General features: G+C 53.8%; 219 protein-coding genes and 7 pseudogenes (1 of these 226 running past the window's edge). 140 read left to right on the forward strand and 86 right to left on the reverse strand.

Annotated features, from left to right (window positions below):
• The 3 genes from WFO64_RS03445 to WFO64_RS03455 all read left to right on the forward strand — a co-directional run.
• A protein-coding gene (locus WFO64_RS03445; protein ID WP_337009494.1) for a glucan biosynthesis protein G crosses the window boundary here: on the forward strand, positions 1-424 show its end. Its footprint begins 1,112 nt before the window's first position; only the last 424 of its 1,536 coding nucleotides appear in the window; its start codon lies beyond the left edge, outside the window; its stop codon occupies positions 422-424.
• Complete coding sequence (gene mdoH, locus WFO64_RS03450; RefSeq protein ID WP_337008943.1) at positions 417-2,969, forward strand: glucans biosynthesis glucosyltransferase MdoH; 2,553 nt, start codon at positions 417-419, stop codon at positions 2,967-2,969. The genes WFO64_RS03445 and mdoH overlap by 8 nt, the downstream gene beginning before the upstream one ends.
• A 157-nt stretch (positions 2,970-3,126) precedes the next feature.
• On the forward strand, positions 3,127-3,339 hold the full coding sequence (locus WFO64_RS03455) for a YceK/YidQ family lipoprotein (RefSeq protein WP_337008945.1): 213 nt from the start codon (positions 3,127-3,129) through the stop codon (positions 3,337-3,339).
• On the opposite strand, the gene WFO64_RS03460 is transcribed toward WFO64_RS03455, so the two are convergent.
• From WFO64_RS03460 to WFO64_RS03470, 3 genes are all read right to left on the reverse strand, one after another.
• The gene (locus WFO64_RS03460) at positions 3,330-3,731 is read right to left on the reverse strand and encodes a MysB family protein (RefSeq protein WP_337008947.1); all 402 of its coding nucleotides are present in this window, start codon (positions 3,729-3,731) and stop codon (positions 3,330-3,332) included. The genes WFO64_RS03455 and WFO64_RS03460 overlap by 10 nt on opposite strands.
• A 128-nt stretch (positions 3,732-3,859) precedes the next feature.
• On the reverse strand, positions 3,860-4,126 hold the full coding sequence (locus WFO64_RS03465; RefSeq protein WP_337009496.1) for a hypothetical protein: 267 nt from the start codon (positions 4,124-4,126) through the stop codon (positions 3,860-3,862).
• Between the two features lie 542 nt (positions 4,127-4,668).
• Positions 4,669-5,592, reverse strand: coding sequence for a Kdo(2)-lipid IV(A) acyltransferase (locus WFO64_RS03470; RefSeq protein WP_337008949.1), 924 nt, complete (start codon positions 5,590-5,592; stop codon positions 4,669-4,671).
• A 253-nt stretch (positions 5,593-5,845) separates the two neighbouring features.
• Between WFO64_RS03470 and trhO the strand changes: the two genes are divergently transcribed.
• A complete protein-coding gene (trhO, locus tag WFO64_RS03475) occupies positions 5,846-6,895 on the forward strand; it encodes an oxygen-dependent tRNA uridine(34) hydroxylase TrhO (protein WP_337008951.1) in 1,050 nt (349 codons plus the stop codon).
• 39 nt (positions 6,896-6,934) lie between these two features.
• Here trhO and WFO64_RS03480 read toward each other — a convergent pair whose 3' ends face one another.
• From WFO64_RS03480 to WFO64_RS03525, 10 genes are all read right to left on the reverse strand, one after another.
• The gene (locus WFO64_RS03480; protein ID WP_337009497.1) at positions 6,935-7,507 is read right to left on the reverse strand and encodes a YceI family protein; all 573 of its coding nucleotides are present in this window, start codon (positions 7,505-7,507) and stop codon (positions 6,935-6,937) included.
• Between the two features lie 4 nt (positions 7,508-7,511).
• On the reverse strand, positions 7,512-8,087 hold the full coding sequence (locus tag WFO64_RS03485; RefSeq protein WP_337008953.1) for a cytochrome b: 576 nt from the start codon (positions 8,085-8,087) through the stop codon (positions 7,512-7,514).
• 295 nt (positions 8,088-8,382) lie between these two features.
• Positions 8,383-9,495, reverse strand: a complete 1,113-nt coding sequence (gene solA, locus WFO64_RS03490) for an N-methyl-L-tryptophan oxidase (protein ID WP_337008955.1) — start codon at positions 9,493-9,495, stop codon at positions 8,383-8,385.
• A 94-nt stretch (positions 9,496-9,589) separates the two neighbouring features.
• Positions 9,590-9,844, reverse strand: a complete 255-nt coding sequence (gene bssS, locus WFO64_RS03495; protein ID WP_003849911.1) for a biofilm formation regulator BssS — start codon at positions 9,842-9,844, stop codon at positions 9,590-9,592.
• A 245-nt stretch (positions 9,845-10,089) separates the two neighbouring features.
• Positions 10,090-10,362, reverse strand: a complete 273-nt coding sequence (locus WFO64_RS03500) for a hypothetical protein (protein ID WP_013357428.1) — start codon at positions 10,360-10,362, stop codon at positions 10,090-10,092.
• A 144-nt stretch (positions 10,363-10,506) separates the two neighbouring features.
• Entirely contained in the window at positions 10,507-10,752 is a 246-nt protein-coding gene (dinI, locus tag WFO64_RS03505) for a DNA damage-inducible protein I (protein WP_337008957.1), read from the reverse strand.
• Between the two features lie 62 nt (positions 10,753-10,814).
• Complete coding sequence (gene pyrC / locus WFO64_RS03510; protein ID WP_337008959.1) at positions 10,815-11,858, reverse strand: dihydroorotase; 1,044 nt, start codon at positions 11,856-11,858, stop codon at positions 10,815-10,817.
• A 132-nt stretch (positions 11,859-11,990) separates the two neighbouring features.
• Positions 11,991-12,554, reverse strand: coding sequence for a lipoprotein (locus WFO64_RS03515; RefSeq protein WP_337008961.1), 564 nt, complete (start codon positions 12,552-12,554; stop codon positions 11,991-11,993).
• A gap of 114 nt (positions 12,555-12,668) precedes the next feature.
• Positions 12,669-13,316, reverse strand: coding sequence for a glutaredoxin 2 (gene grxB / locus WFO64_RS03520; RefSeq protein WP_337008963.1), 648 nt, complete (start codon positions 13,314-13,316; stop codon positions 12,669-12,671).
• A 113-nt stretch (positions 13,317-13,429) separates the two neighbouring features.
• A complete protein-coding gene (locus tag WFO64_RS03525; protein ID WP_337008965.1) occupies positions 13,430-13,603 on the reverse strand; it encodes a hypothetical protein in 174 nt (57 codons plus the stop codon).
• Between the two features lie 17 nt (positions 13,604-13,620).
• Here WFO64_RS03525 and rimJ point away from each other — a divergent pair, with 17 nt between their 5' ends.
• The 4 genes from rimJ (at position 13,621) to murJ (ending at position 17,448) form a co-directional block, all read left to right on the forward strand.
• On the forward strand, positions 13,621-14,214 hold the full coding sequence (gene rimJ / locus WFO64_RS03530) for a ribosomal protein S5-alanine N-acetyltransferase (protein ID WP_337008967.1): 594 nt from the start codon (positions 13,621-13,623) through the stop codon (positions 14,212-14,214).
• 13 nt (positions 14,215-14,227) lie between these two features.
• Positions 14,228-14,866 (forward strand): YceH family protein, encoded by a 639-nt coding sequence (locus WFO64_RS03535; RefSeq protein WP_337008969.1) that lies wholly within the window; start codon positions 14,228-14,230, stop codon positions 14,864-14,866.
• A gap of 1 nt (position 14,867) precedes the next feature.
• Positions 14,868-15,788: a Gfo/Idh/MocA family protein gene (locus WFO64_RS03540; RefSeq protein WP_337008971.1), complete on the forward strand. Its 921-nt coding sequence runs from the start codon at positions 14,868-14,870 to the stop codon at positions 15,786-15,788.
• A gap of 121 nt (positions 15,789-15,909) precedes the next feature.
• A complete protein-coding gene (gene murJ / locus WFO64_RS03545) occupies positions 15,910-17,448 on the forward strand; it encodes a murein biosynthesis integral membrane protein MurJ (protein WP_337008973.1) in 1,539 nt (512 codons plus the stop codon).
• Positions 17,449-17,514: 66 nt separating this feature from the next.
• On the opposite strand, the gene flgN is transcribed toward murJ, so the two are convergent.
• The 3 genes from flgN to flgA form a co-directional block, all read right to left on the reverse strand.
• Complete coding sequence (gene flgN / locus WFO64_RS03550) at positions 17,515-17,946, reverse strand: flagellar export chaperone FlgN (RefSeq protein ID WP_337008975.1); 432 nt, start codon at positions 17,944-17,946, stop codon at positions 17,515-17,517.
• A 5-nt stretch (positions 17,947-17,951) separates the two neighbouring features.
• On the reverse strand, positions 17,952-18,254 hold the full coding sequence (flgM, locus tag WFO64_RS03555; protein ID WP_337008977.1) for a flagellar biosynthesis anti-sigma factor FlgM: 303 nt from the start codon (positions 18,252-18,254) through the stop codon (positions 17,952-17,954).
• 104 nt (positions 18,255-18,358) lie between these two features.
• A complete protein-coding gene (gene flgA, locus WFO64_RS03560) occupies positions 18,359-19,018 on the reverse strand; it encodes a flagellar basal body P-ring formation chaperone FlgA (RefSeq protein ID WP_337008979.1) in 660 nt (219 codons plus the stop codon).
• Between the two features lie 154 nt (positions 19,019-19,172).
• Here flgA and flgB point away from each other — a divergent pair, with 154 nt between their 5' ends.
• The 11 genes from flgB (at position 19,173) to flgL (ending at position 29,159) form a co-directional block, all read left to right on the forward strand.
• Positions 19,173-19,586: a flagellar basal body rod protein FlgB gene (gene flgB, locus WFO64_RS03565; protein ID WP_013357439.1), complete on the forward strand. Its 414-nt coding sequence runs from the start codon at positions 19,173-19,175 to the stop codon at positions 19,584-19,586.
• Between the two features lie 2 nt (positions 19,587-19,588).
• Positions 19,589-19,993: a flagellar basal body rod protein FlgC gene (gene flgC, locus WFO64_RS03570; protein WP_337008982.1), complete on the forward strand. Its 405-nt coding sequence runs from the start codon at positions 19,589-19,591 to the stop codon at positions 19,991-19,993.
• 12 nt (positions 19,994-20,005) lie between these two features.
• The gene (gene flgD / locus WFO64_RS03575) at positions 20,006-20,680 is read left to right on the forward strand and encodes a flagellar hook assembly protein FlgD (RefSeq protein ID WP_337008984.1); all 675 of its coding nucleotides are present in this window, start codon (positions 20,006-20,008) and stop codon (positions 20,678-20,680) included.
• Between the two features lie 26 nt (positions 20,681-20,706).
• The gene (gene flgE, locus WFO64_RS03580; protein WP_337008986.1) at positions 20,707-21,981 is read left to right on the forward strand and encodes a flagellar hook protein FlgE; all 1,275 of its coding nucleotides are present in this window, start codon (positions 20,707-20,709) and stop codon (positions 21,979-21,981) included.
• Positions 21,982-22,001: 20 nt separating this feature from the next.
• Entirely contained in the window at positions 22,002-22,757 is a 756-nt protein-coding gene (locus tag WFO64_RS03585; RefSeq protein ID WP_337008988.1) for a flagellar basal body rod protein FlgF, read from the forward strand.
• Between the two features lie 17 nt (positions 22,758-22,774).
• Positions 22,775-23,557 (forward strand): flagellar basal-body rod protein FlgG, encoded by a 783-nt coding sequence (gene flgG, locus WFO64_RS03590; RefSeq protein WP_064704532.1) that lies wholly within the window; start codon positions 22,775-22,777, stop codon positions 23,555-23,557.
• A 60-nt stretch (positions 23,558-23,617) separates the two neighbouring features.
• Positions 23,618-24,328 (forward strand): flagellar basal body L-ring protein FlgH, encoded by a 711-nt coding sequence (locus WFO64_RS03595; RefSeq protein WP_029518984.1) that lies wholly within the window; start codon positions 23,618-23,620, stop codon positions 24,326-24,328.
• Between the two features lie 9 nt (positions 24,329-24,337).
• Positions 24,338-25,447 (forward strand): flagellar basal body P-ring protein FlgI, encoded by a 1,110-nt coding sequence (locus tag WFO64_RS03600; protein ID WP_337008992.1) that lies wholly within the window; start codon positions 24,338-24,340, stop codon positions 25,445-25,447.
• Positions 25,447-26,406 carry a flagellar assembly peptidoglycan hydrolase FlgJ gene (gene flgJ, locus WFO64_RS03605; protein ID WP_337008994.1) on the forward strand — a complete coding sequence of 320 codons (960 nt, stop codon included), beginning with the start codon at positions 25,447-25,449 and terminating at the stop codon, positions 26,404-26,406. Before WFO64_RS03600 ends, flgJ begins: the two co-directional genes overlap by 1 nt.
• 123 nt (positions 26,407-26,529) lie before the next feature.
• Positions 26,530-28,179, forward strand: coding sequence for a flagellar hook-associated protein FlgK (flgK, locus tag WFO64_RS03610; RefSeq protein WP_337008996.1), 1,650 nt, complete (start codon positions 26,530-26,532; stop codon positions 28,177-28,179).
• Between the two features lie 14 nt (positions 28,180-28,193).
• Complete coding sequence (gene flgL / locus WFO64_RS03615) at positions 28,194-29,159, forward strand: flagellar hook-associated protein FlgL (RefSeq protein ID WP_337008998.1); 966 nt, start codon at positions 28,194-28,196, stop codon at positions 29,157-29,159.
• Positions 29,160-29,473: 314 nt separating this feature from the next.
• Here flgL and rne read toward each other — a convergent pair whose 3' ends face one another.
• Positions 29,474-32,938, reverse strand: coding sequence for a ribonuclease E (gene rne / locus WFO64_RS03620; RefSeq protein ID WP_337009000.1), 3,465 nt, complete (start codon positions 32,936-32,938; stop codon positions 29,474-29,476).
• Positions 32,939-33,510: 572 nt separating this feature from the next.
• On the opposite strand from rne, the gene rluC reads away from it, so the two are divergent.
• Positions 33,511-34,467: a 23S rRNA pseudouridine(955/2504/2580) synthase RluC gene (gene rluC / locus WFO64_RS03625; protein ID WP_337009002.1), complete on the forward strand. Its 957-nt coding sequence runs from the start codon at positions 33,511-33,513 to the stop codon at positions 34,465-34,467.
• A 13-nt stretch (positions 34,468-34,480) separates the two neighbouring features.
• On the opposite strand, the gene WFO64_RS03630 is transcribed toward rluC, so the two are convergent.
• Positions 34,481-35,068: a Maf family protein gene (locus WFO64_RS03630; protein WP_337009004.1), complete on the reverse strand. Its 588-nt coding sequence runs from the start codon at positions 35,066-35,068 to the stop codon at positions 34,481-34,483.
• A 140-nt stretch (positions 35,069-35,208) separates the two neighbouring features.
• Between WFO64_RS03630 and yceD the strand changes: the two genes are divergently transcribed.
• The 14 genes from yceD to ptsG all read left to right on the forward strand — a co-directional run bounded on the left by yceD (position 35,209) and on the right by ptsG (position 47,417).
• The gene (gene yceD, locus WFO64_RS03635; RefSeq protein WP_337009006.1) at positions 35,209-35,730 is read left to right on the forward strand and encodes a 23S rRNA accumulation protein YceD; all 522 of its coding nucleotides are present in this window, start codon (positions 35,209-35,211) and stop codon (positions 35,728-35,730) included.
• 14 nt (positions 35,731-35,744) lie between these two features.
• Entirely contained in the window at positions 35,745-35,915 is a 171-nt protein-coding gene (gene rpmF / locus WFO64_RS03640) for a 50S ribosomal protein L32 (protein WP_003849870.1), read from the forward strand.
• A 25-nt stretch (positions 35,916-35,940) separates the two neighbouring features.
• Positions 35,941-36,981, forward strand: coding sequence for a phosphate acyltransferase PlsX (plsX, locus tag WFO64_RS03645; protein ID WP_337009008.1), 1,041 nt, complete (start codon positions 35,941-35,943; stop codon positions 36,979-36,981).
• Positions 36,982-37,935 carry a beta-ketoacyl-ACP synthase III gene (locus tag WFO64_RS03650; protein ID WP_337009010.1) on the forward strand — a complete coding sequence of 318 codons (954 nt, stop codon included), beginning with the start codon at positions 36,982-36,984 and terminating at the stop codon, positions 37,933-37,935.
• 16 nt (positions 37,936-37,951) lie between these two features.
• Complete coding sequence (gene fabD / locus WFO64_RS03655; RefSeq protein WP_337009012.1) at positions 37,952-38,884, forward strand: ACP S-malonyltransferase; 933 nt, start codon at positions 37,952-37,954, stop codon at positions 38,882-38,884.
• Positions 38,885-38,894: 10 nt separating this feature from the next.
• Positions 38,895-39,629, forward strand: coding sequence for a 3-oxoacyl-ACP reductase FabG (gene fabG, locus WFO64_RS03660; protein ID WP_337009014.1), 735 nt, complete (start codon positions 38,895-38,897; stop codon positions 39,627-39,629).
• 154 nt (positions 39,630-39,783) lie between these two features.
• Positions 39,784-40,020, forward strand: a complete 237-nt coding sequence (acpP, locus tag WFO64_RS03665; RefSeq protein WP_003849865.1) for an acyl carrier protein — start codon at positions 39,784-39,786, stop codon at positions 40,018-40,020.
• An 85-nt stretch (positions 40,021-40,105) separates the two neighbouring features.
• Positions 40,106-41,347: a beta-ketoacyl-ACP synthase II gene (gene fabF, locus WFO64_RS03670; RefSeq protein ID WP_337009016.1), complete on the forward strand. Its 1,242-nt coding sequence runs from the start codon at positions 40,106-40,108 to the stop codon at positions 41,345-41,347.
• A 91-nt stretch (positions 41,348-41,438) separates the two neighbouring features.
• Positions 41,439-42,254, forward strand: a complete 816-nt coding sequence (gene pabC / locus WFO64_RS03675; protein ID WP_337009018.1) for an aminodeoxychorismate lyase — start codon at positions 41,439-41,441, stop codon at positions 42,252-42,254.
• The gene (gene mltG / locus WFO64_RS03680) at positions 42,251-43,270 is read left to right on the forward strand and encodes an endolytic transglycosylase MltG (RefSeq protein WP_337009020.1); all 1,020 of its coding nucleotides are present in this window, start codon (positions 42,251-42,253) and stop codon (positions 43,268-43,270) included. The genes pabC and mltG overlap by 4 nt, the downstream gene beginning before the upstream one ends.
• The gene (tmk, locus tag WFO64_RS03685) at positions 43,260-43,892 is read left to right on the forward strand and encodes a dTMP kinase (protein WP_337009022.1); all 633 of its coding nucleotides are present in this window, start codon (positions 43,260-43,262) and stop codon (positions 43,890-43,892) included. The genes mltG and tmk overlap by 11 nt, the downstream gene beginning before the upstream one ends.
• The gene (gene holB, locus WFO64_RS03690) at positions 43,892-44,881 is read left to right on the forward strand and encodes a DNA polymerase III subunit delta' (RefSeq protein WP_337009499.1); all 990 of its coding nucleotides are present in this window, start codon (positions 43,892-43,894) and stop codon (positions 44,879-44,881) included. The genes tmk and holB overlap by 1 nt, the downstream gene beginning before the upstream one ends.
• 18 nt (positions 44,882-44,899) lie before the next feature.
• Entirely contained in the window at positions 44,900-45,691 is a 792-nt protein-coding gene (locus WFO64_RS03695) for a metal-dependent hydrolase (protein ID WP_337009024.1), read from the forward strand.
• A gap of 289 nt (positions 45,692-45,980) precedes the next feature.
• Positions 45,981-47,417: a PTS glucose transporter subunit IIBC gene (gene ptsG, locus WFO64_RS03700; RefSeq protein WP_337009027.1), complete on the forward strand. Its 1,437-nt coding sequence runs from the start codon at positions 45,981-45,983 to the stop codon at positions 47,415-47,417.
• Between the two features lie 53 nt (positions 47,418-47,470).
• On the opposite strand, the gene bglB is transcribed toward ptsG, so the two are convergent.
• Both bglB and WFO64_RS03710 read right to left on the reverse strand, forming a co-directional pair.
• Positions 47,471-48,610, reverse strand: coding sequence for a beta-galactosidase BglB (bglB, locus tag WFO64_RS03705; RefSeq protein WP_337009028.1), 1,140 nt, complete (start codon positions 48,608-48,610; stop codon positions 47,471-47,473).
• Between the two features lie 3 nt (positions 48,611-48,613).
• On the reverse strand, positions 48,614-50,212 hold the full coding sequence (locus tag WFO64_RS03710; protein ID WP_337009030.1) for an MFS transporter: 1,599 nt from the start codon (positions 50,210-50,212) through the stop codon (positions 48,614-48,616).
• Between the two features lie 359 nt (positions 50,213-50,571).
• On the opposite strand from WFO64_RS03710, the gene hinT reads away from it, so the two are divergent.
• The 10 genes and pseudogenes from hinT (at position 50,572) to WFO64_RS03760 (ending at position 59,872) form a co-directional block, all read left to right on the forward strand.
• The gene (gene hinT, locus WFO64_RS03715) at positions 50,572-50,922 is read left to right on the forward strand and encodes a purine nucleoside phosphoramidase (RefSeq protein WP_337009031.1); all 351 of its coding nucleotides are present in this window, start codon (positions 50,572-50,574) and stop codon (positions 50,920-50,922) included.
• A 20-nt stretch (positions 50,923-50,942) separates the two neighbouring features.
• Positions 50,943-51,311 carry a YcfL family protein gene (locus tag WFO64_RS03720; RefSeq protein WP_337009033.1) on the forward strand — a complete coding sequence of 123 codons (369 nt, stop codon included), beginning with the start codon at positions 50,943-50,945 and terminating at the stop codon, positions 51,309-51,311.
• Positions 51,312-51,322: 11 nt separating this feature from the next.
• Entirely contained in the window at positions 51,323-51,916 is a 594-nt protein-coding gene (gene lpoB / locus WFO64_RS03725) for a penicillin-binding protein activator LpoB (protein WP_337009035.1), read from the forward strand.
• 16 nt (positions 51,917-51,932) lie between these two features.
• Positions 51,933-52,715, forward strand: coding sequence for a thiamine kinase (gene thiK, locus WFO64_RS03730; protein ID WP_337009500.1), 783 nt, complete (start codon positions 51,933-51,935; stop codon positions 52,713-52,715).
• A 39-nt stretch (positions 52,716-52,754) separates the two neighbouring features.
• The gene (gene nagZ / locus WFO64_RS03735; protein WP_337009037.1) at positions 52,755-53,795 is read left to right on the forward strand and encodes a beta-N-acetylhexosaminidase; all 1,041 of its coding nucleotides are present in this window, start codon (positions 52,755-52,757) and stop codon (positions 53,793-53,795) included.
• Between the two features lie 40 nt (positions 53,796-53,835).
• Positions 53,836-54,378, forward strand: a complete 543-nt coding sequence (gene ycfP, locus WFO64_RS03740; protein WP_337009039.1) for an alpha/beta hydrolase YcfP — start codon at positions 53,836-53,838, stop codon at positions 54,376-54,378.
• Between the two features lie 212 nt (positions 54,379-54,590).
• On the forward strand, positions 54,591-55,895 hold the full coding sequence (locus WFO64_RS03745) for an NAD(P)/FAD-dependent oxidoreductase (RefSeq protein ID WP_337009041.1): 1,305 nt from the start codon (positions 54,591-54,593) through the stop codon (positions 55,893-55,895).
• 494 nt (positions 55,896-56,389) lie between these two features.
• Positions 56,390-56,885: pseudogene (locus tag WFO64_RS03750) on the forward strand (transposase); the annotation flags it as partial.
• 1,318 nt (positions 56,886-58,203) lie between these two features.
• Positions 58,204-58,872 carry an ATP-dependent Clp protease proteolytic subunit gene (locus WFO64_RS03755; protein WP_337009043.1) on the forward strand — a complete coding sequence of 223 codons (669 nt, stop codon included), beginning with the start codon at positions 58,204-58,206 and terminating at the stop codon, positions 58,870-58,872.
• Between the two features lie 457 nt (positions 58,873-59,329).
• On the forward strand, positions 59,330-59,872 hold the full coding sequence (locus WFO64_RS03760; protein WP_337009045.1) for a glycine zipper 2TM domain-containing protein: 543 nt from the start codon (positions 59,330-59,332) through the stop codon (positions 59,870-59,872).
• Between the two features lie 136 nt (positions 59,873-60,008).
• Here the strand turns inward: WFO64_RS03760 and mfd are convergent, their stop codons facing one another.
• Complete coding sequence (gene mfd, locus WFO64_RS03765) at positions 60,009-63,452, reverse strand: transcription-repair coupling factor (protein WP_337009047.1); 3,444 nt, start codon at positions 63,450-63,452, stop codon at positions 60,009-60,011.
• Between the two features lie 228 nt (positions 63,453-63,680).
• Positions 63,681-63,890, reverse strand: a complete 210-nt coding sequence (locus WFO64_RS03770; RefSeq protein ID WP_337009049.1) for a hypothetical protein — start codon at positions 63,888-63,890, stop codon at positions 63,681-63,683.
• 247 nt (positions 63,891-64,137) lie between these two features.
• On the opposite strand from WFO64_RS03770, the gene lolC reads away from it, so the two are divergent.
• From lolC to cobB, 4 genes are all read left to right on the forward strand, one after another.
• Positions 64,138-65,337 carry a lipoprotein-releasing ABC transporter permease subunit LolC gene (gene lolC / locus WFO64_RS03775; RefSeq protein ID WP_337009051.1) on the forward strand — a complete coding sequence of 400 codons (1,200 nt, stop codon included), beginning with the start codon at positions 64,138-64,140 and terminating at the stop codon, positions 65,335-65,337.
• On the forward strand, positions 65,330-66,034 hold the full coding sequence (gene lolD / locus WFO64_RS03780) for a lipoprotein-releasing ABC transporter ATP-binding protein LolD (RefSeq protein WP_337009053.1): 705 nt from the start codon (positions 65,330-65,332) through the stop codon (positions 66,032-66,034). The genes lolC and lolD overlap by 8 nt, the downstream gene beginning before the upstream one ends.
• Positions 66,034-67,278: a lipoprotein-releasing ABC transporter permease subunit LolE gene (gene lolE / locus WFO64_RS03785; RefSeq protein WP_337009055.1), complete on the forward strand. Its 1,245-nt coding sequence runs from the start codon at positions 66,034-66,036 to the stop codon at positions 67,276-67,278. The genes lolD and lolE overlap by 1 nt, the downstream gene beginning before the upstream one ends.
• A gap of 146 nt (positions 67,279-67,424) precedes the next feature.
• Positions 67,425-68,258 (forward strand): Sir2 family NAD+-dependent deacetylase, encoded by an 834-nt coding sequence (gene cobB / locus WFO64_RS03790; protein ID WP_337009057.1) that lies wholly within the window; start codon positions 67,425-67,427, stop codon positions 68,256-68,258.
• Positions 68,259-68,445: 187 nt separating this feature from the next.
• On the opposite strand, the gene potD is transcribed toward cobB, so the two are convergent.
• Genes potD through potA form a run of 4 tightly spaced genes read right to left on the reverse strand, consistent with a single transcriptional unit; the run spans position 68,446 to position 72,230 of the window.
• Complete coding sequence (potD, locus tag WFO64_RS03795) at positions 68,446-69,489, reverse strand: spermidine/putrescine ABC transporter substrate-binding protein PotD (protein WP_337009058.1); 1,044 nt, start codon at positions 69,487-69,489, stop codon at positions 68,446-68,448.
• A gap of 11 nt (positions 69,490-69,500) precedes the next feature.
• Positions 69,501-70,274, reverse strand: coding sequence for a spermidine/putrescine ABC transporter permease PotC (gene potC, locus WFO64_RS03800; RefSeq protein WP_337009060.1), 774 nt, complete (start codon positions 70,272-70,274; stop codon positions 69,501-69,503).
• The gene (gene potB / locus WFO64_RS03805) at positions 70,271-71,122 is read right to left on the reverse strand and encodes a spermidine/putrescine ABC transporter permease PotB (RefSeq protein ID WP_337009502.1); all 852 of its coding nucleotides are present in this window, start codon (positions 71,120-71,122) and stop codon (positions 70,271-70,273) included. Before potB ends, potC begins: the two co-directional genes overlap by 4 nt.
• Positions 71,115-72,230: a spermidine/putrescine ABC transporter ATP-binding protein PotA gene (gene potA, locus WFO64_RS03810; protein ID WP_337009062.1), complete on the reverse strand. Its 1,116-nt coding sequence runs from the start codon at positions 72,228-72,230 to the stop codon at positions 71,115-71,117. Before potA ends, potB begins: the two co-directional genes overlap by 8 nt.
• A 313-nt stretch (positions 72,231-72,543) precedes the next feature.
• Between potA and pepT the strand changes: the two genes are divergently transcribed.
• Positions 72,544-73,773 carry a peptidase T gene (gene pepT, locus WFO64_RS03815; RefSeq protein ID WP_337009064.1) on the forward strand — a complete coding sequence of 410 codons (1,230 nt, stop codon included), beginning with the start codon at positions 72,544-72,546 and terminating at the stop codon, positions 73,771-73,773.
• Positions 73,774-73,856: 83 nt separating this feature from the next.
• Here the strand turns inward: pepT and WFO64_RS03820 are convergent, their stop codons facing one another.
• The 8 genes from WFO64_RS03820 to rluE form a co-directional block, all read right to left on the reverse strand.
• Positions 73,857-74,981: a ribosomal protein uL16 3-hydroxylase gene (locus WFO64_RS03820; RefSeq protein ID WP_337009066.1), complete on the reverse strand. Its 1,125-nt coding sequence runs from the start codon at positions 74,979-74,981 to the stop codon at positions 73,857-73,859.
• Between the two features lie 57 nt (positions 74,982-75,038).
• Positions 75,039-76,499 (reverse strand): two-component system sensor histidine kinase PhoQ, encoded by a 1,461-nt coding sequence (phoQ, locus tag WFO64_RS03825; RefSeq protein WP_337009068.1) that lies wholly within the window; start codon positions 76,497-76,499, stop codon positions 75,039-75,041.
• Positions 76,500-76,501: 2 nt separating this feature from the next.
• Positions 76,502-77,170, reverse strand: a complete 669-nt coding sequence (gene phoP, locus WFO64_RS03830) for a two-component system response regulator PhoP (protein WP_337009070.1) — start codon at positions 77,168-77,170, stop codon at positions 76,502-76,504.
• Between the two features lie 104 nt (positions 77,171-77,274).
• Complete coding sequence (purB, locus tag WFO64_RS03835) at positions 77,275-78,645, reverse strand: adenylosuccinate lyase (RefSeq protein WP_337009072.1); 1,371 nt, start codon at positions 78,643-78,645, stop codon at positions 77,275-77,277.
• Between the two features lie 44 nt (positions 78,646-78,689).
• A complete protein-coding gene (gene hflD / locus WFO64_RS03840) occupies positions 78,690-79,331 on the reverse strand; it encodes a high frequency lysogenization protein HflD (RefSeq protein WP_337009074.1) in 642 nt (213 codons plus the stop codon).
• A gap of 57 nt (positions 79,332-79,388) precedes the next feature.
• Complete coding sequence (gene mnmA, locus WFO64_RS03845) at positions 79,389-80,501, reverse strand: tRNA 2-thiouridine(34) synthase MnmA (RefSeq protein WP_337009076.1); 1,113 nt, start codon at positions 80,499-80,501, stop codon at positions 79,389-79,391.
• Between the two features lie 42 nt (positions 80,502-80,543).
• Positions 80,544-81,017 carry an NUDIX hydrolase gene (locus WFO64_RS03850; RefSeq protein ID WP_337009079.1) on the reverse strand — a complete coding sequence of 158 codons (474 nt, stop codon included), beginning with the start codon at positions 81,015-81,017 and terminating at the stop codon, positions 80,544-80,546.
• Positions 81,018-81,061: 44 nt separating this feature from the next.
• Positions 81,062-81,724: a 23S rRNA pseudouridine(2457) synthase RluE gene (rluE, locus tag WFO64_RS03855; protein WP_337009081.1), complete on the reverse strand. Its 663-nt coding sequence runs from the start codon at positions 81,722-81,724 to the stop codon at positions 81,062-81,064.
• A gap of 104 nt (positions 81,725-81,828) precedes the next feature.
• Here rluE and icd point away from each other — a divergent pair, with 104 nt between their 5' ends.
• Positions 81,829-83,079, forward strand: coding sequence for an NADP-dependent isocitrate dehydrogenase (icd, locus tag WFO64_RS03860; RefSeq protein WP_337009083.1), 1,251 nt, complete (start codon positions 81,829-81,831; stop codon positions 83,077-83,079).
• A gap of 107 nt (positions 83,080-83,186) precedes the next feature.
• On the opposite strand, the pseudogene WFO64_RS03865 reads toward icd, so the two are convergent.
• The 6 genes and pseudogenes from WFO64_RS03865 to WFO64_RS03890 all read right to left on the reverse strand — a co-directional run.
• Positions 83,187-83,370 (reverse strand): annotated as a pseudogene (locus WFO64_RS03865) (integrase); the annotation flags it as partial.
• Positions 83,371-84,844: 1,474 nt separating this feature from the next.
• The gene (locus WFO64_RS03870) at positions 84,845-85,189 is read right to left on the reverse strand and encodes a hypothetical protein (RefSeq protein ID WP_337009085.1); all 345 of its coding nucleotides are present in this window, start codon (positions 85,187-85,189) and stop codon (positions 84,845-84,847) included.
• Positions 85,190-85,258: 69 nt separating this feature from the next.
• Positions 85,259-86,068 (reverse strand): SDR family oxidoreductase, encoded by an 810-nt coding sequence (locus tag WFO64_RS03875; protein ID WP_337009086.1) that lies wholly within the window; start codon positions 86,066-86,068, stop codon positions 85,259-85,261.
• Positions 86,068-86,979: a myo-inosose-2 dehydratase gene (gene iolE, locus WFO64_RS03880; protein ID WP_337009088.1), complete on the reverse strand. Its 912-nt coding sequence runs from the start codon at positions 86,977-86,979 to the stop codon at positions 86,068-86,070. Before iolE ends, WFO64_RS03875 begins: the two co-directional genes overlap by 1 nt.
• 14 nt (positions 86,980-86,993) lie before the next feature.
• Entirely contained in the window at positions 86,994-88,838 is a 1,845-nt protein-coding gene (gene iolD, locus WFO64_RS03885) for a 3D-(3,5/4)-trihydroxycyclohexane-1,2-dione acylhydrolase (decyclizing) (RefSeq protein WP_337009090.1), read from the reverse strand.
• Between the two features lie 153 nt (positions 88,839-88,991).
• Positions 88,992-89,927 carry a MurR/RpiR family transcriptional regulator gene (locus WFO64_RS03890; protein ID WP_337009504.1) on the reverse strand — a complete coding sequence of 312 codons (936 nt, stop codon included), beginning with the start codon at positions 89,925-89,927 and terminating at the stop codon, positions 88,992-88,994.
• 424 nt (positions 89,928-90,351) lie between these two features.
• Between WFO64_RS03890 and WFO64_RS03895 the strand changes: the two genes are divergently transcribed.
• From WFO64_RS03895 to WFO64_RS03940, 10 genes are all read left to right on the forward strand, one after another.
• Positions 90,352-91,785: an NAD-dependent succinate-semialdehyde dehydrogenase gene (locus WFO64_RS03895; RefSeq protein ID WP_337009092.1), complete on the forward strand. Its 1,434-nt coding sequence runs from the start codon at positions 90,352-90,354 to the stop codon at positions 91,783-91,785.
• Positions 91,786-91,794: 9 nt separating this feature from the next.
• Positions 91,795-92,613, forward strand: a complete 819-nt coding sequence (locus tag WFO64_RS03900; protein WP_337009094.1) for an HpcH/HpaI aldolase family protein — start codon at positions 91,795-91,797, stop codon at positions 92,611-92,613.
• Between the two features lies 1 nt (position 92,614).
• Positions 92,615-93,607, forward strand: a complete 993-nt coding sequence (locus WFO64_RS03905; protein WP_337009096.1) for a hydroxyacid dehydrogenase — start codon at positions 92,615-92,617, stop codon at positions 93,605-93,607.
• A 32-nt stretch (positions 93,608-93,639) separates the two neighbouring features.
• The gene (gene iolG, locus WFO64_RS03910) at positions 93,640-94,635 is read left to right on the forward strand and encodes an inositol 2-dehydrogenase (RefSeq protein WP_337009098.1); all 996 of its coding nucleotides are present in this window, start codon (positions 93,640-93,642) and stop codon (positions 94,633-94,635) included.
• 7 nt (positions 94,636-94,642) lie between these two features.
• Entirely contained in the window at positions 94,643-95,761 is a 1,119-nt protein-coding gene (locus WFO64_RS03915; RefSeq protein ID WP_337009100.1) for a Gfo/Idh/MocA family protein, read from the forward strand.
• A 78-nt stretch (positions 95,762-95,839) separates the two neighbouring features.
• The gene (locus tag WFO64_RS03920; protein WP_337009102.1) at positions 95,840-96,871 is read left to right on the forward strand and encodes an ABC transporter permease; all 1,032 of its coding nucleotides are present in this window, start codon (positions 95,840-95,842) and stop codon (positions 96,869-96,871) included.
• 99 nt (positions 96,872-96,970) lie between these two features.
• The gene (locus WFO64_RS03925; protein ID WP_337009104.1) at positions 96,971-97,897 is read left to right on the forward strand and encodes a substrate-binding domain-containing protein; all 927 of its coding nucleotides are present in this window, start codon (positions 96,971-96,973) and stop codon (positions 97,895-97,897) included.
• Positions 97,898-97,966: 69 nt separating this feature from the next.
• Positions 97,967-99,019: a sugar phosphate isomerase/epimerase family protein gene (locus WFO64_RS03930; protein ID WP_337009106.1), complete on the forward strand. Its 1,053-nt coding sequence runs from the start codon at positions 97,967-97,969 to the stop codon at positions 99,017-99,019.
• A gap of 10 nt (positions 99,020-99,029) precedes the next feature.
• Complete coding sequence (locus WFO64_RS03935; protein ID WP_337009108.1) at positions 99,030-100,199, forward strand: Gfo/Idh/MocA family protein; 1,170 nt, start codon at positions 99,030-99,032, stop codon at positions 100,197-100,199.
• 714 nt (positions 100,200-100,913) lie between these two features.
• Positions 100,914-102,368: a sugar porter family MFS transporter gene (locus WFO64_RS03940; RefSeq protein WP_337009110.1), complete on the forward strand. Its 1,455-nt coding sequence runs from the start codon at positions 100,914-100,916 to the stop codon at positions 102,366-102,368.
• 63 nt (positions 102,369-102,431) lie between these two features.
• Here the strand turns inward: WFO64_RS03940 and WFO64_RS03945 are convergent.
• The 4 genes and pseudogenes from WFO64_RS03945 to WFO64_RS03960 form a co-directional block, all read right to left on the reverse strand.
• Positions 102,432-102,817: pseudogene (locus WFO64_RS03945) on the reverse strand (transposase); the annotation flags it as partial.
• A 246-nt stretch (positions 102,818-103,063) separates the two neighbouring features.
• Complete coding sequence (locus WFO64_RS03950) at positions 103,064-104,068, reverse strand: ABC transporter substrate-binding protein (protein WP_337009111.1); 1,005 nt, start codon at positions 104,066-104,068, stop codon at positions 103,064-103,066.
• 14 nt (positions 104,069-104,082) lie between these two features.
• On the reverse strand, positions 104,083-106,197 hold the full coding sequence (locus WFO64_RS03955; RefSeq protein ID WP_337009113.1) for a TonB-dependent receptor: 2,115 nt from the start codon (positions 106,195-106,197) through the stop codon (positions 104,083-104,085).
• Between the two features lie 1,322 nt (positions 106,198-107,519).
• Positions 107,520-107,729 (reverse strand): hypothetical protein, encoded by a 210-nt coding sequence (locus tag WFO64_RS03960; RefSeq protein ID WP_337009115.1) that lies wholly within the window; start codon positions 107,727-107,729, stop codon positions 107,520-107,522.
• 1,245 nt (positions 107,730-108,974) lie between these two features.
• On the opposite strand from WFO64_RS03960, the gene WFO64_RS03965 reads away from it, so the two are divergent.
• Together WFO64_RS03965 and WFO64_RS03970 are read left to right on the forward strand one after the other, a co-directional pair.
• Complete coding sequence (locus WFO64_RS03965; RefSeq protein WP_337009117.1) at positions 108,975-109,172, forward strand: hypothetical protein; 198 nt, start codon at positions 108,975-108,977, stop codon at positions 109,170-109,172.
• Positions 109,173-109,473: 301 nt separating this feature from the next.
• A complete protein-coding gene (locus tag WFO64_RS03970) occupies positions 109,474-110,484 on the forward strand; it encodes a glycosyltransferase family 9 protein (protein ID WP_337009119.1) in 1,011 nt (336 codons plus the stop codon).
• On the opposite strand, the gene WFO64_RS03975 is transcribed toward WFO64_RS03970, so the two are convergent.
• From WFO64_RS03975 to WFO64_RS03995, 5 genes are all read right to left on the reverse strand, one after another.
• Positions 110,478-110,672, reverse strand: coding sequence for a DUF1493 family protein (locus WFO64_RS03975; RefSeq protein ID WP_337009121.1), 195 nt, complete (start codon positions 110,670-110,672; stop codon positions 110,478-110,480). The genes WFO64_RS03970 and WFO64_RS03975 overlap by 7 nt on opposite strands.
• Positions 110,650-110,817 (reverse strand): hypothetical protein, encoded by a 168-nt coding sequence (locus WFO64_RS03980; RefSeq protein ID WP_337009123.1) that lies wholly within the window; start codon positions 110,815-110,817, stop codon positions 110,650-110,652. Before WFO64_RS03980 ends, WFO64_RS03975 begins: the two co-directional genes overlap by 23 nt.
• Positions 110,817-111,878 carry a glycosyltransferase family 9 protein gene (locus WFO64_RS03985; protein WP_337009125.1) on the reverse strand — a complete coding sequence of 354 codons (1,062 nt, stop codon included), beginning with the start codon at positions 111,876-111,878 and terminating at the stop codon, positions 110,817-110,819. The genes WFO64_RS03980 and WFO64_RS03985 overlap by 1 nt, the downstream gene beginning before the upstream one ends.
• Before the next feature lie 338 nt (positions 111,879-112,216).
• Positions 112,217-112,387 (reverse strand): hypothetical protein, encoded by a 171-nt coding sequence (locus WFO64_RS03990; protein ID WP_013357533.1) that lies wholly within the window; start codon positions 112,385-112,387, stop codon positions 112,217-112,219.
• A gap of 162 nt (positions 112,388-112,549) precedes the next feature.
• Positions 112,550-112,798, reverse strand: a complete 249-nt coding sequence (locus WFO64_RS03995; protein ID WP_279771541.1) for a DUF883 family protein — start codon at positions 112,796-112,798, stop codon at positions 112,550-112,552.
• A 190-nt stretch (positions 112,799-112,988) separates the two neighbouring features.
• On the opposite strand from WFO64_RS03995, the gene WFO64_RS04000 reads away from it, so the two are divergent.
• Complete coding sequence (locus WFO64_RS04000; protein WP_337009129.1) at positions 112,989-113,201, forward strand: DUF2767 family protein; 213 nt, start codon at positions 112,989-112,991, stop codon at positions 113,199-113,201.
• 21 nt (positions 113,202-113,222) lie between these two features.
• Here WFO64_RS04000 and WFO64_RS04005 read toward each other — a convergent pair whose 3' ends face one another.
• The 3 genes from WFO64_RS04005 to WFO64_RS04015 all read right to left on the reverse strand — a co-directional run bounded on the left by WFO64_RS04005 (position 113,223) and on the right by WFO64_RS04015 (position 115,205).
• Positions 113,223-114,233 (reverse strand): Ppx/GppA phosphatase family protein, encoded by a 1,011-nt coding sequence (locus WFO64_RS04005; RefSeq protein WP_337009131.1) that lies wholly within the window; start codon positions 114,231-114,233, stop codon positions 113,223-113,225.
• Positions 114,234-114,256: 23 nt separating this feature from the next.
• Positions 114,257-114,814 (reverse strand): hypothetical protein, encoded by a 558-nt coding sequence (locus tag WFO64_RS04010; protein WP_337009133.1) that lies wholly within the window; start codon positions 114,812-114,814, stop codon positions 114,257-114,259.
• A gap of 61 nt (positions 114,815-114,875) precedes the next feature.
• A complete protein-coding gene (locus WFO64_RS04015; RefSeq protein WP_337009135.1) occupies positions 114,876-115,205 on the reverse strand; it encodes a hypothetical protein in 330 nt (109 codons plus the stop codon).
• Positions 115,206-115,418: 213 nt separating this feature from the next.
• Here WFO64_RS04015 and WFO64_RS04020 point away from each other — a divergent pair, with 213 nt between their 5' ends.
• Together WFO64_RS04020 and WFO64_RS04025 are read left to right on the forward strand one after the other, a co-directional pair.
• A complete protein-coding gene (locus WFO64_RS04020; RefSeq protein WP_337009506.1) occupies positions 115,419-115,598 on the forward strand; it encodes a hypothetical protein in 180 nt (59 codons plus the stop codon).
• 255 nt (positions 115,599-115,853) lie between these two features.
• Complete coding sequence (locus tag WFO64_RS04025; RefSeq protein ID WP_337009137.1) at positions 115,854-116,267, forward strand: GNAT family N-acetyltransferase; 414 nt, start codon at positions 115,854-115,856, stop codon at positions 116,265-116,267.
• Here the strand turns inward: WFO64_RS04025 and WFO64_RS04030 are convergent, their stop codons facing one another.
• Positions 116,268-116,930, reverse strand: a complete 663-nt coding sequence (locus WFO64_RS04030) for an MBL fold metallo-hydrolase (RefSeq protein ID WP_337009139.1) — start codon at positions 116,928-116,930, stop codon at positions 116,268-116,270.
• Positions 116,931-116,952: 22 nt separating this feature from the next.
• Entirely contained in the window at positions 116,953-117,876 is a 924-nt protein-coding gene (gene ldcA, locus WFO64_RS04035) for a muramoyltetrapeptide carboxypeptidase (protein WP_337009508.1), read from the reverse strand.
• A 164-nt stretch (positions 117,877-118,040) separates the two neighbouring features.
• Between ldcA and emtA the strand changes: the two genes are divergently transcribed.
• Positions 118,041-118,670 (forward strand): membrane-bound lytic murein transglycosylase EmtA, encoded by a 630-nt coding sequence (emtA, locus tag WFO64_RS04040; protein WP_337009141.1) that lies wholly within the window; start codon positions 118,041-118,043, stop codon positions 118,668-118,670.
• Between the two features lie 10 nt (positions 118,671-118,680).
• Here emtA and WFO64_RS04045 read toward each other — a convergent pair whose 3' ends face one another.
• From WFO64_RS04045 to WFO64_RS04055, 3 genes are all read right to left on the reverse strand, one after another.
• Positions 118,681-118,860 carry a hypothetical protein gene (locus tag WFO64_RS04045; RefSeq protein WP_337009143.1) on the reverse strand — a complete coding sequence of 60 codons (180 nt, stop codon included), beginning with the start codon at positions 118,858-118,860 and terminating at the stop codon, positions 118,681-118,683.
• 45 nt (positions 118,861-118,905) lie between these two features.
• The gene (locus WFO64_RS04050) at positions 118,906-120,036 is read right to left on the reverse strand and encodes a mechanosensitive ion channel family protein (protein ID WP_337009145.1); all 1,131 of its coding nucleotides are present in this window, start codon (positions 120,034-120,036) and stop codon (positions 118,906-118,908) included.
• 96 nt (positions 120,037-120,132) lie between these two features.
• Positions 120,133-120,867, reverse strand: a complete 735-nt coding sequence (locus WFO64_RS04055) for a flagellar brake protein (protein WP_337009147.1) — start codon at positions 120,865-120,867, stop codon at positions 120,133-120,135.
• A gap of 210 nt (positions 120,868-121,077) precedes the next feature.
• Between WFO64_RS04055 and WFO64_RS04060 the strand changes: the two genes are divergently transcribed.
• Positions 121,078-121,326 (forward strand): GlsB/YeaQ/YmgE family stress response membrane protein, encoded by a 249-nt coding sequence (locus tag WFO64_RS04060; protein WP_031375306.1) that lies wholly within the window; start codon positions 121,078-121,080, stop codon positions 121,324-121,326.
• 66 nt (positions 121,327-121,392) lie between these two features.
• Here WFO64_RS04060 and WFO64_RS04065 read toward each other — a convergent pair whose 3' ends face one another.
• Positions 121,393-123,492, reverse strand: coding sequence for a TonB-dependent siderophore receptor (locus WFO64_RS04065; protein WP_337009149.1), 2,100 nt, complete (start codon positions 123,490-123,492; stop codon positions 121,393-121,395).
• A 190-nt stretch (positions 123,493-123,682) separates the two neighbouring features.
• Positions 123,683-125,368 carry an alpha,alpha-trehalase TreA gene (gene treA / locus WFO64_RS04070; RefSeq protein WP_337009151.1) on the reverse strand — a complete coding sequence of 562 codons (1,686 nt, stop codon included), beginning with the start codon at positions 125,366-125,368 and terminating at the stop codon, positions 123,683-123,685.
• Positions 125,369-125,577: 209 nt separating this feature from the next.
• Between treA and ghrA the strand changes: the two genes are divergently transcribed.
• The 3 genes from ghrA to WFO64_RS04085 are packed head-to-tail and all read left to right on the forward strand — an operon-like array spanning position 125,578 to position 127,890.
• Positions 125,578-126,519, forward strand: coding sequence for a glyoxylate/hydroxypyruvate reductase GhrA (ghrA, locus tag WFO64_RS04075; RefSeq protein WP_337009153.1), 942 nt, complete (start codon positions 125,578-125,580; stop codon positions 126,517-126,519).
• A 39-nt stretch (positions 126,520-126,558) separates the two neighbouring features.
• Positions 126,559-127,296 carry a phosphatase gene (locus WFO64_RS04080; RefSeq protein WP_337009155.1) on the forward strand — a complete coding sequence of 246 codons (738 nt, stop codon included), beginning with the start codon at positions 126,559-126,561 and terminating at the stop codon, positions 127,294-127,296.
• Positions 127,297-127,323: 27 nt separating this feature from the next.
• Positions 127,324-127,890: a TorD/DmsD family molecular chaperone gene (locus WFO64_RS04085; RefSeq protein ID WP_010246159.1), complete on the forward strand. Its 567-nt coding sequence runs from the start codon at positions 127,324-127,326 to the stop codon at positions 127,888-127,890.
• A gap of 122 nt (positions 127,891-128,012) precedes the next feature.
• Here WFO64_RS04085 and WFO64_RS04090 read toward each other — a convergent pair whose 3' ends face one another.
• From WFO64_RS04090 to WFO64_RS04105, 4 genes are all read right to left on the reverse strand, one after another.
• Complete coding sequence (locus WFO64_RS04090; RefSeq protein WP_010669893.1) at positions 128,013-128,378, reverse strand: helix-turn-helix domain-containing protein; 366 nt, start codon at positions 128,376-128,378, stop codon at positions 128,013-128,015.
• A 72-nt stretch (positions 128,379-128,450) separates the two neighbouring features.
• On the reverse strand, positions 128,451-128,711 hold the full coding sequence (locus WFO64_RS04095) for a type II toxin-antitoxin system RelE family toxin (protein ID WP_033757353.1): 261 nt from the start codon (positions 128,709-128,711) through the stop codon (positions 128,451-128,453).
• A 104-nt stretch (positions 128,712-128,815) separates the two neighbouring features.
• Entirely contained in the window at positions 128,816-130,195 is a 1,380-nt protein-coding gene (locus tag WFO64_RS04100) for a CoA transferase (protein ID WP_337009157.1), read from the reverse strand.
• A 46-nt stretch (positions 130,196-130,241) separates the two neighbouring features.
• Complete coding sequence (locus WFO64_RS04105) at positions 130,242-131,126, reverse strand: DMT family transporter (protein WP_337009159.1); 885 nt, start codon at positions 131,124-131,126, stop codon at positions 130,242-130,244.
• Between the two features lie 172 nt (positions 131,127-131,298).
• Between WFO64_RS04105 and WFO64_RS04110 the strand changes: the two genes are divergently transcribed.
• Entirely contained in the window at positions 131,299-132,024 is a 726-nt protein-coding gene (locus WFO64_RS04110) for a glutamine amidotransferase (protein WP_337009161.1), read from the forward strand.
• Here WFO64_RS04110 and WFO64_RS04115 read toward each other — a convergent pair.
• Positions 132,012-132,575 carry a class I SAM-dependent methyltransferase gene (locus WFO64_RS04115; protein ID WP_337009164.1) on the reverse strand — a complete coding sequence of 188 codons (564 nt, stop codon included), beginning with the start codon at positions 132,573-132,575 and terminating at the stop codon, positions 132,012-132,014. The genes WFO64_RS04110 and WFO64_RS04115 overlap by 13 nt on opposite strands.
• Positions 132,576-132,807: 232 nt before the next feature.
• Here WFO64_RS04115 and exaC point away from each other — a divergent pair, with 232 nt between their 5' ends.
• The 10 genes from exaC (at position 132,808) to tssC (ending at position 146,602) form a co-directional block, all read left to right on the forward strand.
• Positions 132,808-134,328, forward strand: a complete 1,521-nt coding sequence (gene exaC, locus WFO64_RS04120; protein ID WP_337009165.1) for an acetaldehyde dehydrogenase ExaC — start codon at positions 132,808-132,810, stop codon at positions 134,326-134,328.
• Between the two features lie 1,054 nt (positions 134,329-135,382).
• Positions 135,383-135,979 (forward strand): SH3 domain-containing protein, encoded by a 597-nt coding sequence (locus WFO64_RS04125; protein WP_337009167.1) that lies wholly within the window; start codon positions 135,383-135,385, stop codon positions 135,977-135,979.
• Between the two features lie 23 nt (positions 135,980-136,002).
• Positions 136,003-136,497, forward strand: a complete 495-nt coding sequence (tssJ, locus tag WFO64_RS04130) for a type VI secretion system lipoprotein TssJ (RefSeq protein ID WP_337009169.1) — start codon at positions 136,003-136,005, stop codon at positions 136,495-136,497.
• A gap of 5 nt (positions 136,498-136,502) precedes the next feature.
• Complete coding sequence (gene tssK, locus WFO64_RS04135) at positions 136,503-137,843, forward strand: type VI secretion system baseplate subunit TssK (RefSeq protein WP_337009510.1); 1,341 nt, start codon at positions 136,503-136,505, stop codon at positions 137,841-137,843.
• A 20-nt stretch (positions 137,844-137,863) separates the two neighbouring features.
• Positions 137,864-139,099, forward strand: coding sequence for a DotU family type VI secretion system protein (locus WFO64_RS04140; protein WP_337009512.1), 1,236 nt, complete (start codon positions 137,864-137,866; stop codon positions 139,097-139,099).
• Positions 139,100-139,102: 3 nt separating this feature from the next.
• On the forward strand, positions 139,103-142,732 hold the full coding sequence (gene tssM / locus WFO64_RS04145; protein WP_337009170.1) for a type VI secretion system membrane subunit TssM: 3,630 nt from the start codon (positions 139,103-139,105) through the stop codon (positions 142,730-142,732).
• Positions 142,733-142,746: 14 nt separating this feature from the next.
• Complete coding sequence (tagF, locus tag WFO64_RS04150) at positions 142,747-143,463, forward strand: type VI secretion system-associated protein TagF (RefSeq protein WP_337009173.1); 717 nt, start codon at positions 142,747-142,749, stop codon at positions 143,461-143,463.
• A gap of 16 nt (positions 143,464-143,479) precedes the next feature.
• The gene (tssA, locus tag WFO64_RS04155) at positions 143,480-144,493 is read left to right on the forward strand and encodes a type VI secretion system protein TssA (RefSeq protein WP_337009514.1); all 1,014 of its coding nucleotides are present in this window, start codon (positions 143,480-143,482) and stop codon (positions 144,491-144,493) included.
• A 79-nt stretch (positions 144,494-144,572) separates the two neighbouring features.
• A complete protein-coding gene (tssB, locus tag WFO64_RS04160) occupies positions 144,573-145,106 on the forward strand; it encodes a type VI secretion system contractile sheath small subunit (RefSeq protein WP_008925979.1) in 534 nt (177 codons plus the stop codon).
• Positions 145,103-146,602, forward strand: a complete 1,500-nt coding sequence (gene tssC, locus WFO64_RS04165) for a type VI secretion system contractile sheath large subunit (protein WP_013357575.1) — start codon at positions 145,103-145,105, stop codon at positions 146,600-146,602. Before tssB ends, tssC begins: the two co-directional genes overlap by 4 nt.
• Positions 146,603-146,717: 115 nt before the next feature.
• Here the strand turns inward: tssC and WFO64_RS04170 are convergent, their stop codons facing one another.
• Complete coding sequence (locus WFO64_RS04170) at positions 146,718-146,951, reverse strand: hypothetical protein (protein WP_337009176.1); 234 nt, start codon at positions 146,949-146,951, stop codon at positions 146,718-146,720.
• A 329-nt stretch (positions 146,952-147,280) separates the two neighbouring features.
• Here WFO64_RS04170 and WFO64_RS04175 point away from each other — a divergent pair, with 329 nt between their 5' ends.
• The 45 genes and pseudogenes from WFO64_RS04175 to WFO64_RS04390 all read left to right on the forward strand — a co-directional run bounded on the left by WFO64_RS04175 (position 147,281) and on the right by WFO64_RS04390 (position 194,829).
• A complete protein-coding gene (locus WFO64_RS04175) occupies positions 147,281-147,763 on the forward strand; it encodes an Hcp family type VI secretion system effector (protein ID WP_013357577.1) in 483 nt (160 codons plus the stop codon).
• A gap of 104 nt (positions 147,764-147,867) precedes the next feature.
• Complete coding sequence (locus tag WFO64_RS04180) at positions 147,868-148,860, forward strand: hypothetical protein (RefSeq protein ID WP_337009178.1); 993 nt, start codon at positions 147,868-147,870, stop codon at positions 148,858-148,860.
• Positions 148,857-149,270 carry a hypothetical protein gene (locus tag WFO64_RS04185; RefSeq protein ID WP_337009180.1) on the forward strand — a complete coding sequence of 138 codons (414 nt, stop codon included), beginning with the start codon at positions 148,857-148,859 and terminating at the stop codon, positions 149,268-149,270. Before WFO64_RS04180 ends, WFO64_RS04185 begins: the two co-directional genes overlap by 4 nt.
• 585 nt (positions 149,271-149,855) lie before the next feature.
• On the forward strand, positions 149,856-150,215 hold the full coding sequence (locus WFO64_RS04190; protein WP_337009181.1) for a T6SS amidase immunity protein Tai4 family protein: 360 nt from the start codon (positions 149,856-149,858) through the stop codon (positions 150,213-150,215).
• A 145-nt stretch (positions 150,216-150,360) separates the two neighbouring features.
• Positions 150,361-150,732: a hypothetical protein gene (locus WFO64_RS04195; RefSeq protein ID WP_337009183.1), complete on the forward strand. Its 372-nt coding sequence runs from the start codon at positions 150,361-150,363 to the stop codon at positions 150,730-150,732.
• A 102-nt stretch (positions 150,733-150,834) separates the two neighbouring features.
• Positions 150,835-151,221, forward strand: coding sequence for a lysozyme inhibitor LprI family protein (locus WFO64_RS04200; RefSeq protein ID WP_337009185.1), 387 nt, complete (start codon positions 150,835-150,837; stop codon positions 151,219-151,221).
• Between the two features lie 23 nt (positions 151,222-151,244).
• Complete coding sequence (locus tag WFO64_RS04205) at positions 151,245-151,643, forward strand: lysozyme inhibitor LprI family protein (protein ID WP_337009187.1); 399 nt, start codon at positions 151,245-151,247, stop codon at positions 151,641-151,643.
• Positions 151,644-152,031: 388 nt separating this feature from the next.
• Positions 152,032-153,900, forward strand: coding sequence for a type VI secretion system-associated FHA domain protein TagH (gene tagH, locus WFO64_RS04210; protein ID WP_337009189.1), 1,869 nt, complete (start codon positions 152,032-152,034; stop codon positions 153,898-153,900).
• Positions 153,897-154,688, forward strand: a complete 792-nt coding sequence (locus WFO64_RS04215) for a PP2C family protein-serine/threonine phosphatase (RefSeq protein ID WP_337009191.1) — start codon at positions 153,897-153,899, stop codon at positions 154,686-154,688. The genes tagH (WFO64_RS04210) and WFO64_RS04215 overlap by 4 nt, the downstream gene beginning before the upstream one ends.
• 10 nt (positions 154,689-154,698) lie before the next feature.
• Positions 154,699-155,670, forward strand: coding sequence for a hypothetical protein (locus WFO64_RS04220; RefSeq protein WP_337009193.1), 972 nt, complete (start codon positions 154,699-154,701; stop codon positions 155,668-155,670).
• A 16-nt stretch (positions 155,671-155,686) separates the two neighbouring features.
• On the forward strand, positions 155,687-156,514 hold the full coding sequence (locus WFO64_RS04225) for a type VI secretion system accessory protein TagJ (RefSeq protein ID WP_337009195.1): 828 nt from the start codon (positions 155,687-155,689) through the stop codon (positions 156,512-156,514).
• The gene (gene tssE / locus WFO64_RS04230; RefSeq protein WP_003853285.1) at positions 156,504-157,079 is read left to right on the forward strand and encodes a type VI secretion system baseplate subunit TssE; all 576 of its coding nucleotides are present in this window, start codon (positions 156,504-156,506) and stop codon (positions 157,077-157,079) included. Before WFO64_RS04225 ends, tssE begins: the two co-directional genes overlap by 11 nt.
• A 2-nt stretch (positions 157,080-157,081) precedes the next feature.
• Positions 157,082-158,953, forward strand: a complete 1,872-nt coding sequence (gene tssF, locus WFO64_RS04235; protein WP_337009198.1) for a type VI secretion system baseplate subunit TssF — start codon at positions 157,082-157,084, stop codon at positions 158,951-158,953.
• The gene (tssG, locus tag WFO64_RS04240; protein WP_337009200.1) at positions 158,950-159,996 is read left to right on the forward strand and encodes a type VI secretion system baseplate subunit TssG; all 1,047 of its coding nucleotides are present in this window, start codon (positions 158,950-158,952) and stop codon (positions 159,994-159,996) included. Before tssF ends, tssG begins: the two co-directional genes overlap by 4 nt.
• A 54-nt stretch (positions 159,997-160,050) precedes the next feature.
• Positions 160,051-162,660, forward strand: coding sequence for a type VI secretion system ATPase TssH (tssH, locus tag WFO64_RS04245; protein ID WP_337009202.1), 2,610 nt, complete (start codon positions 160,051-160,053; stop codon positions 162,658-162,660).
• A gap of 26 nt (positions 162,661-162,686) precedes the next feature.
• A complete protein-coding gene (locus WFO64_RS04250; protein WP_337009204.1) occupies positions 162,687-164,192 on the forward strand; it encodes a serine/threonine protein kinase in 1,506 nt (501 codons plus the stop codon).
• A 16-nt stretch (positions 164,193-164,208) separates the two neighbouring features.
• Positions 164,209-166,698, forward strand: coding sequence for a type VI secretion system tip protein TssI/VgrG (gene tssI, locus WFO64_RS04255; RefSeq protein ID WP_337009206.1), 2,490 nt, complete (start codon positions 164,209-164,211; stop codon positions 166,696-166,698).
• Positions 166,695-167,057 carry a hypothetical protein gene (locus WFO64_RS04260; protein ID WP_337009208.1) on the forward strand — a complete coding sequence of 121 codons (363 nt, stop codon included), beginning with the start codon at positions 166,695-166,697 and terminating at the stop codon, positions 167,055-167,057. Before tssI ends, WFO64_RS04260 begins: the two co-directional genes overlap by 4 nt.
• 546 nt (positions 167,058-167,603) lie before the next feature.
• Positions 167,604-168,320 carry a hypothetical protein gene (locus tag WFO64_RS04265; RefSeq protein WP_337009210.1) on the forward strand — a complete coding sequence of 239 codons (717 nt, stop codon included), beginning with the start codon at positions 167,604-167,606 and terminating at the stop codon, positions 168,318-168,320.
• Between the two features lie 377 nt (positions 168,321-168,697).
• Positions 168,698-169,270, forward strand: a complete 573-nt coding sequence (locus tag WFO64_RS04270) for a hypothetical protein (RefSeq protein WP_337009212.1) — start codon at positions 168,698-168,700, stop codon at positions 169,268-169,270.
• A 67-nt stretch (positions 169,271-169,337) separates the two neighbouring features.
• Positions 169,338-170,183, forward strand: a complete 846-nt coding sequence (locus WFO64_RS04275) for a hypothetical protein (RefSeq protein ID WP_337009214.1) — start codon at positions 169,338-169,340, stop codon at positions 170,181-170,183.
• A 17-nt stretch (positions 170,184-170,200) separates the two neighbouring features.
• Positions 170,201-170,641 (forward strand): DcrB-related protein, encoded by a 441-nt coding sequence (locus tag WFO64_RS04280; RefSeq protein WP_163637191.1) that lies wholly within the window; start codon positions 170,201-170,203, stop codon positions 170,639-170,641.
• Between the two features lie 3 nt (positions 170,642-170,644).
• Positions 170,645-175,099 (forward strand): RHS repeat-associated core domain-containing protein, encoded by a 4,455-nt coding sequence (locus tag WFO64_RS04285; RefSeq protein WP_337009216.1) that lies wholly within the window; start codon positions 170,645-170,647, stop codon positions 175,097-175,099.
• The gene (locus WFO64_RS04290; RefSeq protein ID WP_337009218.1) at positions 175,096-175,455 is read left to right on the forward strand and encodes a hypothetical protein; all 360 of its coding nucleotides are present in this window, start codon (positions 175,096-175,098) and stop codon (positions 175,453-175,455) included. The genes WFO64_RS04285 and WFO64_RS04290 overlap by 4 nt, the downstream gene beginning before the upstream one ends.
• A 71-nt stretch (positions 175,456-175,526) precedes the next feature.
• Positions 175,527-177,028: pseudogene (locus WFO64_RS04295) on the forward strand (RHS repeat domain-containing protein); the annotation flags it as partial.
• 15 nt (positions 177,029-177,043) lie between these two features.
• Positions 177,044-177,253: a hypothetical protein gene (locus WFO64_RS04300; RefSeq protein ID WP_337009220.1), complete on the forward strand. Its 210-nt coding sequence runs from the start codon at positions 177,044-177,046 to the stop codon at positions 177,251-177,253.
• Positions 177,254-177,513: 260 nt separating this feature from the next.
• Positions 177,514-177,720 carry a hypothetical protein gene (locus tag WFO64_RS04305; RefSeq protein ID WP_337009222.1) on the forward strand — a complete coding sequence of 69 codons (207 nt, stop codon included), beginning with the start codon at positions 177,514-177,516 and terminating at the stop codon, positions 177,718-177,720.
• Positions 177,721-177,889: 169 nt separating this feature from the next.
• Positions 177,890-180,148: pseudogene (locus tag WFO64_RS04310) on the forward strand (RHS repeat-associated core domain-containing protein); the annotation flags it as partial.
• 14 nt (positions 180,149-180,162) lie between these two features.
• On the forward strand, positions 180,163-180,534 hold the full coding sequence (locus WFO64_RS04315) for a hypothetical protein (RefSeq protein ID WP_337009224.1): 372 nt from the start codon (positions 180,163-180,165) through the stop codon (positions 180,532-180,534).
• 206 nt (positions 180,535-180,740) lie between these two features.
• On the forward strand, positions 180,741-180,899 hold the full coding sequence (locus WFO64_RS22510; RefSeq protein ID WP_080571085.1) for a TNT domain-containing protein: 159 nt from the start codon (positions 180,741-180,743) through the stop codon (positions 180,897-180,899).
• On the forward strand, positions 180,896-181,273 hold the full coding sequence (locus WFO64_RS04320; RefSeq protein ID WP_337009226.1) for a hypothetical protein: 378 nt from the start codon (positions 180,896-180,898) through the stop codon (positions 181,271-181,273). Before WFO64_RS22510 ends, WFO64_RS04320 begins: the two co-directional genes overlap by 4 nt.
• Before the next feature lie 120 nt (positions 181,274-181,393).
• Positions 181,394-182,166, forward strand: a pseudogene (locus WFO64_RS04325) (RHS repeat domain-containing protein); the annotation flags it as partial.
• A 111-nt stretch (positions 182,167-182,277) separates the two neighbouring features.
• The gene (locus WFO64_RS04330; protein ID WP_176442657.1) at positions 182,278-182,592 is read left to right on the forward strand and encodes a hypothetical protein; all 315 of its coding nucleotides are present in this window, start codon (positions 182,278-182,280) and stop codon (positions 182,590-182,592) included.
• Position 182,593: 1 nt separating this feature from the next.
• The gene (locus WFO64_RS04335) at positions 182,594-183,085 is read left to right on the forward strand and encodes a hypothetical protein (protein ID WP_337009228.1); all 492 of its coding nucleotides are present in this window, start codon (positions 182,594-182,596) and stop codon (positions 183,083-183,085) included.
• A 141-nt stretch (positions 183,086-183,226) separates the two neighbouring features.
• Positions 183,227-183,547 (forward strand): hypothetical protein, encoded by a 321-nt coding sequence (locus WFO64_RS04340; protein WP_337009230.1) that lies wholly within the window; start codon positions 183,227-183,229, stop codon positions 183,545-183,547.
• Positions 183,548-183,838: 291 nt separating this feature from the next.
• Positions 183,839-184,801: a hypothetical protein gene (locus WFO64_RS04345; RefSeq protein ID WP_337009232.1), complete on the forward strand. Its 963-nt coding sequence runs from the start codon at positions 183,839-183,841 to the stop codon at positions 184,799-184,801.
• On the forward strand, positions 184,801-185,382 hold the full coding sequence (locus WFO64_RS04350) for a hypothetical protein (protein WP_337009234.1): 582 nt from the start codon (positions 184,801-184,803) through the stop codon (positions 185,380-185,382). Before WFO64_RS04345 ends, WFO64_RS04350 begins: the two co-directional genes overlap by 1 nt.
• Before the next feature lie 269 nt (positions 185,383-185,651).
• Complete coding sequence (gene dgcN / locus WFO64_RS04355) at positions 185,652-186,659, forward strand: N-acetyltransferase DgcN (RefSeq protein WP_337009236.1); 1,008 nt, start codon at positions 185,652-185,654, stop codon at positions 186,657-186,659.
• A gap of 1 nt (position 186,660) precedes the next feature.
• Complete coding sequence (dgcA, locus tag WFO64_RS04360; protein ID WP_337009238.1) at positions 186,661-187,626, forward strand: N-acetyl-D-Glu racemase DgcA; 966 nt, start codon at positions 186,661-186,663, stop codon at positions 187,624-187,626.
• 15 nt (positions 187,627-187,641) lie between these two features.
• A complete protein-coding gene (locus tag WFO64_RS04365) occupies positions 187,642-189,504 on the forward strand; it encodes an ABC transporter ATP-binding protein (protein WP_337009240.1) in 1,863 nt (620 codons plus the stop codon).
• 25 nt (positions 189,505-189,529) lie between these two features.
• A complete protein-coding gene (locus tag WFO64_RS04370; protein WP_337009242.1) occupies positions 189,530-191,071 on the forward strand; it encodes a glutathione ABC transporter substrate-binding protein in 1,542 nt (513 codons plus the stop codon).
• An 80-nt stretch (positions 191,072-191,151) separates the two neighbouring features.
• On the forward strand, positions 191,152-192,084 hold the full coding sequence (locus WFO64_RS04375; protein WP_337009244.1) for an ABC transporter permease: 933 nt from the start codon (positions 191,152-191,154) through the stop codon (positions 192,082-192,084).
• A complete protein-coding gene (locus tag WFO64_RS04380) occupies positions 192,081-192,965 on the forward strand; it encodes an ABC transporter permease subunit (protein WP_337009246.1) in 885 nt (294 codons plus the stop codon). The genes WFO64_RS04375 and WFO64_RS04380 overlap by 4 nt, the downstream gene beginning before the upstream one ends.
• Before the next feature lie 2 nt (positions 192,966-192,967).
• Entirely contained in the window at positions 192,968-194,011 is a 1,044-nt protein-coding gene (locus WFO64_RS04385; protein WP_337009248.1) for a DmpA family aminopeptidase, read from the forward strand.
• Positions 194,008-194,829 (forward strand): M55 family metallopeptidase, encoded by an 822-nt coding sequence (locus WFO64_RS04390; protein WP_337009250.1) that lies wholly within the window; start codon positions 194,008-194,010, stop codon positions 194,827-194,829. The genes WFO64_RS04385 and WFO64_RS04390 overlap by 4 nt, the downstream gene beginning before the upstream one ends.
• A gap of 36 nt (positions 194,830-194,865) precedes the next feature.
• On the opposite strand, the gene WFO64_RS04395 is transcribed toward WFO64_RS04390, so the two are convergent.
• Positions 194,866-195,231 carry a hypothetical protein gene (locus WFO64_RS04395; RefSeq protein WP_337009252.1) on the reverse strand — a complete coding sequence of 122 codons (366 nt, stop codon included), beginning with the start codon at positions 195,229-195,231 and terminating at the stop codon, positions 194,866-194,868.
• On the opposite strand from WFO64_RS04395, the gene WFO64_RS04400 reads away from it, so the two are divergent.
• Positions 195,230-196,138, forward strand: a complete 909-nt coding sequence (locus WFO64_RS04400) for a LysR family transcriptional regulator (protein WP_337009254.1) — start codon at positions 195,230-195,232, stop codon at positions 196,136-196,138. The genes WFO64_RS04395 and WFO64_RS04400 overlap by 2 nt on opposite strands.
• Positions 196,139-196,398: 260 nt before the next feature.
• Here the strand turns inward: WFO64_RS04400 and ychF are convergent, their stop codons facing one another.
• Together ychF and pth are read right to left on the reverse strand one after the other, a co-directional pair.
• The gene (ychF, locus tag WFO64_RS04405; RefSeq protein WP_013357612.1) at positions 196,399-197,490 is read right to left on the reverse strand and encodes a redox-regulated ATPase YchF; all 1,092 of its coding nucleotides are present in this window, start codon (positions 197,488-197,490) and stop codon (positions 196,399-196,401) included.
• Positions 197,491-197,598: 108 nt separating this feature from the next.
• The gene (pth, locus tag WFO64_RS04410; RefSeq protein ID WP_337009257.1) at positions 197,599-198,186 is read right to left on the reverse strand and encodes an aminoacyl-tRNA hydrolase; all 588 of its coding nucleotides are present in this window, start codon (positions 198,184-198,186) and stop codon (positions 197,599-197,601) included.
• Positions 198,187-198,441: 255 nt separating this feature from the next.
• On the opposite strand from pth, the gene ychH reads away from it, so the two are divergent.
• Positions 198,442-198,717: a stress-induced protein YchH gene (gene ychH, locus WFO64_RS04415; protein ID WP_337009259.1), complete on the forward strand. Its 276-nt coding sequence runs from the start codon at positions 198,442-198,444 to the stop codon at positions 198,715-198,717.
• Here the strand turns inward: ychH and WFO64_RS04420 are convergent.
• From WFO64_RS04420 to lolB, 4 genes are all read right to left on the reverse strand, one after another.
• Positions 198,714-199,865, reverse strand: coding sequence for a GGDEF domain-containing protein (locus WFO64_RS04420; RefSeq protein WP_337009261.1), 1,152 nt, complete (start codon positions 199,863-199,865; stop codon positions 198,714-198,716). The genes ychH and WFO64_RS04420 overlap by 4 nt on opposite strands.
• A gap of 212 nt (positions 199,866-200,077) precedes the next feature.
• Positions 200,078-201,025 carry a ribose-phosphate diphosphokinase gene (prs, locus tag WFO64_RS04425; RefSeq protein ID WP_279771607.1) on the reverse strand — a complete coding sequence of 316 codons (948 nt, stop codon included), beginning with the start codon at positions 201,023-201,025 and terminating at the stop codon, positions 200,078-200,080.
• A 136-nt stretch (positions 201,026-201,161) separates the two neighbouring features.
• Positions 201,162-202,019: a 4-(cytidine 5'-diphospho)-2-C-methyl-D-erythritol kinase gene (gene ispE / locus WFO64_RS04430; RefSeq protein WP_337009263.1), complete on the reverse strand. Its 858-nt coding sequence runs from the start codon at positions 202,017-202,019 to the stop codon at positions 201,162-201,164.
• Complete coding sequence (gene lolB, locus WFO64_RS04435) at positions 202,016-202,639, reverse strand: lipoprotein insertase outer membrane protein LolB (protein WP_337009266.1); 624 nt, start codon at positions 202,637-202,639, stop codon at positions 202,016-202,018. Before lolB ends, ispE begins: the two co-directional genes overlap by 4 nt.
• 217 nt (positions 202,640-202,856) lie before the next feature.
• On the opposite strand from lolB, the gene hemA reads away from it, so the two are divergent.
• Genes hemA through kdsA form a run of 6 tightly spaced genes read left to right on the forward strand, consistent with a single transcriptional unit; the run spans position 202,857 to position 208,178 of the window.
• The gene (gene hemA, locus WFO64_RS04440; RefSeq protein WP_337009516.1) at positions 202,857-204,113 is read left to right on the forward strand and encodes a glutamyl-tRNA reductase; all 1,257 of its coding nucleotides are present in this window, start codon (positions 202,857-202,859) and stop codon (positions 204,111-204,113) included.
• A gap of 42 nt (positions 204,114-204,155) precedes the next feature.
• On the forward strand, positions 204,156-205,238 hold the full coding sequence (gene prfA / locus WFO64_RS04445; RefSeq protein WP_337009268.1) for a peptide chain release factor 1: 1,083 nt from the start codon (positions 204,156-204,158) through the stop codon (positions 205,236-205,238).
• Entirely contained in the window at positions 205,238-206,071 is an 834-nt protein-coding gene (prmC, locus tag WFO64_RS04450) for a peptide chain release factor N(5)-glutamine methyltransferase (RefSeq protein ID WP_337009270.1), read from the forward strand. Before prfA ends, prmC begins: the two co-directional genes overlap by 1 nt.
• 23 nt (positions 206,072-206,094) lie before the next feature.
• Entirely contained in the window at positions 206,095-206,487 is a 393-nt protein-coding gene (locus tag WFO64_RS04455) for a SirB2 family protein (protein ID WP_337009518.1), read from the forward strand.
• Between the two features lies 1 nt (position 206,488).
• A complete protein-coding gene (gene sirB1 / locus WFO64_RS04460; protein WP_337009272.1) occupies positions 206,489-207,298 on the forward strand; it encodes an invasion regulator SirB1 in 810 nt (269 codons plus the stop codon).
• Positions 207,299-207,323: 25 nt separating this feature from the next.
• Complete coding sequence (kdsA, locus tag WFO64_RS04465; RefSeq protein ID WP_337009274.1) at positions 207,324-208,178, forward strand: 3-deoxy-8-phosphooctulonate synthase; 855 nt, start codon at positions 207,324-207,326, stop codon at positions 208,176-208,178.
• Positions 208,179-208,237: 59 nt separating this feature from the next.
• Here the strand turns inward: kdsA and chaA are convergent, their stop codons facing one another.
• Entirely contained in the window at positions 208,238-209,329 is a 1,092-nt protein-coding gene (gene chaA / locus WFO64_RS04470; RefSeq protein ID WP_337009276.1) for a sodium-potassium/proton antiporter ChaA, read from the reverse strand.
• A 373-nt stretch (positions 209,330-209,702) separates the two neighbouring features.
• On the opposite strand from chaA, the gene chaB reads away from it, so the two are divergent.
• Together chaB and WFO64_RS04480 are read left to right on the forward strand one after the other, a co-directional pair.
• Positions 209,703-209,933 (forward strand): putative cation transport regulator ChaB, encoded by a 231-nt coding sequence (gene chaB / locus WFO64_RS04475; RefSeq protein ID WP_337009278.1) that lies wholly within the window; start codon positions 209,703-209,705, stop codon positions 209,931-209,933.
• 226 nt (positions 209,934-210,159) lie between these two features.
• Entirely contained in the window at positions 210,160-210,834 is a 675-nt protein-coding gene (locus WFO64_RS04480) for a gamma-glutamylcyclotransferase (RefSeq protein ID WP_337009520.1), read from the forward strand.
• A gap of 71 nt (positions 210,835-210,905) precedes the next feature.
• On the opposite strand, the gene WFO64_RS04485 is transcribed toward WFO64_RS04480, so the two are convergent.
• From WFO64_RS04485 to WFO64_RS04520, 8 genes are all read right to left on the reverse strand, one after another.
• A complete protein-coding gene (locus WFO64_RS04485) occupies positions 210,906-212,333 on the reverse strand; it encodes a serine/threonine protein kinase (RefSeq protein WP_337009280.1) in 1,428 nt (475 codons plus the stop codon).
• A 44-nt stretch (positions 212,334-212,377) separates the two neighbouring features.
• Positions 212,378-213,331 (reverse strand): hypothetical protein, encoded by a 954-nt coding sequence (locus WFO64_RS04490; protein WP_337009282.1) that lies wholly within the window; start codon positions 213,329-213,331, stop codon positions 212,378-212,380.
• 14 nt (positions 213,332-213,345) lie between these two features.
• A complete protein-coding gene (locus tag WFO64_RS04495; RefSeq protein ID WP_337009284.1) occupies positions 213,346-214,122 on the reverse strand; it encodes a PP2C family protein-serine/threonine phosphatase in 777 nt (258 codons plus the stop codon).
• Positions 214,119-215,255, reverse strand: coding sequence for a type VI secretion system-associated FHA domain protein TagH (gene tagH / locus WFO64_RS04500; protein WP_337009286.1), 1,137 nt, complete (start codon positions 215,253-215,255; stop codon positions 214,119-214,121). The genes WFO64_RS04495 and tagH (WFO64_RS04500) overlap by 4 nt, the downstream gene beginning before the upstream one ends.
• A 36-nt stretch (positions 215,256-215,291) precedes the next feature.
• A complete protein-coding gene (tagF, locus tag WFO64_RS04505; protein WP_337009288.1) occupies positions 215,292-215,990 on the reverse strand; it encodes a type VI secretion system-associated protein TagF in 699 nt (232 codons plus the stop codon).
• A gap of 13 nt (positions 215,991-216,003) precedes the next feature.
• Entirely contained in the window at positions 216,004-218,118 is a 2,115-nt protein-coding gene (gene tssM, locus WFO64_RS04510) for a type VI secretion system membrane subunit TssM (RefSeq protein ID WP_337009290.1), read from the reverse strand.
• Complete coding sequence (icmH, locus tag WFO64_RS04515; protein ID WP_337009292.1) at positions 218,118-219,335, reverse strand: type IVB secretion system protein IcmH/DotU; 1,218 nt, start codon at positions 219,333-219,335, stop codon at positions 218,118-218,120. The genes tssM (WFO64_RS04510) and icmH overlap by 1 nt, the downstream gene beginning before the upstream one ends.
• Before the next feature lie 85 nt (positions 219,336-219,420).
• Complete coding sequence (locus tag WFO64_RS04520) at positions 219,421-219,912, reverse strand: SH3 domain-containing protein (RefSeq protein ID WP_337009294.1); 492 nt, start codon at positions 219,910-219,912, stop codon at positions 219,421-219,423.
• Positions 219,913-220,480: 568 nt separating this feature from the next.
• Between WFO64_RS04520 and WFO64_RS04525 the strand changes: the two are divergent.
• The 3 genes and pseudogenes from WFO64_RS04525 to WFO64_RS04535 all read left to right on the forward strand — a co-directional run.
• Positions 220,481-220,705 (forward strand): annotated as a pseudogene (locus tag WFO64_RS04525) (SDR family oxidoreductase); the annotation flags it as partial.
• A 140-nt stretch (positions 220,706-220,845) separates the two neighbouring features.
• Positions 220,846-222,276, forward strand: coding sequence for a YchO/YchP family invasin (locus WFO64_RS04530; protein WP_337009296.1), 1,431 nt, complete (start codon positions 220,846-220,848; stop codon positions 222,274-222,276).
• Between the two features lie 292 nt (positions 222,277-222,568).
• Positions 222,569-223,798, forward strand: a complete 1,230-nt coding sequence (locus tag WFO64_RS04535) for a methyl-accepting chemotaxis protein (protein ID WP_442956125.1) — start codon at positions 222,569-222,571, stop codon at positions 223,796-223,798.
• 187 nt (positions 223,799-223,985) lie between these two features.
• On the opposite strand, the gene WFO64_RS04540 is transcribed toward WFO64_RS04535, so the two are convergent.
• The 4 genes from WFO64_RS04540 to WFO64_RS04555 all read right to left on the reverse strand — a co-directional run bounded on the left by WFO64_RS04540 (position 223,986) and on the right by WFO64_RS04555 (position 226,976).
• The gene (locus WFO64_RS04540; RefSeq protein ID WP_337009300.1) at positions 223,986-224,186 is read right to left on the reverse strand and encodes a hypothetical protein; all 201 of its coding nucleotides are present in this window, start codon (positions 224,184-224,186) and stop codon (positions 223,986-223,988) included.
• 102 nt (positions 224,187-224,288) lie between these two features.
• Positions 224,289-224,783, reverse strand: a complete 495-nt coding sequence (locus WFO64_RS04545) for a MarR family winged helix-turn-helix transcriptional regulator (protein ID WP_337009302.1) — start codon at positions 224,781-224,783, stop codon at positions 224,289-224,291.
• Positions 224,784-225,123: 340 nt separating this feature from the next.
• On the reverse strand, positions 225,124-225,435 hold the full coding sequence (locus tag WFO64_RS04550; RefSeq protein ID WP_337009304.1) for a hypothetical protein: 312 nt from the start codon (positions 225,433-225,435) through the stop codon (positions 225,124-225,126).
• On the reverse strand, positions 225,432-226,976 hold the full coding sequence (locus WFO64_RS04555) for a methyl-accepting chemotaxis protein (RefSeq protein WP_337009306.1): 1,545 nt from the start codon (positions 226,974-226,976) through the stop codon (positions 225,432-225,434). The genes WFO64_RS04550 and WFO64_RS04555 overlap by 4 nt, the downstream gene beginning before the upstream one ends.
• 546 nt (positions 226,977-227,522) lie before the next feature.
• Here WFO64_RS04555 and WFO64_RS04560 point away from each other — a divergent pair.
• Complete coding sequence (locus tag WFO64_RS04560; protein WP_337009308.1) at positions 227,523-229,079, forward strand: putative bifunctional diguanylate cyclase/phosphodiesterase; 1,557 nt, start codon at positions 227,523-227,525, stop codon at positions 229,077-229,079.
• A 76-nt stretch (positions 229,080-229,155) separates the two neighbouring features.
• Here the strand turns inward: WFO64_RS04560 and WFO64_RS04565 are convergent, their stop codons facing one another.
• Positions 229,156-230,229 carry a porin gene (locus WFO64_RS04565; RefSeq protein WP_337009310.1) on the reverse strand — a complete coding sequence of 358 codons (1,074 nt, stop codon included), beginning with the start codon at positions 230,227-230,229 and terminating at the stop codon, positions 229,156-229,158.
• Positions 230,230-230,686: the final 457 nt, after the last annotated feature.

A 230,686-nucleotide genomic window follows, 5' to 3' on the forward strand; every position in this document is an offset into this window, starting at 1 on the left:
GCTGCCAGAGCCTGGCAAAGAGATGAACTTCAAATATCGCCTGCACTTCTCGCGCGACGAAAACCAGTTGCACTCCGACGATATGGCCTGGGTCAAAAATACCCTGCGTTCAGCGGGTGACGTGAAGCAGTCTAATCTGGTGCGTCAGCCGGATGGCACCGTGGCCTTCACCATCGACTTCGTGGGTAAAGACATGAGCAAGATGGCGGAAAACAGTCAGGTGGCACCGCAGGTTAGCGTCGGTAAAAATGCCGATGTGGTTGAACAGAGCGTACGTTATAACCCAGTCACCAAAGGCTGGCGTCTGGTGTTGCGTCTGCGTGTGAAAGATACCAAGCAGTCCACCGAAATGCGTGCGGCGCTGGTTAGCGGCGACAAGACATTGACGGAAACCTGGAGCTATCAGTTACCTGCCAATGAATAAATCGACTTTTACACCTCAACGTTATGTGGAATCTCTGCCGCTGGATGCGGCAGGGAAGGTCCGACTCAGCGCCTCATTGCAGAATGCCGGGGCGTTCCACTTCATCCATGATGTGCTGGGCAGGGATGTTGCAGCCAGTGACCGCCCTGACGATGCGCCGTTAAAATCGGTTTCGTCGCGGGTTGAAATGGCCTGGCCCGACTCGCTGGCAGACGGTCAGCAGTTGGGTAAAGATTATCTCGACCGCACCACGCTGAAGGCGATGCCAAAAGTCAAACGCTCACTGATGTTCCCGGAAGCCTGGCGTACCAACCCGGTTGCCCGTGCCTGGGACTCATTGCGTGGACACAAATCGGTGCCGCGTTATGCCAATGCGGAAGAGCGGCGTGCCGAGGAGAAGTGGCGTCATGTCGGTTCGATTCGCCGCTACATCCTGCTGATCCTGACCATTTTCCAGACCGTGGTCGCCACGTGGTACATGAAAAGTATCCTGCCGTATCAGGGCTGGACGCTGCTGGACCCGATGGAGATGATCAATCAGAACTGGCAGCAGTCAGTGATGCAGATTCTGCCCTATTTGTTGCAGACCGGCATCCTGTTCCTGTTCGCCATTCTGTTCTGCTGGGTTTCTGCGGGTTTCTGGACGGCCCTGATGGGCTTCCTGCAGCTACTCATTGGACGTGACAAGTACAGTATCTCTTATTCAACGGTCGGGGATGAACCGCTTAATCCGGCGCATCGCACCGCGCTGATTATGCCGATCTGTAATGAAGACGTTGAGCGTGTCTACGCCGGTCTGCGTGCGACCTGGGAGTCAGTGGTTCGCACCGGTAACGCTGAACACTTTGACGTCTACATTCTCAGTGACAGTTATGATGCGGATATCGCCATTGCCGAACAGAAAGCCTGGATGGAACTGGTGCGGGATGTCGGTGGGGCAGGCAAGATTTTCTATCGTCGTCGTCGTCGTCGCGTGAAACGTAAAAGCGGTAACATCGATGACTTCTGCCGTCGCTGGGGCAGCAACTACAGCTATATGGTTGTGCTGGATGCCGATAGCGTCATGAGCGGTGAGTGTCTCACCGGTCTGGTGCGCATGATGGATGCCAACCCGAATGCCGGGATCATCCAGTCGTCGCCGAAAGCATCGGGTATGGATACGCTTTATGCGCGCTGTCAGCAGTTTGCAACCCGCGTCTACGGTCCACTGTTTACTGCCGGTCTGCACTTCTGGCAGTTGGGTGAGTCTCACTATTGGGGTCACAACGCCATCATCCGCGTAAAACCTTTTATTGAGCACTGTGCGCTGGCACCGTTACCGGGAGAAGGCTCCTTTGCCGGTTCGATCATGTCGCATGACTTTGTAGAAGCTGCGCTGATGCGTCGTGCCGGTTGGGGCGTGTGGATTGCCTATGACCTGCCGGGTTCCTATGAGGAGCTGCCACCGAACCTGCTGGATGAGCTGAAACGTGACCGGCGCTGGTGCCACGGTAACCTGATGAACTTCCGCCTGTTCCTGGTGAAAGGTATGCACCCGGTTCACCGGGCGGTGTTCCTGACCGGTGTTATGTCCTACCTTTCGGCTCCGCTGTGGTTTATGTTCCTGGCGCTATCTACTGCACTGCAGGTGGTGCATACGCTAATGGAACCGACTTACTTCCTGCAACCGCGGCAGTTATTCCCGGTCTGGCCGCAGTGGCGTCCAGAACTGGCGATAGCACTCTTCTCGACCACTATGGTGCTGTTGTTCCTGCCGAAAATGCTGAGTGTTGTGTTGATCTGGTTTAAAGGATCGAAGGCCTACGGTGGTCCGTTGCGCCTGCTGGCATCACTGGTACTGGAAACGCTGTTCTCGGTGCTGCTGGCACCGGTGCGTATGCTGTTCCATACGGTGTTTGTCGTCAGCGCTTTCCTTGGCTGGGAAGTGGTGTGGAACTCACCGCAGCGTGATGACGATGCGACACCGTGGGGTGAGGCCTTTAAACGTCATGGTTCGCAGATGGCATTGGGTCTGGTGTGGGCGATTGGTATGGGAATGCTGGATCTTAACTTCCTATGGTGGCTGGCACCGATTGTCTTCTCACTGATTCTGTCACCGTTTGTCTCGGTCATGTCGAGCCGCGCAACGCTGGGCATTAAGAGCAAGAAGGCGAAGCTGTTCCTAATCCCGGAAGAGTATTCGCCGCCGCTGGAGCTGGTGGATACCGATCGCTATGTGCAGTTGAATCGTGAGCGCGCACTGGAAAATGGCTTTATGCATGCCTTGTTCCATCCCGCTTTTAACGCGCTGGCAACGGCACTGGCCACATCACGCCACAAGCAGAGTCAGTTACTGGACTATGCACGTGACCGTCATGTGGATCAGGCGCTGAGCGATGCGCCGGAAAAACTGAGCCGCGACCAGCGTTTGCAGTTGATCAGCGATCCGGTGGTGCTGGCCCGTGTTCATACCCGACTGTGGGAAAATGCGGACAAGTATCATCAGTGGGTGGAGAGTTATCAGAAACTCACTCTTAACCCTCACGCGCTGGCAAAAAACGCGTAATCTGAAAAAGCGGCAGCGATGCCGCTTTTTTTATCGGATTGAAACAGCGATACGCTGATAAATTTATTGCTGGCAGTCACCGCGAGCGGCGTGTGACGATCTCAACGGCTGTTCATGGCGGATATCAGTGGTGAAAGGATTTTTAAAGACCGGTGTTATGGCACTGACAGTGCTCTGTTTAAGCGGATGCGGCAGTATTATCAGTCGCACTATACCCGGGCAGGGGCACGGTAATCAGTATTATCCCGGCGTACAGTGGGATGTACGCGACAGCGGGTGGCGGGTCCTGACGATCCTCGACCTGCCGCTGTCGCTAGTGGTTGATACCCTGCTGTTACCTGTGGATGCCAGTCACGGGCCTTACGAGTAACCGCGATCGGAGTCGCTGTTATCATCTTCCCACTCTTGCGCTGCGGCTTCACCTTCTTCAGTATCCAGCGGCGGCTCAAGCTGGAATTCGCCATCATCCCACTCGTGCAGGGTATTTTCAGCTAACCACTCCTGACGCAGTTCAACTTCGTCAAAATCAGCGTCAAAAATGGCCTGTGCGGCTTCACCGCTACGGTAAGGCAGACATTCGCCTGTTTCACCTTCTTCAGCCAGAAACTCGGCCTGCCACATGATATCGCCATCCTGCATTACATACTTCTGCAGACCAAACTGGCTGATCGACGCATCCCCTTCCTCAAGCTCTGGGTGGTTAGCGAGGAACTCTTCACGTGCAGCATCAATGGCTTCCTCTAAGGTACTGTACATGCTCATCGCTCTTCTCCTTTACAGGTTTGACTACAGGTTGATTTGATTTCAGTGAAGGATAGACGAAATCTGAAGGAGGGAAAGGGCAGGGCGGTGCAACTGGCGGGAAATAAGCCATTTCCCGCCAGTCAACGTCAGATCATCTTTTGCGGGAAGTGGCGAACAGGTTGAACGGACTCATGAATCACGGGGGCGGAATAACGGATACAACATTTTATACAGGGCTTAACTTTCTTAAAATTAATTCTGGCAATGGAAAGTGCCTGGCTCAGATTATATAAAGTGCCGATAAATATGACCTCTTCTTTATCAGGCATACGTTTGCACCCCTTACGATGAAGGAAATGATAATTGGCCTGATCGGTACCGATAGTGACGTAATAGTAGAGACCGTTGTTCATATAATATGTCCCGTTAGCGGTTTGCTGTGTAATATCTTTTTTATAATTTTGGCCTGAGCCGTTAAAAGTCTGACTGTTACGAATGAAATTACCGATAAGCATTCATTACTTCAAATTCCATAACGGTCTATCGGCCTGTTAAAAAAATGTAAAATGGAATATAAGCTAACTTATTACGACAATTGCTTGTAAAATAAGTGAATTTTTCACTATTCATAAGCAGTTATACATCATTAAGACCGGCTAAATAGGATTAGACCTGGTATACACAATAATCAGCGCCATCTGAAATCAAATACGATCTGCTGAAATACTGATTAATAAAATGCTGAACAGGCAGAACTTCGCATGGCGGGCCCTAAATTGATTAGCAGTCTTTAACTGCAAGCTTATATGAATTATATTCTGAACCCGATGGCTCAATAATTACTGGCCCTGCAGGGCCGCTGAAAGGATAACTCTGCAATGAGTGACTGATTTATTTAGCAGGGATTCTGGACAGAAGTGCGCTAAATGCCAGACGGCCATTTAGCGCGCACATATTAATAACGTGAAGGCTCGCCCTTGGGACGCGTTTTAAAGCGGCGGTGGAGCCACATGTACTGTTCAGGTGCCAGCAGCACGCCCTCTTCAACCACCTTATTCATTCTGGCAGCGGTCGCTGCGTCACTTTCCAGCGTAAATTCGGCGCTGATGTCTGGCAGTATCATCAGTTCATAGCCGCGACCACCAGGCAAACGACGCGGCACGAAAGGGATGACAGCCGGTTTACCGGTGCGGATCAGCAGATGGGTACCCACCGTAGTTGCCGCCTTTTCCACAGCAAAGAAAGGCACAAAGACGCTGCTGCGTGGGCCATAATCGTGGTCAGGTGCATACCAGATAATGTCCCCGTGCTTCAGGGCGCGGATCATTCCTTTAAGATCTTTACGATCGATCATGCTCTTATTTGACCGCATCCGGCCTTTAACCTGCAGCCAGTCGATCAGTTTGTTGTCATTAGGGCGATAGACGCCAATACCTGGATTATGGATGCCAAACATGCGCGCACCAATCTCAAGTGTCAGAAAGTGCATGCCAATGAGCAGCACACCGCGCTGGCTATCGCGCGCCTGCTGAATATGTTCCAGTCCTGAAGGCTTATGCCATTTATTGATCCGCCAGTCAGGCCAGAACCACGCCATACCGGTCTCAATCAATCCCATGCCAACTGATTCGAAATTGTGTTTAACCATCGCTTCGCGGTCATTTACCGGCATATCCGGGAAACTTAATTCCAGATTACGTCGGGTGATATTGACGCGCCGTTTCATAAAGCGCATCCCAATACGACCAATATTGCAGCCGAGAACATAGAGCAGGGGATAAGGAAGTAGCACCAAAAGATAAAGAGAAGCGACACCCAGCCAGGTCAGCCAATAGCGCGGGTGAAGCAGTTCTCGTGAAAACTGAGGCAACTGGGTCATGTGAAGGTTAATTTTCCTGCGTCGCGCACCGTGCGGTGCTGATATCTCGTTGATTTACGCCATTGTGCCAGTTTTTATCGTGCGCATAAATATCACTGACAGAACAGGCTGCTGCCTGGCGGATATTAATAGCCAGATAGTGCCGGAAAAAACAGCAATTAACGATCAATCCGGACACGGGCCTTTGCATCCCGATGAAATCAGGTATTATGTGCCCGCTAAATTTCTCCTATTGATAACAGGAAAGAACACCATGCCAGTGTTACATAACCTCGTTTCCAATAAAGAGCTTAAGGCGCGCATGCTGGCTGAAACAGAGCCGCGCACCACGGTCTCTTTTTATAAATATTTCCAGATTGCCGATCCCAAAGCATTCCGCGACGCACTTTACCTTGGCCTGACGGCACTCAAGGTCTTTGGTCGCGTTTACGTGGCGCACGAAGGCATCAACGCGCAGATCAGCGTGCCTGCCAGCCAGTATGAAAAGATGAAAGCGTGGCTGTATGGTTTTGATCCGGCGCTGAACAACCTGCGCATGAACATTGCGCTGGATGATGATGGAAAATCATTCTGGGTATTGCGTCTGAAAGTGCGCGATCGCATTGTTGCTGACGGTATTGATGACAACAGTTTTGATGCCAGTGATGTGGGTCAATACCTCAAAGCGGCCGAAGTTAACGCCATGCTGGACGATCCTAACGCACTGTTCGTGGATATGCGGAACCACTACGAATATGAAGTGGGTCGCTTCGACAATGCGCTGGAAGTGCCTGCTGACACGTTCCGCGACCAACTGCCGATGGCGGTTGATATGCTGCAGGATCAGAAAGACAAAAAGATCGTGATGTACTGTACCGGCGGGATCCGATGTGAAAAGGCCAGCGCCTGGATGCGGCATAACGGCTTTGAGGATGTCTATCATATTGAAGGCGGTATCATCGAGTATGCCCGACGTGCTCGTGAGCAGGGATTACCGGTACGCTTTAAAGGCAAAAACTTTGTCTTTGATGAGCGGATGGGTGAGCGCATCTCTGATGACGTATTGTCGAACTGTCATCAGTGCGGTGAACCCTGCGATACCCACGTCAATTGCATCAATGACGGCTGCCATCTGCTGTTTATTCAGTGCAAAAGCTGTGCGGAGAAGTTTGAGAATTGCTGTAGCCCGATCTGTCAGGAAGAGGCAAAACTCACACCGGAAGAGCAGCGCGCTCGCCGTGCAGGACGTGAAAATGGCAACAAAATCTTTAACAAGTCGCGTGGCCTGTTAAACATGACCCTACCCTCGCCGCTGAAGAAATAAGCGTGGCCGCCTGAAGTCAGCTTCAGGCGGCTTGCCAGTTTACTGGCGAACACCTTCAACCGAGATCATCAGCTGAACTTTCTGCGAAGCTGGCCCCAGTTCTTTGGTAATATTGAAATCTTTCAGGGCAATTTCGGCTTCGGCTTCAAAGCCAGCGCGGTAACCGCCCCATGGATCTTTCCCTTCACCCAGCATTTTTGCCTCCAGCGTTACCGGTTTTGTTACGCCATTCAGCGTAAGATCGCCGGTAATCTGCAGCTCATCCCCCTCTTTCTCCACTGACGTGGATTTAAAGGTTGCCAGCGGGTTTTTGCTGGTATTCAGGAAGTCAGCACTGCGCAGGTGCTTGTCACGCTCTGCGTGGTTGGTATCCACGCTGCTGGTGTTGATTGTGACATCAACTTTATCTGCGGCAGGGTTCTTCTCATCAAAGGTGAAACGGCCATCAAAATCTTTAAAGGTGCCATAGAGCCAGCTGTAACCCAGATGCTGGATACGGAACTGTATAAAGGCGTGCTGGCCCTCTTTATCGATTTTGTAGTCCGCGGCATTGGCGGTCAGTGAGCCGAGCAGCAGGCTGGCACCGGTCATCGCCAGCAGGGTCTTTTTCAACATATTATTTATCCTTTTCAGAGGGTGAGGGGAGAGGTAAACCTGACATCCGTTTTAAGGTGATATCGCGATCGATAAAGTGATGTTTTACCGCAGCCAGACCATGCAGTAATGACAGGACGACAACCGTCCAGGCCAGCCAGAGATGAATGTCGCCCGCCAGGTCAGCCTGTTCGCCAGCACCACTGAACAGCGCGGGCAGAATAAAAACGTTAAATACTGAGATAGGTTTGCCATCGGCGGTGGAGATCAGATAGCCACTGATCAGAATGGCTAGCAGCAGAGTATAAAGCAACAGGTGCGCCACCACCGAACTGATGCGCACCAGCGGGGAATAGCTGCTTAGCGGTGATGGCGGTGGTGAAATACAACGCCACAGCAGGCGAATAATCAGCGTCAGAAACAGGATGACGCCAACACTCTTATGGATTTCTGGCGCGTCGTGATACCAGCTATCGTAGTAGCCCAGGCCAACCATCCATAATCCCAGCGCAAACATGACATAAATCGCCAGTGCCATTGACCAGTGCAGCAGCACGGCAACCAGTCCAAACTGATGAGGTGAATTACGTAATAACATAATGTAGCTTTCATGAAGAAATAATCTGAAATAAGCATCTACATTATGAAATATAAAATCAATCGTCCTTACGCTTCTATAGATTTAATTTTTTGAAGTGAAAAGGTTGAATAAACCGGCGACGAGATGCGCAATATTACTGAATGAGTTATTTCTGACAGGCGAATCGTCAACGGTAAAAAGCGGAAATTAACCCTAAGAGCGAAATACATGCCCACGCTATGTCAGGAATATTCAGATTACGTCAGAATTTGTCAATCAGGTGGCATCAGTCTGATGCCACCCGTTATCAGCGTCAGAAACGCGAGAGGCGGAAAGGTGTCAGATCAAATGAGAACGGTTTTTGCTGAGCAAATTCCGTAGCCAGTTCGCCTAATACGCTGGCAAACTTAAATCCGTGTCCGCTGAGACCGGTAATGATTAAGCGGTCAGGCTCACCTGGCAGGGTATCGATAATAAAATCTTCATCCGGGCTAAAATCGTAGCTGCAGGCTTCGCCATGCAGACAGACACCGACGCCGGGTAAAAACTGACGGAGGAAACCAAAAGTTTCACTGCCATCGGCCGCCACCGTGCCAAAGGGTTTACGATCCTCTGGTTGCTGCATTGGCTGACCGCCATCATGACGACCCACCTTCAGGGCATTGTTATCCGCCGGGAAACCATAAAACTGGCTGCCATCCAACATTTCAATGGTAAAACCGGGAAACTTATTATTCTCGCTGTACCGACCATCTGCCTGATACCAGGCAAATACCTTGCGGGTGGGTGCCACCGGCAGGCCAGGAACTAATTTTCCGACCCACGTGCCGGCACTGATCACCATTTTGCGGCCCCGATAGACACCATCCAGGGTGGTGACCTGCTGCAGTTCGCCGTCACGGCCAATCTCCGATACCGGGCAGTTGAACAACTGCGCACAGCCCGCCTGTTCCGCCAGCTGGATCCAACTGCGTACCGCCTGTTCACATTTCAGATAGCCAGATTGCGGCTCGAATACCCCCAGATACCCTTCTGGCACGTTGATTTGCGGCCAGCGCTTACGCACGTCATCGGGTTGCATCACTTCGATGCTGAGCTGCCAGCGGGTAGCGCTGTCGATAACATTCTGGATAAACGGTGACTGATTTGGCGCGAGGTTAAGTACACCGCTGCGATGCATGATGCGCTCACCGGCACGTTGTTCCAGCTCATCCCACAGCGTTTGCGCTCGCAGAACCAGGGGAACGTAACGTTCACCTTCACCATAAGCGTGACGTATCAGCCGGCTCTCGCCATGATGCGTGCCCTGATTATGGGGAGGATGGGCGCTGTCGATCATTAATACCGATAAACCCGCCTGGGTGGCATAGTAGCCTGCCGCCGCGCCCACTGAGCCGCTGCCAACGACGATAAGATCATAAATCATGGTAACTACGCTCTAAGAGTCAGATAATCAAAAGCATACCAGAAACAGAAACGAAAAAGGCACCCCTGAGGGCGCCTCTTTGATGCGGCAGGAATTAATGCTTGTTAAGGAGTCGTTCTATCTGTTCAGCTGATTCTATCTTGGCGATGCCTGCTTCAAGAATCGAGATAAATTGCCTTGCCACATCCGTTGTCAGCCAGTAAGTCGGGCCAACGTCCGCTTCTTCTTCTTTTTGATCCTGCGACGACAGCGAGTGCAGGCGGATCATCATGGCGTCATAGCTATCAACGGTACTGATATCCCAGCCCACCAGCGGGTGAGTCTGGATAACATCTTTTCTTCTGTCCATTATAACCTCCTTATTACTCGTTAAACGAAGTGCATGATGAGGTTCAATGCGGCTTTTTATTCCAATAGCGAAACAATTATAACAGTAAACCAGGGTATCACTGTTTAAAAAATGCCGTGAGTCAGCTTCTCACAGAATATTCGGGTTTAACAGGCGAAAGTTAAAAAATAAAATGCCTGGCAGCCAGGCATTTTTATCACTATTCAATGGACGGTCAAAAATCGTGTAACACGGTATGCGTGAGCTCAGAGTGCCGGGGTTTCCGGTACGATGCCGCCGCCGCGTTTTTGCAGTGTTTCTGCCAGACGGGCAAAATGCTGCTGAAGCTGCTCATCATGGTTTTGATTTTGAGCTTCAAGCGACAGATTGTGGACCAGTAGCTGACTGGCACGATCGTCAAGACAGAAAATCAGACTGGAAAAGGCATTTTCCAGCACCGTCAATCGACGCTGCTGATCACCAATCAGTGCTAACAACTCACCAAAGGTCATCGCCTCTTCCGGTTTATCAGTAGTCATGTTGTCGCACCTCCTGTTATGCGTGACGATCGCAAGAATAGGGCATTGATCATTAAGAGTCCAGATGCAGGATAGGGGAAGGGCGAGAGGGGAGAAAAGATAAAAAAACCGGGTGGCGACACCCGGAAAAAAGCACAGTGGCGGTTAATCAATAATGAACCAGTCGTCAGCGCTTTCCCACGTCTGCTGCAGGATTTCGCTGATTTGGTCGCGCGTCTCTTTTCCACCGCCCAGCACGCTGAGATTGTTGGCACTGGCATAACGTACCTTGACGTGATTGGTCGAGTCAGGGAACTGTTCATCAATGCGGCGCGACAATTCATCGCTTAACGCTTCTATCGCGCCAGCAGGAAGAGGTCGGGTATTTGATACGGTAATTTCAACGCGCATAACAGCCTCCGTTTAAGATGCTGTATATATTTACAGTATCCATGGGCCGGAGGCAAGTAAATTTATGCGATGCGCCAGTTCAGCGTTTCACCCGCCAGGAACGGCACCAGTGAGTGGCTGCCGAGCGCAACTGATTCTGGCACCTGCCAGGGTTCACGTACCAGAGTAATCGTTCCTTCATTCAGCGGCAGGCCATAAAAACGCGGGCCATTCTCAGAACAGAACGCTTCAAAATGCTCCAGTGCATTCAGTTCTTCAAAAACGGTGGCGTAAGCGGGCAACGACGTTGGCGCATTAAATACCCCCGCGCAACCGCAACTGGCCTCTTTAAGATGGCGCAGATGCGGCGCTGTGTCGGTACCGAGGAAGAAGCGCGGATGACCGCTCGCCACCACGTTACGCAACGCCTCCTGATGCACGTTGCGTTTAAGAATCGGCAGGCAATAGAGGTGCGGACGAATACCGCCCACCAGCATGTGGTTGCGGTTAAACATCAAATGCTGCGGGGTAATCGTTGCGCCCAGCGTCTCATCAGCAGCGGCAACATACTCAGCGGCATCCTGAGTCGTAATGTGCTCCATCACCACTTTCAGTGCCGGGAACTGGCTGCGAAGCGGCACCATGACCGTTTCGATAAACCGGGCTTCACGGTCAAAGATGTCGATTTGCGCATCAGTAACTTCACCGTGAATCAGCAGCGGCATACCAAGATTCTGCATCCGCTCCAGCACGCGGGCAATAGAGGCGATATTGGTCACGCCATGGCTGGAATTAGTTGTGGCGTGTGCCGGATAGAGCTTAGCCGCGGTGAACAGACCGGAGGTGAAACCGCGCGCAAGCTCATCAGGATCAAGCGAGTCGGTCAGATAGCAGGTCATTAGCGGCGTAAAGGCGTGATCGACGGGCAGCGCCGCAAGGATGCGATCGCGGTACGCTTCACCTGCCGCGACACTGGTTACCGGCGGTACCAGATTTGGCATCACGATGGCACGACCATTCACCGCACTGGTATAGGGCAGGACCGTTTTGAGCATTTCATCGTCGCGCAGATGAATATGCCAGTCGTCAGGGCGACGCAAAGTAAGTTGCTGAGGTTGTGCTGTCATCGGTGAAGCTCCGGCAGAAGGGAAACAAAATGCGTGTTTTGGCCGGGGTCTAAGCATAAGGATTCAGGCAACCGTTTGCACCTGGTTTTTATGCCGGCATTGAAAATCCGCGCCGGAGAGCGCGGATTGGGGTTACTGCGTGAAGGGGATCACCAGCTCACCCGGTTTCACTTCCAGCCCTTTAGCCAGTTTCTTCGCCAGCGACTCACCTTTGCTACGGTCAGCGCTGAGCACGTAAGCTGGCTTTTGATCAAAATAGCTTTTCAGCGATTGATTGAGGTAAGGCGTCAGCGTCTTCATGACTGAGGCCATTTTTTCTGGGGCAACCTGTGCATCCACAATCTCCAGATCGCGCAGATAGATCGCGCCCTGCTGCTGGTCATAGACCGGCTGAGCACGCATCTTCAATTGCATATCGGCCTGCTGCGGGCCAAACAACGAAGTCACGTTGATTTTCGCATTACCGGAAAGCGTCACTTTACCCGGCTCTTCACGGCCGATCTGGCTGGTCAGGCTATTCAGCACAATGTGCGCATTCACCAACCCGGAAACGCCAATATCTTTCTCATAATTGTTATGCTTCTGCAGTGCCTGGTTCACTTCCTGTTCGCTGATAGTGTATTGCGTCAGTTGATTACAGCCGCTTACCAGCAGCGCAATCAACAGGGCAGACAGCCCGAAAAAAGCCTTTTTCATCGATCTTTATCCTGAATATCAGAGCCAAAAACAGGGTATAGCCTGCCTGAATGCGCAGCGGGTGTCATCAGGAAAGGGATGAGAAACGCCGCAGCGTTTCTCATCGGGGCAGGGTTAGTGGGCAATTGATGACAGCAGATTAATCTGGGTCTGTTTGGCCATGTTATCGCGGTAGTCAGCGACCCGCCCCGGCCAGTCGATACCGGCCACCAGCGTCAGAGAGCGCAGCAATGGGAAGAGGTTAAAATCATCTTCCGACAGTTTGCCGTTCACCGCATTGGGCTGTTCGATTAATTTGTTCAGCTTACGCAGATCGCTGCTCACATTTTTAATCAGTCCGGCTGAGTGACTTTTCAGCATCTCGAAATCACCGATGCTCGGCTGCTTTTTGGTACGGAAATAGTCACGCGCCTCTGGCGTAGCGAATTCGGCAAATGCCGCCTCTGCAATGCGCGGCAACAGCAGTTTATTGACATAGCTGTTCATGTGACGCAGCCAATCGCCAATCGCCGGATTCCGCGCGCCGGTGATCAGCGGCTCACCATCCTGATGATCGATAAAGTGCACAATCTCCATGCTCTCAGGCATTGCGCTGCCATCCTGCTTCTGCAAAATAGGTGACATTTTTTGTCCGACCAGGCGTTTCGGCATCGCTTCATCGTCGTTGAGCATCACCACCAGCTCAACCGGTTTATTTTTCAGGCCAAAAATCATTCGTGCTTTAACACAAAAAGGGCAGTGGTCATAGATATAGAGCTTCATCCTGATCTCCCGGGCTTTACAGATTGAGTGTTTAACAGAGTGAATCAATTCATCCTGTTTTCAGGCTTGCAAAAAGTATGGAAGAGATTACCCCACAGGGCAAACCTGGCTTGTCAGTCAGGCGTGCTGCAAAGTCCACTGCTGAAGTCGCCTGCCGCTAGTGTTGTTTGCTGTGATAACAGAGCAAAATCAACCTCTTTATCGCTAATCAGTTGTAACGTTTTACCGCAGGCCAGGCGGCGGTTATAGTGAAAGCCGGGTAATGACGGCTCATCTCTATCAGCCATTGATTTCAGGAGTCAGGATGTTTGGCTATCGCTCTGCCGCGCCCAGGGTGCGATTAACCACCGATCGGCTGGTGGTCCGTCTGGTTCACGAACGTGATGCCTGGCGAATGGCAGATTACTACGCGGAAAACCGCCTGTTTTTAAAACCGTGGGAGCCGGTGCGCGATGACAGCCACTGCTACCCCTCCGGCTGGCAGGCGCGGCTCGGCCTTATTTCCGACCTGCACAAGCAGGGTTCGGCCTTCTATTTTATTTTAATGGACAGCGATGAAACCGAAGTGCGGGGTGTGGCGAACTTCAGCAATGTGCTGCGCGGATCCTTTCACGCCTGTTATCTCGGCTATTCACTGGGTGAAAAGTGGCAGGGACAGGGGCTGATGTTCGAAGCGTTGCAGGCAGCTATCCGCTATATGCAACGTCAGCAGCATATTCATCGCATCATGGCGAATTACATGCCACATAACCAGCGAAGCGGCGATCTGCTGGCACGTCTCGGTTTTGAGAAAGAGGGTTACGCTAAAGATTATCTGCTGATCGACGGACGCTGGCAGGATCATGTGCTGACAGCCTTAACCGTGCGGGAATGGACGGCTGACCGGCGGGGATATTAATGAGGACGCGAGCATGAAAATGGTTTTATCGGCGCAGGCGTTGCGCGTACTGGGCTGCCTGCTGGAGAAGCAGGTCACCACCCCGGAACAGTATCCACTGTCACTGAATGGCGTAGTGGTTGCCTGCAACCAGAAATCGAACCGTGAGCCGGTGATGGAGCTAAGTGAAAGCGCTGTACAAGATGAGCTCGACCAGCTGGAAAAGCAGCACCTGGTCACCGCCAGCAGCGCTGCCGGGCAGCGGGTGGTGAAATATGAGCAACGTTTCTGTAACTCCGCGTTTGGCACGCTGAAGCTCAACCGCGCCGAAGTCGCTGTGCTGACTCTGCTGCTGTTACGCGGGCCACAGACGCCAGGCGAACTGCGTACCCGCAGCGGTCGTCTTCACGAGTTCAGTGATGTGAGTGAAGTCGAGCAGACGCTGAAAGGATTGATACAGCGTGACGACAGTGCCCGGGTGATCAGCCTGGCGCGTGAGCCTGGCAAGCGCGAAAGTCGCTTTATGCATCTGCTGGGCGACAAAAATGACCCGCCGCAGGCCGCCGAGGCTCTGGAAGAGCAGCGCTGTCTGGCGGATCGCGTTGCGACCCTGGAACAGCAGGTCGCAGAGCTTCAGGCCCGACTCACCCAACGGCTGCAACCGGAGAGTTGAAATGGTATTACGTATTGGCGTGGTGGGATTAGGCGGTATTGCGCAGAAAGCCTGGCTGCCGGTGCTGTCGGCGGCAACTGACTGGGCGCTGGTAGGCGCATTTTCCCCGAACCAGACCAAAGCCCGGCCAGTCTGTGACAGTTATCGCATGCAATGCTTTGGTTCACTGAATGAATTAGCCGCTGCCTGCGACGCGGTATTTGTCCACAGCAGCACTTCCACGCACTATGAAGTGGTCAGGGCGCTGCTGCTGGCAGGAAAGGATGTCTGTGTCGATAAGCCGCTGGCCGAAACCCTGGAGCAGGCTGAAGCACTGGTGGCGCTGGCGGAAAAACGCCAGCGTAAACTGATGGTGGCGTTTAACCGGCGGTTTGCCCCGCGCTATCAGCAGCTGCGGGCAGAGATGGCTGACGCCGCCTCCCTGCGCATAGAAAAGCACCGCAGCGACAGCGTCGGACCTCAGGATCTTCGCTTTACGTTGCTCGATGACTACCTTCATGTGGTGGACACCGCACTCTGGCTGGGCGGGAAGCCCTTTCGCCAGTTTCAGGGACGCATCGACACCAACGAACAGGGGCAGATGCTCTATGCCGAACACCATTTCGCTGTTGATGGCTTGTCAGTTACCACCAGTATGCACCGGCGCGCAGGCAGCCAGCGCGAGCGGGTCAGCGTGGTGTGTGACGGTAAATGCATCGACATCAGTGAGATGCGTGACTGGCAGGAAGAACACAGTGACAGCCTGCTGATTACGCCACCACCCGCCTGGCAGAGCCATCTGACCCAGCGCGGTTTTAGCGGTGCGGCGCACCATTTTATCGACTGCGTACAAAATCAGACGAAGCCTGAAACCAGTGGTGAGCAGGCGCTGATGGCGCAGCGTGTGGTGGAAAAACTGTGGCGTGATGCCACCCGGGAATAACGCCTTGTAACACTCCGGGCTGGTGATTTCCCTCCAGGGCAGTAGACTGTCGCCGGGCATTCTCAGGTGCCCGCGCTAATTCTCCTTTTTTGCCGATTCTTTTCAGGATGCGCCGTCAATTATGAATTTGTTGAAATCGCTGGCAGCGGTCAGTTCTATGACCCTGTTTTCCCGCGTACTGGGCTTTGCCCGTGATGCCATTGTCGCGCGGATATTTGGCGCCGGAATGGCGACCGATGCATTTTATGTAGCGCTGAAGTTGCCCAATCTTTTACGCCGTATTTTTGCTGAAGGTGCTTTTTCCCAGGCTTTTGTGCCGATTCTGGCAGAGTACAAAAATAAACAGGGAGAAGAGGCTACCCGCCTATTTCTGGCCTATGTATCAGGTTTACTGACGCTAATTCTGGCGCTGGTTACCGTGGCGGGTGTCATTGCTGCACCCTGGGTCATCATGGTTACGGCTCCCGGCTTCAGTGATAACGCGGATAAGTTTGCCCTCACCAGCTCGCTGCTACGCGTCACTTTTCCCTATATTCTGCTGATATCGCTGGCGTCGCTGGCGGGGGCGGTGCTCAACACATGGAACCGCTTCTCGGTTCCCGCTTTTGCACCCACGCTGCTGAATGTCAGTATGATTGGCTTTGCGCTGTTTGCTGCTCCCTATTTTCATCCACCCGTCATGGCGCTAGCCTGGGCTGTTGTGTTTGGCGGCGTGTTACAATTGATGTATCAACTGCCCCACCTGAAAAAACTCGGCATGCTGGTGCTGCCCAGATTAAATCTGCGTGACGCGGGCGTCTGGCGCGTTATGCGTCAGATGGCACCCGCCATTCTTGGGGTGTCAGTCAGTCAAATCTCGCTGATTATTAACACTATTTTCGCTTCGTTTCTGGTCTCTGGTTCCGTCTCCTGGATGTACTATGCCGACCGCCTTATGGAGCTGCCATCTGGCGTATTAGGCGTGGCCCTGGGTACCATCCTGCTGCCGTCGCTGGCCAAAAGTTTTGCCAGCGGCAACCATGTCGAATATTCAAGGCTGATGGACTGGGGGTTGCGTCTCTGTTTTTTGCTGGCGCTGCCGAGCGCGGTTGCACTGTGCATCTTATCCGGCCCATTGACGGTAGCGCTATTTCAGTACGGTAAATTCACCGCGTTTGATGCATTGATGACGCAGCGTGCGCTGATTGCCTATTCTGTCGGACTGATGGGGTTGATTGTGGTCAAGGTACTGGCTCCGGGCTTCTATTCAAGGCAGGACATAAGAACCCCGGTGAAGATCGCTATCTTCACGCTGATCATGACGCAATTGATGAACCTCGCGTTTATTGGTCCTCTGAAGCATGCCGGTTTGTCGCTGTCGATTGGGCTGGCGGCTTGTCTGAATGCAGCGCTGCTCTACTGGCAGTTGCGTAAGAAGCAGATCTTTATGCCGCAGCCGGGCTGGTGCAGCTTTCTGATCCGCCTGGTGATCGCCGTGGTGGTAATGGCAGGGGCGCTGTTTGCCATGCTGCAGTGGATGCCAGCCTGGGAGCAGGGGTCGATGCTGTGGCGGTTGCTGCGTCTGGCCGCGGTCTGTGGCGTGGGTGTGGGCGCCTACTTCCTGGCGCTGGGGCTGCTGGGCTTCCGGCTGCGCGACTATGCCCGGCGCACCGCTATGTGAGGTTGAGAGCCTCACAATAAAACAAGCCAACAAAAAATCCCGCACCTGGCGGGATTTTTTTCAGGCTCAGGCTTTGCGACTCAGCGTCGCCTGACCTTTCCCCATCCCATCCGGGCCATAAAAAGCCTGCGTCTGATGCGGCTTCAGCATTTCAAGTGCATCCGCAGTGTAGCGGATCTGGTGTTGCAGCAGCAGGCCATTATGGACATTGGCATCCTGCAGACGACGGGTATGCTGCTGGATACTATCCCAGCGGCGCGCCATGTCGTTCTGACCACGATAAGGTGCCGATGTCGCCTGACTCTGTTCAGCGGTGCGGCGCATTTCATCCAGATAGTTCAGCGTACTGAGCAGGGCACTTTTATCTTCGGTGATACGCTGCAACAGGTTGCTGTTAATGCTGCCAGCTGCCAGCTGCTGCTGCTCTTCTTCTAATACGGCTGACAGCGATGCCAGCACGTCCTGCATCTTATCTAATGTGGTCTGCAAATTACTCATGGGAACTAATTACCCTCTATATACGCCTTGGTGTCGGCAATCAGCGCATCGGCGATTTTGCCGGTATCCATCTTCAGTTCGCCATTACGAATGGCGGTTTTCAATTGTTCAACACGCTCGACATTAATGTCTTTGCTGCTCGGTTGCATCAGCTGCGACTGCGCGCTGCTCAGGCTGACCTGGGCTGCAGCCGGTGTGGTTGCCACCGGGCTGGTCGTCTGGCGCACTTTACTGCTACCGGACTCACTGCTGTCGCGACTTTGCACGGTGCTAGCGGGTTTCAGAGGTTGTGTTCTGTCAATGCTCATATTCGGGCTCCTGTACGGTCAGGGGAAGTCTGCCACCTGAATCATAATAGCGTTATCGCTTTGTTGACTCTTCTATCGGCAGTACCTATGGCTTCTTTAACACTTTACAGCGTTATAAGAATATTCCCATCCTCGCGCACCTTACCGCTGACGACCTGACCATTTCCCATCCTGACCCGAACCGACTGCGAACGGGCGGCGTTGTTCAGCGCCTTGCCCTCTCCGCTGGCGTCAAATCCATCGCCGCTGGCAATCACCATCACACTCTGACCTGCCTTGACCCGCCATGGCTGACGCAGCGTTGACGGATTAATTGGTTGTCCTGGCTGGATATCGCGCAGCACCACGGCGTCTGCGATCGAGTCAGCATTCAGCAGGGCGCGGGCGGGCAGAGTATCAAGGCGGCCGGTCTGTAGCGTGAAATCACTCTCACTGACGCTACTGCCCTGGCTCAGCAGCCGGTTTGCCACCAGATAAGAGCCGGTGACCTGAACCTGTACCTGGAGATAACGGCGGTTCTCACCGCAGTTTGCTGCCACGCTCATATTGCCCCACAACCGGCTGTTGCCGGGCAGCGTGAACTGTGGCGTCTCACAGGTTGGCCACTGTTCCTGTGGCGTGCGGACCACCACGACCATGCCATCAGCATGCTGTGCGTCACGCGCTTTAAAAAATTGATTCAGTTGTGCATTGAGATCCCCGGCAGAAACCGGCAGGGCGATCGCGACCAGCAGGCTGGTCAGCAGGGTCAGATATCGACGCATTTTGCATTTCCTCACTGATGATGGCGACGAGTGTACCCGTTACAAAAAATACTCAAGAGCCAAAATAGCGGTCATTTGAGGCGTTATTCAGACGATGACCCCTTGCTTTTTCAAATTAAGCTGCGAACTCAAAATTCTCATACGCGGAGGAAACATGCTCGACAAACTGGATGCGGCGCTGAAATTTGGTACGGAGGCCCTCAACCTGCGTGCTCAACGTCAGGAGATCCTGGCGTCAAATATCGCCAACGCCGATACCCCAGGTTATCAGGCCCGGGATATCGACTTTGCCAGCGAGCTGAGTCGGGTGATGTCCAATGGCCGTGCGGAAGGCAGCAGCATGGCGCTAAAAGTTACGTCAGCTCGCCACATTGAAGCACAAACAAACGGTGCACCATCAATGGACATGCTTTATCGCATTCCCGATCAGCCGGCTGCCGACGGCAATACCGTAGATATGGACCGTGAGCGTACGCAGTTCGCGGATAACAGCCTGAAATATCAAACCGATCTCACCCTCATCAGTAGCCAGATCAAAGGCATGATGAGCGTGTTACAAGGGCAATAATTATGGCCTTGCTGAATATTTTTGACATTGCCGGCTCAGCGATGACCGCGCAGTCACAGCGATTGAACGTCAGTGCCAGTAACCTGGCGAACGCCGACAGCGTCACCGGCCCCGATGGCAAACCTTACGTGGCAAAGCAGGTGGTCTTCCAGACCGATGCGGCGCCAGGCTCAGCAACCGGCGGCGTGAAAGTGGCAAAAGTGGTGGATGATCCTACGCCAGCGAAGCTGGTCTATGACCCAGGCAATCCGATGGCTGATGCCAAAGGCTACGTGAAGATGCCGAACGTGGATGTGGTGTCCGAAAGCGTCAACACCATGTCGGCATCACGCAGTTACCAGGCCAACGTCGAAGTGCTCAACACCGTGAAGTCGATGATGATGAAAACCCTGACCATGGGACAATAACGGAGAAAAATTATGGCTATTGCGGTAGGCGTTAATGAAAAGCTGGACCCCACGGTCCTCAGCTCATCCAGCACCAGCGGCACCGGTAACACTGCGCAGGATCTGCAAAATCAGTTCCTGACCATGCTGGTAACGCAGTTACAGAACCAGGATCCAACCAATCCAATGGATAACAGCCAGCTCACCACGCAGCTGGCACAGATCAATACCCTGAGCGGGATTGAAAAACTGAATACCACGCTGGGTTCCATCTCCGGCCAGATTAGCACCAGCCAGTCGCTGCAAAGCTCGACGCTGATCGGGCATGGCGTAATGGTCAATGGCGGACAGATTCTGGTGGGCAGTGGCACCACAACGCCGTTTGGCGTTGAACTGGCCTCCGCCTCAACCGCGTCATCCGCCACAATCAAAGATGCCAATGGCACGGTGATTGACACTGTCGATCTGGGCGCGCTGAGCGCTGGCGTGCACACCTTCTCGTGGGACGGCAAGCTAAGCGATGGCTCAACCGCCCCGGATGGAAAATACAGCGTTGCAATTTCTGCAAGCAATGGCAGCACACAACTGGTGGCACAACCGCTTAACTACGCCTACGTCAATGGGGTGAGTACCGCGAACGACACCACAAAACTGGATCTCGGCACCATGGGCTCCGCCACCCTTGACGACGTACGTCAGATTCTCTGATTAACCTGTAGACAGGAGACACACACATGTCATTTTCCCAAGCGGTCAGCGGCCTTGGCGCTGCTTCAAGCAACCTTGATGTCATCGGTAACAACATCGCCAACTCCGCCACTGCGGGCTTTAAATCCAGTACTATCGCATTCGCTGATATGTTTGCCGGTTCTAACGTTGGCCTCGGCACAAAAGTGGCGGCGGTGATCCAGAACTTTAACGACGGATCCACCACCACCACCAGCCGTGGCCTGGACGTTGCGCTGAGCGGTAACGGTTTCTTCCGTATGACCGATAGCAGCGGCGGTGTTTTCTATTCACGTAACGGTCAGTTCACGCTTGATGCCAACCGTAATCTGATCAACACCCAGGGGCTGAATGTGACTGGTTATCCGGCTAGCGGTTCACCGGCCACCATTCAGGCGGGTGCTAACCCGGTCGCGATCACTATCCCTACGGAACAGATGTCAGCCCGTGCCACCACCACTACGGGCCTGGTCGCCAACCTGAACTCTACGGATGCAACGCCATCCGTGACGACTTTCTCGACGGCTAATGCAGACAGCTACAACAAGAAAACCACGGCAACCGTGTACGACTCGCAGGGTAATGACCACGCGCTCGACATGTATTTCGTGAAGGACACCGCCAGCAACAGCTGGACCGTGCATACCATTGATGGTAGCACCGGCAGCTCAGCGGGCGACTTCAAAATGGCGTTTGACACCAGCGGTAAGCTGACCAGCGTCTCCAAGCTGGATGCCAGCGGCGCCGTCGTCAGCACCACCACAGATGGCACTGTTGGCCTGACGCTGAACGTGCCGCCAACAGGACAGACTGCCGCCGCTAACGGCGCGGTAGCGAATCAGCCGATCAGCCTGAGCATGCTGGGCAGCCTGCAGCAGAACACCGGCGCCACCACCTTTGGCAGCCCGACTCAGGATGGTTATGCGCCTGGTGATCTGACCAGCTATGCGATCAATGATGACGGCACCATCACCGGCACTTACTCAAACCAGAAGACCCAACTGCTGGGTCAGATTGTGCTGGCAAGCTTCTCTAACCCGGAAGGTCTGCAGTCGCAGGGCGATAACGTCTGGTCTGCTTCAAGTGCATCAGGTCAGGCAGCGATTGGTCTGGCGAATACCGGGACCTTTGGTTCCCTGACAGCGGGTGCACTGGAATCATCCAACGTGGATATGAGTAAAGAGCTGGTGAACATGATCGTGGCGCAGCGTAACTATCAGGCGAATGCGCAGACCATTAAAACCCAGGACCAGATTCTTAACACGCTGGTTAACTTACGTTAATTCGCTAACAGGATTGCCATATGGATCACGCGATATATACCGCGATGGGCGCGGCCAGCCAGACGCTGGATCAGCAGGCGGTTACCGCCAGCAACCTCGCCAACGCCTCTACACCTGGTTTTCGTGCGCAGCTGAATGCGCTGCGCGCCGTGCCGGTGAGTGGCTGGTCACTGCCAACCCGCACGCTGGTCGCCGCCTCTACACCGGGCGCCGACATGAGTCAGGGCGCGATGGATTACACCGAGCGTCCGCTTGATGTGGCGGTACAGCAGGATGGCTGGCTGGCGGTGCGTACCGCTGACGGCAGCGAAGCCTATACCCGCAACGGCAATATGCAAATCAGTCCGACCGGTACGCTGACGGTTCAGGGCAATCCTGTTATGGGCGATGGCGGTCCGATTGTGATTCCACAGGGTACCGAAATCACTATTGCAGCTGACGGCTCCATCACCGGCCTGAATGCCGGTGACTCACCGAATGCCACGGTTCAGCTTGGCAAGCTGAAACTGGTCAGGGCAACCGGGCAGGAGCTGCAACGCAGTGATGACGGGATGTTCCGTCCCACCGCTGCGACGCAGGCAACGCGCGGTGCCGCGCTGCAGGCTGACGCTACCATGCAGGTGATGCCTGGCGTGCTGGAGGGCAGCAACGTCAAACCGGTGGAAACCATGGTCGATATGATCGCTAACGCCCGACGTTTTGAGATGCAGATGAAAGTCATCACTAACGTCGACGAAAATGAACAAAAAGCCAATCAGCTCCTGAGCATGAGCTAAGGCACGAGGATAACAACATGATTCGTTCTTTATGGATCGCTAAGACCGGTCTTGATGCACAGCAGATGAACATGGACGTCATTGCCAACAACCTGGCAAACGTCAGCACCAACGGCTTTAAACGTTCGCGTGCCGTGTTCGAAGATCTGATGTACCAAACCATGCGCCAGCCGGGCACACAGTCATCAGAACAGACAACGCTGCCATCGGGTTTGCAGATCGGTACCGGGGTGCGTCCAGTGACCACTGAGCGTCTGCATACCCAGGGCAACCTGTCGCAGACCAGCAACTCAAAAGATATCGCGATTAACGGTCAGGGTTATTTTCAGATTCAGATGCCGGATGGCACCTCTGCTTATAGTCGTGACGGCGCGTTTCAGGTTGATCAGAATGGCCAGCTGGTGACCAACTCCGGTTTCCCGGTGCAGCCAGGCATTACCATTCCGGCCAATGCCACCAGCATTACCGTTTCGCGTGACGGTGTGGTCAGCGTGACGCAGCAGGGCCAGGCTCAGGCAGCGCAGGTCGGTCAGTTAACCCTGAGCACCTTTATGAATGACGCCGGTCTCGATAGCGTGGGTGAAAACCTCTACAAGGAAACCCAGGCATCGGGGGCACCGACGGACAGCACCCCAGGCCAGAACGGTGCGGGTCTGCTCTATCAGGGCTATACCGAAACCTCGAACGTTAACGTGGCGGAAGAGCTGGTCACCATGATTCAGACGCAGCGCGCCTACGAGATCAACAGCAAGGCGATCAGCACCTCTGATCAGATGCTGGCGAAATTAACGCAGCTTTAATCCCGAACAGGGCCAGCCCGTGCTGGCCTGAAATAGAGACATTAATAAGGTCGTGACGCCGTGGCGAAGCAACAGATTCTCAAGCCTGGACATTGGTTAGTTGCCTCGTTGCTGCTAACTCTTAACGGATGTGCCCTGGTCCCGCGTACCCCGCTGGTCGAAGGTGCAACTACGGCGCAGCCGATGCCGTCCGCGCCACCGGTGGTAAACGGCTCTATATTCCAGGGCGTTGCGCCACTTAACTACGGCTATCAGCCGCTGTTTGAAGATCGCCGCCCACGCAATATTGGCGACACCCTGACCATCACGCTGCAGGAAAACGTCAGCGCCAGCAAAAGCTCCTCAGCCAATGCCAGCCGCGATGGCAGCAACAGCTTTGGTGTGAGCGCGGTGCCGACCGGTCTGGCAGGCCTGGTGGGTGCAGGTGGTGAAAAAGCCAATCTCAGCGCCGAAGGCAAAAACGATTTCGCCGGTAAAGGAGGCGCATCCGCCAATAACACCTTTACCGGCACCATTACCGTCACCGTGGATCAGGTGTTGTCAAACGGCAACCTGCACGTGGTCGGAGAAAAACAGATCGCCATTAATCAGGGCACGGAGTTCATTCGCTTCTCGGGCGTGGTCAACCCACGCACCATCAGCGCCAGTAACGCCGTGTTATCTACCGCTGTCGCCGATGCACGGATTGAGTATGTCGGAAATGGTTACATCAATGAGGCGCAGACCATGGGTTGGTTCCAGCGTTTCTTCCTGAACATCTCGCCGATGTAAGAGGTTTTAATGAAAAAGTTAACGCTGTTGCGCGCCGGGCTGGCACTGCTGCTGGGCGTCAGCCTGCTGGCCAAAGCCGATTTGATTCGTGATTTAACCACAGTACAGGGCGTACGTGATAACCAGCTGCTGGGCTACGGCCTGGTGGTGGGGCTGGATGGCACCGGTGACCAGACCACCCAGACGCCATTTACCACCCAGACAGTCAGCAACATGTTGTCACAACTTGGCATCACCGTTCCTGCCGGAACCAACATGCAGCTGAAAAACGTGGCGGCCGTAATGGTCACCGCTAAACTGCCGTCGTTTGCCCGTCAGGGACAGAATCTGGATGTGGTGGTCTCGTCGCTGGGTAACGCCAAAAGTCTGCGCGGCGGCACGCTATTAATGACGCCGATGAAAGGGGTCGATAACCAGGTCTATGCGCTGGCCCAGGGCAACATCCTGGTCGGTGGTGCGGGCGCGTCAGCAGGTGGCAGCAGTGTTCAGGTTAACCAGCTCAACGGTGGCCGTATCACTGGCGGTGCCACGGTTGAACGTGAACTGCAGAGCAACTTTGGCTCGCAGAATACGATTAACCTGCAGCTTAACAATGAAGATTTCTCAATGGCGCAGCGTATTGCTGATGCGATTAATGCCCGTGGCGGTTACGGCGCGGCGCAGCCGCTGGATGCCCGTACCGTTCAGATCCGCGTGTCACCGAATAATGGTGCGCAGGTGCGTCTGCTGGCTGAAATCCAGAACATTAATGTCTCGATTCCGGTTGAAGATGCCAAAGTGATCATCAACTCCCGTACCGGCTCGGTGGTGATGAACCGTGAAGTCACGCTGAATCAGTGTGCTGTGGCGCAGGGCAACCTGTCGGTTACGGTTAACCAGCAGCAGAATGTCAGTCAGCCCGATACACCATTGGCCGGTGGTCAGACGGTGGCGACGACGCAGACCCAGATCGATCTGCGCCAGACCGGCGGTGCGCTGCAACGCGTCAATGCCAGCGCCAACCTGAACAACGTGGTACGTGCGCTGAATGCGCTGGGTGCGTCACCTATCGAACTGATGTCGATTCTGCAGTCGATGCAGAGTGCCGGCTGTCTGCGTGCCAAACTGGAAATTATCTAATGGCTGATATGCAATCTGCGATGAGTGCGGCTTACGACAGCCGCTCCCTGAATGAACTGAAACACCAGGCCAGTAACGATCCGAAAGGACATGCGTTGCAGGTGGCACGTCAGGTCGAAGGGATGTTTGTACAGATGATGCTGAAGAGTATGCGTGAGGCGTTGCCGCAGGACGGCATTTTGAGCAACGAACAGACCAAACTCTTTACCTCTATGTATGACCAGCAGATTGCACAGGAGATGGGTAAGCGCGGCCTCGGCCTGGCGGAAACCATCGTCAAACAGATGCAGCCCGCCACCCCGCCGGATGAAAAAGCCGGTACGGTGCCGATGAAGCTGGATAACAGCTTTATTCTCAGTACCAGCGGGGCGACAGTGCTGCCCGTTCAGCAGCTGGAGCAGATTGTGCGCAAGGCGATGCCACGTCTGCCGGTGGCTTCACCAACAGGTCTGCCCAGCGACAGCAGCGAGTTTATCGCCCAGCTTACGCAACCGGCGCAGGCTGCCAGTCAGCAGAGTGGCATTCCTCATCACCTGATTCTGGCGCAGGCTGCGCTGGAGTCGGGCTGGGGCCAGCGTCAGATCCTGACCCGCGACGGCAAACCGAGTTACAACGTGTTCGGCATTAAAGCCAGCGGCGACTGGAAAGGTGACACCACTGATATCATGACCACTGAATATGAACAGGGCGAAGCGAAGAAAGTGCGTGCCAGCTTCCGGGTATATAACTCCTATTTCGAGGCGCTGACCGACTACGTCAAACTCCTGACTAAAAACCCACGCTATGCGGCAGTGACAAATGCCACAACTGCAGAGCAGGGTGCGCAGGCATTACAGGCAGCCGGTTATGCCACCGATCCGAAATATGCGCAAAAGCTGGTGGGAATGATTCAGCAATTCAAAAGTATGGGCGACAAAGTCGTCAAAGCGTACAGCCAGGATATTGGCGACCTGTTCTGATTATTTCGCCTCAAGTTTCACTTAAGCAAGCCGATAACATCCCTATAGCCAGAAGCGTTTTCGCCTGCTGGCGCCCACTTTGATGTCTGCCAGCCCGGTTGACGGGGAACGTAAGGAACCGAGATGTCCAGCATAATTAACTCCGCGATGAGTGGATTGAGTGCCGCGCAGGCCGCTCTGAGCACCACCAGTAACAACATCACTAATTACACCGTGGCGGGTTATTCACGTCAGACCACGGTGCTGGCACAGTCGAATAGCACGTTGCAGGGCAACAGCTATTACGGTAATGGGGTGAATATTAGCGGTGTGCAGCGTGAATATGATGCATTCATTGCCACCCAGTTGCGCGGTGCCAGCGCGAACTACAGCGCGGTAGACACCCAGCACAGCCAGATATCCAACATTGACGATTTGCTGTCGACCTCGACCACCAGTCTGTCGACCTCGCTGCAGAGCTTCTTTACTAACCTGCAGAACGTGGTCAGTAACGCTAACGATCCCTCAGCGCGTCAGTCGATACTCAGCAACGCGCAGGGACTGGTCAGCCAGTTCCAGACGTCGGCGCAATACCTGAACAGTATGCAGAACAGCGTCAATGCCGACATCGATTCCAACGTGAAACAGATCAATACCTTCAGCACTCAGATTGCCGATCTCAACAAGCAGATTGCCAAACTGACCACGGGCAACGGTACCGCACCCAACGATCTGCTGGATAAGCGTGATCAGCTGGTCAATGACCTGAACAATGTGGTTGGCGTCACGGTGTCGCAGCAGGATGGGGGCTATACGGTGTCAATGGCCAATGGCCTGACCCTGGTGAACGGCAACAAGTCGAACGATCTGGTAGCGATGACCTCCAGCAGTGATCCAACGCGCACCACTATCGGCTATGTCGATAAACAGGCGGGCAACATGGAGATTCCAGAAAAACTGATCACCACGGGCTCGCTGGGTGGTCTGCTGGCGTTTCGCTCTCAGGATCTCGATCTGGCGCAGAATCAGCTTGGTCAGTTAGCGGCCGCTTTCACCACCAGCTTCAATGACATTCACAAGCAGGGCTTTGACAGTAATGGCGATCAGGGGGTCGATTTCTTCAATATTGGTAGCCCGACTGTCGCAGCAAGCAGCAAAAACAGTACCGCTGCGTCGGTAACAGCGGAGTGGACAGATACCAGTGCGCTGAAAGCCTCAAATTACACCGTAAGTTATGACGGCAGTAACTGGTCCGCAACGCGTGCTTCAGACGGCACCGCTGTCACCATTACCCCTGGTACCGACGCCAGTGGCAACACCACCCTGAGCTTTGATGGTCTGAAGCTGACCGTTGCCGCCACGCCTGCGCCAGCAGCGAAAGACAGTTTCCTGGTGAAGCCGGTACAGAACGTGATAAATGACATGTCAGTGGCGATCACCAGTGAATCACAGGTGGCCGCCGCGGGTGCAGTCGGTGGCGAGAGTGATAACCGTAATGCGCAAAAATTGCTGAATCTGCAGGACACAAAGTTGGTCGGCGGCAACGCCACGCTGTCTCAGGCCTATGCCAGCATCGTTAGCACCGTGGGTAACAAAACCAGTTCGCTGGAAACCACCAGCACGACTCAGGAAAGCGTGGTCAGTCAGCTGACCGATCGCCAGCAGTCAGTCTCTGGTGTAAACCTTGATGAAGAGTACGCTAACCTGACGAAATATCAGCAATATTACATGGCAAATGCGCAGGTGCTGCAGACTGCCAGCACCATTTTTGATGCATTAATCAATATTCGCTAAGGGCGGGAGAAAACATGCGAATCAGTACAAATATGATTTTTGACCAGCAGGTGCGTGGCATTACTGACTCGCAAGCCTCCTGGCTAAAAGTGGGCGAGCAGCTCTCCAGCGGTCTCCGTGTCACCAACCCCTCTGATGATCCGATTGCTGCGTCACGCGCTGTGGTGTTGTCACAAACTCAGGCCCAGGGCGAACAGTATGCGCTGGCACGCACCTTTGCCGAGCAGGGACTGTCACTGGAAGAGAATGCGCTGCAAGGCGTAACCAGTGGGATCCAGGATGCGCAAACGCTGATCGTCAATGGTTCAACCGGTACGCTGAGCGATGATGACCGTGCTTCAATTGCCACCCAGCTTGAAGGCATTCGCGCCCAATTGCTTAACCAGGCAAATAGCCAGGATGCCAATGGCCGCTACATCTTTGCCGGTTACAAAACCGACAGTGCCCCCTTCGTCGATGCATCAGCGACTGGGGTTAGCTACACGGGCGGCACTGAGGCGATCACCCAGAAGGTTGACACAAGCCGTACCATGACAGTAGCTCATACCGGCGATAACATCTTTATGGCGATCACGGGCAATGCCACCAAAGAGCCGGATGGCAGCGCCAGCGAAACCAACCTGTTTAAAATGCTTGATAGCGCTATTGCTGCGCTGAAAGTGCCACAGGATGATGCTGATGATGCAACCAAACAGACCTTTCAGGCGGCGATGGATAAAACTAACCGCGGCCTGGGGAACGCGCTGAATAATGTCTTAACCGTGCGTTCTGAGATTGGTACCCAGCTGTCTGAGATTGATACGCTGAATGCGCAGGGTGATGACCGCAAGGTAATCTACAGCTCGCAGATGAGTGACCTGGTTGATGCGGATTACACGGAGGCAGCGTCCAGTTATACCATGCAGCAGACGGCACTTCAGGCTTCTTATAAGACCTTTACTGATATGTCCAAGATGTCATTGTTCCAGATGAATTCGTAATCTGACCTGAAAATTTGGGCGTACTTTAACCGGATACGCTTACTTTTCCCCACCCTTCCGATAACGGAGGGTGGGTTTTTTTTGCCTGCGATTTAGCCGATGGCGGGGAGACAATGGCCATAAAATCCCGGTTGCTTTCTATGACCAGACTGCTTGCTGGATTGCTTTCGTGTATCCCCGACCGCCGCCTTTCCTGATACCTGATGACTGAGCAGCAGGGTGCGGTGAATCTTATGTCCGGCTGACGGCCCGCGCCGCAGCCATAAAAAAACCCCGGCCATCAGGCCGGGGTTGAGTTTACAACTGCTTATGCGTTAGGGCTTGGTTGCCGGGGCAGTCGCCTGATGTGTGGCGCTATGACCACCCGCAGAACCACGACCGTCGAACTCATACGGTGCTCGCACCCAGTCACTGTGCGGAGTAGGTTCTGACTGCCAGACTGGCGCAGGGGCTTTCGTCATCGGCGCAGAGGCAAAGTGCTTCCAGCGCGTCCCGTCATTCGGCACAGTTGCAGCTGCAGGCACTGATGCAACAGGTTCGGCCGCAGTCACCGGGGCTGCAGGCGCGATATCGCGTGCGGCAACCGGAGCATGAGGTTCGCGAACGTGCGCTGTTTCGGCTTCTGCTGCGACCGGCGCTTTCAGGACTTCTTCCACCTCGGCTGCGATCTCTTCGCTGACATCAGTCGCTGACTGCTCAGCAACCTCAGCAACCTCTGAAGGCTGTTCAACCGCTTCAGGCTCTCCAACAACTTCAGGCTGTTCAACCGCTTCAGGCTGTCCAACAACTTCAGGCTGCGCAGTCTCATCCGCAGGTGTCGCAACCGGAGCTTCAGCGACCGGCTCAGCAGGCACCGCTTCAGCCGCTACAGCTTCCGCTTTCGCTTCATCGGCAGCTGGAACAACAGAAGGCTGTTCGTCAACCGGGGCGTCGATAGCACGGGTATCGTCAGTGTTGACGACCGGTACAGGCGTTTCTGCCTGTTGTACCGGTGCGTCCTGAGCAACAGATTCAACTGCGGAAGCCACTGGCAGCGCACGGGTGACGTCTGCTGTCTCTTCGTGGTGGTAGGCGGGTGTTTCGTGAGTCACATTCTGAACCTGCTCTTCGCTGGCCTGGCTCACCGGGTAACGGATCCAGACTTTACCGGATGCCATCTCTGGTGAGGCAGCCGCAGCGGCCAGAGGCATTGCTGACTGAGTCGGGTAACGCTCATCACGGTAACGACGACGACGCTGTCCGCTGACGCGCAGATGACGAGGTGAACGACGTGAGCGACGCGGCATATTGGCGTTATCGCGGTTGTCGTTGTCATCCTGCTCTTCATTCTGCGGTGCCTTCAATTCAGGCTGCAGCTGAGAAACCTCCGTCAGTTGAGGCTGGCGCACTTCAGCCGGTTGGGCGATGTCGCTGGCTTCGGCTGGCATCGGCGGACGGTTATCATCAACACGTACCTTCTGGTTCAGCTGACGCGGCTTACGACGCGGCATAACCTGTACGCGCTCATCATCCTGTGGCTCGGTCACGTCCAGAGCTTCCGCCACCACTGCCGGTTGCTCAGCGACTTTGGCCGCTTCTTCACCGGCACGTTTCTCTTCCTGACGACGACGCTGACGCTCAGCACGCTGTTCACGGCGCTGTTGCTGCTGCTCATCACGCTGCTGGCGTGCTTCTTCGCTCAGTGCCGGTCGCTCTTCGCGAACTTCACCAGACTGGGACTGACGCTTGTTGCGGCGGTTGTCGTTGCCATCACGCGACTCGCGATTTTCACGTGGCTCGCGGCTTTCGCGCGGTTCACGGCTTTCACGCGGTTCACGACTTTCGCGTGGTTCACGGCCTTCACGCGACTGTGCGTTATCTCCATTACGCGGGGTACGCTCACGACGATTGTTGTTACGACGGTTGTTATTGTTGCTGCGACGCTCGCCACGGCCGCTGCTGTTCTCCTGCTCGCTCTCAGCGGCTTTCTGCGGCTCAGCAACCTCAGTGGCTACTGGCGCGGCAGCAGGGGCGTCTTCACCTGCGAACATTTTTTTCAGGCCGCCAAGCAAACGTCCGAAGAAACCGGTGCTGACGGTAGCAGGCGCAGCCACAGCCGGTGCTGCTTTTGCTGCCGGCTGGGCTTCAGCGCGTTGCGCTTCTGGCTCAATTTCAACCGGTGCCGGAGGCGCATCAGGCATCACAAAGGCGGCCAGAGCAGGTTGCTCAGGACGACGGCGTTCAGCATGTTCTTCTTCCGACGGCATCGCCATTTCAGCTTCATGCAGCTTCGGCAGATGATAGCTCAGGGTCTGCGTCTCTTCGCCTTTGCGGACACGCAGTACGGAGTAGTGTGGGGTCTGCATTTTGTCATCAGGAACAATGATTGCACGCACACCGCCCTGGCGTTTTTCAATGGCGTTAACCGCATCACGTTTTTCGTTCAGCAGGTAAGAGGCCACCTGAACCGGAACAATAGCGTGAACTTCTTTCGTGTTGTCTTTCAGCGCTTCTTCTTCAATCAGACGCAGGATCGACAGCGCCAGTGACTCGTTATCACGGATAGTGCCGGTACCGCTACAGCGTGGGCAGACGTGATGACTGGATTCACCCAATGACGGGCTCAGACGCTGACGGGACATCTCCAGCAGGCCGAAACGTGAAATATGGCTAATCTGAATGCGGGCGCGGTCCTGACGGACAGCTTCACGCAGACGATTCTCAACCGCACGCTGATGGCGTACCGGCGTCATATCGATGTAATCGATAACGATCAGGCCGCCCAGATCACGCAGGCGCAACTGACGAGCAATCTCATCGGCCGCTTCAAGGTTAGTGTTAAACGCCGTCTCTTCGATGTCACCGCCGCGCGTCGCGCGTGCTGAGTTGATATCGATAGCGGTCAGCGCTTCAGTACTGTCGATAACGATCGAGCCACCGGAAGGCAGGCGGACTTCACGCTGGAAAGCGGATTCGATTTGCGATTCGATTTGATAGTGGCTGAACAGCGGGATTTCACCGGTGTAGAGCTTAATTTTGCTGCTAAAGTCCGGACGACCCAGCGCAGCGATATGCTGACGCGCCAGTTCCAGTACTTTCGGATTATCGATAAGAATTTCACCGATGTCCTGACGCAGATAGTCGCGGAAGGCACGCACAATCACGTTGCTTTCCTGATGGATCAGGAACGGAGCAGGGCGGTTTTCAGCCGCTTTCTTGATAGCTTCCCAGTGTTTGAGGCGGAAGCTTAAATCCCACTGCAGCGATTCGGCTGATTTGCCGACGCCTGCAGTGCGGACAATCAGGCCCATGCCTTCCGGCAGTTCCAGTGCCGACAGCGCTTCTTTCAGTTCGGTACGATCGTCACCTTCTATGCGGCGAGAGATACCGCCCGCACGCGGGTTATTCGGCATCAATACCAGGTAGCTGCCCGCCAGAGAGATAAAGGTCGTCAGCGCAGCCCCTTTGTTGCCGCGTTCCTCTTTATCGATCTGAACAATGACTTCCTGACCTTCACGCAGCACGTCTTTAATATTCGGACGACCATGCGCGTTATAGCTGGAGGGAAAGTATTCGCGGGAGATTTCTTTTAACGGGAGGAAACCGTGACGCTCTGCGCCGTAATCGACAAACGCAGCTTCAAGGCTGGGTTCAATGCGCGTGATTTTACCTTTGTAAATGTTGGCTTTTTTCTGTTCGTGTCCAGGGCTTTCAATATCCAGATCGTACAGACGCTGACCGTCAACCAGGGCAACGCGCAACTCCTCCTGCTGAGTTGCGTTTATTAACATTCTTTTCATCGTGACTTACTCGTTATTCTTTCATGAGTGATTACAGCTGCGGGCATAGTTACCCTGGACGAGTATCAACCGATGGCCCCGTGACTTAGTGCAATGTCGTCAACCTCACGGCTGTCGACCGCGCGAGGGGCGCAAATAACGTCGGTGGCCTGTTTTTCATAAGGGAAAACAGCACCAGATAGTGGAAATGCCTGAGAGATTAAACAAAACCCGTGCATCCCATACTGTTGTCCAGGCCGCAACCCGCAGCCCGCTAAGTGCCTGATTTCGCATTACGTCTTACGCCATTGCTGCGTGTCTGCTCAATCCGGCAAAATGACAATTTCGCTCTTTTTCTGCCCTGAAATGCTTCAGGTAAGAAACTCGAGCATTATTCCATTGCTAACCTTCATATAGCAAGGCGACTTTAGCCAGCTTGTGAAGTTTCTTTACATGTAAACCGCTAATGTGTCGGACAAAGCAGCGCTTTGCTGAAAAAGCCAGCAGCCGGGCTGCTACCGTCACAGTAACCCCAGAGTTAAGCACAGAAAAAGGGGTGGCGCTATCCGGGGACACTATTTAGAATCGCCGCCATGAAAACAGAGAATCCCGGCGTACATTTTGTCGCCATCACGGCTGAAAATGCCGGACAACGCATTGATAACTTTTTGCGCACCCAGCTCAAGGGTGTGCCAAAGAGCATGATTTATCGCATCGTACGCAAAGGCGAGGTACGCGTGAATAAAAAGCGCGTCAAACCCGAGTATAAGCTGGAGGAGGGCGATGAGGTGCGTATTCCGCCGGTTCGGGTAGCGGAACGCGACGAAGACGCTGTTTCACCGAAGCTGGCGAAAGTCGCGTCACTGGCAGATGCCATCCTTTTTGAGGATGAGTCGCTGCTGGTGATGAACAAGCCTTCCGGCACCGCCGTGCATGGCGGCAGTGGACTCAGCTTCGGTGTAATCGAAGGGTTACGCGCTTTGCGACCTGAAGCGCGGTTTCTGGAACTGGTGCATCGCCTGGATCGTGACACCTCAGGCATTTTGCTGGTCGCAAAAAAGCGCTCAGCGCTGCGTTCCCTGCATGAGCAACTGCGTGAAAAGGGGATGCAGAAAGATTATCTGGCTCTGGTGCGTGGCAACTGGCCGTCACACCTGAAGGTGGTTCAGGCGCCACTGCTGAAAAATATCCTGCAGAGCGGTGAACGCGTAGTGCGTGTCAGCAGCGAAGGCAAAGCTTCTGAAACTCGCTTTAAAGTGGAAGAGCGGTTCGACTTTGCCACGCTGGTGAAAGCGAGTCCGGTCACCGGACGCACCCACCAGATTCGTGTGCATACGCTGCATGCCGGCCATCCTATTGCCTTTGACGATCGCTACGGAGAACGTGACTTTGACAGTCAGCTGGCGGCAACTGGTTTAAAACGTCTGTTCCTGCACGCTGCGGCGCTGACCTTTACCCATCCCGGAACCGGCGAAGTGATGCGGGTCGACGCGCCACTGGATGATGGCCTCAAGCAGTGTTTGCTTAAGTTGCGTCAGCTAAAAGCATAAACGCTTGCCGGTATTAGTTCGTTAAAGGATTGATGCCGGCCTGCTGCAACATCCCGTTTAGCGCAATCAGCGGCAGTCCGATCAGCGTATTGGGATCGCGTCCCTCCAGCCGTTCAAACAGACAAATACCCAGCCCTTCACTTTTAAAGCTACCTGCACACTGAAGCGGTTGCTCCTTTTCCACATAGCCTGCAATTTCAGCGTCGGTTAAGGTGCGAAAATGAACTACAAAGGGTTCATAACACTGCAGCAGCTGGCCACTGGCTGGATGAAAAAGTGCCAGGCCGGTGTAAAAAGTAATGGCCTTACCGCTGGCGGCACGCAGTTGCGCCCGCGCATTATCAGTCGTATGTGGTTTTCCGGTAATCTGGCCATCGAGCACGCAGACCTGGTCGGAACCGATAATCCAGTGTTGGGGATAGCGATCTGCCAGCGCCTGCGCTTTCGCCATAGCAAGACGTGTCACCAGCGCTTCAGCGGTTTCATCGTGCTGTGGTGATTCATCAATCTCTGGCGCGGCGGTAATAAAAGGCAGGCCCAGTTTGTGCAGTAATGCCTGTCTATAAGGCGAGGTTGAAGCTAAAAGAATCGATGGCGTCATTTTTTTTCAATAGTGATAGCGAATTGGTGACAGTCATTTTAAACTGTGCGCCGCACTGGATGCGAATAGTGGTTGAAAGATGCTGTTTAACGGCCTTTTTCTTTGACTCTATGACATTACAAAGTTAATATGCGCGCCCTATGCAAAAGGTAAAATTACCCCTAACGCTGGACCCTGTCCGCACCGCTCAGAAGCGCCTTGATTATCAGGGTGTCTACACATCAGTACAGGTGGAGCGTGTGGCCGAGTCGGTCGTTAGTGTGGACAGTGATGTGGATTGTGCCATGTCGTTTGCGGTTGATAACCAACGTCTGGCAGTACTGACGGGTACTGCTGAAGTACACGTGACGTTGCGTTGCCAGCGCTGCAACCAGACCTTTCCCCATCACGTACAAGTAAGTTATTGCTTCAGCCCTGTCTCTTCTGAAGAGCAGGCCGAGGCATTGCCGGAAGCGTACGAGCCGGTCGATGTCAACGAGTTTGGTGAAATCGATTTGCTGGCAGTTGTCGAGGATGAACTGATTCTCGCCCTGCCGGTCGTTCCGGTGCACGATTCTGAACACTGTGAAGTGTCCGAGGCGGACATGGTCTTTGGTAAACTGCCTGCAGAGGCGGAGAAACCAAATCCATTTGCCGTATTAGCCAGTTTAAAGCGTAAGTAATAGGAGTAAGGTCCATGGCCGTACAACAGAATAAACCCACCCGTTCTAAGCGTGGTATGCGTCGTTCGCACGATGCGCTGACCACTGCTGCTCTGTCAGTAGATAAAGTTTCTGGCGAAACTCATCTGCGTCACCACATCACTGCGGACGGTTACTACCGCGGTCGCAAGGTTATCGTTAAGTAAGTTTCTTGCTTAGCAAGGCGATACCTTGACACGTTTGACCCTGGCGATTGATGCCATGGGCGGGGATTTCGGTCCCTGCGTGACAGTGCCTGCAGCATTGCAGGCACTGGCCTCTCATTCGGAACTATTCCTTCTTCTTGTCGGACATCCCGACACCCTCATGCCATTGCTTGCCAAAGCGGATTCCTCCCTGATGGGGCGTTTGCAGGTCATCCCTGCCGAATCGGTTATTGCAAGTGATGCGCGGCCCGCTCAGGCCATCCGCAACAGTCGCGGCAGCTCAATGCGTGTCGCACTGGAGATGGTTAAAGAGGGACGTGCTCAGGCCTGTATCAGCGCCGGAAATACCGGTGCGCTGATGGGGCTGTCGACAATCGTATTAAAACCGCTGGAAGGTATTAAACGCCCGGCGCTGATGTCCATTTTACCGCACCAGCAACAGGGTAAAACTGTGGTGCTGGATCTGGGCGCGAATGTTGGCTCAGACAGTGCAATGCTGGTGCAGTTTGCCGTGATGGGGTCGGTGATGGCTGAGTATGTGCTTGGTATTCCACGTCCACGTGTCGCGCTGCTCAATATTGGTCATGAAGAGACCAAAGGGCTGGAAACCATCCGCGACGCCGCGGTAATGCTGCGAGAATCACCGCAAATCAACTATATTGGTTACCTTGAAGGTAACGAGTTACTCACCGGTAAAACGGATGTGATGGTCTGTGACGGTTTTGTTGGAAACGTCACGCTGAAGACGATGGAAGGCGTAGTAAGAATGTTTCTTTCTCTGCTGAAGTCATCAGGGGAAGGTAAAAAACGGTCATGGTGGCTGACGTTGCTGGGACGCTGGATTCAGAAACGTCTGGCGAAGCGCTTCGGGCATCTCAACCCTGACCAGTACAATGGCGCTTGTCTGTTAGGATTGCGCGGAACAGTGATCAAGAGTCACGGCGCAGCAAATCAGCGCGCCTTCGCCGTGGCGATAGAACAGGCAGAGCAGGCGGTGAGGCAGCAAATTCCCGAACGAATTGCTGCGCGCCTTGATGCTGTATTAGCCAGGAGTGACAAAGCCTAGATGTATACCAAAATTATCGGTACGGGCAGTTATCTGCCCAGCCAGGTTCGCACCAATGCCGATCTGGAAAAAATGGTGGAGACGTCGGACGAGTGGATTGTTACCCGTACCGGCATCCGTGAGCGTCGTATTGCTGCGCCTGACGAAACTGTCGCCACCATGGGATTTAGCGCGGCGCAACGCGCCCTTGAAATGGCAGGCATTGAAGCGAACGAGGTTGGGCTGATTATTGTCGCCACAACCTCTTCCAGCCATGCTTTCCCCAGCTCCGCCTGCATGATACAGCAAATGCTGGAGATCAAAGACTGCGCGGCGTTTGACCTCGCTGCCGCCTGCGCAGGTTTTACCTATGCGCTGAGCGTGGCCGATCAATACATCAAAAATGGCGCAGTCAAGCATGCTCTGGTGATTGGCGCTGATGTACTGGCGCGCGCACTTGATCCGGATGATCGTGGCACTATCATCCTGTTTGGTGATGGTGCAGGCGCGGTCGTTCTGGGGCAGAGCGAAGAGCAGGGGATTATCTCTACCCACCTTCATGCTGATGGTCGCTATGCGCAGCTTCTGACGCTGCCTTATCAGGATCGTGCACATCAGGATCAGCCTGCTTACGTCACCATGGCAGGCAACGAAGTCTTCAAGGTCGCCGTGACCGAGTTGGCACATATCGTTGATGAAACGCTGCAGGCGAATAATCTCGACCGGGAAAGGCTGGACTGGCTGGTGCCACATCAGGCGAACCTGCGCATTATCAGCGCCACCGCGAAAAAACTCGGCATGACCATGGATAAAGTGGTCGTCACCCTGGATCGCCATGGCAATACCTCTGCCGCATCGGTGCCAAGCGCATTGGATGAAGCGGTTCGTGATGGCCGCATCAAACCCGGACACCTTATTCTGCTGGAAGCCTTTGGTGGTGGATTCACCTGGGGTTCTGCGCTGGTTCGCTTTTGATTGACAGGAACGAAAGATGACGCAATTTGCATTTGTTTTTCCCGGTCAGGGTTCACAGACCGTGGGCATGCTGACTGAATTAGCGGCAACGTATCCGCTGGTTGAAGAGACCTTCCGTGAGGCCTCTGACGCGCTGGGATATGATCTCTGGCAGTTAGTGAGTCAGGGTCCGGCTGAAGCGCTTAACAAAACCTGGCAGACACAGCCTGCGCTGTTAGCTGCCTCGGTGGCAATCTACCGTGTCTGGCAGCAGCAAGGTGGTGAAAAGCCAGTGCTTATGGCGGGTCACAGCCTGGGCGAATATTCAGCGCTGGTTTGCGCGGGTGTGCTTAACTTTGCGGATGCCGTGAAGCTGGTTGAACTGCGTGGCAAACTCATGCAGGAAGCAGTGCCAGAAGGCACTGGCGCAATGCAGGCGATTATTGGCCTCGATGACGCGGCTATCCGTAAAGCCTGTGAAGAGAGCGCGCAGGGTCAGGTGGTCTCACCGGTTAACTTCAATTCGCCGGGCCAGGTGGTCATTGCGGGCAACAAAGAAGCCGTTGAGCGTGCGGGTACCGCCTGTAAAGCGGCAGGCGCTAAACGTGCCTTACCGCTGCCGGTCAGCGTTCCCTCTCACTGCGCACTAATGAAGCCTGCTGCCGATAAACTGGCGGTTGCGCTTGAGAACATCACCTTCAATGCGCCTGCGGTGCCCGTGATTAACAACGTCGATGTGAAGGCTGAAACCGACGCTGCGGCCATCCGTCATGCGCTGGTACGCCAGCTTTACAGCCCGGTTCGCTGGACCGAGAGCGTGGAAGCGATGGCGGCACAGGGCGTGACGCAGCTCCTGGAGATGGGTCCAGGCAAAGTCCTGACCGGACTGACGAAACGTATTGTCGATAGCCTGACAGCGGCTGCCGTTAACGATACGGCATCACTGACGGCTGCACTCGGTAAGGAATAAGAGGGAAATCATGAGCTTTGAAGGTAAAGTTGCGCTGGTTACCGGCGCGAGTCGCGGCATTGGTCGTGCGATCGCAGAAACACTGGCGGCACGTGGTGCCAGAGTGGTAGGTACTGCGACCAGCCAGAGTGGCGCCGATGCCATCAGTGCTTACCTTGGCGACAAGGGCAAAGGCCTGTTACTGAACGTGACAGATGCTGAGTCAATCAACACTGTTTTAGAGAATATTCGCGCTGAATTTGGCGAAGTGGATATTTTAGTCAATAATGCAGGCATTACGCGTGATAATCTTCTCATGCGCATGAAGGACGATGAGTGGCAGGATATCCTGGATACCAACCTCACATCGGTATTCCGCCTTTCTAAGGCGGTACTGCGTGCCATGATGAAAAAGCGCGTGGGCCGTATCATCACCATCGGTTCCGTTGTTGGAACCATGGGTAACGCGGGACAGGCAAACTACGCGGCAGCAAAAGCGGGTTTAATTGGCTTTAGCAAATCACTGGCGCGCGAAATCGCGTCACGTGGCATTACCGTCAACGTCGTGGCTCCAGGCTTTATTGAGACTGACATGACGCGGGCACTGAACGAAGATCAACGTTCCGGTATTTTGGCGGAAGTCCCTGCGGGTCGCTTAGGTGATGCTCAGGAAATCGCCAATGCTGTGGCATTTTTAGCCTCTGACGAAGCAGCCTACATCACTGGTGAAACGCTGCACGTCAATGGCGGAATGTACATGGTTTGATAAATCACGAAATCATTTGCTTTATTTGCGGTTAAAACCGCAAAATAACGCAAAATCGTGGTTCGACCAGCCGGGATTTTGTTGCATCTTTTTCACCATTTTATACACTACGAAAACCATCGCGAAAGCGAGTTTTGATAGGAAATTAAATAGTATGAGCGATATCGAACAACGCGTTAAGAAAATCATCAGTGAGCAGCTGGGTGTGAAAGAGGAAGAAGTCACCAACTCTGCATCTTTCGTAGAAGACCTGGGTGCCGATTCTCTTGATACCGTTGAGCTGGTGATGGCTCTGGAAGAAGAGTTTGATACTGAGATTCCAGACGAAGAAGCTGAGAAAATCACTACCGTTCAGGCAGCGATCGACTATATCAATAGCCATAAAGGCTAATGAATATCTTCAGGCGGTCGCTCGACCGCCTGATTTTTTTGTTTGTCCCACATAGTTCCCTATTTCCCCTCCCTGGAGGACGAACGTGTCTAAGCGTCGTGTAGTTGTGACTGGTCTTGGCATGTTGTCTCCTGTCGGCAATACCGTAGAGTCTACCTGGAGTGCTCTCCTTGCCGGTCAGAGCGGCATTACCCTGATCGACCATTTTGATACCAGTGCTTATGCAACCCGTTTTGCAGGTCTGGTAAGAGATTTTAATTGTGATGACTACATCTCGCGCAAAGATCAGCGCAAGATGGATGAATTCATCCAATACGGCATTGTGGCCGGTATTCAGGCCATGCAGGACAGTGGTCTGGTCGTGACCGATGAAAATGCAGGCCGTATGGGCGCAGCGATTGGTTCCGGTATCGGTGGCTTAGGTCTGATTGAAGAGAATCATACTTCACTGGTCAACGGCGGCCCACGCAAAATCAGTCCGTTCTTTGTGCCTTCAACCATTGTTAACATGGTGGCGGGTCATCTCACCATCATGTATGGCCTGAAAGGTCCAAGCATCTCTATCGCGACAGCCTGTACCTCTGGTGTACATAACATCGGTCATGCCGCACGTATCATCGCCTATAACGATGCTGACGTGATGCTGGCGGGTGGTACAGAGAAAGCCAGTACACCATTAGGCGTCGGTGGTTTTGGTGCAGCACGCGCCCTCTCAACCCGTAACGATAACCCGCAGGCGGCCAGCCGCCCGTGGGATAAAGATCGCGACGGTTTTGTGTTGGGGGATGGTGCTGGCATTGTAGTACTCGAAGAGTACGAACATGCGAAGAAACGTGGTGCGAAAATCTACGCAGAAGTTGTAGGTTTTGGTATGAGCAGCGATGCCTACCACATGACTTCACCACCAGAAGATGGTTCAGGCGCAGCGGCGGCAATGATCAATGCACTGCGTGATGCTCAGCTGACGCCAGAGCAGATCGGCTATGTCAATGCGCACGGTACCTCTACGCCAGCGGGTGATAAAGCAGAAGCGCGGGCGGTGAAATCGGTCTTTGGTGCTGCAGCCAGCAGTGTGATGGTGAGCTCGACCAAATCAATGACCGGGCATCTACTGGGTGCGGCAGGCGCTGTTGAATCGATCTACTCGATTCTGGCGCTGCGCGACCAGGCTGTTCCACCGACCATTAACCTCGACAATCCGGATGAGGGCTGCGATCTCGACTTCGTTCCTCACACCGCGCGTCAGGTTTCCAATCTGACGTATACCCTGTGTAACTCCTTCGGTTTCGGCGGAACTAACGGTTCGTTGATCTTCCGTAAAGTGTAATCGTTGTAGATTACTAAAGAGGCCCGCGATGCGGGCCTTTTTTTATCCTGCAGAACGCGCTGAAATTATGAGTCACGCTCAGGAGAAAACGATGTTGATTAACGGATTCAAACAATCGACGCTGACCGCCAACGACCGCGGCCTGCAGTTTGGGGATGGCTGCTTTACCACCGCTGCCGTGCGTCAGGGTAAAATCGTGATGCTGGAGAGTCACATCCAGCGCCTCAGGGCGGGATGTGAGCGGTTATGGATCAGTGGTGTCGACTGGCATCAGCTTGAAACGGAGATGAAACAGGCTGCGCAGCAACAAACCCAGGCAGTGCTGAAAGTGATTATCAGCGCGGGCAGCGGAGGACGGGGCTACAGCCGGCGTGGCGGTGGTGAACCCACGCGGATCGTCTCGCTGGCGCCGTGTCCGCAACACTACGCCGGGTTACAACAGCGGGGTGCTTTACTCAGTCTCAGCCCGATTCGGCTGGCGCAAAACCCTCAGTTTGCCGGGATCAAGCACCTTAACCGTCTGGAGCAGGTGATGATCCGGGCTCATCTTGACCAGACAGACGCCGACGAGGCGCTGGTGCTTGACACTGAAGGTTGGGTGGTGGAATGCTGTGCGGCCAATTTATTCTGGCGACAGGGCACGCAGATTTTTACGCCTGATCTTTCAGCATCGGGCGTGGATGGCATTATGCGGCGGAGTCTGATGGCGCAACTTGCCGCCGCAGGACAGGCTTGCCAGGTGATAAAAAGCGAACCGGCGCAGCTGCTGGCCGCCGATGAAGTGGTGATATGTAACGCGCTGATGCCGGTTCTGCCGGTCCGACAGATAGAAGCGGTACGGTTTACTGAGCGTTCGCTGTTTAATCAGTTGCACGCAAGCTGTGAAAAGATAATGGACGCATCATGATTCTGAGCAAAAAAATTCTCGTCAGTCTGCTGGCGATTGTGGGTCTCGCTGCTGTGCTGAGTTACTGGCAGGTTAAACAGTTTGCGGCTACACCGTTAACCCTGCAGCAGGAAACGATCTTTACACTGCCTGCCGGCACTGGCCGGGTCGCACTTGAAGCGCAGCTGGAAGAGAAGAAGATCATTCCGCACACTTTCTGGTTTGGCGCGCTCCTGCGTCTGGAACCGGAACTGGCGACCTTCAAGGCGGGTACTTATCGCCTTGAGCCGACCATGACGGTTCGCTCGCTTTTACAGCTGCTGGCTAGTGGTAAAGAGGCGCAGTTCCCGGTGCGGTTCGTGGAGGGCCAGCGGTTGAAAGAGTGGCTGAGTGAGCTGCGTAAAGCGGCCTATATCCGGCACACCCTGAAAGATGATCAGTTCGTTACCCTTGCCAGCGCACTGAAAGTGCAGCCAGAGCAACTGGAGGGCAACTTCTTCCCGGACACCTATCTCTATACGGCGAACACCACCGATATGGCGCTGCTGCAGCGCGCTCATGATCGGATGAAAAAAACCATTGATGAGGTGTGGCAGGGACGGGCGGATAATCTGCCCTATAAAACCCCACAGGATCTGGTGACGATGGCCTCAATCATTGAAAAAGAGACCGGCGTCAGCGAAGAGCGCGCGCGCGTAGCCTCGGTGTTTATCAACCGCCTGCGCACCGGTATGCGGTTGCAAACCGATCCCACCGTAATCTACGGTATGGGTGACAGCTATAACGGCATGCTGACCCGCAAAGATCTTGAGACCGCCAGCGCTTACAATACCTATATGATTAACGGTCTGCCGCCGGGACCGATCGCCATGCCGGGTAAAGCCTCACTGCAGGCAGCGGCCCATCCCGAGAAAACCAACTATCTCTACTTTGTTGCGGACGGCAAGGGCGGACATACCTTTACCACTAATCTTGCCAGTCATAACAAGGCGGTGCAGGCCTACCGGCAGACGCTTAAGGAAAAAAATGAACAGTAAGTTTATCGTCATTGAAGGCCTGGAAGGTGCCGGAAAAACCACCGCGCGTGACGCTATCGTCGCCACTCTGCGCGCCCGTGGCATCAACGATCTGGTCTTTACCCGCGAGCCTGGTGGTACGCCGCTGGCTGAACAACTGCGGGTGCTGGTTAAGCAGGGTATTGAGGGTGATCAGGTTACGGATAAAGCGGAGCTGCTGATGCTCTATGCGGCGCGAGTTCAGCTGGTGGAAACAGTCATTAAACCAGCGCTGGCTTGTGGTTCCTGGGTGATCGGCGATCGTCACGATCTCTCCTCTCAGGCTTACCAGGGTGGCGGTCGTGGTCTTGACAGCAATATGATGAAGATGCTGCGCGATGCCGTCTTAGGCGATTTCCGTCCCGATCTGACGCTCTATCTTGATGTGACACCAGACATCGGTCTGCAGCGTGCCCGTGCGCGCGGTGAACTGGATCGCATTGAGCAGGAATCGCTACGCTTCTTTGAACGCACCCGCGCGCGCTATCTGGCGCTGGCAGCAGAAGATCCCACCATCATCACCATTGATGCCACACAATCGCTGACAGATGTGACCGCGTCACTTCAGGCGGCGCTGGATAACTGGCTGGCGGAGCAGGCGTGATGAACTGGTATCCGTGGCTAAATCAGCCTTACCGCCAGGTGATTCGCCAGCATCAGGAGAATCGCGCGCATCATGCGCTGCTAATCCAGGCGATGGCAGGCGTGGGCGATGAGGCGCTGGTCTGGGGGATGAGCCGCTGGCTGATGTGCCAGCGGCCGGATGGCCTGAAAAGTTGCGGACAGTGCCACGGTTGCCAGCTGATGCAGGCCAATACCCATCCTGACTGGTATCGGCTTGAGGCGGAGAAGGGCAAAAGCACCCTGGGCATCGATGCGGTGCGCCAGGTGACGGAAAAAATGTATCACTTTGGTCAGCAGGGCGGCGCAAAAGTGGTCTGGCTACCGGATGCCGCGCAGCTTTCAGAAGCGGCGGCCAATGCCTTACTGAAAACCCTGGAAGAGCCGCCAGCAAATAGCTGGTTCTTACTCAGCAGCCGAGATCCCTCACGCCTGCTGGCCACATTACGTAGTCGCTGCATGACGCTGCATCTGACGCCGCCCGACGAAGGACAAAGTCTGCTCTGGCTGAAGAAGCAGTCTTCGCACGATGAACAGATGCTGCTGGCCGCCCTGCGCCTGAGTGCGGGGGCACCCGGAGCAGCGCTGAGCCTGCTGGAAACCGGGCCGTGGCAGGCCAGGCAAAAACTCTGTGATGCGTTGCCCGCTGCCTTGCAGCAGGACATCCTGCAATTGTTGCCTGCGCTGAATGCTGACGATGCCGCAGCGCGTATCGGCTGGCTGCTTGCTTTGTTGCTGGACGCGATGAAATGGCAGCAAAATGCGGGCCAGTGGCTGAGTAATAGTGATCGTCAGGATGTGGTGCAGTTGCTGGCAGAATCCTTTTCAGCCAGCGCGCTCAACAGCAGCACCCAGGCGTGGATGCGCTGTCGCGAGCAGTTACTGCATGTGGCGTCAGTGAATCGCGAATTATTGCTGACCGATCAGCTTCTGAGCTGGGCGGATAAACAAAAGCCCGTGCTGGTTGGCTAAACCTATCTGAGAGTAATTATGTTTATTGTCGATTCCCATTGCCATCTTGATGGCCTGGATTATGAAAAGCACCATCGTGACCTTGATGATGTGATCGCCAAAGCGGCGGCACGTGATGTGAAATTTATGCTGGCCATCGCTACCACGCTGCCAGGTTTCCATACACTGAAAAGTCTGGTCGGCGATCGGAACAATATTGCGCTCTCCTGTGGTGTGCATCCGCTGAATCAGGAGGAGGTCTATGACGTCGATGAGTTTCGCCGGCTTTCTGCCGATCCCCGGGTGGTGGCGCTGGGTGAAACCGGGCTGGATTATCACTATCAGCCAGAAACGAAAGTTCAGCAGCAGCATTCGTTCCGGGAACATATCCGTACCGGTATCGCGCTGAACAAACCGATCATCGTCCATACCCGTGATGCACGCGAAGATACGCTGGCAATTCTGCGCGAAGAGCAGGTTGAACGTTGCGGCGGCGTGCTGCACTGCTTCACCGAGGATCAGCCCACCGCTGCCAAACTGCTGGATATGGGCTTCTATATCTCTTTTTCCGGTATCGTAACTTTCCGCAATGCCGAACAGATACGTGACGCTGCGCGTTATGTGCCGCTGGATCGGATGCTGGTTGAAACGGATTCGCCTTATCTGGCACCTGTGCCTTATCGCGGGAAAGAGAATCAGCCCGCTTATACGCGCGATGTTGCCGAATATCTGGCCGTTTTAAAAGGGGTTGATATGGAAACGCTGGCCGCCACCACTACCCAAAACTTCTCAACGCTGTTTCATATCCCGATGAGCCAGCTGGGTGCCTGACCGGCTTTTATTTCAGTCTCTGTAATTAATCTGTAACCAGCTTATATGACCCTGTTTTTTCAGACAGGGTCAGCTTTTTACCTTCGATTACTGGTGCGAATCAGCGAGTAATTTCGTAAAGTGCGCGCCGGTGATTGTCGAAACGTGATAGCCGTCAAAGTAACAAATTGGGATTTATTTTACCCTTCGTAATAAATCAAAAGGCGGTCACCGCCAGCCCGGCAAAGAATCCTCCCTCTTTGCCATGCGCACTGCGCAAATATGCACTCATACTCAGGAGCTTTACGCTATGTTCAAAAATGCTTTTGCCAACCTTCAAAAGGTCGGTAAATCGCTGATGCTGCCGGTATCGGTTCTGCCGATTGCCGGTATTTTGTTAGGGGTCGGTTCAGCCAATTTCAGCTGGTTACCTGCAGTGGTTTCGCATGTGATGGCAGAAGCGGGCGGATCGGTGTTCGCCAACATGCCGCTGATTTTCGCTATTGGTGTGGCGCTGGGCTTTACTAATAACGACGGCGTGTCGGCGCTGGCCGCGGTTGTCGCCTATGGCATCATGGTGAAAACCATGGCGGTAGTTGCACCGCTGGTGTTGCATCTTCCTGCGGCGGAGATCGAGGCTAAACACCTCGCTGATACCGGGGTGCTCGGCGGTATTATCGCCGGTTCCATCGCTGCTTACATGTTTAATCGCTTCTACCGCATCAAGCTGCCAGAATATCTGGGCTTCTTTGCCGGTAAGCGTTTTGTGCCGATTATTTCCGGTCTGGCAGCTATCATTCTCGGCGTACTGCTCTCCTTTATCTGGCCACCGATAGGTTCCGCGATTCAGGAATTCTCGCAGTGGGCAGCGTATCAAAACCCGGTTGTCGCCTTTGGTATTTATGGCGTAATTGAACGTGCGTTGGTGCCATTTGGTCTGCATCACATCTGGAACGTTCCTTTCCAGATGCAGATCGGTGAATACACCAATGCGGCAGGTCAGGTGTTCCACGGTGATATCCCGCGCTATATGGCGGGTGACCCGACCGCTGGTAAACTCTCTGGCGGCTTCCTGTTCAAAATGTACGGTCTGCCAGCGGCAGCGATTGCTATCTGGCATTCAGCGAAGCCTGAAAATCGCGCTAAAGTGGGCGGTATCATGATCTCCGCCGCGCTGACCGCATTCCTGACCGGTATCACCGAACCGATTGAATTCTCATTCATGTTCGTGGCACCCATCCTTTATGTGATCCATGCGCTGCTGGCGGGGCTGGCGTTCCCAATCTGCATCCTGCTGGGTATGCGTGATGGCACCAGCTTCTCACACGGTCTGATCGACTTTATCGTGCTGAGCGGCAACAGTAGCAAAATCTGGCTGTTCCCGATTGTCGGTATCATCTATGGCCTGATTTACTACACCGTATTCCGCGTACTGATCGCTAAGCTGGATCTGAAAACGCCTGGCCGTGAAGAGAGCAGCAGCAGCGAGCAATCTTCTGCGACCGGTTCAGAGATGGCGGGCAAACTGGTCGCGGCGTTTGGTGGGAAAGAGAACATCACTAACCTGGATGCCTGTATCACTCGCTTACGCGTCAGCGTTGCCGATGTAGCGAAAGTGGATCAGACTGAACTGAAAAACCTCGGCGCCCGTGGCGTAGTGGTAGCGGGTTCCGGTGTACAGGCGATTTTCGGTACGAAATCCGATAACCTGAAAACTGATATGGATGATTACATCCGCAGCATGTAATGATCTACAGAAATGAAGAAGCCCCGCTCAGCGGGGCTTTTTTTGGCCAGGCCTTACAGGTAAATGCGCAAATACTCTGTCAGACAGAGGAGTGCCATCGCCTGACCATAGGGCATTGAGGTCAGTGGAACAGTACGGTAGTAATCCAGGTCATTACCCATCGCAGTACCAAATGAGACCTGTTTCAGCTCACCATCATTATCAATATTGGCAATCACGCCGCGCAGCGCTTTTTCTGCCACCTCACGATACTCTGCGGGCAGATAACGCTTGCGAATCCCTTTCAGAATGCCATAGGCAAATCCTGCGGTGGCAGACGCTTCCGGGTAGCTGTGCGGATCATCGAGCAGGGTATGCCACAATCCACTGCTGTGCTGACAGGCCTTCAGCGCTTTAACCTGGCTCTCCAGCACCTGCTGCAGGAAACGGCGGGTAGCGTGATGCTCAGGCCAGTTCATCATCTCCAGGAAGTCGGGAATGACAATCGTTACCCAGCTGTTACCGCGCGCCCAGCGCGCATTAGCGAAGTTATGGCGACCGTCGAAGTTCCAGCCGTGAAACCATAAGCCGGTTTCGCGATCCATCAAATACTGAGTGTGCAGCAGGAACTGATAGCTCGCTTCCTCAACCCACTCATCGTGCTTCAGTAACTGACCAATTTTAGCCAGCGCCATTACGCTCATCATCAGCGTATCGTCCCAGAGCTGCTGCGTGTTTTCATTGTTATAGACAATGTGCTGCAGTCCGCCCTGTTCAGTGCGAGGCATCTCATACATGACCCATTCAGCCCAGCGCTCCAACACCGGCACCCAGGCCGGATTACCGGTCTCTTCGTAACGATAAGCCAGTGTCAGAAAGGGACACACGGTATTCACATTTTTGGTTGGCGTGCCTTCCGCCAGACGCTGTGTAAACCACTCATCAATGATCGCCAGCGTCTGCGGGTCACCGGTCTGCTGATAGTAGTGCAGCATGCCATACAGACCGATGCCATGTGTCCATTCCCAACCCGCCCAGCCTTTGGTATCAATCACCCGGCCATCGTCCAGCCGTAATAAAAATTCGCCTGTCTCATCGGTGATGTTAACCAGATTTTGCGTCAGCGTTTGAATCAGCTGTACCAGTTCGCTGCGCGGCAGCAAATGCTCAGGTTGGCACAATAACGTGCTGTGCTTAACGGGAAATACAGTCATGGTTTATTCCTGTCGTTTGAAGGTCGGGTTTAAAGAAGGAGTGATAGCGGGATGCGCGGAGAGTTTTTCCGGCGCTGACTTGTGACGATTAAGGAAGCCAATGTTGTTGTTGCCCCACAGATTTTCGTAAGGCATGCCCGCCAGCGTTTCAACAATCCTGCGCGCTTCCGGGGAGATGCCTTCCGGCACAATGCGGCCCGCCTCGCGCATCTTCAGCGTCTCCAGGCGCAGCACGGTATGGGTCTGCAGATTGAGCTTAAAGCGAAGTGACACGATAAAGCCGCAGGCCAGCACGGCCACAGTACCGATGCTCAGAATCGCCAGAATAGTGTGGCTGACGCCTGGAACCTGGACTGCCTGACCAGAGACAAAGCCGGAGAGCTGCAGCACGATACCGACCAGCATCACGGCGCCAGCCTGGGACGCCTTACGCGTCAGGGTCATGATGCCGGCAAAAATCCCTTCACGGCGCTGGCCGGTGATCACCTCATCCACATCGGCGATATAGGTATAAGTATTCCACGGCACATAGTTGATACCGCCACGTCCCAGGCCTGCCAGGGCAGAGATCACCAACAGTAGTGACATATTGTCGTTCATTCCGGCATACCACAATCCGGCATAGGAGAGCGCCGCCAGGCCAAAGAGTATGGCTACCATACGGTAGGCGGGCGCAGGTCCCATGCGGATGCAGAGCGGGATCATTGCCATCACGGCAATAAATTGCAGCACCGCCATGGTGCCCATCAGGCTGGAGGCAACCTGTGCGCTCTGCATCAGTACAAACACCACATACCAGGTAAAGACGGCATTAAACACATCCTGGGCGATATAGCCGCCGAGATACATGCCAAGGTGCTGGCGGAAGATACGGATGCGTAAGGTTGAGGCCAGCTCAACATAAAGCCGTTTGAGGTCTTGCATCAGCGTCAGCTGCTGCTTTTCCTGCTCTGCCCGGCGTGATTCGGCGGAAAAGTCATCGGGGTGACGCTCCCAGGTAAAGCACCACACCAGGGTCAGCACCAGCGCACAGATCACTGAGAACACCAGGCTGGCGTAGAAAAAGGAGAGAGGATTGTCTTTGCCAAGCAAGCCCAGCAGGATGCCAGGCAGAAAGGCGGCCATTATGGCCGACAGCTGTGCCAGGCCGATGCGGGCGCCGGAGAACCGGGTTTTCTGTTTAAAATCGTCGGTCATTTCCGGCACCAGCGTTTCATAAGGCACCAGGATCATGGTGTAGACCATATCAAACAGCAGGTAAGTGCAGAGATACCACCAGAAACTCATGTCGCTGATCCACATCAGGCTATAACTGAATACACAGGGTATGCCAAGCAGGATAAAAAATTTGCGGCGACCAAAACGTTTGCCCAGCCAGGTCGAGCCAAAATTGTCAGTAACAAAGCCCATCAGTGGGCTGACCACGGCATCGAGCACGCGGGCAGCGGCGAAGATCAGCGTGGCCTGAATCGGGGTTAATCCACAAAAGGTGGTGTAAAAGTAGAGCAACCAGGCAGCAGTCAGCGCCGTGGTGCCTGCTCCGAGAAAATCTCCGGAACCATAGGCCAGATAGTGACCAAGACCAATTTTACGCGAGCGCATTTCTGATGCTCCTTGATGTGATATGGCAGTGAATCCCTGATGACGCCGGACAGCGCACCCGGACTGATCAGCAAAGTAGAACTGACGGGGCGGCTAAACCTTCGCAATTTGGCTACCGCTGGAGATGAAGTGGCACTCAGACAAAGAAAAGGGTGGCGGAATTCTAATTTATAAAACAGCGTTTCATTTTGTGATTTGGCCGTTGCTTTGCCAGTATCAGGAACGGTGTAAGACTCACGGAGAGGGAGTGCTGCTGCAAAGGCAGGCGAACAATGCAAGAAAAGTGGTCCTGAGGTTGAAAGAAAACAAATTTCTCCCGCATACTGATCGATTACGACTCAGGCTAAAGGAATTGCATCATGGCTGAAGAAACCATTTTTAGTAAAATTATCCGTCGCGAAATCCCCGCTGATGTGGTTTATCAGGATGAGCTGGTCACCGCCTTCCGCGACATTTCGCCCAAAGCCCCGACGCATATTTTAATCGTGCCGAATGTGCTGATCCCAACCGTCAATGAGGTTGAAGCGGCGCATGAGCATGCGCTGGGTCGCATGTTCACCACCGCGGCGAAAATCGCCCGTCAGGAAGGCATCGATCAAGATGGTTATCGCCTGATTGTGAACTGCAACCAACATGGTGGACAGGAGGTTTATCACCTTCATATGCATCTGCTGGGCGGCGAACCGCTGGGCCCGATGCTCTCTGACTGACCTGATAACGGAAACGTGCTATGCGATCCTGGATGACTGGCCTGCCGATCCTGCTATGCCTGACGGGCTGTAGCGGTGATAAACCGATGATCAATACCTCACAGTCGCTGGTGATGGAGTCCTCTGTGCTGTCGGCGGGGATCTTTACCGATGAACCCAGGCTGGATGAGAACGATGGACTAAAGCGTGCCACCAGCGTGCTCTATAATCAGCGCGAAACACCGGTTATTGTGCACTATCGTTACTACTGGTATGACGATAAAGGTCTGGAAATTACGCCACAGGAACCGGCACAGACTGTCACCGTTCCGGCGCAGGGCAGCATTGTCGCCACCTCGCAACTGGGTAACCTGACTGCCAGCAAGGTTCGTCTTTATCTCTATCTTTAAGGATTTTCTACGTGATACGCAGTGTTAATCGTACCGGAGCGCTCCTGATGGCGCTCATTCTGACCGGCTGTGTAGTGAAACAGCAGCAGCCTGCACCGGTTGAACCGACTCAGCCTGTAGAGCCGGTTCAGCCTGTTCCGCAACCCGAGCCGGTGCCGCAGCCGCAGCCCGTGCCGCAGCCACCGAAACTGGTCACTATCAACTGGGATGCCAGTGTTCAGCCGCTGGTGGCACAGATGTTACAGGCCGCCAGTGCCGAGCCGGGCAGCGTGTTACTGGTCGATCGCATTAAAAACAGCACCAACGGTGCGCTGCAAAGCGAAAAAGCCACGGCGGCTATCCAGAATGCGCTGAATAACAACGGCAAATTCACCCTGGTCTCCGCCGATCAACTGGCACAAGCCAAGCAGACGCTGGGATTATCGCCAGATGACAGCCTGAACTCGCGCAGTAAAGCGATTGGCCTGGCGCGTAACGTTAACGCTCAGTATGTGCTCTACAGCAACGCGCGTGGCGATGTCAAAGCACCGACCCTGCAAATGCAGCTGATGCTGGTTCAGACCGGCGAGATCATCTGGTCCGGCAACGGCATTGCACAGCATTAATCCCGCTTTCCAGCGGATGATTCAGCAGGTCACCGGCGAACCAGAAAAGACATCCATTATCCCGCTGGCCGGTCTGACCGGACACAGCCAGAAGATTGTCAGCCCGCGTGGAGCCTTTATCGCCCGGGCGGCACCGCAACCGGCCATTCCGTTTGTGGATCGGCAGCGCGAATTCCGTCTGTTACGAAAATTGCGTGCCAGTGGACTGGCACCGCAGCCCGTGGCGGGCCATGGTCAGGGAATCGTGCTGACCTGGTGCGCAGGCGATGCGCTGGATGAACAACGCTTCAGCCAGCTGCGTCCGCAGATCGTGGCACTGTTGCGGCAGCTGCATCAGCAGCCGCTGACCGGCTATCGTCTGCAGTTGTTGCCGCTGTTATGGCGCTACTGGCAGATCACTCCACAGCGGCATCACCGCTGGCTGCGGGCGCTCAGGCGTCTGACGCAGCAGGGAGAACCCCAACCGATGAGGCTGGCACCGTTGCACATGGATCTGCATGCCGGGAATGTCATACAAGCAACCGGGAGGCTGCGTTTGATAGACTGGGAATATGCCGCTGACGGTGATGTGGCACTGGAGCTGGCGGCCGTCTGTGCCAGCGATCCTCAACACCAGACCGACTGGCTGGCAGAGTATGCCGCATTGATGCAGCTGCCACTTCCCGCGCTAATAGAGCAGGTCAGACGCTGGCAGCCCTGGCTGCGGTTACTGATGGCCAGCTGGTATCAGTTCCGTGCCGGCCAAGGTGACGACGAAACATTACAACAGATGGCTCGACAGAGCTGGGAACAGATTTAATCGCGTTACGCAGGTGCGCAACGCCACAGGATTCAGGTTATGAGATCACATTTACCCGGCCCTCTGATGCTTGACGTTGAGGGCTATGAACTGGATGGTGAAGAGCGCGACATCCTGCAGCATCCGCTGGTGGGCGGTTTAATTTTATTTGCCCGAAATTATCATGACCCGGCGCAGCTGGCAGAGCTGGTGCGGCAGGTCCGCGCCGCCTCTCACACCCGGCTGGTGGTTGCGGTGGATCAGGAGGGGGGGCGTGTCCAGCGTTTCCGTGACGGCTTCACCCAACTGCCCGCCATGCAATCCTTTGCCGCGCTGCACGATGCAGAGACAGCAGGTGAGAGGGCGCAGCAGGCGGGATGGCAGATGGCAGCCGAGATGATTGCCATGGATATCGATATCAGCTTTGCGCCGGTACTCGACATTGGTCATCTTAGCGCGGCGATTGGTGACCGCGCATTCCATGCCGACCCGACCATCGCCCTTGCCGTCGCCCGCCGCTTTATTGCGGGGATGCACGAGGCAGGCATGAAGACTACCGGGAAACATTTTCCCGGACATGGCGCGGTCAGCGCCGATTCGCACAAAGAGACGCCTCGCGATCCGCGTGACGAAAAAACGCTGCGTGAGCATGACATGGCGATCTTCAGCAGGCTAATTACCGAGCAGGCGCTGGATGCCATTATGCCCGCGCACGTCATCTACACCGACGTTGACCCGCTGCCTGCCAGTGGTTCGCCGTACTGGCTTAAAACCGTGTTGCGCGAGCAGCTTGACTTTAACGGCGTTATTTTCTCAGACGATCTTTCGATGGAGGGCGCCGCCGTGATGGGAAGCTATCCTGAGCGGGCGCAACAGTCGCTCTCCGCCGGTTGTGACATGATTCTGGTCTGCAATCAGCGTCAGGGCGCTATCAGTGTGCTGGATAACCTGATCCCGGTCGGGTCAGAGCGGGTTACGCAGTTGTATCATCAGGGCAGGTTTACCCGCGATGAACTGCAGGCGATGCATCGCTGGAAAAACAATACCCAGCAACTGAGGGCACTTCAGGAACGCTGGCTGGCTCATAAGGCGTCGTGGTAAGCAGTGACTGCCCGGCGCTATCACTACCTTGAGGATTATCATGATCATCTATCTGCACGGTTTTGATTCCAATAGTCCGGGCAATCACGAAAAAGTGCTGCAACTGCAATTTATCGATCCTGACGTCAGGTTGATCAGTTACAGCACCCGCCATCCTAAACATGATATGCAGTTTCTGCTGAAAGAGACCGATAAAATGCTGACGCTTTCCGACGACGACCGTCCGCTGATTTGCGGCGTCGGGCTTGGCGGCTTCTGGTCAGAGCGCATCGGCTTTTTGTGCGGTATCCGGCAGGCGATCTTCAATCCCAACCTCTGTCCCCAGGAGAACATGGAAGGGAAGATTGACCGGCCGGAGGAGTATCAGGATATCGCCACCAAATGTGTCAGCGATTTTCGCGAACGCAATCGTGACCGCTGTCTGACCTTTCTCTCCCGTCACGATGAAGCGCTCGACAGCCAGCGCATCGCTGACCAGCTGCATCCGTTTTATGAAATTGTCTGGGATGAGAGGGAAGGGCATAAGTTCAAAAATATATCCCCACATCTTCAGAGGATAAAAGCTTTTAAAACATTAGGTTAAGCAGCGAGGGCACCGTAAGGTGCCTGTTTTTATTACGTAATTATCTGAGTTTTATTTTCCCGCTTTGATGTATATCAATATTCTTATGTTCTGCTCTTCCCGCCATGCTATTCTCCCAGCAGATTGCGATTTTAACTTCGCCAACCCTATGTTTCTTAAGGTTTAATTTAACCTTCAGTTAACTTTTGGTTCACAATTTGAGGGGGTCTTTGTTGACTACGTCTGTTAAGAGAATTGTTATTGTCGGAGGGGGAGCGGGTGGCCTGGAAATGGCCACGCAGCTGGGCCATAAACTGGGTCGTAAAAAGAAGGCCGAGATTATCCTGGTCGATCGTAACCATAGCCATCTGTGGAAACCGCTGCTGCATGAAGTGGCGACCGGCTCAATGGACGAAGGCATTGATGCGCTGAGTTATCTGGCCCATGCCCGCAATCACGGTTTTGAGTTCCAGTTGGGTTCGCTGACCGATATCGATCGCAGTCGAAAAGTGATCCGCCTGGCCGAAGTACTGGATGCGCAGGGTGAAGTGCTGGTGCCACAACGTGAAGTGGCCTACGACCAGCTAGTGATGGCGCTGGGCAGCACCTCAAATGATTTCGGTACGCCGGGCGTCCAAGATCACTGCATCTTCCTGGATAACCCGCATCAGGCGCGTCGTTTCCATAATGAAATGCTCAACCTGTTCCTGAAATTCTCCGCAAGCGAAGGTAAGGTCGAGAAAGTCAATATTGCCATCGTTGGCGGTGGGGCAACGGGCGTTGAGCTGTCAGCAGAGTTGCATAACGCGGTAAAGCAGCTGCATAGCTACGGATTCAAAGGCCTGGGACGTGAAGCGCTGAATGTCACGCTGGTTGAAGCCGGTGAACGTATCCTGCCTGCACTGCCACCGCGTATTTCTGCAGCGGCACATCAGGAGCTGACCAAACTGGGCGTGCGCGTACTGACGCAGACCATGGTCACTAGCGCTGAGCGTAATGGACTCAATACCAAAGGCGGTGAGTTTATTGAAGCCGACCTGATGGTCTGGGCGGCGGGAATCAAAGCGCCTGACTTCCTGAAAGAGATTGGCGGACTGGAAACCAACCGCATCAATCAGTTGGTGGTTAAAGAGACGTTGCAAACCACGCTGGACGATGACATCTACGCGATTGGCGATTGCGCCTCCTGCGCCTTGCCGGGCGGCGGTTTTGTGCCACCACGTGCCCAGTCTGCGCATCAGATGGCCTCACGCGCCATGGACAACATCCTGGCGCAGCGTCACGACAAACCGCTGAAAGCTTATGTCTACAAAGATCATGGTTCGCTGGTATCACTCTCCCGCTTCAGTACCGTCGGCAGTCTGATGGGCAACCTGATGCGTGGTTCGATGATGGTGGAAGGGCGTATTGCTCGCTTTGTCTACATTTCACTCTATCGTATGCACCAGATCGCGCTGCACGGCTATTTTAAAACTGGCCTGATGATGCTGGTCGGCAGTATTAACCGGGTAATCCGTCCACGGCTTAAGCTCCACTAGGCAACAACAATAACTCTGGCTAATGCAAAGCCCCCTCGATTCGGAGGGGGCTTTTTTATGCCTGGACAGGCATTTGAAACTATTGTTGACGCACAACAGTGCTGAACCGGTTAAAGTAAAATGCATTCATAAGTCTGACCAAAGTGAAATTTTATGAGCATGGCACGGTGGCAGCAGGGTAGCGCCAGAAATAGGTGCCATTCATAATAGGCGGTTAATCGAAAGTTCATTGGTAATAAGCGGTAATTTTTTCAAATAACGAATTTGAGCACTTTAGCTCTGTTAACCCGGCTATAAACCTATTCACACGCACTGAGCGATTGGCTAACGCCTTGTTCATTTTTGGCTTAAAATGTCCGTATTAACACGCTGAGCTCATCCCGAATGTTTACCGGACGTAATAGCACCTTCATTCAGCTTAATTACTGATCAATATGGGTACGTTTAAACGGGCGTGGCCCCTCTGTTTTTTAAGCTTTAGTATAAGTTTCTCTATAGTAATTGTTCGTCACGGCGGCAGCGTGATGAACAAAGCCGTCTTCCTTGCGATGCGTATTAATACCGAAGGCCATAAAGAGCGGTTGGGCTGGTAACTGTCAGAAAACGAAGGCGCGAAGTTCAGGTTGATAGAAGAGGCTGCGCTGACGGCGTTGGATACGTTTGCAGGCATATCGCACGAAAAGTCCCCGCAAATCAGCAAAAGCTGGCGTGCGCACTGGGAAACCTACACCACAAACGCCATTTAATTACTGAACCGCGTGCTCCACCCAGTCAGCAAAAAGCGAAAGGTGTCCCCGACAGATGACTCGGTAAGAAAAGTTGTTTATCTGGCGATCCTGTCGGCGTCAAAAAATGAAGTATGCCGATTAGAACTGGCGACTGGAAATGTGTCGTTTCATTATGGAGTCCGGTGACCACCTGAACGATCACCTTGAATACCTGGCGGTTATACAGAATTATTTACAGAGTTCTTCCTTTGAATCAACATAAAAAACCTGCCAAATTGCATGGCGTGTTTACTTATTGATTATTATTTGTTTTGTTTTTGGTCTTATCTTAAATGGACTGTCAACGTAATGGGCCCTTGTCATTTATCCATCTGGGAAAATAATGCGGCTATGAGTGTGATGTTAATTAGCTTAGAATTTTTTTATGTTCTTTTAAGACAAGGCCTTACTAAAATATTAATTTATTAATGATTGTTAATAACGATCATTTAGTCAAATATAACTGCCCACATCTATTGAACGATCGGTAAAGATCGTTATTGACAATGTCTGGGTGTACTGCAAGAATATTTTCCATCCTTTCAATTATCACCAATCATCATACATAATTATTATATTTTGTTGGGGTAATCTCAGGGCCTGAAGTCATTAAGATCACAACGTTTCAGGTTGAGCCAGTTCTGCTTTAGTCAGGTCAGGCGCATTTTACAAAATCAGTACGTTTTTTTGCTGAATGATATAAATGAATGTTCTGTTTTTTCAACTTATGGATTGACGCATTTACATCAGGACATTAATAATGTGCAGGGTAATGATATCATTAACTATTAAATTCTTTATCATCATGCAGTTCCAACGAAAATGATAAGGTAAGTCAGGTAGCTCATTTCCCGCAGAAAAAATATCCGATATGTTTCATCCGAGCACACTATTAAAACAGAGAGTCATAATGTCTGGTGAGCAGCCTGATTGTTCAGAAAACCCGAACTTACCCGGCCAGTGCTAAAATAAGCGTCCCGGATACAGATACCTGCAGCCTTAGAAAGGGGAATTCGTTTATCTGCATAAAAATTACAGGGAAGAGTTACGCGGTTGGCTCCCGTTAAGGGGCTGAATAGGGAGCGGGTAGGGCCTTCTAACCACTAATTTTTTGGGTGCATATGGATATCGATAGGTAGGGCGTTTTTACTCTAACTTCTTTCCTCTTTACGTGGAATGTCTATGTTTATTGCCAGCACTTTCAATTGGTTAATGTCTGTTAAAACCAATATCCTTTCCAGGGTTTTGGCTTCTGTCAGGATATCAATTTTTTTTTGCGTGACCGTAAGCGGAAATATACTCTTTCTAACGATAGCAACCTCGCTTCATTTTTACCAGTGGTGACGTGTTTTTTACTATTTATTATTCTGGGTATTATTATTTATTATGGTGGGAATTTCATTAAAAATGCCCACTGGTATCAGTTTCTGAAAAATATGAAATGTTTTTTTATGTCATTATAGGGTAGTTAAGGTCTCTGCTCGAATGAATAGCCTGTCCCTATAACCTCTGTCTGTGACGATTAGCAAAAGGAAATTTGTATGAATATAAAAAATATTACCGCATTCCTGTTATTTATTTCGTTGGGTTCCTTTGCTGACATGCATTGGATTAAGAGCGATAAAGTAAATCCGGAAGAAGTTCAGCAGGCAAAAATAGTTTATTTTGGAGAGGTCAACGCACGGCAGGTAGCAGAACTGATATCAGCCATAGAAGAAATTAATAATGACTATCCGGCTACGAAATTAATCAGGCTCTACATAAGCAGTTTTGGAGGCAGTATGGAAAGTGCCTATCTTGCTATGCAGGCAGTCAAAGGTTCTGTCATCCCTGTAGAAACCATAAATGCCGGGATGATTGCTTCAGCAGCTACACTTATCTACTGCGGAGCTGATAAGCGATATACTTTTCCTCAATCCTCCTTCGTGCTTCACCCTTCTGCAGCGCCAAACCTTAAAACAGATTGGATTCGTCCAAATGATATCGACCTCATGAAAAAGGATGTTGATGATGGCAATAAGTTTTTCAGAAGCGCGTACAAAAAATGCACCTCTTTAAGCAGTGCCGAAATTGATAAAGTATTGTACAGCAATGACAGCGCCAGATACTTTTTAGCCAATGAAGCTAAAACCATTAAACTATCACAGGGTGAAATTTCGGGGATTACGCCTACGCCTGTATCATATTACATTACTGATGAAAAAAGCTGAGAGGTATCAGATGCTGAGGAATGCTATCAAAGCGGGTGGGTCGTAAATTAAAAAAGTTTTCCAGATATCACGATTTTTATAGAGTGATGGGGGTAAGTGAAAGGTATATCGCAATATTAAAAATCACTCCCCCCTTTTTTATCCGGCGATGCAATGATTTGGCTTTTTAATAGTAAGAGGATTGGCTAAGCCTGATAACGTTAGTGAACGGATAGTTAGCATTGCGAGGTGAAGTCCTGCATGAATAAATTCGATTAGTTCAGAACTCTCCTAAAAACTGGCCCTGATAGTTAAGTGACCGATTTCCTCCATTTATCTGATGTTGCAATTTCGGTCAATCTGTAAAACTTCATCCCAACGAACACGGCGAGTCGCGCACGTCGGTTATACCTCAGTTAATTATGAGGATGCTTTAACGGCAGGATTGCGCGGTAACACTTTTCAGGAGGAACTTCCTGTGAATAAATCAATGTTAGCGGGTATCGGTATTGGTGTGGCAGCAGCGCTGGGTGTCGCCGCCGTAGCGGGCATGAACGTGTTTGATCGCGGTCCACAATACGCTCAGGTACTGGCTGCAACGCCAATCAAAGAGAGCATCAGACAGCCACGTCAGGAGTGCCGTAATGTGACACTGACTCACCGTCGGGCCGTACAGGATGAAAACCGTCTTGCTGGCTCTGTATTAGGTGCAGTGGCGGGTGGTGTACTGGGCCATCAGTTTGGTGGCGGTCGCGGCAAAGATGTGGCGACAGTAGCAGGTGCGGTAGCGGGGGGTTATGCCGGTAATCAGGTCCAGGCAGGACTGCAGGATCGGGATACCTACACTACGACCGAACAGCGCTGCAAAACAGTCTATGACAGACAAGACAAAAAACTGGGATATGACGTGACCTATAAAATAGGTGATCAGCAGGGAAAAATCCGCATGGAAAATGATCCTGGCACGCGTATTCCACTGGATCGTAATGGTCAGCTGATTCTTAACGGCGATCAGGCGTAATTGGGCAAAGCTTTGCCGCGCTCGCGGCCACACAGCATGACGTAATGAAAAAGGCGCATCTCAGGATGCGCCTTTTTTTGCAGATAGCTCTTTGCCCGCGTTTTACCGATCAGATTAGCCACGCGGGGCAGGGGCGCTACGCCTGATGCTCAGCCAGTTGTGACACGAAGCCCTGCACCCAGTCCATCCGTACCTTTCTTTCTGACAACTCACGGGTAAAACGCAGACGAGTCGGCCCATCCAGTTTCCACTGCTGAGGCTCTTTCTGCAGCAGGCTAATCAGCCATGCCGGATCCACCTTATTCTGCGGCGCAAAATCGAAATACCCGCCTTTGTCACTGGCTTCGATCTTGCGCAGACCGACAGTGCGGGCCTTCAGCCGGATAATTGCCACATCCAGCAGGTTTCGCGCCGGATCGGGCAGCAGGCCAAAGCGGTCGATCATCTCAACCTTCAGCTCCTGCAACTCCTCTTCAACCTCCGCACTGGCGATGCGCTTGTAGAGTGAAAGACGGGTGCTGACATCCGGGATAAAGGTCTCTGGCAGCAGAGCTGGCATCCGCAACTCCACCTCAGTCTGGTTGCTGGTGAGATCCTCCAGTGACGGCTCGCGACCCGCTTTCAGCGCATCAACCGCATTCTCCAGCAGCTCCATATAGAGTGTGAAGCCCAGCGTCTCCATCTGTCCGCTCTGCTCATCGCCCAGCAGTTCGCCGGCACCGCGAATCTCCAGGTCATGCGTTGCCAGCGCAAATCCGGCACCCAGATCTTCCAGTGAGGCGATCGCCTCCAGTCGTTTATGGGCATCGGCGGTCATCGCCTTCGGATGCGGCGTGAGCAGCCAGGCATAAGCCTGATGATGCGAACGCCCGACACGACCGCGTAACTGATGAAGCTGTGCCAGACCAAAATGATCGGCGCGCTCAATGATGATGGTATTGGCAGTGGGAATGTCGATGCCGGTTTCGATAATGGTGGTACAGACCAGCACGTTGAAACGCTGATGGTGGAAATCGTTCATTACCCGTTCCAGATCGCGCTCACGCATCTGGCCATGGCCGATCGCCACACGCGCCTCCGGCACCAGTTCGCTGAGACGCTGCGCTGCTTTCTCAATATTCTCAACGTCGTTATAGAGGTAGTAGACCTGTCCGCCACGCAGAATCTCACGCAGTATGGCTTCGCGGATCACCAGATCATCAAATTCACGTACAAAGGTTTTCACCGCTAAACGGCGGGCAGGCGGCGTGGCGATAATGGAGAGATCGCGCATGCCGCTCATGGCCATATTCAGGGTACGCGGGATCGGCGTTGCGGTCAGGGTCAGAATGTCCACATCGGCGCGCATCGCCTTGATACGCTCTTTATGACGCACCCCGAAACGGTGCTCTTCATCAACAATCAGCAGACCGAGATCGTGCCATTTGAGGTCACTCATCAGCAGCTTATGGGTGCCGATTAAAATGTCGATCTTGCCCTCGCTCGCCTGTTCCAGCACTTGCGCCTGCTCTTTGGCAGTACGGAAACGGGAAAGCATCTCAATGCGAACCGGCCAGTTAGCAAAGCGATCGCGGAAGTTATCGTAATGCTGCTGTGCCAGCAGGGTTGTCGGCACCAGCACGGCCACCTGTTTATGGTTCTCAATCGCCAGAAACGCAGCACGCATCGCCACTTCTGTTTTACCGAAGCCTACGTCGCCACACACCAGGCGATCCATCGCTAGCGGCTCGCACATATCACTCAGCACCGCATTGATCGCCTGGGCTTGATCGGGCGTGGTTTCAAACGGAAAACTTTCACAGAACAGCTGATACTGTTCACGGTTGTGCTTAAAAGCAAAGCCGGTTTTGGCGGCGCGCTGGGCATAGATATCGAGCAGTTCAGCCGCTACATCACGCACCTTCTCAGCGGCTTTTTGTCGTGCGCGCGACCAGGCATCGCTGCCCAGTTTGTGCAGTGGCGCATTATCGTCAGCACCACCCGCATAGCGGCTGATCAGATGCAGCGATGAAACCGGCACATAAAGTTTGGCGTCGTTGGCGTAGGAGAGCATCAGATATTCCGCCTCAATGCCGCCCGCTTCCAGCGTGGTGAGGCCGATATAACGACCGACACCGTGCTCCAGATGTACCACCGGCTGTCCGGGATGCAGCTCCGCCAGGTTACGGATCAGAATGTCCGGATTGATGGTGCGGCGGGTATCCTGCCGGCGACGGCTCACGCGTTCGCCCAGCAGATCGCTTTCGCAAATCAGTGCCCGGCCGCCCTGGGTATCAATGAAACCACGTTCGCTGGCACCGATCATCAGGCTGAAACGCTCTTCGCCGGTTTCATCGAAGCGGTGCACCGGCTGAGGACGCAATTTAATCCGTGCCAGCAGCTCCTGCAGACTCTCCCGACGGCCTTCACTTTCCACCGAGAAAACCACCGCACCGCTAAAGGTCTCAATAAACTGACGAAGATGATCGAGCGGTGCTTTCGCCTGCGCCTGTACAGCAAGGTCTGGCAGCGGGGTATAACCGAGATTGGTATTGGCAGCTTTGGTGGGCAGCAGTTCATTGGTCATCTGGATGCGCGGCCAGGCTTTCAGTTCACCCATTAATGCATCGGGACGCAACCACAGGGTGACCGGCTCGAGCAGCGGGCGCATCGGGTCCACACGACGGTTCTCATAACGCGCCTCGGCATCCTGCCAGAAGCGGCTGGCGCTGCCTTCCAGATCGCCGCAGTTCACAATCAGGGTGTTGTCAGGCAGATAGTTGAACAGGCTGGGTAACGGCTGCTCAAAAAAGAGCGGCTGCCAGTATTCGATGCCTGCTGGCAGCGTGCCTTTGCTGACCTGCTGATAGACATGCTCCGACTCACGGCGCACATCAAAAATCTCGCGCCAGCGGCTGCGGAACAGCTCGATGGCGGCTTTGTCACTGGGAAACTCATGCGCAGGCAGCAGATTAATCTCGGGCACCGCCTCCAGTGTACGCTGACTGTCGACGTCGAACAGACGCAGGCTGTCAATCTCATCATCGAAAAAGTCGATACGGTAGGGCTGATCGCTGCCCATTGGGAACAGGTCGAGCAGGGCGCCGCGCGTGGCGTATTCTCCGTGCTCCATCACCTGATCGACATGACGATAACCCGCCTGCTCAAGCTGATCGCGCAACCTGTCGCGTGACAGTTTTTGTGCCTGCTTCATCACCAGCGCATGGCCGTGCAGGAAACTGTGCGGGCAAACGCGCTGCATCAGGGTATTGACCGGCATGATGAGCATACCGCGCTGCATCACCGGTAGCTGATAGAGAGTCGACAGGCGCGCTGAGATAATATCCTGATGCGGCGAAAAGCTGTCATAGGGCAGCGTTTCCCAGTCGGCGAGGTGTGCCACTGGCAGATCGGTAAACTGGCGGATTTCATCCAGCAGACGCAGTGCGGTTTGAGTATCGGGGGTAATCATTAACACCGGACCGGCATGGCGCTCGGTAATGCTGGCACACTCCACCGCATGCGCAGCGCCTATGAGCTGGCCGAGCTGGCGGTGATCGCCGGATTTAACGGGCAGGGTATAACGAGTCTGTTCGGGCATGGGATCTCGGGGTTGCTCCATTTTTCCAGGACGTAATCATTCCATATTATGTCAGGGGGATCACCTTTGCGGCACAATTTTCCTGCCGCGCCGCGCTGAACCGCGGGATCGGTCAGCCATTACCGGGTGTCAGCAGTAATACAGCGGATAAAGAGAGGATAGACGGAGTCTGGCAAGGCATCAGAGAAAACCACCGTCGCCATGCAGCGACGGGGTTAAGCGGGCATGTTATTTTATGGATTGCTGTGTGTAATGCATGCGTGGGCGGTCGATATTTGCCCAGGATAACTCCTGCTCAGGGTGATAGCTGAGGTTACCGTCGTCCCACTTTACGTAGTAGCCGGCTCGTGCATCTCTCTGCTCAAAGACGTTGATGATTTCGCCTCTGATCTCCCCGGATTGATGTTTAACAATGCTGCCTTTGGGAAATTTCAACATGGTCGCTACCTCTATCGCTGTGCGATAAATTCACCCCTTACCGTGTTACTGATTGTAGTCTACTCGCCAGGGCACCGGATAATCAGCCAATAAGCGGCGGCTTTATCGGCTATTCCGCAGCTTTGACGCTGAATGTGACGCATTCTGATGCAACTTTGCTGCCGACTCAGAGGGTTAGAGGTTTCATAAAGCCAGCCGCTCCTTTATCATCCCACTACCTATTTCAGGCAACGGCTTACTGGATTCCATGTATCAACCTGTCGCGCTATTTATCGGTCTGCGTTACATGCGCGGACGAGCATCGGATCGCTTCGGTCGCTTTGTCTCCTGGCTCTCAACGATTGGCATTACGCTCGGCGTGCTGGCGATGGTTACCGTGTTATCGGTGATGAACGGTTTTGAGCGTGAACTCGAAGGCAATATTCTCGGCCTGATGCCGCAGGCGCTGATCACCAGCGACAAAGGCAGCATTAATCCGCAACAGCAACCGGCCTCATCGCTGACTCTGAAGGGGGTCAGCCGCATCGCGCCGCTGACCACTGCCAATGTGGTGTTACAAAGTCCGCACAGCGTCTCGGTTGGCGTGATGCTGGGTATCCAGCCGGATGAGAACGATCCGCTGACGCCTTTCCTGGTGAATACCCAGCAGAGTGTACTGCAGGCTGGGCAGTACAATGTGATCCTCGGCGAACAGCTGGCGTCACAGCTTGGCGTAAAACGTGGCGATCAGCTGCGTCTGATGGTGCCGTCGGTCAGCCAGTTCACCCCGATGGGACGCGTGCCGAGCCAGCGTCTGTTTACTGTGGCGGGCACCTACGCCGCCAACAGCGAAGTCGATGGTTATCAGATTCTGGTTAATCTTCAGGATGCGTCGCGCGTGATGCGCTATCCGGCAGGTAACATGACCGGCTGGCGGCTGTGGCTGGATAAACCGCTGTCGGTTGACAGTCTGAGTCAGCAAACCCTGCCCGCGGGCCTGGTCTGGAAAGACTGGCGTGAGCGCAAAGGCGATCTCTTCCAGGCGGTGCGGATGGAGAAGAACATGATGGGCCTGCTGCTAAGCCTGATCATCGCCGTGGCCGCATTTAACATCATCACCTCATTAGGTCTGCTGATCATGGAGAAGCAGGGCGAAGTCGCGATTCTGCAAACCCAGGGCCTGACGCGACGCCAGATTGTGGCGGTGTTTATGGTGCAGGGCGCCAGCGCCGGAATTATCGGTACGCTGCTCGGCACGCTGCTCGGTGTGTTGCTGGCCAGCCAGCTCAACAACTTAATGCCGGTGATTGGCCTGTTCCTGGAGGGTGCAGCGTTGCCGGTTGATATTAACCTGTGGCAGGTGGTCACCATCGCTCTCAGCGCGATGAGTGTGGCGCTGCTCTCTACGCTCTATCCTTCGTGGCGCGCTGCCGCCGTTCAACCAGCTGAGGCTTTACGTTATGAGTAACACTCCTTTGTTGCAGTGCCGCGACCTGTGCAAACGCTATCAGGAAGGCAGCGTGCAGACCGATGTGCTGCGCAATGTGGCTTTCAGTCTTCAGCCCGGTGAACTGACGGCAATTGTCGGCAGTTCCGGTTCCGGTAAAAGTACGCTGCTGCATCTGCTCGGCGGCCTGGATGCGCCGACGTCGGGCGACGTGGTGTTTGATGGTCAGTCACTGAATGCTATGTCCTCGTCAGCCAAAGCGGAGCTGCGTAATCGCGAGCTGGGCTTTATCTATCAGTTCCACCATCTGTTGCCGGACTTCAGCGCGCTGGAGAACGTGGCGATGCCGCTGCTGATTGGCAAAACCGCTAAAGCAGAAGCGCAGGATCGCGCCCGTGAGATGCTGGCCGCGGTCGGGCTGGACCATCGCGCCGCGCACCGGCCTTCTGAACTGTCAGGCGGCGAACGCCAGCGTGTGGCGATTGCCCGTGCGCTGGTCAACCGTCCACGGCTGGTGATGGCAGATGAGCCAACCGGTAACCTCGATGCGCGCAACGCCGATGCCATTTTTGAATTGCTGGGCGAACTGAATGTCCGTCAGGGCACCGCGTTTTTGGTGGTGACGCACGACTTGACGCTGGCAAAACGGATGACGCGTCAGATGGAGATGCGTGATGGTCAGTTAAGCGATCAGCTCACCATGGCAGGAGTGCTGTAATGGGTTCGTCGTTATCCCTGTTGCTGGGCTTGCGCTTTAGCCGTGGCCGCCGCCGTGGCGGCATGGTCTCACTGATTTCGGTAATCTCCACCATCGGTATCTCGCTGGGCGTGGCGGTGCTGATCATTGGTCTGAGCGCCATGAACGGTTTTGAGCGTGAGCTGAATAACCGCATTCTGGCGGTGGTGCCGCACGGCGAAATTGAGGCGGTTAATCAGCCGTTCCAGCACTGGCAATCAATGATTGCCCCGATTGAAAAGGTGCCGGGCATTGCGGCGGCAGCACCCTATGTCAACTTCACCGGCCTGATTGAGAGCGGCGCCCGGCTGGAAGCGCTGCAGGTTAAGGGCGTTGATCCGGCCCAGGAGCCGCGCCTCAGCGCACTGCCACAGTTTGTGGCTGATAACGCATGGTCCTCTTTTGCCGCCGGTAAGCAGCAGATCATTCTGGGCGGCGGCATTGCTAAATCGCTGAAGGTGAAGCAGGGCGACTGGATCACCATCATGATCCCGAACAACGATGGTGATAACAAACTGCTGCAGCCAAAACGTATCCGGCTGCAGGTCAGCGGGATCCTGCAACTCAGCGGCATGCTCGATCACAGCCTGGCGCTGGTGCCGCTGGCCGATGCGCAGCACTATCTGGAGATGGGTGATAGCGTGTCCGGTATCGCCCTGAAGATGACCGACCCGTTCCAGGCAGTAAAACGGGTGCGGGATGCCGGTGAAGCGACCCGCTCTTACGTCTATATCAAGAGCTGGATTGGTACCTACGGTTACATGTACCGCGACATTCAGATGATCCGCGCCATCATGTATCTGGCAATGGTGCTGGTGATTGGCGTCGCCTGCTTCAATATCGTCTCGACGCTGGTGATGGCAGTGAAGGATAAAAGCAGTGACATTGCAGTGCTTCGCACCCTCGGTGCCAAAGACCGGCTGATCCGCGCCATCTTTATCTGGTACGGTTTGCTGGCGGGGCTGCTGGGCAGCGTCAGTGGGGTGGTCGCTGGCGTGCTGGTGGCGCTGAACCTGACCTCACTGATGCGCGGGCTGGAGTCGATTACCGGCCATCATCTGCTGGCGGGCGATATCTACTTTATCGACTTCCTGCCATCGGAACTGCACTGGATTGATGTGTTCTCAGTTCTGATTACCGCGATTCTGCTGAGTCTGCTGGCGAGCTGGTATCCCGCCAGACGCGCCAGCCGCATTGACCCGGCTCGGGTATTAAGCGGTCAGTAATAATCAGCGGCGCGAGTAATTTTCGCGCCGCATCTGTTTAAGACCTTTGCTGTTGGGTGCTGCCCTCAGCAACCGTTACTCTCGGGTGATGTTAACCCGGAATCTGTTTATAGCGGCTCGCCGCAGCTGCTGCGTCAGGAGATTTTATGCGTACACCACGTCGCCGCATACGACTTGCCCGCCTGAAGAAAACCCGGAGAAAAGTGCATCAGCGCTTTCGCCAGCGCATTTTCGAGCGCGATCGTCAGGCCGAACTGGCCGCCCATCCTCAGCCGCATGTTGTGGTGCTGACCGGCGCGGGCATCTCAGCGGAATCCGGCATCCGGACCTTCCGTGCCGCTGATGGCTTGTGGGAAGAACACCACGTTGAAGATGTTGCGACACCTGAAGGCTTTCAGCGCGATCCCACACTGGTACAGCGCTTTTACAATGCACGCCGCCAGCAGCTCCAGCAGGCAGAGATTCAGCCGAATGCGGCTCATCTGGCCCTGGCAGAGCTGGAGCAGGTGTTAGGCGATAATGTTCTGTTGGTTACGCAAAATATCGACAATCTGCATGAGCGAGCCGGGAATAGCCGGGTACTGCATATGCATGGTGAACTGTTAAAAGTGCGCTGTGTCAACAGCGGTCAGGTGATTGAGTGGACCGGCGATATCACGCCGGACGATCGCTGCACCTGCTGCCAGTTTCCCTCCGCGCTGCGGCCGCACGTGGTTTGGTTTGGTGAGATGCCGCTGGGTATGGAACAGATTTATCAGGCGCTGGAACAGGCCGATTACTTTATCGCTATCGGCACCTCAGGCCATGTCTATCCGGCCGCGGGCTTTGTCCATGAAGCCAAACTGCAGGGCGCGCATACGGTTGAGTTGAATCTGGAGCCGAGTCAGGTGGGCAATGAGTTTGCCGAGCGACATTACGGCCTGGCGAGCGAAGTGGTGCCGGAGTTTGTGCACACTCTGCTGCGCGGACTCTACAAGTAAGCAGGGCGGTTGTTGATGTTGCGTTGGCTCAGGACGCATACACCTTGCGTCAAGACGCAAAAGCCTCATTCCGGCGTGCTCAGAGCAGGCCTTCCATGGCCCGCGATGCTTTCCTGGCATCGACCCCCTCGCTTTGTGTCTGGCAGCCGTCTGCGTAGGGCTTAACCTGCTGTTTCGTTACGATCGCCTAGCGGCCCGCTTTGAGCTGCTGGAACAGGGATTCATACTGACGGCTGGCATCGCCAACATCATCCTGCCATTCACCGTGCTTAATGACCTCAGCGGGTGGATAGAGCGAAGGATCACGGGCGACGGCAGGGGGCAGCAATGCCTTTGCGGCGAGATTCGGCGTAGGGTAACCGATGGTTTCTGCCACTTTTGCTGCCACGTCCGGGCGCAGCAGGAAGTTAATCAGCTTCAGCGCGCCCGCTTTGTTCTTCGCATTGGCCGGGATCGCCAGGTTATCCATCCAGAAAATACCGCCCTCTTCAGGCCAGATGATCGCTAACGGTGTGCCCGCCTGGCGCGCCACCCAGGCCGAGCCATTCCAGAGCATACCGAGATTCACTTCGCCTTCCATGTAGGGATTACCCGGATTGTCAGAGTTGAAGGCGAGCACGTTGGGCATCAGCTTTTTCAGTTCAAGATACGCCGCTTTAATCTGCGCAGGGTCGCGGGTATTGCCCGAGTAGCCCAGTTTGCGCAGCGCCATCTGAAACACTTCGCGCGCATCGTCGGTCAGCAGCAGACTCTGCTTGTATTCCGGTTTCCACAGATCGGCCCAGCGCGTCACGCTTTTCACGTCGATCTCGTCGGTGTTGACGCCAATAGCCGTCGCGCCCCAGATGTAGGGAATCGAGTAGTCGTTGTTGGGATCGAACGGCTTGTTGAGCAGATCAGGATCGAGGTTGCTGAAGTTGCTAAGCTGGTTTTTATCGATCTTCTGCAGCATTCCTTCGGCGCGCATTTTTGCCACGAAGTAGGTCGAAGGTACCACCAGATCGTAAGCGCCATCTTTCCAGGTTTTCAGCTTGGCGTACATGCTCTCATTGGATTCATAGGTCGAATAGATTACTTTGATGCCGGTTTCTTTGGTGAATTGCTCCAGCAGTCCCGGCGGCACATATTCGGTCCAGTTATAGAAGTAGAGCGTGTTGCTGTCGTTTGCCTGCGCCACATTCATATTCAGCAGCAGTGAACCCATCGCCAGCCAGTGAGATCTCTTTTTCATCCTCAATCCTCTTATTTATTTCTATCACGCAGCAACCACTGACTGGCCGCAACCAGCAGCAACGACAGCAGCATTAGAATAGTGGCCAGCGCATTGACTTCCGGTGAGACGCCGACCTTCACCATCGAGTAGATCTTCAGCGGCAAAATTTCAAATGTCGGCCCGGTGACAAACGAAGAGACCACCACATCGTCCATCGACAGGGTAAAGCTCAGTAACCATCCGGCGGCGACAGCGGGCATCGCCAGCGGCAGAATGATTTTGCGCAAAATGGTGATTTCGCTGGCACCCAGATCTTTCGCCGCCTCCAGCATGCGCACATCAAATCCTTTCAGGCGTGAATAGACAGTAATCACCACAAACGGCAGGCAAAAGGTGATGTGTGAGAAGAGGAGCGACCAAAAGCCCAGCGACACACCCAGCAGCATAAACAGCACCAGCAGGGAGATAGCCATCACGATGTCCGGCGACATCATTACCACAAACAGCATGCCACTGACAAAAGGCTTGCCGCGAAAACGGTAGCGATAAAGCGCCACGGCGGTGAGTGCGCCGATCAGCGTGGCGCAACTGGCTGAGAGCATGCCCATAATCAGCGAATGCTGCGCCGCCTGGATCAGGCTGTCATTGTTCAGCAGCAGGCTGTACCACTTCGTCGTGAATCCCTGCCAGTTGATACCAAAGCGGGAGGTGTTAAACGAATTCACGATCAGAATGACAATCGGTATATAGAACCAGGCGTAAATAACCGCCATAAAACTGCCACGTAACAGGCGTGCCATCATCCTAAATCCACCCTGTTATTTAGCAGTCGCGCTGCACGCCAGTAAATCAGCAGTAACAGCCCCATTAACAGCGTCATGACAATGCTGGTCGCGGCACCAAACGGCCAGTCGCGGATATTGAGGAACTGACTTTTGATTACGTTACCAATCAGCAGATTCTTTGCGCCGCCCATCAGATCGGCGACGTAAAACAGACCCATCGCAGGGATTAGCACTAGCAGGCAGCCCGCAATAATGCCCGGCATGGTCAGCGGCACAATAATACGGAAAAAGGTCTGCAGCTTACCGGCACCAAGATCCCGCGCCGCTTCCAGCAGGGGCTTATCCAGCTTCTCCAGGCTTGAGTAGAGCGGCAGTACCATAAATGGCAGCAAAATATAGATCAGACCGAGGATCACCGCTTCCGGGGTATACATAATGCGAAAGGGCTTATCAATCAGCCCCAGCATCAGCAGGAAATCATTCAACCAGCCACGGGTACTCAGGAAAATTTTCAGCCCATAAATGCGGATCAGCGAGTTGGTCCAGAAAGGAACAATCAGCAGAAACAGCATTAGCGGACGCAGGCGCGAGGGAAGCTTTGTCAGGCACCAGGCAAAGGGATAGCCCAGCAGTAAACAGCAAAGCGTGGCAATCAGCGCCATATTCAGCGAGTGCAGCAGCACCTCAGCATAGAGCGGATCGAGCAGGCGGGTATAGTTGCTGACGGTAAACACCGCGCTGACGAAGTGTGTGTCGTCACGCGTCAGAAAACTGGTGACGAAAATCATCAGGTTGGGCAAAAAGACGAACATTGTCAGCCAGCCGACAATCAGCGCGATCACACCTTTCTGAAAACCATTACGCATCAGCTTCATACGGCAGCACGACCTCCCAGCCCGGCACCCAGTTCACCGCCATCTTCTGATTAAGGGAGTGATCAACGTCCGGATCATCTTCATTAAAAAACTCGCTGACCGTGACCAGCTTGCCGTTCTCCAGCTCGACCGTGGACTCCAGCGTCATGCCTTTATAGTTGCGTTCGCGCACATAGCCAATCAGACCATCTGCCACGCTGTCATTATGGATCTCTTCTACCCGCAGATCCTCCGGACGCAGCAGTACATGCAGGCGGTCGCCCGCGCTGACCGGAAACGTGCAGTGGATCTCGCACTCGTGCCCCTCAACCCGGGCACGCACGTCTGGCGCGCGGTTGCTGGCGATCACTTCAGCATCAAAGACATTGATTTCACCGATAAAGCGGGCAACAAAAAGATTCTCTGGCTCTTCGTAGATTTCGCGTGGCGTACCATCCTGCACCACCTTGCCATCACGCATCACCACAATGCGATCGGACATGGTGAGTGCCTCTTCCTGATCGTGGGTGACAAAGACAAAGGTAATGCCGAGCTTGCGCTGCAGCGCTTTTAGCTCGTTCTGCATCTGGCGGCGCAGTTTATAGTCCAGCGCCGAGAGGGACTCATCCAGCAGCAGCACTTTGGGCCGGTTCACCACCGCGCGGGCAATGGCCACACGCTGCTGCTGCCCGCCAGAGAGCTGATGCGGGCGACGATCGGCAAAGCTCTCAAGCTGCACCATCGCCAGCGCATCCTTTACTCTGGCGTCTATCTGCGCCGCCGGGGTTTTTTGCATCCGCAGACCAAATGCAACATTTTCAAACACCGTCATATGCGGAAACAGCGCGTAGCTTTGAAACACGGTATTAACGTGACGCTGTTCGGCCGGGGTATCGGTAATGTCCTGATTATCGAGCGAGATACGGCCGCGATCCGCCGCTTCCAGACCGGCAATCAGGCGCAGAATAGTGGTTTTGCCGCAGCCTGATGGGCCAAGCAGGGTGATGAACTCGCCGTGATGAATAGTCAGGTTAAAATCATCAATGATGCGCATGCCATCGAAAGCTTTACTGATGCCAGAAAGCGTAACCAGCGCCTGCTGTGCGCGTGTTTGCGTCATTTTAGTCTCAGTTTGTCTAATGTCGAACAGGTTACAGCATAGCCGCTTACGGTAGCCAGCCAGCAAAGAGGGGCGGATAATACCTGAAAAATCGGGCATTGCCATGTTTTGCCCGCCAGGCCAGAACAATTTGACCAGTTGTTAACAACATTGCGAGGTTTGCCGCAACAATCGCGCAATCAGGTGTTTTTTTCGGGCTTATTGCTTTCCCAAAGGTCATCGACAGCGCTAACCTGTCTGCTAATGATTTTACGCAACGTTGTGCCCGGCTGGTCTGTGAATAATATCGGACGGCACTTTTAAAGGATGGGATATGGAACAGTTACTTGAGCGCTTTTTGAGTTACGTGGCAGTTGAGACACAGGCTAAGCCGCAGGCGCGCCAGGTGCCCAGCAGTGAAGGACAGTGGACGCTGGCGCGTCAGCTGCAGGAGGAACTGCTGGCACTGGGGTTTGTCGATGTCACCTTAAGCAATCACTGCTGCGTCATGGGTACGCTGCCCGCTAATGTTGACTGGCCGACGCCGGTAATCGGTTTCATCTCCCACATGGATACCTCGCCAGATTTCACGGCGAAACATGTTAATCCGCAGATCATTGAAAATTATCGCGGCGGAGACATTGCGCTGGGTAATGGCAACGAAATTTTGTCGCCAGTGATGTTCCCGGTGCTGCACAAGCTGATTGGCCATACGCTGATTACCACCGATGGCAAAACCTTGCTGGGCGCGGATGATAAAGCGGGGATAGCCGAGATCATGACAGCGATGGCCCACCTGGCAGAGAGCGATAGGCCGCATGGTGCAATCCGCGTTGCCTTTACGCCTGATGAAGAGATTGGTCGTGGTACCTCTCACTTTGATGTGGAAGGATTTGCCGCTGACTGGGCCTACACTGTTGACGGCAGTGATTTAGGTGAATTCGAGTATGAGAACTTCAATGCCGCCTCGGCTACAGTCAAAATCGTCGGTAACAACGTACACCCCGGCTCCGCTAAAGGGGTGATGGTTAATGCGCTGGAGCTGGCAAACCAGTTTCATGCCGCAGTGCCTGCCAGGGAAAAACCGCAGTATACCGACGGCTATCAGGGCTTCTATCATCTGCATCAAGTTAAAGGCAGCGTTGAACACGCTGAAATGCTCTATATCATCCGTGACTTCGAAACGGAGAGTTTTGAGCAGCGCAAACAGAAGCTGCTGCAGATTGCCGCAGAGATCAACAAAACCCTCCACCCTGACTGTTCGATCAACGTCGAGATCACCAACAGCTATCGCAATATGCGTGAAAAGGTGGAGCCGTTCCCGCACATTATTGAACTCGCTTTACAGGCGATGCGTGACTGCGACATTGAACCGGTAGTGAAACCGATTCGCGGCGGTACAGATGGGTCGGCGCTGTCCTGGAAAGGGTTACCTTGCCCGAACATCTTTACCGGTGGCTATAACTATCATGGTAAGCATGAGTTCGCTTCGCTGAATATCATGGCGAAATCGGTGGAAGTGATTGTGCGTCTGTCCGAACTGGCAGCGCACAAGAAGGGATAAAACCCAAAGGCAGAAAAAAGGCTCTCTGGGATAGCGACCAGAGAGCCTGATTCAGTGGCAGCACAGGATCGCGCTGTCGCGGGTTATTCGTCGCCGAAGTACCAGTAACCGGCATTCACCAGACCAGCAATCTGAGCCAGTACGGCCGGGTCATCCAGCGCATCGCCCAGGTCGTCCAGAGTGATGCGATAATGATGCGCCAGTACCGCCATTACATCGGGACGTGAACATTCAACTCGCTCACCGTTGACATAGACTGCATCGCCAATGGTCAATACACGCAGGCCACCCAACCGGCTCAGGGTATCACCCTGTTGCAGCGCATCATAAATTTCATCAGGCTGATAAGGCGGTTCCGGCGGCGCGACATCCAGTTCATGACGTGATTGCGAAATGAATTCGCCAAACCACTGCACGAAATGCTCCGGTTGATTGACCACATCCAGCATCAGCTGACGCACGCCTTCAATCTCCTGCGGCAGAATCTGCGACGGGCAATCACGTGAAGGCACATCCGGATCGCTGAAGCGCAGGCTGCCCAGTTCATTCGCCAGGGTGTAATCAGCAAAGCCGCTGATTAACTCGCGGCCACTGGGGGCGCGGAAACCTACGGAGTAGTTCAGGGCGTTTTCCAGCGAGTAGCCTTCATGTGGGAATCCTGGCGGAATGTAGAGAATATCCCCTGGCTCCAGCTCTTCATCGATAATGGCGTCGAACGGTTCAACCTGCAGCAGATCCGGGTGCGGGCAGTGCTGCTTCAGCGCCACCTTTTCACCAACGCGCCAGCGGCGGCGGCCAGTACCCTGAATAATAAAGACATCATACTGATCAAAATGGGGGCCGACACCGCCGCCCGGCACGGCAAACGACACCATCAGGTCATCGACACGCCAGTCAGGCAGGAAACGGAAAGGGCGCATTAGCGCGGCAGAAGCTTCATGCCAGTGATTGACCGCTTGTACCAGCAGTGACCAGTTGTTCTCCCCCAGATGATCGTAGCTCTCGAACGGACCGTGGCTGACCTGCCATTGACCATCCTGATGGCTGACCAGACGGCTATCCACCTCGTTTTCCATCGCCAGTCCGGCCAGTTCATCCGGTGAAAGAGGATCGACAAAGTCTTTGAAACCACGCTTCAGCACTACCGGGCGTTTCTGCCAGTAACGCTGAATAAAATCGGGCCAGTTAAGATCGAGCTGATAGTCCATAAAAGGGTTCCGCTTAGGGCTGTAAATGCCAGTAAGTATAACAGCCCTGAGGGTTTTCTACTCGCGGCGATGTTCGACTTCCTGGCGTTTAAAAACCACTTCCATGCGTGTTCCGCCAAGTGCGCTGCTGGAGGCGATGACGTTTCCCTCATATTGTTCAAGAATATCGCGCACTACCGCCAGACCTAATCCCTGACCAGGACGCAGGGTATCGACGCGCTGACCCCGGACAAACACCAGATCGCGCTTACTCTCGGGAATACCCGGACCGTCGTCGTCAATATAGAGATGCAGCGCCTTCTCGCTTTGAAAAGCGCTGACTTCGATAAATTCCAGGCAGTACTTGCAGGCGTTATCCAGCACGTTGCCCAGCACTTCCATAAAATCATTCTGATCGCCAACAAAGGTCAGCTCGGGTGAGATATCCAGCGTAATCGCCACGCCTTTACGCTGATAGACTTTATTCAGCGCCGAACAGAGGCTGTCGAGCAGACCGGAGACGGAATGCAGATCGCGCTGCAGCGGATTGTGATCGGCCTGCATACTTGCGCGATGCAAATAGTAACCAACCTGCTGCGAGATACGACTGATCTGCTCCAGCATCACTGGCTCAGCCTGTTCTACCGTCAGCTCTTTGCCGTTACGAAGTGATCGCAGCGTGCTTTGCAACACGGCCAGCGGCGTTTTCAGGCTGTGGGTCAGGTCTGAAAGGGTCGTGCGATAGCGGGTATAGCGCTGCCGCTCGTTGGTCAGCAACAGATTGAGATTGCGCACCAGACTGCGCAGCTCCTGCGGTGGATTATCCGCCAGGTTTTCGCGCTGACTGGTCTCCAGTTCGCGTACCTGCTGTGTCAGCGCGCCAATCGGCCGCAGACTCCAGTGCGCCGCCAGCCACAGCAACGGAATAATCAGTATCAGATTGGCAGCCAGCACATAGCTGAACCACGACCAGACCACATCAGAGTGTTGCAACTCCTGCGGGATAGAGTCGACGACCACAATGGTAAGCGCAGGGAGATTTGTGGTGGCATCGTAACGGTTAACGGCGACCGAGTGGGTAAAGGTATCGTTGCTGTCGGTGTCCCAGTCGTTGAGTTGTCGCTGAGCATTGATGTTATTACCCATCGCCACCATGCTGGTGCGGTTGCTGGTATCAATCTCGTAGAAGTCGGGCTTCAGCAGCCATTCACGGTGGATCTTTTTGCGGATCTCCGGCACATCGCGTTGCTGCCACAGCAGTTTGCCGTGCTCATCATAAATAAACACCAGTGTCGGGAAGTTAAGCGTCATCCTTTCCGGCTGAGCAATGGTGAGTTTATTGTCATGCCATTGCGCCAGAGTGAAGAACAGGTTGCTCTCACCGCGCATCACCCGGTAGGTATTTTTATCAAAACTCATCACATAGCCAATCACCGCGACCATGCCATAAGAAAGTGAGAGAAACAGAACGATCGCTGCGGAGGCCAGCAGAAAGCGGGCGCGCAGCGAAATAGGGCGATACCGTTTAAACCAGGACATGGTCAGAGATCAAAGCGGTAACCCTGACCACGTACGGTGGCGATTACATCAGTGGGGTGCAACGCCAGAATCTTTTTGCGCAGACGGCCCATCAATACGTCGATGGTGTGGCTTTCACGCAGTTCAGCGTCAGGATAGAGCTGCAGCATCAGCGAGTCTTTGCTTACCACTTTACCCGCGTTGAGGATCAGCGTTTCGACAATGGTGTATTCAAAAGCAGTGAGCTTCACCGGCTGTTCATTAACCGTTAGTTCACGGCGAGAGAGATCAACCTGAAAGGGGGCCATATCGATGATTTGTGACGCATGGCCACTGTTACGGCGCATCAGCGCCTGCAGGCGTGCCGCGACTTCTTCAATGTGAAACGGCTTGGTGACATAATCATCAGCACCCGCTTCCAGCGCTTCAACTTTGGCTTGCCAGCCTTCACGGGCGGTTAGCACCAGAATCGGCTGACGGACCGCAACACTGCGCCAGCGGCGAATCAAAGACATGCCATCTTCATCCGGCAGGCCGAGATCCACCAGCGCGATATCGGGCAGATGTTCGCGAAGAAAATAGTCGGCTTCTTTGGCGTCTTCGGCGGCATCGACCTGATGGCCCATGTCACGTAACTGGACGGCGAGATGATGGCGCAGCAGGGCATTGTCTTCAACAACCAGAACACGCATAGAAATTCCTTACACTCTGTTTGAGTCAACCTGCAGAAAGTATACGCGAAATCTATTAAACAAGATGTTAACGCAGACCGGACTGAGCCGGTCTGCGGCGGGCATTATTTCAGATCATCCACCATCTGGATAGCACGACCAATATAGTTTGCCGGGGTCATTTGCTTCAGACGCACTTTTTCCTCTTCCGGCAGCGCCAGGCTGTCAATAAAGGCCTGCATGCCGGCAGCATCCACGCGTTTCCCGCGCGTCAGCTCTTTCAGTTTCTCATAAGGTTTCTCAATGCCGTAACGACGCATCACCGTCTGGATAGGTTCCGCCAGCACTTCCCAGTTGTGATCCAGTTCATCCAGCAGACGATCGCGGTTCACTTCCAGTTTGGAGATGCCTTTCAGCGTCGCCTGATAGGCGATCAGTGCATAACCCACGCCCACGCCAAGGTTACGCAGCACGGTAGAGTCAGTCAGGTCACGCTGCCAGCGTGAGACCGGCAGCTTGCTGGCCAGATGTTGCATTACAGCGTTTGCCAGACCCAGATTGCCTTCGGAGTTTTCGAAATCAATCGGGTTCACCTTGTGTGGCATGGTCGACGAGCCAATCTCGCCCGCAATGGTCTTCTGTTTGAAATGGTTCAGTGCCACATAACCCCAGATATCGCGATCGAAATCGATCAGGATGGTGTTAAAGCGAGCGATGCAGTCGAACATCTCGGCGATATAGTCGTGCGGCTCAATCTGCGTGGTGTAGGGGTTCCAGGTGATCCCCAGCGAGGTGACAAAGGTTTCGCTCAGCTCATGCCAGTCCACTTCGGGATAGGCAGCAATGTGGGCATTGTAGTTACCTACCGCGCCATTGATTTTGCCCAGCACCTCAATCTGTTTCAGCTGGCGTAACTGACGCTCCAGACGGTAAGCGACGTTAGCCATCTCTTTACCCATAGTCGACGGCGTAGCGGGCTGACCGTGGGTGCGGGAGAGCAGCGGAATATCACGGTATTCGCTGGCAAGCGCCTTAACAGCGGTAATCAGCTGCTGCCAGTAAGGCAGGATCACGTCACGACGGGCCGTTTCAAGCATCAGGGCGTGCGATAGGTTATTGATATCTTCAGAGGTGCAGGCGAAGTGGATAAATTCAGAAACGGCGTGCAGGGCAGGGAGATCGGCGACTTTCTCTTTCAGGTAATACTCAACCGCTTTCACATCATGGTTGGTGGTGCGCTCAATGGTTTTGATGCGTGCTGCATCGTCTTCTGAAAAACTGGCGATAATCGCATCAAGGAAAGCGTTTGCGTCGGCATCAAATGCAGGAACTTCCTTGATCTCTGCGGTCGCGGCGAGTTTTTGTAACCAGCGAACTTCAACCTCAACGCGGAATTTCAGCAAACCAAATTCGCTGAAAATCGCACGCAGCGGGCTGACTTTATCGCCGTAACGACCATCGACAGGTGAGACGGCGGTCAGAGAGGATAATTCCATCAGTGCAACTCCTGAATCATTTAGCAGTGTTTTGCCGCACCGACTTAGTAAGTCAGTGGCAGCCGGGATAAGAGGGTTTTCGCTTCACGCAGCAAACGCTGACGCGAGAACATCAGTTGAAGTCGGCCACCACCAACTTGCTGCCACAATACCGCAGCACGGATACCGGCTAACAGGGTGGCGCGCACTTTACTCTGTACCTGGGTATTTTGCAGTACGGCGGGCGAGCCCGTGACCTGAATACGCGGGCCAAGCGGGCTTATCACATCTACATAGATGGCCGCCATCGCGCTGAGAATGGTGTCTGACTCCAGTTCATAATGCGCCAACTGGCGGTCCAGCTGACTGATGCGCTGTGCCAGCGTGGCCATGGCGGATTGACTGGCGCTGAGTTTGCGCTCCAGCACCATCATGCTGAGCGTGTAACGCGTCAGTTCCGCCCCTGCCCCCTGGCGACTGCTGCTGTTCAGCACCGCCATCAGAGTTTCAAGTCCGAGACGCAGGTTAGCTTCATTGTTGCCAAATACCGCCAGCGTGGAGCCAGGGTTGAGATCCAGTATGCTGCGCAGCGACACGGTCAGCGCCTCCGGCTGGCAGTGACCCTGTTGAGCCAGCTGTTGTACCAGATGGGCGGACTGACAGATGCCCGCCAGCGCCAGCGTGATTTCCTGATAATTTTTCGCCACGGTTACTCCTGTTTACGCGACATCAACTTACGTGTTATCAACGCAGGCTGAGCTCGCTTACTCCGCCACTAACGGCAGGCGCTGTTCGATAATACCGCCACCGAGGCAGACATCGCCAAGGTAAAATACCGCAGACTGCCCTGGCGTTACCGCGGCGACGGGCTCGTCGAAACGCACCTCAATCCGATCGTCACCGTGTGGAATAATCTCACAGGGAATATCGGTCTGACGATAGCGGGTTTTCACGGTGCAGCGCAGCGGGGCGGTGACAGGCGTGCGATCAACCCAGTGCAGCTGCTGCGCAATCAGACCAACGGACATCAGGCGTGGATGATCGCCGCCCTGGGCGACAATCAGGCGGTTACGCGCCACATCTTTGTCGACCACATACCAGGGATCATCTTTGCTCTCTTTCAGGCCGCCAATACCCAGACCTTTACGCTGTCCCAGGGTATGGTACATCAGCCCCTGATGTTCACCGACGATCTGGCCTTCAGTGGTTTCAATTTCCCCCGGTTGAGCCGGGAGATAGCGCGCCAGGAAATCGCGGAATTTACGCTCGCCGATAAAGCAGATGCCGGTCGAATCTTTTTTCTTCGCGGTGATAAGGTCCAGCTGTTCGGCAATACGACGCACTTCCGGTTTTTCCAGTTCGCCGACCGGGAACAGGCTTTGGGCAATCTGCTGGTGGCTCAGGGTATAGAGGAAGTAGCTCTGATCTTTGTTGCCATCCAGACCCCGTAGCAGCTGGCTCTGACCTGCAACGTCATGACGACGCACATAGTGACCGGTAGCGATGAAATCTGCGCCAAGATCCTCAGCCGCGAATTCCAGAAACGCTTTGAATTTAATCTCTTTGTTGCAGAGAATATCGGGGTTAGGTGTGCGGCCCGCTTTGTACTCTTCAAGGAAATGCTCAAAGACGTTATCCCAATATTCAGCGGCAAAGTTAACTTTGTGCAGCTTCATACCCAGCTTGTCGCACACTGCTTGCGCATCCGCCAGATCGTCCGCGGCGGTACAATATTCCTCGCCATCGTCCTCCTCCCAGTTCTTCATGAACAGGCCTTCAACCTGGTAACCCTGCTGTTGCAGTAACCAGGCGGAAACGGAAGAATCGACGCCGCCGGACATACCGACGATCACTTTTTTCTGGCTGTTGTCAGACATGACAGGCTCGCATTACGATAAAAAAACAGGCGGCGCATTCTATCATGCAGAAGGCGGGCGCGCACCCTCGTGAAACGGCCACTGGAACGGGCTGACCAGATGTAACGGGTAGCGCGTGCCCTGTTGCCATAAGCGTACGCTTTCCGCGACCAGCGGCGAACGCAGGTTAGAAGCCGTGAGAATCTGCGCGGGCGGCAGCCACCAGCAGCAATCGATGTCGCTGTCATGTGGCTGGGTTGGCGCTTTTTTCGCCAGATCCACACCAAACAAAAAACGCACAAAAGGCGTACTGTCGGGCGCGAGCCACTGGTTTATTGCGATGAAATAGTGCATCGGCGCTGCGATGCCGGTCTCTTCATAGAGTTCGCGCTCTGCGGCTTCCAGCAGCGTTTCATCCGCTTCAAGATGTCCGGCAGGCTGGTTCCAGGTGGCGCGACCGTTGATCGTCTCTTCCACCACCAGCAATTCACCTTCTGCCTGCACCAGACAGGCGACAGTAACATGAGGTTTAAACATCACTTCTCCGCAATTGTTAACCTGAGGTTATAAAAAACCGGTTATCAGAGGGGGCTATCGCTGAGTTCGCGCCACGCACCCGGAGCGAGATCGTCGAGCGAATAACTCCCCATGGCGTACCGAATTAATCGCAATGTGGGAAAGCCAATATGGGCGGTCATCCGGCGTACCTGACGATTACGGCCTTCATACAGCGTGACTTTCAGCCACTGTGTCGGGATATGTTTGCGTTCGCGGATCGGCGGCTGACGTGGCCAGAGCCACTTCGGTTCATCTACTTTTTCAACACCAGCAGGCAGCGTCAGCCCATCTTTCAGATTAACCCCCTCACGCAAAGGCTGCAGATCCTTCTCCTGTGGCTCACCTTCCACCTGCACATAATAGATCTTACCTGTGCGTTTGCCGGGCTGAGTCAACGCGGCTTGCAAGGCGCCATCGTTGGTTAGCACCATCAATCCTTCGCTGTCGCGATCAAGGCGACCTGCGGCATAGACCGCTGTAACGCTGACAAAATCTTTAAGGGTGCGTCGGCCCGCTTCATCGGTGAACTGTGGCAACACGTCGAACGGTTTGTTAAACAAAATCACACGGCGCGGCGCCGCAGGGCGGGCGGGGGTACGCCGCGCATCACGCGTCGGGCGGCTGAATCGTTTATCCTGGTGAATTCGTTGAGTTGTTTTTCGCATGGGCTTTGCAGTCAGAAACATTCGGCGCATTATAACGTGAAATTGCGGTGATTGGCGTGGCGGAAATATTCAAGTAGTATTGACTCGCATCTTACAAATCATTAACAAACGCCCAGGAGAGGTTAATGGAAAGCAAAGTAGTTGTTCCGGCGGAAGGTCAAAAAATCACCCTGAATCAGGGCAAGCTAACAGTGCCAAACAATCCGGTCATTCCTTACATCGAGGGTGACGGTATCGGTGTTGATGTTTCCCCGGTCATGCTAAAAGTGGTCGACGCGGCGGTGAAAAAGGCCTACAACGGCGAGCGCAAGATCTCCTGGATGGAGATTTACACCGGTGAGAAGTCAGTTGAGCTCTACGGTCAGGACGTCTGGCTGCCTCAGGAAACGCTCGACTTAATCAAAGAATATCGCGTTGCCATCAAAGGCCCACTGACCACCCCGGTCGGCGGCGGTATTCGTTCACTGAACGTGGCCCTGCGTCAGGAGCTTGACCTCTACGTCTGCCTGCGTCCGGTACGTTACTACAAAGGCACGCCAAGCCCGGTTAAACGCCCTGAAGAGACCGACATGGTGATCTTCCGTGAAAACTCCGAAGATATCTATGCAGGTATCGAGTGGAAAGCGGGCTCTGCCGAAGCGGATAAAGTGATCAAGTTCCTGCGCGAAGAGATGGGCGTGAAGAAAATTCGCTTCCCTGAGCAGTGCGGTATCGGCGTTAAGCCGTGTTCAGAAGCGGGCACCAAACGTCTGGTGCGCGCGGCAGTGGAATACACCATCACCAACGATCGTGATTCACTGACCCTGGTTCACAAAGGCAACATCATGAAGTTCACCGAAGGCTCTTTCAAAGACTGGGGATACCAGTTAGTGAAAGAAGAGTTCGGTGGCGAACTGATCGACGGCGGCCCGTGGATGAAGTTTAAAAACCCGAACACCGGCAAAGAGATCATTGTTAAAGATGTGATTGCTGATGCATTCCTGCAACAGATCCTGCTGCGTCCGGCAGAATATGACGTTATTGCCTGTATGAACCTGAATGGTGACTACATCTCTGACGCCCTGGCGGCGCAGGTTGGCGGTATTGGTATTGCACCAGGCGCAAACATTGGTGACGAGTGTGCGCTGTTCGAAGCGACCCACGGTACCGCACCGAAGTATGCCGGTCAGGATAAAGTGAACCCAGGTTCAGTCATTCTGTCTGCAGAAATGATGCTGCGTCACCTGGAATGGTTCGAAGCGGCTGACCTGATTGTTAAAGGTGTTGAAGGCGCTATCGCTAACAAGACCGTGACTTACGATTTCGAACGCCTGATGGATGGCGCTAAGCTGCTGAAATGTTCAGAGTTTGGCGACGCGATCATCGAAAATATGTAATCTGAATCACGCAACCTCCAGCCAGCACGAATGTAAAAATCGTGTTGGCTTTTTGTTTCACGCCTTCTTTCCCCAAAATCCCCCCAAAACTGTTTATAAAATCGCCTTCACACAGCGATCACGATCCCGTTTTTGCCGCGATCATCGTTATAGTGATCAAGTCTTATGGCCGAGTAACTTTTGAGTGTCTACACCCTGTTCACGATACAGACGTTCCGATAGTGAACGCTGTTCATGAAAGGTGGGTGCTGCACCTTCAGGCCGTGTCACAGCGCAGTGACTTCTCGCCTTTCCAGAGTAATGGAATGCTATTCGGTTGAGTTAAGTTAAGCTGCACTGATATCAGTGTTATTGATATTTTAATTACTACCGCAGTCAGGCTGCATGTAAATTTCGCTGCACGACTATTTTTGTCGGATTCAAGCCAGGCGACCGCATGATGATTGAATCATTCCTGCTCGGCGAGTCCAGCAAGCCCCTATACTTTGCCTCCAGGTTCCGGGAGAACAGAGGCTGCAAACAGAGAGCCTTCATCTGGTAAAATCATGGAAAACCAATCACGTCGTTGTTTTCAGTCGCGATCCCTACTCAACGACTTTTCTCAATCATATCGGCTACGACGATTGTGGTAATCACTCTCTGCCGCATTTCTTCACGGCTCACATGATTTTCGATAACAGAGCGTCTAACGTCGAAAACAGTATCGTTATCAGCAGTCTCAGCTATTCTTAAATTTATATTTACAGGGTTGACTCTATATATGACAAGAATAAATTTTTCTCATGGTGTCAGATATTACTTTTGGCATTCATAGACACCTGAGCTTAAAGTTTTTAAAGATGGCCGTTTTTTTGCTAATTGCAGTGTCAGAATCTGAATCAGCAAATCACATATCAGCTAACATAGGGCCAAATTACGTTTAAATGGACTGCTGTCATGAAATGTGTGTTTTAACCATCCGTCATTAACTTTCGTGCTGACCCTATGCCGCTTACGCTGCTGATTACTGACAGAGATTTCCAGTAGACGGTTGTGCTGATGATCGCCATTAACCTAATCATATCAAGTGCATTTGCGTCTGTTATGTTTATGCGATGGTGCAGCTACTCAACCGTAATAATCTGGCTGGCAGGTTGTTTTATTGATTGAACGTGGGTGTTATTAGAATAGTAGCGGTGTGGCTGGGTATATAGGCTGACAAGGCAGGGATCGGGAGTGGTTATATTCATTCCTTCTACTGACGGGATTGCTTACGTGGTTCTTGCCAAAAATTGAAAAACTGGCAGGACGCCTATTGAATAAACTATACAATTAAACGCATCTGACATTAACGATGAAACAGTCAGGGACGAACTGCTATTCTCATTGAACCCTAAGGTCCGTAATTCGCTCTGAGCGCAACGGGCCGATGCAGCGCTATCTTTAATTTAAGGGAAGCTATGCCATGACACGAAGGGGGAGGAAACGTCAAAATGGTGGGTTCTGATGTGAAGCAAGTCAGGTACTATTATCTTCTGGAATTTTTTTAAACAGTACAAACATGATTGATAACATCGGGAGAGTGTTAAAAGTATCAGTAAGTATAAGTTCACGGCATATCGCTGCGGAAAACCCACATTTATTCGCCACATAATATGGCATGCAAATATTAATATTAAAAGGTCTCTGGAGTCCACGGCGCCACGTTTTAGTCAGGCAAGTGATGACAGATGCTGATGTCACAATTAAATGGAGTAACATCCTCTGTTTTCTCGGCGTTTAATGATTAATACAACGAGTTTATTTTTAAATTAAAAATGTTTCTACGCATAAATTCTTCGCTTTCCATCTCAAGGTGGATGGATTCACAGTTTTTTTCAAAGATAGCGATCTTTTTTACCAGTTGCTCTACCGATTCACTCGCCACCAGATTGAGCATGTGAAATATTTCATGACGAACATTATCACCAAATGTCCTGGCTTCCTTATGTTCGTTAAGCCATTCTCTTAGTTCGCGTTTCATTTCATCTTCAGATTTTAAGTGCGTTCCGTAACTCATCTCGACAAATTTAATGTGTGCGAGAAAATGAGTGTAAAAATTTTTTATTTCGCTGATTTGTTTAATATTCATAACAGTTTCCCCGGCGCATTTAATGTAAAAACATCGGCCCACTTTTGCAGGCCGATATTTTTGGCTAAATTACAGCGGTGCATCTGGTGTATCGGCCTGGTCGTAGGCACCCCAGATAGTCTGATCAAAATTGACGATTGAACCCGTCATCAGTCCAGATTCTTCACTGGCAAGGAAAGCCACTGAGCGGGCGACTTCTTCCGGTGAAATTAATCGGCCAAAGGGTTGTTCTGCAGCTGCTTTTTCAAGCCAGTTTTCTTCAGCACCGTGATAGGTGCGCATAATACGATCTTCACCTTCAGATGCCATCCAGCCAATATTAAGGCCATTCACGCGAATGCGATTGCGCAACAGGGCATAGGCTGTATTGCGGGTTAGGGTCGCTAATGCGCCTTTTGAAGAGCAGTAAGCCGCAATAAATGGCTGGCCTGCTAATGCTGACATTGAACAGATATTGACGATGCTGCCCTCAATCTTTTCCCGGCGCATTACCTTGATGGTTTCCTGCATCAGGAAAAATGGTCCGCGTACGTTGGTTGCGAATATCTTGTCGAATAATTCAGGCTCGGTATCGAGAATCGATCCGCGATCGGTCATACCACCGGCATTGACCAGAATATTGACCTGGCCGAAAATCTCATCGGTGGTTGCAATGACCTGACGACAATCCTCAACCGAGGAGAGATCGGCCTGTACAAATTCAACACGCGCTGCGCCTTCCGAATTAAGTTTTGCAGCAACCTCCTTACCTTTTGATGCATTTCGGCCACAAATAACAACGCCGGCGACACCGTTCTGTACAAAATGATGCGCAATGGCCGCCCCAAGCCCTTGGGTACCCCCGGTTATTACTGCTATCTTTCCAGTTAATTGAGTCATTAAATATTTCCTTCGACAAGAGAGTATCCCGCTGCGCTAAGTGCCTTGCGCAGCGTAACATTACCGATACGTGCATATTCCAGCGGCGGTGCTTTTGCCGGATCCTGCTCAGCTTCGACCACAAACCAGCCTTGATAGCCAATTTCAGCTAACGTTTGAGTGATGCGGTTGAAATCGATCATGCCATCACCGGGCACGGTAAAAACACCTTTAAGCACGGCATCAAGAAAGCTGTCTTTGTTCCAGTCAAGCGATGACAGGATGTCTTCCCTGACATCTTTGGTATGAACATGAACGATGCGGCTGCCATGTTTTTTCAGAATGCTGTCCGGATCGACGCCTGCAAACACCAAATGACCCGAGTCAAACAGTAATCCAACACTTTTGTTCGTTGCTGCCATAAGACGATCAATGTCATTTTGATCTTCGATGACGGTACCCATGTGATGATGGAACGCCAGAGGAACGCCATATTCTGTGCAGAACTCAGCAAAGCGAGATAGTTTTTCACCATACTCGGTAATTTGTTCATCTGTCAGACGGCGACGTCGTGCCATAGGCACATCCTGTTGGTTCTGAATAGTACCTGCGGTTTCGCCATAAACGAGACATGCTGCACCGCAGTCGCGAAAGAGCTGCATTTGCGGCAACGCCTTTTCGATCTCATCCTCAACGGTGTTATCCAGCAGGGTGCCGGAATACCAGCCTGACACCAGTTCCAGCTGAAATTCACGCAGCATCGGTTTGAGCACCGTGCTGACTTTGGGGAACTTTCCTCCGGACTCCACGCCCTGAAAACCTGCAAGGTGGCTCTCAATCAGACAGGTTGAAAGCGGCGTCTCTCCGCCCAGTTGAGGAAGATCGTCGTTGGACCAGGCAATCGGGGCGATTCCCAGTTTGGCTTTAAGCATTTTTTCCACTCCTGTCAGATACCTACTCGCTGATTTTTACGCCCTGCGACATGATCCTCGCGTGCCTGATTAACGCTTTCACGTGCGCTAACTTCCGGTACGCCGACGTCCCACCATGCATCACCTGGCGTCCAGTCAAAGGCGTTAGTCGTAATGGAAATAACGGTGGTACGGTCATTCCCTTTAGCCCAGATGATTGCTTCCTGCAGTTCATCAAGTGAGTTCACCTTGCGTGCAAGTGCTCCCATTGATTGGGCATTGGCCACAAAATCAACATGGAACGGCTCCTGCACCCGGCAGTCTTTCAACAGATTATTAAATGACGCGCCACCTTTGGCATTTTGCAGCCGGTTAATCACCGCAAAACCGCCGTTGTCGCAGACAATCAGAATGAACTTATGGCCCGACAGCACGCTGGAGTAGATGTCGGAGTTCATCATCATGTAAGTGCCGTCACCGATCATGACAAATACATCACGATCTTGTTCAGTCATGGCGGCACCCCAGCCAGCCGACAGCTCGTAACCCATGCATGAGAAGCCAAATTCACAGTCAAAGGTGCCTGGATTCTTGACCTTCCAGCCTTTAACCAGCTCACCGGGTAAGCCGCCTGCTGCACTGATAATGTAATCTTCTGCTGCGGCCTGCGCGTTCACCACACCGATTACTTGTGCATAGGTTGGTTCGCCTTCTGTCGCACTCCATTCCTGACGTTCTGCAATCAGTTCATTCCAGCCAGCAAACGCTTTGCGACCGCGTTCAAGCCAGCTGCTGTCAGCTTTCCAGCTACCCAGCGCATTATTGAGTTCGGCTAAACCTTCGCGGGCATCACAAACCAGCGGAATGGCTCGGTGTTTGTGTGCATCAAAACGCGCAGCATTGAGTGCGATAAACTGGGCTTTATTATCAAATACCGTCCAGGATCCGGTAACGAAATCCATCAGGCGTGTACCCACCGCAATGATCACATCTGCGTTACCTGCCAGTTCATTGGCCGAAGTCGAGCCAAGGATCCCAACAGGCCCCATATGCAGAGGATGGTCATGCGTGAAGCTTCCTTTGCCGGCGATGGTTTCAACAACCGGGATACCGTGAGCTTCTGCGAACTGTTCCAGTACAGCTTCTGCCTGAGAATAACGCACGCCACCACCGGAAATAATCAAGGGCCGCCGGGCACGCAGCAGTATCTCTTTGGCACGGGCAAGAAGCTGGATATCGGGACGAGGGCGCGGCAGGCTGTGCAGCCGCGGTTCGAAAAATTCTTCAGGATAATCGTAAGCTATCTCCTGAACATCCTGACATACGCCAATGAAGGCAGGGCCACAGTCACCTGGGTCGAGCATCGTTGCCACTGCCTGCGGCAGCGAAGAGAGAATCTGTTCAGGCCAGGTTATACGATCCCAATAGCGCGTTACCGATTTGAAAGCATCGTTTACGGTCTGAGTTGGATCATTGAAGTGCTCAACCTGCTGCATGACCGGATCCGGTGAGCGGCGGGCAAATGTGTCGCCACAAATCATCAAAACCGGCAATCGGCTGGTGTGTGCAACGCCCGCCGCAGTCAGCAGGTTGGTAGTGCCTGGGCCAATGGAGGCCGTAACCACCATAATCTGACGGCGCACCATAGCTTTGGCGAAGCCCACGGCAGCAAATGCCATTGACTGCTCATTTTGCCCGCGCCAGGTCGGCAGAGTATCCTGTGCCGCTTCCAGCGCTTCCCCCAGGCAGGTCACGTTGCCGTGTCCAAAAATTCCATAGACCCCGGGGAACAGCGGGACGCGCTTCCCGTCAACTTCCGTAAACTGATTGCTCAGGTAGCGAACAATTGCCTGAGCTGTTGTGCAACGAATCGTAGCCATAATGTCACTCACTCTTAGGGGACGCTAAAAACAGCATCATGGTTTAAATCAACAACGTTATTTGCCTTGCTCTGACAATGGCAATAAAAGTTGCAAACTTTAGGTCTAATTATTCCTCCCTTATGAGAGGGAGAGAGCCGGCAGAATGAATGCTTAAGCGCGGGTACGCTTACGCGTTAAATCTGCATGCTCCCGCTCGGTAATGGTTTCAATCCGCGGTTGCGCTTTTTCCGGATGCAACGCTGCTGCCAGCGCCATTGCAATGCTCTGGGCCAGACAGACCGGCGCGGCGAGAGAGCGGGAAAAACTGTATTCTTCTTCCGGGACGGTAAATAGCACCCGCGCATTTTTTGCCAGAGGCGAGAGATTACTGTCCGTGATGGCCACAACAGGGAGTCCTCTGGCGAAGACGTCGTCTGATATGGCAATCACCTCCTTAGCGTAATGACGGAAAGCAATGGCCAGCAGGACATCATTCTCGCGCATATTTTTTGCCATCTGCGGCGCCAGACCACCGGCAGTATCAAGAAGCACTACCCGGCGGTTCAGCATGGTAAACAGGTAGCGCAGTAGCAACGCGATAGGTTCTGAACGGAGCTGGCCAATCAGGTAAATTGTATCTGCTTCTTTTAACAAACTGGCTGTGCGGTCCAGTTCATCTCCCGTCACGTTTTGTAAGAGTTCCTGGAGTGTTGCGATATCGCGAATGACCAGACTTTGCAAGAAACCGGCGCTGCCTTTCTGCTCATTTTTCTTAAGATCGGCTTCCAGGGCATTAATGCGCTCGTTGTAGCCAGGCGCTGCAGTAGCCAGGCGCGACTGAAACACACTCTGCATCTGCTTAAATCCGCTATATCCAAACACCTGTGCAAAGCGCACCAGCACCGAGGGATGCAGACCGCATTTCGCGGCAACGGCATTGATGGATTCCAGGGCCACGGTGTTAGGGTTCTGTGTGATGTATCTCGCCGCCTGCTTATGGCGCTCCGACAGTTTTGGATAATGTTCTGTTATGTCGTCAACTATTTGTTCATAAGTTTTATGCGGCAAAGGAGTTGATGCTGGCTTAATTTTGCTTATTTTCTTCATGTTCGGCACACCTCTGAAGCAACACCTGTGAAAGATCTTCCATTATCTAACGCAATAAAAATTGCAACAATAGCTTTAATGCAATTAGTTCTAACGCATTCGTCGCGCTCAGGGAAAATTTCTTCACGTTTTTTGTGATTTCTCTCTAAAAATTCATTTATTTATTTTTAACTTCTGAATAACAAATCTTTAATGCGTGTTATATCTTACTGAAAAATAAGATTTTAAATAGGGTTCGTTTTCTTTTAAGGTGAGATTGCCGGTGTATTGCAATTTTTATTGCTGCGATCCTAATATTGCAAACATCAGTGCTTTCCTGAGCATCTGTAAGCTTGAAAAGAAGATGGCCATGAGCAATTTCAACGTCGTTCAGGCCAAAATTTTTCTCTAAGGCCAGACTTAGATGCCAAAGGAGTAATAAACCATGTATGAGAATTTTGGACAGTTTATCAATGGCAAATGGAGCCGCGGCAACGGTAATGAACCTGTCAGCGTAATTGATCCCGGTAATGGTCAATCGCTCGGTTTTATCCCTGCTGCGTCTACTGAAGATACGCTGTCAGCATTAGCAGCGGCAGAGCAAGCGCTTGATAGTTGGAAAAATACCCAAGCCTGGGCTCGGGCCGATTTGCTGCAGGCTGTTGCACGCGAAATGGTTGCTGCAGCTGCAGTAGCCGCCGTGGTGATCTCAAAAGAGAGTGGCAAGCCACTGGCTCAGGCGAAACGTGAATGGGAGCTTTCCGTTGATCAGTTCGTATGGTACGCGGAAGAAGCACGCCGTATTTATGGGCGCATAGTGGAAAGCCGCGTGCCTGGTGGACGCTGCGAAGTCTCGCATGAACCAGTGGGTGTCGTTGCAGCGTTTACGGCATGGAATTTTCCCGTGGTGCTGGTGGCGCGCAAGCTGGCACCTGCATTAGCGGCGGGGTGCACCGTCGTGCTGCGACCTTCCAGCGAAGTGCCAGGCTCCGCAATGATGATCTTTGAATGCCTGCGTAAAGCGGGTATCCCGGCCGGTGTGGCAAATCTGGTGGTCGGGCCTACCCCGGCTACCTACGAACCGCTGATAGCTTCACCTGTTGTCAAAAAAGTCTCACTGACCGGCTCGACGCAGTTGGGGCAACAAATGATCCGTGACTCAGCAGCCACCATTAAACGCCTCAGCATGGAACTTGGCGGCAATGCGCCAGTCATTGTGTTTGAAGACGCCGATCTTGAAAAGGCGCTGGATCTCTCTGTTGCCACGAAATTTGCCAACTGCGGGCAGGTATGCGTAACCGCTGACCGCTTTTATGTGCACGAAAGCGTATATGAAAGCTTTGTCGAGGGCTTTGCGCGCCGTACCAGCCAATTGAAAGTGGGTTATGGTCAGGACGAAGGCACTGCAATGGGGCCTTTAATCAACACTCGCCGCCTGCAGGCCATCGAAGCGATTGTTACTGATGCCCGCGAAAAAGGCGCAAAAGTTATTACCGGCGGCCATCGAATTGACCTGAATGGCGGTTACTTCTATGCCCCCACTGTGCTGGCAGATGTTCCTGACGATGCGCTGGCGATTGCCGAAGAAAATTTTGGTCCTATTGCCGCTATTACCTCATTCAGCGACAGCGAAGATCTCTGGGCGCGCGTAAACAATTCGGACTTTGCCCTTTCAGCCTATGCCTTTACCCGCGATCCAGGACGTATCCGCGAGACCGTCGCGAAGCTTGAGTCTGGAATGGTTGGCATTAACAGCTATGCCCTGGCGGCAGCTGAAGTCCCGTTTGGCGGAATCAAGGCAAGTGGTATGGGGCGTGAGGGGGGGAGTGAAGGCATTCACGACTATATGAATGTCAAACTTGCCCAGATCGTAGTTTAAGGAGCAGGGATGAAACTTAATAACATCAAATCGCGCTGGAATGAGAATAAAACGGTTCTCAATGGCTGGTTAAGCATTGGCAACGCCTTCAGCGCTGAGATTATGGCCCGGCAAGGTTATGACTCTCTGACCATAGACCTGCAGCATGGTTTCGTCGGGTATGACGATGCTAAGTCTATGCTGCAGGCTATGCATGCAAGCGGTGTAGCGCCAATGGTACGTGTGCCCTGGCTTGAGCCGGGCATCATTATGAAAGCTCTTGATGCCGGTGCCTGGGGCATTATCTGCCCTATGGTCAACAACGCGGAACAGGCGCAGCAATTAGTCTCATGTGTTCGCTATCCACCCATCGGCAGCCGCAGTTTTGGTCCGACACGCGTATCGATTTCAGAAGGTGTGGACTACGGTCAACACGCTGACGACCAGGTAGTCTGTTTTGCCATGATCGAAACTGCTGAGGCTTTTAAAAATCTTGAAGAAATCGTGACAACACCCGGTCTTGACGGGGTTTATGTCGGCCCCGCAGATCTGACGCTGGGTCTTACCGGACGTCAATACCGCACCGGATTTGATCGTGATGAGCCTGAAATTGTTGACGCGATTAAACATATTGTTGACGTTGCACACCGGGCGGGGAAAAAAGCGGGCTTGCATAATGGATCCGCGGCTTATGCAGCCAAAGCCGCTGAGTGGGGGTTTGATCTGGTCACGGTTTCCAACGATGTGCAGCTCTTACGCACCTCCGCTTCAGCCAGTGTGCAGCAGTTCCGTGAACTCAATGAAGGCAATCCAGCTATAAAAAGCTCAGGACAGGCTGGGGGTTATTAAAATGCCAAATGTATTGGTGGCCGGAAAGATCCATGAAGCTGGTCTGGAGCTTTTGCGTAATGCGCCTGGACTTAACGTGACTTTAATCCCGGAAGTGAGTGTGGAAAGTTATGCACCTCATCTTCCCAAGGCTGATGCGCTTTTAATCCGTACTCAGCCAATGACGTCTAGAGAGATCGAAAGTGCTACGAATCTCAAAATTGTGTCGCGACATGGGGTGGGTTATGACTCCGTAGACGTTGAGGCACTGAATGAACGCAGTATTCCTTTAACCATCGTTGGTGACGTTAATTCATTATCAGTGGCCGAACATACCCTGGCCATGCTGCTGTCGCTGGCGAAACGTATTACTTATTTTGACAACAGTATTCGTGAAGGTGAATGGAATCGTCGTAACAGTTTCTCGGCTGTAGAAATTGCGAACCGAAAATTATTTGTGCTTGGTTTCGGGCGTATCGGGCGTGAAGTGTCACGACTCGCGCAGACCTTCCGTATGGAAGTATTAGCATACGATCCCTATCTACCCGATGAAATTTTTAACGAGCTCAAGGTTCAGCGTATTTCCAATATACATACCGGCCTCAAGATCGCAGATGCAGTCACGGTGCACCTGCCACTTATTGGTGACAAGCCATTAATAGGTCGCGAAGAGCTGGCGTTGATGAAACCCGCTGCATTACTGATTAATACAGCACGTGGTGGAATTATTGATGAAGATGCTCTGGCTGAGGCTTTAGCCAGTAACCATCTCGGAGGAGCGGGCCTCGACGTGCTTAGATCGGAACCGCCCAGTCTCAGTGATGCGCTCCTGCAACAGCGCGAGAAACTTATTCTCAGCCCACACTCTGCCGGATTAACGGCAGAAGCCGCGATGCGTATGTCGGTTTCGGCTGCCCAAAATATTGTTGATTATTTTAACGGTAAGTTGGACGACAAGCTGGTTGTGAATAAACAGGTTCTGGCACGACAAAACTTGATGAGTCAATTGCCGTAATAACAATAAAACCCTATTACATGGAGAGAGTCATGATCAGAGTCGCCATTCTTGGTGCCGGTCGTATCGGCCACGTACATGCTGCAAACGTGGCACGCCATAAAGACGCAACATTAATCGCCATTGCTGATCCTTTTATCAGCAACGCACAGGCTCTCGCTGCTGTGTGGGGCGGTACAGCTATCGCCGATCCGCTGGAGGCAATTAACAACCCGGATATTGATGCGGTGGTTATTGGCACTCCGACGAATACTCATGTCGAACTGATGCTGGCGGCTGCGAAGGCAGGAAAGGCCGTACTCTGTGAAAAACCGGTTGATCTGGACATTCGTAAAGCGGTTGAGGCAGAACAAGCACTGGGCGAGCAACGTAAAAAAGTCATGCTCGGTTTCAATCGTCGTTTCGACCCGGGCTTTAGTGAGATTAAACAGCGTATCCAGAAAGGAGACATCGGCGATCTTCACCAGGTGATCATTACCAGCCGAGACCCGGGCCTGGCGCAGATGGGTTATCTGGAAACTTCTGGCGGTATTTTCCGCGACATGGTGATTCATGACTTTGATCTCGCTCGCTGGATCCTTGGCGAAGAGCCAACGGAAATCTTTGCCGTAGGAAGTCGCCTGTTTGAACCTGCATTGGAAAAGCTCGGTGATTACGACACGGTTATGATTCAGATGCGTACGGCATCCGGTAAGCAGTGCCAGATCAACTGTAGCCGGCAGGCGGTGTATGGCTATGACCAGCGTATGGAGGTATTCGGTTCGGCGGGTATGCTGATCAATGACAATCTGCGTGAAACGACGGTACGCCGCTACAGCGCTGAAGAGACCGAGACGCGCGGGCCTCTACTTAATTTTTTCATGCAGCGTTACTCCGATGCCTATCGTCTGGAAATGGATGCGTTTATCACAGGTATTAAGGATGGATCCGTTTTGCCAACCACTGTGTTTGATGGATGTCAGGCGTTGCGTCTGGCTGATGCGGCGCAGCTGTCCGCAGACACCCATGCAGTAGTGAAACTTAATTAAGGAGAAAATGATGCGTAAGCTTGGGGTCGGATTAATTGGTACAGGCTTCATGGGAAAGGCGCATGCCATGGCGTGGCGTTCAGCGGCCTCCTTTTCTGGAGAGGTTCAGCCTGTGCTAATCAGCGTGGCTGATATTGACGGGGTTGCTGCAGAGAATGCCGCTGCAAAGTACGGTTTTCAGCGCTGGACGAGTAAATGGCAGGATTTGATTGATGACCCTGAAATCGATGTCATTTCGATCACCTCGCCCAATCGTTTCCATGCTGAGCAGTCCCTTGCCGCCCTAGCCGCTGGCAAGCACGTACATTGTGAGAAACCGCTTGCACCCAACAGTGACATCGCTGAGCAGATGTACCGCGCTGCGGAAAAAGCAGGTGTTGTAACGCAGGTCGGGTTTAACTACATCAAAAATCCTTTGTTGAAGCACGCTCAAACGCTTATTGCTGAAGGTGAGATTGGGGAGATAACGGGTTTTCGCGGGATCCACGCGGAAGACTTTATGGTCAGCCCCCAGGTTCCCTGGTCATGGCGTCTTGATCCGACAGGTGGCGCCGGTGCAGTGGCGGATTTAGGCAGTCACATTCTGGGCATCGCAAGATTTCTACTGGGGCCTGTTACTGAGCTGTTCGCCGATCTGGATACGGTCGTAAAACAGCGCCCTGAGCGTGCGGGTTCTTCTGTAATGAAGTCCGTTGAGGTCGATGATATTGCCCGTTTGACAGTGAGATTTGCGCGAGGATGTGCAGGTTATATTGAAGCAAACTGGGTGGCTTCTGGTCATAAGATGCAGCTCGGCTTTGAAGTAACGGGGACGCAAGGCTCGCTCATTTTTAATCAGGAACGATTTAACGAACTTCAGCTTTTCCGTTTTGATAAAAATGAAGCAAGTAACGGATTCCGGACCATTGTCGCCGGCCCGGATCATGCCCCATACGGTCTTTTCTGTCCTGCACCTGGACATCAGATTGGCTTCAATGATTTAAAGACCATCGAGATACTGGAATTTATCGAGTCTATCCAGAGCGGGAAAGCTGCTGGCCCAGATTTTAAAGAGGCTTATGAGATCCAGAGGCTGGTCGATGCATCGCTGATGTCGTCGCGGGAGCGAACCTGGGTTTCTCTCTAATCACTTCAGGGTGAGATGGCTGGAACCTTGTGACGCGCAAAGTTTTCTCTTTTCTAAACTCAGTTGAAGGAATTGAACATGCCAGACAGTAATTCTACTGCGACTAAAGTAGAACGCTTTTCGTTCAGCTGGGCAGAGTTAAAAAGAAAACTGCCAAAAGATACTGGCATATTTTTGGTAATGATTTTTATCGCGCTGGTGTTTGAGTGTGCAGGATGGTATCTGCGGGAACAATCTTTTTTACTGAATACGAACAGACTGGTGTTGATTGTATTGCAGGTGGCTATTATCGGTATTATTGCGGTAGGAGTGACGCAGGTTATTATTACTTCCGGCATCGACTTATCATCGGGTTCATTAATTGCATTGTCGGCAGTGGTGGCCGCAAGTCTTGCGCAAACCGCTGACAGTATGTCGCCGGTTTATCCGTCATTAGTTGATTTGCCCGCAGTAATACCTGTCGTGGCTGGAATAGGCGTGGGTATTCTTTGTGGATTTATTAATGGCGTTTTGATCACAAGAACTGGAATTCCACCTTTTATTGCCACGCTGGGTATGATGGTGTCAGCACGAGGGTTGGCTCAATATTATACACAGGGCAATCCAGTCAGTTTTCTTTCTGATAATTTTACCGCAATCGGTCAGGGTGCGATGCCTGTCATCATATTTATCGTCGTCGTGGTGGTGTTTCATATCGCGTTACGTTTTACCCGATATGGAAAATATGTCTACGCGATTGGCGGTAACGTGGTATCGGCGCAGGTTTCAGGAATCAATGTCAAAAAATACTTAATTATTGTTTATACGATTGCCGGTGGGTTAGCGGGGTTAGCCGGTGTTGTTCTGGCCGCGCGCGTCAGTAGTGGTCAGTCAAGCATGGGTGTATCTTATGAACTGGATGCCATTGCAGCGGCGGTTATTGGTGGCAGCAGCTTAATGGGCGGCGTCGGTCGCATAACAGGTACATTAATTGGTGCATGTATTCTGGGACTGATAAAGAGTGGATTTACCTTCGTCGGCATTGATGCCTATATCCAGGACATTATCAAGGGAATAATTATTGTTAGTGCCGTTTCTGTTGATATGTATCGGAACAGAAAGAAACGCTGATAAGTAGCAGTAGAAGTCAACCCTACGTAATAGCAGTAAATAATAAAACTACTGTCTCAGCAATATGCTGACGGCTATCGACTATTGTGGAAGGCTAATATGAAAAAAATCATCTTACTCTGTCTTGCTCTACTCTCTATCAGTCCATCTGTCTTTGCTTTACAGGTGGGTGTCAGCATTGCGCAAATGGATGATGTATTTCTCTCGCGATTGAGGGGGTATATTATCGAGCATGCCAAACAGTATCCGGATATGAAGATTCAGTTTGAAGATGGGCAGGGCGCCGTTGATAAACAGCTGAGCCAGGTTCAGAGTTTTATTAGTGCAAAAGTAGACGTCATTATTGTTAACCCGGTGGATACTCAGGGAACAAAAAATATGTCTGATGCGGCACGCAAAGCCAATATTCCGATTATTTATCTTAATCGTATGCCAGCAGATTCAAAAATGGGTAATGGCGTGAGTTATATCGGCAGCGACGAAGTCGAAGCGGGACGCCTGCAAATGGGCTACCTCGCAGAGAGAGTGAAAGACCGCAAAAGCGTTAATGTAGCAATTATGAAAGGCCTGCTGAGTAATGATGCTACCCGTTTCAGAACGCAGGGTGCCAAAGAGGTTATTGCCAAACATCCCAACATGCACGTGGTTCTGGAAGACACGGCAAAATGGATGCGCGAAGACGGCATGAATCTGATGAACAACTGGATTTTAACCGGGCAAAAAATTGACATCCTTTCTGCAAATGCCGACGAAATGGCGATCGGCGCGGCGATGGCCATCAAAAGTAACGGCATCAATATCGGTAAAGATATTCTGGTTGGCGGCACCGATGGTGGACCAAATGGCCTTCAGGCGATCAAGACCGGCATGATGACTGTGACGGTTTTCCAGGATGCTAAATCGCAGGCATTCGGCGCAGTGGACATGGCAGATAAGGCTGCAAAAGGCGAAAAGCTGCAGGATATTACCTTCATTCCTTTCCAGCTGGTGACACCGCAGAACTATCAGAAATTTTTGACCAATTAATCACGATTACTATCTGTGTCTTTCGCACCTGTGAAGCTGCAGGTGCATTTTTTTCAATCGGGAGTAGTTATGAAGACGATTAAAGGTCCTGGCGTTTTTCTGGCGCAGTTTGCCGGAGACAGTGCGCCTTTTAACACGCTGGCAGGTATGGCGGCCTGGGCGGCTGAAAAAGGATTTAAGGGTGTGGAGATCCCAAGCTGGGACACGCGGTTAATCGATCTGCGTAAAGCGGCAGAGAGCCAGACGTATGTTGATGAAATTTTGGGAGTACTGGGCGAACATGATCTGACATTAACCGATCTTGCCAGCCATCTTCAGGGACAGTTGGTGGCACTGCACCCGGCGTTTGATCTGCCTGCTGACAGCTTTGCACCTGCAGAGGTGCGCAATAACCCGCAAGGGCGTCAGGAATGGGCAACTGAACAACTTTACCTGGCTGCAAAAGCCTCCCGTCGGTTTGGCCTCACCAAACACGTCACTTTTTCAGGCACACTGCTGTGGCCCTATCTCTACCCTTATCCTCAGTGGCCAGAAGGGCTTATTGAGGAGGGATTCAGTGAGCTTGCCCGCCGATGGACGCCTATTCTGAATGCCTGCGAAGAGCAGGGCGTAGATCTCTGTTATGAAATTCATCCTACCGAAGATTTACATGATGGGTTGACGTTCGAGCGCTTCCTTGAAAAAACAGGGAATCATGCACGCTGCAACATCATGTATGACCCAAGTCATCTGGTGCTGCAGGGCATCGATTATCTCACATACATTGACCACTATCATGAGCGCATCAAGGCTTTTCACGTCAAGGATGCAGAATTCCGTCCGGACGGAAAAACCGGCGCGTATGGTGGTTATCAGCCCTGGGCCAGTCGCGCCGGGCGCTTTCGTTCTCCAGGCGACGGACAGACTGATTTTGGTGCCATTTTTTCCAAACTTACTGGCTATGACTTTGACGGCTGGGCGGTGCTCGAATGGGAGTGCTGCTTCAAAAATTCCGAAGATGGCGCACGCGAAGGCGCACAGTTTATCGATGAGCATATTATCCGCGTCACGGATAAATCATTCGATGATTTCTGTAAGTCGTATGCCGACCAGTCACTGAATAAAAAAATTCTGGGTATTTAAGGAGAGGAACATGAGTAAATCATCCCTGCAGGGGCGTCGCATTCGTCTGGGCATGATCGGCGGTGGCGAGGGCGCCTATATCGGTGGGATCCACCGCTTCGCCTCGCGCCTTGATAATGAATATGAACTGGTGGCCGGTGCGTTTGATGTCAACGCCGAACGCGGACATGCTTTTGCAGCACAAAACTACATTGCGGCTGATCGTTCATATGACGACTACACGGCAATGCTTTCAGCAGAACGCCTGCGGGAAGATGGTGTTGATGTGGTGGCAATTTGTACGCCGAACTTTACTCATTTCCCTATCGCGCGGGCCTTTCTTGAAGCCGGTATCGATGTTATCTGCGAAAAACCGCTGACAACTACACTGGATGACGCCGAGGCGCTGGCGGAAGTGGTTCGTAGCACCGGCGGCTTCCTGGGTGTGACTTACACCTATTCAGGCTATCCGATGATCATGGAAGCACGTAACCGTGTTGCCGAAGGATTGATCGGTAAGGTACGAACCGTACAGGTGGAATATCCGCTTGAGTGGATGGCGACCGGCGTAGAAATCAAGAATCAGCAGGCGGCGTGGCGTGTCGATCCCAGGAAAAACGGCCGTGGCGGCTCGATTGGCGACATAGGTACTCATGCCTACCATCTGGCAGGCTACGTCACCGGCCTTAAGGCTGAAAGCGTTCTGGCCGATCTGGCAACTTTCGTTGAAGGTCGTGCGCTGGACGATAATGCTCACGTGATAATTCGTTATGAAGGTGGGGCTCGCGGCATGCTGTGGTCATCGCAGGTGGCGATCGGCTGCTCAAATTCACTGCGTCTGCGCGTGTATGGTGAGACAGGGAGTCTTTCCTGGTTCCAGGAACAGCCGAATGAGCTGGTATATACCCCGCTGGACGGATACACCCAGATTATCAAACGTGGCCGTGATGATTTGTACGATTTGACTAAAGCACGCACCCGGACACCGCCAGGACATCCTGAAGGCTACATCGAAGCCTTCACGAATCTGTACAGCGGCTTTGCTTCGGCTCTCCGTTCGCGCGACCAGCAGCACGAAATTAACGGCACAGGGGCCGCTGTTCCGCAAATTTATGACGGTCTTAAAGGCGTGGCTTTTGTGGATGCGGTTGTCGACAGCCATGAGCAAGGCAACATCTGGATGAAGCCGAAATACAGTTAAGGCGTGAGGTAAGAGGACTCAGCAGTGCAGAGGATACCGGTCAGGCATAGTAAAGAGCAGTCGATACAGCGTATTGAAAGCCAATTCAGCTTCAGACAGGGTGCAGAACAGCATGGGATTACTTCCCGGCAACTCCGGCTAAGCCTGATGGAACGCTATGTTAATCAATGGCTGTGTAAAAATGCGCTGCTGGATAGTGTTGTTTGCGATGCAGATAACAATTTCCGGCGAAACCTGCCGAAACCCATTTCTCTATGGGGTCGGGTTGATAGGTTAACCCGCAACAGGAGGGTGAGCATTTGCCGTTCCCTTTGCCTCCTGACGAGGTTTCCTACGCGCACTGTTGGGTCATTTCCAATGAGCCCTCTGGATTTAAGGTTGTTAACAAAAATCAATTTCATCGTTCTGTCAAAGCCTGATGAGGCATGACCAGGTTCGCTTGTGTGGCAGATATATATTCAGGCATACGACCTGACATATTTCATCTTCCCGCACAGCGTTAACATTAATCAGGAAGTTAAGAAAGAACGGTCTGGGAACGTGAGGAAAGCTGTTAACGCTTCCTCTCATATTTGAATCAACCAGGAGAAAGAGCGTTTAAATTTATCTGTATGGATAAAGGCTCTGAATAATAAATGGAGTTGTCTGCTTATGGCACTGTTTTGATTGATATCAATGGCCATAATAAATTCTGAATGAAATGGAAAATTTAATATGAAGAAGTATCTGCAAGATTCTGCTTACGAAAATTCTCCAGCCAGATTAACGGTTACGCAACGTCTTTATTTCGTCGTGCTGGTGGCCACCATGGGGTCGCTTGCGTTTGGATATGATACGGGAATTATCTCGGGGGCATTACCCTATATGGGCTTGCCCGCTGATCAGGGGGGGCTGGGCTTAAATCCGTATACTGAAGGACTTGTCGCATCCTCTTTAATTTTCGGTGCAGCAGTGGGCGCTTTTCTGACAGGATATATAACCGATCATTATGGGAGACGGGTAACGCTTCGTTTTCTTGCCCTTATTTTTGTATTTGGTTCTATAGGCACCGCGGTTTCGCCTAATACAGAAATGATGGTCATCATGCGCTTCATTTTAGGTATCGCAGTGGGGGGCGGTTCATCCACCGTACCGATATTCATTGCTGAAATTGCCGGACCTAAGCGTCGGGCTCCGCTTGTAAGCCGAAATGAATTAATGATCGTGTCAGGGCAGCTGCTGGCATATGTTGTCAGTACCGTAATGAGCGTTGTGCTTAATGACCCCCATATCTGGCGATATATGCTGGCACTGGCCCTGATACCGGGTGCTCTGCTGTTTTTAGGCACTTTCTTTGTGCCAGCCTCACCTCACTGGCTGGTTGCTGAGGGACGTCATAAAGAAGCCAAAAAAATTCTTGAAAAACTTCGTGAAACGTCGCTTGAAGTGAAGGTTGAGATTGATGAAATGCTCAATCATGCGCGCGAGACCCGAGAGGGACCGCCTGCGCGCGACTTACTCAAGCAAAAGTGGGTTATCAGGCTGATGGTGATAGGCTCAGCAATGGGCATTGTTCTACAGTTCACGGGCGTGAACGCCTTTATGTACTACACACCGATTATCCTGAAAACCACCGGTATGGGAACCAGTGCTGCTATTGCCGCAACCATTGGTAATGGTGTGGTATCTGTATTAGCTGCCATTGCCGGTATTCGTATCATTGGTCGGTATGGACGGCGTAAAATGCTGATGAGTGGGCTGCTGGTTGTTATCACGATGCAGGTAGCCCTTGGCTCAGTTCTGATGTTTATTCCAGTCGGGTTAACGCAAAGTATTCTGGCGCTCGGCTGCATTTTAATATTCTTGTTCTTTATGCAAATGTGCATTGCGCCAGTATATTGGCTGCTTATGTCAGAGTTATTCCCAATGAAAGTTCGTGGTGTGCTTACTGGTGCGGCTGTTTCTTTTCAGTGGATTTGTAATGCTATCGTGGCTTTTGCTTTTCCACCTTTACTCGCTGCGGCAGGAAACCAAACTTTCTTTATTTTTGCTTTTATAAACGTGGTTTCGCTCATTATGGTCTTTACCATGTTACCTGAAACCCGGGGTAAATCTCTTGAGACTATAGAAAGAGAAATGCGTGAGCGATTTGGAGAGCAGGAACAGGTAGAGGCAGAAAATACACTCTAGTTGAGTGGCCCCTTTATCCTGGATAATTTAGGGGCCGCATTTTTGCCTGGAATTTCAAATACGCGGTCGCAGTGCCTTGCAGCGGCAAGTCGAGCGGGTGAAACCTGTGAACCCCTGCAACCATGACGTTGCAACAGACCGGTCACATCACACATCACCACCACAGCTTTTTGTTTCTGTTCTGCCGTCACTACGTTCTCTAAGCGCCAGCTGAAGCGCTTACTTATTCAGAATGGCGTCGGCAGGCAGTTTCCTGAGTCTGGTGTTCTCTTCCTCTGGCGACTTGATGCGCTGAACCCTGGGCTGTTCCATGTCGCGGTGCTTCTAACAATGGCTGTAGAATGTTGCGTTGGAAACGGCGTGCTTTCGGCAGCGCTCCTGGGCGGAAACACCAGCTTTAGCCTCGCGCAGGAGGCTGATGATCTGTTCGCCGAAAATCGCTTCTTCATGGGATGTCCTCACCATGTTAAGGAAGACATACTCCTATTGCGGTGTATTCATCAACGGGGAGCAGATCCGGCAATTCTCTATCCCGCTGTTAATAATAAATGCCAACGTCCGCTGTTCACTTATAACAGACATTTATAACGGACATTGTTTCCGTGACATGACGCTATGTGGCAGAAACGAACTTCGTCATCATGCATTATTAACACAGATGAACACTTTACTGGATAGCAGAGGCATTGCCTGTATCACTCAGGTGGCAATGCTTGCAGAATGCGCTGTGCATCGTTCACAGTGAGTGCATAGTCGTAAAATGTCCGGTAAAACGCCCTCGTGGCTTTAGTCATGTCCAGTTTCGAAAACAGCGCCGGGTGCAGTTGTTTTGCAGCCCACTGGATCTGCAATGCCACTTCAGTGCCGTAGCGATCCCATGGAAATACACCTGATGGATTCTGCCAGACTTGTCGCTGCTTCACGGCTTTCACGCTGGCGAACAAGGTTCTGTAATCAGATTCAGCCAGCGTTCCTGCTCCGGCGCCGATGATAATGACATCCGGATCCCAGCGGATCACCTCTTCCGGCGAAACAGGCCGCATGTTGCCATTAACGGATGCCGCCACATTCCGGCCGCCCGCGAGCCGGATCCAGGTGTCAATCAGGGTACTGCGGCCATCCACTTTCAGCGGATGCAACGACTGAATATGCAGCACCCTGGGACGCTGTGAATCCGTCAGCCCGGCCGTTTTAGCCGCAATACTTGCGATTTGAGTATCCAGATAGTGGTTGTAAGCCTGCGCACGGGCAGACGCGGCGGGTGTGCCGACCACCTGTGCCGTGGTAATGAGTGAGCGCTTCATTGAGTCAAAGTCATCAAAGTTCATTGCCAGCACGGGAATACCGGCCAGACGATAGGACTGTGCGTCAGGATCGTTAGCGGGAACGAAAATTGCGTCAACCTTCCGCGCCACCAGCGCTTCAGCGTTAAAGGTTTTACCCTGCGCCTGCAGCGCCTGGCTTAACGAGGGCTGCACTTTAAACATCCATGGCCGGTCTACGGGATGGTTTACCGTTGCCACAATCCGATCCCCGGCACCCAGCGTCATGAGCAGAGAGTGATGGGCAAACCAGGCATCAGCAATGTGCTGCGCAGGTTTGCTTATCTCGATACGGTTCCCACTGTCGTCAGTCACGGTCTGAGCCGACGCCAGGGCACTCGCAAACAGAAGCGGCACCGCCCATTGCAGACTTTTCATTTTTAATTACCCCATCAGAAAGTGAGTTGCATGGAAACCTGCACCCTGCGCGGTTCACCCAGTGAAGCGCTGGCGTATCCGGCACCGCTGTAACCATTCAGACCCCCCGGCACAATATTGGTCCAGTAATGACGATTCGTCAGGTTAGTCACGTCAAGACGAAATGTAGTGGCGGTATTAAACAGCTGAGTTTTATACGCCGCCCCGGCATCCAGCGTGGTGTAACTGCTTACCCAGCCTTCATTTTGGTTATCAGTCGCGCGTTGCCCCGTATAGTGAATGCCACCGTGAATATCCGTGCCGCTGAGCACCGGTAAGTCATATGCCGCGAACAGACTGGCCGAGTAGCGTGGCAGACCAACGATCTGTTTATCATTAGTCTGATGACTGGCCGTTCTTAGCAAACGGGGGTCAAGCCAGGTCATGCCTCCAAAAACATGCAGGCGCTCGGTAATGTCCCCGTCCGCTAACAGCTCCAGACCGCGATTCCGCTGTTCACCATCCACTCCATAATCTCCGCTGGCGTTGGTATAGGCGAAGGGACGTTTGATCTGAAACAGCGCAGCAGTCAGCAAGAGCTTATCAATGGCCAGTTTGCTGCCCGCCTCAATCTGGTGACTTCGATACGGCGCCAGTGTCGTGCCGGCGTTGTTCGCCGTGGCGGGTGCGGTATCACCCTGTTGCAGACTGTCGGCATAGGTAACGTACAGCGTCAGCGGATTGACCGGTTTATACATCACGCTGGCAGAACCGCTAACGCCACTGTCTGACGATTGACTGCTACGACGGCCTGTTTTGGCATAGCTGGATGAGCTGAGCAGGCTTTCACTGCCCGCTAACAATACGCTCCATTGTGGAGAAAATTGAAGGGTATCGCTAAGCAGAAAAGCATGCTGAGTGGCCGTGGCAGAATGGTAGCGGTTGGTGAAATCAGGATAGTCAGGCTCATTGAACGTTTGGGGGTTATCCAGTGAAGCACTCCCCAGCGTTGAAGTGCTACCACCGCGTGGGTTGTAGTTTTTCCAGACAAAGCCCCGCACGCCGGTGGCTATCTGATGGTAGATCCGGCCGGTATCAACCTCACCATTTAAATTGGCCATATAGCTGTTGATAGTAAAGCGGCTGGCGGTAGCTGATGAAGTCGTTGTCGTGTAACTGCCACGATTATTCGTAAACGTATTGGTGACAGCAGTGGACTCACGATCGGCTATCTGGCGCAGTACGCCAACTTCACCGAGCCAGTTGCCATCAAAATCATGCTTCAAATGGACACCGGCTGTCAGTGTGTGGTTATCATCTCCCGCGTAAGATTGACCCAGATGTGCCGTTTTCGGGTCTGGCGACGCGGGGAATGTTAAGCCATTACCCAGAGCAAATTTTCCCGGCAAACCTTTATCATAAAAACGGTAATAGCTGAAATTAGTTTCCAGTAGAGTCTGATCGCTCAGATTGGCATCCAGTGCAAGGCTGAAAAGCTGACGACGCTTCTTGCTGCCGCTGACATAGCCATTGCCCTCATCATCCAGCATATTCAGTCGGTAACGCAGCCGATCGCTGGCATCCATCGGACCACTGAAATCACCTGCAACCTGATGAGTGGAGCCTGTGCCAGCCCCGGTTGTGAAGCTTCGTTGAGGCGTGTCACTGGCGCGCTTACTGACAAAATTGAATAAGCCCGCAGGATTGGCTGGACCATACAAAGCGCCGGCAAGGCCGTTAAGCACTTCAATGTGGTCAAACTGTTCGGCGGCATAGTCCGTCGTCGATACCACATTTAACCCATCGATCATGCTGTTTTGCACGACGCTACCCTGCATACCACGTGTCTGAGGTCGAGCCCCGTCGCCCTGAACTGAAGGCAGGTAGCGGTAAAGATCACTCACGCTTTTCAGCTGCTGGCGTTTCATCAGTTGGGAAGAAACCGTCTGAACTGACCATGGGGTGTCACGTACTTCCTGAGCCCCCAGATTGCCTAACGTAGCGGTCTTATCGGTTTCAGAAGGTACCTGGTCTGGCGAGGCGGTAACAGTGATTGCAGGTTGTTCGTTCGCGGCGCATACCGGAATAGCAGACAATAACATTGCGCTGGTGAACATGTTATTCACCAGGGTCAGGCGTTTAATAAACATCAATTTTCCAGAAAACTGTCGAAGGGTCAGGCACAACGATTTATCGCTATACCCCGTAGTATATAACGAATTCGTTGAGTTAATCGACTTCAGGCCATGAGGGAATTAGCAAAAATTAATCCGTTTCTCTGATGAATGAGTCGGATAAGTATGGATTTGTCCAGACGTCTTAACCCTCCCTGTCCGAACTCCCTGCGATCAGCTGCAAAGATGCATGTCGACTCAGGGGCGGTTTTTTTATTGCCGCTTTCCGAGCGCCATAGACATTGTAAAACCAGGTTCAGGACAAAGAACGCGCTCGGGAAGGCGATGACGGGTATGTCGGCTCCCGCTTTCCGGCGCGCGACCCTGGTTTTACCTTCAAAAATCCGGATTAAAATCCCTATGCCCAGCTCCGCGTTGATAAATACACCGCGATGTCAGGCATGTCTTTATCAGTAACCTGAGCATCTGTTGCTTAATGGGACATTGGCAGCATTCGTCCAGTGCTTTACAGTAAAGGCAGTCATAACCATTTCTCATTTCTGCGACAAACATAAAAAGGCCCGGCGACCGGGCAAGGATTCTACCGCTCCTGTCTGAGCAGGATACGGGGTGGGTTCGAACAATGCAGTAACTCTCCGGGCTTGTGAAGCTACACATCTGTAACTAAAAAAGCGCACGGGTACGCTATCAATCAGTGAATACCCGTGCGAATGAGGTAAGACAAACTGGCCTGTGCTCCAACAATAAGTCATCCCGCAAGCCGGAAAAAGGCCCTCATTCCAGAAAAGAAGCGCGGGCAGGTGGCTTTCGCGAGTCGATCTTATTGTTGATTGATTTTTGATCAATCACTAACGGGCTGCAAGCGGTGTAGGTCACAAAAAAAGCTCGCCAGTGGGCGAGCTAATCACAACAGAGCATTCAATAAAGAAGCGTTTTGAGCACAATTAATGCTCGTTTTGATTATCGTCCAGGAGCAAAAGCTTTAAGCGGCAGGGAGGGGCTGCTTGCCACTGACCTGCATCGCAATCATGGCCTTGACAAGGCCCGCAGCTAAAAGTACCAGGCCCGGAATCAGGTCGTTTTTGTCACGCTTCTTACGAGCCTGGTAGAACATTGGGAGCGCAACGCAAAACATCGGAATCGCTATTCTGGCATAACTGACATGCTACCTCCTTAGCAAAACGTCTCTTCCGACAACTGAGCCTTAAACCCATCTCGGCTTAGTCCTTTCGCCATCTCTATTGCCCTGCTGTTGCCGTTAGCTGGAACCCCAGGCCATTGCGCCATGTCTTAAAACCAATATCGCCCGGGCCTATTGTTGAATGGGTTTGCCTTGATTATTCCCCATGGCGCTGACGCTGCTCACGTTGGTGCTTATGGTAATCTTCATCACACTCTGCTGAGCAGAAAGCAGTATCAGCAACAACTGCTTCGTCTTTGCACCATATGCACTTGCCATTAGGGCTTACCAGTCTGGGCTTACGCGCTGACAGTGAGGCTGCCAGGTGTGCCTCTTCGCGTTCTTGCGCCTGATCTACATCATCCAAAATTTTTCTCCAATAACTGAACAGAACTTCTTACGGCCATTGAACCGGCAGACCGAATTCTACCCCGCGTGGAATTGCGCCGATGAGTATGGATTTATACCTACGGTGGGGCAACTCAGGTTGCCAGTAAAACTAAGTTGAGATTAATCACTGACCACGCAAACTGCCAAAGTAAAATCCTTTCCGATTCAATCTTCTTACAAATCTGTGAACGGGTCCGCCTTGATTAAAACCACCGATTGCTAATGCTGTCTTTGCATACCGAACCTGTCGGGGGAGGATTAATCATGGCGAGCGATAGCAATATCAGACCCGTATTCGTTAAGGCCATCTCACGCGACGGCAGAGAGCGTAGGATAGCGACTCCCGCCACATTACAAAAGCAGCTGCTCGATGTGAACCACATACACGACTCTAAAACCGTGCCAGCAGTAGTCAGGTATTATCCGACGTTCTTCTTTGAACTGGTGACTGAAGAGCGAGAAAAGAGGACATGGGCGTTAAGCAACATGGGATAGGTGAGGTAAAGAGGGGAATTTCATCAGCAGCACAAGACCAGGTTGAGAGCCACCCAGACCCGAACGCGTTACTAATGCCCAACCGTGCCTAGATGAATGCGTTGGCATATCTTAAGGCTTTGACCTCATTAACCGTCTGATAAAAGCGGAAACAGGCGAGACTGTTGCCTATCAGTTAGGTGGCTATCAGTTTGATGACAATCCGCTACTGGGTAAATTGTTTAGTGCACGGGTTATCACTCTGGACGGAGAGACCCTCGACGGAGAAGGGCTGAAAGAGATAGTGGTCCCTGGAAAAGTGACCGCGGCAAGGACAGTATTGGCAGGTTACAAGCCACAACGGCCTATTATTTGACTGCACAGCGTACAAGATTAGGCCACCTCAGTAAAAAAACGTCCCCACAACCAGTCGCAATATATTGGAATGCATAACATTTTCGGTCGTCCTTTAAATCTCTATCATCGCGCACTGGAAAAAAATAAAGGTGCAGTTACACGATGCCCAGCCTGCGCTGATTTAGAATGGTGCTTTTAATCTCTTCAGCGATACTCTTTGTAATACTTTTTTGTAGTCGTTAAACCCGGCGACAAAATTGAATAGCTCGTGCCAGGCTATTTGCCCGTTACAATTGATTCATTTTTGTAGCCCGTGCCGCAAAAAGAACAGTTGCACATGATCCCGTTGCCGCAGACGTGTACTCTTCTGCCGATATACAGGGAGGGTATTATGGATGATGAGGCTGTAATTGATGCTATTGCGGCATGTCGCCTGCTATTTGGCCAGGCTGTGATGGAAATAGTGACTGAAGATCAGCCGGTAACCCGCGAAGCCATTTCTGAAAAAATTCATCAAATGTTTACCGGCATTGAGTCTGAACCCGTTATGACACTGGCTATCAGCCTGCTGAAAAATAGTGCCGACTGACAGATTGCGTCAAGTGTGGCAACGATTTCTGGCCGTCATGGGGGGCCTTTTTGCTCACTCTATGCTGACCCGACAGCCCCGGTTTTTTTAATCAATAATCCGGCTAATGAATCAGGCGAGTCGCTGGCCTGCAACGCGGGCATCGTCTCTCAACAATATCGCGACCATTGAACCAACCTCAATCTGCGCTGACTAATTTGCTGACTTATGCCGTTACGTTAACGGGTCCAGGACAGTAACCGGGCGAGTCTTACTTTTATTCAACCAGAACGGCATAGCCTGTGCCCAGAGGATGTCAGACATGCGGGTTTTAATGATTTGCCGGGATAATATTGGCGACACCTTACTGACCACGCCGCTGATCAGCGCGCTGGCGCAGTCGGGCCAGCATCAGGTCGATGTGCTGACCAACCATTACGCTGCGCCAGTTTTGCAGCATAATCCCGATATCAGGCAGCTCTTCTGTTACACCAAGTTGCATCACCGTGAGGCAGGACAGGGCCGACTGGCCTGTGTGTTACAGCGACTGAGGCTGATGCTGACCCTGAAAAAGCAACGCTACGATACGGTGATTCTTGCAAAAAGCCGCTGGGATCAGCATGGTCTGAAATGGGTTAAAATAGTGCGTTCCGACAGAGTGATCGCGCTGGGTCAGCAGTCGCATCCGCTGATTACCGACCTGTTGCCACCACCCAGCCAGTCGCCGTGTCATATTACGGAAACCCTGTTTAGCCTGGGACGGCCTCTGAATCTCAGCGCCACTTCGCCAGATAAACTGACGCTGCTGCCGGATGCTGCAATTGCGACCCGCCTGCGTGACAGATACGCAATTGATTCCGCCGTTCCGGTCTATGCATTGCAAATCAGCGCCCGCAAGCCGAGTCAGCAGTGGGAGGCGACACGGTTTGCCGGGCTGGCTGAAAAAATTGCGGCTCGTCACCCCTGTCAGATTATGTTGCTCTGGTCACCCGGCAGCCGCGATAATCCGCGTCATCCGGGAGATGATGAAAAAGCGCGTGAAATTATGGCGCTCTGCCCGCATCTGCCGATCAAGGCGGTGGCAACCAGCAGCCTGCCAGAGCTGATTGCGGCAATGTCGTTATGTCAGGGTTTGGTTAGCAGTGATGGCGGGGCAATGCATATTGGTGCCGCGCTGGGATTGCCGGTGGTGGCGCTCTTTGGCGACAGCGATCCGGCGTGCTGGCATCCGTGGCAGGTTAATTATCAGGTGCTGCAACCCGCATCACGTGAGGTCAATGCGCTAAGCAGCAGCGAAGTTTATGATGCCTTCGCCCATACCATTATTCAGTAATCCTTTTCAGGCCAGCGTCCATGACTGGCCGCTTCACACAGCATGGCTATCGTTAATGGACACCTGGACCTCACTGCACCAGCTTTAAACCATTTAGCCGGTGCGAAACGCCACGGGTGCCCCGCAGAAAAATAGCGGGCTTCATCGTAATGCTCTGAGCAGACGTTAAAAGTGGCAAAAAAAATCATTCATCAGAATCGCAAATTCCACCTCACTCAGCGGTAACTGCTGCAGATGAAAACCCGCCCGATCCACTTTCCGGAACCCGCCCAGCGCGGTGGGTTTATTGTGGTATTCAATCAGCGCAATGATGGCTTGAGAAAGATCGTTCATCACCCCACCAGTTTCGCCACGGCCTGCTCTACCTCTTCGGCCTTGATGGTTGCCATCGGATGCTGTGATGAGGTTTTATTCGGGCGGTGAATAATGATATGCCGATCGCTGTCCTGGCAGGGGCCGGTATAGCGCGGATTGGCGGTGGAGAACAGGCTGACTGTCGGCGTCCTTGCTGCCACGGCGATGTGCAGTGGACCGGTGTCGCCAGTGACCAGCAGGTCCAGCGTGCGAATCAGGCTAATCAGGCCGCTGAGGTTAGTTTTACCCGCCATCGGCGTGACACGCTTACGGCAGTGCAGCGGCAGGCTTTCGATAAATTCCTGTTCAAGCGGCTGCTCAGCGGCGGTACCCGTCACAATAATTTCAGTGTCAGGCCAGCGTTCAATTAAGGCTGTTGCCAGCTGGCTGAAAGAGGCCAGCGGCCAGCGGCGAATATTCTTAGATGCCCCTAGCTGAAAGCCGATACGGCGATGGCTAGCCTTTGCAGTGGAACTGCTATTCACCTCTGGCAGATGCATCCGGGTTTGCTCTGTCTCTGCGCCCAGGGCTTCAATCAGTTTCAGTTTGCGCTTAATGGTATGGTCGTCGAAATAGCCTGAATAGTGATCGAGATATTTATTTAACAGAGGCGACTCGCTGCCGTAATGGTCGCGCACAATCGTCTTACTGCCGGTCAGTACTGAGCTCATAATATCGTAGGGGAAATGGGCGTGTAATATTACTGACAGGTCGGGTTTCTGGCGGCGCAGTTTGAAAAATAGCGGTAAGAAATTCGCCAGTTTGTTATCCCATATATAAATCTTATCGAACCAATTATACCGGCTGACGAGATCTTTATTTTTCTTGCTGGAAACCAGAATAAATTTGCTGCTGGGAAAGTGATTCTTCAGGCTCCAGATAGCAGGTGTATTCATCAGAAAATCGCCCAGGGCAGTGGTGGAGTAGATCACTACCGTCTCCGGTGCCAGTGACTGCAAGGCCTGCGATTTTGTTCTTCTGGAAAATCGAGAATAAAGCGTTAAAAGTCGGTCTATCAGATAAATCTTTTTTTTCTTCACGTCTGAATTCTCTTACATTTACTGATGTTATTAAAATGAAAGTATTATGAGGTGTTAGAGATTAGTGCCACAGCGAAAGTTCATTATGACAGGGTTTTTTTTCAGCCGTTGAGTTTTTGTTTGAAATCTGTCCGATCTGTACTTCATTAAAACTTTATTTTGAGTGTTTTGTAGTTAAATAAATAGAAAAAACTCTGGGTAATTTTATTAATGAATATGGCGGGTTTTAGTTTCATGGGGAACTAATAGCGGGGTAATTATTAGCAAAATTATTCTGAGAGTTCTACGCAGTACGCTAAAACGCAAAACAACCCCGGCACCCGTGCCGGGGCAGGGTACTATGACTGAGGCTGACCCACCGGGCCTGAACCCAGCGTGCCGCCCGGTGAAGACTGGCCACTTGGCGCATGTGGGCGACCATCTTCCTTAATCGCGTCGCTCTTATGTGAGCAGCCCGCCAGAGAGGTTAAGGTCGCTGCAACCAGCAGCAGGGCAGGAATTGTTTTCATAAGGTCACCTTGATGTTGTCAGAAAGAGAACGTAGTTAAACTGGGCCCCTCACCGCACTCTGGTCTGAAAAGGTGCAACTTTCAGATCCTGCTCTGCCGGCGAGGAATCAAAGCAAAAAAAACGGAAGCCAGTGGCTCCCGTTCTGTTGACGTTAAGCTGTCTTACTTGCGGCCCAGCAGGAAGCCGATGAACACGCCAACGCCTGCCGCTATGGCCAGACCGGCAACAGGATTGGATTGAACCTGATCCTTGATGCATTCAGCAGCATCACGTGCAGCATAACTTGCCTGATTAGTGTAACGGCGTGCTGCGCCTTTAGCCTGATGCTCAGATGAGCCGGTTGCTGCACCCCATTGTTCCTGAACTGCGCCAGCCGCTTCTTTTACTTTATCTTCGATTTTTCCTGACATCTGTTGCTCCTTGGTTTTGTAGTGAGACCCTCAAAGCGTAGCAAAGATAGTGAATTCTGCTCCGCCAGCGGTGAATAAGGGGCTAAAAAATCATTTCTGCCTGTTAATGGCCTGGCATTTGCGGGCCTGTTATTTCCTGCCTACCCTTGGGTAAAGAGAGGCGCAGTCAGGCATAGCCGGAGGAGAAGCGATGAAACGTGATGTACTGAATGATGATGACTACGATGAAGTGTGCCGGGTGATTGGCGATGCGGTCATTGTGCTGCTGGAGCGCGGCCATGACACCCGACGTGGCGAAATCTACGACCTGCTAAAACGAACCCGCCAGCAGCGCGCTCACAGTGAACGGGATGAGCAGCGGATGCTGGATCATGCCATCCGTCTGGTTAAACCTGACGCGTAACCGAAGGCGGGAAAAGCTGCGCTACTGCAGCAGCACGCCCTGAATCAGACTGGCCTCAACAATCGTGACCTTATCAATTTTCAGCGCCTGCATATAACCTTCAACCAGTAAAAGATTGCTGACATCCGTGGCCCGGTAGTTGCCCGACAGTTCACTGTCGCCCTTCCAGACTTGCTGCTGCGACAACTGCTTTAATGTCGCCAGCGTATAGTTGTTGGGTTTGCCCGGTAACTGATTACGCAAGGAAGAACCGTGTACGCCCCCGATGCCAATCACCCGCCGACCAGCCACATCCTGTTTGATCTGCGGGCTGACTTCATTAGCAGCATAAAACTGCACAAAGCGCAGCACCGACTGCCGCCAGGAGCCGATCGGATTGGGGGATTTGGCTTCCGGGGTATTCTTCAGCACCGTCAGAATAAAGTTCTTCAGCGTCACTGAGGCCAGTCTGCCCTGATAGATATCCGCCACCAACTTGCCACCCTGCTGCTGCCAGGCGGTCATCTGCATCGACCCACCGCCAATATCCCAGACCAGCAACTGTTCATCACGAATCGCCGGATCGTTAAGGGCAGCTTTAGCGGAAAGAAAACCGAGTTTCGCTTCTTGTTGCTGCGAGATGATGCTGATTTCCGCACCGGTCTGGCGCTGCAATTGTTGGATGACTGCCTGACCGTTACTGGCATTGCGGAACACCGCCGTGGCTACGCCACTGATCCGCTGTGGGTGAAAGCGCTGTGCTTGCGTAATAAGCTGCTGCAGTGCGGCAGCGCCTTCCTGGGTCATCGCCGGGCTAAGTTGATTATCTGTTGAATGCGCTAACGCTTCGTTCCAGCCCACGGCGCGTTGATCCTGATACAGCATTTTTTCGATGCGCAGCTGGCAGACATTGACGCGCGCTACTGCAATTTTGGTGGTACCGGAACCGATATCAAGACCGGCGCGGATTTGCTGGCAGCGATCGGCCTGAGCAGCAGCGGCAAAAAACAGTGAGCAGAACAGTGTGACAGCAGACAGCGCAACAGAACGCATAGCAACTCCGGGGGCAAAAGGGGTCAGAGTGAACGGGCTGCGACGCAGGCCGGGTAAACGCTCACCAGGAAATGACGCAGATGATCAAAACACCATTCGGCGTCATCAGCCTGCGGACAATAGAACTGAATGGTGATCTTTTCATAATCGCGCTGACGCTGGCGCAGCGGTGACCAGCTCCAGTCGAGTACCGAACGGGCATAATTGACCAGCGTCTCAGCGGGCATCTGATGGTGCTTTTCCTGCCCGGCCAGGTAGCGGTTAAAGCTCGCTTCCAGCTGCAATGCCTCCTCATGGCCGTGTTGCGGCAAATCGGGACGAAAAGCTACATCAATGAAGCCACAGACCGCATTTGCCTGCTGTTGCCAGTCGCAGGCCAGGGTCATAAACAGCCCCTCCTGTAAGTTGATCTCCTCGACCAGCCGCCGAAGATTTACTGAACGGTTCAGCACCGCGATCTCCTCAAGGCGTCCGGTTTCCAGCGTCAGATCAAAACCACAGGGATTCACGGAGCCATCCGCATTACGGGTGGCGGGGAAGGGGAAGTCGATATAACCGTTGTTATCCAGACGCTTTTCCATCGGGGAGACCTGCTGCTTGACGTTTTCTGACAATAAACGATCTGGCAGCAGGATTCATCCCTTATGGACAGGTCCAGGTGATTTGGGTGTCCTGGTAAGGATTGATCAGGCGGAACTGCTTATCTGACAGGCGTTGCGCATAATAGCCCTCACGCGTCACTGCGGACGGGATATATTTAAACCGATCCAGCGATTGCAGCGGGCCACTCTCAACGCTGATATTCTCCCGGGTCACGGTAAAGGCATTAACCAGATCAAAAATCACGCCCTGAGTCTGTCCCATCGACTGACCATAAAGTGTCGAAACCTCACCGGGACATTCCACCCCTTTCGGGCCAGATGAACATCCAGTCACCATCGCGATGAGGAGAAAAATGCTGAGTCGCATCATAATTTTTACCTGCTTCAATCCCTGGGCGTTTTATGGCACAGAGTCTGTCCTGTTGCGCCACCAATCACTCAATCATAGCAGTTTCCGCTGCGCCTCCTGTTTGTGATTTGTTTAATCGGTAAGCAACAGGAATGTAAAAGGGTGACTTTGCTTATCAATAAACGTTATTCTTGGCTTCTTTGCGCACCACTTAGGCAAATCCAGGGATAAATGATGAAAGAAGAAGAAGCAAGTCTAATGATTATTCGCCATGCGATTGACCAGCTGGAAGCCGATAAGAAGCAACAGGTGCTCGCCTGCTCAGCGGATATTCGTGCAGCGATGCAGGCTTATGATATTGAGAATGCCGGGCTGGCACTGATGTTATTGGCTGCCGAGGTGGCCGCTGACTAATCACTACCCGGCCAGTGTGGCAGCTTGTCAGGCTGGTCGAATTACTTTATTTTTTCTCAACTTTCAAATTTCAACTTTCAGCTTTTTTCGCACTCCGATTACTTCATTTACAGGTCCTGAAGTCGTTCAGCCACGTCTATCGCGACAGTGATAAAAGGCTGGCTTTAGTCGCTACGAAAAACGCGACGCAGATGCTTTCATTCTGGAACGTTACGACGATCATCAGCACGCCGATACTAAAATCCGGGAGCCACCATGCAAACTGAGATTACCGACAAGGTCACCGCGCAGGATCTGGATGAGGTCAGACTGGGTCTGAATGCCTTCAACAGCAAATTTTATGATGTGAATGAGATCAGGCCAATAGGTGTGTTTATTCGTGATGAGCAGGGTAATAAGCTGGCCGGACTGACCGGCTCAACCACCGGTAACTGGCTGCGGATTGATATGCTCTGGGTGAGTGAGGCGCAACGCGGGCAGGGTGCAGGCAGTCAGCTGATGCAGGCCGCCGAGCAGGAGGCGCGGGATCGCGGCTGCCACTATGCTCAGGTGGATACCGCCAGTTTTCAGGCGCGGCCGTTTTATGAAAAACATGGCTACATCCTGCGGCTCAGTCTGGCGAACTACCTGGGTCATCATCAGCGGCACTATCTGACCAAAATATTGTAATCAGAACAGCGGTTGCTGACGCAGATCCAGCGGATGCTGTTCGGCCTCATCAATTGCGGCGAGCCAGCTTTGCAGCGTGACTTTTTTCCAGGAGAGATGCCCGCGCGTGGTACTCATCAGCACCACGTCGGGACGCAGCGAGCGATAAAATTCCAGTGTCTGACTCAGCTCAGCCGGATTACTGTCCGGCACCAGCACCGTAACCCAGCGATCATGCGAACGTGTCACGCTATCGCCCACAAAAAGATAGGTCAGCCCCAGCGGCGAGGTATAGAGATAGCTACAACTGCCCGGCGTGTGTCCTGGCGTTGGCAGCAGGTGGAAATCCCCGAAGTGGGTTTCCTGCTGCGAAAAAGTGTCATCAGGCTCAGCAAAACGGCTGATAGGTCCCAGCGATCGGCTATGGCAGTAAAGTGCGCTGTTGAAGCGTTGCTGGATCACCGCTGCCCCGGGCGCGGATTCATGCCAGTGGGTCAGATAGTGTCGGATCACACCGCCGGTATCGGCCAGCACTTCATGATCCAATGGATTTTCTACACGGCCAATCAACAGATTGCCGCGCGGGTGACGCAGCATAAAGCCATGCATCATTAGGTCATTAACGGCATCTTCCACCGGAAATTCCGGGGTTGAGATCCACAAATCGTCATACAACGGCTTCAATGTCGATCTCCTGAAACGTACTCTATTCCCGTAGGACGGGATGCCCGGTCGCCTGCAATTGGGCATGGCCCTGGCTGACCGCTAATCGTGCGCTGGCGCCCAAAGGCAGTGTTACGGTGTCAGCGGCATGACCAAAATCTAATCCACAGATCACCGGCAGACCGGTGGTGTCACGCAGTCGCTGCCAGACGGTATTGAAGTCAAATCCATTGTCATACTCTGTCAGGGCAGTGCTGGTAAAGCTGCCAGTGACAATCGCCTGCTGTCGCGCCAGAATGCCGCTCTGCTGCAGCTGAATGAGCATGCGTTCGATGCGGAACGGATGCTCATTCACATCTTCAATGACCAGAATGCCGTTCTCAATCTGCGGCATCCACGGCGTGCCGATCAGTGAGCTGATCATCGCCAGATTCCCGCCCCACAGGGTACCCTGCCATTCGCCCTCATCTGGCGTTTCGCTTTGCCATCTCACCTCTACTGTAGGTGATGTCAGTGCCTGCCAGAAGTGGTGAAGGGTAAATTCAGATAAGGTCGCGGCACCGAAGTTCCCCGCCAGCATTGGTGCGCTAAAGGTAATCAAGCCGGCCTGTGTCAGCAGCGCCAGCTGAATAGCGGTGAAATCACTGTGGCCGCACAACGCCAGCGGCTGATTAAGCAGACGGCGTTGCAGGCCGATATAGTTGATTGACTCCAGTAACCGGCTGGCCCCATAACCGCCACGCACCGCCAGCACCACGTCGGGCAGCGTGCTGAGGCTGGCAAGCTGGTTGATATCCCCAAGGCGTTCTGCGTCGGTACCGGCGAAGCGCTGAAAACGACGGGTGATCACCTGCTCGTTCTCGACGTGATGGCCCGCCGCACGCAGTCGCGCAATGCCCTGCAGCGCCGCAGTCTGATTGTGACAGTAACCGGAGGGGGAGATAAGACGAACTGAACGTGAAATCATCATACTTTCCTGCTGTTAGCGCCTGGCATACGGGGATGATGGCGAAAAGCGCCCCTGAAGTCACGGTACGCGCCGGATTTTAGTGTATTTAGGATAAACGGTAATTTTGCTCTCAGGCTGCCTGGGTATGATAGCATTCGCCACCACAGCTACGAGATGAAAAATTGCTGAAAATCCGACACCTTATACTCTCAGCGTTACTCCTGACCGGCTGTGCCAGCGAGCCACCACATCATGCCGTGAAGCAGCGCAACACGCCGTTAACTCAGGCACCCCCGTCCAGTGTCAATGGCACCTGGGCAATGTTTACCGAAGATGCCGCCAGTCATTATGGCGTTGATGAGAAGTTGATCAGCGCCATTATCAGTGTCGAGTCGGGTGGAAATCCGGGCGTGGTGAGCCGTTCCAATGCGGTGGGACTGATGCAGATTAAAGCCTCGACTGCCGGGCGCGAAGTCTATCGCACGCTGGGACGTCGTGGTCAGCCATCGAATGCTGAGTTGCGCGATCCGGCCAAAAATATTGATATCGGCACCGCCTATATCCGTATCCTGCAGAACTCCGCGCTGTCGGGCATCCGCGATCCGCTGACGCTTCGCTATGCCACCATTGTCTCTTATGCCAACGGTGCCGGTGCGCTGCTACGAACCTTTTCCCGCGATCGCGATCGGGCCATTGCGATGATCAACACCCTGTCACCGGATGAGTTCTATCAGCATGTGCAGAACAAGCATCCGGCGGCGCAGGCACCGCGCTACCTGTGGAAGGTCACCACGGCTTACCGCACCATCTGATCAAGGGTAATTAATCCTGCGGCGTGAGCAGCAGCCGCGCCGTGGGGTAGTCGATGATCTGCACCTTGATGGTGCTACCCAGCAGCGTACAACGAATCGCCTGTGGTTTCTCCTGACCGACGACCTGAGGAGGCGGTTTGACTTGCGCCACAGCCATACCGGTCACCGGATCTTCTTCAACTCTCAGCACCGGCTTCCATGCCCGCCTTCCTGGCGGCAGGAAGGCGGGGCCGGGTTAGCGCGCCATTCTGCGCACCTCGCCATCTTCACTCTCCACCGCAACCAGATCGACCGGCGGCAGATTACCGCCGCTGAACTCAACCTGACGAATCGGGAAGGCGAAGCGGATATTGCGCGTTTCCAGGGCCGCCATCAGTTGCAGGTTAATCTCCTGCTGAATATCCATGTACTTGTTGTAATCCGCATCCAGTACAAAATAGACCACTTCAAAGGTCAGTTTTGAGTCCTCAAAGGCCAGGAAGTGGGCGCGGTCAAAACGAGTAGTTTCAACGCCCTGAATAATCTCTTTTACCAGCGGGCTGATCTCCCGAACCTGCTCAGATGGCGTGGCGTAGCTTATACCGAACTTAAAGACAATGCGGCGCTGCTGCATGCGCTTATAGTTGTGAATGGTTTGCTGCAACAGAATGGTGTTTGAGCAGACGATTTGTTCGCCACTCAGACTGCGCAGCCGGGTGGTTTTCAATCCGATATGCTCGATGGAACCGGCAATGTCACCAAAGACAATAAAATCGCCATGCTCAAACGGTTTATCAAAGCCTATTGCCAGCGAAGCAAACACATCGCTTAGCACCGTCTGGATCGCCAGCGCAATTGCGATACCTCCAACCCCCAGACTGGCAACCAGTGCGGTAATGTTGATGCCCATGTTCGACAGAATGGCCAGGAACATCATGATCCAGACCACGACACGCAGCATAATCCCCAGGATCACCGTCGTCACCGGGTTCCGCACGTGTAGCGGGTCGCGCAGCAGGCTTTTCAGCCACAGTCGGATGCCGCAGTCGATCCACAGCGCGAGTTGCACAATCAGCGCCAGGAACCAGCCGTGCGCAATAGTGACGCTCCAGGATTCAGGCAGATCAACAAATTTCAGGGAAATCAGCAGCGAAAAGATCAACAGCAGGCTCTGGCTGGTACTGCGCAATATCTCCACCAGAATCGCGATGGCGCGGAGATGACGATGTTCGCTGTAAAGGGCAATCCGGTTGGAGATAAAGCGAATCAGGGTACGTAATACCCAGTAAATCACCAGAGTGGAGACCACCACGATGGTGCTATTGAGCCAGAGTTCCTGATTAAAAAAGAGGGCGTGAAAGCGATGTGAAGAGAGCCAGTTTTCCATTGGGGCGGGCCTCCTTGCTGGGTTTCGGATTAAAAGAAAACAAGCAAGAAGCATAGCCTGGATGCGGCCCACCTGCGTGGCGCACCCGTAAAGCGGTTACTGAAATCGGGTCAATTTATCGCGAGCCAGTCGCTCAAGGGCAAAAATAATCTGCTGAAGCTGTCGCTCCTGTGTCGGGTTCAGCGTGGCAAAACAAAAGCTCAGCCGGGGTGCGATGCGGGTTTCGTTTTTGCCGGTGACCATACTGCGTTCACCAATTTGCAGCAGCTTCACAGGGACTTCAAAGTGACCATACTCGCCCAGATCGACCCTGAATTCGTTGAAGCTGTCGCCATTCTGCAACCCTTCCGGCAGTGGTTCATCCACCAGCACGCCGATACCGCCCAGCGACAGATCCTGTAACCGCAGGCGCGTTTTCCTTCCATTTGGCCACACGGTATAACACCAGAACTGCGGTTCCAGTGGGGCGCTGATCCGAAAAAACTCACGTCGCTGAATCTGCCACAACAGCTCCGGCAGCGGCGCGCTGAAGGCGGGCAAGCTCTCAAACTCCACAATTTCCAGCGAGACGAGGCTGAACTCCACCTTCGCGCCCCAGGTTTCAGCGGTGATACTGAGATCGTCGCTGGTAAGGGCATAATCGTTATCCAGATTATTACTGCCGAGGTCAAACAGCAGGCGATCTTCATCGGCAGCCAGCATCCGGCTGATAAATTGTCCACGCGGAAAGCGCACCAGTAATGGCGTCTGCAATCCCAGCAGATCTTTCATAACGCCAAGAACCGCCAGCGTGCCACGTTTTAAATATTGTTCCTGGTAGGCTTCTTTCACGTCCTGCTCCACAAGGGGGGTTGCTTTACTTAGGCTGTTTTAAACCTCATCTCGTTTATCGGCGCGGCAAAAAAAAGCTTTAGTGCGCGATTCATCAATAATAACTGTGAGCGGGCAGGCATTTTTTCAAAAGCAGGCTATACTTATCGCGGTAAACCGCTTGATTAATCAGGCGTTCACGATTTAATCATAAAAAGGAAGGAGCAACAGATGGGTATTATTTCCTGGATCGTCTTTGGCTTAATCGCGGGTATTCTGGCGAAGTGGATTATGCCGGGTAAAGACGGTGGCGGTTTCATTCTGACTATTGTGCTGGGTATTATCGGCGCAGTCGTCGGTGGCTGGATCAGTACGCTGTTTGGCTTCGGCCGCGTCGATGGGTTCAACTTCGGAAGTTTTGTGGTCGCTGTTATCGGTGCCATCGTGGTGCTGTTTATCTACCGCAAAGTACGCAGTTGACCGTAACGGTTTAAACAAGAAAGGGGACGAATCGCTTCGTCCCCTTTTTTATCTCTTATTTTGCAATCAGAAGTCGTATCCGACTGTCGCCATGACACTGCGCTCTGCGCCCCAGTAGCAATAGCCCGTGCCGTAACAGCCCGCCACATAGGTACGATCTGTGAGGTTATTGGCGTTGACCTGCACCCAGGCCCCTTTCAGGCTGCTGTTCCAGACGCCGAGATCGGCCCGCACTGACGCATCAAACAGCGTCACAGACGGCAGGCGAGTGGTGTTTTCATTGTCCGCCCACTGTTTGCCGATATAACGCACGCCCGCGCCCGCACTCAGACCGTAATCAAACTGATAGTGACCCCAGAGTGCAGCCATGCTGTTGGGTGTGACATACGGCGTATGTCCGTCGTTGCCATCCACCGAATCTTTGTAGCGCAGATGATTCAGCGTATAGCTCGCCACGGTGCTCAGGCGTGGGGTTAACTGATTACGCGCTTCCAGTTCGATGCCCTGTGAATGCACTTTGCCCGATGGCGTATAAGTCGCTGTCAGCACGTCGCGGTTTGCCACATCTTTCTGCGTCAGGTCATAGACCGCGACGCTATAGAGATCGCGGGTGCCGACCGGCTGATATTTCACCCCGGCTTCATACTGCTCTGCGGTGGTCGGCTTCAGCAGGTTATTGTTGGGATCGGTGAGCGCAGTCGGGGTAATCGCCTGGCTCCAGCTGACATAAGGCGAGATACCGTTGTCGAAAGCATAGAGCAGCGCTGCGCGACCGCTGATGTGATCATCCTGACGTCGGTCGCTGCCGCTGTTATTGGCGACGATGCGGTCATAACGACCGGAGAGATCCAGATGCCAGCGGTCCAGCTTCATCTCATCCTGCAGATAGAGACCGGTCTGGTAGTAGCGGCGGGTTTTGTCCGCCCAGGTGTAATCAGGCATGTCACCCACCTGCTCGCCAGTCAGGGCATTAAGCTGCGTGGCCGAACCGCCCGCCTTACTGATCTCATTTTTGTAACGATGATACTCAGCACCCAGCGTGACGCGGTGCTCCAGTTCGCCGGTACTGAACTCCGCCTGTAAACGGTTATCGGTGGACCACGCGGAGAGTGACGAATGTTCGCCAGAGTAGTAGCGGTTCATCAGATCGGGATTCGCGCTGTCCCAGCCAATCTGATAGACCTGATCGAGATCGACATTCGAGTGGCTGTAGCTGCCGGTGGAGGAGAATGACCAGACGTCATTAAAACGGTGGGCGAAATCGAAGCTGTAGATCTGCTCATGGCGCTTGAACTGATCGAGGTCGCTGTTGCCCTCATAAAAGCCGTTGCTCAGCTTGTAGCCGTTGTGCTCGGTGATGCTGCCGTCACCCGGTACTGAACCGTGATAGCCGCCAGACGGATCTTTCTGCAGATAGGCTTTCAGGATCAGGTGGGTATCTTCATCCGGTTGCCACATCAGTTGCGGCATCAGCGCATATTTCTCTTCGCGGGTGTGATCGTACTGAGTATCGCTGTGGCGGGACACGCCGGTCAGGCGAAACGCCCACTGGTCGTTAATGGCATTGGTGTAGTCAAACATCGTACCGGTGGTGCCGTTGCTTCCCGCCTGCAACTGAATGTGACCCTCTTCCGCGAACTGAGGGCGTTTAGTCACCATGTTGACCAGCCCGCCCGGCACCGTCTGACCATAGAGCGCAGAAGAGGGGCCCTTGATCACGTCAATGCGTTCAAGGAACGCATTATCGACCTGCAATGCGTTGAAACTGCCGCCGTCACTCATCAGCCGCATGCCGTCAAGGAAGGTATTATCGACATCGCCGCCGTGGAAGCCGCGCAGCGCAATGGTGTCGTAACGGGTGGCGGCACCGCCAAAGTTGGTGAAAACGCCAGAGCTATAGCCCAGCGCCTGATTCAGGGTCAGCGCGCCCTGATCCTGCATCTGCTGGCGGGTGACCACGGAGATCGACTGCGGCGTGGTGATCAGCGGACGATCGCTTTTGGTTGCACCCTGGCTGGTGGTCGCCAGATAGCCCTGGGTTGGCGAGGTCGAATCCTCCTGCGGTTGCGCAGTGACGACCATATCGGCAGCAAAACTCACAGCAGGCGCGGTTAGCGCCAGGGTGCAGAGGGGGACATAACCTTTTAGCGACAATGACAGTTTCATCAAAATTCCTTTATTGGCAAAGGTTCAGGCAGGTGAAAAAATTTTTGATAGGCAATCTCATTATCATAATGAGAATTATTACCTTTTGTAAATTCGTTGTAATTTTGCCTGTTGATGAAAGAAGGTCAAGTAAATTTCGCTGAAATGAGGTCTGGACACCCCCGGCGAGGCCAGAGGTATCCAGAGAGGTTCAGGGTTGAGAGGCAGACGCCTGCGGAATATCGTGGGCGCTGTTACAGGTTTTATCTTTCGGGCAATACTTATCCAGCAGTTTCAGCGTAACGCCGTTAGTCCAGCCGAAGCCATCCTGCAGCGGATATTCGCCACCACCACCGCCACCGAGATTTTTGCCGTCAACGACATACTTCTCCACCAGCTTATGCTCACGGTCATAGGTGTTCTGAACGTTTTGCAGGAAGCGTAATCCCACCTCTTTCGCCAGTTTCGGCTGGTTGTAATGTTCCAGACCTTCAACGGCGACCCACTGCAGCGGCGCCCAGCCATTAGGGGCATCCCACTGCTGGCCGTTGTTCACGGTGGTGGTGACCAGACCGCCTGGTTTAAGCAGCTGTTTCTCTACCGCGCTGGCGGTGCTTTCAGCCTGCTTATCACTGGCGACCTGCAGATAGAGCGGGAACAGCGCGGCAGCCGTCAGCTGCGGATGCACCTGCTTTGTCTGCCAGTCATAGTCAGCGTACCAGTTCTGTTTGCTGTCCCACAGATAACGGTTGATCGCCGCCTGGCGCTTCTCCGCGCGATCGGCAAACTGCTTCGCCAGATCGTTCTGCTTGTTGATCTGGTAGCCTTTCGACAGGGTCTGCTCCAGATGGAACAGCAGGCTGTTGAGGTCAACCGGCGCAAGCTGTGTGGTACGGATCGTCGACAGGTTATGCGCATCAGTAAACCAGCGCGAACTGAAGTCCCAGCCCGACGCCGCACCGGAACGCAGCTCGCGATAGAGTTCAGCTTTATTACGCTGCGGCGCTTTCTGGGCGGTGGCAATGTCATCCATCCAGGATTCGGTGCGTGGCACGCCGCGCGCATCCCAGTAGCGGTTGAGCAGCGTGCCGTCCGCCAGTTTAATCACCCGCTTATTGGCTGCGCCTGCCGCGACTTTATCGCTGTCAGCCATCCAGTAGTCATACTCTTTCTGCAACTGCGGCAGATAGCGGGTATAGGCTTTACCGTCATCGTGGGTCGCCAGAAGATCAACCATCAGGCTAAAGAACGGCGGCTGTGAACGGCTCAGGTAGTAGCTGCGGTTGCCGTTAGGGATGTGTCCATAACGGTCGAGCAGCGAGGCGAAGTTGTCCGTCATATCCTGCACCTTATCCCAGTGCCCGCTTTCGGCCAGCCCCAGCATGGTGAAGTAGCTGTCCCAGTAATAGACTTCACGAAAGCGCCCGCCTGGCACCACATAGGGTTTTGGCAGCGGCAGCAGCGAATCATACTGACCGGCGCTGCTGGTGGTGCGCGTCAGTACCGGCCACAGACCATCAATGTGGTCACGCAGGTTTTGTCCGGCTGGCGGTACATATTTGTCGCCAGCAGCGGGCAGCGTGAAATTGGCATCAACAAAACGCTTAAGATCGAAATTGCGCTGTTTCTTCTGCATCTGCCAGTCGGCAAGAATCGAGGCGGGATCGAATTTCGGCACCGCATCAGCAAAGGTCTTTTGATCGGGATAGAACTTCGCCTGCTGCACGGCATTAAACAGCGGTCCTAAACGAACGTCAGGTGGCTGCGGCTGATTATTCAGCATGCGGCTGTTGTCGTCGGCCTGGGTGGTGAAGACGGGAACGCTCAGCAGCAACGTGAGCAGAAAGGGCGCATAACGCTGACGCCGTTCGGCGGCGTTTACCTCAATTTTTGTCATCGGTTTTTCTCCTTGTCCGAAACGCGGCCGCGTGTAACGCATTGACCACAGGACCAACTTTAGACCTTATCTGACCACTTCACCCTGAAGCGAGCCGGAAATGTGAAGCCACGGGAATTATTTTTATGGCAAAAACCGCTTTTTTGCGCCGGTTTTTTCTTGCTCTCACCCCGCTTTTCCCCGACGCTGAAAGAAAAAAGGAGAGCAGGATGGAGATCATCTGGTATCACCCGTCGCAGTCTGCAACGGCCTGGATTAATGGTTTACAACAGCGCCTGCCCCAGGCGCGGGTGCGTGCCTGGCAGCCAGGCGACGATGGCCCGGCTGATTACGCGCTGGTTCGTTCACCGCCTGCAGAGATGCTGCAGGGACGCGCCACACTGCGTGGCGTCTTTGCGCTGGGGGCAGGCGTTGATGAAATTCTGAAACAGCTGCAGCAGCACCCTGAGATGCTGCCCGACAGTGTGCCGCTGTTCCGGCTGGAAGATACCGGTATGGCGCAACAGATGCAGGAGTATGCGGTACAAAGCGTACTGAGCTGGTTCCGTCGTTTTGACGACTACCGTCTTCAGCAGCAGCAACAGTGCTGGCAGCCACTGCCCGCTTACACGCGTGAAAACTTTACTATCGGCATCCTGGGGGCGGGCGTGCTGGGGCAGAGTGTGGCGGAAAGCCTTAAACCCTGGGGATTCCCGTTACGCGTCTGGAGCCGCTCGCCCAAAGCGATCGACGGCGTGACCAGCTTTGCCGGACGCGATGCATTGCCCGCCTTTCTGCTGGAGACGCGGGTGGTGATTAACCTGCTGCCGAGCACGCACGAGACCATTAATCTTATCGACCACGCCTTTTTACAGCAGCTGCCGCACGGCGCTTTCTTCCTCAACATCGCGCGTGGCGCGCAGGTGGTGGAAGCGGATCTGCTGGCCGCACTCAATAGCGGTCAGTTGAAAGCAGCGGCGCTGGATGTGTTTCAGGTTGAACCGCTGCCTGAAGCACATCCGCTCTGGTCACATCCGCGCGTCACGATCACGCCCCATAATGCGGCGGTAACCTTAATCGACGAAGCTATCGACTACATCGCCCGCGCCATCACTCAGGATCAAGCGGGCGAGCCGCCGCAGGGCAGGGTGGATCGTCAGCGCGGCTATTAATGAACCTGCCCCGTCAGGGGCAATCAGCAGGAGAAGAGGATGTATCCGGTAGATCTGCATATGCACACCATCGCCAGCACGCATGCTTACAGCACGCTGCACGACTACGTGACCCAGGCGAAGCAAACCGCCCTGAAACTGTTTGCCATTACCGACCATGGCCCCGACATGGCTGATGCGCCCCATTACTGGCACTTTATTAATATGCGCATCTGGCCTCGGGTGATCGATGGCGTGGGTATTCTGCGCGGTATCGAAGCCAATATTAAAAATCAGCAGGGCGAAATCGACTGTTCCGGCCCGATGCTCGATGCGCTGGATTTGATCGTCGCCGGTTTTCACGAGCCGGTTTATGCGCCGCGCGACCGGAAACATCACACGGATGCGATGATCGCTGCGATGGCGGGCGGGCTGGTCCATATCATCAGTCATCCAGGCAACCCGAAATTCCCGGTCGATATCACGGCTATCGCCGAGGCAGCCGCGCACTACGATGTGGCGCTGGAGTTGAACAACTCCTCCTTTACCCATTCGCGTCCGGGCAGTGAACCGAACTGCCGGGCTATCGCTGCCGCCGTGCGCGATGCCGGTGGACGGCTGGCATTTGGCTCCGATTCGCATACTGCTTTTACACTGGGTCATTTCGAGCACTGCCTGCGTATTGCCCGCGAGGTGGATTTTCCCGAGGATCGGGTGTTAAATGTCACGCCGCGCCGCCTGCTCGATTTTCTGGAGCTGCGCAGCGGCAAACCTATTGCTGAACTGGCTGACTTTTAATTTACTTGCCTCAAGGACATCTGACTCATGAATGAGTTTTCCATTCTGTGCCGCGTGATCGGCTCACTGTTTAATCGTCAGCCGCAGGACCCGCTGCTGGTACCGCTGTTCACGCTGCTGCGCGAAGGAAAACTGCAGTCGCAGTGGCCGCTGGAGCAGGATGAACTGCTGACCCGGCTGCAACAAAACAGCGATCCGCAGGCGCTGGCCGCCGATTACAATGCGTTGTTTGTTGGCAGCGACTGCAATGTGCCGCCTTACGCCTCACAGTGGCCGGAAGGCAAAACGGAGCCGGAAGTGCGTGCGTTCTTAACCTCACGCGGAATGCCGCTGAGCGATGCGCCTGCTGATCATTTTGGTGTGCTGATGCTGGCGGCGTCATGGCTGGAAGATCAGTCAGCGGAAGATGAGAGCGCGGCGCAGATGGCGCTGTTTGAAGAGTACCTGCTGCCGTGGTGCGGTGCATTCCTGGGTAAAGTGGAAGCGCACGCGACCACCGCTTTTTATCGTACTCTTGCGATGCTGAGCCGCGAAGCGATCCAGGCGATGTACAACGAACTGCTGGATAGCAGCGAAGAGACGCCTGACGCCTGATTCACCACGTCGCCGGGTGCGTACCCGGCGCACAGTGCTGAATCATCTTTCTCAATGGGTTCTGGGGGGATTCCCTGGATACGGCGTGATTTTTTTCGGGCACCTGAACCCTCTCTATCGGCTTACAGGATTAACTGCTCGGGTCGGCAGCCATACAGTTTTGCGAGACGTTCACGCGTCTTTTTCTGCGGCTTACTTTCAATACGCTCCAGTTGAGAGATCGCACTTTGCGTGGTTCCCAACTGCTGAGCCACATCATGCTGGCTAAGCCCCCGCCAGATGCGCCAGGCCGCCTGAAGACTCACTTCCTGCTCAATCATGATCCCTGCAACGTCGTGCGGGATCGTCTCATCGTCGTGCTCATCAGCCTCCACAGGAATAGTCTCCCATTCGCCATCGCTGGCCGAGAGCAGCCTTTCATATTCCGCCACCGGCAAAACCACAAACTGGGGTTTGCCTGCTTCATCATAGATGTACTGTTTTGACATAGTTTATCCGGGTAATTGTGTATCGCAGCAGAGGTCGTGAGTGCGTAAGGCTATGCAGGTATCCAAAAAGCTTTAGTAAGTGACAGATGTTCTTCTTGCTACCTCTGTAATTTCCAGAATCACCGGTTCGCCCCCGGTTAACGTAAAAAGGACCCGGTAGTTGCCAACCCGCAGCCGGTAGTGATTATCGCTGCCCTGCATTTTTTTAATGTCCAGTGTGACGACCGGGAAACTGACTAACTCACCCACCTTCTGGTAAATGATTTTCTGATAACGTTTGTCGATCTTCATAAGGTGCTTCAATGCCCGCCTGGACCAGTCTACCCTGACCATTCTGCACCCCGTTTTAATGAACTTCGTCCCTGAGTCAGGTGTAAATAATAAGATAGAAATCTAATGCTATCAACATTGTTTTTCTAATTATCTAATGTTTCGCTTCACCACGTTGCCGGGTGCGTACCCGGCGCACAGCCTGGCGTCGCGCAGATCTGTGGGGTGCCGGGCAGCCAGGCGGCCGCTCGCAGCCTCACCCCAAACCCCCACGGCGTTAATTCATAACAGCTCAGGTTATCCTTAACCTGCGGCGCAATGCCGGAGCCGGAGCGCTGATCTGCGGGATGCTGCAGCAGCAGCCATGCGGTGCGCGCCAGCGACAGCCGGACCTGGCTGCCGTGACCATCAGTCACGCGTCGCCGTAATCCCTCCAGCACCGCCGCCGCCAGCAGATAGCCGCTGGCATGATCCAGCGCCTGAACCGGCAGCGGGACCGGTTTGTCACTTTGCTGCCACTGCATGCCCCGTTCAGCAATGCCGCTCCCCATCTGTACCAGACTGTCAAAACCCCGCCGATTGCGCCACGGCCCCTGCCAACCCCAGGCATTCAGACCGGCATCGACCAGACCGGGTGAGAGTGACTGACGTGTCTCTGCGTCAAACCCGAGCCGTTCCAGCGCATCCGCCCGATAGCCATGTACCAGTACGTCCGCCTCACGCAGCAGGTGGATAAACTGTTCACGGTCTGCCAACTGAGTCAGATCGAGTACCGCACGGCGCTTGCCGCCGCACATCTCCTCATCCAGCGTTGGCTCCTGCCAGCCAGGGGGATCGATGCGCAGCACACTGGCACCGAGGCTGGCAAGAAAACGGGTGGCGACTGGCCCGGCAATAATCCGCGTCAGATCCAGTACCTTGATGCCCTGCAACGGCCGGGCTTCGGGCAGCGGCCAGTGCGGCGCAGGTGCCTGTTGGGTGGTCTGCCAGCTAAACAGCGGTTCGCGCTGCACGGCCTGACCCTGCGGATGCTGTTGCCAGGCGGCGGCGCTGCGCATTTCTGCGGCACAGCCGCCTGCTTCAATAATCGCCTGCTCCAGTTTGGTGGCCTGCCACTGTTTCACCTCCTGCGCCAGTGCGGCGCGATCGGCGTGCGCGCCCAGCACCTGCTCCATCGCCAGCCGGTGATGCGCGGCGTTGGTGTGCAGGCGGATCCAGCCATCCCGGCTGCGATAGTCACCGGCAAACCGATCCCACATCACCGGTGCCGCGCGATTCAGCGGGTGAAAACTCTGCTGAAACCAGCGTGACGCCAGCCGGACGTTAACGGTGACGGGCGGAGAGGTGAATTCAGGGCGGGAGGCGGCGACAAGCGCAGCCGCCGCCTGGGTCGCCAGACCGATGCTGGTGGCCGCCAGTTCACTGACGGCAAAGGCAGAGGAGAAGGTGGCGTGATCAATGAACGCGGGAAGAGGTAAGACGTCGTCGCGACCTCGCAATCCCTGCTGCATCTGCTGCCATAAAGAGATGGTGAGCCGAGAGTCCATGTTGTGCTTCCTGAGTGGCGTGATTTCTCAAGCATAGCACGCAGGATTACCGTCGCCGCAGGCGCGGAAAGCGGGCGTGCATCCGTAGATTGCGCAGGTTGATCACTGCGATAGCGGTGCCAAGGATCACCAGCGACGCCCCGATAATCTTGAAGCTGTTGAGGCTGTCATCCAGCACTACAATCCCCATCAGCACCGATAACACCGGTGTCAGCAGCGAGTAGGGCATGATCAGGTTGACGTTGTATTTCTTCAGCAGCATATACCACAGCGTATAAGCCACAATCGAGGATGCAATGGCGCTGTAGAGAATAGCAAACCAGCCCCGCCAGCCTGCATGTTGCAGAGCATAAAGCTGATGCGACTCCATCACCAGGCTGGAACCGCCGACGATGGGAATCGCCAGAAACGCAATCCATCCGGTCAGGGTCAGCGGTTTGATTGGCGGTGACTTTTTCACAATCAGGTTACTGACTGCCCAGCCGGTGGCGCTGCACAACAGCAGGCAGAGCACCCACCACGACGGAATCGTCGGGCTGCCCGACAGCACCACCACGCCGCTCAGCGAGATCATAATGCCTATCAGCTGCACCAGCTTCAGCTTTTCTTTCAGCACCACCATCGCCAGCAGCATCGCAATCGGCGTACCCAACTGCACTACAATTGCGCCGGTGCCGGCATCGGTGTAGCGCAGGCCGACAAACAGCAGTGAGAAGTGCATAAACCCGAACGTGAAAGCCAGCAGCAATAGCCAGGACAATTGCGGGCGGGTAATGCGGCAAAACGGCACAAGCACTATGGCCACGACTACAAAGCGCATAAACGTCAGAAACAGGGGCGGCAACTCCATCAGGCCCCATTTCACCGCGACGTTGTTGAAAGCCCAGATAGAAACCACCAGCAGAATCAGAAAAAAATGCCGCACAGCCACGATAATGTCCTTTCGTTGTTTTTTGCTTAGCCCGCTGATGATGGCACGAACTGCAGCATTCCAGCCAATAGCAGGAAGAAATTTTCCGCTATTACGGCGCAGCCCGATGAGACTTTCGGGCGCATTGCTGGCAGACTGATTTGAAACGACTTCTCACAGGAACCGATTCGGTATGCCCCATACGTTCGCTTTACCTCTGGCGTTAATTCAGCTTGAAGTCCCGCCCGCAAACGTCGTCTCGGCGATTGGTGAACAGCCGCGCTGGTTTATCGATGCTTTAGACCTGCAGCCCGACGAGTACCTGATTGTCCGGCCTCATCTGGGCGAGGTTTTACCGGATTTCGATCAGATTTCCGGGGCGATCCTCAGCGGTTCCTGGGCGATGGTCACCGATCACGCGGACTGGAGTGAACGCAGCGCCGCATGGATTCGGGCAGCCATTGATACGGGTCTGCCGCTGCTAGGGGTCTGCTACGGTCATCAGCTGATGGCCTATGCGCTGGGCGGCGAGGTGGCGGATAATCCCAATGGCTGGGAACGCGGTCTGTTACCCATTCGCTGCACAAGTCAGGCGCAGCGCGATCCGCTACTGCAGAGGTTGCCATCCGATTTCAGCGTCTGGCTGTCGCATCGCCAGTCGGTCATCACTGCGCCGCCTCAGGCTCAGGTGCTGGCTGCGTCTGCGCGCGATGGCTGTCAGATTGTACGCTATTCGCCGCTGGCGCTATCGGTGCAGTTTCATCCCGAATTTTCACGGCACATCATGAATGTCTGTCTGCCGCAGGGCTGTAAAGAGGACGGGGCAAACGAGATTGAAGGGAAAGACTGGGCGCGTGCGTTGCTGGTGGCATTCTGGCAACAGACGCGCCCGGCAGCGGCGCGTGCTCAGGGGGCGTAGTGACGCGTGCAGCGATAAACCCAGGCGGGTGGCACATTTTTCAGCACCCGCTGGCGCTCCCAGGTGAAGTAGCGCGACAGGTCAGGCTGGGTCAGCGAGGTATACTGGAACTGCACAAAGACCCCGTCCGGGCCGAGGGCGTTAAACACCGCACGCAGAATTGCCTCACGCAGTTCAGGCGGTAATGACAACAGCGGCAGGCCGGAGAAGATCACGTCATATTCCCCGCTCAGGTACTCCGCTGAACAGGTGCGTACTGTCATCCGCGGGTCATCCAGCGCGTTAAGCTTGTCTGCCAGCATGCTGCTGATCTCAAAGGCATCCAGCGTGGCATCGGGTGCCATCTGCGCCAGTATCTGCCGCGTCAGAACCCCGTCGCCAGCACCGAGTTCGGCAATACGCAACGTTTCAGGCCATTCCACCGACGCGATCATGGTGCGGCACAACGCGTCTGATGAAGGTGTGATGCTGCCCATCTTGCGCGGGTTGCGGATAAACTGATGCACGAAATTGGCTTTAGCGCGCATCAGGGTAATAGCTGAAGCCAGCATGCTCATCTCCAGAATGAATTCATCCTCACGTTGACCCCTTTGTGCCCCACAAGTTGCTCACTGACCAGCATTTTGGGTAAAAGTCGGAATTATCTAAAGACGAAGCGTAAACACCCATTCCTTCGGGGCGGTCACAGTTTCCGGTTAACAGACCTGACAGTCTCTTAATGATCCTTCATGTTAATAATAAGTTTCATCAAAGTTGCATCAGTCACTTGTCAGGAGAATGATCATGCGTTATGCCGCCCCAGGAGAACAGGGTTCTCTGATTACGCTACAAAAGAATTATGGCAACTTCATTAATGGTGAATTTGTTGCGCCGGTGAACGGCAACTACTTCACCAATACCTCGCCAGTGAACGGCTCTGCAGCCGGTGAGTTTCCGCGCTCAGACGCTACTGATGTTGATAACGCTGTGGCTGCAGCAGCAGCGGCGGCAGAAGCCTGGGGTAAGACCTCGCCGCAACAACGCTCGCTGCTGTTACTGAAAATCGCCGATCGGCTGGAACAGCATCTGGAAACCATGGCGGTCTATGAAACCTGGGATAACGGCAAACCGGTACGCGAAACCCTGGCAGCCGATATGCCCCTGGCGGTCGATCATTTCCGCTACTTTGCCGGTTGTGTCCGGGCGCAGGAGGGCAGTGCGGCAGAAATTGACGAGTTTACCGCCGCCTACCATTTCCATGAGCCGCTGGGCGTGGTGGCGCAGATTATTCCATGGAACTTCCCGCTATTAATGGCGGCCTGGAAACTGGCTCCGGCGCTGGGTGCGGGTAACTGCGTGGTGCTGAAACCGGCAGAACAGACCCCGCTGTCGATCACCATTTTTGTCGATTTGATTAAGGATCTGCTGCCGCCGGGCGTGCTCAATGTGGTACACGGCTTCGGCAAAGAGGCGGGTGAAGCGCTGGCCTCCCATCCTGGCATCGCGAAAGTCGCTTTTACCGGTTCTACCGCGACCGGCGGTCATATTCTGGAGCTGGCAGCAAAAAGCCTGATCCCTTCGACGGTCGAACTGGGCGGTAAATCACCAAACATCTTCTTCGAAGACATCATGCAGGCGGAAGAGAGCTTCATTGAGAAAGCCGCTGAAGGCGTGGTGCTGGGCTTCCTGAATCAGGGCGAAGTCTGTACCTGTCCGTCGCGTGCGCTGGTGCAGGAGTCGATCTACGAGCCGTTTATGGCGGCTGTTATGAAGCGGGTCAAAACGATCAAACGTGGTGATCCGCTGGATACCGACACCATGGTGGGTGCGCAGGCGTCGCAGCAGCAGTTCGATAAAATTCTCTCTTACCTTGAGGTTGCCCGACAGGAGGGCGCTGAAGTGCTGGTGGGCGGGGGCGTTGAGAAGCTGGATGATTCACTCAACAGCGGCTACTACATCCAGCCGACACTGCTGAAAGGCAACAACAGCATGCGCGTTTTCCAGGAGGAGATCTTTGGCCCGGTGATTGGCATTACCACCTTTAAAGATGAGGCGGAAGCGATCAGCATCGCCAACGACTCCATTTATGGGCTGGGTGCAGGTGTCTGGACCCGCGATATCAACCGTGCCTATCGGGTGGGCAGGGCAATCAAAGCCGGTCGCGTCTGGACTAACTGTTACCACCTCTATCCGGCGCATGCCGCCTTCGGCGGCTATAAGAAATCGGGCATCGGCCGTGAAACGCACAAAATGATGCTGGATCACTACCAGCAAATCAAAAATCTGCTGGTCAGCTACAGCACCGAACCACTGGGCTTCTTCTGAATCTCTTCAATCGCACCGGGTTATCCCGGTAATTCCCCCTCCCAGAACCACGCTACGGCGTGGTTTTTTTACGTTAAAAGGTCATAACGCGTTAGGAAATATCTGCTGATTTCCCGGCAGAGACGGGTCGGTAAAGAACAATTAATCAGTTTGTTAAAAATTTTAACCTGCTCATATAGCGTTTCGCTTACTTGACGAACATCCCTTCTTAATGTCTGCCGCTGCAACCCCGGATTGATTCAACTTAACTAGCTGATAATATTGGTATTTAAAAATATTCTTGATGGCAATTCCCCTCTCACTCGCCATCAACGCATTCCTTCCTTCAGCTGAAAAGGACCATTTATTACATGAGACCTATTAATGAGGCTTTTAAATCAATCGAATTACTCTGTAAAAAAACTTGATATTTTCACCTTTTTTTAAGATTAATCCTAACCCAGTGTTTAAAAGTAACACATATTTGCATTAACTGAATTAGTTAAACTTTACTTGAGTAAATTCTTGTGAAAGGGGGCCGTTGAAATTTCGTCAGTCTTCTGTAAACTCGCAGCTTATATTTACAAATGGATTGTGATGACAAACCCACGGGCAGGATCTACCTGGCTCGTGCGGTAGCTATGATATTATATGCAAAGCATAACTCATTGAATATATAGTAATAAATAGACGTTTTTCCGGGCATAATACGTGAATAATTATTGCCGGTTAATCGCTACATTATTGTCGGTATCATTCAACGCAAAGGTTTTTCGACCAGGGATGGCATAAGAGAAGCTTGGGTTTATCCCACCTCCTAAATTTGCCGGGAAAAAAATGATCATGTATCTGATCTTTAATTGCCAGGTCAGATTCCTCCTTTTTCCCGTTTTCGTCCCCAGCGTCGTTTCTTTATACTTAACTTTTGCTGATCGGTTTAGGTTTCGCTTTGAGTCGATTCTGCCCAATCTGTTTAAGTATTAGCTTTTAAGCTGGCACTAAGCAGCGTCCGGTCAACAAAACATCCCCGATTTCATTACTGACACCCGGCCTCTGGCCACTATCCAAGGTATGAATGGAACACAACATGAAAAAAATGGTGAAGCTCCGCATTGCGTTAGGCCTGATGTTTGTTTTCTCTGTCGCGGGTTGTAAAACGCCGCCAAAAATGACCGATGACACGCTGGTCACCAGCACGGTAGACGGCGTCGTAATCAGCCACCGTTATGCGATTAAACCGCCGGCACAGTTCAGTCCGGTCAATGAAACCTATCGCGCGCTTTATCCCGCCTCGGTGATGAGTCATCCGGGTTACGGCGGCAAAGTGGTGGAGACCCTGAAAACCGGCGAAAGCTACACCGTGATAGGTCAGGTGGAGAACAACTGGCTGGCACTGGGCGAATCCACCCAGGCAGCAACAGAATCGCAACCAGATAACGGCGCTGCCACTGTCAAAGATGCATCTCAATCTGCCACGACGAAGGCAACCGTGAAGCTGACGGGTTATGTGCCGTTTCGCGCCCTGGTGAAAAGTGAACTCTATGACCAGACCGTCAAAGCTGATCAGCCGAAACGCCGCGTGCGCAGCAGCAAAAAGAAAACCTGCGTCGCGGTCAACGGCGACAGCACCGCCTGTCAGAACAGCACCAACGGCACCTGGATTATTAACTAATCGCACTGAGCAGGGAGGGCTTGATGATGAGAACAACACAACTGCGTGGTGGATTGATCGTGCTGTTGACGTGGCTGCTGACAGCCTGCAGCAGCAGTACACCGCCGGTGGCTTACTACCATCTGGACGTACAGGCGCAGAATCAGCTTAACGGCGGTGCGCCGCTCAAAGTCCGGGTAGTGTTACTGAGTTCCGATGCCGAGTTCATGTCAGCAGACTTCTACTCCCTGCAAAACCAGTCCGCAACCATATTGGGCAGCGCGCAACTTAACACCCAACAGTTCTTCCTGACCCCAGACCAGCGCGGCAAAACGCTGCGCATCCGGAGTCTGCCTGAGGCGCGTTACATCGGCATCATGGCGGAGTATCAGGCGCTGGATGGCAAGGTGTGGCGACTGTCGTTGCCGGTTCCCGAAGGGGAGTCGCCCTCATTCTGGGCATTCTGGAAACGTAACGATGGCGAGCTGAATGCCCATATTGTGGCGGGAATTAATGGCCTTCGCGTGGAAAAACAGTGATGCCGATGAACAGAGCCGAAAAGGTGGTCTGGACCGAGGGAATGTTTCTGCGTCCTCACCATTTCCAGCAGTCAGAAAATTATCTACTCAGCACCCTGCGTGAATGGGGCCAGTCACAGCGCGCCTACACCTGGGGCTTCTACGATCTGGAGTTCGATGAAGCGCTGCTGCGTCAGGGCAAACTGGCGCTGAGCGCGGCCAGCGGCTGTCTGCCTGACGGCACGTTTTTTGCTTTCAGCCAGCCCCAGCATGGCCCGGCGCCGCTTGATCTGCCGGCCTCTGTTGACCGCAGCAAAGTGGTGCTGGCCATACCGACCCGGCGCAATGGCCGCGAAGCCGTCGCCTTCCAGGAGTCGCAGGATTCTCTGGCACGCTATATCGCCTGGGAAGCGGAAGTGGAAGATGACAATGCGCAGGCCGTGGGCAGCGCGACGGTGCAGTTCGGCAAGCTGCGCCTGCGTCTGATGCTGGAACAGGATCTGACCGCTGAGTGGACCGCGATGGGTGCTGCGCAGGTCATCGAAAAACGCAGCGATAACCACATCCGGCTCGACAGCGACTACATTCCGCCGATGCTGACCCTTAACAGCAGCCGTCCGCTGCAAAATATGTTCAACGATCTGCACGGGCTAATCCAGCAACGCAGTCAGCAGCTGAGTCAGCGCGCACCGGGCACCGGCCGTTTCAATAGCGCCGATATGGTCGATTTTATGCTGCTGGCGCTGCTCAATCGTCAGCTTGGTCTGCACAGCCATCTGCAACATCTGCCGCTGCTGCACCCTGAAACGCTCTACAGCCACTGGCTGCAACTGGCCGCGGAGCTCAGCACCTGGACGCCCGCCCGCGCACCCGATGGGCTGCCGCTCTACGATCACGACGATCTTCATAGTTGTTTTAGCCGCCTGTCGCTGCTGTTGCGCCAGGGACTGTCGCAGGTGATGGAAGAGAGTGCGATTCAGCTGCCGCTAACCCAGCGTTCACACGGCCTCAATGTCGCCACCGTGCCGGAGAGCAGCATGGTGCATGAGTTCGGCTTTGTGCTGGCGGTAAAAGCCAGCGTGCCGGCCGACACTCTCAAAACCCATTTCCCGGCACAGATGAAAGTCGCTCCGGTCAGCAAAATCCGCGATCTGGTGCAGCTGCAACTGCCGGGTCTGGCTCTTCGGGCGATGCCCGGTGCGCCGCCGCAGATCCCGTGGCATGCCGGATACAGCTATTTCGAACTGGATAAGAACAGCGAGCTATGGAAAGAGATGGAGCGCTCTGGCGCTTTTGCGCTGCATCTTGCCGGTGAGTTTCCGGGCCTGAACATGGAGTTCTGGGCCATCCGCAGTCAGTCAGAATAATAAACTGAGCACGCAGCATGATGCAGGAACACCAACAATCACACAGCGATCTTGCGCCGGATTCCAGCCACCAGAACGTGCTGGTCGCGGCGGCCAACCCTCTGATAAACGCGATTCCACAGATCCGCCATTCGGTGTCACATGAAGACCCGGCGCAACTGCGTCAGCAGCTGATCGATCAGATCCGCCGCTTTGAGCTGAGCTGCCAGCAGTCAGGCCTTGGCTATGAAGTGATCATCGGCGCCCGTTACTGTCTCTGTACCGCGCTGGATGAGGCGGCGGCGCTGACGCCGTGGGGCAGCCGCGGCGTCTGGACCAGCAACGGTCTGCTGGTCACCTTTCATAATGAAACCTGGGGTGGCGAGAAGTTTTTCCAGTTGCTGGCCAAGCTGTCGCAGAACCCCCGGCGCCACATTCTGATGCTGGAACTGATCTACTTCTGCCTGCTGCTGGGATTCGAAGGACGCTACCGGGTGCTGGACAATGGCCGCTCGCAGCTGGAGACCATCAAACAGCGCCTGCTGCAGATGATCAAAAGCGTGCGGGGCAGTTACGCGGCGGCGCTGTCGCCGCATCCTACCGATCAGCCGGTGCTGCGCAAATTGTGGCGGCCAATGATCCCACTGTGGGCCTGTGCGGCCGTAGCAGGGCTGGCGGCTTGTCTGTTCTACATTGTGCTCAACTGGCGTCTGGGCGATTACACCTCGCCGGTGCTGGCCCGCATCTATCAGACGGCACTGCCGGAAGTGAAGATCGGCAATCCTGCGCCACCACCGCCTGCCACGCTGAATCTGCGCGCCTTCCTGAAACCGGAAATTGATGCCGGGCTGGTGGCGGTGCGTGACGAAGCGGACCGCAGCGTGGTGACGCTGAAAGGGGACGGACTGTTTGCCTCGGCGGCGACCGAGGTGCGCGGACGCTATATCGACGTAATTCAGCGCATCGCGGCCGCCATGAACAACGTCAGCGGCCAGATTCAGGTGATTGGTTACAGCGACAACGTGCCAATCCGCAGCGCGCGCTTCGCCTCCAACTTCGAGCTGTCGCTGGCACGCGCCCGGTCAGTGCAGAGCCTGCTGCAACAGCAGCTGGCGCAGCCGTCGCGGGTGAAAGCGGAAGGGCGCGGCGAAAGCAATCCGCTGGTGCCGAACAATAGCGCAGAAAATCGCGCACGTAACCGTCGTGTTGAAATCACCCTGCTGGTGGCGCCGGATGCGACGCATGCCGAACTCAACGGCCTGGCGAGAGGGAACTGATCCATGCTGAATATTTTATTTGCGGTGCTGACCAGCCGCCTCGCGTGGGGCTTTGTCGGCATTACCGCGCTCTCTTTTATCATTTGGGTGATTGGCCCGGTCTTCTCGATCGTTGATTCGCGGCCGCTTGAGCCAGAGCAGAACCGCATGATCAGTATCGCGCTGCTCTATCTGGTCTGGGGACTGGGGCAGGCGATCCCGCGACTCTACAACTACTGGCTTAACCGCAAGCTGATGTCGAGTCTGGAAACCGGCAAAAGCGATGCGCCAGACGCCGATCGTCAGCGCCTGACCAGTGAAGAGCAGGTGCTGGCAGGGCGCTTCTCAGAAGCCACTGACATGCTGAGAAAGGCGCATTTCCAGCGCCACAGTAGCAAAGGCAAGCCATTCTGGGCGCAGCGCTTTGGCCGTCAGTATCTCTATCAGCTGCCGTGGTACATGATCATCGGCGCACCCGGTGCCGGTAAAACCACCGCGCTGGTCAACTCGGGCCTGCAATTCCCCCTGGCGGATAAGTTTGGCAAGTCGGCGCTGCGCGGCATTGGCGGCACCCGTAACTGTGACTGGTGGTTCACCAACGACGCGGTGCTGCTCGATACCGCCGGACGCTACAGCACCCAGGAGAGTCAGCAGGAGCGCGATGCCAGCGAGTGGCATCATTTTCTCGACCTGCTACGTAAATATCGCGGCCGTCAGCCCATCAACGGTGTGATTGTCACCCTGAGCGTCTCCGATCTGCTGAGTCAGTCGCCTGAGGCGCTGCGCAACCAGGCGCTGGCACTGCGTCAGCGGCTGATAGAGCTGCACGATCGTCTCGGCATCCGTTTCCCGGTCTATGTGCTGGTCACCAAAGCTGACCTGCTCAAAGGGTTCCGCAGTTACTTCGCCTCACTGGATAAAGCCCAGCGCGAGCAAATTTGGGGCTTCACCTTTCCGTGGGCGAAGGCGTCAGCTGCCGATTTCGAGCTGAACAACCAGTTCCAGCAGGAGTATTCACTGCTGCAACAGCGGCTCGATGCCGGACTGGCCGATCGGTTGCTGACGGAAAGCGACGCGCAGGCGCGGGCTGAAAGCTATCTCTTCCCGCAGGAGTTTGCGGCACTGCGTCCGTTGCTGGCAGAGGCGCTCGACACGCTGTTTGCCCGCTCCGATTTTGAAACCCAGTTCGCACCTCGCGGCATTTACTTTGCCAGCGGAACCCAGGAAGGACTGCCGTTCGACCGGGTGATGGGCGAGCTTAATCGTGCGCTGAATCTGCCGGGCCAGCAGGCGGGTGAATCGGGTAGCTGGGATCAGGTCAATAAAGAGTCACCCATTCCGCAGAACAAAGGGCAGAGCTTCTTCCTGAAAGGGGTGCTGGAAAATGTGATTTTCCAGGAGGCGGGTCTGGCGGGCAGCAATCGCTGGTGGGAGCTGCGCAACCGCGCCGGGCTATGGTCGGGCTATCTGGCGCTGCTGGTAGTGTTGCTGGTTGCGGGCGCACTGTGGTTCACCAGCTTCAGCAAGAACAAAACCTATTTGCAGGAGATGGCCGCTAAAGCGCCTCAGGTGGAGCAGCTGGGCGATCAGCTTCAGCAGCAGGTCAATGGCGATCTTTTTGCGCTGGTGCCTTATCTCAATACGCTGTTGCACCTGCCGGAAAGCGCCGATTTCTCGCTGGAGTCACCGCCGCTGACGCGCCGTATGGGACTTTACCGTGGCACCGAGGTCAGCGATGCGACCCGCGCACTCTATGATAAAGCACTGAAACAACTGCTGCTGCCGCAGGTGGCGCAGAATATCACCCGCTGGCTGCGCAATGACAATGGCAGTGACGCTGACTACAGCTATGAAGCGCTAAAGGCGTATCAAATGCTTTACCAGCCGAAGCACTACGATGGCAAATTCCTGCAGGCGTGGCTGATGCTTAACCTCTCGCGTGAGCTGCCTCAGAACGTCACTCAGCAGCAGGTGAAACAGCTGGCGTGGCATCTGCAACAGCTGTTGCAGACGCAGATTCACTCATCGCCTTATGCGAAGGATGACGTGCTGGTAAAGCGCGAACAGGCGCTGATTAATCAGATGCCGCTGTCACAGCGCGTCTACGGGCGGCTAAAGCGTCTGCTGCAACGTGATGACAGCCTGCAGCCGGTTACACTGGCGGCGTTGGGCGGTCCCCAGAGTGAGCTGGTCTTTTCCCGTAAAAGCGGTAAATCGGTGAATGACGGTGTTGCTGGTCTTTATACGCCGGATGGCTACTGGCAGCATGTCGATAAGCAGATTGGTCCGGTGACCGAGGCGCTCTATCAGGACGACCTTTGGGTACTGGACGGCGCTGCGCCGCAGCAGAAAAGTGAGCAGACCGATCTCGCGGTGCGCCAGCTTTATGTGCAGGACTACATCCGGCAGTGGGAGCAGTTCCTTAGCGATATCCAGCTCAACAGCAGCGCCGATCTTTCGCAACGTATCAACACCGCCCGTTTGCTGTCGGGCAACCACTCACCGCTGCGTCAGCTGGTGATCAATCTCAGCAACCTGCTGACATTGAACCGGGCGCAGCCCGATGAGAAAACCGCGCAGGCTGCAAAGCCGTCGGATAACAGCGCCACCCGAACCCTGGAAGCGCTGTTTACCTCGCCCGAAGCGAGTGCTGCGCGTGGACAGGCGGCAACGCAGGTTTCACCGGAGCAGGCCGTTGCGCTGCACTTTGCGCCGATTCTCGAGCTGGCGCAGCCGCTTCAACAGGGCAGCAAGGTACTGGCGGTGGATGATTTCCTGCACCAGATTGACGATCTCTATCGCTACCTGACGGCGGTACAGGATGCCGCCAACAGCGGGATGCCGCCACCGGCCAGTGATGCGATCAGTCGTCTGCAGGCCAGTGCCGGCCGCCTGCCGGGTTCATTACAGAACATGGTTTCCAGCATGGCGGTAGGTGCCAGCAGCGATGCACAGCGCCGCGATATGGATAACGTCCGTAAACGCATCACCATGGAAGTGGGCAGTTTCTGCCGGCAGGCGATCGCCGGTCGCTATCCGTTGGTTCGCTCTGCGCGCAGCGAGGTCACACCCGACGATTTGGCCCGGATGTTTGCCCCTGGCAGCGGCATGATGGACAGCTTCTTCCGCGACAACCTGGCCAGCAAAGTGGATACCACCAATACGGCATGGCGCTTTACGCCGGGTATTGACGGCAAAACGCTGCCGGGTGGCGAAGCACTGCTGCGTCCTTTCCAGCAGGCGCAGTCGATTCGCGATGCCTTCTTTGCCAATGGCGCGACCACGCCAGGCTTCCGCGTCACGCTGCGCACCGTAAAAATGGACAACGACATCCTTAACCTGACGCTGGATGTGGATGGACAGATATTGCGTTACAGCCACGGGCCGCAGGCGGTGCAGATGGTCAGCTGGCCCGGTCCAGGCGGCACCAGCCAGGTGCGGATGCAGCTTGGCCTGACCAACGGCACCACGTCGACGCTGGTCACCAGTGGTCCCTGGGCGCTCAATCGCTTCTTCGATCGCGCCCGTGTTACCGCGGCTGGCGGCCTGACCCGCGAAGCTACGTTCAGCGTGGAGGGGCATCAGGTTACGCTGTCGTTTACCCCTGGCAGCATTCGCAACCCGTTCCAGCTTCCCGGCTTTAGCTGCCCCTGAAACAGGATCCGACAATGACTCATTACGCTGCACCCTGCTGGTACGGCAAAGTGCCCAGTGCGGGTGACTTTGTGAAGCGCCGCTTTCCTGACGTGCTCTATCGCCAATGGTCCAGCTGGTTTCAGGTGGGCCTGCATCACTGGCAGAGCAGTCAGGAGAGTGATAATGCGCCGTCGCGCCCGTTCCTCAACGCGCCGGTCTGGAATTTTGTGGTGCCGCCGATGCTGGGCAGCCAGCTGATCCAGATGGGCTGCCTGATCGCCGCACGTGACAGCGTGGGCCGCAACTATCCGCTCTGCGCACTGCGCCACTTTACCCCCGCGGAATGGTCGCCAGCCCTGCTGGCCCGATCCGGTGAGTGGTATCAGCAGGTGGGCAATACGCTGCTGCGGGTGGTGCAGGGCGGCGGGTCGCCGGAGCAGCTGGATCAGGCGCTGATCAGCATTCCGCAGCCGCAACCGCCGCAGGAGACGGGTGAGCCGTCAGACATTCTCAACGTCATTGGACATGGCGACACCCCCTCGACGCTGAACTGGACGCTGCCGGGCGAGAACTTCGACCCGCAGTTTTACACCAGTTTCTGGTGGACCAATCAAAGCGACGGTTTCCCGCTTTATACCCAGGTCCACAGCGGTAATTTTACCGCCCAGCTCTTTTCATTGCTGTTTGATCCGGCCGGTGGGGCAAAGCCGGGACGAAACGGACTTTATCCCCCGATGTTTGAATCCTGAGGCGATACGCATGACGATGAATACAGAGGCTTTGCTGGCTCCGGTCAGCGATGATAATCCCGGTGGCGATAACCTGGAGTACGACGCCGATTTTCAGGCGATGGAGCAGGCCAGTGCCGGTAAAGCTGAGCAACAGTTCGGCAACACCATCATTCCGGCGGAACCCGCCGACTGGAACAAAGTCGAGAAGCTGGCGATAGCGCTGCTGGCCCGCAGCAAAGATTTACGGGTGATGCTGGCGCTGACGCACGCCTGGACCGAACTGAAAGGGCTGCCGGGCTATGCCCAGGGCCTGAAGCTGATTGAACAGGCGCTGCTGCTCTACTGGGAGCCGCTGTGGCCCCGGCTGGAAGAGTTCGGCGAGCAAGACCCTTTTTACCGCATTAATGCCCTGGCGCTGCTGGGTGATAAGTCTGCCCTGAGCGGCGCGGTGCGTCAGTGCTGGCTGCTGCGCTATCCCTCTGACGGCATTACGCTGCGCGATGCCGCCGCCCTGTGCGACGGCAGTAAAACCGAGGTGGCGGATTATCCTGGCGGCCTGCCGCGTCTGATCGACGAACTGGCGCGCGGCGACCAGCCCGGTATTGAGGCGGTACTGCAGATTCATGAGCGGCTACAGACTATCTGCGAAACCGTAGCCGAACGGCTGGGCGACACGGCAGTGCCAGAACTGGCGCAGTTGCGCAGACAGATTACGCTGATCGCTGAACGCAGCCAGGCGACCGATCTCAGCCAGCTAATTCCCGCCACAGCGGTTGAGCAGCCCACAGAAGCCGCCGCACCGGTTACCGCGGCGCCCCCGCGCGCGGCCGCGGACTGGCGCACGGTACAGATCAGTTCCCGCGCCGATGCCCAGCTGATGCTGGAGAAAGTGAAGCTCTACTTTACCCAGCATGAGCCGAGCCATCCGGCTCCGCTGATGATCGACCGGGTGCAGCGCTTAATGGAGCGCGACTTCCTGGAGATCATCCGCGAGCTGGCACCCGATGGCGTGCATCAGCTGGAAACCATTTTCGGACGTCGCGACTAAGCAGGCGTAATCCACTCACACAGCGGGACCTGCGCGCCTGCTGTGACACATTATCCGCGCATCATTGATGGAGAAAACCATGGCAACAAGCAAATCCAGTGGGCAGAAGTTCATTGCCCGCAATCGCGCGCCTCGCGTTCAGATTGAATATGACGTGGAAATTTATGGCGCGGAACGCAAAATCCAGCTGCCGTTTGTGATGGGCGTGCTGGCGGATCTGGTGGGTAAACCGCTGGAGCCGCAGCCGGGCATCGACGAACGCAAATTCCTTGAGATCGACATCGACAACTTCGATGAGCGCATGAAAGCGCTGAAGCCACGCGCCGCGTTCCAGGTAGACAACACCCTGAATGGCGAAGGCAAGCTGAACATCGATCTCACCTTCGACAGCATGGATGACTTTTCGCCGGATGCCGTGGCCCGCAACGTCGAGCCGCTGAGCAAGCTGCTGGAAGCCCGTACCCAGCTGGCAAACCTGCTGACCTATATGGACGGCAAAAACGGTGCGGAAGAGCTGATTGGTAAGGTACTGCAGGACCCAACGCTGCTGCAGGCTCTGACCCATCTGCCTAAGCAGGATGAGGCCACTGAAGGTAAGGAGCCGCAGGCATGACGCAGACTTCACAACAACCCCAGTCGCAGGGCGCGGCCAGTTTCAGCCAGGATGAGTTCAGCGCGCTGCTGAACAAAGAATTCCGGCCAAAAAGCGATCAGGCACGCGCCGCGGTCGAAAGCGCGGTGAAAACCCTGGCGCAGCAGGCACTGGAAAATACCGTTACCGTCTCCAGTGATGCCTATCGCACCATTCAGGCGCTGATCGCGGAGATCGACGAAAAGCTGTCGCAGCAGGTTAACCAGATTATTCACCATCCGGAGTTCCAGTCGCTGGAAAGCGCCTGGCGCGGCCTGAGCTATCTGGTGAACAACACTGAAACGGACGAGATGCTGAAAATCCGTTTTATGAGCATCTCCAAGCAGGAGCTGGGTCGTACGCTTAAGCGCTATAAAGGCGCGGGCTGGGATCAAAGCCCGCTGTTCAAGAAGATTTATGAGCAGGAGTATGGTCAGTTCGGCGGCGAGCCGTTTGGCTGTCTGGTGGGCGACTACTACTTCGACCACAGCCCGCAGGATGTTGAGCTGCTGGGTGAAATGGCTCGCATCGGTTCGGCGGCACACTGTCCGTTTATCACCGGCACCGCGCCGGAAGTGATGCAGATGGAGTCCTGGCAGGAGCTGGCGAATCCGCGCGATCTGACCAAGATCTTCCAGAACACCGAATATGCCGCCTGGCGCAGCCTGCGTGAGTCGGAAGATGCACGCTATCTGGGCCTGGTGATGCCGCGTTTCCTGGCGCGTCTGCCATATGGCATTCGTACCAACCCGGTCGACAGCTTCGATTTTGAAGAGCAGACCGACGGTTCCGATCACGGCAACTACACCTGGAGCAATGCGGCGTACGCGATGGCCGCCAACATTAACCGCTCCTTTAAGGAGTATGGCTGGTGTACCGCAATCCGCGGCGTGGAATCGGGCGGAGCGGTTGAGAACCTGCCGTGCCACACCTTCCCGAGCGACGACGGCGGCGTGGACATGAAGTGTCCGACCGAAATCGCCATCAGCGATCGCCGCGAAGCCGAACTGGCGAAAAACGGCTTTATGCCGCTGGTGCATCGCAAAAACTCTGACTTCGCCGCCTTTATCGGTGCGCAGTCACTGCAGAAGCCGACGGAATATCACGACGCCGATGCCACCGCCAATGCCCGTCTGGCCGCGCGTCTGCCTTATCTGTTCGCCTGCTGCCGCTTCGCGCATTACCTGAAGTGCATCGTGCGCGACAAGATCGGCTCCTTCCGCGAGCGCGATGAGATGGAACGCTGGCTGAACGACTGGGTGATGAACTACGTCGATGGCGATCCGGCTAACTCCTCGCAAGAGACCAAGTCTCGTAAGCCGCTGGCCGCTGCCGAGGTGAATGTGGAAGAGCAGGAAGATAACCCTGGCTATTACGCCGCGAAGTTCTTCCTGCGTCCGCACTACCAGCTGGAAGGTCTGACCGTTTCGCTGCGTCTGGTCTCTAAGCTGCCGTCACTGAAGAATGATAATGCTTAAGGGCTGAAAATGGGCGCGATGTCGGATTCTGAACCCGCATCGCGCGTCTCCCTGCTGATAAGGATATAAACCGGTTTTTTTGCCTGAGCGTGTTTGAGCCGCGTGGTGTGCAAGGCTATACCCGGTCTTTATCAGACTGAGTGTGTTTGCGTATTCTTTTCACAAGAATAAAAATCACAACTAAGCAAACTGTGGTAAAGAGCGTTTTACCGGCAATAAAGCCGAGTGAAGAGAGAGTGAAATTTTCATAGCGAGAGATAAGGTATATAGACTCGATAATATCGACGATCGCATAAAGTGAAAGTAGTGAAAATATTACGGCCAGAAAAGTTGAGATGGTTTTTTTCATGCTCATTCCTTTTTTGAGCTATTGAAACTCCCCCGCTACTATAAACTTTTCGTCAGATTGCTGTCTATGGAATGATGACCTGCAATCTCAGATAAATCGAAGGTCATCGTTTTTGCATACTAAGTTCCGCTATGAATAAGCGTTAAGTAAAAGTCTTTGTCCGATTTAAAAACGGGCAGCAAGAAGTCTGAAATATCGTTAAGCACGATATTTCAGAAGCAAGGCAAAGGTAAAATATGGACTGTTTTATTCAGCCCCATGCTTTTCTTTTTGCCATATCCTTGCTTTTTTTGAAAGCAATAATCTCAACCAATAAAGAGTGAAAGATAATGGCTATTGATATGTTTATGAAGGTCGACGGAGTCACCGGCGAGTCAAAAGACTCAAACCACACTGGCTGGACTGATATTACCTCTTTCTCATGGGGTGCTTCTCAGCCAGGCAACATGTCTGTGGGCGGCGGCGGCGGTGCGGGTAAAGTTAACTTCAACGACCTGCACGTGAATGCACTGATCGACAAATCCACTACGGCGCTGCTGAAGAACTGCGCAAGCGGTAAGCATCTCACTAAAGTTGAACTCTCTATCTGTAAAGCGGGCGGTTCACAGGTTGAGTATGCGCGCATCACCCTGGAAGACGTTCTGGTGACCGCTGTGAATTACAATGGCTCCGACAACGGCGATACTCTGGGAATGACCTACTCCTTCCAGGCATCCAAAGTGAAGCAGCAGTACTGGGAGCAGAGTTCTTCCGGCGGCAAAGGCGCAGAAAGCAGCGCCGGCTGGGACATCAAAGGCAATAAAGAAGCGTAATAAAATACGCCTCCGAAAAGGGGGCGTATATTCATTGAAATTCAATGGATTAGAGGTGGTAGCAATTATACGTTTCGAACATTTAATTGCAAAAGGAGGTTGTTATGGCAGAGAAAAATTCAATTGAGCCGGGATTTTGTGTTGTTCAGCGTCCAGGAAGACTGACTGAGCAGGCAATGTGGCTTTATGGCACGCGCAATATGTCTGCCGCGAACTATTTTTTGCAATTAAATGCTGATGTTGCATGGGCTAAACCCGGCCAGATTTTAATCGTTGCCGATCCGAATGGTAATAATCACCCGGCAGCCATGCGCACGCTGGAAGAGGCTAAATCCAGAACCAATAATAGTGTCACTCATCTGACCGTTGATGAGGCTGATTTCTTCAACCGCCATTATGCTTCCATTGCTGCTATTACCAATTTTATGGATAAAGCATCAGGTATCATCGGCGATGCGGGAGAGCGCTATTTCAATGAAATTGGCAAGAAACTTGTCGCTATTGAGAATGCCTACCGTAACCAATATCTGACGTCAGGAACATTGTTCGGGCAGCAGTTTTTTGTCGAGCGGAAACGCCTGTTTGGTGAACTTGAAGTATTACTGAATCGTTTATCCCGATTTATGTTGAATTTGCGCCCCTATGAAAAGATTAAGCATGCTTTAAACCTTTCCAGCTCCTCTATTATCCATGACTGGCAAACTGCTGGCACAGGAGTAATACGCGGTTATTCGACCTATGTAGATAGTGCAGCCAAAGCAGCGAAATTTATGAAAATGGGTGGATGGGTTTCGATAGGATTTAGTGTTGTGAATACAACGAATGAGGTTTATCACAGCTGTACCACTGAAAGAGAAGATGAATGTTCTAAAGTAGCGGTGAAAGGGTATTCTCAGTTTGCAGCAAGCACGACTGCAGGTATCCTGGGCGGCGCGGCGGCGGGTGCAATCGCAACTTCCGCCTGCGTAGCACTGGGTGTTGCAACCGGAGGCATAGGTGCGTTAGCTTGTGGAATAGTCGGATCCGCTGCAGGGGGTTTTGGTGCTGCTAAGCTGGGTGAAAAAGGGGCAGGCATTTTAATGGATAAGATTTTATGAGTTCGTATGATTTTTTTATGTATGGCAGTTTGATTTTATCTGTTTTGGTCATTCTTCTGCATGTCTATGCTGCGTGGTTCTTTAGAGTTAATCGAAAAGCGTATCAGGATTTTATCGATCTTTATCAAAATGCTGGCTTGCAATTAGACTTAACCACGAAAGTTGCAAATCATTTGGGGTTCTATGCTAATTATCAGAAGTTAGCCTTTTTCATGAATCTCAGGAAAGGGCGGAAAATGCGCTTTTCTAAATCTGAAAATGTCAGCATTAAGGCCTATGAATTTGTACAAAAACAACCTAAAGATAAAATAGTGTGGATGGAAAAGACGCTCTATCTTTACCAGCTTACTTTTTTTCTGACAGTTGTCTGGGCTGTTTTTATGGCTATTTTTGTTTATGTCTTTAACTGAAGCTATGGATAAGACTTTATGACCTGGCCTTGCATTTTGATTGCTGTGTCAGTGATGTCTTTTCTGAGTTCGATTGTTTTGAAAATTGTAGGCTACATAATATTCAGAAAAAAATATTCAAAACTATGAATCATTAATTAGCGAGTTTCGTAAAGAAGATTGGATCTTGATTTCAGCACTCAGGTTGGCTCCTTTTTCAGTCCATCGTTCCATCCTGTAAAAATTTCCTGGTTTGCACGATTATATAAAGGTGTGAAACTTCAGCATAGAGGTAAGGAGAGCGTTAGCCAGGAAACTTATAATTTTATTCAATCGTTACCTGAAAAAGAAATAGGCTGGCTAATACGTCTTCATACTTTAAATATGGTGACTGCGGTAATGATGATTGGCGGAGGTTTAGGTTTTATTATCTGGCGTCATTTTTATAACTAATATGTGCTTAACTATGGTCACGGAGATGGCTTCAGTAATATCCGAGTGCATGTGACACCCTGAAAAAGCAATATGTGTTCTGATACCTGTCACTTCCTGAATGCGCAGAATATGGCAGTGTGTCCCTGATGCTGCCTCCCTGTGGATACTGAAATGAAAAAAGTCCTGATATTATTCGCTCTGACGCTATCTCCTGCAGTGCTGGCGATAACGCCTCCGGCGCCAGACTCCTTTAAGCAACCGCAGATTTTCAGCAACTGGCTTCTGAACCGCTGTGCAGGTAAAGCTGCCACTGACAAGGCTTTCAGCGATGATGCCTTCAAAAGTGCGTCAGCCTGGTTAGAGGTAAGCCATCTCCCTGTTGAAGCCTTCAGTGATGGCGATAAATTAATCAATGCGTATTTGAAGATGGATCTGACCGGCTCAGTCAAAGGAAGCTTCAATATGATGAAATGCACGTTGCTGTCGCAGAGCCAGGATGCTGAGGCTCTCTATAATAAATACAAAAAGTAATTTTCTTTTTGGTAGAGCTCGAAGGATATTACAGCGTTAAACATCAGCAGTGAATTATCAAAGGAGATATGTTTAGTTAAATGGAATCGCTCATTACACCTGACGTTAAGCAGGACAGTCACTCCTGCAAGGAAATTTCCACATAATGAAAAAAGTCATTGGTTTTATTATCATAGTGCTAATGAGTCTGCCTTTATTGTCTTTGGCTAAGTCGGTTTCACACTTCGAAGGAAAAAAATTCAGAGCGGATATTACCTATGACTGTGAGGAAGGTAACGTCAGTTGTGATAACGTTTCGCTTAAGTCAACAAAAGTAAAAGATAATTCATCGATAGTTCTTAAAGGTGAAACGATCAATACCAATTGCCCTGACGTCTGCGACTTCAGGGGCTATCGCTTCGCTAACGGTCAATATGGTTATTCATTTTATCCAGACCAGAAGGGCGAGAGTCTTTGGGATTATATCGTGACATTCAAGGGTAAGGTTATTGCTCAGGATGTTGGGGTAATGAAATAGAGAAGCATATATAAATCCGATGTTATTGAGCGTGCGCTTGTACTCAGGGCTTGTACTCAGGGATAGGAGATAGCACAGGTGAGAATTTTAATGAGATCTTGTTTGTCTTTATTTTTGTGTATTACAGCTGTTTATGTTTTTCCCGTCCACGCAATGAGTGATTGTTCAATCGGTAATAACGATCAGGAAGTTTATTCCTGTGCCCAAAAAAACAAAAACGAAACTGAGCTTGATTTAAATAAAGAATATAAACTCGCTAAGATCAGAGTTGAAACGCTCTTTAAGGGTGATGGTAAAGAGTCAAGACAATATATGGATACGTTGACTGAAGCTCAACGAGCCTGGCTGAAGTACCGGGATAATGACTGTAAACTGGCTTCGTATGCTGCAGATAAAGGAAGTGATTTAAGTAACGCTAATATTAGTGTGTGCACTTCTGAGCTTAACGAGCAAAGAATCAAAAAATTGAAGTTGATTCCCTATCATTGATAGCAAAAATTGCTGAGCAAAGAATGAATAAAATCTATGAAGTGGCTTTGATCGCTTTTTCTATTTCCATGAGTGCTTCAGCGCTCGCTGAAAGTCCCTGTGCAAAACAGCCTTCAGACGGTGCGCTGTTCCAGTGTACTGTTCAGCAGAAGAAGCTAGCGGAAGATGACCTGAACAAAGTGTACCAGACGGCTAAAAAACGTATTGTGCAGATGTACGGCACGCAGAAAAAACTGGCTGACGACTATGTCGCTACTCTGGTGGATACCCAACGCAACTGGCTGAAGTATCGTGATGGTCAGTGCAGGCTGGAAGCCTTCGCCGTCGAAGAAGGCAGCAATGCGAATGCTGTGGCGACCAACCTCTGTGTTATCCGCATCGATAAAGAGCGTACTGCTATTCTTAAGCAACTGCCTTACTGATTATATCGTCGTGCTCAGGCTTTACAGGCTGGGCAGGATATTCTCTATAAGATAACCCTCTGCATTACGCTGTTATCACGTTAATTCATTATCAGTAAATAATTCCGTGTCGATTAAATCTAAGCTAGTTATTCACTGTTAACGTTTATAATAATCAATCTCGACTCTATTTGAATCATTTGCCTCTTCGGTTCATGGCGAGTTAATGTGTTGACGAAGTGTTGTCATTAAAAGAAATAAGGCGGCGCTGCTATTTAAGTAAATAAACTCAGCGAAAAAAATAATAAACCCCAACCCCAAAATTAAACCCCCCCGCTCCCTATACCCCGCGCCTTTCCCCGAGAGGTGCGCGGTATAGATGCCGAACCGCTAACCGCAGGAATCCGTTATGCGCTTTACGATAATAACGACTAAACCCGGCCAACAGCCGCCGCAAACTCATTGTGATTTCTTCCCGCCCGGCGGCACCATTGGTCGCGGCGTGGATAATAATCTGGTGCTGCCGGATGACGACCGAACGCTCTCCCGGCTGCAGGCCATTGTGCACATCACCGCGAACGGTGAATGTCGCCTGACTAACCGTGGCAATGTGACGCGCGTGTTGCTCAACGATATTCCGCTGGAACGCGGTCGTCAGGTTGAGCTACAGGATGGCGACATACTGGGCATTGATGATTACCAATTACTGGTCAGCGATCTCAACAGTGCGCAGCAGCCGCAGGCTGAAAGGGCGGTTCCGCGTCCTGAGCCGGTGCAGCCCGTAGCACCCGCTCGCGAACCGGCAGCGGAAAAAGCCAGCACCACCGCCGCCATTCCCAGCGAAATCTGGGACAGCCTGGCGAAAGAGTTTTCAATTTCCGACGATCTCTCTAAACGCAAAGCGGTGCCGGAAATGCCGGATGCCCATCCGCTGACCGCGCCCGCTCGTCCTGACCGAAATCCGGAAGATCCGCTGGCACAGCTGATTAACGACGCACCGCTGGATTATGGTCAGCAGCCAAAAAACAGCAGCCTGTTTGATGAAGGCGATGCGCTGTTCGCGCAGCAGAGTATTTTTGACGACCGCACGCCGAGCACGCTGGCGGCTCAGCAGAACAGCGCGCCAAAGCAGGCTGAAGCGCCCGCCGCTGAACTGGATCCACTGAGCCTGTTTGACGGCGAGAGCAGTGCGGATGCGCGCAACCATGATGATCCATTAGGACTGATGATGGGCAATGCGGTGCCGCTGGCGCAGCCGGAGCCAGCGAAACCGGCGACGCTGCATGTGCCGCCTCAGCCAGAGACAAAGCCTGAGCCGGTTGCCCCACGCTCACCTGAGCAGGCTTCCGTCAGCCTGAACGAAATGGATCACTCTCCGCTGTTCAGTGGCGACTCACATATTGATGACCAGGCTCACAGCCAGCCGCACAGTGACGCCGCACGCCAGACACCGCTGACTGAAGAGGCGGAGTCCGGCCAGCCGGAAGCGGTGAATCCGCAAAACGATTACGGCGGCATTACGCTGCCCACGCCGCAGGCGGTGCAGCGTGCGCCGTCCCCGACGCCGAAAGGGCGGTTGCGCATCGATCCGGTTGTTTCCGGTCGCCATCATGCCGCTGCGGTGCACCCGTCCACGTCGAGCCAGAGCAGCGGCGACGCCCTCAAAGGCGAACTGCTGGATGCGCTGCTGGAAGGCATGGGCCTGCGCGATCTGCAGCCTACGCCGCAGTTTGACCGCGAGCAGATGCTGCAGTTTGGTCAGATGCTCAGCATGTTCTCGCAGGGCACGGTCGCGCTGCTGTCATCGCGCTCGATCCTTAAGCGCGGCGTTAAGGCCGACATGACGGTGATCCTCGACGACGCCAACAACCCGTTCAAGCTGCTGCCATCGGGCAAAACCGTCCTGATGCAGATGTTTGGCAGCCGGATGCCGGGCTTTATGCCGCCGCGTCAGGCGGTGCGGGATGCGCTGATTGATTTGCAGGCGCACCAGCTGGGCATGATCGCCGGTATCCGCGCCATCATCGCCTCGATGCTGCAATCCTTTAATCCGGAACAACTGGAAGAGGAGGCGCGTCAGGCAGGATCGGTTTCCCGTATCGGCCTGCCGGGCAGCCGTAAAGCGGCGCTGTGGGAGCATTTTGTTGAGCGCTACGGCGAGACGGCGGGCGAGATCGAAGACGATTTCCACACCCTGTTTGGCGAAGCATTTCTGCACGCCTATGACCTGGAAGTTAATCAGTACAAAGACTCACAAACCCACACGGATGACGCATGAATATCACTATTGCCTCGACGTCGAATCAGGGCGATCGCGCCAGTAATCAGGATCAGATCGGTGATGTCATCGGTAAGCGTTCCGCCTGTTTTGTGGTGTGCGACGGTGTGGCCGGGTTTCCCGGCGGTGACAGGGCGGCCGCCATCGCCCGCAGCAGCCTGCTGGAAGCGTTTGATGGGGATGCGCACCTCAATGCGCAGTCGATTCGCAACTACGTTAATCACGCGAATCACGCTATCCGGCAGCAGCAGAAAGCCAGCAGCGAGCACAGCCGGATGGGCACCACGCTGGTCAGCCTGTTCATCGACCGCGACTACCACCTTGCCTGCTGGGCGCATGCCGGTGACAGCCGCCTTTATCTGTTCCGCCGCGGCTATCTCTATCTCGTGACCACCGACCACAGCCTGGTGCAGCAGATGAAAGATGCCGGACATCGCACCGAAGGCATCAACAGCAACCTGCTCTATTTTGCGCTGGGGATGGGTGATGAGCAGCGCGACGCCAGCTACAGCGAGGTGGTCGGGATTGAAGATGGCGACGCCTTTTTACTCTGCACCGATGGTTTCTGGCACGGCGTGACGCTGGAACAGATGCAGCAGTCGCTGCACATGGTGAATACGCCGGAAGAGTGGCTGACGCTGATGCAGCAAATCATCAAAAACGATCAGTCTGATCAGGGGCAGCAGGATAATTTCAGCGCACTGGCCGTCTGGATCGGATCACCTCAGGACACCACCTTGCTGCACTCGCTCTCTGAAGCGGCGCAGTTCTTCCCTCTGCGAGATTGAGAACGCCAACATGAAATATGGATTACTGGGTCTGGCTGCGTTGCTGCTCAGCACACACGCTTATGCTGAAAATTATCGCATCGTTCAGTCCCCGGCACAGAAACTGGATGTCTGGATTGATGACGTAAAAAACAATCAGCTGTCGAGCTGGTGTAACAGCACCATTAACCTGCGCATCGTCACCCTGGGTGAGAAAAACGCGTCGGTGCTGAAAGAGTTTCTGCCACGGGTGGCTGGCCTGATGGCGTCGCAGTGTAAGCCGCTGCAGCAGCTGCACTGGCAACTGACCGATACAGAGGGCAGTGAAATCGCCACTGGTAGCGCTGCCCGATCGCAGCAGTGGAAAACCGTGGTGACGCCGCCTGTACCGCAGCAACAGCCAGCCGCTGTTGCCGTGCCCGCTGAGGCGCTGCGCAACGCCGTCCAGGCTGACACTTCGCCGTGGCTGCAATTCAGTCTGCTGGACGGCTGCCATTTCCGTACCTGGTGGCAGCATCCGGCGCAGGGCAGCGCGCTGTTTGTGCCGGCAAAGCAGGGGCTGGTCTGTGGTTCCGATGGCTGGCTCAGCGGACATAGCCGCCTGACGCAACAGGGTAACGGTGCACCTGCAGCAGTCGGCGTGACCTTCCTGCAGGGCTTCCCGGTGATGGGGCTGAGCAGTCAGTCGTCCACCGCTGAACTTCACATCACCACCGTCAACAGTGAGCGCATGGTGCTGAGCAATGAAAAATCCCCGGACAGCTGGCTGGTTCTGCCGTTCAGCAACCGCTTTAACGGCTGGCAGGCAATGCGCCAGGTGGTGGTGCAGATGCCCGTCAGCGAAGCGGCTGATGAGAGTGCGTTGCAGGCGCGTCTGCAGGAAGTCCGCAAAGTCTGGTCACCGTGGGTGAGCGGTGATACTGCGCTGAGCGTGCAGCTGGTGGAAAAACTGCATCCTGAACTGAAAGATCCGGCCGCTGCGGTTTACCGCACACTTAACTGACGCAAAAGGAGTTTGCATGGAATCCTTACAACACCGTCTGGCCAACGCCACGCTCGGCGAGACGCTGGCTGATGTGACCCGCCAGATTCAGGCAAATCCGGCGAATGCCGACCTGCGGGCTGCGTTTGTGCAACTGCTGTGTCTGGCGGGTAACTGGTCGCGCGCGCAGACGCAGCTGCAATCCTGGCTGGCGTTAAGCCCGCAGGCGCAGCCGACGGTTAATCTGCTGCAGCAGGCGATCGCCGGTGAGCTGCAGCGTGACGCCGTGCTGCGTGGCGAGGCCGACCCAGTGCTGCCAGGCAGTGCGTGGCACTGGTGCGATACGCTGCTGGCCGCGTTGCAGGCCGAAACCGCAGGCGATGCCGCGCGCGGCAGCGCACTGCGGGCGAAATCACTCGACCTCGCCGCCGCCACTCCCGGCACCGCGACCGGGCAGGATCAGCCCACCGCCTTCAGCTGGCTGATGGATGGCGACAGCCGTTTCGGGCCGGTGTGTGAAGTGATCAATCAGGGCCGTTATTACTGGATCCCGTTCGCCGCCATTCGTGAGATGCAGTTTCAGGCACCTGCCAGCGTCACCGACCTGGTGTGGCGTCATACGCGGGTACAACTGGTTGATGGCAGCGAGCAGGTGTGTCAGATCCCGGCGCGCTATCCGCTGCTGGCGGGTGCGGACGAGCGTTTTCTGCGCGCCCGCGTCACCGAATGGCAGTCACTGGGCGACAATACAGACCAGTTTATCGGTCAGGGTCAAAAAATGTGGCTCAGCGACCGTGCGGAATTTTCGCTGCTGAGCCTGCAAGAGGTCGCGTTCGACAACATCGAGTCTGCCGATGAGCCATGATTCAGGCGCGCATAACGATGGCTATGCCCAGCTGCATGGCGGCTTTCGTGCGCGCAAAAAGCGCGATGCGCTGACCGCCCGCGACAAGCTGCAATCCTCGCTGCTGGATCGCCTGACCGACAACGCGCCGGACAAACAGCAGGAGGCGGAGAACAGCATGCTGATCAGCCACAGCACGCTGCGCCGCCACGTCCTGCGCGATCTGCAATGGCTGTTCAACACCATTAATAACGAAGCACAGCAGGATCTCAGCGGTTTTGATCAGGTGCAGCGCTCTGTCTGGAACTTCGGCGTTGCGCCGCTGGCCGGACAGAACGTTTCTGATATCGAATGGCAGGATATGCAGCGCAAAATGACCAACGCCATTCTGCACTTCGAGCCGCGCATTCTGCCGCAGGGGCTGCAGGTGCGCTGCGTCAGCGATCTCGGCTCGCTCAGTTTGCACAACGTGCTGTCGATTGAGATCAAAGGGCGGCTCTGGTGTGTGCCTTATCCGCTGGCGTTTCTGTTCCGCACTCAGGTTGATCTGGAGAGCGGCCATTTCGAACTTCAGGATGCAGGGTAACCATGGACAGTAATCTGCTCGACTACTACAACCGTGAACTGGCCTACCTGCGCGAGATGGGGGCGGAGTTCGCGACGCGCTACCCTAAAGTCGCGGGACGACTTGGCATGCATGGCATTGACGTGGCGGACCCCTATGTCGAGCGGCTGATGGAAGGATTCGCTTTCCTGACGTCGCGCGTGCAGCTGAAGATGGATGCGGAGTTTCCGCGCTTCTCGCAGCGTCTGCTGGAGATGATTGCGCCATCCTATCTTTCGCCAACCCCGTCAATGGCGATCGCGCAGCTCACGCCGGACAGCCGCAAGGGTGACATCACCCAGGGCTTTCGTGTGCCGCGCGGCACTATGATGGAGAGCCAGAACCTGAAAAAAACCGGGGTGACCTGCAGCTACACCACCGCACACGATGTGGTGCTGCATCCGCTGCGCATCAGCGAAGCCACCCTTGGCGGCGTGCCCGGCGATCTGCCTTCTGGCGAGTTGAAACTCACTGGCCTGGGCGCGGCCAGTGCGCTGCGCATTCGCATCAGTTGCGAAGGGATCTCCTCGCTGAGTCAGCTTAGTGTGGATGATTTGATGCTATTTCTCAGCGGTCCGGATATCCAGGCGCTGAAGCTGCTGGAGCTGCTGATGCAGCACCGGGTGGGCATCGTGCTGCAGTCGGTAGAGAAGCGGCCACAGCGCCAGGTGCTGACGGATGACGCATTGCAGCAGCAGGGTTTTGCGCCGGAGCAGGCACTACTGCCGGACGATCTGCGCAACTTCGACGGCTATCGTCTGTTGCAGGAGTATTTCGCCTTTCCGGCGCGCTTCCAGTTTATCAGCCTGAGTCAGTTGGCCCCGTTTCTGAGTCGCTGCGACAGCGCCATGGCGTTCGATATCATCATCCTGCTCGACAAAGCGGACAGCGCCCTGGAAAGCGTGGTCGATCACAGTCATCTGGCGCTGCACTGCACGCCGGTCATCAATCTGTTCCCGAAAACCGCTGAGCGCCTGAAGGTCAGCGACAGCCAGCATGAATATCATCTGGTGGTGGATAACATCCGGCCGCTGGATTATGAGGTGCATTCGGTGCAGCGGCTGTTCGCTACCGTGGAAGGCCAGCGGGAAGAGCAGGTTTTTCGCCCGTTCTGGAGCACCTTCAGCGGTGACCAGGGCGATTACGGCACCTATTTTTCACTGCGCCGCGAACAGCGCACCCTGTCAGAGCAGGCACAACGTTACGGCACGCGCACCGGCTACATCGGTTCAGAAGTCTTTCTGTCGCTGGTGGATGAGCATCACGCGCCGTGGCGCGATGACGTGCGCTATCTCTCCGCCGACGTGATGTGCACCAGTCGCGATCTGCCGCTGATGCTGCAGCAGGATCAGGGTAACTTCGTGATGCCGGACTCCATTCCGGTGGCAGAACTGAAGCTGTGCAAAGGGCCGACGCCGCCGCGTCCGGCACTGGCCGAGGGCCTTTCGGCGTGGCGGCTGATCAGCCATCTGCAGATGAACTATCTCAGCCTGATGGACAGCAGCGACGGAGAAGGCGCGGCGGCGTTGCGCCAGTTGCTAAGCCTCTATGCCAACCTCGCGGAAGCGCCGGTTGCCCGCCAGATTGACGGCATCCGCCACTGTACGCTCAGCGCGGTCAACCGCCGCGTGCCGGAGCCGGGTCCGGTGGTGTTTGCGCGCGGCGTCAGCATCACGCTGGAAGTGGATGAGCAGGCGTTTTCGGGTGCCAGCCCGTGGCTGTTTGGCAGCGTGCTGGAGCGGGTCTGTGGCCGTCTGGTGGCGCTGAACAGCTTTACGGAGTTCACCCTGAACAGCCAGCAGCGCGGGGAAGTGGGCTACTGGCCGCCGCGCATGGGCCGGAAAGCGCTGATATGAGTGGCGAAAAAGTCATTACGCTGCCGCGGCTGACCCGACTGCCGGATGATTTCTGGCAAAAAGTGATGGCCGCGCCGTGGCGCTACGATCTGTTTCAGCTGCTGCGACGGCTGGATGCGCAGGGCGGTCAGCGCTATCCGCTGGGCCGTGCGCCGCTGCCGAAGTTCGAATCGGTGCGCATCGGTCAGACGCCGTCACTGGCGTTTGCACCCGCTACCGTCGCCAGCGCCACGCCACGTGAAGAGTCGGGAAGGCATGAGCTGTCGATCTACAGCTTTGGTTTGTTTGGCCCCAACGGGCCGCTGCCGACTCATCTGACCGAATATGTGCATGAACGCATCGTGCATCATCAGGATCACAGCCTGTCGGCGTTTGCGGATCTGTTCCATCACCGCGCCACGCTGCTGTTCTATCGCGCCTGGGCCGATGCGCAGCCGACCGTGTCGCTGGATCGCCCCGACGACAGCCGCTTTCTGAATTATCTCGCCTGCCTGGCGGGCATCGGTTTACCGGCGCAGCAGCAGGCCAGCTCGCTGAGTCTTCATGCCCGGCTGATGCTGGTGGGCCATCTCAGCCGCCACGGTCACGATGCCGAAGGGCTGGTGCGCATTCTGCGCCACTACTTTGGCGTGCCGGTCAGGCTGACGCAGAACCTGCCGCATTGGCTGACGCTGGACAGCCGCGATCAGGCCCGGCTGGGCGCGGGACGTCACATGCCCCGGCTGGGCGCCTCTGCATTTCTCGGCGTGGCGGTGCGCGACGTACAACACCGTTTTCGCCTGCACCTCGGCCCGCTCAGCGCGGCGCAGTATGCCCGTTTTCTGCCGGATGCCCCCGGCGCGCAGGAAGTACGCGACTGGGTGCGTCACTACCTCGGCATCGAAATGCAGTGGGATCTGAGCCTGATCCTGGCAGCAGACGAGGTGCAGGGCGTGGCGCTGGGCGGCGCTGCCCGGCTTGGTTACACCAGCTGGCTGGGGCACGCGCCGCAGCCGCAAGATCGTGAAGATTTTATGTTCGAGGTTGAGGCGGCTTCGCGCTAGCCCAGCCGCTTTCTCTGTTACACAGCCTGCGTCTTTCATTGAAGAGAGCCCCCTATGTCAGAAATCAGCCGTGCCGTGCTATTCGGCAAACTGGATACGCTGTTATTTACCTCGCTGGAAAGCGCCACCGCCTTTTGCAAACTGCGCGGCAATCCCTATGTCGAACTGGTGCACTGGCTGCATCAGCTGATGCAGCAGCAGGATGGCGACTTACAGCAGGTCATCACACATTTTTCACTGGATGAAAAGGCCCTGACTCAGGACATTGTTGCCGCGCTGGATCGCCTGCCACGCGGTGCCAGTGCGGTCTCCGACCTCTCCGAGCATATCGACAGCGCCGTTGAGCGGGCGTGGGTTTATGCCTCGCTGAAATATGGCGCAACCCGCATTCGCGGTGGCCATCTGCTGATCGGGATGCTGAAAACCTTCAACCTGGCCAGCGTGCTGAAAGGCATCTCCGGCCAGTTCAGCCGCGTCAACGCCGATGCGCTGCTGGAGCAGTTCGACACGCTGCTCAGCAACAGCAAAGAAGCGCAGCAGGCGATGAGCGTACCAGCGGATGCCGTTGGGGCAACGCCCGCGGCCAGCGGCAGTACGCTGGAACAATATGGGCAGGACCTGACCGCCCGCGCCCGAGAAGGCCGTATCGATCCGGTGACCGGACGTGACGATGAGATCCGCCAGATGGTCGATATCCTGATGCGGCGTCGCCAGAACAACCCGCTGCTGACCGGCGAAGCGGGCGTCGGCAAAACCGCGGTGGTCGAAGGACTTGCCCTGCGCATCGCGGCGGGCGATGTCCCTGCGCCGCTGCGCGATGTGCAGCTCTGGCTGCTGGATATCGGCCTGCTGCAGGCAGGTGCCGGGATGAAAGGGGAGTTCGAAGCGCGACTGCAGGCGCTGATCAATGAAGTGCAGTCCAGCCCGACGCCGATTGTGCTGTTCGTTGATGAGATCCACACCCTGGTCGGCGCGGGCGGTCAGCAGGGCACGGGCGACGCCGCCAACCTGCTGAAACCAGCCCTGGCACGCGGACAGCTTCGCACCATCGGCGCAACGACCTGGGCCGAATACAAAAAGTACATCGAGAAAGATCCGGCGCTGACCCGGCGCTTCCAGACCGTGCAGGTGCAGGAGCCGGATGAAGCCAAAGCGATTCTGATGCTGCGCAGCACCGTCAGTGCGCTGGAGAAACATCATCGGGTTCTGCTACTGGATGATGCGGTCAGTGCGGCGGTGAAACTGTCGCACCGCTACATTCCGGCGCGCCAGCTGCCTGACAAAGCGGTGGCGCTGCTGGATACCGCCTGCGCCCGCGTGGCGGTCAGCCAGGGCGCGCAGCCCGCGGCGCTGGAAGATTGTCTGCACCGTCTGGCCGCGCTGGAGATTGAAGCGGAGATCATTGAACGTGAAATCCGGGTGGGCCTTGGCGATGTGACCCGCCAGCAGGCGATTACCGCAGAGCGTACGGCGCTGGAAGCCGAACGCGATGCGCTGCAACAGCGCTGGCTGCAGGAGCGCGAACTGGTCGAAACGTTAATTGCGTTGCGCGCCCGCTGTGTGACCGAAGAAAATGCGGCGCTGCGTGAAGAACGCGATGCGACGCAGCAGCAGCTTACTGCGCTGCAGGGCGACACGCCGCTGCTGTTTGCCGCCGTCGATGCAGGCGTGGTGGCGGCCGTGGTCTCCGACTGGACCGGCATTCCGCTGGGCAGAATGGTGAAGAATGAGATCGACGCGGTGCTGAATCTGGCCGACACCCTGAACCAGCGGGTCATCGGCCAGCGTCATGGTCTGGATCTGATCGCCAGACGGGTACGCACCTCGCGCGCGCGCCTTGATAATCCCAACAAGCCGGTCGGCGTGTTTATGCTGTGTGGCCCGTCCGGCGTCGGTAAAACCGAGACCGCGCTGGCGCTGGCCGAGTCGCTGTACGGCGGCGAGCAAAACATCATCACCATCAACATGAGCGAGTTTCAGGAGGCGCACACCGTCTCGACGCTGAAAGGTGCCCCGCCGGGTTACGTCGGCTACGGCGAGGGCGGCGTGCTGACCGAAGCCGTTCGCCGTCGCCCCTACAGTGTGGTGCTGCTGGATGAGATTGAGAAAGCCCATCCGGATGTGCATGAGCTGTTCTTCCAGGTGTTTGATAAAGGCTGGATGGAGGATGGCGAAGGCCGCCACATCGATTTCCGCAACACCATCATCATTCTGACCTCGAACGTCGGCACGACGCTTATCAGCGCGATGTGTGCCGATCCTGAACTGATGCCCGATCCTGATGCCCTGAGCACCGCGCTGCGTAAGCCGTTGCTGGAAGTGTTCCCGCCTGCACTGCTGGGCCGCCTGCTGGTGGTGCCTTACTACCCGCTCAGCGATGAAATGCTGGCAGAAATTGTGCGGCTGCAGCTGACGCGCATTGTGCGTCGCCTGGCCGACAACCACGGCATTGAGGCGCAGATCGACGAGTCAGTGGTGAGCCAGATCGTGCAGCGCTGCACCGAAGTGGAGTCGGGCGGTCGCATGGTCGATGCCATCCTCACCAACACACTGCTGCCGCAGATGAGCCAGATACTGCTGAGCGCCCACGCCCGCGATGAGCGCTATCGCCGCGTTGAGGTGCGTTGTGAGCAGGGCGAATTTGTCTGCCAGTTCGCTGTTTAAGCCTAGTCATCAGAGAGTTTTCGAATATGTCGGAACATGATCAACCCCTGAATGTCCCCAACGCCCTGCCGCTGGGTTACCGCTTCAATGAGTTTGAAATCAAAGAGGTCATCGGCGGTGGCGGCTTTGGCATCGTCTATCGCGCCTGGGATCACCAGCTGGAACGTGATATCGCCATTAAAGAATTTATGCCTGCCTCGCTGGCGGTGCGCAGCGATGACCTTAACCTGGTGCTGCGCAGTGAGCGCTTCAGTAAAACCTTTCATGCCGGGCTGAACAGCTTTATTCAGGAGGCGCGTCTGCTGGCGCGCTTTAACCATCCCAACCTGCTGCACGTGCTGCGTTTCTGGGTGCAGAACGACACCGCCTACATGGGCACGGTGTTCTACAGCGGCACCACGCTCTCGAACTTCAGCGAACGTAATCCGCAGTCGGTGAATGAGGCCTGGATCCGTCGCATGCTGCCGCCGCTGCTGGGGGCGATTAAAACCATCCATGAAGCGGGCTATCTGCACCGCGATATCTCGCTGGACAACATCCAGATTCAGAGCAGCGGCGAGCCGATCCTGCTGGACTTCGGGTCGGCGCGTAAAACCATCGGCAACCTGTCGGATGAGAGCGAAACCATGCTGCGTCCCGGCTATGCGCCGATTGAGCAGTACAGCGACAACGATGAGAGCGAGCAGGGCGCGTGGACCGATATCTATGCGCTGGGCGCGGTGCTGCATACGCTGATCACCGGTGCGCCGCCGCCGGTGAGCGTGGTGCGCAGCATCGAAGATAACTACCAGCCGCTGGTGCAGCGTCGTCTGGCGGGCTACTCCACCGCGCTGCTCAGCGCCGTCGACCGCGCGCTGGCGCTGAAACCGGAAGACCGTCCGCAGAGCATTGACGATTTTGCTGCGCTGATGGCGCTGCCGGAACGCGAGCCTGAACCGCTGCTCAGCGCAAAAATGAGCGGGCCAAGCACCATGCTGGTGCCGATTGAAGAAGAAGAGGAGATGATCAAACCCGCCTCGAAATTGAAAACGCTGCTGGGACACCGCTTTGCACTGCCGGGCCTGGTGGCCGCGGGTGTGCTGGTCGGCCTGTGCGCCGGTCTTTTGATGTCACGCGGTAATGACCAGACGGCGCCGGATGAGATCGCAAAAAACAGCGCGCCTGCCGTCACCGTCGCGCCGGTTAACCAGCCGGTGGCTGCGCCACCGACCCAGGCTGACGCCTCACCGGATACGGTTGCCAGCACTCCGGCTCAGACGTCTGAGCCCGCGCAGACCACCGCACGTGAACCCGATCCTCAACCGGTACCGCCACCCGCGCCGGTTGCTCAGGTCTATATCCGTCTGCAGCAGGGTGAACGTGTTCAGGTGAACGGTCAGCCGCAGGCGCTGGTCCCGGCGGTGAATGGCTTCGCCACGCTGCAACTGGCGCCGGGTAACTACACCTTTGCCATCAGCGGCCAGAGTGGCACCCGCCAGCAGACGCTGAACATCAGCGAAGAAGGCGTCTGGTTGCTCGATCCACACAGTTAATAGTCAGGGATTACTTATGTTCTCACGCATTACTGCACAGCTGCCGGCGGACGGCCTGCTGTTCCATACGCTCACGGGCACCGAGACGCTGTCCCGTCCGTTTGTGCTCACCGCCGAACTGCTGGCCACCGACGCGCGCATCGACCGTCACGCCCTGCTGGGCAAGCCGGTCACCTTTTCGCTGCCGACCGATGGCCTGATGAGCGCGCTCAGTCCGCGCTACCTCAACGGCAAAATCACCCGGGTGGCGGTGCGCAGCCAGGAGCTGAGCGGCACCCGCTACGCGGTCTATGAGCTGACGGTCGAGCCGGACCTGTGGCCGATGCGGCGCGACCGCAACCTGCGCATCTTCCAGAGCCAGACGGTGCCGCAGATTGTGCAGACGCTGCTGAAGGAGTACGCGGTCAACGTCGAGACGCGGCTGGCGGGTAACTACCGGGTGTGGGAGTACTGCGTGCAGTATCAGGAGAGCAGCCTGGACTTTATCAGCCGCCTGATGGAGCTGGAGGGGATTTACTACTTCTTCCGCCACGAGGCGGACAGACATACGCTGGTGCTGTGCGACGCGCCGGACCAGCATCAGGCGTTTCCGGGCTATGAGACCATCGCCTATCACGTCACCCCGTCGGGCGGCGTGGTTACGGAAGAGGGCATCAGCCAGTGGTCGCTGGCAGAGAGCGTGACGCCGGGCATCTACAGCACCGACGACTATGACTTCCGCAAGCCGAACGCGTGGATGCTGCAGGCGCGGCAGAACCCGGCGTCGCCGGTGCCGGGCTCGGTGGACGTCTACGACTGGCCGGGTCACTTTGTCGACCACAGCCACGGTGAGTCCTACGCGCGCATCCGTCAGGAAGTGTGGCAGGCCGAGCACCACAGCGTCAGCGGGTCGGGCACGGCCACCGGCATCGCGCCGGGCTTTACCTTCTCGATCATCAACGCACCGCACTTCAGCGACAACGGCGAGTACCTGGTGACCTCCGCGACCTATGACTTCGCCGAGAACAGCTACGCCAGCGGCGACACCGGCGACAGCCGTCACAACATCCACTTCATGGTGCTGCCGTCGTCGGTGACCTACCGCACGCCGCCCGAAACGGCATGGCCGAAAACGCACGGCCCGCAGACCGCGAAGGTGGTCGGCCCGAAAGGCGAGTCCATCTGGACTGACCGCTACGGCCGGGTGAAGGTGAAGTTTCACTGGGACCGGCTGGCGAAGGGCGACGACACCAGCTCCTGCTGGGTGCGCGTCTCCAGCGCCTGGGCGGGTCAGGGATTCGGCGGGGTGCAGATCCCCAGGGTTAACGACGAAGTGGTGGTGGACTTCATCAACGGCGATCCGGATCGTCCGATTATTACCGGGCGGGTCTATAACGAGGCGAGCATGCCGCCGTGGGCGCTGCCGGCAGCGGCGACGCAGATGGGCTTTCTGAGCCGGTCGAAGGATGGCACGGCGGACACCGCGAACGCGTTAAGGTTTGAGGATAAGGCGGGTGAGGAACATCTGTGGATTCAGGCGCAGAAGAACATGGATACGCATGTTAAAAACGACTCAAGCCATTCAGTCGCCAATAATCACAGCCACTATGCGGGCGGCAATGAGCTTTACCGTGTGGAAACTAACCGTGTCCACGGCGTAAAAGGGGGCGAGGAGCGGCTGACCGGTAAAGGCAAACTTGATGCGGTAGTCGATACCTACGTAGTGGGGTCAGGCACTAAACTTCGCCTTGAGTGCGGCGAGAGTGCTATCGAACTCAATGCGAATGGTCAGATTAATATTGTGGGCAAGGGGTTCAATATTTTCGTGCAGGGCGATGGTCATATCACCACCTCTGGCGGCAAACTGAACCTGAACACGGATGGTGCAAAACCGGGCACAAGCGCACCTGGATCCAGTCATAAACAGAACATCAGTCAGGCCGTAGAAAATCTGTTCCCGCCGAAGCAGAAAGGGCAGGCGGCACCCGCTGCGCCAAAGGCTGCGGCGGCCCCGGCGAAAGGTGCGGCTGCGCCGTTGGCTAATAACCAGGTTCGAAAAGTACGTCCATTACCTCCCGAAAAACAAGCGTTCTTCGATAAAGTGTATGCTGCTGCTCAGGAAGATGAAAAGAAAACCGGTGTTCCGGCTAAAATCACCACTGCTCAGGCAATTCTTGAATCTAACTGGGGCAAAAAAATGCCCACTGATATCAACACTGACAAGGTGAGTAACAACATTTTTGGGGTCAAGGCACATGGCTCACCGAATTATGTGGAAGACTGGACACATGAGCATATCAACGGAAAGCGTGTTGCAGTACTGGATAAATTTGCCAGTTATGATTCAATTGACGAGAGCATTGAGCAGCACTCCCAGTTTTTGATGAAAAATCAGAGGTATAGTAGTTTGTTCAACTCATCTGACCCGGTAGAATGGGCTAAAGGCTTACAGGCTAAAGGGTATGCAACCGATCCTAACTATGCCAACAGTTTGATTTCCGTGATGAAAGGGAGAGGATTACTATGATTAAATTTTTATGCGCATTAGTGCTTTCATTACCACTAATGGCTAATGCAAATGATTTCTGCCAGAATTTGAGCAGTGAGGCTGCCAAGAAAGGCGTGAGTTTTGATAATACAGATAATGTATACAAGGTCGGCGGAAAAGGCAGATTATATTTTTATTCTGCCCCAGATGAAAAGTGCATAGAAAAAAAGATTTTTGTTGTCCCCGGTAATGAATTATATGCTTACGTTGAATATGAAGATTATTACAGCGTTATGTATGTAACTAACGATGGAAACCAGGTTGATGGGTGGATTAAAAAAGACAGGTTAGTTGAAACACACACTGGTATAGCGCCAAATTATGATGCGAAAAAATAATTAACTTTTTAAGGTGAAGTGATAATTAGATTCACTGCTGGTAAATAAAATTTCGTGGTGACATTACATTGTTTTTTTGCACTGTCACCTTTGTTTTTTTCATGGTGTAATTACTGGGTATTGGCATCGAGATGTCATGGTTTGATAAAGCTAAATTACCAGTGCTAAACTAAAATTATCTGATTTAGTGAGAAAATCCAAAATCATCCTTTCTCCTTAGCTGATAAATGGAGTATTCATATTTTGAAGTAAGCGAACGGGCAGGAAAGTGAAGTTTTTGTTGGCGATATGCCTGCCGGTGAAGTTAGTTATAAATACTATCAGCACAAATATGATGGTTTTGAAATCTACACTGTGAATTTTTTCTGGGAAAAACAGCGTGATACTGATAGGTATTTTATTGCAATGATATCCATTGATACCTCAGCGATCTTTAAAAGCTTAATGACAATCCATTCAACTAAGCGCTATAGGTATTAAACCCACTTAATCAAAATAGCAGGGTTTATAGAGTTAATGATTGTCTGGATTTTAAAGGCTAATTAAATGAATAAAGTTGGATTTAGCTTGGCGGTTATGCCGTCAATCTCTTCATTGTCATTGTTTGCTTCTGATGACTTTGCTGGTCAATGGAGTGGTCAAGAAAAAAATGATAATGGATTGTTATACTCCACTATAACATTAAAATTAAAGCAGGATAATAATACCATAACGGGTAGTTATTGTTATGTTACCCGTGGCGGAAATAAAATAGATTGTCATGAGGATGATGGCACCAATCTCACAGGCACTGCAAATGGTAAAAAAGCTTTCATTGAATTTGATTCTTCATTTAGCGGAGTCAAGTGTAAAGCAAATTTAGAACTTAAAGATAATAAACTTTTATGGAAATTAATAAAAGACCCAGAGAATGGCGAGTTTTACGCTCCAGAAACTTACGCGCTCGATAAAGAAGTGAGCCAGGGAGATTTAAAATCGGATATGAAAGTTTTTTCGACATCTGATTTCACTATTACTTTAGTGAATGGTTGTGGAGAGTTTTATACTGTATGTGATAAAGTTAAATATTTTGGCCTCAGAAATAAAGATGGGAAACAAATTTCTCTTGAAGGTAAAACCACGCAGCCTGTCAACTCAAGTAAAGCTAACGGAATGATTTTCAATAATAGCGGCGTAGATTACATTGTGAGCTTTAATCCTCTTGTGTTAAAGGTAATCCAGGGGAATAAATCACTTGTAGAGCAAAGTGTTAAGTGGGAGTGATAATTTTTATTGTTCAAAAGTGAGAGTTTTTCTGCGCCTCGAATGATAAGAATAAAGTTAATTAATACTATGATTTTTTATTGGGGTGGTGATGCTTTGTCTCCTCCCCACACGTATAAATGAATTACGAATTTTTAATTTGTATTGAGTGGATGTAATTGCGCTGTATTAGTGAATAAATAGAAATTCTTTCTTATTTTTTAGTTGCCAAATCCGATAAAATACAATGATTGTAAATCTTTTTATTCACCAGTCTTATGTTTTTTGTCTGTCCTCATGTTTTTATCATTAATTGCCAGGGCTGAATCCAGCACAGAATCGTCAGATCCCGCCCTTAACATGGATGATATTTCCGTTTGGTCGTATATTCAGTAAAGGTGAAAAAACCTCCACTACCAATCAGCTTTACGAAGATTACTATGGGGGCTGGTAAGACAAAAATTATCCGACAAAGTAAGATGTTTATTTTATTAATGGCTGGTTTTATGTTAAGCGGAATAGTGGAAGCGAAGATGAAAAAAGAAGATATATGGGGTTTTGTCTCGCAAATGAGTACTTCCATAAAAAATCTGTCTGTGGAACGTATTCATCAGGCACCACTGGCGTTTACATTAAAAAATCAAAATGAATACATCAATTTCTATCAGGCTCATCCGGTAAAACTGCAAGATGCTTCAACGATAACGGATATTGAGCTGCGTTTAAGTAAAACGTCTGGTGGCATGGCCCCTTTTCTTAGCTTTGCTCCGCAGGGAAAATGCATCTCGCTCGATGATGTTAAAAATCACTATCAGAGTGTGAAGTTAACCGATTATCCACCGGGACAGTCTGAAAATGAAGTGACCAGCTACACATCATCTCCCGATGTTAATGGGCAGTTCATCACATTTTCATTTTCTGCCAAAAATCCTGATTGCCTGAGTAAAATCATCATCGCTGCCGATGAGTGAAAGAACGTGATGTTGAATCCATTGCCTCATATTTGAGGCTCTTATGCCTTTACGCCGATAAAACACAATGATTGTAAATCGTTTTTTTACCAGGCTTATATTTGTGCCTGTCCTCCTGGTTTTATCTTGCCTTGCCAGAGCTGAGCCTGGTACGGAATTGTCTGTTCCTGCTCTTAACGAAGGCGATTTTTCCGTTCTGCTGAACGACTATGCTTTCACTCCCGGTGACACCTGGAGCAACGAAAGTTTCGTACGCGCAGGCAAGGCCCTCAGTTCAGTTCTGGCCAGAGAAGTGGACATTAACCATCAGCAGTACAACTACTTTCAGCATACCTACGACGGCTTTGAGTTATTTAGCGCGGCAGCGGTTGGAGATGCCAGCCACACGGTTCTGGCTGAGATCCTACTGAAAAATGCCAATGTGCCGACGTCCCGAAATATAGAGGTAGGCGATAGCCTGGAACAGGTTCAGCAAGCCTATGGACCCGGAAAAGAAGATAACAGTGAGAATCAGCACTGGCTTGTCTACCCGTCTGGCGGGAAACAGTTGATGTTTCAGATTGACCAGGGAAAAGTCAGCTGCATCATGTTGAAAACAGACATGGGTGCAGAGCAAAGCGAAATCAGCGCTGACCAGGCTATCAGCGCTGCAACTGAAGCAATTCATACCTGGCAACTGACCACCCTCGATGAGAAATGCCTGCGATACGATCTTGACGACAGCAGTGATGAAAGTTTCTTTGTTATTACGGTTCGTGAAGATAATCACGACGCCAGTTGTGGTGGCGATCCTGATATTACGCATCGACTTTTCGACATTAAAGTTGCGCGTGATAATACACAGCTACTCACTAATGCCGATAACGTTGATGGCGAATACCATAGCCTGATTCCACCCGCCACAAACAATTAATAAAACGGACACCCAATATGAATTATCAGTTCAATGAGGGCGCCTTTGCGCTTTTTCCTGCTGCCTGGCAGGACACCACCATGAATATTCTCCGCGATGAAGCCAGTGGGCTGGCATGGGTTGTGAGCCGTGGCGTTATTTCTGAGGGCAGTGATGCGGAAAAAGAGTTCCAGCGTCAGTGGGACACATTGCGGAGTCAGATGGGCCATATCCAGCAGACTGAATTTGTGCGTTTGATGGCAGGTGTGGATAACACATTACACGCGGTAGAAGTTGAAACCGTATTTGACCGTAACGGGCAGGCAGTGTGGCAGAAACAGCTGGCTACACAGGTGCCTGATTCGAACATCTTAATGATTTTTACGCTCTCAGCCATGCGTCCATTCAATGAAGAAGACGGACAGCGCTGGAGTGCATTTAAACAAAGCCTGAGTCTGAACAATCCACGGAAAGCATAACCTATGGATAACCCTGCTGCCCGCGTGGGCGACGAGATCATTCACTCCAGCATTTTCGCTGATATCACGAGCATTGTTGCGGAAGGTGCGGCCTATGCCGTCATTGGTGCCGCAGTGGGTGCTGCTATCGTCTCGGCAGCGCCCCTGCTGGGTACTGGGGCGGCAGCGGCGAGTGTAGCAGCCGTGGGTAACAGTTGCCTGCTCAGCGGTATTCTGGGTGGTGTACTGGCCAATGCCGTTGGTCTGTCACAAGAGATCAGCAAAGCGGCCGATGGGCTGGGAAACATGATATTCCCGCCGTCACCTGCCGGAGTAATCGCCAGTGGATCAGAGAATGTCTACGTTAATGGTCTTTTAGCCGCACGCGCGGCCGGGATGCTCACGCCCGGCGAGACACCGCCACCGGAACCACAATCGCCGCAGAGCTTCGCGGACTATGGCGGCATGTTGCTCTCTGCGGTCGGCCAGTTTGGCAGTGCAATGTGGCAGCCCACGGTAGCCTCCGCCGATGCGGGCACCTCTCCGCTGGAGCAGGACAAAGTGGCCTGTGAAAAACACAGTGCACCGCAATATCTGGCTCAGGGGTCGAAAAGCGTCTTTATCAATGGCCAGCCTGCGGTGCGCGCAAAGGATAAAACCACCTGTGACGCCACCGTGAGCGACAATGTTTCCCCCAATGTCATCATTGGTGGTGAAACTGTCACGGTCAGAGAGATCAAAAGTGGCAAGGTGCCAGGCCTGGCTGTGATGATGATCGGCCTTTCCCTCATCCGTGGTCGCCCCAGTCAGATCCTGAAGAATATGCCCTGCGCGCTGGCCGGTGCCGTGGGCGGTATGGCGGCGGACATGGCCATCAATGCGGCCTTCTCGTCACTGTTTCCGGTTCATGCGGCGACCGGCGTCAAAGTCCTGAATGATGATGCCGAGCGCGATTTTTCCCTTCCCGGACGTTTCCCGCTCAGTTTTCAGCGCAGCTATAACAGTCTGACTCAGCGCGCTGGCCTGTTTGGTCAGGGCTGGGCCACAGTGTTTGACAGCTACCTGACGCTGGAAGGGAATCGGGCAACCTGGTTTGATGACAACGGGCGCGAACTGAGCTTTGACGTTCCCGGTGACAAAGAGGTGCTCTACAGCATCAGCGAAGGGCTGATGGTACGGCGCAACGCGTCTGGCGATATCGCCATTGCCGATGACGACGGTGCGGTATGGCGTCTTTACCGGCGCACAGCTGCCGATCCGCAGGTGCTGCGGCTGGCTTCACTCAGCGACGAGTACGGTAATGCGCTGGAGATGGGCTGGGATGAACAGGCCCGCCTGGTGCGTATCCATGACGCGCCGCTGGCGATTGACGTTACGCTGCACTACGACGACAAACAGCACGCGCGGCGTCCGACATCAGCCAGCCATTTTGATGGCGATCAGCACTGGCCTCTGACGCGCTGGACCTACAATGATCGGGGCCAGCTTGCCAGCGTTACTGATGCCGCAGGCGTTGTCTCCCGGCGCTTCCGGTACAACGATGACGGATTAATGGTCTGGCATCAGCTGCCCGGCGGGCTGGAAAGCGAATATCGCTGGCAGAAGCTGGATCACTGGCGCGTTGTAGAAAACCGCACCAACAGCGGTGATGGCTGCCACATGCATTACGATCTTGAGGCGGGCATCACGCGGGTTTCAACCTATGACGGTCAGCAGCGTGAACATCACTGGAATGCTGCGGGCCTCATCACCTGTTTTATTGATGAGCGGGGTGAGAAGTGGCGCTATGAGTGGGATGAAAACGAACTCCTGACGCGTCGCATCGATCCGCTGGGCAACGCGGTGAGCTTCACCTATGACGATCTGGGTAACCGCGTCGAAGAGAAAGATGCTGACGGTGGTGTGCAGGCGGTGCAGTGGCTGTCACACCGTTCGCTGCCCACGGTTGTTGCCGGAGCAGACGGTTCCACAACGAAATACTATTACGATCCCCATCACGGCCTTGAGCGCGTGGTTGATGCGCTCGGGCAAAGCACGCTGTATAAGCGGGATGAGTCCGGGCTGGTTATCGAGGAGACTGACGTAGCAGGTAATAGCTACCGCCGTGAGTTTAATGATGCCGGCCAGGTTATCCGTGAAACCGACTGTTCAGGGCTGACCACGCGCTACCGTTATCATCCCCTGGGCTGGCTCAGCTGTGTCATCGCGCCGGATGGTGAAGAAACCCGTTATCACTATGATGCAGCAGGCCGTCCTCTTCAGCTGGAACGTGCAGAAGGATGGGAAGAGCGGTTGCACTGGAGTGAAAACGGACTGCCGCTGGCCTATGAATCGGCTGATGGCAAGCGCAGTGAATTCCGTTACGACAATGTCGGGCGATTGATCGCCAACCGTAATGCGCAGGGTGAGACGGTTCAGCGAAGCTGGGACAGCCGTGGCCGGTTGACCGCGCTGCAAAATGAGAACGGCGAGCAGTATCAGTTCGAGTGGGGCGCAGATTCTCTGTTGCTGGCCCAGGTCGGGCTGGATGGTGTTGCCACGCGATATGACTATGATGCGGCGGGCCGCACGGTATCACGTACCTTTGCCGCCGGACATCCTCAGTCCATTACCCATCGCTATCACTGGAGCCGTGCGGGGCAACTGCTGGCGCGGACCACGCCGGAAGGCCAGACGCGCTATCACTACAGCGGTGGGGGGCAACTGGGCAAAGTGTCGCAGCATTTGCCGCTGTCTGACACCGAGTGGAGCCAGCAGGCCGAGCAGGAGATTACCTTTAAGTATGATGTGCTGGGCCGCATCGTTGCTGAGCAGGGGGAGCAGGGCGAACTGGCGTGGGAGTATGACGCGCTGGGTAACTGTACTGCCCTGACGCTGCCGGATGGCCGCAACCTGAAGCAGCTTTATTACGGTAGTGGCCATTTACTGAGCATTGCATTAGACAACCTGCCGGTCACGGAATTTACCCGTGACACGCTGCACCGGGAACTGAGCCGGACGCAGGGCGGCCTGACCATGCGCAGTGAGTACGATCGCTTAGGCAGACTGCGCCGCCGTGACGTGTTTAAGGGTGACTCACAGCGACCTGCACCGCGCGTCTGGTCCCGCCGGCGCGACTTCGATTACGGTAACAACCTGATCCGTGAAGAGCGCGACGATAATCCGTTCAGCCAGACATTATGGAACTACGATAACGCCGGCCGGCTGTTGTCACAGGACGGTGCGCAGCCGGGTAATGAACAGTGGCGCTGGGATGGCGCAGGCAACCCGCTGGATCGCCATACTGCCGCTCATGTCATGCATAACCGCGTCACCCGACTGAACGGTATCCGCTGGCAGTACGATATTCATGGCCGTACCACTGAGAAAGATGACGGGCATACCCGCTGGCGTTATCGCTATGATGGGGAGCATCGCCTGACGGATGTCATCAGCGAGCCGCGTGACCGTAATAAGCCGCGCACTAAGGTGAGTTTCCGCTACGATCCGCTGGGACGCCGCATCAGTAAAACCAGCCAGCAGCTGTTGCAGGGCAGGCCGTCTGGCAACGCCGTCACGACGCGCTTTGTGTGGGAAGGCTACCGCCTGCTGCAGGAAATCCACGACGGCGCTCCGCTGACCTACGTTTACAGCGACAGCCAGAGCTATGAACCGCTGGCGCGTATTGATGGTGTGGAAAGTCCGGAGATTTACTGGTTCCATAATGCGGCCAACGGAATGCCGGAACTGCTGACTGACGGTGAAGGGCAAAAAGCCTGGGAAGGTATCAACAGCCCGTGGGGCAAGCTGCTGCGCGAGTCCAGCCAGCGCATGCCAGCCATTCAGCAGAACCTGCGTATGCAGGGCCAGTACCTGGATCGGGAAACCGGACTGCACTACAATCTGTTTCGTTATTATGACCCGGACAGCGGACGGTTTACCCAGCAGGACCCGATAGGGCTGGCGGGCGGGATCAACCTTTACCAGTATGCCCCGAATGCACTGGGTTGGGTGGATCCGTGGGGGTTGAGTAGGTGTCAAAACGAATGGAATGATTTCCAGAAAAAGTCGAATAAAAAACAATTCACTTCAAGGAAACAAGCATCCAAAGCATATGCTTTATGGAAAAAACAAGACTGGGCAGCGTTAGAACAATTTATGGGTGAAGGTGCTTGGCCTCCTAACCGCGGTTTTGTTACTTCAGTGAAAGAAACCCTTCAACCCGGAGAATACGTAGATCGTTATGGTGGATGGATTGAAGATGGTGTTTTCAGAGACCCTGGAACATTTCTTTCTCCGGCCGGAGCTTCGTTTGAGGGAAGGGCGCTTCCGGATTATACTTTAACAAAGCCACTATCCACCTATGAGGTATTAAAACCTTATGAAGTTGATTCAGGTCCGGCAATTCCTTGGTTTGGGAAACCAGGAATGAACAAACAATACGAAACAGCTGATTATATTGAAGATCTTATTAAAGATGGAGTCTTGAGGAAGTTATGAAAAATTTCATTCAAAATAAAGTTTTGTTACATGATGGTATTGAAAATGACTTTATCCATAAAAAGAACTTTCTTGAATGCCCATGCTGTTCTGGAAAAATAGTTTTTTCGGTATATGGTTCAAGAAGTTTCAATTCAGAAGAGTTAGATTTTAAGAAAACTTACTCAAAAAAAATAAAAGGAGTAAAGGAGAAAGTTAAAGATTCGGGTCGTTATCATTATGATGGAGAAGCTATCAGCTTTTTTGAGACGAAATGTGATTTTGAAAATCATAAGGTAGTAGTGTTTTTTACATTTTCGGAAATTCAACCTTCTAGATATTCTTCTCATTTGATTGGTCTTTTTCTAAAAGATTAATTTCTTTATTTTCATTTTAACTAAAGAACCTTTTAGTTAATTGCATTGATTCTTTAGAGACTATACCTGATTCTTGCCGATCTAACTTCGATTACGGCAACAACCTGATCCGTGAAGAGCGCGACGATAATCCGTTCAGCCAGACATTATGGAACTACGATAACGCCGGCCGGCTGTTGTCACAGGACGGTGCGCAGCCGGGTAATGAACAGTGGCGCTGGGATAGCGCAGGCAACCCGCTGGATCGCCATAGTGCCGCTCATGTCATGCATAACCGCGTCACCGAACTGAACGGTATCCGCTGGCAGTACGATATTCATAGCCGTACCACTGAGAAAGATGACGGGCATACCCGCTGGCGCTACCGTTACGATGGTGAGCATCGCCTGACGGATGTGATCAGCGAGCCACGTGACCGCAATAAGCCGCGCACTAAGGTGAGTTTCCGCTACGATCCACTTGGGCGCCGCATCAGTAAAACCAGCCAGCCGCTGCTACAGGGAAGACCGTCTGGCAACGCCGTCACGACGCGCTTTGTGTGGGAAGGTTACCGCCTGCTGCAGGAAATCCACGACGGGATCCCGCTGACCTACGTTTACAGCGACAGCCAGAGCTATGAGCCGCTGGCCCGTATTGATGGTGTTGAAAGCCCGGAGATTTACTGGTTCCATAATGCGGCCAACGGAATGCCGGAACTGCTGACTGACGGTGAAGGGCAAAAGGCCTGGGAAGGTATCAACAGCCCGTGGGGCAAGCTGCAGCGCGAGTCCAGCCAGCGTGTTCCTGTGGTGGAACAGAATCTGCGTATGCAGGGCCAGTACCTGGATCGGGACTAATTTGCTTTAGCAAATTTGAACATCGCTTCAGCGATGGCCCCATGGGGTGAGGCACTGCAGGTGCCGAATCAACCGGACTGCACTACAATCTGTTTCGTTATTATGATCCGGACAGCGGACGATTTACCCAGCAGGACCCGATAGGGCTGGCGGGTGGGATCAACCTCTACCAGTATGCGCCGAACGCGCTGGGGTGGGTGGATCCTTGGGGGTTGAGTTGTAAGAATGCATGGAATGCATTTCAGAAGAACACGAAAGGCGTTTTCACAAGTAGAGGATGGGCAGCAAGAGCCTATAAAGCAGTTCGCGGTAGGAATAAAGAGACTAATCCTTTCCCTAATCCTAAAACTTACCTTGAACCTGCTTATTTGGCTGAGCATTTATCAAAGTTTGAAGGCGGTGTGTCAAAAATCGCGTGGGGAGTAAATCCAAAGTATTCAGAGATTGGACCGCAAGGAGGGCATTTTGTTATGCCTAAATCAGTTGCAGATGATGTAATTAGTAAAGCCGGCAGTGATGTACCAACAATTGAGAAGTTGTTAGGATTACCTAAAGGAGAATTGGGCAATGCGCCAGTGAGAATCGACATACCTAATCCGACAGGATTACGTATGCCATCTGGCAATGAGCTGGGTGCAAACGATTTCTGGGTGCCTGGTGGGTATACATCAGGAGGAATTCCGGAAGCAGCTATTGATCCTACACCACTCACAAATGCAATAATTAGTAAAATCTAAATCAGGGGAAAAATCATGGAAAAACTCATATTTAGTGGTTATGGTATGTTTCTCACTTATGAGGATGGGAAATACTATATAAATTATGATGCAGGCGGGATTGTCAATAAAGATGTTAAATATGAAGTAAGTGAAGAAGAAGCGCGCAAGGCACAACAAAGTGGGCAAGATACATATGATGTCATGTTACTTACACAAGTAAGAGAAAAAAATCGTAGGCAATAATCAGTTGTGACACAGTTCCATGACACTCGAAAGACAGCCAGAGCTTAAGGGTAATATATATTTAAATTATATTTTCATAAGAAAAAATAGCTTTTTTGGTATTGCTGCTATAATAAAATAGTATAACTGGCATAAATAATTGCACCTTACTTAAGGTGCAATTATGCTCAATGGTAGAGTGGTTGCGCAAATTGGATGTGATATTCAGTACATAGGTGATGCAGAGCCCCCCTTCAATCTTGGAAATATGGTTCTTTATTGTGAAGTCTTCTTTTGAATTAATATTAAATGAAGGCATTAAAAAGATAGATGATGCGATTAATTGGCATGAGCGTAACGAGGTGGCACCTCTCTCATTTAAGGTCTTAATGCAGGTAAAAAAAAGAACTGGAAGAAATGAAAAGAGTGATAGATCCAAAGGTTTATATGCCGGCATATCTTCGTTTTATTTTAGATTGGCCAGATGAAGACGGACTTATTGATGAGTTAATTAATATTTCCTATCTATACGGAAAAATAAGTAAAAGTTAAAGTAATCCGGAGGCGATTTCTGATTTTCCTCCAGCTTTATTTTCGTCTCTCGATTTGATACAGCATGCCAAGGCATGCTGCCGGATCTGTTAAATCTCCCATTCTTATCACTATGACGCAGCAGGCCGTCCTCTTCAGCTGGAACGCGCAGAAGGATGGGAAGAGCGATTGCACTGGAGTGAAAACGGACTGCCGCTGGGCTATGAATCGGCTGATGGCAAGCGCAGTGAATTCCGTTACGACAACGTCGGGCGATTGATTGCCAACCGCAATGCAGAGGGTGAGACGGTTCAGCGACGCTGGGACAGCCGTGGCCGGTTGACGGCGCTGCAAAACGAGAACGGCGAGCAGTATCAGTTCGAGTGGGGCGCAGATTCTCTGTTGCTGGCTCAGGTCGGGCTGGATGGCGTTGCCACGCGATATGACTATGATGCGGCGGGCCGCACGGTATCACGTACCTTTGCCGCCGGACATCCTCAGTCCATTACCCATCGCTATCACTGGAGCCGTGCGGGGCAACTGCTGGCGCGGACCACGCCGGAAGGCCAGACGCGTTATCACTACAGTGGTGGCGGCCAGCTGGGTAAAGTGTCGCAGCATCTGCCGCTGTCTGACACTGAGTGGAGCCAGCAGGCCGAGCAGGAGATCACCTTTAAATATGATGCGCTGGGCCGCATCGTTGCTGAACAGGGAGAGCAGGGCGAACTGGCGTGGGAGTATGACGCGCTGGGTAACTGCACAGCCCTGACACTGCCGGATGGTCGTAATCTCAAGCAGCTTTACTATGGCAGCGGTCATTTACTGAGCATCGCGTTAGACAACCTGCCGGTCACGGAATTTACCCGTGACACGCTGCACCGGGAACTGAGCCGGACGCAGGGCGGCCTGACCATGCGCAGTGAGTATGATCGCTTAGGCAGACTGCGCCGCTGTGACGTGTTTAAGGGTGACTCACAGCGTCCTGCACCGCGCGTCTGGTCCCGCCGGCGCGACTTCGATTACGGCAACAACCTGATCCGTGAAGAGCGTGACGATAATCCGTTCAGCCAGACATTATGGAACTACGATAACGCCGGTCGGTTGTTGTCTCAGGACGGTGCGCAGCCGGGTAATGAACAGTGGCGCTGGGATGGCGCAGGCAACCCGCTGGATCGCCATAGTGCCGCTCATGTCCTGCACAACCGTGTCACCGAACTGAACGGTATCCGCTGGCAGTACGATATCCATGGCCGTACCACTGAGAAAGATGACGGCCATACCCGCTGGCGTTATCGCTATGATGGTGAGCATCGCCTGACGGACGTCATCAGCGAACCACGTGACCGCAATAAGCCGCGCACTAAGGTGAGTTTCCGCTACGATCCGCTGGGACGCCGCATCAGTAAAACCAGCCAGCAGCTGTTACAGGGAAGACCGTCGGGGAACGCCGTCACGACGCGCTTTGTGTGGGAAGGCTACCGCCTGCTGCAGGAAATCCACGACGGGATCCCGCTGACCTACGTTTACAGCGACACCCAGAGCTATGAGCCGCTGGCCCGTATTGATGGTGTTGAAAGCCCGGAGATTTACTGGTTCCATAATGCGGCCAACGGAATGCCGGAACTGCTGACTGACGGTGAAGGGCAAAAAGCCTGGGAAGGTATCAACAGCCCGTGGGGCAAGCTGCTGCGCGAGTCCAGCCAGCGCATGCCAGCCATTCAGCAGAACCTGCGTATGCAGGGCCAGTACCTGGACCGGGAAACCGGACTGCACTACAATCTGTTTCGTTATTATGACCCGGACAGCGGACGATTTACCCAGCAGGACCCGATAGGGCTGGCGGGAGGGATCAACCTTTACCAGTATGCACCGAATGCGCTGGGGTGGGTGGATCCGTGGGGGTTGAGTTGTAAAAAGATAAACACATGGAATGAGTTTCAGCGGCATCATCGTGGCAATTTCAAAAAAACAACTGATGCTTCAGAGGCTTATCATACTCTGATAAAAGAACAGTCGCCTTGGCCATTGAATGAACCTCCAGCTAAAGCAGACATTTTACCAGGTACTAAACTGAATATGGCAGTGGCTCCTGGCCAGCCTGTTACGCGCCCGGGCGGTTTTGCTACTTTTGATGAGATTCCAAATAAAGCTTTCGTAAGAAATGAACTTGGAGTCAAAAATGAATGGAAACCTGATATTGATAGGGTTGTTACTTATGAAGTGATAAAACCCTTACCGGTGAACTTTGGAGACGTAGGCCCTCAAATTGATAAAGGGGCTGGTGCTTACCTTAAAGGTGGTAAATCGCAGGTGGAAATGTTAGTGCCCGCCAATGAAAGAATGGACTATTTGAGAGTAGTAGATGAAAAGCCCATCGGTGATTGAATCAAGGAGTTAAAATGAGCAACATTAATAATTTAAATGTCATAGCTGATGAGTCTCTTTTTACGTGGAAATTTAAAGGAAAAATGTTCTCTTTGCCAGTATCTGACATTGATCAGGTGATGATTGATGAAAGTCGCGAGTTAATATTTGTTCTTGACCAAAAAGAAGAGTTGCCTCATAGGTTATCTGTAATTAGCGGGTGTGGGGAGGTTGTATCAACGTTTTCACCTCCTGATGGGGGGCAGTTCTATTACATGACTATTGATGCAAAAAAAGAAGTCTTAGTGGTTTGTGTTTTTACTGAGAAAATTGACGGGTGGAGTGACTGGCATTTTTCGTTCAATCAGAAAGATAATCTGCTTTTGCGCGTTTCACCTGCATACTGATGCCTGGGTGGCGTCAAAGCAATTTATGGGTGAGGGAGCTTAGCCTCCTAACCGTGGTTTTGTAAAATCAGCAAAAGATACCCTTCATCCTGGCAGCTTAGTTGATCGGTATGGCGGTTGGATTGATGAAAAGGGTTCCATGATGGTGATAGCTTTATTTTCCAGTAGGATCTTCATTTGAGGGTAGGGCTTTACAATCAAGCACGCTGAACAAACCCTATTCTATATATGAGGTAATGAAACCATTACCTGTTGATACTGGGCAAGCTATTTTTTGGTTTGGACATCCGGGTTATGGAACTCAACATGAAACATTTTTTAGCATTGATAAATTGGTCGAAGATGGCTTTTTGAGGAAGATATGAAAATAGTTAATTATCAGAAAAAAAAGACATTAATCCATGATGGATTTGAAGATGCATTATTAAAGAATCATACGGAAGTCTCTTGTCCTCGCTGTAATGGTAAAGTTTATTTTGGGTTGTATAATTCAGAGGATTTAGATAAATATGATGAAAAGAAAAGAAAAAATATAGTCAGAAATATTAAAGGGGTGAGGTTTACGGATGGTGAAATTCAGGAGGTTAGATATAAAAACATTCCACTGAGAATTTCAGAAAAAAATTGCTCAAATGGGCTGCACAACATTTTAGTTGTTTTTACTTATAAGGAAATACAGCCTGCCCGCTATGAGTCTTATCTTGTAGGTGTGTTTGATGATGAAAGTCTTGACCAATAGTTTTACAACATTTAGGTTTGGTTAGAGTTTTTGTAATTTTTAAAATGATGTGTTTTAAAATACAAGAAGATTTTTTCTTGGTAAGTAAGATCGAGGAGCATAAATAAGCTTACCACCTAACTGAACGGTATCCGCTGGCAGTACGTTATTCATGGCCGCACCACTGAGAAAGATGACGGCCAGACCCGCTGGCGATATCGCTACGATGGGGAGCATCGCCTGACGGATGTCATCAGCGAGCCGCGGGACCGTGATAAGCCGCGCATCAAGGTGAGCTTCCGCTACGATCCGCTGGGACGCCGCCTCAGTAAAACCAGCCAGTAGCTGTTACAGGGGTGGCCATCTGGCAATGCCGTCACGACGCGCTTTGTCTGGGAAGGTTATCGTCTGCTGCAGGAGATCCACGACGGCACTCCGCTGACCTACGTTTACAGTGACAGCCAGAGCTATGAACCGCTGGCCCGTATTGATGGTGTGAAAAGTCCGGAGATTTACTGGTTCCATAATGCGGCCAACGGGATGCCCGAACTGCTGACTGACAGTGAAGGGCAAAAAGCCTGGGAAGGTATCAACAGCCCGTGGGGCAAGCTGCTGCGCGAGTCCAGCCAGCGCATGCCAGCCATTCAGCAGAATCTGCGTATGCAGGGCCAGTACCTGGACCGGGACTAATTTGCTTTAGCAAATTTGAACATCGCTTCAGCGATGGCCCCATGGGGTGAGGCACTGCAGGTGCCGAATCAACCGGACTGCACTACAATCTGTTTCGTTATTATGATCCGGACAGCGGACGGTTTACCCAGCAGGACCCGATAGGGCTGGCGGGCGGGATCAACCTCTACCAGTATGCGCCGAACGCGCTGGGGTGGGTGGATCCTTGGGGGTTGAGGCGTTCATGTAAACCTAATAACCCGACAAAAAATAATGATCACAACCAAGGCGCCTTTGCAAGACAGTGGCAGGGGAGAGGTGTCTATAAAGGCCGTGACACCTGGCAGAATACTATATTGAAAGAAAATGATATTGTTTATGGTGGTGTTCCTGGACAGTCTGGTTTTTATTTTGACAAAGCAACCTTAGATGCTGCTGCAGGAAGCAGAGAGTCACTTTGGAAAAGTTTACAAGTGTTACCACATCCGAAATTTGGCTATCGTGGGCAGATACAGGCTTACAGGGTAAAACGTGAAACAGTTGCTGGAACCGGCGAAGCACTGTCACAGGATCCGATAAAATTTGGTGCTGGTGGTGGAACGCAATTTTTCCTTTCTAACTTTAGAACAGTGCTGGAACCTGTTGGAAATCCATTCAGTATGGGGAAATAAAATGGATGTAAATAAAGAAGATGGAAGGTTGAGTTTTGGAAATGGATTAGTTCTTTCTTCTACTTCGACTAGACAGGAGTTGTTTAGGATTGATGATATTTTTTGGGAGCCGTGGCCTGATAATGGTGTGAATACTGTTGCCTACCGAGCTGTTTTTAATATAAGTAAAAATAGACAGGGTGATATTTACCTAGTGGTTTTCTTTTCTTGTCCGAGTGATATGAATGATACAGTAAAAAGTTGGAGTTTTGCTCCTGATAAATTATTAATGGGCGAGCAAAACAAACCTGATGGTAAAGTCACCCGGAAGTTAAGGGATTGGTTTAAAGAGCAAACAAGTATTGACCTTCCTGCGTATGGTGCATGGGGGCATATTGATGCCGCATATGATCCTCATAACAGAACTGGTACTATTGTTTGTAATTATCGTTCAGGTTTTAAAGATGAAAAAGCATGGAAAGATTACATTAAATGGAATAAATTAAAAATTTAAATTAATAATAACAAAAATACGATGTGTGCCCTTCGGCTATGTTGAATGCATAGATCTTATAACACAGTTTAAAAAGAAATTTCGCAAGCTTGAAAAATATAGATAAAAGCAATTTTTTTCAAAAAACACTAAAGGACTTAAATGCTAAGCGCCATTATTGTAACTATATTAGATGATGAAAAGGTGGCATTTAAATCGGTGGGTTGCAGCCAGAACATATCATGTTTTTCAACGCGTGGATTTCTCGAGAAGGGGAGTTCATGCTGTGTTTATTTTGAAAGCGAAAGTGAAAAAATCATAGCGATAAAAAAACTTGTCGAAATTGGCGCTTTGTTTTCATATGGTCATGGATGGGCACCATCTCAGGTTATGGAGTATTTAAAGGAAAAGGGTAAGATCGATATGCCTTATAAGGAAATTTCCTGGCGAGGACCAGGGGATTATGTGATAACAGAAAGGTAAATGTTATTTTCTACAAAGTTGTGTTAAATGTTTATTGCTTTATTAAAATGGCAATGGATTTTTATAAGGTTGTTTTTCTGGTTTAATATAAGTCTGTTATTGTGTGTCTTAATTTTAGAGTTCATGAATATAATGACTGGTGTTTTTTGTTCAATCAAGACATGGTAAGCTTCTTCGTGTGTCGCCTATTTAATGATATGTAATCCTGATGCGGTAAGGATGAGGTTTCCATTTAGAGTTTAATGTCTTAATAACTCTCTTTTTATTATTTTAAGCCTATAAGGAGATAAAATGAACCTGCCAGGAATGAATCCTGAAAATAACTTACCGGGTTATGACATCGCGAGGATGACCGGTTATGGGGCACCTGATTTTGATTTCAAAGCGCTGGGTGCAGCAATGGATTGTACTCGGGAGTTTTATCAGGCTGGCATCATCTATGCAGATGGCGCACAGCGTTACCTTGTTCGGCCTGGTCAGCGTCATCCTAATGGCCAAAGTGGTATCGTCACACATCTTATTGTGACCAAAACGCCTAAGCAAGCCACAGCGTCTGATACGGGCAAGTCACTTAGTGAAGCAGTAAGCGTAACCTCAATGGGAACGGAGATTGCCTCGACCGTGCTTTCCTGTGGTGCAATGATTATCACAGCTGGTGTAGCGGTTATCGGCGCTTCAGCAACGCCTATAACCGCTGGCAGTAGCGGCGTGCTTGTTGCTATTGGTTATGCTGGCGCTGCCGCAACAGGCGTGCAATGTGTCAATGGTATCTACCGGGTTTATGATCTCGTCGAAAACGGTGGTCAAAACGTAGCGTGGCTGGACTCTCAGGATTGGTACGTTGCCACTTCAACGTCCCTTGACCTTATTTCACTAGCCAGCGTGGGCGGAGCGTTAAAAGAAGCCCTGGCAACATGGCGAGCGATGAAGTCGGTCTCTTCTTTAAAAGCAACGGAGTGGCTCAGGAACTATCCAAGGCAGGACCGGGCACGCCTTACCGAATTAATCATTAAGGCACAAAACCCTGGTATAAGTAATAAAGAGCTTAAAGCCGCCATCCGTGCAGGACTTTATCCAAAGCGGTTCCCTGTAGAGCCGGTGCAAAAAGAACTTGTTAAGCAACTGGCTCAGGTCGTCACGAGCGCAGCTGCTGTGGCTGGCAGTGCTGTCAGTGGTATCATTGCTGCTCCAGGTAACGTGCCGCGCACCGGGCGTTATATAGTGGGAACAATCCAGTCACTGGCGGTATTTTAATGCAATTTTTATCATGGCTTGTTGGGCTTAACCTCACTGAACTGCTGCAACAGGGGCGCGAAATAGATCAGGTCATCGCACGGCAGGATGATTCCATTGTTGCCCGTTCCACCACAGAGCTTGAGCGTTATTTTAAACAGCCTTCTGCGTCGCTTCCCCGGCAAAACGGCTTCCCGGTTGCACTAGTGCTGATGCTGTTACTGGTTGCATTTGCATTTAATTTGCTGACGTTTCTGCATGCATTACCTCCGCTTACGCCACAGATACACGCGTTGAGTTTTTTTGTTCCCTCAATCGTCGTTCTTGGCGCGATACTCACCGCCAGTTATCTGCTTGCGCGAGGCCATACAGCGGGTGTGGCGGGGCTGGCTTACGTCTGTGCGATGTTGCTTATATCGACTGTTTTACTATTGAGCTACAGCGTTGTTACGGGTAGCCACTCGGGCCTGTGGCTGATTCTGGCACTCGCTGCTTTGGTGGGTGCTCGCTGGTTACTGAATGGGCAGGCTTTCATCCTGTTTGCCATTTACTGCCGGACACAACGCCTCGCCAGTGTCGCCCGGCAGCGTCGCATGAAATAACCCCTAGTAGTTTTTAGTGCGGTTATCGCGGAATACCCATTCCGCGACTCTCTTCTGTTTTTCTCTCAACACAATCTTTTTCCTATGACCCACCCCCTCTTTTAATCCATTCCTTACCCAAACCCCCTGAAAAAGCCCACCCATCATCACTATTACCTCTGGCTATAACCTGCCATTATACCCTCCTGCTAAACAAGCATTCGTCACCTTTCAGAACGCATGAAATAGTGGTTTCAGAACCTGATCTTTTGGCTGAAACGAGAGACAACATGCTAATCCCACAACCCTATTTACTCTTTCTAGGCGATGTTACCGATCCGCTTGCGGCAAAAACGGCGCGCGGTATTCATATCTGGCGGCCTGAGCAGTGCGTTGGTGAAATTAAACTGCCGGGCTGCACGGTCAGTCTGGGTCTGGATGAACTGGATATTCCCGGTGCCAAAGCACGCGGTGCGAAAACCCTGGTGCTGGGCACGGCCAATGCCGGGGGCTATCTGCCAGCGCACTGGCTGGAAACCATCAAAAGTGCCATCCAGGCAGGCATGAATGTTGCCAGTGGTCTGCACCACCGACTGGTGGATGAGCCGGAACTGGTCGCGCTTGCGCAGGCTTCTGGCGTTGAGCTGTTTGACCTGCGTCATATGCGTCCGGCGCTTAATGTTGGCAGCGGCAAGAAGCGTTCAGGTAAGCGCATCCTGACCGTCGGTACGGATTGCTCAGTGGGCAAGATGTACACCTCACTGGCGCTGGAGGCGGCGATGCGCGCGCGCGGCCTGAAAGCCGATTTTCGCGCCACGGGGCAGACCGGCATTCTGGTCGCAGGGGAGGGCATTGCTGTGGATGCGGTCATCGCTGATTTTATTGCCGGTGCTGCAGAAGCACTCTCACCGGCGAATGACGAGGACCACTGGGACATCGTTGAAGGGCAGGGTTCTCTGTTCCATCCCTCTTATGCGGGCGTCAGTATGGGGTTGATGCACGGTGCGCAACCACACTGGCTGGTCATGTGCCATGAAATGGGACGCCCCCATATGCGTCATTTGCCCCACCAGCCCATGATCAGCCTGCAGGCGTGCGTTGAAGCCAATCTGCGCGCCGCGCAGGTGACCAGTGAGTCGGTTCAGCTGGCGGGTTTTGCTATCAATACCTCCCGTTACAGTGAAGAAGAGGCGCTCGCTTATTGCGCCGAAATCAGCGCTGAGTTTGGCTTACCGGCCACAGATCCGGTGCGTTTTGGTATTGATGAGATCGCCGCACTGCTTCAGGAGCGTGGCTGAAATGAGAAAGTTGCAGATTGATGTGGTGGAGCTGCCGCTGGCGCGACCCTTTGCTATCGCACGGGGTACACGGACCGCCGTGACGGTCCTCCGGGTCACGCTGGAGCAGGCGGGGTTCATCGGGCAGGGCGAATGTACCCCGACGGCGCGTTACGATGAGTCGCCGGATAGCGTTCAGGCCCTGCTCGAAGCCGTTCGTACTGAGGTGGAGTCGGGCCTGAGCCGTCACGATCTGCAACACCGCTTACCCGCCGGTTCAGCGCGCAACGTGCTGGACTGTGCGCTATGGCGACTTGACGCGGCACGGGCAAATCAGACGCTGTGGCAAAAGAGCCAATGTGCTCAGCCACCGTCGGTGGTGACGGCAGAAACCCTTAGCCTGGATACGCAGGAATTTATGGCTCTCGCGGCAGCGGATGCCGTGTTACGTGGCGCCATCCTGCTCAAAATTAAGCTCGATCGCAGTGAGATTCTGGAAAAAGTGGCGGCGATTCGTGCGGCGGCACCGCACGCCACGCTCATTATCGATGCCAATGAAGCCTGGTCGGGGCTGGACCTGGAAAGCCTGCTGGTGGCATTGAAAGCCTTCAATATTGCGATGGTCGAGCAACCCCTTCCTGCCGGACAGGATCATGCCCTGCAACGTTTTAAGCATCCCATACCGGTCTGTGCCGATGAGAGTTGCCATACGCGGGCGGATATTGCCGGATTACGCGATCGCTACGAGATGCTCAATATCAAACTGGATAAGTGCGGTGGCCTGACCGAAGCGCTGATGATGGTGGATGAAGCCCGGATGCTCAAAATGCGCATCATGGTCGGTTGCATGCTGGGCTCGTCACTGGCGATGGAGGCTGCATTGCCCGTCGCGGTTAACGCGGAGTTCGTCGATCTGGACGGCCCCATCTGGCTAGCCGCCGACAGTTCTCCTTTCCTGAGCTACTCCCAGGGCCGTATCTGGCTATAACGCGTTGAGGCGACGATGACGGACACACAACGTACTTCTCCAGCAACCCGCGCTGCCTCTCCCTCCCCGGTGCTGGCGATTCAGGATCTCAGCGTCTCATTCCATGGACGCAGCGGTGAGAATCAGGCACTTAACGGCATCAGTTTTGCCATTAATCCGGGTGAAATTGTCGCCGTGGTGGGTGAAAGCGGCTCCGGTAAATCTGTCACGTCCCTGGCGGTGATGGGTCTGCTGTCCAGCAACGGCCGTGTCGATCGCGGCAGCATGCAGTTCCGCGACCGCAGCGGAAACCTGCACGCGTTAGAAACGCTGGATGATGCTCAGCGCCGCACACTGCGTGGCAATGAAATGGCGATGATCTTTCAGGAGCCGATGACCTCGCTGAATCCGGTGCTGCGTATTGACGATCAACTCACCGAGGCATTACGCGATCATCAGCAGTGCGATAGAAAGCAGGCCCATGCGCGCGTGCGTGAACTGCTGCGACAGGTGCGTATCGCGGATGTGGATCGCGTGATGAAAAGCTATCCGTACTCGCTGTCCGGCGGCATGCGGCAGCGAGTGATGATTGCGCAGGCCCTTGCCTGTGATCCACAACTCCTGATTGCCGACGAGCCGACCACTGCGCTGGATGTCACCGTTCAGGCGCGCATACTCCATATTCTGCGTGAGCTGCAACGCGAGAAACAGATGGCGGTGCTGTTTATCACCCATGATATGGGCGTGGTAGCGGAAATCGCCGATCGCGTGGTGGTCATGCTGCGTGGCGAAGTGGTCGAGCAGGGAACCGTGTCTGAGATTTTTGCCGCCCCGCAGCATGCTTATACCAAAGCGTTACTGGCGGCAGTACCAAAACTCGGCGATATGCGGGAACACGCATGGCCGCAACGCTTTCCTCTGCCGGATGCGCGGGACGCTTCGCAAAGCGAGCAGCAAACCGCTCGCTATGACGTTGCGCCGCTGCTGGATGTGCGCGGGTTGAAAGTCTATTACCCGATCCGCAGCGGCATCTTTTCAAGCCTTACGCATCATGTGCATGCAGTGGAACAGATTGATTTCAGTCTGTGGCCGGGTGAAACCCTGGCCATCGTGGGTGAAAGCGGCTGCGGCAAATCGACAACCGGACGGGCGCTGATGCGCCTTATCAGCAGTGACGCTGAAAGTATTCATTTTGAAGGAAAAGAAATATCTGACCTGAAAGAGGCAGCATTCCAGCCGCTCCGCCGTGAAATTCAGATGGTGTTTCAGGATCCCTATGCGTCTTTGAATCCCCGCCTGACAGTGGGTTTCACCATTGCCGAGCCGTTGCTGTTACATGGCATGGTCTCTTCACTTGAACAGGCTTCCCCACAGATCGATGCGCTGCTGAAGAGTGTCGGTCTCCTGCCAGAGCATGCGCGCCGTTATCCGCACGAATTTTCTGGCGGTCAGCGTCAGCGTATTGCCATCGCCCGCGCCATGGCGCTGCAACCGAAAGTGATTATTGCGGATGAAGCGGTATCGGCCCTGGACGTCTCGATTCAGGCGCAGGTGGTGAATCTGATGATGGACCTGCAGCAGCAAACGGGCGTGGCATGGATCTTCATCTCTCACGACATGGCGGTCGTCGAGCGCATTGCGAATCGCGTCGCGGTGATGTACCTCGGCCAGATTGTCGAGCTTGGCCCGCGCCAGTCGGTCTTTAATCAGCCGCAACATCCCTATACCCAACGTCTGCTGGCCTCCGTACCGGTCGCCGATCCTGAGAATCGTCAGCCCCGCATTTTTGATGACAGCGAAATTCCTTCGCCGTTGCGAAAGGTGGGCGAAACGGTCACTAAACCCCGTTATCGCCAGGTTGCGTCCCAGCACTGGGTCGCTGACGGCATTGCATTGTAATTATCCTCAACGACCAGGAGAATATATGAAAACGCTGTTTCGCCGTACTTCGCTCGCCCTCGCATTGACGACGACGCTGGTCATGACTGCGCAGGCACAGGATCTGCGCATTTCAATGTATGCCGATATCACGGGGCTGGATCCACACGACACCTCGGATAATGTCAGCTACTCGGTTCAGAGCGGCATCTTTGAGCGTCTGTTCCAGTTTGATCCTCAGATGACGCTGCAACCCTGGCTGGCGACCGGTTATACCTCCAATGACAGTGCCACCGAATTTACGCTGACTCTGCGCAAAGGCGTTACCTTCCAGGACGGTACCCCTTTTGATGCCGAAGCCGTCAAAGCTAACCTTGACCGTCTGGCAGATCAGAAAAAAGGGCTGAAGCGTAACAGCCTCTACAAAATGATCGATAAGATCACGGTGCTGGCACCCGACCAGGTAAAAATCAATCTCAATCAGTCGTTCGGGGCCTTTATCAACACGCTGGCGCATCCTTCTGCAGTGATGTGGAGCCCGTCCGTTCTTAAGCAATATCCGGACGAAGCGCAGTTGCGGCTGCATCCGGTGGGAACCGGTCCGTTTAAATTCGTCAACTGGACACCGGGCAAAGCGGTCACGCTGGCGAAGTATGACGGTTACTGGCAGCAGGGATGGCCTAAAGTCGACCATGTGATCTTCTCGCCGAGTCCGGAAGATGCGACACGGGTGGCTGCATTAAAATCGGGGCAGGTGGATGCCATCTGGCCATTGCCTTCAGACCTGATCGCGGCGGTGAAGCAGGACAGCCATCTTTCGATTCAGCGTGACCCCAGCATTTATCTCTATTACATGGCGATCAACACGCAGCACAAGCCGCTGGCGGATGTGCGGGTGCGTCAGGCCATCAACTATGCAATTGACCGTAATCTGTGGCTGAAGGTGGCCTTTGCCGGTATGGGCAAACCGGCCACCTCCGCGATGCCGGAAGGGGTACAGTTTTATCAGAAACAAACCGATCCTGACTATCGCTCTGCACCGGACGAGGCCAAAGCGTTGCTGAAAGCCGCGGGCTATCCGAATGGTCTGGATCTTAAGCTCTGGGTGACCAATGCCACGGCCAGCGTCCGTGCCGCTCAGGTGCTGAAAGCACAGCTGGCCACCGTGGGCATTCGTGCCACCGTGACACCGATGGATTCCGGCACGCGTAACGCGAAGCTGTGGGGCGTAAAGGATCCGAAAATGGCGGAGTTTGACCTCTATTATGGCGGCTGGTCGACCTCTACAGGCGATGCCGACTGGGCGCTGCGTCCGTTGTTTGCCACCGAATCCTGGGTGCCGACCTCGTACAACGTCTCCTACTTCAGCAACCCGGATGCAGACAACGCAATTGCGGCCGGGCTGGCAACGGCCGATCCGGCGAAGCGTGGCATCGCCTATGCGCAGGCGCAGAGGGTGTTATGGAAACAAGCACCGGTGGCGTTTCTTGGTACGCCAGACAATCTGGTGGGCAAGCGCAGCACCCTGAGCGGTGTTTCGATGCTGCCTGATGGCAATTTGCTGTTCACTCAGGCGTCTTTTAAATAAGACGGTTTCTTCTCCCTCGTTCCCTGTCCGAAACGGGTCGGGGACGTGAGGAAGCCCGTCACCTCATTTCAGGGAATGGCATGTTTGCATACATCCTTCGCCGATTGCTGGAGATGATCCCGGTTTTGCTGGTGGTCTCGTTGCTGGTTTTCGGTTTTATCAAGCTCATGCCGGGCGACCCGGCGCGTATTTATGCCGGACCGGATGCGCCCATTGAGGCGGTCGAGGCGGCGCGTCAGCATCTCGGGCTTAACGATCCGCTGCCGCAGCAGTATCTCCACTGGATCGGCAGCCTGTTGCAGGGCGATCTGGGCATCACCTATCGCACCCAGCAACCGGTGCGGGAGGTGATCAGGGAAGGCTTCATGCCGACGCTGTGGCTCGCCTTAGCGGGTTTTACCTGGTCCGTCATTCTCGGGTTGTTATTCGGCGTGATGGCGGCCCTGAAACGGGGAAAATGGCAGGACTGGACGCTGATGAGCGTGGCGGTAGGCGGCATTTCGATGCCCGCTTTCTGGCTGGGGCTGTTGCTCATTCAGTTCGTCGCGATGCCTTTCGGGCTGTTTTCGGTCAGCGGCTTTAACCAGGCCAGCGATATTGTCCTGCCCGCCATCACGCTGGGTTCGTCGGTGGCGGCGGTCATGGCGCGCTTTACCCGTTCGGCCTTTCTTGAGGTGGCGCAGGAGGATTACGTGCGTACCGCCAAAGCCAAAGGGCTGCGTAACCGCCTGGTGACGTGGAAACATGTGATGCGCAATGCGCTCATCCCGGTGATGACCATGCTGGGCTTGCAGTTCGGTTTTCTGCTGGGCGGATCCATCGTTGTGGAGAGTGTTTTCAACTGGCCAGGGTTGGGCTGGTTATTGATTGAGTCGATCAAAGCGCAGGATCAGCCGGTGATTCAGGCGCTGGTAATGCTGTTCGTGTTTGAATTTATTGTGATTAATCTGCTGGTCGATCTGCTTTACGCGGTGGTCAATCCGGCCATTCGTCTGCGACAGGAGCCAAAATGAGTAGTCAATCGCTGACTGAAAATCCGCCTCAGATTATTCGTTCGCCGTGGCGTGATTTCCTGCATGCCCTTGTGCGGAACCCTCTGGCGCTGGTCTCAGGCGGGTTTGTGCTGTTGTTGATTGTGGTGGCCATTTTTGCGCCCTGGCTGGCGCCCTGGGATCCTATGGCACCGGACTGGATGGCGTTATCGTCGCCGCCTTCCGCGGCACACTGGATGGGAACCGACGAACTGGGGCGCGACCTGCTCAGTCGCATTATCTATGGGGCGCGTATCTCGCTCTATATCGGCGTGCTGTCCGTGACAATCGGCATGCTGGTCGGGGTCTTGCTGGGCTTACTGGCGGGTTATTACGGCGGTTGGGTCGATATGCTGATCATGCGCGGTGCCGACGTCTTATTCGCGTTTCCCGGCATGTTGCTGGCCATTGCGGTGGTGGCGCTGCTGGGAACGGGGCTGAACAATGTCATTATCGCGGTCGCGGTATTCAGCGTGCCGGTATTTGCCCGCATCGTGCGGGCGTCGACGCTCTCTCTGAAGCAGGCTGCCTATGTTGAAGCCGTGCGCTGTGCCGGTGCGCCAGACCGCGTCATTATTTTGCGGCATATTCTGCCCGGCACGCTTTCCAGCGTGATTGTCTATTTCACTATGCGCATTGGCACCAGTATTCTGACAGCCGCGGGCCTGAGTTTTATTGGCCTGGGTCCGGAGCCTGATGTGCCTGAATGGGGCAATATTCTGGCGATGAGCCGAAGTATGATGATGGCCGGATCGTGGCACATGAGCGTATTTCCGGGGCTGGCAATCTTTATTACCGTGCTGGCATTTAATCTGCTTGGAGACGCGCTGCGCGACACGCTCGATCCAAAACTCAAGGGCTGACGATGGATTTCCAACAATTGCAGCGCGATTTACTGCTGAAACGCTGGCGTGACAGACGTGAGCTTGGGCAGCCGCGAAGTGCCTGCGGACCCACTCATCGAATCAGCGATGTTGCGGGCGTACGTGTCGGACATTACACGCTGAATAAAGGCGAAAAGCAGACTGGCATCACCGCTATTGTACCGCCGGGCGACAACCTGTTTCTCACGCCGCTGCCGTGTGGGGTTGAGGTCCTGAACGGCTTTGCGAAACCGATCGGACTGGTTCAGATAGAGGAGCTTGGCGTGCTTCAGACGCCGATTCTGCTCAGTAACACCCTGGCGGTCGGCACGCTGTTTACCACGCTGGTGCGGGATGCCATCAGTCGTAACCCGGAACTGGGACGAACACTGCCCACGGTCAATCCGCTGGTGCTGGAGTGCAACGATGGCTGGCTGAATGATATCCAGGCGCTGGCCATCACTGAAGTGATGGCGCAGGCGGCGCTGCAGACGGCCTCAGCGGACTTCGCGCGCGGCAGCGTCGGCGCGGGACGCGGGATGAGCTGTTTCAGCCTGAAAGGGGGCATCGGAACCGCCTCGCGGGTTATTCCCTCGCTCAACGCCACGCTTGGCGTGCTGGTGCTGGCCAATTTCGGCGCACTGGAGGCATTAACGCTCGATGGCGTTCGGGCTGGCGAGATGATTGCGCCGCTGCTCGACGGGAACACGCCGCCGCGTGATGCCGGTTCTGTCATCATCATTATGGCCACAGATGCACCGCTGGATGCACGTCAGTTAAAACGTATCGCGAAGCGGGCCGGTGCCGGTCTGGGCCGGCTGGGCAGTTACTGGGGCCACGGCTCGGGCGATATCGCGGTGGCATTTTCCACGCAACCGCTGCCGCAACCGCCGCAGGACGACACGCTGGAGCCGCTGCTTGCCGCGGCAGCAGATGCAACTGAACAGGCGGTACTGGATGCCCTGTTGAGCGCAGAGGCTGTTACCGGCTTTCGCGGTCACCATCGCCCCTCACTGACGCAGATTCTGGACAGGTTAACCTCATGAAAATTTTTATCTCAGCCGACATTGAAGGCATCGCGGGCGTCATGCGTCCGGAGCAGTGTACACCCGGTCACCCGGAGCATCAGATCGCCCGTAGTCTGATGGAGCAGGAAGTGAATGCCGCAATTGAGGGGGCGTTCGCAGGCGGTGCAACGGAAGTCGTTGTGGCAGACAGCCATGCTCAGATGACCAATTTACGTGCGGAAAACATTGATCCCCGCGCCCGACTGGTGCAGGGAAAACCCCGCGGGCTGTCGATGGTGGAAGGGATAGAGCAGCAAACGTTCGACGGGTTATTTCTGGTGGGTTATCACAGCGCAGCGGGTGAACCCGGCGTACTGGCGCATACCATCAACGGTCGTGCATTCTGGCGTATCCATATCAATGGCCTGGTGATGGGAGAAACCGATATTTATGCCGCCGCCGCCGCGGAGCACGGCACGCCCTTGCTGCTGGTCACCGGCGACGATCAGTTACAGCGCTGGATTGCGGAACACTACTCAGCGGTCGATTACGTCTGTGTAAAACGCGCCATTTCGCATACCTGCGCGGAATCCATCAGTCCGACAGCGGCACAGCGTGCGATTTGTGCCGCGGCAAGTGCTGCACTGCAACATCCCCCTCAGGCGAGCACGACCCGCCTGACGGCGCCTTACGCTATGCGGCTTCAGGCCATTAAACCGGTGCTGGCCGATCTGTTCAGTTTGATCCCTGGCGTCACGCGCCTTGACGCCGTTACCGTGGGCTATCAGGCGGAGAAAATGGAGACGTTGATCAGCCTACTCAGTGCATTCTCCTATCTGGCGAGTACCCAGTCATAGCGAAATTATCCCGGGCTGCATGCAACGTCAGCCCGTTCAGGCTGCCTTTCCTTTTCTCCTGAGACCGCGCTGCCAGGCACACGCCTGTACTGCGGGCTGTGCCTGCGCATCCTCACGCAGGCGAGTCAGGATTGCTGCTGGCTTAAACCCGCTGAACCCGCGCGTCTGCCCAGGGCTCCTTTTGCTGCACAACGGCAGTGCGACCCCCGCTCTCTGCAGAGGCTTCAGACGGGACTGCCGGGTGCGGATGGGGGCGATACAGGCCACTGAGCCTGCACCGGTTTTGCGGTACAGTTTTTGCAACAGGATATTGATTGCTCTCTCACCCTGCGTCTGGACCTGATTGTGCAGACTGTCGGAGAGGCCCCCGTTTTCGGTATTCCATCCAGGGTAAATATTCATGCGGCTCCGCCATATAGAGGTTTTTCAGGCCATCGTACAAACCGGCAGCATCAGCGCTGCGGCGCGCTTGCTTAATGTCTCGCAGCCGAATATCAGCCGTGTGCTGAATCATGCTGAACAGCAATTGGGATTTGCGCTGTTTGAGCGACGTGTACAGGGAATGAGTGTGACGGCAGAAGGGCGACGCCTTCTGCCGGAAATAGACGATCTCTGCCAGCGCCTGCAATCTATCACCCAGCTCACCGAACAGCTGCGGCGTGGCGAAGGGCAATTAGTCCGCGTCGGCGCGGCCCACGCGTTTGGTCAGATGGTGTTGGCACCCGCATTGGTCACCTGGCGGCAACAGATGGCCTCGGTCAGTGTCGAACTGGTCACCGAGCACTTTAGTACCTTATGCCAGATGATTCTGGATAATCAGCTCGATTTCGCGCTGGTTTTTGGTCAGCAGGTCGATGCGGATCTTCTGGCTGAACCTCTGTTTCAGTCTTCCATGGTCGCGCTGTTACCACTCAATCATCCCCGTAATGAACCCGTTACGCTGGCATGGTTATGCCACAATAATTTACTGATGATGCAGGCTCAGGATCCGCTTGGACGCGTACTTCACCGTGCGCTGCGCGATAAAAAATTGAATCCCGCCGTCTCGTTGTCGATTAAAACCTATTCGGTGATTGCGGATATGGTGCTGGCCGGCGGCGGCATGGGCGTCGTGGATCTCTTCACCGCCTGTCGTTATGCCGAACAGCTAAAGCTGCTACCCATAGCCCAACCCCTGCCGTTTGAAGTGATGCTGATCAGCCGCCGTGACCAGCCACAGTCGCAGTCCACTCTGCAACTTAAGCAGGTCATCCGTAACAGATTGTGGGAGATCGCCCGGCAGTGTGAAGCGCAGTTTATTCGTGGCTGAACACGCGCCGCTTTCAAATGAAGAGCAAGGGAAGGGGGTGTGCTCAGTCAGCTTCAGATTCGTGCGCTGACTTTTGCAGAAGAAAGAACCAAGCCAGAACAGAGAACCTTTTTTAGGTAATAATTGCGGCATTGGTGAAATGTGTGGACAGACACGATTGAGACGGCGTTCAAATGAAAAATCCACGCAACTGCGTGGATTGAATGGTTTCTGTGATTCTCATGAGATTTAATGAAATCTCATGAGACAACAAAACTTATTTAGACGTTAAACAGGAAGTTCATCACATCGCCATCTTTCACGATGTACTCTTTACCTTCTGAACGCATCTTGCCGGCTTCTTTAGCACCTTGCTCGCCTTTATAAGCGATAAAGTCCTCAAACGCGATGGTCTGGGCGCGGATAAAGCCTTTCTCGAAATCGGTATGGATTTTACCGGCTGCCTGAGGAGCCGTCGCGCCAACCGGGATGGTCCATGCACGGACTTCTTTCACGCCTGCGGTGAAATAGGTTTGCAGGTTCAGCAGGGAGTAACCGGCGCGGATAACGCGGTTCAGGCCCGGCTCTTCCAGCCCCAGCTCCGCCATGAACTCCTCACGATCTTCATCTTCCAGCTCGGCAATGTCCGACTCAACGGCGGCACATACGGGCACCACGACTGAACCTTCTGCTTCGGCGATAGCGCGCACCTGATCCAGGTACGGGTTGTTCTCGAAACCATCTTCATTAACATTAGCAATGTACATGGTGGGTTTCAGGGTCAGGAAGCTCAGATAGCGGATGGCTGCTTTGTCATCCGCATCCAGATCCAGTGAACGCAGCATGCCCGCTTCAGAAAGGTGCGGCAGGCACTTCTCCAGCGCAGCCAGTTCAGCTTTGGCATCTTTGTCACCGCCTTTAGCTTTCTTCTGCACACGCTGAATCGCACGTTCACAGGTCTCAAGATCGGACAGCGCCAGCTCAGTGTTGATGACGTCAATATCTTCAGCCGGGTTCACTTTACCTGCAACGTGGATGATGTTGTCGTTTTCAAAACAGCGCACCACGTGACCGATCGCTTCGGTTTCACGGATGTTGGTCAGGAACTGGTTGCCCAGGCCTTCACCTTTTGACGCGCCTTTTACCAGGCCCGCGATATCGACGAATTCCATGGTAGTCGGCACCACGCGCTGCGGCTTAACAATCTCAGAAAGCTGGTCGAGACGCAGGTCAGGCATCGGCACCACGCCGGTGTTTGGCTCAATGGTGCAGAAGGGGAAGTTAGCCGCTTCAATGCCCGCTTTAGTCAGCGCGTTAAACAGAGTGGATTTACCGACGTTCGGCAGGCCCACGATACCGCATTTGAATCCCATGGTTTAATACCCTTTATAACTGGATGGACAGCGCGCCAGAAGGCGGGCAGTCGGAGACGAATGGAAAAATTTCGCGCATTATACACGGAATTGTGACGATTCGGGCGTTTAAGCAGGCTTGAAGGCGTGCAGCCGATTCATCGCCTTGATGCGATCCTCTTTCAGCCACAGTTCGGTACAGCGCGCCGCTTCATCAATAGCATCATCAATCAGCTTCTGCTCACTGGCGGGCGGCTTGCCCAGCACAAATCCGGTCACCTTGTTGCGATCGCCAGGATGCCCGATACCGATGCGCAGCCGATGGAAATTGTTGTTGTTGCCCAGTTTGCTGATGATGTCTTTCAGCCCATTATGACCGCCATGCCCGCCGCCTTGCTTGAATTTAGCCACGCCGGGCGGCAAATCGAGTTCATCGTGCGCCACCAGGATCTCCTCCGGTGCGAGGCGATAAAAGGTCGCCATCGCTGCCACCGCTTTACCGCTCAGGTTCATAAAGGTGGTCGGCACCAGCAGGCGCACATCCTCTTCAGCTATCGCCAGGCGGGCGGTATAGCCATAGAATTTGCCTTCTTCCTTCAGTGACTGATTGTGGCGCTTAGTCAGTAACTCCAGATACCATGCACCCGCATTGTGGCGCGTGGCGGCATATTCAGCGCCCGGATTGGCCAGGCCCACAATCAGTTTAATGCTGCTCACAATGATTATCCTGCTGTTATCGCGAAAGGGCGTTAGTTTACTTCGCCACAGGCGAGATGACAAAGCACAAGCATCAAAATGGTTCAGGATAGTGATTAGTCATTTTCTATCTAAATCAACGAGCTGCAAGCAGGGCCAGTGCATTCTTTATGGCTGATGTGTGATCCAGTCCGCAACGCTGCCTTCAGCCATTGCCTAAACTTACCGTACTTAACATTGTGTGCGGTTATTAACTCATATGGATGGAGGTGCAGCATGAAACATCAACACTGCCGCGTAGCGGGTAACTGCTTGATGGTACTGGGATTAGTAACAATGGTGCTGGGCATTGGCTGTTCCATTATGAACCAGCTTCCCGCGCTCGACCTGCCACAGTCGCTGGCGCAGGGTGCCATTTTCAGCATCTTTCTGGGTGCACTGCTGTGGCTGGTGGGTGCGCGCGTCAGTGGGCGAGAGAAGATTGAAGATCGTTACTACTGGCTGCGTCACTATGACAAACGCTGCCGCCGATCGCCCAATTCACACCCTTAACGGGGGGCGGCTGGCAAGGGATGCTGCGCTGTGCAGTTCCGGCCACTGGCCTTGGCGTGATAGAGCGCCGCATCCGCCAATGCCAGTAAATCTTCAAAATCCTGCTGGTGGTGCGTGACAGTGGCAAAGCCAATGCTGACCGAATAGGTGATTGAATTGGGTTGCGACGCACAGACTGCCAGCCGGATGACCTCACACCACGCTTCTGCTTCCCTGGACCCTGCCGGAATTATCGCCGCAAACTCCTCTCCACCTAATCGCGCAAAACGCCCTTCAGACGGCAGTAACTCTCTGACAATCCGGCAAAAATGGATCAAAATTTGGTCACCCTGATGATGGCCATAACGATCATTAATGCTCTTGAAATGATCCAGATCGAACAGTATCGCGCTAAAAGGCCGTTTCTGACGGCGGCAACGCGCCACAATCTTCTCTGCTTCATTAAATAAGGCACGACGATTCCAGACGCTGGTCAGTGGATCGTGCAGAGAGGCATGTTTTAAGCTGACCTGCATCCGTTCATTGACCATCGCCATTATGGTAAACGTCAGCCCGATCACAAACAGAATCGATTCCAGGATAACGTAAACCGAGAAATTCGACCCGCCAATCGCGCCAGGTTGAGTGCTGGGAATCGCCGGGTCCAGTAACAGACGGAAAATGTGAAACAGCAGATGGATCCACAGCAGTAACTGCGCAGGCCAGAAAGTGGCTTTCAGCGTGTCTCGTGCCAGCCAGACCAGCTGAATCAGTGCGGTGGTGTAGGCGATGCAGGCGATGCAGAGTACCAGCACCCGTTTGGGTAAGCTGTAATAGAATGCCGGAAAGCAGCAGAGGAGTGCCCAGATCAGGGCGCCCAGCACCCAGTGCGTGCCGATGGGTTTGCCGCAGAAGTGCCGGAATGCATTTACTAATCCGCCATAAGCCAGCATCACTAACACGTTACCGACTGCAACCGGCAGAAAGTGCAGACCACTGCTACGCAGGCTACTCAGAAATACGGCAATCAGGGTAAAAACAAGTGACAGGCAGGTGAAGCCAAGAACCCGGTCATACTGCGATCCGATCCAGGCAAAAATCATAATGATGCTCAGAAACCCCAGCACATTAAGCTCGCAAATAAATAATGTATAGATATCGAGGCTCATGGTGGTCAGGTTCTTGTGAGGTGTGCGCTGCAAATTACCACTTAACGGCACAGTGCAGAAGCGGTGAACGCAGTGTTTTATTAAAAGAGTGAGTGGCGTTGAAAATCGGTGATTGAGGGGAAATTTATCGCGGAAAACTCAGAAAAAGAAGCGCGTTAATCGGAAGAAAGGCAGGCATAAAAAACCGGGCACAGAGCCCGGTTTAACGAAGATTAATGCTCGAACATCGCCGAGATAGACTCTTCGTTACTGATGCGGCGAATCGCTTCTGCCAGCATGCCAGATAGGGTCAGCGTGCGTACATTTGGCAGTGACTTAATCTCTTCAGAGAGTGGGATGGTATCGCAGACGATCACCTGGTCGAGTACAGATTTACGCAGGTTTTCAACCGCATTGCCGGAGAAGATCGGGTGGGTCGCATAAGCAAACACGCGCTTGGCACCACGCTCTTTCAGCGCTTCAGCCGCTTTGCACAGCGTGCCGCCGGTGTCGATCATGTCGTCGACCAGCACGCAGTCGCGGCCAGCAACGTCACCAATGATGTGCATCACCTGAGAAACGTTCGCGCGAGGGCGGCGTTTATCAATGATGGCCATATCGGTGTCGTTCAGCAGCTTAGCGATAGCACGAGCACGTACTACGCCACCAATATCGGGAGAAACAACAATCGGGTTTTCCAGTCCAATCTGCATCATATCTTCCAGCAGGATCGGGCTGCCAAATACGTTATCAACCGGGACGTCGAAGAAGCCCTGGATCTGCTCGGCGTGCAGGTCAACCGTAAGAACACGGTCAACACCGACGCTGGAAAGGAAGTCTGCCACTACTTTAGCGGTGATAGGCACACGCGCAGAACGCACGCGGCGATCCTGACGGGCATAACCAAAATAGGGGATGACTGCGGTAATACGACCAGCAGAAGCACGACGCAGCGCGTCGACCATCACAACCAGTTCCATCAGATTATCGTTGGTGGGAGCACAGGTGGACTGGATGATGAAAATATCACCACCGCGTACATTTTCGTTGATCTGTACGCTCACTTCACCATCACTGAAACGCCCGACAGCGGCGTCGCCCAGGCTGGTGTAAAGGCGGTTGGCAATACGTTGTGCTAGTTCCGGGGTGGCGTTACCAGCAAATAGCTTCATATCAGGCACGAGAAGAACCTCAGGCTTTGCGTCCAGAGAATGAACGGCATGACTGTAACCGGCGCGTACGGTCATGAACGTTCACACGGGTGTGTTGATGCGAAAGGTGCAGCGTCCGGAACGTGGTGACACTGTCACGCATTCGCTAATCGCCTCGCAGGGTACGCTGTAGCGGCGAAACATTTACGCCCCGGGCTACAAATCCGCGCACCCCATTCGGGGCAAGCTCCAGCACCTGACGGGCAGCGGACTCGGTGTCGAATTCAGCAAACACACAAGCGCCCGTGCCAGTCAGGCGTGACGGCGCGTATTCTAGCAGCCAGGAAACAAGCTCATCAACCTCACGAAAACGTTTTCTTACCACTGCTTCACAATCATTGGCGAAGGGTAAGGCTAAAAGCGTCGATAAACTGCGCGATGGGGTATCGCGCGTCAGTTCGGGGTCGTTGAATATCACTGGGGTGCTGATGTTTACGCCGGGATGCGCGACAAGATACCACTTTTCTTCCGGCTCTGCGGGCTGAAGTTGTTCACCCACGCCCTGTGCAAAGGCCGCAAAGCCCTTAACGAACACCGGCACATCGGCGCCCAGCTTTACGCCGATAGCCGCAAGCTCATCCGGTGTGAAGCCGGTTTGCCACAGATGATTCAGCGCGACCAGCACGGTCGCCGCATCAGAAGAGCCGCCACCAATGCCGCCGCCCATGGGCAGCCGTTTCTCGATGGCAATCTGCGCCCCCGCGCGCGCGGGCAGGCGATGGTTGACCAGCGCCGCCTGCTTCAGCATGTTCGCGGCGCGCACAATCAGGTTGTCCGCATCCGCGACGCCTGCCACCGGTGTTAACAGCTGAATTGAATCGCTGTGATCAACGGTAATCTGCAACTGATCACCGTAATCCAGAAACTGAAACAGCGTCTGCAGGTTGTGATAGCCGTCGGGACGACGGCCGGTGATGTAGAGAAAAAGATTCAGTTTTGCCGGGGCAGGCCAGTGGGTGATCATTGAACGGTCCAGCCGTCCATACGCAGTTTAATCCGCTGATCACCCTCTTTCAGTTCCAGGCTGGACGGCAGCGGCGGGGTGACTTTGCTGTCGTAACCCGCGATAGAAACCTGCCAGTTCTGACCGTCGCGGCTATAGTTCAGGCTGCGTAGCTGATAGCTTTCGTTAAGCTGATAGTCGCTGGCATCGCCTGGCAGACCCATCATCCACTGGCGCAGGTTGGCCAGCGGGATGTTCATGCCGGTCAGCTGCGAAATCATTTTCTGCGCATCGTTGCTGACGTAGCGCTTGCCCTTGTTATCGACGATCTGCACCACTGAACCTTGTGCATCAAGCTGCAGTTCGGTACTGCCGAGCGGATTGGTCAGCAACAGGCGATAGCGATCGGGTGCGGTCTGCTGCCAGTTAAAGCGGGCATAGACTTTCTGCTTGTCGGAAAGGTAGGCAAAGGCACCGCGGGTCTGGTAGTGCGTGACCTTTGAGACCGCCTGCTGATGCTGTTGCCATTGTGGCGCGGTAGCGCTGGGGCCAGGCCCTTGCGGTTTATTGACGCTACAGGCCGCCAGCAGCACGCTAGCAAGGGGCAAAAGGCGCAACAGATTGCGTGGTGAATTAAGCATCAAGTGGTCATCTCCTCGGACACATTTATTATTCGTAACGGATAACGCTAACCGTCCCGGTTTTAACCGTCAATGCTGTTATGCAGCAAATTGAGCACGAACAGGTTAATCTTATTACAGTCATAGCCTTTGTATGGCTTTTCTTGATCTGCCGCATCTTGTAGAATGCGCCTCACAAAACCCTGACATTAATTGGGACATCCCAACCAAAACCGCCATGACGCTGCTCGCTCTCGGAATCAATCACAAGACAGCCCCCATTGCTCTGCGCGAACGTGTCTCGTTCGGGCCGGAGGTGCTTGAGCAGGCGTTAAACAGTCTGTTATCACAGCCAATGGTGCAGAGCGGCGTGGTGTTGTCCACCTGTAACCGGACTGAACTCTACCTGAGTGTAGAGCAGCAGGCCGATTTACAGGCGCGTCTGGTGAGCTGGTTATGCAATTATCATCAGCTGGATGAAGAGGATGTGCGAAACAGCCTCTACTGGCATCAGGATAACGAGGCGGTCAGTCACCTGATGCGCGTCGCCAGCGGACTCGATTCATTGGTACTGGGCGAACCCCAGATCCTCGGGCAGGTAAAAAAAGCGTTTGCCGACTCCTCACGTGGTCAGGCACTGAGCAGTGAACTGGAACGCATGTTCCAGAAAACCTTTTCTGTCGCCAAACGCGTGCGCACGGAAACTGATATCGGTGCAAACGCCGTTTCAGTGGCGTTTGCCGCCTGTACTCTGGCGCGTCAGATCTTCGAATCGCTCTCCTCGGTCAATGTGTTGCTGGTTGGCGCAGGTGAAACCATTGAGCTGGTGGCACGTCATCTGCGTGAACACCAGGTCAAAAATCTGATCATCGCCAACCGCACCCGCGAGCGTGCCGAAACGCTGGCGGCGGAAGTGGGTGCTGAGGTGATCACGCTGGCGGAGATCGATGCCCGTCTGGCAGAAGCCGATATTATTATCTCGTCAACCTCCAGTCCGCTACCGATTATCGGCAAGGGGATGATGGAGCGCGCCCTGAAAGCGCGACGTAATAAGCCGATGCTACTGGTCGATATTGCGGTACCGCGCGACGTGGAGCCGGAAGTGGGCGATCTGCCTAATGCTTATCTCTACAGTGTGGATGACCTGCAGGCGATCATCGAGCAGAACCTGGCGCAGCGCAAAGCGGCAGCGGTTCAGGCCGAAAGCATCGTAGTACAGGAAAGCAGCGAATTCATGGCGTGGCTGCGCTCACAAGGCGCGGTCAATACCATACGTGAGTATCGTTCTCAGGCGGAAGAGATCCGCGCTGAGCTGGAAGGCCGTGCGTTGCAGGCGCTGCAGCAGGGTGCCGATCCGCAGAAAGTCTTGCAGGAACTGGCGCACAAGCTGACCAACCGTTTAATACATGCTCCAACCAAATCACTTCAGCAGGCCGCCCGCGACGGCGATAATGAACGCCTGCAGATTTTACGCGACAGCCTGGGTCTCGATTAGGCACACCGCTGTCGCCACCTGTTACGGGAACCCCACATTTAAATGAAAACCTCTATAGTTGCCAAACTGGAAGCCCTGCAGGAGCGCCACGAAGAAGTGGAAGCGATGCTGGGCGATGCTGGCGTGATCGCCGATCAGGAGCGTTTCCGTGCGTTGTCACGCGAATATGCTCAACTGACCGATGTGACCCGGTGCTTCCGCGACTGGCAGCAGGTGCAGGAAGATATCGAAACGGCGCAGCAGATGCTCGACGATCCTGAAATGCGTGATATGGCGCAGGAAGAGTTGCAGGAAGCGCGTGAGAAGGGCGATGCGCTGGAGCAGCAGCTGCAGGTGCTGTTACTGCCCAAAGATCCTGATGATGAACGGGCCTGTTTTGTCGAAGTGCGCGCCGGAACCGGCGGCGATGAAGCGGCAATTTTCGCTGGCGATCTGTTCCGCATGTACAGCCGCTATGCTGAAGCGCGTCGCTGGCGTGTGGAGATTGTCAGCGCCAACGAAGGCGAGCATGGCGGGTACAAAGAAGTCATTGCCCGCGTCACCGGCGACGGCGCTTATGGCCGCATGAAATTTGAATCAGGCGGACACCGGGTGCAGCGCGTGCCGGAGACTGAATCACAGGGCCGTATTCATACCTCAGCCTGTACCGTGGCCGTGATGCCGGAAATCCCTGAAGCGGAACTGCCAGAGATTAATGCCGGTGACCTGAAAATCGACACCTTCCGCTCATCCGGCGCAGGCGGTCAGCACGTTAACACCACCGATTCTGCCATTCGTATTACCCACCTGCCAACCGGCATTGTGGTGGAGTGTCAGGACGAACGTTCTCAGCATAAAAACAAAGCCAAAGCGCTGGCGGTGCTGGGCTCACGTATTCACGCTGCCGAAATGGCCCGCCGTCATGCCGCAGAAGCCAGTACCCGACGCAATCTGCTGGGCAGTGGCGATCGTTCTGACCGTATCCGCACCTACAACTTTCCGCAGGGTCGCGTAACCGATCACCGTATCAACCTGACCATCTACCGTCTGGATGAGGTGATGGAAGGGAAAATCGACAGCCTGATTGAGCCGATTGTGCAGGAGTACCAGGCGGATCAGCTGGCGGCGCTGGCTGGTCAGGATTAATGGATATTCGTCACTGGCTGAAACAGGCCGTCGCTACGCTCTGCGGGGGTGACAGTCCGAAGCGTGACGCAGAGATCCTGTTAGGTTTCGTGACCGGTAAATCACGTAGCTGGTTGATTGCCTTTGATGAAACGCCGCTCAGTGACGAGCAGCTCGCGCAGCTGGATAGCCTGCTGGCACGTCGCGCCCGGGGGGAACCTGTGGCGCATCTGGTGGGCGAACGTGAGTTCTGGTCGCTGCCCTTACGCGTCAATGACGCCACGCTGATCCCCCGGCCGGATACTGAACTGCTGGTTGAACAGGCGCTGGCACATCTGCCCGAGACACCCGCAGCTATTCTGGATATGGGCACCGGCACCGGGGCGATTGCGCTGGCGCTGGCCAGCGAGCGGCCCGACTGTGAGGTGACCGGCGTGGATCGCATTGATGCCGCTGTTGAACTGGCGAACAGTAATGCGCAACAGCTCCGCCTCACCAACGCCACCTTTCTGCTCAGTCACTGGTTCCAGGCGCTGCCTCGGCAGCGATTTACCCTCATCGTCAGCAACCCACCCTATATTGATGCCAGCGATAGTCATCTGGAGCAGGGCGACGTGCGTTTTGAACCGCGCAGCGCGTTGGTAGCCGATGAATCGGGCCTGGCGGATCTGCGCACGCTGATCGAGCAGGCACCCGAGTGGCTGCTACCGGAGGGCTGGCTGCTGCTGGAACATGGCTGGCAGCAGGGCGAAGCAGTGGCCTCGCTGATGCAGAAAAATGGCTATCACGGCGTTGAGACCGTCCGTGATTACGGCGGCAACCCGCGAGTGACCTTAGGTCAGTTCCTCTTATAAAAGCGCTTTGAAAAGGATTCATGATGTACGCCTTTTATCCCCTGATTAAGAATCTGCACCTGTTCACGGTGGTGCTCACCGTGACGCTGTTTCTGCTGCGGTTTTACTGGCTGCGCCGTGGATCGGCGATGATGACAAAACGCTGGATACGCATCCTGCCGCACGCCAACGACACCCTGTTACTGGTGACCGGCGTCTCGCTGGTGATGATTACCCACTTCTATCCTTTCACGCCGCAAGGAAGCTGGCTGACGGAGAAGCTATTAGCGGTTATCATCTACATCGCCTTAGGATTTGTGGCATTGAGTCGCCGTCCACGCACTGATCGCACCCGCTGGATCGCTTTTCTGGTAGCGTTAATCGCCCTGGTGACCATCATAAAGCTGGCGCTGACCAAAATGCCGTTATGGGGATAGTATGACCTCGACCGAACAATTAGATTTCAGCCAGACCCCGCTGTGTGAAGCGGTGATTGGTGCCACGCTTGCCATCCGCGCCGATTTCCCGGCGTTGTCGGTGGAAGCGCAACTTGCGGCGTTAGTCGCCGAAGCGCGTGACTATGTCAGCCATACAGAAGATGCTGACATGCAGCTCGAGAAACTGCTGGAGCTCTTCTATCGCCAGTGGGGATTTGGCGGTGCCAGCGGTGTCTACAATCTTTCTGATGCGCTCTGGATCGACAATGTGCTGAAGACCCGTCAGGGTACGGCAGTGTCACTGGGTGTCATTCTGCTGCACATTGCCGCCGAGCTGGAACTGCCACTGATGCCGGTGATTTTCCCGACACAGCTTATTTTGCGCGCCGACTGGATTGATGGCGATAAGTGGATGATCAACCCGTTTAATGGCGAAACGCTTGACCGGCACACGCTGGAAGTGTGGCTCAAAGGCAATATCAGCCCGACAGCGCGCCTGTATGACGATGATCTCGACGAAGCCAAAACCGTCACCGTGATGCGGAAGATGCTCGACACGCTCAAAGCGGCGTTGATGGAAGAGAAGAAGATGGAGCTGGCGTTGAACGTCAGTCAGGTGCTGTTACGTATCGATCCTGATGATCCCTACGAAATCCGCGATCGCGGTTTGATCTATGCACAGCTGGAGTGCGAACATATCGCCCTGAATGATTTAACGTACTTCGTTGAACAGTGTCCTGAAGACCCGGTCAGCGAAATGATCAAAGTTCAGATTCACGCAATCGAACAAAAACAGGTCACGCTGCACTAAGCGGACCCACTGAAAAGGAAAGGGCATGACACAGAAAGTCGTGAGTATTGGCGATATCAACGTCGCAAACGATCTGCCATTTGTGCTGTTTGGCGGGATGAACGTGCTGGAGTCGCGCGACCTGGCGATGCGCATCTGCGAGCACTACGTCACCGTGACAAATAAACTCGGTATTCCTTACGTGTTTAAGGCGTCGTTTGATAAAGCGAACCGCTCCTCTATTCACTCTTACCGTGGCCCAGGCCTGGAAGAGGGGATGAAGATTTTCCAGGCGCTGAAGCAGACTTTCGGCGTAAAAATCATTACCGATGTCCATGAAGCCTCACAGGCGCAGCCGGTATCCGAAGTCGTTGATGTGATCCAGCTACCCGCTTTCCTGGCGCGTCAGACGGACCTGGTGGAAGCGATGGCGAAAACCGGCGCGGTCATCAACGTCAAAAAGCCACAGTTCGTCAGCCCGGGTCAAATGGGCAATATCGTTGATAAGTTCGCTGAAGGCGGCAACGAGCAGGTTATCCTGTGCGATCGCGGCAGCAACTTCGGCTACGATAATCTGGTTGTCGACATGCTCGGCTTTAACGTGATGAAGAAAGTCACCAAAAACAGCCCGGTAATTTTTGATGTGACCCATGCGCTGCAGACGCGCGATCCGTTTGGCGCGGCATCGGGCGGTCGTCGTGCGCAGGTGGCTGAGCTGGCGCGTGCCGGTATGGCGGTCGGCATTGCCGGTCTGTTTATCGAAGCGCACCCCGACCCTGAACACGCCCTGTGTGACGGCCCATCCGCGTTGCCGCTGGATAAGCTGGAGCCGTTCCTGATGCAGATGAAAGCAATTGACGATCTGGTGAAAAGCTTCCCGGAACTCGATACCAGCAAATAAGTTTGCTGCAAAAAAAGAGCGATTAATCGCTCTTTTTTTTCGTCTGAAATCCGGTGCTGTTACAGCATGATGGTCATCAGGTAACCGATAAACAACGCCAGATGGGCTGCACCGTTCAGCACATTGGTGCGCCCGGTCGAGAAAGAGATCTGACAGAGAATCAGTGACGCCATCATAATCACCATTTGCGGTGGCTCCAGCCCGAATATCAGCTCCTGTCCGGTCAGGGTGGCGATAATGGTCACCGCCGGCACCGTTAATGAGATGGTCGCCAGCACTGAACCAAAGAACAGGTTCATGGCGCGCTGCACCTGATTCATCAGCACTGCCCTAATCGCCCCCAAACCTTCCGGTGAGAGGATGAGCAGGGCTACCAGGAAGCCGGTAAACTGTGCCGGTGCATGTAAATCCGTGAGCAGGCTTTCCAGCGTATTGGCATTCATCTTGGTCACGGCAATGACCGCAATCAGATGCACAATCAGCCAGGTGGTATGCCAGATGCTGCTGTGCGCGGAGGGTTTACCATGATGCGGGTCACCATCGTCGCTTTCATCCTCATGCTCATAAATAAACAGGCTCTGGTGCGTTTTGGTCTGAATCAGCAGGAAAACGCCATACATTGCCGCTGAAATCGCCGCGATCAGCAGTGACTGGGTCACCGAGAAGTTACCGCCAGGAAGAGCGTTGGGAAACACCAGCACCAGAATCGCCAGTGGGAAGATAGCAATCAGATATTGTTTTACGCCCGCCAGATTAACGTACTGCGTCGCAAATTTATTTCCACCCAGCAGCAGCGCAAAGCCGACCAGCCCGCCAGTCACAATCATGACAATCGAATAAAGCGTATCGCGCATCAGCCCGGGTGCGGCATCACCGGTCGCCATCAGTGCCGAGATCAGGCTCACTTCCAGAATCACCACGGATAGACTCAGGATCAGGGAGCCATAGGGCTCACCGAGTCGGTGGGCCAGGACGTCTGCGTGACGCACGACACTAAAAGCGCTACTCAGAATGGCAATCAGCGCCAGTAAGTTGATACCGACCACGACCGGAAATGAGGTTTGAGCACCAAAAAAATAGAGTATACCCAGCGTGATAATGGGAAATATCAGCGAGAATTCCTTGTGACGTGTTTTTTCATGTGAAGGCATTCACCATCCTCTCTGGTTAATGATTATCCGGGCACAGCGAGTGCTGCTGTTAGAAATATAATCAGTTTTAAAGCAGGGCGCAGTTTATCTTTTCACCGGTCAGATCGGGAGAAATTTACTACTTTTTACTTAAAAGTAATATAAGGTCGAAGCAGTATTAACCTGATGTTATCTCAAATAATGCAATATTAATCAGTCTACAACACTTTCGACTTATCTATCTATCTGACCGATTTCCGTCAGAATGCTTGTTCAACATTGTTAGTTGTGTGCCTCGCTCAAGCATTCTGATTTTAAACTCTGATAAGTTGCTGTTTGTATTTTTGTTCTGTTGCACCAGGCTTAGTATGAATCCCTAAACTGAGGAGCAGTTATGCCTTACTCTACCCGAAGCGACTTACCTGACAGCGTAAAACACGTGCTTCCCGCGCATGCACAGGATATTTATCAGCAGGCATTTAACAGCGCGTGGCAACAATATAAAGAGGCTGAGGATCGACGCGGCGATGATTCGCGGGAAGAGGTGTCGCATAAAGTTGCCTGGGCAGCCGTGAAGAAAGAGTATGAGAAAGGTGATGACCTTAAGTGGCATCCTAAACGTTAACGCAGACGGTAGGCTGTTTACACCAAAGGGCCAGGATTACCTGGCCCTTTCTTTTGCTGGCGTTATCAGGTTTATCTGGTTTTTTTTAACCTGCGATCGGAATCACACTTGAAACCCCGCGCGGAAATAGATTAATGTCAATTTGATGAACGAAACGCAGCACCATTTTGGAGATCATGTTACAGGAGCCATTCTGCAGGACGCTGTTGACGTTGAGGAGGACGCATTGCTTACCCGGGAATTTCTATTAAAAGCGGATTGTAAAACGTCGTTCGGGGATATCGAAGAGACGCTGCTCTGGAGTGGTGAGCAGCGTGCGGCCTCGCTGGCAGCCACGCTGGCCTGCCGTCCCGATCACAACCCGGTTTGGATCTTTGGTTACGGCTCGCTGATGTGGAACCCGATTTTTGAGGCAGATGAAGTGGCATCCGGTTCGCTTGAGGGCTGGCATCGCGCTTTCTGCCTGCGGCTGATTGCCGGACGTGGCACAGCCACGCATCCCGGCCGCATGCTGGCGCTGAAGCAGGGCGGCAGAACCAGTGGTCTGGCGTTTCGTCTGCCGGAAGATCGGCTGCATGAAGAGCTGGCGCTGCTGTGGAAGCGTGAGATGATCACCGGCTGCTATCTTCCTACCTGGTGTGAATTACAGCTTGAGGATGGCCGCAGCGTCACTGCGCTGACTTTTATTATGGACCCACGTCATCCGCTCTATGAATCGGACTCCTGCCCGGAGGCGATTGCGCCCTTAATCGCGGCGGCAAGCGGCCCGCTAGGTTCGAATGCGCAATATCTTTTTGCGCTGGAAGAGGAACTCACCCGACGTGGCATGGAGGAGGAGAGTCTGAGCCGGCTCGCGCATCAGGTGCGAATGCTGCAGCAATCCTGCCTGAAACAGGCCTGAAACAGGCCTGAACAGGGTCAGAAGAACAGAAAAAGGGCGCGACGCCGTCGCGCCCTTTTTCGATCTGGCGGCTAGTTACCGGGATTAATCAGCCAGGTGCCGGGCTTATCGATGGTCAGAGATTGTGTGTGCATCTCACTGCCATTCTTAACGTCAATTTTGTACTGTCCCGCCGCCAGATTCAGCGCGGCAAATCCGCTGCTGCCAGGTTTAACTTCGACGGGTTGTCCGTTAAGCACCACGCTTTCCCCGCTTTCCAGCTTAAGATAGACCGTCGCCAGCGCGGCGGGCACGGCGGCCCTGGGCGGGGTCGATGCGGGTACCTGGGTCGCTGCTGCGTGGTTGTTGACCAGATCCGGCGTCGCGCTGTGACGATTAGCCAGCCAGATGGCGACGACCACTGCCAGAATGGCCACGGCAGCCAGGCCCAGCATTGCCGGCGACAGTTTGCGCATCGGGCGCGGTGTGACAGGTTCAGCAGAGGCGGCGGCATGATTCATCGCGATTACGATCGGCGGAGCAGCCTCAGCCGGTTCCTCGATCGGCAGAGCCGGTGGCTCGCCAGGCACCGGGAAGCTATTAACCACTGCTTCCACATCACTGACCGGCAGATCAATCAGCGCGGCAAACGCATCGATTGTTTGTGGGCGATCGCCGGGTTTCATTGCCAGCGCGCAGTCAATGGCATGTAACAGCGGCAATGAGTAGCCTTCTGGTTGACGTTCCACCAGCGGCTGATAATTATCTTCAATGCAGCGCACCACGCTCACCGGCGGCGGATTACCGGTAATCAGGCTATGCAGCACCGCGCCCAGAGCGTAGATATCGGTCCACGGTCCCTGTTCAACTTCACCCTCTTCGCTGTACTGCTCAATGGGCGCAAAGCCAGGTTTAAGCATGATTTCCGTTTCGTCAGAGAGGTTGCCAATCTCTTTACGCGCCGAGCCGAAGTCCAGCAATACCGGCAGCTGGTTCTCCTGAAGCTGAATGTTGTCGAGCGAGATATCGCGATGCAAATAGCCGGCCTGATGGATGGTGCTGATGGCCCCCAGCAGCGGGGGCAGCAGGCGGCGGATCCAGGCTTCAGAGATCGACTCAGGGCTGGTGACCTGCCACTCTTTCAGCGTCATGCCGCTGTAGAAGAGCGTGCCCATATAGGCCGTGCCGTTCTGCTCCCAGAAGCGCAGCACGTGCAGCAGTCCGGGATGATTAAAGCGGGCCAGCAGACGCGCTTCCTGAATAAAGCTGTTCAGACCTGCATTAAACAGCTTCTGGAAACGCTCACCGCGCAGCTCTAACGTTAAATCGGCGGCACGCACTGCCAGCGACACCGGCATGTACTCTTTGATGGCTATAGTGCGTTCAAGCTGGTGATCCCACGCGCGATAGACGATGCCGAAGCCGCCGCCTCCGATCACTTCCTTGATCTCAAACTCATTGAAACGGTATCCGTCAGGCAGGGCATTTGGAACAGTTTTCGGATTATCATTTGCCGACATAGTGAACTCTCTGAACACGGCCTGCTCGCCAGGCTGCGCGGTAATTAATTGATGTTACGCCAGGCACCAATGGCAGGATCAACCAGATCCGCGTGCAGGGTGTCGATGAGTAACACATTCACTTTTTGCTGTGGCATGAAATAAGGCGCCCACTGGTGGCGCAAAGTATCGACTTGCGATTTCACAGCGTCAGCATCCTGCTGCGCAGCATTCTTATCCATCTTTATTAACAGGGCACCATTGAAGCGCCAGACATGTTGTCGGGCATCAAAGGGCAGCACCAGCCAGCTATTGGTAGCATCCGGGCGAGTCACAATCATGCGCTGATTATTCGCAGCGATAACCTCCAGCTTGCTGTCCGGGATCGTCAGGTTGGCGATGGGATAGCCCTGATAAAAGGTGACAGCAACCGGCGTGGCGTGATCCGGGGTTACCAGCGTCAGTTCACTTTTTCCTTCTGCCCAGCCATCGGGCGAACACTGTTGCTTATTGACGTCCGGGATAAACAGAGTCTGGGCAGTTTCATCCCAGGCGGTACGAAAATGGCAGCCGCTGGGGAGATCAAAATGTTGCAGCGGCGTGCTGTTGGCGGGCCGTGACAGATCGAGCGGTGCGGCATTGCTATCACTGGCACTGGCTGTGGCATCCGCCATCACGATAGGGCGCCAGTTCTGTAACTTACTGGCGCTGCCGCTAGCCAGTACGCCACCTTCTTTGTTGGTCATCTGCCAGGGCAGCTCGTCCAGCAAGCCGCACTGATTCGCAAGCAGGGTGCCAACGCGCGGTAAAAAGGTAGTCAGTACTGCCGAATCCTTACTTTTGCCGGAGACAATGCGCAGCGGCAGCGTCTCTTTACACCAGTCGTCAGGCGCTTTACTCACCACGTTATCGATATAGACCTCCAGCGCCAGGCTGGGGGAATAGACCACACGATAATTTTCTGCCTGGGCGTGAAAGGCAATCAGCAGAGTGATGATGCCGGGCAACCACAGTTTCATAAGGATCCTTGGAATCAAAAACGAGGCGGCAGGAAGCGCGCCGAATCAGCCAGTGAATAGAGCAATGTTGCCTCCTCCGGCTCACCAATCCAGACCGCCAATGCGCTGAGATTATCTTTCTTAACATTGCGGCTCACCGCCTGTTCCATCAGTGCCAGCCACTCTTCGCAGGCATTCACCATACGCAGCGCCTGTTCCATTTCATCACTGGTCAGATTCAGCCAGAAACCATCGGTGCAGACCAGAAAGGCGTCGCCATCCTCCAGTGCCATCTCTTGCGAGAAACTCACTAAGCGAGACGGTTCTGCACCGAGCGCATTATAGAGTAAATTACTGTTAATACCGGTATTTTCATAGCCCGCTTCTTTCAGTTGCTGGGCAAGACTGTGATCACGCGTCACCTCGTGAAGCACTCCGCGCCGGAAGTGATAAACCCGGCTGTCACCAGCATGCGCCCACCATGCGCGCTGTTTTTCCCGGTCAATAAACAGGGCCGCTAGGGTGGTACTCATGCGTGAAAATTTCGGATTTTTACCCTGTGCCTCATGCAGCGCTAAGCGGCACTGTTCAATCGCCTGGCGGGTTATCTCCGGTGTAAAGTCGGCGTTCGCCTGTAACTGGCTCAGCAGGGTGTCGCGCACCAGCTGCGCCGCCATCTCGCCGCCGGGCAGACCGGCCACGCCATCACAGACGACAAAACAGGCTTTGCGTTCATCCAGCTCTGCGCCGGTGCGATCCTGATTCTCATCGCGTAGCCCCTGCTGGCAGCGGCTGGCAAAAACGATTTTCATGCTTCATCTACCCGCGTCTGAGAGTCCTTATACTGATTCACCTCCATGTCATAGGCATGAAGAAAGGCCTCGCCAAACAGGGTATGGAAATCATCTTCGATTTCGCCAGCAGTACGCTGGTAATTACGGATAAAGTAGTCCCACATTGCCGCCTTTTTCGCGGTGGAAAAAGGCAGTTTAGAGACGACGCCATCAGCGCGTGCCTGCTCCTCCAGCCGTTGAGGATTAAAGGATTGCAGCATCGCGGCAATAATGGCGCGGATACCGGCAATCATGCCCAGCTGGTGGGCCTGAAGATCGACCAGCGCATCGCGCACCGCCTGTTCCGGCGGCATAAATCCGGGCATCTGGCTCTGATACATCTGCATCAGCACGGTTTTGCCAGAGGGGAGGATCTTGAACGGGTTGTTAGCCTCATTCAGGATCATCGTCATGTCTGCTTTTACACCGCGCTTGAGAATCGATCGCGATGAGAGCAGCGCTACGGTGCCCTGGGAAAAGAGGCTCAGCATCCGGCCAGTAATACGCATCTGCTCTTCGTCAACCGGCGTGGTGTGACCGTTGCTCAGTCCCATACCGTCCAGCAGTGCGGCGATCAGCCGATCCTGCTCCACCGGCTGTACCACCAGCGCCCGACGCGGCTCACTGGCCTGCGGATCGATCGCCAGCCGCGCATCATTGTGGCGCTCAAGGCGTGAAGCAGGCACCTCATTGACCAGCAAGCGGTCCTCAACTTCATGATGTTCGTGAATGCCTAGCGGATTCGCGGGCTGAGTGCTGTCGCCAGCAAACAGCGCTAGCGGATCGCTCTGCGTGTCGTGGCAGGCGGGGTCTCGCACTTCCAGCGCATAGTCACCGATTCGCAACGCATCGCCATGCTTCAGCAGAACCTGCATGCCGCGACCCAGGCTAATGCCGTTATGCTCCACTGGCGTCACGCTACCCTGGTTGGTCAGGCGGCACTCCCCGTCATGCGACAGGTGAACCAGCGCCTGCAGACGCGAAATGGCCCGCGTCTCGTCTGGCAGCACCAGATCGTTATCCTGACTGCGGCCAATGGTGCCGCCAGGCGGTTGAAACGCGACGCTTCTGACCGGAACATCCGTAGTGCTTTGCACAATGGTAAATTGCATGAGTTATCCCAGATTAAACGGCAAACGCATCAGGCCTCACTCGAACATCGGAGGATAGAGGCCATTACGTCCCGGCTGAGAACCTGCCGCCGGGTTAAACAGTAACGAAAACAGTTGCGCCGTGAGGTTGCCGCTGTGCTTGTGGGTCGCATGGGCAAAGCCATCACTGCGGTTGCTCCACCAGTAGCTCATATGCTGCTGAGGATCGAAACGTTCAGCCACTTCACGCCAGCTCAGCGTGCAGGGCAGATCCTGAAAACCGATCACATCCATGATTTCAGAGGGCTTGCGGGCGGGCACCAGCAGCGGCGGCACTGAACGTATCTGCTGCTCTAGCTGCTCGCCGTTCAGCGGCGTCTGAACCGCCCGTAACAGTGTTGCGCCCAGATCCTGAAACCAGTCACCGGAGATGGTCAGCTGAGCCGGATGCCACTGAGACAGCGGAAAGCTGTGCAGTGCCAGCAGCGGCCAGGCGCGTCCGACGCGGTCACAGGAGGGCAGTAAACAGCCCATCTGTATCTGTGGTCGTGTCGCGGTAACCGGCAGAACAAAATTCCACACCGGCGCATGAAGAAAGTTCGCGCTGTACGACCAGGCCTGCTGATGCCAGTGCATTAATCCTTGCTGGAACCAGTGATTCCACGGGCTAATCTGTTGCTCGCTCAGCCGACGGTGCAGAAAGTCACCGGTTGACGGCAGCTTGCCATACCAGCCGGGGGCCGTGTAAGCAGCCATGTTCACCTCACCATTACTCGCTATGCGAGTGTGATCGCGGGACCGGATGCAGAGGCGTACCCGCCAGCACGCCGTCCGCCTGGCCCGCAAGGTTCAGATTTTCCGCCAGCTTGCGCATCATCAGGGCATTATCACGTGCATAAGGCGACGACTGAATTTGCTGATCCAGTAGCTGGCTCAGGTGCCAGTCGAGCTGCTGCAGATCGCGGGCGTTTATCGTATCGGGCAATGAACGCTGTAAATTTTGCAGCAGCCAGGCCCGTAAAAATTCGCCATCATAATTACGCGGTTGATAGAGCATCTGATAGGCGCGCAGCGCATTGCGGCTATAGGCGTTATCATTCCCCGGATCGTTGCGCAGAATGTTGGTGATCTGCTGCGCCACACGCGGCAGCAACAAAGACTTAAGCGCATTTTGATAAAGCACCCAGGCGGCATCGCTGACCTGACTCCCACGATATAAACCAGCCCGCATAGTAAGCGGCGGATTATCGAGAGAAAAACGTTCCGACAACGGCAATTTCACGAGGTTGTTCAGAAAGGGTAGCAGATCAAAAATATTATCAGCAGGTTGATGTATCACCTGCTGACTTTGCTCACGGATGGCCGGTACACGCGCGGCAATCTGTTGCAGATAATGTTGATTCTGGTAGTAACTGATACCCCATAGGCTGGAGGCGATCAGCAGTGCGCCCGCCAGTACGCCGTAGCCAATCCAATGGAACAGTTGATTGCGGTGCTCCCAGCGACGGTTACTGCCGGCCAGGCCACTTTCTTTAAAAATCAGATCGCTGAGCAGGTCACGAATAAAGAAGCTCTGACCTTTGTTGCCCGGAATCGGACGATTACGGTTAACGCTGTCCCAGGCCGCAATTGAGTGCTCCCCCGCCTGGCGCAACTGCAGTTTGCGGCTCAGTTCACCCATGACCCGATCAAAGGGCAGGCCTTCCTGGGTGCCGCTGGTGAAGAACAGGCCCCGCGGGCTCCAGGCAACCGCATCCTGATGGTCAGAGAAAACGATATCAAGATATTCATTCAGTAGCGGACGCAGCGAGGCGAACTCCTGCGGGAACAGGAAGCACTCAGCGCGCTCGTTAAGGTCGCGCTCCTGGCTCATCTGCTCCGCCAGCTGCTGCTGCAATTGTTGTTCCAGCCGCTGAAACTGCTGACCAAAATGGTGATGCCAGTCATCTTTGTGCGACTTGCTCAGCTCACGGTTGAACGTGAAGCCCCAGATGGCGTCACGCCGTGCTTTATCCATGGAGCCGAAGTAGCTCATAAAGCCCTTGAGCAGATCGGTTTTTGTCACCATCACATAGACCGGAAAATGAATACCGGTCTGCTGATGCAGCTCCGCCATGCGCTCGCGTAGCGCGCTGGCCTGGGCGAAACGCGCTTCGGCAGAATCACTCAGCAGATCGGCGACGCTGATGGTCATGATCACACCGTTAATCGGCTGACGGGTGCGATAGCGTTTCAGCAGGTTGATAAAACTATGCCACTCCGCGGCATCGCGCACGCGCTGGCTCTCCTGCAGGGCGTAACGGCCAGCAGTATCAATCAGTACAGCACTATCAGTAAACCACCAGTCACAGTTGCGGGTACCCCCGACGCCGCGGACAGCACTTTTGCCCAGTGTATCGGTCAGCGGGAAATCGAGGCCCGCATTAAACAGCGCGGTGGTTTTACCGGCACCCGGTGCCCCCATCAGCAGATACCAGGGGAGCTGATAGAGGTAATTGGCGTTAAAGCGTGAGAGCAGGCTCCCGCTGTGACGACGGCCAAACTGGGTGCGTTTGAGCTGCATCGCGGCTTCACTGAAGCGCTGATTGAGCCGCTCTTCAGTCATCTGACGTTCCGCCGGATCGTCGTTGCCCGCCAGCTGGAGCTGGGTCAGTAAGCGGCTGTTAAACCAGGCGCGATAAAGCGACGGAATCAGCTGGAACAGGATCCAGAGAAAGTAGAGGGCGGTTACGGTGAGCTGGCGAGGCAGCACAGGTTCCAGGGGACGCGCTTCACCCCATGACCAGAACGGCCCCAGCATCCAGATCAGACAGCTCAGCGCCGTGACGCCAATAAAGCTCCACAGCAGGCGATGCGTTAGCAGCAGGCGAAGAGAAGCGCGCATTATTGTGCTCCTTGATGATTACTGAGCGTTTCAGGCGCGGCAAACAGGGTGATTTCAACGCGGCGGTTGCGGGTCCGGTTTTCGCTGCTGTCGTTAGGCAGCAGCGGATCGCTGTCACCGCGGCCTTCAGAGCGTACCGTATGACCGCCCTCGAGCTGCAACTGCAACAGCTGGGTAATCGCACGGGCGCGGGCAAATGAGAATTCGTAGCTGGAGGCAAAACGGCTGTTATCCACCGGATGGTCGTCGGTAAACACGGAAACCAGAATGGTCCCTTTGACATCTTTCATCGCAGTTGAGACGCGGGCAAGCAGCGCGCGGCCCACCGGATTGATCACCGTGCCCTGCTCGGCAAACAGTTTGTCTGCGGGGATGATCACTTTGCTGCCAAAGGCACCATCACTGACTTCGAGCTGCCCGGCAGCTATAACATCATTGAGGCGCTGACGCAGGTCGAGCAGCGCCTGCGGGGAAGAGGGGCGGCGTCCAGCGGTAATCTGCGGCAGCGGCGTCTGATAGATGGTGCGCAGCAGCGGTTCGGCGGCAATACCAAGCCGCCAGTTCAGGCCACTGTAGATCAGGCACCCGACCAGCGCGACCAGCATGGCACAGGCCCAGAGCGGCACCATTGGGCGGGCAAGGGTGCTCACCAGCGCATGCACCTCGACCAGTGGCATTTTCGGTGTCTGGTACTGGGCACGCGTCTCATCAATGAGGCTTTTCAGGCGTTCGCGGATACCGTCCCGCTGTGCGCGGCCATTTTCGCTACCGCGGTAGCGGCCTTCATAGCCCAGCAGCAGGCAGTATTGCACCACTTCCAGCAGCCAGAAATGTTGTTGAGGGCTTTGTGAAATGCGGGACAGCAGCTGAAAGAATTTTTCGCCGCCCCAGCTTTCATTGTGGAAGGTGACCAGCATGCCGTTTCCAGACCAGACGCCGCGCGTGCCCCAGGGGGTTTGCGCCGCCGCTTCATCCAGCGTGCTGCAGATGCAGTAACGTGCGCCGATAATCATTTCAAACGGCAATCCTGCCTGTTTACAGCGCTGTTCAAACTGGCGGATTTCATCAATCAGAGACTGGCGCAGACCGGCAGGATCGTCATGGGTCGCTGCCTGACGAATTTGCACGACCGCGTTCAGCAATGGCGCCGCAGCCTGAAGTAATAGATTCTCATTGCCTGAGGGGGTTGCCTCACGCGCAGGGGATTCCACAGTCATTAATTCGTGATCTTCCAGCCAATGGCAAATCCCTTTACCCGCAGCCCAGGACGGTACTGCGGGCAATATGCGCCGGATTTCATATTCAGTCTAAGATCCAGGTCGCGGTATCGTTAGTCCGACAGGCTTTGCTGGCACCGCCGACGGCCACACAGACCTGTTTCGTTTTACGCGGACGGGGACGATCGCTCTGCACCGTGGCATCGTAACGACTGCTCTCTACGCCCGCTTTTAACGGTACATAACCGATTAGCGGGCCGTCAGCCTGGTCAGCAATCGCCAGCCAGCTGTGTTCCACATTACCTAATACTTCAAACGGCTTGCCCGTGTCGAGATAGCGAACCACTTTGCCACCATAATCAGGCGAGGTCATCACTGAGGCACCGTAGAGCGCACGCCAGGTCTGATTGACCGGTTCAAATTCAGTCGGTGCCGCGACAGCGTGTCGATGGACCAGTTTGACGCCGTTTATTTCGCTAGTGACCAGCGTATCGTCAGTGACGGGCGGCGGCGGGGCCTTACAGCCTGCCAGGGTGAGTACCGCCAGCAGTGTTAACGCAAGACTCTTTTTCACCATGTTCCTCGTGATCTCATCAAAGTATCTGCATATTGCCAGGCCCAATGCCTGAAAACGCCGTTTATCGCGCCGCACCGTGCCAATTTTCTGTTTTTCAAAAAAAGGTCAGATTACATCAGGATAGTACGTGTTTAGTCTACCTAAGACTTTTGAGAATTCAAACCATTGCACCCACTGCCGATGCATGATAGCAGGCGCTTCGGGGGTGGGCGGCGGTGTCAGAAAAGCGCCACACAATGTGATAGTTAAAGCGAACTGAATTATCGCAGAGACAAACTGGTTGAGAACATTGCCGCGCATTCTGACATGCAATGGATTCGATTGGAAACTATTAAGTTTTTCTAATAACTCGTTGCTGGTAAATTTTATTTCCCAACTCAAATAATCTTATCAAAATCAGAATTTACGCGCCTGTTTTACCCCCCTGTTTTTCGGAAAGCGGCACGCCTTTTGCTTAAAAAAGGTTTTAATGAGGGGAGATGAGTAATCTGTGATGCACTGACCTCGTACTGAACAAGAGTTGACCGGGGAAGAGCCTGCCATTGGCCCGGCTTTGGAAGAAGGTGGGGGTGAGACCCTCCGCAGCGAGGAGAAACCCTACGGCAAAGGAGAAATGATGACAGAGTGGGTGAAAGTATCACGCTGAAGCGAAACGGTCAGCCCGAAGATGTCGCCGGACTGGTGGCGTTTCTGGCCTCAAACGATGCGCTATCTCACCGGGCAGATCACCAATGTGGATGGGGGTTTAATCTTCTCCTTTAGCGTGCCAGGGATCGCCGGGCCTGCGGTATAACAGGCCATTTGAGGCCAGACTTTTCTGTTATATGCACAATTTGCTTCTGCTGTCCTGCATCGCCGTCACAATATGTTAAGGTAGTTGCTGATGATTTTAATCTTTATTGCAGCGACAAACTAATCAACGTGCCGGGTGACATGATACGGATAACAGGGATTCTCTCTTTGATTGCGCTGTCGCTGACTGCCACGCAGGGCGCCCACGCATTTCAGTCCGAAACGACGGTGTCAGAGACGCCCTTCGACGATCCTGCGCGCTACAGCCAGGCTCTGCCCACGCTTGGCGGTGCCAGCGATCAGGATGAAGAGTGGAGCAAAAAGCTGGCGACCGTCGCCAAAAGTATTGGTGAGGCCAGTAACAGCGACAGCAATGCGACATTTGGCCAGCAGGCAGGTGTCTGGGCGTTCAATCATCTGCGCGATGAAGTGGCCAATCGGGTAGAAAGTAAAGGGCAGTCACTGCTATCGCCTTACGGCACCGCGCAACTTGACCTGAAAGTCGACATGAACGGCAACTTCACGGGCACCGGTGGCGATCTTTTCAGCGCACTCGCCGATGAAAATAGCCTGCTCACCTTCAGTCAGCTTGGCCTGCATGATACCGGTGATGGTCTGGTCGGCAATGCGGGACTGGGACAACGCTGGGACGTCGGTGACTGGCTGCTGGGTTACAACGGCTTTGTCGATCGCGTATTCAGCAGCGGTCTGCAGCGCGCCTCGGTGGGTACAGAAGCCTGGAGCGATTCGATGCGGCTCTCTGCCAACTACTATCAGCCGCTTTCCGGCTGGAAAAATCTAAGCGATACGGAGCAGCAGCGTATGGCGCGCGGCTATGACATTACCAGCCAGAGCTATCTGCCATTTTATCGTCAGTTGGGCGTTTCAGTAAGCTATCAGCAATATCTGGGTGAGAATGTCGATCTGTTTAACAGTGGCAACCGCTATCACAATCCCTCCGCCATGTCGTTTGGCCTCTCCTACACCCCTGTGCCGCTGGTGACGTTATCTGCCACTCACAAAACCAGCAGCGCTGGTGAGAGCCAGGATCAGCTGGGGCTGAAACTCAACTACCGCTTCGGCGTGGCGCTGCAACGTCAGCTCGATGCCGGTAACGTGGCAGAAGCGCACTCTCTGCGCGGCAGCCGTTACGATACCGTAACCCGCAGCGATACACCGGTGCTCTCATTCCGTCAGCGTAAAACGCTGTCAGTGTTTCTGGCGACCCCGCCCTGGCAGTTAAGCAGTGGTGAGAGTCTGCCGCTGAAGCTGCAGGTGCGCGCCAGCAATGCTATCAAGGCGGTGAGCTGGCAGGGCGATACGCAGGCGCTGAGCCTGACGCCACCGTCTGATAATGCCGATCCGCAGGGCTGGAGTGTGATTTTACCGCAGTGGGATTCGTCGCCAGACGCCAGCAACGAATATCGTTTGTCGGTAACACTGGAGGACAGCAAGCAGCAGCGAGTGACCTCTAACTGGATCACCCTGAAAATTGAACCACCCATGGGCATGGATGACTCTCCTCAGAACGATCGATATGATCTGATGGCACCCGGTGGCACAGCACTGTAGCGGGCATGGCGACGCACGCTGGCGCCGTACTGCGCCCCTTGCCGGACGTGTTTGCCCCGATTGCAGACAGGGCAATCCTGCACCATGCCAGCCGTTACGTCATGTTGCAATCATAAGCCGCAACTATCACAGCGATGTATAACGCGCGCCACCGGTATGCCGATAACTACAGCAATTCCAACTTCTTCTGGTCCTGCTAATGCGTCTGAATGTACTGAAACACTTTCTCCCTTCTTTTTTTCGTCAGCGTGGCCTGCAGTCTGCCGCGTCATTCCGGTCGCTGGGACGCGCTATGGCCGTTATTGAGTTCACGCCCACTGGAATTATTCAGAAAGCCAGTCCGCTGTTTCTGGCGACCATGGGATACCGGGCGGACGAAATCGTGGGTCAGCATCACAGCATGTTCTGTCCGGCTACACTGGTTAACTCACCAGAATATCACCGTTTCTGGCAGCGGCTGGCGGCTGGCGAAAGCTTCAGTGACAAATATCTGCGGCTGGCGAGCGGCCTGCGTCCGGTCTGGCTTGAAGCGAGTTATATTCCGGTGACTGACCGACGCGGCAGGGTATTCAAAATTATCAAAATTGCCGCAGATGTTTCTGAAAGAATGCAGTCATCCCTGGAGCAGGAGTCGATCATTAATGCGATCAGCCGCTCTATGGCGGTGATCGCATTCAGTCCTGACGGGCAGGTGCTGGAGGCAAACAACAACTTTCTCAAGGCCACCGGTTATCAGGCTCATGAGGTGCTGGGACAGCACCACCGATTATTCTGTTCGGAGAGCCTCTCTCAGAGCGACGAATACCGCCAGTTCTGGGCGCGGCTGAATCAGGGCGAATTCTTCTCGGGTCAGTTTCCCCGCCTTAACCGGCGTGGCGAACCGCTCTGGCTCAGGGCGACCTACAATCCGGTGTTCAACAGTGACGGACAGCTTTACAAAATTGTTAAATTCGCCACCGATGTTACCGATCAGGTGCTGCGTAATCAGCAGGAATATGACGCGGCGTTAAAGGCCTGGAAGATGGCTGTGCAGACGCGAGGAAGCGCACAGGCGGGGGCGGATGTTATCGAAAACAGCATACAAATGATCAGCCAGATTGCCGCAGAAATGAGTGTTGTTTCGGCGGATGTCTCGCGCCTGAACAGCCAGTCTGACAGCATTGATGGCATGGTTGAAACCATCAGACGTTTTGCTATGCAGACCCGTCTTATTGCACTGAATGCCGCCATTGAAGCGGCGCGGGCAGGCACTTCGGGTCGCAGTTTTGCCGTGGTAGCGGCAGAAGTTCGTAACCTGGCTGCCAGCGTCAGTAGCGCGACCGAAGAGATTGAACGGGTGGTGGCGGGTAATCATCAGCTGGCCAGAGAAGTGCTCCGGGGAATTGAAACCTCACTGGCGAGTACCGGTCAGGGCGTTATGCTAATGCGTGAAGCGGGAGACGTGATTGCCAGCATCCAGAAAGATTCAGAGCGCGTGGAGAGCGCCGTCAAAGAGGTTGCCCGGGCAGCACACGGCGAATAACGGCGCTTAAGCCGACTGGATAAAAGCGCAGTGGATAGGGGGCCTGAAGAAAGAGGATTAACAGCAGGGTGCTGTCCTGTTAACCGGGGGCGCCCGGTTGCACCCGGACTTTCTGGGCATTGTGTAGACGAAACTCACAAGTTGTTCAGGCGACCAGAAAGCCGTCGTACAGCACGGCTATAGCCCTTCAGCGAAGCATGGCCATCACGATACGCACCGCTCTGGAGTAGACTTCTCTCTGGCCATTGACCGAGCGCGCTTCCTCATGTTTCAGGAAGGCCACTATTTCCGGTATTCCTGCCGTCTTGCCTGATTTCAACAGGCTTGACACAGCACGCCCCACAGCGGCATAGATTTCATCCATATCAGCCGGTTTATCACTGTTCAAAGACCACTCCAGTGCAACAGTTTTGCTTAACAGCACCTGAATGGGCACTGTTCAGGTGATTGAGCTTTTTCAGCCTATCTGCACTTTCATGACAAGCGGGCATCATGGTAAAGCCTTAAGCAGCTTTTCCCGCAGCGTGGCTACCTGAGTCGTCAACTCACCCAGTTCACGACAGGGGGTATCCATCACCGAGACCATTTCCGCAGGAACACCGGCCGCCGCGACTTGAAGCTGGCGGCCCTGTTCTGTCAGAGAGATCAGTACCCGGCGCTCATCATGTCCGGTGTCACGCTGGCGGCTGATAATGCCCGCGCTTTCCAGACGCTTCAGAAGCTGACTGAGCGTGCCGGAATCCAGCCTGACGCGCGCACCGATGTCAGAGACGGTGAGGCGATCTTTTTCCCACAGCACCAGCAGTACCAGATACTGGGGATAGGTCAGTCCCAGCGGTTTCAGCCGCGACTGATAGAGCTTTGTCATGGCAAGCGACGCAGAATAGAGCGCAAAGCACAGAAACTGATCGATGGTTTCAGGCGCTGCACTGGCGGGCTCCGCATCAGCGATCCTCGCAGTTTCATCATTCATATCTTTACTCATTCTGAGTTCGGGGCGGCGCAGCCAGACGTCAGCCGGTTTGCCCGCCGCGAAGTCTGGCTAACATTGTCTCGGAGAGGGTGGTTACGGCAGCATCTCGTTACAGGCGTAAGACAACAGGCCTTCAGGCGCTATTGCGGCGGGCGAAAAAGCCTTGAGCTGAGCACCCGATTGAAAGGCGTCACAGTATTGAGTCAAATTAAATTGAAGTCAATACAACTGGCCGCAACCCCGGCGTACAACGAGCGCCGGGTGCAACACAGCTAAGGTCTGATGCACACTTGCCGCGATGTCCCAGCCTGATACGCCGTTTAACGGGATGCCGGTTGTGACACTGCTTTGGTTATCGGGTAATCACCGCGCAGCGCATGAAGTTATCCATGACTGTGATCATTCTCCCCACCGCCATCAGGTCAGCCGCCAGTAGCAGGTCACTGCGCACCAATTGGTCCATGAGAGTGCGGTCATCCATATGCGACTGAATCTGGCGGTAAAGCTGGGTCAGATGTATCCAGTTATTGGCGAAAATATCTACGCTCAGATATTCCCCTTCGCTCAGTTGCTGCAGCAGAATATCCATATCGTCTTTCAGCCCGCTGATACGGCCTAAAATGTTAGCCGTCCCGACGGAAACATGACCGCCGGAATTGCTCATACGATGAAGGTCTCTACCCTGCTGCGCAGGTCACGAGCCTGGCCCAGCAGTGACTGAGATGCCGAAGAGGATTCTTCCACCAGCGCGGCGTTATTCTGCGTGACGCCATCCATCTGACTCACCGCAATGCTGACCTGGGAGATGCCCTGCATTTGTTCACTTGAGGAGAGGGAAAGATTGTCCATGGCATCCGCCAGTTCACCGACGCGGCTGACAATTTTCAGGATGCGCTCACTCGTTCCGGCCGCCACGGTCACACCCTCCTCAACCTGCGTCACTGCCTGCTCAATCAGCAGCTTGATGTCGCGGGCGGCGGTGGCGCTTCGTTGTGCCAGCGTTCGGACTTCACCCGCGACCACGGCAAATCCGCGACCTTCTTCACCAGCGCGCGCAGCTTCCACGGCGGCGTTGAGCGCCAGGATATTGGTCTGGAAAGCGATGCCTTCAATCACCGATGTGATATCACGTACCCGAACGGCACTCAGCGAAATGTCATGCATGGTTTCTGATAGTCGCTGAACATCCGCTTCGCCCGCATGGGCCAGCGTAGCGGCCTCGCGCGCTGAACCAGCAGTCTGCTGCGCACCCGCCGTGTTGCTTTTCACCGTGGCAGTGAGCTGTTCCATGCTGGCGGCGGTTTCCTGCAGCGCGGCAGCCTGCTGCTCGGTACGGGAGGAAAGCTCGGTATTGCCCTGCGAAATCTCATCGGCTGCCAGCGCCACCGAGGCAGAGGCGTTCTTGATTTGCGTTACCAGCTCGCGCAGATTGCTCTGCATGCCGCTTAACGAGGCAAGCAGGCTGGAACTGTCGCCACGACGCAGCGTGACTGGCGAGGTGAGATCACCGGCGGCAATTGCAGCCGCCAGCGCCTGAGCCTGACCGGGTTCGCCGCCTAGCAGACGCATCAGCATCCGCACATTCAATGCGCAGGTGACGATCGCGGCCAGTACGGAGCTCACTGCCAGAATAATCAGTATCCAGGTGGTGCGGGCGATGGTGTTGCCATTTTTCACCACCGCATCCCGGCTGTTACGCATTTCAAGATCGGTCAGATCGTTTATCGCCCTCAGCAGGTTTTGCTGAGCCGGACGCGCCACCTTTAGCAGATAGTCAGTGGTCTCCTGCTGACGATTTTCCAGTCCCAGCTTCCCGGCGGTCATTAGCGTAGAGAGGGCAGCCTCTTCGGCGGACTCGATTCTTTTCATTGCTTCCCGTCCATCCTTTCCGGCGTCCGCCTGCATCATGCCCGACAGCGCTTCACGGTTTTTAATGTAAAGTGCCCGCTGTTTTTGCATGCGCTCCCATTCTGGCTGCATCGTGGCAGGATCGGTCAGCAGGGCAAGGTTACGCGCGGCAATTGCCATATCACGCACACCTTCACGCATATCCAGCACCGTCTGGTACTTTTTCAGCCGGACATTGACCACCTCATCCATGCCATCCCGTGCGCTATCCAGGGCGTGAATCGCCGTGCCGGTGCAGATAACAAATAGCAGAATTAGCAGGCTAAAACCTGCGCCAAGGCGCGTTGAAATTTTCATTTATATTCCGGGAGAATTCATTGGTTAAAACGGTATCGGCAGGGAAGAGTACTTCTGGAGGGTTACCTTTAACTAAATTGATCGCTATTTAATATTGTGCGATAAAAATGCCGTTATCCCCTCAGTCTATTTCGCCAAATCGTAGAAAATTTAATACAGGAATACTGGTCAATTTATTGATAAATATAATTTTATAGTCTGACGATGGCGCGCCTGTTCCCGCAATACGTTGTTACAGTATCACCGCAGTTTAACCAGTCCAAACCACCCGATTACACAAATATAACTGGACAGGCCTGTTAATTTGGCTGCCGCTGCCGATAGAACACTCATCGATATTGTTGACATAAACGACAGGCGTCGGGCTCCGCAGAGCGTCTGCCTTGCTGCCGTAAGGCGGGTGAGTACGAGCCAATGCTATAAGTAAAAATAGCGGAGGGGTGATAATTGTCGGCAGCTTAGCAGGCATTGTATGAGAAGTTCGCCCCGGTTTTTATTGAAAATTAAAACAAAACTCTGAAACATTCCATCACCGGGAACTAACGCATGCGCCTGAAACTTTTCTGGCTCGCAATGCTGAATATTGCGACCATCATTTTACTTTCCACGCTGTGGGAATTCGGGCTTGAGGCAAAGATCTCCAGCCTGCTGGGCCTGGGCTATGACACCGATTTTGAAACCAGTGAGCGACTGCGGTTTATTCTGACTTCCTCCTCGTTTGCCGGACTGGCGATGGTTATTCCGGCACTTCTTATCGCGGGTCTGATCCGTAAAACCCTGATCGCGGAAAAAAATGCGCTCAGGCTGGCCGGAACCGATGCGCTGACCGGGGTCATGAACCGCCGATCATTCAGCACACAGATAGCTGCGCTTGATGCCTGCGGGACGCCGTACACCTTGACGCTGCTCGACATCAATGACTTTAAAAGTATCAATGATCTGAACGGCCATTGTCAGGGCGACGCCACGCTGGTCGCGCTGGCCAGTCTGCTGGCCAGCTTAGCAGGCACCGGGAGCCAGGTGTTTCGCATCGGAGGGGATGAGTTTGCCATAGTTGCCGAAGGTTTACAGGCTGAGCAGGCGCTGGTCGCCGCAGAAAGTTTCTGCCAGCATGCCACATCCATCCGGACCGGTCCGCACACCTTCCTGAGTCTTTCAGCTGGCATTGCCAGCTCAACCTGCCGTGGTCAGGTCGATGTAGTGCGGGCGGCGGATCTGGCGTTGTACGAGGCAAAACAGGATAAGTGCGCGCATCTGGCGCGGTTCTCGCCGGACATGGAGCTGCGCTTTCGCCAGCGGGAAAGGCTGGAGCAGGAGGTGGTTGCCGCCGTTAGTGGTCACGCTATCGTACCTTTTCTGCAGCCGCTGGTTTCACTGCGCACCGGTAACATTACCGGCTTTGAGATACTGGCGCGCTGGATCACTGCATCGGGTCAGACGGTTTCACCTGCAGAGTTTCTGCCCGTGGTGGAGCGGCTGGGGTTGATGGACAGCATGACCATAGCGCTGCTTCAGGATGCTGTCAGTGCGACACGGGCGTGGCCTGCCGGGCTTTGCCTGTCGCTGAACATTACCCCGGAGCAGCTGCTAAGACCGTCGCTGACTGCCTGCTTGTCCCGCATCATGCAGCAAGCCGGACCGGTCATGCTGGAACTTGAAATCACCGAACAGAATGTGATGGCTATATCTGACGATGCCCGCGAGGCAATCCGTCTGCTGAAAGAGGGCGGCATCGGCGTAGTGCTGGATGATTTCGGTACCGGCTATTCCAATCTGTCGGTTTTACTTGGCCTGGGTATTACCAAAATTAAAATTGACCAGTCGTTTATCGCCGGTATCGTGACTGGATCTGAGCAGCGAAAAGTGGTGGAAACGCTGCTGGCGCTCTGTCAGGCACTCAATGTGGTGATTACGGCAGAGGGCATTGAGGATGTTGCCACGCTGAGGTGGCTCAGAAAGCGCGGCTGTAATTATGGTCAGGGATATCTCTTCAGTCGCCCGGTGCCTGCCGGGCAGGCAACCACGCTGCTGGCGTCCGCTAACGTGGAGGAATTAATTCAGGAAGAGGCGGTGGCCGTTGGCTTGGTCAGGTCGCCTGAGTGAAAGCAACGTAACACCGTCGGTAGTCTGGAAAGGCGCAATAAAGCGCCCGGTAAGCAGAGCCGGGCTCGTTATCACATCAGAACTGGTAAATCAGACCCAAAGCTGTGATGTCGTCAGTCGCCAGACCGAGCGGATTGTTGTCTTTCAGCAGGTTGATGCGGTATTCACCATAGACTGACATGTTTTTGTTGAAGTAGTAGGTGGCACCCACGGCAGTATATTTAATAATGTCGGCATCGCCGATATTCTCAATTTCCTTGCCTTTCGATGACACGTAACCCACGGACGGACGGAAGCCGTTCAGGAACTGATACTGCGCAACGGCTTCAAAGTTTTGCGCTTTGTTTGCGAAGCCGCCGCTAATCGGCGTGGCATTAAGGGTTTCACCGTACATCGCGGCCAGATAGATCTGGTTCGCATCATATTTGACCGAGGTTGCCCAGTGTTGGGCCTTTTCACCATCACCCCGTGCGGCCGCGTTTTGCGCCGCAGTGCGATCCAGGCTGGCAAACGCACCGGCGAAGCTCAGGCCAAAATCGAAGTCATAAGACGCCGAGAGGGCGAAGCCGTCGCCGTTAGAACGACGCACGCCGTCAATATTACTACTGCGATCGTTTTTGCCCTGATACTGCGCGGCAAGATTTAGTCCGTCTACCAGACCAAAGAAATTGCTGTTACGCCAGGTCAGTACGCCGGTCGAGCGGCCAGAGAGAAAGGCATCGGTGTAACCAGAATCGCCGCCGAAGAACGGCAGCATATCGGTGTAACTCAGTGCGTCATAGACCAGGCCGTAGTTACGTCCATAATCCAGCGAACCTGCCTCGCCAAATTTCAGGCCTGCATAACCCAGACGGGTACGGTTGCTGGCCTGGGCATCACTGCCCTCGGAGTTATGCAGACTGTACTGATACTGCCAGAAACCGTAGCCGGTGAGCTGGTCAGTAATCTTTGTCTCACCTTTGAAACCAAAGCGGGCATAAGAGGAGGTGTCACCGTTGTTGTTCTCGTCGTCTGAAAAGAGATGTGACACGTTGATCTTACCGACCAGATCCAGCTTATTGCCATCCTTATTATAAACTTCTGCGGCCTGTACGGAGGAGAGACCGATCAGTAACGGCATAACAGCCGCCAGTAAAGTGCGCTTCATCATTTAATTATTACCCTGTATTCATTAATTATTATTCCCCCTGTTTGGGGTGAAATGAAAATGACACAAAAAGGTAAATTTACAAAGTGGAATATAAGTAACAAAATGTAATTTGTATATTCAGTAAACGGATAACATCGACAACGCGAAGACTAAACGCCAGCGTGATAACATTTTCTTCTACTATATCAGTCAGAGGGTTATGATTTTAATTATTTATAAATCAATTAATTAAACCTTGCTGTTCTGGTGCTTCTCTGGTCTTTCTGTACATTTATGAATCAATTTAGCCCGTGGTTTAATTATGATTAATCGTATGATAAAAATAAAACTTTAAGCCTTTTATTCTAATCATTAGCGTGCGCAGTAATATCTGTTTATCTATATGAAAATATTATTTCTGCACCGATAATCACATCCGAAATAATCCGTATAAAGCCTGATTAATGAGTCATCACTT

The organism is Pantoea sp. AS142, from assembly GCF_037152305.1.
In the GTDB taxonomy this organism is placed as follows: Bacteria; Pseudomonadota; Gammaproteobacteria; order Enterobacterales; family Enterobacteriaceae; genus Pantoea.

Coding starts and splice junctions, on each gene's coding strand:
- mdoH (WP_337008943.1), top strand. CDS start 417: ATGAATAAATCGACTTTTACACCTCAACGTTATGTGGAATCTCTGCCG.
- WFO64_RS03455 (WP_337008945.1), top strand. CDS start 3,127: ATGGCACTGACAGTGCTCTGTTTAAGCGGATGCGGCAGTATTATCAGT.
- WFO64_RS03460 (WP_337008947.1), bottom strand. CDS start 3,731: ATGAGCATGTACAGTACCTTAGAGGAAGCCATTGATGCTGCACGTGAA.
- WFO64_RS03465 (WP_337009496.1), bottom strand. CDS start 4,126: ATGAACAACGGTCTCTACTATTACGTCACTATCGGTACCGATCAGGCC.
- WFO64_RS03470 (WP_337008949.1), bottom strand. CDS start 5,592: ATGACCCAGTTGCCTCAGTTTTCACGAGAACTGCTTCACCCGCGCTAT.
- trhO (WP_337008951.1), top strand. CDS start 5,846: ATGCCAGTGTTACATAACCTCGTTTCCAATAAAGAGCTTAAGGCGCGC.
- WFO64_RS03485 (WP_337008953.1), bottom strand. CDS start 8,087: ATGTTATTACGTAATTCACCTCATCAGTTTGGACTGGTTGCCGTGCTG.
- solA (WP_337008955.1), bottom strand. CDS start 9,495: ATGATTTATGATCTTATCGTCGTTGGCAGCGGCTCAGTGGGCGCGGCG.
- bssS (WP_003849911.1), bottom strand. CDS start 9,844: ATGGACAGAAGAAAAGATGTTATCCAGACTCACCCGCTGGTGGGCTGG.
- WFO64_RS03500 (WP_013357428.1), bottom strand. CDS start 10,362: ATGACTACTGATAAACCGGAAGAGGCGATGACCTTTGGTGAGTTGTTA.
- dinI (WP_337008957.1), bottom strand. CDS start 10,752: ATGCGCGTTGAAATTACCGTATCAAATACCCGACCTCTTCCTGCTGGC.
- pyrC (WP_337008959.1), bottom strand. CDS start 11,858: ATGACAGCACAACCTCAGCAACTTACTTTGCGTCGCCCTGACGACTGG.
- WFO64_RS03515 (WP_337008961.1), bottom strand. CDS start 12,554: ATGAAAAAGGCTTTTTTCGGGCTGTCTGCCCTGTTGATTGCGCTGCTG.
- grxB (WP_337008963.1), bottom strand. CDS start 13,316: ATGAAGCTCTATATCTATGACCACTGCCCTTTTTGTGTTAAAGCACGA.
- WFO64_RS03525 (WP_337008965.1), bottom strand. CDS start 13,603: ATGGCTGATAGAGATGAGCCGTCATTACCCGGCTTTCACTATAACCGC.
- rimJ (WP_337008967.1), top strand. CDS start 13,621: ATGTTTGGCTATCGCTCTGCCGCGCCCAGGGTGCGATTAACCACCGAT.
- WFO64_RS03535 (WP_337008969.1), top strand. CDS start 14,228: ATGAAAATGGTTTTATCGGCGCAGGCGTTGCGCGTACTGGGCTGCCTG.
- WFO64_RS03540 (WP_337008971.1), top strand. CDS start 14,868: ATGGTATTACGTATTGGCGTGGTGGGATTAGGCGGTATTGCGCAGAAA.
- murJ (WP_337008973.1), top strand. CDS start 15,910: ATGAATTTGTTGAAATCGCTGGCAGCGGTCAGTTCTATGACCCTGTTT.
- flgN (WP_337008975.1), bottom strand. CDS start 17,946: ATGAGTAATTTGCAGACCACATTAGATAAGATGCAGGACGTGCTGGCA.
- flgM (WP_337008977.1), bottom strand. CDS start 18,254: ATGAGCATTGACAGAACACAACCTCTGAAACCCGCTAGCACCGTGCAA.
- flgA (WP_337008979.1), bottom strand. CDS start 19,018: ATGCGTCGATATCTGACCCTGCTGACCAGCCTGCTGGTCGCGATCGCC.
- flgB (WP_013357439.1), top strand. CDS start 19,173: ATGCTCGACAAACTGGATGCGGCGCTGAAATTTGGTACGGAGGCCCTC.
- flgC (WP_337008982.1), top strand. CDS start 19,589: ATGGCCTTGCTGAATATTTTTGACATTGCCGGCTCAGCGATGACCGCG.
- flgD (WP_337008984.1), top strand. CDS start 20,006: ATGGCTATTGCGGTAGGCGTTAATGAAAAGCTGGACCCCACGGTCCTC.
- flgE (WP_337008986.1), top strand. CDS start 20,707: ATGTCATTTTCCCAAGCGGTCAGCGGCCTTGGCGCTGCTTCAAGCAAC.
- WFO64_RS03585 (WP_337008988.1), top strand. CDS start 22,002: ATGGATCACGCGATATATACCGCGATGGGCGCGGCCAGCCAGACGCTG.
- flgG (WP_064704532.1), top strand. CDS start 22,775: ATGATTCGTTCTTTATGGATCGCTAAGACCGGTCTTGATGCACAGCAG.
- WFO64_RS03600 (WP_337008992.1), top strand. CDS start 24,338: ATGAAAAAGTTAACGCTGTTGCGCGCCGGGCTGGCACTGCTGCTGGGC.
- flgJ (WP_337008994.1), top strand. CDS start 25,447: ATGGCTGATATGCAATCTGCGATGAGTGCGGCTTACGACAGCCGCTCC.
- flgK (WP_337008996.1), top strand. CDS start 26,530: ATGTCCAGCATAATTAACTCCGCGATGAGTGGATTGAGTGCCGCGCAG.
- flgL (WP_337008998.1), top strand. CDS start 28,194: ATGCGAATCAGTACAAATATGATTTTTGACCAGCAGGTGCGTGGCATT.
- rne (WP_337009000.1), bottom strand. CDS start 32,938: ATGAAAAGAATGTTAATAAACGCAACTCAGCAGGAGGAGTTGCGCGTT.
- rluC (WP_337009002.1), top strand. CDS start 33,511: ATGAAAACAGAGAATCCCGGCGTACATTTTGTCGCCATCACGGCTGAA.
- WFO64_RS03630 (WP_337009004.1), bottom strand. CDS start 35,068: ATGACGCCATCGATTCTTTTAGCTTCAACCTCGCCTTATAGACAGGCA.
- yceD (WP_337009006.1), top strand. CDS start 35,209: ATGCAAAAGGTAAAATTACCCCTAACGCTGGACCCTGTCCGCACCGCT.
- rpmF (WP_003849870.1), top strand. CDS start 35,745: ATGGCCGTACAACAGAATAAACCCACCCGTTCTAAGCGTGGTATGCGT.
- WFO64_RS03650 (WP_337009010.1), top strand. CDS start 36,982: ATGTATACCAAAATTATCGGTACGGGCAGTTATCTGCCCAGCCAGGTT.
- fabD (WP_337009012.1), top strand. CDS start 37,952: ATGACGCAATTTGCATTTGTTTTTCCCGGTCAGGGTTCACAGACCGTG.
- fabG (WP_337009014.1), top strand. CDS start 38,895: ATGAGCTTTGAAGGTAAAGTTGCGCTGGTTACCGGCGCGAGTCGCGGC.
- acpP (WP_003849865.1), top strand. CDS start 39,784: ATGAGCGATATCGAACAACGCGTTAAGAAAATCATCAGTGAGCAGCTG.
- pabC (WP_337009018.1), top strand. CDS start 41,439: ATGTTGATTAACGGATTCAAACAATCGACGCTGACCGCCAACGACCGC.
- mltG (WP_337009020.1), top strand. CDS start 42,251: ATGATTCTGAGCAAAAAAATTCTCGTCAGTCTGCTGGCGATTGTGGGT.
- tmk (WP_337009022.1), top strand. CDS start 43,260: ATGAACAGTAAGTTTATCGTCATTGAAGGCCTGGAAGGTGCCGGAAAA.
- holB (WP_337009499.1), top strand. CDS start 43,892: ATGAACTGGTATCCGTGGCTAAATCAGCCTTACCGCCAGGTGATTCGC.
- WFO64_RS03695 (WP_337009024.1), top strand. CDS start 44,900: ATGTTTATTGTCGATTCCCATTGCCATCTTGATGGCCTGGATTATGAA.
- ptsG (WP_337009027.1), top strand. CDS start 45,981: ATGTTCAAAAATGCTTTTGCCAACCTTCAAAAGGTCGGTAAATCGCTG.
- bglB (WP_337009028.1), bottom strand. CDS start 48,610: ATGACTGTATTTCCCGTTAAGCACAGCACGTTATTGTGCCAACCTGAG.
- WFO64_RS03710 (WP_337009030.1), bottom strand. CDS start 50,212: ATGCGCTCGCGTAAAATTGGTCTTGGTCACTATCTGGCCTATGGTTCC.
- hinT (WP_337009031.1), top strand. CDS start 50,572: ATGGCTGAAGAAACCATTTTTAGTAAAATTATCCGTCGCGAAATCCCC.
- WFO64_RS03720 (WP_337009033.1), top strand. CDS start 50,943: ATGCGATCCTGGATGACTGGCCTGCCGATCCTGCTATGCCTGACGGGC.
- thiK (WP_337009500.1), top strand. CDS start 51,933: ATGATTCAGCAGGTCACCGGCGAACCAGAAAAGACATCCATTATCCCG.
- nagZ (WP_337009037.1), top strand. CDS start 52,755: ATGAGATCACATTTACCCGGCCCTCTGATGCTTGACGTTGAGGGCTAT.
- ycfP (WP_337009039.1), top strand. CDS start 53,836: ATGATCATCTATCTGCACGGTTTTGATTCCAATAGTCCGGGCAATCAC.
- WFO64_RS03755 (WP_337009043.1), top strand. CDS start 58,204: ATGAATATAAAAAATATTACCGCATTCCTGTTATTTATTTCGTTGGGT.
- mfd (WP_337009047.1), bottom strand. CDS start 63,452: ATGCCCGAACAGACTCGTTATACCCTGCCCGTTAAATCCGGCGATCAC.
- WFO64_RS03770 (WP_337009049.1), bottom strand. CDS start 63,890: ATGTTGAAATTTCCCAAAGGCAGCATTGTTAAACATCAATCCGGGGAG.
- lolC (WP_337009051.1), top strand. CDS start 64,138: ATGTATCAACCTGTCGCGCTATTTATCGGTCTGCGTTACATGCGCGGA.
- lolD (WP_337009053.1), top strand. CDS start 65,330: ATGAGTAACACTCCTTTGTTGCAGTGCCGCGACCTGTGCAAACGCTAT.
- lolE (WP_337009055.1), top strand. CDS start 66,034: ATGGGTTCGTCGTTATCCCTGTTGCTGGGCTTGCGCTTTAGCCGTGGC.
- cobB (WP_337009057.1), top strand. CDS start 67,425: ATGCGTACACCACGTCGCCGCATACGACTTGCCCGCCTGAAGAAAACC.
- potD (WP_337009058.1), bottom strand. CDS start 69,489: ATGAAAAAGAGATCTCACTGGCTGGCGATGGGTTCACTGCTGCTGAAT.
- potC (WP_337009060.1), bottom strand. CDS start 70,274: ATGATGGCACGCCTGTTACGTGGCAGTTTTATGGCGGTTATTTACGCC.
- potB (WP_337009502.1), bottom strand. CDS start 71,122: ATGCGTAATGGTTTTCAGAAAGGTGTGATCGCGCTGATTGTCGGCTGG.
- potA (WP_337009062.1), bottom strand. CDS start 72,230: ATGACGCAAACACGCGCACAGCAGGCGCTGGTTACGCTTTCTGGCATC.
- pepT (WP_337009064.1), top strand. CDS start 72,544: ATGGAACAGTTACTTGAGCGCTTTTTGAGTTACGTGGCAGTTGAGACA.
- WFO64_RS03820 (WP_337009066.1), bottom strand. CDS start 74,981: ATGGACTATCAGCTCGATCTTAACTGGCCCGATTTTATTCAGCGTTAC.
- phoQ (WP_337009068.1), bottom strand. CDS start 76,499: ATGTCCTGGTTTAAACGGTATCGCCCTATTTCGCTGCGCGCCCGCTTT.
- phoP (WP_337009070.1), bottom strand. CDS start 77,170: ATGCGTGTTCTGGTTGTTGAAGACAATGCCCTGCTGCGCCATCATCTC.
- purB (WP_337009072.1), bottom strand. CDS start 78,645: ATGGAATTATCCTCTCTGACCGCCGTCTCACCTGTCGATGGTCGTTAC.
- mnmA (WP_337009076.1), bottom strand. CDS start 80,501: ATGTCTGACAACAGCCAGAAAAAAGTGATCGTCGGTATGTCCGGCGGC.
- WFO64_RS03850 (WP_337009079.1), bottom strand. CDS start 81,017: ATGTTTAAACCTCATGTTACTGTCGCCTGTCTGGTGCAGGCAGAAGGT.
- rluE (WP_337009081.1), bottom strand. CDS start 81,724: ATGTTTCTGACTGCAAAGCCCATGCGAAAAACAACTCAACGAATTCAC.
- icd (WP_337009083.1), top strand. CDS start 81,829: ATGGAAAGCAAAGTAGTTGTTCCGGCGGAAGGTCAAAAAATCACCCTG.
- WFO64_RS03870 (WP_337009085.1), bottom strand. CDS start 85,189: ATGAATATTAAACAAATCAGCGAAATAAAAAATTTTTACACTCATTTT.
- WFO64_RS03875 (WP_337009086.1), bottom strand. CDS start 86,068: ATGACTCAATTAACTGGAAAGATAGCAGTAATAACCGGGGGTACCCAA.
- iolE (WP_337009088.1), bottom strand. CDS start 86,979: ATGCTTAAAGCCAAACTGGGAATCGCCCCGATTGCCTGGTCCAACGAC.
- iolD (WP_337009090.1), bottom strand. CDS start 88,838: ATGGCTACGATTCGTTGCACAACAGCTCAGGCAATTGTTCGCTACCTG.
- WFO64_RS03890 (WP_337009504.1), bottom strand. CDS start 89,927: ATGAAGAAAATAAGCAAAATTAAGCCAGCATCAACTCCTTTGCCGCAT.
- WFO64_RS03895 (WP_337009092.1), top strand. CDS start 90,352: ATGTATGAGAATTTTGGACAGTTTATCAATGGCAAATGGAGCCGCGGC.
- WFO64_RS03900 (WP_337009094.1), top strand. CDS start 91,795: ATGAAACTTAATAACATCAAATCGCGCTGGAATGAGAATAAAACGGTT.
- WFO64_RS03905 (WP_337009096.1), top strand. CDS start 92,615: ATGCCAAATGTATTGGTGGCCGGAAAGATCCATGAAGCTGGTCTGGAG.
- iolG (WP_337009098.1), top strand. CDS start 93,640: ATGATCAGAGTCGCCATTCTTGGTGCCGGTCGTATCGGCCACGTACAT.
- WFO64_RS03915 (WP_337009100.1), top strand. CDS start 94,643: ATGATGCGTAAGCTTGGGGTCGGATTAATTGGTACAGGCTTCATGGGA.
- WFO64_RS03920 (WP_337009102.1), top strand. CDS start 95,840: ATGCCAGACAGTAATTCTACTGCGACTAAAGTAGAACGCTTTTCGTTC.
- WFO64_RS03925 (WP_337009104.1), top strand. CDS start 96,971: ATGAAAAAAATCATCTTACTCTGTCTTGCTCTACTCTCTATCAGTCCA.
- WFO64_RS03930 (WP_337009106.1), top strand. CDS start 97,967: ATGAAGACGATTAAAGGTCCTGGCGTTTTTCTGGCGCAGTTTGCCGGA.
- WFO64_RS03935 (WP_337009108.1), top strand. CDS start 99,030: ATGAGTAAATCATCCCTGCAGGGGCGTCGCATTCGTCTGGGCATGATC.
- WFO64_RS03940 (WP_337009110.1), top strand. CDS start 100,914: ATGAAGAAGTATCTGCAAGATTCTGCTTACGAAAATTCTCCAGCCAGA.
- WFO64_RS03950 (WP_337009111.1), bottom strand. CDS start 104,068: ATGAAAAGTCTGCAATGGGCGGTGCCGCTTCTGTTTGCGAGTGCCCTG.
- WFO64_RS03955 (WP_337009113.1), bottom strand. CDS start 106,197: ATGTTTATTAAACGCCTGACCCTGGTGAATAACATGTTCACCAGCGCA.
- WFO64_RS03965 (WP_337009117.1), top strand. CDS start 108,975: ATGGATGATGAGGCTGTAATTGATGCTATTGCGGCATGTCGCCTGCTA.
- WFO64_RS03970 (WP_337009119.1), top strand. CDS start 109,474: ATGCGGGTTTTAATGATTTGCCGGGATAATATTGGCGACACCTTACTG.
- WFO64_RS03975 (WP_337009121.1), bottom strand. CDS start 110,672: ATGATTTTTTTTGCCACTTTTAACGTCTGCTCAGAGCATTACGATGAA.
- WFO64_RS03980 (WP_337009123.1), bottom strand. CDS start 110,817: ATGAACGATCTTTCTCAAGCCATCATTGCGCTGATTGAATACCACAAT.
- WFO64_RS03990 (WP_013357533.1), bottom strand. CDS start 112,387: ATGAAAACAATTCCTGCCCTGCTGCTGGTTGCAGCGACCTTAACCTCT.
- WFO64_RS03995 (WP_279771541.1), bottom strand. CDS start 112,798: ATGTCAGGAAAAATCGAAGATAAAGTAAAAGAAGCGGCTGGCGCAGTT.
- WFO64_RS04000 (WP_337009129.1), top strand. CDS start 112,989: ATGAAACGTGATGTACTGAATGATGATGACTACGATGAAGTGTGCCGG.
- WFO64_RS04005 (WP_337009131.1), bottom strand. CDS start 114,233: ATGCGTTCTGTTGCGCTGTCTGCTGTCACACTGTTCTGCTCACTGTTT.
- WFO64_RS04010 (WP_337009133.1), bottom strand. CDS start 114,814: ATGGAAAAGCGTCTGGATAACAACGGTTATATCGACTTCCCCTTCCCC.
- WFO64_RS04015 (WP_337009135.1), bottom strand. CDS start 115,205: ATGATGCGACTCAGCATTTTTCTCCTCATCGCGATGGTGACTGGATGT.
- WFO64_RS04020 (WP_337009506.1), top strand. CDS start 115,419: ATGAAAGAAGAAGAAGCAAGTCTAATGATTATTCGCCATGCGATTGAC.
- WFO64_RS04025 (WP_337009137.1), top strand. CDS start 115,854: ATGCAAACTGAGATTACCGACAAGGTCACCGCGCAGGATCTGGATGAG.
- ldcA (WP_337009508.1), bottom strand. CDS start 117,876: ATGATTTCACGTTCAGTTCGTCTTATCTCCCCCTCCGGTTACTGTCAC.
- WFO64_RS04050 (WP_337009145.1), bottom strand. CDS start 120,036: ATGGAAAACTGGCTCTCTTCACATCGCTTTCACGCCCTCTTTTTTAAT.
- WFO64_RS04060 (WP_031375306.1), top strand. CDS start 121,078: ATGGGTATTATTTCCTGGATCGTCTTTGGCTTAATCGCGGGTATTCTG.
- WFO64_RS04065 (WP_337009149.1), bottom strand. CDS start 123,492: ATGAAACTGTCATTGTCGCTAAAAGGTTATGTCCCCCTCTGCACCCTG.
- treA (WP_337009151.1), bottom strand. CDS start 125,368: ATGACAAAAATTGAGGTAAACGCCGCCGAACGGCGTCAGCGTTATGCG.
- ghrA (WP_337009153.1), top strand. CDS start 125,578: ATGGAGATCATCTGGTATCACCCGTCGCAGTCTGCAACGGCCTGGATT.
- WFO64_RS04080 (WP_337009155.1), top strand. CDS start 126,559: ATGTATCCGGTAGATCTGCATATGCACACCATCGCCAGCACGCATGCT.
- WFO64_RS04085 (WP_010246159.1), top strand. CDS start 127,324: ATGAATGAGTTTTCCATTCTGTGCCGCGTGATCGGCTCACTGTTTAAT.
- WFO64_RS04090 (WP_010669893.1), bottom strand. CDS start 128,378: ATGTCAAAACAGTACATCTATGATGAAGCAGGCAAACCCCAGTTTGTG.
- WFO64_RS04095 (WP_033757353.1), bottom strand. CDS start 128,711: ATGGTCAGGGTAGACTGGTCCAGGCGGGCATTGAAGCACCTTATGAAG.
- WFO64_RS04100 (WP_337009157.1), bottom strand. CDS start 130,195: ATGGACTCTCGGCTCACCATCTCTTTATGGCAGCAGATGCAGCAGGGA.
- WFO64_RS04110 (WP_337009161.1), top strand. CDS start 131,299: ATGCCCCATACGTTCGCTTTACCTCTGGCGTTAATTCAGCTTGAAGTC.
- WFO64_RS04115 (WP_337009164.1), bottom strand. CDS start 132,575: ATGCTGGCTTCAGCTATTACCCTGATGCGCGCTAAAGCCAATTTCGTG.
- exaC (WP_337009165.1), top strand. CDS start 132,808: ATGCGTTATGCCGCCCCAGGAGAACAGGGTTCTCTGATTACGCTACAA.
- WFO64_RS04125 (WP_337009167.1), top strand. CDS start 135,383: ATGGAACACAACATGAAAAAAATGGTGAAGCTCCGCATTGCGTTAGGC.
- tssJ (WP_337009169.1), top strand. CDS start 136,003: ATGATGAGAACAACACAACTGCGTGGTGGATTGATCGTGCTGTTGACG.
- tssK (WP_337009510.1), top strand. CDS start 136,503: ATGAACAGAGCCGAAAAGGTGGTCTGGACCGAGGGAATGTTTCTGCGT.
- WFO64_RS04140 (WP_337009512.1), top strand. CDS start 137,864: ATGCAGGAACACCAACAATCACACAGCGATCTTGCGCCGGATTCCAGC.
- tssM (WP_337009170.1), top strand. CDS start 139,103: ATGCTGAATATTTTATTTGCGGTGCTGACCAGCCGCCTCGCGTGGGGC.
- tagF (WP_337009173.1), top strand. CDS start 142,747: ATGACTCATTACGCTGCACCCTGCTGGTACGGCAAAGTGCCCAGTGCG.
- tssA (WP_337009514.1), top strand. CDS start 143,480: ATGAATACAGAGGCTTTGCTGGCTCCGGTCAGCGATGATAATCCCGGT.
- tssB (WP_008925979.1), top strand. CDS start 144,573: ATGGCAACAAGCAAATCCAGTGGGCAGAAGTTCATTGCCCGCAATCGC.
- tssC (WP_013357575.1), top strand. CDS start 145,103: ATGACGCAGACTTCACAACAACCCCAGTCGCAGGGCGCGGCCAGTTTC.
- WFO64_RS04170 (WP_337009176.1), bottom strand. CDS start 146,951: ATGAAAAAAACCATCTCAACTTTTCTGGCCGTAATATTTTCACTACTT.
- WFO64_RS04175 (WP_013357577.1), top strand. CDS start 147,281: ATGGCTATTGATATGTTTATGAAGGTCGACGGAGTCACCGGCGAGTCA.
- WFO64_RS04180 (WP_337009178.1), top strand. CDS start 147,868: ATGGCAGAGAAAAATTCAATTGAGCCGGGATTTTGTGTTGTTCAGCGT.
- WFO64_RS04185 (WP_337009180.1), top strand. CDS start 148,857: ATGAGTTCGTATGATTTTTTTATGTATGGCAGTTTGATTTTATCTGTT.
- WFO64_RS04190 (WP_337009181.1), top strand. CDS start 149,856: ATGAAAAAAGTCCTGATATTATTCGCTCTGACGCTATCTCCTGCAGTG.
- WFO64_RS04195 (WP_337009183.1), top strand. CDS start 150,361: ATGAAAAAAGTCATTGGTTTTATTATCATAGTGCTAATGAGTCTGCCT.
- WFO64_RS04205 (WP_337009187.1), top strand. CDS start 151,245: ATGAATAAAATCTATGAAGTGGCTTTGATCGCTTTTTCTATTTCCATG.
- tagH (WP_337009189.1), top strand. CDS start 152,032: ATGCGCTTTACGATAATAACGACTAAACCCGGCCAACAGCCGCCGCAA.
- WFO64_RS04215 (WP_337009191.1), top strand. CDS start 153,897: ATGAATATCACTATTGCCTCGACGTCGAATCAGGGCGATCGCGCCAGT.
- WFO64_RS04220 (WP_337009193.1), top strand. CDS start 154,699: ATGAAATATGGATTACTGGGTCTGGCTGCGTTGCTGCTCAGCACACAC.
- WFO64_RS04225 (WP_337009195.1), top strand. CDS start 155,687: ATGGAATCCTTACAACACCGTCTGGCCAACGCCACGCTCGGCGAGACG.
- tssE (WP_003853285.1), top strand. CDS start 156,504: ATGAGCCATGATTCAGGCGCGCATAACGATGGCTATGCCCAGCTGCAT.
- tssF (WP_337009198.1), top strand. CDS start 157,082: ATGGACAGTAATCTGCTCGACTACTACAACCGTGAACTGGCCTACCTG.
- tssG (WP_337009200.1), top strand. CDS start 158,950: ATGAGTGGCGAAAAAGTCATTACGCTGCCGCGGCTGACCCGACTGCCG.
- tssH (WP_337009202.1), top strand. CDS start 160,051: ATGTCAGAAATCAGCCGTGCCGTGCTATTCGGCAAACTGGATACGCTG.
- WFO64_RS04250 (WP_337009204.1), top strand. CDS start 162,687: ATGTCGGAACATGATCAACCCCTGAATGTCCCCAACGCCCTGCCGCTG.
- tssI (WP_337009206.1), top strand. CDS start 164,209: ATGTTCTCACGCATTACTGCACAGCTGCCGGCGGACGGCCTGCTGTTC.
- WFO64_RS04260 (WP_337009208.1), top strand. CDS start 166,695: ATGATTAAATTTTTATGCGCATTAGTGCTTTCATTACCACTAATGGCT.
- WFO64_RS04265 (WP_337009210.1), top strand. CDS start 167,604: ATGAATAAAGTTGGATTTAGCTTGGCGGTTATGCCGTCAATCTCTTCA.
- WFO64_RS04275 (WP_337009214.1), top strand. CDS start 169,338: ATGATTGTAAATCGTTTTTTTACCAGGCTTATATTTGTGCCTGTCCTC.
- WFO64_RS04280 (WP_163637191.1), top strand. CDS start 170,201: ATGAATTATCAGTTCAATGAGGGCGCCTTTGCGCTTTTTCCTGCTGCC.
- WFO64_RS04285 (WP_337009216.1), top strand. CDS start 170,645: ATGGATAACCCTGCTGCCCGCGTGGGCGACGAGATCATTCACTCCAGC.
- WFO64_RS04290 (WP_337009218.1), top strand. CDS start 175,096: ATGAAAAATTTCATTCAAAATAAAGTTTTGTTACATGATGGTATTGAA.
- WFO64_RS04300 (WP_337009220.1), top strand. CDS start 177,044: ATGGAAAAACTCATATTTAGTGGTTATGGTATGTTTCTCACTTATGAG.
- WFO64_RS04315 (WP_337009224.1), top strand. CDS start 180,163: ATGAGCAACATTAATAATTTAAATGTCATAGCTGATGAGTCTCTTTTT.
- WFO64_RS04320 (WP_337009226.1), top strand. CDS start 180,896: ATGAAAATAGTTAATTATCAGAAAAAAAAGACATTAATCCATGATGGA.
- WFO64_RS04335 (WP_337009228.1), top strand. CDS start 182,594: ATGGATGTAAATAAAGAAGATGGAAGGTTGAGTTTTGGAAATGGATTA.
- WFO64_RS04340 (WP_337009230.1), top strand. CDS start 183,227: ATGCTAAGCGCCATTATTGTAACTATATTAGATGATGAAAAGGTGGCA.
- WFO64_RS04345 (WP_337009232.1), top strand. CDS start 183,839: ATGAACCTGCCAGGAATGAATCCTGAAAATAACTTACCGGGTTATGAC.
- WFO64_RS04350 (WP_337009234.1), top strand. CDS start 184,801: ATGCAATTTTTATCATGGCTTGTTGGGCTTAACCTCACTGAACTGCTG.
- dgcN (WP_337009236.1), top strand. CDS start 185,652: ATGCTAATCCCACAACCCTATTTACTCTTTCTAGGCGATGTTACCGAT.
- dgcA (WP_337009238.1), top strand. CDS start 186,661: ATGAGAAAGTTGCAGATTGATGTGGTGGAGCTGCCGCTGGCGCGACCC.
- WFO64_RS04365 (WP_337009240.1), top strand. CDS start 187,642: ATGACGGACACACAACGTACTTCTCCAGCAACCCGCGCTGCCTCTCCC.
- WFO64_RS04370 (WP_337009242.1), top strand. CDS start 189,530: ATGAAAACGCTGTTTCGCCGTACTTCGCTCGCCCTCGCATTGACGACG.
- WFO64_RS04375 (WP_337009244.1), top strand. CDS start 191,152: ATGTTTGCATACATCCTTCGCCGATTGCTGGAGATGATCCCGGTTTTG.
- WFO64_RS04380 (WP_337009246.1), top strand. CDS start 192,081: ATGAGTAGTCAATCGCTGACTGAAAATCCGCCTCAGATTATTCGTTCG.
- WFO64_RS04385 (WP_337009248.1), top strand. CDS start 192,968: ATGGATTTCCAACAATTGCAGCGCGATTTACTGCTGAAACGCTGGCGT.
- WFO64_RS04390 (WP_337009250.1), top strand. CDS start 194,008: ATGAAAATTTTTATCTCAGCCGACATTGAAGGCATCGCGGGCGTCATG.
- WFO64_RS04400 (WP_337009254.1), top strand. CDS start 195,230: ATGCGGCTCCGCCATATAGAGGTTTTTCAGGCCATCGTACAAACCGGC.
- WFO64_RS04395 (WP_337009252.1), bottom strand. CDS start 195,231: ATGAATATTTACCCTGGATGGAATACCGAAAACGGGGGCCTCTCCGAC.
- ychF (WP_013357612.1), bottom strand. CDS start 197,490: ATGGGATTCAAATGCGGTATCGTGGGCCTGCCGAACGTCGGTAAATCC.
- ychH (WP_337009259.1), top strand. CDS start 198,442: ATGAAACATCAACACTGCCGCGTAGCGGGTAACTGCTTGATGGTACTG.
- WFO64_RS04420 (WP_337009261.1), bottom strand. CDS start 199,865: ATGAGCCTCGATATCTATACATTATTTATTTGCGAGCTTAATGTGCTG.
- ispE (WP_337009263.1), bottom strand. CDS start 202,019: ATGATCACCCACTGGCCTGCCCCGGCAAAACTGAATCTTTTTCTCTAC.
- lolB (WP_337009266.1), bottom strand. CDS start 202,639: ATGCTTAATTCACCACGCAATCTGTTGCGCCTTTTGCCCCTTGCTAGC.
- hemA (WP_337009516.1), top strand. CDS start 202,857: ATGACGCTGCTCGCTCTCGGAATCAATCACAAGACAGCCCCCATTGCT.
- prfA (WP_337009268.1), top strand. CDS start 204,156: ATGAAAACCTCTATAGTTGCCAAACTGGAAGCCCTGCAGGAGCGCCAC.
- prmC (WP_337009270.1), top strand. CDS start 205,238: ATGGATATTCGTCACTGGCTGAAACAGGCCGTCGCTACGCTCTGCGGG.
- WFO64_RS04455 (WP_337009518.1), top strand. CDS start 206,095: ATGTACGCCTTTTATCCCCTGATTAAGAATCTGCACCTGTTCACGGTG.
- sirB1 (WP_337009272.1), top strand. CDS start 206,489: ATGACCTCGACCGAACAATTAGATTTCAGCCAGACCCCGCTGTGTGAA.
- kdsA (WP_337009274.1), top strand. CDS start 207,324: ATGACACAGAAAGTCGTGAGTATTGGCGATATCAACGTCGCAAACGAT.
- chaA (WP_337009276.1), bottom strand. CDS start 209,329: ATGCCTTCACATGAAAAAACACGTCACAAGGAATTCTCGCTGATATTT.
- chaB (WP_337009278.1), top strand. CDS start 209,703: ATGCCTTACTCTACCCGAAGCGACTTACCTGACAGCGTAAAACACGTG.
- WFO64_RS04485 (WP_337009280.1), bottom strand. CDS start 212,333: ATGTCGGCAAATGATAATCCGAAAACTGTTCCAAATGCCCTGCCTGAC.
- WFO64_RS04490 (WP_337009282.1), bottom strand. CDS start 213,331: ATGAAACTGTGGTTGCCCGGCATCATCACTCTGCTGATTGCCTTTCAC.
- WFO64_RS04495 (WP_337009284.1), bottom strand. CDS start 214,122: ATGAAAATCGTTTTTGCCAGCCGCTGCCAGCAGGGGCTACGCGATGAG.
- tagH (WP_337009286.1), bottom strand. CDS start 215,255: ATGCAATTTACCATTGTGCAAAGCACTACGGATGTTCCGGTCAGAAGC.
- tagF (WP_337009288.1), bottom strand. CDS start 215,990: ATGGCTGCTTACACGGCCCCCGGCTGGTATGGCAAGCTGCCGTCAACC.
- tssM (WP_337009290.1), bottom strand. CDS start 218,118: ATGCGCGCTTCTCTTCGCCTGCTGCTAACGCATCGCCTGCTGTGGAGC.
- icmH (WP_337009292.1), bottom strand. CDS start 219,335: ATGACTGTGGAATCCCCTGCGCGTGAGGCAACCCCCTCAGGCAATGAG.
- WFO64_RS04520 (WP_337009294.1), bottom strand. CDS start 219,912: ATGGTGAAAAAGAGTCTTGCGTTAACACTGCTGGCGGTACTCACCCTG.
- WFO64_RS04530 (WP_337009296.1), top strand. CDS start 220,846: ATGATACGGATAACAGGGATTCTCTCTTTGATTGCGCTGTCGCTGACT.
- WFO64_RS04535 (WP_442956125.1), top strand. CDS start 222,569: ATGGCCGTTATTGAGTTCACGCCCACTGGAATTATTCAGAAAGCCAGT.
- WFO64_RS04545 (WP_337009302.1), bottom strand. CDS start 224,783: ATGAGTAAAGATATGAATGATGAAACTGCGAGGATCGCTGATGCGGAG.
- WFO64_RS04550 (WP_337009304.1), bottom strand. CDS start 225,435: ATGAGCAATTCCGGCGGTCATGTTTCCGTCGGGACGGCTAACATTTTA.
- WFO64_RS04555 (WP_337009306.1), bottom strand. CDS start 226,976: ATGAAAATTTCAACGCGCCTTGGCGCAGGTTTTAGCCTGCTAATTCTG.
- WFO64_RS04560 (WP_337009308.1), top strand. CDS start 227,523: ATGCGCCTGAAACTTTTCTGGCTCGCAATGCTGAATATTGCGACCATC.
- WFO64_RS04565 (WP_337009310.1), bottom strand. CDS start 230,229: ATGATGAAGCGCACTTTACTGGCGGCTGTTATGCCGTTACTGATCGGT.